Annotated in this window: 198 protein-coding genes, 1 pseudogene and 1 riboswitch (2 of these 200 running past the window's edge); of the genes and pseudogenes, 71 read left to right on the top strand and 128 right to left on the bottom strand. The window is 40.5% G+C overall.

What is annotated here, in order from left to right; all coding sequences use genetic code 11:
- Positions 1-452, bottom strand: partial view of a hypothetical protein gene (locus tag RCP16_RS20825; RefSeq protein ID WP_308641234.1) — the 5' portion only. Its footprint begins 205 nt before the window's first position; only the first 452 of its 657 coding nucleotides appear in the window; its start codon is at positions 450-452; its stop codon lies beyond the left edge, outside the window.
- Between the two features lie 178 nt (positions 453-630).
- Between RCP16_RS20825 and RCP16_RS20820 the strand changes: the two genes are divergently transcribed.
- Positions 631-2199: an FAD-dependent oxidoreductase gene (locus tag RCP16_RS20820; protein ID WP_137223100.1), complete on the top strand. Its 1569-nt coding sequence runs from the start codon at positions 631-633 to the stop codon at positions 2197-2199.
- A gap of 172 nt (positions 2200-2371) precedes the next feature.
- Here the strand turns inward: RCP16_RS20820 and RCP16_RS20815 are convergent, their stop codons facing one another.
- On the bottom strand, positions 2372-2719 hold the full coding sequence (locus RCP16_RS20815) for a YrhK family protein (protein WP_069327693.1): 348 nt from the start codon (positions 2717-2719) through the stop codon (positions 2372-2374).
- 267 nt (positions 2720-2986) lie between these two features.
- Between RCP16_RS20815 and RCP16_RS20810 the strand changes: the two genes are divergently transcribed.
- Entirely contained in the window at positions 2987-4279 is a 1293-nt protein-coding gene (locus tag RCP16_RS20810) for a homocysteine synthase (RefSeq protein ID WP_308641233.1), read from the top strand.
- Here RCP16_RS20810 and RCP16_RS20805 read toward each other — a convergent pair.
- Positions 4236-4808, bottom strand: a complete 573-nt coding sequence (locus tag RCP16_RS20805; RefSeq protein WP_308641232.1) for a dihydrofolate reductase family protein — start codon at positions 4806-4808, stop codon at positions 4236-4238. The genes RCP16_RS20810 and RCP16_RS20805 overlap by 44 nt on opposite strands.
- Before the next feature lie 115 nt (positions 4809-4923).
- The gene (locus RCP16_RS20800; protein WP_069327690.1) at positions 4924-5388 is read right to left on the bottom strand and encodes a hypothetical protein; all 465 of its coding nucleotides are present in this window, start codon (positions 5386-5388) and stop codon (positions 4924-4926) included.
- A gap of 183 nt (positions 5389-5571) precedes the next feature.
- Between RCP16_RS20800 and RCP16_RS20795 the strand changes: the two genes are divergently transcribed.
- Positions 5572-6291 carry a 3-ketoacyl-ACP reductase gene (locus RCP16_RS20795; protein WP_308641231.1) on the top strand — a complete coding sequence of 240 codons (720 nt, stop codon included), beginning with the start codon at positions 5572-5574 and terminating at the stop codon, positions 6289-6291.
- Positions 6292-6432: 141 nt separating this feature from the next.
- Positions 6433-7017 (top strand): LOG family protein, encoded by a 585-nt coding sequence (locus RCP16_RS20790; protein ID WP_069327688.1) that lies wholly within the window; start codon positions 6433-6435, stop codon positions 7015-7017.
- 112 nt (positions 7018-7129) lie between these two features.
- Here RCP16_RS20790 and RCP16_RS20785 read toward each other — a convergent pair whose 3' ends face one another.
- The 6 genes from RCP16_RS20785 to RCP16_RS20760 all read right to left on the bottom strand — a co-directional run bounded on the left by RCP16_RS20785 (position 7130) and on the right by RCP16_RS20760 (position 15034).
- On the bottom strand, positions 7130-8836 hold the full coding sequence (locus tag RCP16_RS20785; RefSeq protein ID WP_069327687.1) for a methyl-accepting chemotaxis protein: 1707 nt from the start codon (positions 8834-8836) through the stop codon (positions 7130-7132).
- Positions 8837-9060: 224 nt separating this feature from the next.
- A complete protein-coding gene (locus RCP16_RS20780; protein WP_308641230.1) occupies positions 9061-10599 on the bottom strand; it encodes a PucR family transcriptional regulator in 1539 nt (512 codons plus the stop codon).
- A 136-nt stretch (positions 10600-10735) separates the two neighbouring features.
- A complete protein-coding gene (locus RCP16_RS20775; protein WP_308641229.1) occupies positions 10736-11608 on the bottom strand; it encodes a carbohydrate ABC transporter permease in 873 nt (290 codons plus the stop codon).
- Positions 11608-12540, bottom strand: a complete 933-nt coding sequence (locus RCP16_RS20770) for a carbohydrate ABC transporter permease (protein ID WP_069327684.1) — start codon at positions 12538-12540, stop codon at positions 11608-11610. Before RCP16_RS20770 ends, RCP16_RS20775 begins: the two co-directional genes overlap by 1 nt.
- Before the next feature lie 96 nt (positions 12541-12636).
- Positions 12637-13941, bottom strand: coding sequence for an ABC transporter substrate-binding protein (locus tag RCP16_RS20765; RefSeq protein WP_308641228.1), 1305 nt, complete (start codon positions 13939-13941; stop codon positions 12637-12639).
- A gap of 145 nt (positions 13942-14086) precedes the next feature.
- Positions 14087-15034 (bottom strand): aminopeptidase, encoded by a 948-nt coding sequence (locus RCP16_RS20760; RefSeq protein WP_069327682.1) that lies wholly within the window; start codon positions 15032-15034, stop codon positions 14087-14089.
- Positions 15035-15202: 168 nt separating this feature from the next.
- Between RCP16_RS20760 and RCP16_RS20755 the strand changes: the two genes are divergently transcribed.
- The 3 genes from RCP16_RS20755 (at position 15203) to RCP16_RS20745 (ending at position 17522) form a co-directional block, all read left to right on the top strand.
- Entirely contained in the window at positions 15203-15739 is a 537-nt protein-coding gene (locus tag RCP16_RS20755; RefSeq protein ID WP_308641227.1) for a cysteine hydrolase family protein, read from the top strand.
- A gap of 195 nt (positions 15740-15934) precedes the next feature.
- Positions 15935-16792 carry a basic amino acid ABC transporter substrate-binding protein gene (locus RCP16_RS20750; protein ID WP_308641226.1) on the top strand — a complete coding sequence of 286 codons (858 nt, stop codon included), beginning with the start codon at positions 15935-15937 and terminating at the stop codon, positions 16790-16792.
- A gap of 76 nt (positions 16793-16868) precedes the next feature.
- The gene (locus tag RCP16_RS20745) at positions 16869-17522 is read left to right on the top strand and encodes an amino acid ABC transporter permease (protein ID WP_308641225.1); all 654 of its coding nucleotides are present in this window, start codon (positions 16869-16871) and stop codon (positions 17520-17522) included.
- A gap of 16 nt (positions 17523-17538) precedes the next feature.
- Here RCP16_RS20745 and RCP16_RS20740 read toward each other — a convergent pair whose 3' ends face one another.
- The 3 genes from RCP16_RS20740 to RCP16_RS20730 form a co-directional block, all read right to left on the bottom strand.
- Complete coding sequence (locus RCP16_RS20740) at positions 17539-18879, bottom strand: TrkH family potassium uptake protein (protein ID WP_308642520.1); 1341 nt, start codon at positions 18877-18879, stop codon at positions 17539-17541.
- Between the two features lie 27 nt (positions 18880-18906).
- A complete protein-coding gene (locus RCP16_RS20735) occupies positions 18907-20037 on the bottom strand; it encodes a nitric oxide synthase oxygenase (protein ID WP_308641224.1) in 1131 nt (376 codons plus the stop codon).
- Between the two features lie 440 nt (positions 20038-20477).
- Positions 20478-20960: a Dps family protein gene (locus RCP16_RS20730; RefSeq protein WP_069327677.1), complete on the bottom strand. Its 483-nt coding sequence runs from the start codon at positions 20958-20960 to the stop codon at positions 20478-20480.
- 356 nt (positions 20961-21316) lie between these two features.
- Here RCP16_RS20730 and bacA point away from each other — a divergent pair, with 356 nt between their 5' ends.
- From bacA to RCP16_RS20715, 3 genes are all read left to right on the top strand, one after another.
- On the top strand, positions 21317-22153 hold the full coding sequence (bacA, locus tag RCP16_RS20725) for an undecaprenyl-diphosphate phosphatase (protein WP_273592622.1): 837 nt from the start codon (positions 21317-21319) through the stop codon (positions 22151-22153).
- 136 nt (positions 22154-22289) lie between these two features.
- Positions 22290-22664, top strand: a complete 375-nt coding sequence (locus RCP16_RS20720; protein WP_137223124.1) for a hypothetical protein — start codon at positions 22290-22292, stop codon at positions 22662-22664.
- A 102-nt stretch (positions 22665-22766) separates the two neighbouring features.
- Positions 22767-24101, top strand: a complete 1335-nt coding sequence (locus RCP16_RS20715; RefSeq protein ID WP_308641223.1) for a hemolysin family protein — start codon at positions 22767-22769, stop codon at positions 24099-24101.
- A 91-nt stretch (positions 24102-24192) separates the two neighbouring features.
- Here the strand turns inward: RCP16_RS20715 and RCP16_RS20710 are convergent, their stop codons facing one another.
- Together RCP16_RS20710 and RCP16_RS20705 are read right to left on the bottom strand one after the other, a co-directional pair.
- Positions 24193-25251 carry an anthranilate phosphoribosyltransferase gene (locus RCP16_RS20710; protein ID WP_137223128.1) on the bottom strand — a complete coding sequence of 353 codons (1059 nt, stop codon included), beginning with the start codon at positions 25249-25251 and terminating at the stop codon, positions 24193-24195.
- A gap of 21 nt (positions 25252-25272) precedes the next feature.
- Positions 25273-25866, bottom strand: a complete 594-nt coding sequence (locus tag RCP16_RS20705) for an ANTAR domain-containing response regulator (protein ID WP_273592626.1) — start codon at positions 25864-25866, stop codon at positions 25273-25275.
- 449 nt (positions 25867-26315) lie between these two features.
- Between RCP16_RS20705 and nirB the strand changes: the two genes are divergently transcribed.
- Genes nirB through cobA form a run of 3 tightly spaced genes read left to right on the top strand, consistent with a single transcriptional unit; the run spans position 26316 to position 29938 of the window.
- Positions 26316-28766 carry a nitrite reductase large subunit NirB gene (gene nirB, locus RCP16_RS20700; RefSeq protein WP_308641222.1) on the top strand — a complete coding sequence of 817 codons (2451 nt, stop codon included), beginning with the start codon at positions 26316-26318 and terminating at the stop codon, positions 28764-28766.
- An 18-nt stretch (positions 28767-28784) separates the two neighbouring features.
- Positions 28785-29096, top strand: coding sequence for a nitrite reductase small subunit NirD (gene nirD, locus RCP16_RS20695; protein WP_069327780.1), 312 nt, complete (start codon positions 28785-28787; stop codon positions 29094-29096).
- Between the two features lie 17 nt (positions 29097-29113).
- Positions 29114-29938 carry a uroporphyrinogen-III C-methyltransferase gene (gene cobA, locus RCP16_RS20690; protein WP_308641221.1) on the top strand — a complete coding sequence of 275 codons (825 nt, stop codon included), beginning with the start codon at positions 29114-29116 and terminating at the stop codon, positions 29936-29938.
- Between the two features lie 11 nt (positions 29939-29949).
- Here cobA and RCP16_RS20685 read toward each other — a convergent pair whose 3' ends face one another.
- The 10 genes from RCP16_RS20685 to RCP16_RS20640 form a co-directional block, all read right to left on the bottom strand.
- Positions 29950-30387: an Imm63 family immunity protein gene (locus RCP16_RS20685; protein ID WP_308641220.1), complete on the bottom strand. Its 438-nt coding sequence runs from the start codon at positions 30385-30387 to the stop codon at positions 29950-29952.
- Between the two features lie 212 nt (positions 30388-30599).
- Positions 30600-32372: an adenine deaminase gene (locus RCP16_RS20680; RefSeq protein WP_371748133.1), complete on the bottom strand. Its 1773-nt coding sequence runs from the start codon at positions 32370-32372 to the stop codon at positions 30600-30602.
- Complete coding sequence (locus RCP16_RS20675) at positions 32369-33445, bottom strand: ABC transporter ATP-binding protein (protein WP_137223138.1); 1077 nt, start codon at positions 33443-33445, stop codon at positions 32369-32371. The genes RCP16_RS20680 and RCP16_RS20675 overlap by 4 nt, the downstream gene beginning before the upstream one ends.
- A 16-nt stretch (positions 33446-33461) precedes the next feature.
- Positions 33462-34253: an ABC transporter permease gene (locus RCP16_RS20670; RefSeq protein WP_069327667.1), complete on the bottom strand. Its 792-nt coding sequence runs from the start codon at positions 34251-34253 to the stop codon at positions 33462-33464.
- 7 nt (positions 34254-34260) lie between these two features.
- Positions 34261-35082: an ABC transporter permease gene (locus tag RCP16_RS20665; protein ID WP_069327666.1), complete on the bottom strand. Its 822-nt coding sequence runs from the start codon at positions 35080-35082 to the stop codon at positions 34261-34263.
- Between the two features lie 180 nt (positions 35083-35262).
- Entirely contained in the window at positions 35263-36255 is a 993-nt protein-coding gene (locus RCP16_RS20660; RefSeq protein WP_308642517.1) for a nucleoside hydrolase, read from the bottom strand.
- Positions 36256-36339: 84 nt separating this feature from the next.
- Positions 36340-37416: an ABC transporter substrate-binding protein gene (locus RCP16_RS20655; RefSeq protein WP_308641219.1), complete on the bottom strand. Its 1077-nt coding sequence runs from the start codon at positions 37414-37416 to the stop codon at positions 36340-36342.
- A 229-nt stretch (positions 37417-37645) separates the two neighbouring features.
- Positions 37646-37993, bottom strand: coding sequence for a DUF2294 domain-containing protein (locus RCP16_RS20650; protein WP_137223262.1), 348 nt, complete (start codon positions 37991-37993; stop codon positions 37646-37648).
- Positions 37994-38320: 327 nt separating this feature from the next.
- A complete protein-coding gene (locus tag RCP16_RS20645) occupies positions 38321-39274 on the bottom strand; it encodes a nucleoside hydrolase (RefSeq protein ID WP_308641218.1) in 954 nt (317 codons plus the stop codon).
- Between the two features lie 164 nt (positions 39275-39438).
- A complete protein-coding gene (locus RCP16_RS20640; RefSeq protein WP_069327661.1) occupies positions 39439-40341 on the bottom strand; it encodes a diacylglycerol/lipid kinase family protein in 903 nt (300 codons plus the stop codon).
- A gap of 359 nt (positions 40342-40700) precedes the next feature.
- On the opposite strand from RCP16_RS20640, the gene RCP16_RS20635 reads away from it, so the two are divergent.
- On the top strand, positions 40701-41567 hold the full coding sequence (locus RCP16_RS20635) for a YitT family protein (RefSeq protein WP_069327660.1): 867 nt from the start codon (positions 40701-40703) through the stop codon (positions 41565-41567).
- Positions 41568-41886: 319 nt separating this feature from the next.
- Here the strand turns inward: RCP16_RS20635 and RCP16_RS20630 are convergent, their stop codons facing one another.
- The 4 genes from RCP16_RS20630 to RCP16_RS20615 all read right to left on the bottom strand — a co-directional run bounded on the left by RCP16_RS20630 (position 41887) and on the right by RCP16_RS20615 (position 46689).
- Positions 41887-43743, bottom strand: coding sequence for an ABC transporter ATP-binding protein (locus RCP16_RS20630; protein ID WP_069327659.1), 1857 nt, complete (start codon positions 43741-43743; stop codon positions 41887-41889).
- On the bottom strand, positions 43740-45473 hold the full coding sequence (locus tag RCP16_RS20625; RefSeq protein WP_137223146.1) for an ABC transporter ATP-binding protein: 1734 nt from the start codon (positions 45471-45473) through the stop codon (positions 43740-43742). The genes RCP16_RS20630 and RCP16_RS20625 overlap by 4 nt, the downstream gene beginning before the upstream one ends.
- Positions 45473-45961 (bottom strand): MarR family winged helix-turn-helix transcriptional regulator, encoded by a 489-nt coding sequence (locus RCP16_RS20620; RefSeq protein ID WP_308641217.1) that lies wholly within the window; start codon positions 45959-45961, stop codon positions 45473-45475. Before RCP16_RS20620 ends, RCP16_RS20625 begins: the two co-directional genes overlap by 1 nt.
- A 209-nt stretch (positions 45962-46170) precedes the next feature.
- Positions 46171-46689: a MarR family winged helix-turn-helix transcriptional regulator gene (locus RCP16_RS20615; protein ID WP_069327657.1), complete on the bottom strand. Its 519-nt coding sequence runs from the start codon at positions 46687-46689 to the stop codon at positions 46171-46173.
- Between the two features lie 140 nt (positions 46690-46829).
- On the opposite strand from RCP16_RS20615, the gene RCP16_RS20610 reads away from it, so the two are divergent.
- Positions 46830-49328: an S-layer homology domain-containing protein gene (locus tag RCP16_RS20610; protein WP_308641216.1), complete on the top strand. Its 2499-nt coding sequence runs from the start codon at positions 46830-46832 to the stop codon at positions 49326-49328.
- 118 nt (positions 49329-49446) lie between these two features.
- Here the strand turns inward: RCP16_RS20610 and RCP16_RS20605 are convergent, their stop codons facing one another.
- The 4 genes from RCP16_RS20605 to cidR all read right to left on the bottom strand — a co-directional run bounded on the left by RCP16_RS20605 (position 49447) and on the right by cidR (position 54172).
- The gene (locus RCP16_RS20605; RefSeq protein ID WP_308641215.1) at positions 49447-51741 is read right to left on the bottom strand and encodes an ATP-dependent DNA helicase; all 2295 of its coding nucleotides are present in this window, start codon (positions 51739-51741) and stop codon (positions 49447-49449) included.
- Positions 51742-52048: 307 nt separating this feature from the next.
- Positions 52049-52396, bottom strand: a complete 348-nt coding sequence (locus tag RCP16_RS20600) for a PIM8 family immunity protein (RefSeq protein ID WP_308641214.1) — start codon at positions 52394-52396, stop codon at positions 52049-52051.
- A 264-nt stretch (positions 52397-52660) separates the two neighbouring features.
- Positions 52661-53047: a hypothetical protein gene (locus RCP16_RS20595; RefSeq protein ID WP_308641213.1), complete on the bottom strand. Its 387-nt coding sequence runs from the start codon at positions 53045-53047 to the stop codon at positions 52661-52663.
- A 240-nt stretch (positions 53048-53287) separates the two neighbouring features.
- Positions 53288-54172, bottom strand: a complete 885-nt coding sequence (gene cidR / locus RCP16_RS20590; protein WP_069328064.1) for a cidABC operon transcriptional activator CidR — start codon at positions 54170-54172, stop codon at positions 53288-53290.
- A gap of 130 nt (positions 54173-54302) precedes the next feature.
- Between cidR and RCP16_RS20585 the strand changes: the two genes are divergently transcribed.
- The 3 genes from RCP16_RS20585 (at position 54303) to RCP16_RS20575 (ending at position 56331) form a co-directional block, all read left to right on the top strand.
- Complete coding sequence (locus RCP16_RS20585; RefSeq protein ID WP_137223156.1) at positions 54303-54674, top strand: CidA/LrgA family protein; 372 nt, start codon at positions 54303-54305, stop codon at positions 54672-54674.
- Entirely contained in the window at positions 54671-55351 is a 681-nt protein-coding gene (locus RCP16_RS20580) for a CidB/LrgB family autolysis modulator (RefSeq protein WP_069328062.1), read from the top strand. The genes RCP16_RS20585 and RCP16_RS20580 overlap by 4 nt, the downstream gene beginning before the upstream one ends.
- A gap of 515 nt (positions 55352-55866) precedes the next feature.
- Positions 55867-56331 carry an AbrB/MazE/SpoVT family DNA-binding domain-containing protein gene (locus RCP16_RS20575; RefSeq protein WP_069328061.1) on the top strand — a complete coding sequence of 155 codons (465 nt, stop codon included), beginning with the start codon at positions 55867-55869 and terminating at the stop codon, positions 56329-56331.
- A gap of 126 nt (positions 56332-56457) precedes the next feature.
- Here the strand turns inward: RCP16_RS20575 and RCP16_RS20570 are convergent, their stop codons facing one another.
- From RCP16_RS20570 to RCP16_RS20560, 3 genes are all read right to left on the bottom strand, one after another.
- Entirely contained in the window at positions 56458-57237 is a 780-nt protein-coding gene (locus RCP16_RS20570) for a DUF2087 domain-containing protein (protein WP_308641212.1), read from the bottom strand.
- Positions 57238-57497: 260 nt separating this feature from the next.
- Positions 57498-58103, bottom strand: coding sequence for a DUF1349 domain-containing protein (locus RCP16_RS20565; protein ID WP_308641211.1), 606 nt, complete (start codon positions 58101-58103; stop codon positions 57498-57500).
- 200 nt (positions 58104-58303) lie between these two features.
- On the bottom strand, positions 58304-59482 hold the full coding sequence (locus RCP16_RS20560) for an MFS transporter (protein WP_069328058.1): 1179 nt from the start codon (positions 59480-59482) through the stop codon (positions 58304-58306).
- Between the two features lie 117 nt (positions 59483-59599).
- Positions 59600-59699, bottom strand: a riboswitch (purine riboswitch).
- Positions 59700-60117: 418 nt separating this feature from the next.
- On the opposite strand from RCP16_RS20560, the gene RCP16_RS20555 reads away from it, so the two are divergent.
- The 4 genes from RCP16_RS20555 to RCP16_RS20540 all read left to right on the top strand — a co-directional run bounded on the left by RCP16_RS20555 (position 60118) and on the right by RCP16_RS20540 (position 64295).
- A complete protein-coding gene (locus tag RCP16_RS20555; RefSeq protein ID WP_069328057.1) occupies positions 60118-60978 on the top strand; it encodes a PRD domain-containing protein in 861 nt (286 codons plus the stop codon).
- A 124-nt stretch (positions 60979-61102) separates the two neighbouring features.
- Positions 61103-62605, top strand: coding sequence for an N-acetylglucosamine-specific PTS transporter subunit IIBC (gene nagE / locus RCP16_RS20550; protein ID WP_308641210.1), 1503 nt, complete (start codon positions 61103-61105; stop codon positions 62603-62605).
- 141 nt (positions 62606-62746) lie between these two features.
- The gene (locus RCP16_RS20545; protein ID WP_308641209.1) at positions 62747-63199 is read left to right on the top strand and encodes a DUF4385 domain-containing protein; all 453 of its coding nucleotides are present in this window, start codon (positions 62747-62749) and stop codon (positions 63197-63199) included.
- Between the two features lie 61 nt (positions 63200-63260).
- On the top strand, positions 63261-64295 hold the full coding sequence (locus RCP16_RS20540; protein WP_069328053.1) for a methyltransferase domain-containing protein: 1035 nt from the start codon (positions 63261-63263) through the stop codon (positions 64293-64295).
- On the opposite strand, the gene hcp is transcribed toward RCP16_RS20540, so the two are convergent.
- The 8 genes from hcp to RCP16_RS20500 form a co-directional block, all read right to left on the bottom strand.
- Positions 64292-65578 carry a hydroxylamine reductase gene (hcp, locus tag RCP16_RS20535; protein ID WP_308641208.1) on the bottom strand — a complete coding sequence of 429 codons (1287 nt, stop codon included), beginning with the start codon at positions 65576-65578 and terminating at the stop codon, positions 64292-64294. The genes RCP16_RS20540 and hcp overlap by 4 nt on opposite strands.
- Before the next feature lie 192 nt (positions 65579-65770).
- Positions 65771-67186: an MATE family efflux transporter gene (locus tag RCP16_RS20530; protein ID WP_069328051.1), complete on the bottom strand. Its 1416-nt coding sequence runs from the start codon at positions 67184-67186 to the stop codon at positions 65771-65773.
- A gap of 348 nt (positions 67187-67534) precedes the next feature.
- Complete coding sequence (locus tag RCP16_RS20525) at positions 67535-68389, bottom strand: stalk domain-containing protein (protein WP_273592649.1); 855 nt, start codon at positions 68387-68389, stop codon at positions 67535-67537.
- Positions 68390-68497: 108 nt separating this feature from the next.
- Positions 68498-71059: a glycoside hydrolase family 32 protein gene (locus RCP16_RS20520; RefSeq protein WP_308641207.1), complete on the bottom strand. Its 2562-nt coding sequence runs from the start codon at positions 71057-71059 to the stop codon at positions 68498-68500.
- A gap of 46 nt (positions 71060-71105) precedes the next feature.
- Entirely contained in the window at positions 71106-72575 is a 1470-nt protein-coding gene (locus RCP16_RS20515; RefSeq protein ID WP_308641206.1) for a glycoside hydrolase family 32 protein, read from the bottom strand.
- Between the two features lie 45 nt (positions 72576-72620).
- Positions 72621-74198: an ABC transporter substrate-binding protein gene (locus tag RCP16_RS20510; RefSeq protein WP_137223176.1), complete on the bottom strand. Its 1578-nt coding sequence runs from the start codon at positions 74196-74198 to the stop codon at positions 72621-72623.
- A 36-nt stretch (positions 74199-74234) separates the two neighbouring features.
- Positions 74235-75116, bottom strand: a complete 882-nt coding sequence (locus tag RCP16_RS20505) for a carbohydrate ABC transporter permease (protein ID WP_069328046.1) — start codon at positions 75114-75116, stop codon at positions 74235-74237.
- A 14-nt stretch (positions 75117-75130) separates the two neighbouring features.
- The gene (locus RCP16_RS20500; protein ID WP_285097523.1) at positions 75131-76063 is read right to left on the bottom strand and encodes an ABC transporter permease; all 933 of its coding nucleotides are present in this window, start codon (positions 76061-76063) and stop codon (positions 75131-75133) included.
- 359 nt (positions 76064-76422) lie between these two features.
- Here RCP16_RS20500 and RCP16_RS20495 point away from each other — a divergent pair, with 359 nt between their 5' ends.
- Positions 76423-77487 carry a LacI family DNA-binding transcriptional regulator gene (locus RCP16_RS20495; RefSeq protein WP_308641205.1) on the top strand — a complete coding sequence of 355 codons (1065 nt, stop codon included), beginning with the start codon at positions 76423-76425 and terminating at the stop codon, positions 77485-77487.
- A gap of 65 nt (positions 77488-77552) precedes the next feature.
- Here the strand turns inward: RCP16_RS20495 and RCP16_RS20490 are convergent, their stop codons facing one another.
- Both RCP16_RS20490 and RCP16_RS20485 read right to left on the bottom strand, forming a co-directional pair.
- Positions 77553-78203, bottom strand: coding sequence for a stalk domain-containing protein (locus tag RCP16_RS20490; protein ID WP_308641204.1), 651 nt, complete (start codon positions 78201-78203; stop codon positions 77553-77555).
- Between the two features lie 115 nt (positions 78204-78318).
- The gene (locus RCP16_RS20485; RefSeq protein WP_137223184.1) at positions 78319-78561 is read right to left on the bottom strand and encodes a NarK/NasA family nitrate transporter; all 243 of its coding nucleotides are present in this window, start codon (positions 78559-78561) and stop codon (positions 78319-78321) included.
- Positions 78562-78839: 278 nt separating this feature from the next.
- Between RCP16_RS20485 and kimA the strand changes: the two genes are divergently transcribed.
- Positions 78840-80657, top strand: a complete 1818-nt coding sequence (gene kimA, locus RCP16_RS20480) for a potassium transporter KimA (protein WP_137223186.1) — start codon at positions 78840-78842, stop codon at positions 80655-80657.
- A gap of 134 nt (positions 80658-80791) precedes the next feature.
- Here kimA and RCP16_RS20475 read toward each other — a convergent pair whose 3' ends face one another.
- Entirely contained in the window at positions 80792-81121 is a 330-nt protein-coding gene (locus tag RCP16_RS20475; protein WP_308641203.1) for a hypothetical protein, read from the bottom strand.
- Between the two features lie 180 nt (positions 81122-81301).
- Between RCP16_RS20475 and RCP16_RS20470 the strand changes: the two genes are divergently transcribed.
- Positions 81302-81817 carry a hypothetical protein gene (locus RCP16_RS20470; RefSeq protein ID WP_308641202.1) on the top strand — a complete coding sequence of 172 codons (516 nt, stop codon included), beginning with the start codon at positions 81302-81304 and terminating at the stop codon, positions 81815-81817.
- 198 nt (positions 81818-82015) lie between these two features.
- On the top strand, positions 82016-82540 hold the full coding sequence (locus tag RCP16_RS20465; protein ID WP_137223192.1) for a hypothetical protein: 525 nt from the start codon (positions 82016-82018) through the stop codon (positions 82538-82540).
- Between the two features lie 81 nt (positions 82541-82621).
- Here RCP16_RS20465 and RCP16_RS20460 read toward each other — a convergent pair whose 3' ends face one another.
- Positions 82622-83578 (bottom strand): DMT family transporter, encoded by a 957-nt coding sequence (locus RCP16_RS20460; RefSeq protein ID WP_308641201.1) that lies wholly within the window; start codon positions 83576-83578, stop codon positions 82622-82624.
- A 182-nt stretch (positions 83579-83760) separates the two neighbouring features.
- On the opposite strand from RCP16_RS20460, the gene RCP16_RS20455 reads away from it, so the two are divergent.
- Positions 83761-85236, top strand: a complete 1476-nt coding sequence (locus RCP16_RS20455; RefSeq protein WP_308641200.1) for an aminotransferase-like domain-containing protein — start codon at positions 83761-83763, stop codon at positions 85234-85236.
- Here the strand turns inward: RCP16_RS20455 and RCP16_RS20450 are convergent.
- Positions 85220-86038 carry a hypothetical protein gene (locus RCP16_RS20450; protein ID WP_308641199.1) on the bottom strand — a complete coding sequence of 273 codons (819 nt, stop codon included), beginning with the start codon at positions 86036-86038 and terminating at the stop codon, positions 85220-85222. The genes RCP16_RS20455 and RCP16_RS20450 overlap by 17 nt on opposite strands.
- A 411-nt stretch (positions 86039-86449) precedes the next feature.
- Between RCP16_RS20450 and RCP16_RS20445 the strand changes: the two genes are divergently transcribed.
- Positions 86450-87412, top strand: a complete 963-nt coding sequence (locus RCP16_RS20445; RefSeq protein WP_241669352.1) for a TRM11 family SAM-dependent methyltransferase — start codon at positions 86450-86452, stop codon at positions 87410-87412.
- A 72-nt stretch (positions 87413-87484) separates the two neighbouring features.
- On the opposite strand, the gene RCP16_RS20440 is transcribed toward RCP16_RS20445, so the two are convergent.
- Both RCP16_RS20440 and gpmA read right to left on the bottom strand, forming a co-directional pair.
- Positions 87485-88042 carry a hypothetical protein gene (locus RCP16_RS20440; RefSeq protein ID WP_273592658.1) on the bottom strand — a complete coding sequence of 186 codons (558 nt, stop codon included), beginning with the start codon at positions 88040-88042 and terminating at the stop codon, positions 87485-87487.
- A 12-nt stretch (positions 88043-88054) separates the two neighbouring features.
- Positions 88055-88804: a 2,3-diphosphoglycerate-dependent phosphoglycerate mutase gene (gene gpmA / locus RCP16_RS20435; protein WP_308641198.1), complete on the bottom strand. Its 750-nt coding sequence runs from the start codon at positions 88802-88804 to the stop codon at positions 88055-88057.
- A gap of 188 nt (positions 88805-88992) precedes the next feature.
- Between gpmA and RCP16_RS20430 the strand changes: the two genes are divergently transcribed.
- Positions 88993-90330 carry a DUF2252 domain-containing protein gene (locus RCP16_RS20430; protein ID WP_308641197.1) on the top strand — a complete coding sequence of 446 codons (1338 nt, stop codon included), beginning with the start codon at positions 88993-88995 and terminating at the stop codon, positions 90328-90330.
- Positions 90331-90428: 98 nt separating this feature from the next.
- Here the strand turns inward: RCP16_RS20430 and RCP16_RS20425 are convergent, their stop codons facing one another.
- The 4 genes from RCP16_RS20425 to RCP16_RS20410 form a co-directional block, all read right to left on the bottom strand.
- Positions 90429-91814, bottom strand: coding sequence for an amidohydrolase family protein (locus RCP16_RS20425; RefSeq protein ID WP_273592659.1), 1386 nt, complete (start codon positions 91812-91814; stop codon positions 90429-90431).
- Between the two features lie 204 nt (positions 91815-92018).
- Entirely contained in the window at positions 92019-92843 is an 825-nt protein-coding gene (locus RCP16_RS20420; RefSeq protein WP_308641196.1) for a carbohydrate ABC transporter permease, read from the bottom strand.
- A complete protein-coding gene (locus tag RCP16_RS20415; RefSeq protein ID WP_069328032.1) occupies positions 92843-93712 on the bottom strand; it encodes a carbohydrate ABC transporter permease in 870 nt (289 codons plus the stop codon). The genes RCP16_RS20420 and RCP16_RS20415 overlap by 1 nt, the downstream gene beginning before the upstream one ends.
- Before the next feature lie 24 nt (positions 93713-93736).
- Entirely contained in the window at positions 93737-94975 is a 1239-nt protein-coding gene (locus RCP16_RS20410; protein WP_069328031.1) for an ABC transporter substrate-binding protein, read from the bottom strand.
- 370 nt (positions 94976-95345) lie between these two features.
- On the opposite strand from RCP16_RS20410, the gene RCP16_RS20405 reads away from it, so the two are divergent.
- Both RCP16_RS20405 and RCP16_RS20400 read left to right on the top strand, forming a co-directional pair.
- Positions 95346-95882: a sigma-70 family RNA polymerase sigma factor gene (locus RCP16_RS20405; RefSeq protein WP_308641195.1), complete on the top strand. Its 537-nt coding sequence runs from the start codon at positions 95346-95348 to the stop codon at positions 95880-95882.
- A 40-nt stretch (positions 95883-95922) separates the two neighbouring features.
- Complete coding sequence (locus tag RCP16_RS20400) at positions 95923-96180, top strand: helix-turn-helix domain-containing protein (RefSeq protein WP_069328029.1); 258 nt, start codon at positions 95923-95925, stop codon at positions 96178-96180.
- Between the two features lie 67 nt (positions 96181-96247).
- Here RCP16_RS20400 and RCP16_RS20395 read toward each other — a convergent pair whose 3' ends face one another.
- From RCP16_RS20395 to RCP16_RS20385, 3 genes are all read right to left on the bottom strand, one after another.
- Positions 96248-97903, bottom strand: coding sequence for a diguanylate cyclase domain-containing protein (locus tag RCP16_RS20395; protein WP_308641194.1), 1656 nt, complete (start codon positions 97901-97903; stop codon positions 96248-96250).
- Positions 97904-98088: 185 nt separating this feature from the next.
- Positions 98089-99057, bottom strand: coding sequence for a nucleoside hydrolase (locus RCP16_RS20390; protein WP_308641193.1), 969 nt, complete (start codon positions 99055-99057; stop codon positions 98089-98091).
- A gap of 47 nt (positions 99058-99104) precedes the next feature.
- The gene (locus RCP16_RS20385) at positions 99105-100103 is read right to left on the bottom strand and encodes a glycosyltransferase (RefSeq protein WP_069328024.1); all 999 of its coding nucleotides are present in this window, start codon (positions 100101-100103) and stop codon (positions 99105-99107) included.
- A 159-nt stretch (positions 100104-100262) separates the two neighbouring features.
- On the opposite strand from RCP16_RS20385, the gene RCP16_RS20380 reads away from it, so the two are divergent.
- The gene (locus tag RCP16_RS20380) at positions 100263-100472 is read left to right on the top strand and encodes a TM2 domain-containing protein (RefSeq protein ID WP_137223213.1); all 210 of its coding nucleotides are present in this window, start codon (positions 100263-100265) and stop codon (positions 100470-100472) included.
- 67 nt (positions 100473-100539) lie between these two features.
- Here RCP16_RS20380 and RCP16_RS20375 read toward each other — a convergent pair whose 3' ends face one another.
- The 4 genes from RCP16_RS20375 to RCP16_RS20360 form a co-directional block, all read right to left on the bottom strand.
- On the bottom strand, positions 100540-101493 hold the full coding sequence (locus RCP16_RS20375) for a glycoside hydrolase family 113 (protein WP_308641192.1): 954 nt from the start codon (positions 101491-101493) through the stop codon (positions 100540-100542).
- 46 nt (positions 101494-101539) lie between these two features.
- Entirely contained in the window at positions 101540-102373 is an 834-nt protein-coding gene (locus tag RCP16_RS20370; RefSeq protein ID WP_137223217.1) for a carbohydrate ABC transporter permease, read from the bottom strand.
- A complete protein-coding gene (locus tag RCP16_RS20365; RefSeq protein ID WP_308641191.1) occupies positions 102373-103257 on the bottom strand; it encodes a carbohydrate ABC transporter permease in 885 nt (294 codons plus the stop codon). Before RCP16_RS20365 ends, RCP16_RS20370 begins: the two co-directional genes overlap by 1 nt.
- A 171-nt stretch (positions 103258-103428) precedes the next feature.
- Complete coding sequence (locus tag RCP16_RS20360; RefSeq protein ID WP_137223221.1) at positions 103429-104733, bottom strand: ABC transporter substrate-binding protein; 1305 nt, start codon at positions 104731-104733, stop codon at positions 103429-103431.
- A 359-nt stretch (positions 104734-105092) separates the two neighbouring features.
- On the opposite strand from RCP16_RS20360, the gene RCP16_RS20355 reads away from it, so the two are divergent.
- On the top strand, positions 105093-106121 hold the full coding sequence (locus tag RCP16_RS20355) for a substrate-binding domain-containing protein (protein ID WP_273592665.1): 1029 nt from the start codon (positions 105093-105095) through the stop codon (positions 106119-106121).
- A gap of 93 nt (positions 106122-106214) precedes the next feature.
- Here RCP16_RS20355 and padC read toward each other — a convergent pair whose 3' ends face one another.
- The gene (gene padC / locus RCP16_RS20350) at positions 106215-106703 is read right to left on the bottom strand and encodes a phenolic acid decarboxylase (protein ID WP_069328020.1); all 489 of its coding nucleotides are present in this window, start codon (positions 106701-106703) and stop codon (positions 106215-106217) included.
- Positions 106704-106860: 157 nt separating this feature from the next.
- Between padC and RCP16_RS20345 the strand changes: the two genes are divergently transcribed.
- The gene (locus tag RCP16_RS20345; RefSeq protein WP_308641190.1) at positions 106861-107421 is read left to right on the top strand and encodes a PadR family transcriptional regulator; all 561 of its coding nucleotides are present in this window, start codon (positions 106861-106863) and stop codon (positions 107419-107421) included.
- A 120-nt stretch (positions 107422-107541) separates the two neighbouring features.
- Here the strand turns inward: RCP16_RS20345 and RCP16_RS20340 are convergent, their stop codons facing one another.
- Together RCP16_RS20340 and RCP16_RS20335 are read right to left on the bottom strand one after the other, a co-directional pair.
- Positions 107542-108390, bottom strand: coding sequence for an aldo/keto reductase (locus tag RCP16_RS20340; RefSeq protein ID WP_069328018.1), 849 nt, complete (start codon positions 108388-108390; stop codon positions 107542-107544).
- A 134-nt stretch (positions 108391-108524) separates the two neighbouring features.
- The gene (locus tag RCP16_RS20335) at positions 108525-109040 is read right to left on the bottom strand and encodes a DUF2179 domain-containing protein (protein ID WP_069328071.1); all 516 of its coding nucleotides are present in this window, start codon (positions 109038-109040) and stop codon (positions 108525-108527) included.
- 275 nt (positions 109041-109315) lie between these two features.
- Here RCP16_RS20335 and RCP16_RS20330 point away from each other — a divergent pair, with 275 nt between their 5' ends.
- Both RCP16_RS20330 and RCP16_RS20325 read left to right on the top strand, forming a co-directional pair.
- The gene (locus tag RCP16_RS20330; RefSeq protein ID WP_308641189.1) at positions 109316-109669 is read left to right on the top strand and encodes a sigma-70 RNA polymerase sigma factor region 4 domain-containing protein; all 354 of its coding nucleotides are present in this window, start codon (positions 109316-109318) and stop codon (positions 109667-109669) included.
- An 11-nt stretch (positions 109670-109680) separates the two neighbouring features.
- Positions 109681-109845, top strand: coding sequence for a hypothetical protein (locus RCP16_RS20325; RefSeq protein ID WP_308641188.1), 165 nt, complete (start codon positions 109681-109683; stop codon positions 109843-109845).
- Between the two features lie 140 nt (positions 109846-109985).
- Here the strand turns inward: RCP16_RS20325 and RCP16_RS20320 are convergent, their stop codons facing one another.
- The 5 genes from RCP16_RS20320 to RCP16_RS20300 form a co-directional block, all read right to left on the bottom strand.
- Positions 109986-111602, bottom strand: a complete 1617-nt coding sequence (locus RCP16_RS20320) for an FAD-dependent oxidoreductase (protein ID WP_308641187.1) — start codon at positions 111600-111602, stop codon at positions 109986-109988.
- Positions 111599-113146, bottom strand: a complete 1548-nt coding sequence (locus tag RCP16_RS20315; RefSeq protein WP_308641186.1) for a DUF4127 family protein — start codon at positions 113144-113146, stop codon at positions 111599-111601. Before RCP16_RS20315 ends, RCP16_RS20320 begins: the two co-directional genes overlap by 4 nt.
- Positions 113147-113303: 157 nt before the next feature.
- Entirely contained in the window at positions 113304-114185 is an 882-nt protein-coding gene (locus RCP16_RS20310) for a carbohydrate ABC transporter permease (RefSeq protein WP_137223233.1), read from the bottom strand.
- Positions 114185-115072: a carbohydrate ABC transporter permease gene (locus RCP16_RS20305; RefSeq protein WP_308641185.1), complete on the bottom strand. Its 888-nt coding sequence runs from the start codon at positions 115070-115072 to the stop codon at positions 114185-114187. Before RCP16_RS20305 ends, RCP16_RS20310 begins: the two co-directional genes overlap by 1 nt.
- 62 nt (positions 115073-115134) lie before the next feature.
- Complete coding sequence (locus RCP16_RS20300; protein ID WP_241669355.1) at positions 115135-116418, bottom strand: ABC transporter substrate-binding protein; 1284 nt, start codon at positions 116416-116418, stop codon at positions 115135-115137.
- A gap of 212 nt (positions 116419-116630) precedes the next feature.
- On the opposite strand from RCP16_RS20300, the gene RCP16_RS20295 reads away from it, so the two are divergent.
- Both RCP16_RS20295 and RCP16_RS20290 read left to right on the top strand, forming a co-directional pair.
- Positions 116631-117122: a hypothetical protein gene (locus RCP16_RS20295; RefSeq protein WP_308641184.1), complete on the top strand. Its 492-nt coding sequence runs from the start codon at positions 116631-116633 to the stop codon at positions 117120-117122.
- Positions 117123-117261: 139 nt separating this feature from the next.
- On the top strand, positions 117262-117486 hold the full coding sequence (locus RCP16_RS20290; protein WP_069328011.1) for a hypothetical protein: 225 nt from the start codon (positions 117262-117264) through the stop codon (positions 117484-117486).
- Positions 117487-117594: 108 nt separating this feature from the next.
- Here the strand turns inward: RCP16_RS20290 and RCP16_RS20285 are convergent, their stop codons facing one another.
- Both RCP16_RS20285 and RCP16_RS20280 read right to left on the bottom strand, forming a co-directional pair.
- Positions 117595-118164: an acyl-CoA thioesterase gene (locus RCP16_RS20285; RefSeq protein WP_069328010.1), complete on the bottom strand. Its 570-nt coding sequence runs from the start codon at positions 118162-118164 to the stop codon at positions 117595-117597.
- A 123-nt stretch (positions 118165-118287) separates the two neighbouring features.
- A complete protein-coding gene (locus tag RCP16_RS20280; RefSeq protein WP_308641183.1) occupies positions 118288-120684 on the bottom strand; it encodes a TPM domain-containing protein in 2397 nt (798 codons plus the stop codon).
- Positions 120685-120831: 147 nt separating this feature from the next.
- Between RCP16_RS20280 and RCP16_RS20275 the strand changes: the two genes are divergently transcribed.
- Complete coding sequence (locus tag RCP16_RS20275; RefSeq protein ID WP_371748132.1) at positions 120832-121494, top strand: MOSC domain-containing protein; 663 nt, start codon at positions 120832-120834, stop codon at positions 121492-121494.
- Positions 121495-121571: 77 nt separating this feature from the next.
- On the opposite strand, the gene lacZ is transcribed toward RCP16_RS20275, so the two are convergent.
- The 14 genes from lacZ to RCP16_RS20205 all read right to left on the bottom strand — a co-directional run bounded on the left by lacZ (position 121572) and on the right by RCP16_RS20205 (position 142440).
- The gene (lacZ, locus tag RCP16_RS20270; protein WP_308641182.1) at positions 121572-124895 is read right to left on the bottom strand and encodes a beta-galactosidase, LacZ type; all 3324 of its coding nucleotides are present in this window, start codon (positions 124893-124895) and stop codon (positions 121572-121574) included.
- Positions 124896-124919: 24 nt separating this feature from the next.
- Positions 124920-126683 (bottom strand): prenyltransferase/squalene oxidase repeat-containing protein, encoded by a 1764-nt coding sequence (locus RCP16_RS20265; protein WP_069328007.1) that lies wholly within the window; start codon positions 126681-126683, stop codon positions 124920-124922.
- Positions 126684-126759: 76 nt separating this feature from the next.
- The gene (locus RCP16_RS20260; protein ID WP_308641181.1) at positions 126760-127713 is read right to left on the bottom strand and encodes a sugar phosphate isomerase/epimerase family protein; all 954 of its coding nucleotides are present in this window, start codon (positions 127711-127713) and stop codon (positions 126760-126762) included.
- A 39-nt stretch (positions 127714-127752) separates the two neighbouring features.
- The gene (locus RCP16_RS20255) at positions 127753-128673 is read right to left on the bottom strand and encodes a carbohydrate ABC transporter permease (protein WP_137223856.1); all 921 of its coding nucleotides are present in this window, start codon (positions 128671-128673) and stop codon (positions 127753-127755) included.
- Complete coding sequence (locus RCP16_RS20250; protein ID WP_371748239.1) at positions 128673-129569, bottom strand: ABC transporter permease; 897 nt, start codon at positions 129567-129569, stop codon at positions 128673-128675. Before RCP16_RS20250 ends, RCP16_RS20255 begins: the two co-directional genes overlap by 1 nt.
- A 315-nt stretch (positions 129570-129884) precedes the next feature.
- Positions 129885-131498 (bottom strand): extracellular solute-binding protein, encoded by a 1614-nt coding sequence (locus tag RCP16_RS20245; RefSeq protein ID WP_308641180.1) that lies wholly within the window; start codon positions 131496-131498, stop codon positions 129885-129887.
- A 379-nt stretch (positions 131499-131877) separates the two neighbouring features.
- Positions 131878-132957, bottom strand: coding sequence for a Gfo/Idh/MocA family protein (locus RCP16_RS20240; protein WP_308641179.1), 1080 nt, complete (start codon positions 132955-132957; stop codon positions 131878-131880).
- Between the two features lie 37 nt (positions 132958-132994).
- On the bottom strand, positions 132995-133990 hold the full coding sequence (locus RCP16_RS20235) for an AraC family transcriptional regulator (protein WP_069328002.1): 996 nt from the start codon (positions 133988-133990) through the stop codon (positions 132995-132997).
- A 52-nt stretch (positions 133991-134042) separates the two neighbouring features.
- Entirely contained in the window at positions 134043-135014 is a 972-nt protein-coding gene (locus RCP16_RS20230; protein WP_069328001.1) for a Gfo/Idh/MocA family protein, read from the bottom strand.
- A gap of 219 nt (positions 135015-135233) precedes the next feature.
- Entirely contained in the window at positions 135234-136316 is a 1083-nt protein-coding gene (locus RCP16_RS20225) for a Gfo/Idh/MocA family protein (RefSeq protein WP_069328000.1), read from the bottom strand.
- A gap of 169 nt (positions 136317-136485) precedes the next feature.
- Positions 136486-138756, bottom strand: a complete 2271-nt coding sequence (locus tag RCP16_RS20220) for a helix-turn-helix domain-containing protein (protein ID WP_308641178.1) — start codon at positions 138754-138756, stop codon at positions 136486-136488.
- Positions 138757-138944: 188 nt separating this feature from the next.
- Positions 138945-140195 carry an MFS transporter gene (locus RCP16_RS20215; RefSeq protein WP_137223866.1) on the bottom strand — a complete coding sequence of 417 codons (1251 nt, stop codon included), beginning with the start codon at positions 140193-140195 and terminating at the stop codon, positions 138945-138947.
- Between the two features lie 20 nt (positions 140196-140215).
- Positions 140216-141211 carry an ROK family protein gene (locus RCP16_RS20210; protein WP_308641177.1) on the bottom strand — a complete coding sequence of 332 codons (996 nt, stop codon included), beginning with the start codon at positions 141209-141211 and terminating at the stop codon, positions 140216-140218.
- Complete coding sequence (locus RCP16_RS20205) at positions 141208-142440, bottom strand: ROK family transcriptional regulator (RefSeq protein WP_308641176.1); 1233 nt, start codon at positions 142438-142440, stop codon at positions 141208-141210. The genes RCP16_RS20210 and RCP16_RS20205 overlap by 4 nt, the downstream gene beginning before the upstream one ends.
- A gap of 434 nt (positions 142441-142874) precedes the next feature.
- On the opposite strand from RCP16_RS20205, the gene RCP16_RS20200 reads away from it, so the two are divergent.
- Complete coding sequence (locus RCP16_RS20200) at positions 142875-143384, top strand: Crp/Fnr family transcriptional regulator (RefSeq protein WP_273592686.1); 510 nt, start codon at positions 142875-142877, stop codon at positions 143382-143384.
- Positions 143385-143452: 68 nt separating this feature from the next.
- On the opposite strand, the gene RCP16_RS20195 is transcribed toward RCP16_RS20200, so the two are convergent.
- A complete protein-coding gene (locus RCP16_RS20195; RefSeq protein ID WP_069327994.1) occupies positions 143453-144469 on the bottom strand; it encodes a PTS sugar transporter subunit IIC in 1017 nt (338 codons plus the stop codon).
- Positions 144470-144683: 214 nt separating this feature from the next.
- Entirely contained in the window at positions 144684-145094 is a 411-nt protein-coding gene (locus RCP16_RS20190) for a FlxA-like family protein (protein ID WP_137223876.1), read from the bottom strand.
- Between the two features lie 134 nt (positions 145095-145228).
- Between RCP16_RS20190 and RCP16_RS20185 the strand changes: the two genes are divergently transcribed.
- Complete coding sequence (locus RCP16_RS20185; RefSeq protein ID WP_308641175.1) at positions 145229-145741, top strand: cupin domain-containing protein; 513 nt, start codon at positions 145229-145231, stop codon at positions 145739-145741.
- On the opposite strand, the gene RCP16_RS20180 is transcribed toward RCP16_RS20185, so the two are convergent.
- The gene (locus RCP16_RS20180; RefSeq protein ID WP_308641174.1) at positions 145742-147793 is read right to left on the bottom strand and encodes a methyl-accepting chemotaxis protein; all 2052 of its coding nucleotides are present in this window, start codon (positions 147791-147793) and stop codon (positions 145742-145744) included. It abuts the gene before it with no gap.
- Between the two features lie 549 nt (positions 147794-148342).
- Between RCP16_RS20180 and RCP16_RS20175 the strand changes: the two genes are divergently transcribed.
- A complete protein-coding gene (locus RCP16_RS20175) occupies positions 148343-148507 on the top strand; it encodes a hypothetical protein (protein WP_161594272.1) in 165 nt (54 codons plus the stop codon).
- 104 nt (positions 148508-148611) lie between these two features.
- Here the strand turns inward: RCP16_RS20175 and RCP16_RS20170 are convergent, their stop codons facing one another.
- The 3 genes and pseudogenes from RCP16_RS20170 to RCP16_RS20160 all read right to left on the bottom strand — a co-directional run bounded on the left by RCP16_RS20170 (position 148612) and on the right by RCP16_RS20160 (position 151630).
- Positions 148612-149487, bottom strand: coding sequence for a serine/threonine protein kinase (locus RCP16_RS20170; protein WP_308641173.1), 876 nt, complete (start codon positions 149485-149487; stop codon positions 148612-148614).
- Between the two features lie 29 nt (positions 149488-149516).
- Positions 149517-150567, bottom strand: a pseudogene (locus tag RCP16_RS20165) (GTPase).
- 31 nt (positions 150568-150598) lie between these two features.
- On the bottom strand, positions 150599-151630 hold the full coding sequence (locus RCP16_RS20160) for a zinc-binding alcohol dehydrogenase family protein (RefSeq protein WP_308641172.1): 1032 nt from the start codon (positions 151628-151630) through the stop codon (positions 150599-150601).
- 195 nt (positions 151631-151825) lie between these two features.
- Between RCP16_RS20160 and RCP16_RS20155 the strand changes: the two genes are divergently transcribed.
- From RCP16_RS20155 to RCP16_RS20140, 4 genes are all read left to right on the top strand, one after another.
- Positions 151826-152680, top strand: a complete 855-nt coding sequence (locus RCP16_RS20155) for a sugar phosphate isomerase/epimerase family protein (protein ID WP_308641171.1) — start codon at positions 151826-151828, stop codon at positions 152678-152680.
- Positions 152680-153864, top strand: coding sequence for a Gfo/Idh/MocA family protein (locus RCP16_RS20150; RefSeq protein WP_308641170.1), 1185 nt, complete (start codon positions 152680-152682; stop codon positions 153862-153864). The genes RCP16_RS20155 and RCP16_RS20150 overlap by 1 nt, the downstream gene beginning before the upstream one ends.
- Before the next feature lie 34 nt (positions 153865-153898).
- Complete coding sequence (locus tag RCP16_RS20145) at positions 153899-155032, top strand: Gfo/Idh/MocA family protein (protein WP_308641169.1); 1134 nt, start codon at positions 153899-153901, stop codon at positions 155030-155032.
- A 64-nt stretch (positions 155033-155096) separates the two neighbouring features.
- Positions 155097-155960 (top strand): AraC family transcriptional regulator, encoded by an 864-nt coding sequence (locus tag RCP16_RS20140; protein ID WP_308641168.1) that lies wholly within the window; start codon positions 155097-155099, stop codon positions 155958-155960.
- Between the two features lie 79 nt (positions 155961-156039).
- Here the strand turns inward: RCP16_RS20140 and RCP16_RS20135 are convergent, their stop codons facing one another.
- Genes RCP16_RS20135 through RCP16_RS20125 form a run of 3 tightly spaced genes read right to left on the bottom strand, consistent with a single transcriptional unit; the run spans position 156040 to position 162118 of the window.
- Positions 156040-157815 carry an S-layer homology domain-containing protein gene (locus RCP16_RS20135; RefSeq protein ID WP_308641167.1) on the bottom strand — a complete coding sequence of 592 codons (1776 nt, stop codon included), beginning with the start codon at positions 157813-157815 and terminating at the stop codon, positions 156040-156042.
- A gap of 47 nt (positions 157816-157862) precedes the next feature.
- Entirely contained in the window at positions 157863-158987 is a 1125-nt protein-coding gene (locus RCP16_RS20130) for a response regulator (protein ID WP_137223894.1), read from the bottom strand.
- Positions 158984-162118: a hybrid sensor histidine kinase/response regulator gene (locus tag RCP16_RS20125; RefSeq protein WP_308641166.1), complete on the bottom strand. Its 3135-nt coding sequence runs from the start codon at positions 162116-162118 to the stop codon at positions 158984-158986. The genes RCP16_RS20130 and RCP16_RS20125 overlap by 4 nt, the downstream gene beginning before the upstream one ends.
- A 213-nt stretch (positions 162119-162331) precedes the next feature.
- Between RCP16_RS20125 and RCP16_RS20120 the strand changes: the two genes are divergently transcribed.
- A complete protein-coding gene (locus tag RCP16_RS20120) occupies positions 162332-163270 on the top strand; it encodes an NADP-dependent oxidoreductase (protein ID WP_308641165.1) in 939 nt (312 codons plus the stop codon).
- A gap of 20 nt (positions 163271-163290) precedes the next feature.
- Positions 163291-163623, top strand: a complete 333-nt coding sequence (locus tag RCP16_RS20115) for a hypothetical protein (RefSeq protein ID WP_308641164.1) — start codon at positions 163291-163293, stop codon at positions 163621-163623.
- Between the two features lie 93 nt (positions 163624-163716).
- On the opposite strand, the gene RCP16_RS20110 is transcribed toward RCP16_RS20115, so the two are convergent.
- Positions 163717-164355: a pyroglutamyl-peptidase I gene (locus RCP16_RS20110; RefSeq protein ID WP_308641163.1), complete on the bottom strand. Its 639-nt coding sequence runs from the start codon at positions 164353-164355 to the stop codon at positions 163717-163719.
- Between the two features lie 197 nt (positions 164356-164552).
- Between RCP16_RS20110 and RCP16_RS20105 the strand changes: the two genes are divergently transcribed.
- From RCP16_RS20105 to RCP16_RS20095, 3 genes are all read left to right on the top strand, one after another.
- On the top strand, positions 164553-165047 hold the full coding sequence (locus RCP16_RS20105) for a glutathione peroxidase (protein ID WP_069325736.1): 495 nt from the start codon (positions 164553-164555) through the stop codon (positions 165045-165047).
- Positions 165048-165132: 85 nt separating this feature from the next.
- Positions 165133-165528, top strand: coding sequence for a rhodanese-like domain-containing protein (locus tag RCP16_RS20100; protein ID WP_069325737.1), 396 nt, complete (start codon positions 165133-165135; stop codon positions 165526-165528).
- A 457-nt stretch (positions 165529-165985) separates the two neighbouring features.
- Positions 165986-167575: an alpha-amylase gene (locus RCP16_RS20095; protein WP_137223906.1), complete on the top strand. Its 1590-nt coding sequence runs from the start codon at positions 165986-165988 to the stop codon at positions 167573-167575.
- Between the two features lie 111 nt (positions 167576-167686).
- Here RCP16_RS20095 and RCP16_RS20090 read toward each other — a convergent pair whose 3' ends face one another.
- Complete coding sequence (locus tag RCP16_RS20090) at positions 167687-168319, bottom strand: nitroreductase family protein (protein WP_308641162.1); 633 nt, start codon at positions 168317-168319, stop codon at positions 167687-167689.
- A gap of 102 nt (positions 168320-168421) precedes the next feature.
- Between RCP16_RS20090 and RCP16_RS20085 the strand changes: the two genes are divergently transcribed.
- A complete protein-coding gene (locus RCP16_RS20085; protein WP_308641161.1) occupies positions 168422-169501 on the top strand; it encodes a DNA alkylation repair protein in 1080 nt (359 codons plus the stop codon).
- Positions 169502-169659: 158 nt separating this feature from the next.
- Here the strand turns inward: RCP16_RS20085 and RCP16_RS20080 are convergent, their stop codons facing one another.
- Together RCP16_RS20080 and RCP16_RS20075 are read right to left on the bottom strand one after the other, a co-directional pair.
- Positions 169660-170262, bottom strand: coding sequence for a nitroreductase family protein (locus RCP16_RS20080; RefSeq protein ID WP_069325739.1), 603 nt, complete (start codon positions 170260-170262; stop codon positions 169660-169662).
- A 142-nt stretch (positions 170263-170404) separates the two neighbouring features.
- The gene (locus RCP16_RS20075; RefSeq protein ID WP_308641160.1) at positions 170405-174049 is read right to left on the bottom strand and encodes an InlB B-repeat-containing protein; all 3645 of its coding nucleotides are present in this window, start codon (positions 174047-174049) and stop codon (positions 170405-170407) included.
- Positions 174050-174362: 313 nt separating this feature from the next.
- On the opposite strand from RCP16_RS20075, the gene RCP16_RS20070 reads away from it, so the two are divergent.
- Positions 174363-175214 (top strand): DUF72 domain-containing protein, encoded by an 852-nt coding sequence (locus tag RCP16_RS20070; protein WP_137223914.1) that lies wholly within the window; start codon positions 174363-174365, stop codon positions 175212-175214.
- Between the two features lie 234 nt (positions 175215-175448).
- Here the strand turns inward: RCP16_RS20070 and RCP16_RS20065 are convergent, their stop codons facing one another.
- From RCP16_RS20065 to RCP16_RS20050, 4 genes are all read right to left on the bottom strand, one after another.
- Entirely contained in the window at positions 175449-175562 is a 114-nt protein-coding gene (locus RCP16_RS20065; RefSeq protein ID WP_241669384.1) for a putative holin-like toxin, read from the bottom strand.
- 171 nt (positions 175563-175733) lie between these two features.
- Positions 175734-177386: an alkaline phosphatase gene (locus RCP16_RS20060; protein WP_308641159.1), complete on the bottom strand. Its 1653-nt coding sequence runs from the start codon at positions 177384-177386 to the stop codon at positions 175734-175736.
- Positions 177387-177575: 189 nt separating this feature from the next.
- Positions 177576-178904, bottom strand: coding sequence for a cryptochrome/photolyase family protein (locus tag RCP16_RS20055; RefSeq protein WP_308641158.1), 1329 nt, complete (start codon positions 178902-178904; stop codon positions 177576-177578).
- A gap of 45 nt (positions 178905-178949) precedes the next feature.
- On the bottom strand, positions 178950-179618 hold the full coding sequence (locus RCP16_RS20050; protein WP_308641157.1) for an HAD family hydrolase: 669 nt from the start codon (positions 179616-179618) through the stop codon (positions 178950-178952).
- Between the two features lie 282 nt (positions 179619-179900).
- Here RCP16_RS20050 and RCP16_RS20045 point away from each other — a divergent pair, with 282 nt between their 5' ends.
- Positions 179901-180089, top strand: a complete 189-nt coding sequence (locus RCP16_RS20045; protein ID WP_069325743.1) for a CsbD family protein — start codon at positions 179901-179903, stop codon at positions 180087-180089.
- A gap of 147 nt (positions 180090-180236) precedes the next feature.
- Positions 180237-181091 (top strand): site-2 protease family protein, encoded by an 855-nt coding sequence (locus tag RCP16_RS20040; protein WP_308641156.1) that lies wholly within the window; start codon positions 180237-180239, stop codon positions 181089-181091.
- A 59-nt stretch (positions 181092-181150) separates the two neighbouring features.
- Here RCP16_RS20040 and RCP16_RS20035 read toward each other — a convergent pair whose 3' ends face one another.
- Complete coding sequence (locus RCP16_RS20035; protein ID WP_069325746.1) at positions 181151-181822, bottom strand: NAD(P)H-dependent oxidoreductase; 672 nt, start codon at positions 181820-181822, stop codon at positions 181151-181153.
- A gap of 202 nt (positions 181823-182024) precedes the next feature.
- Between RCP16_RS20035 and RCP16_RS20030 the strand changes: the two genes are divergently transcribed.
- Positions 182025-182432 (top strand): DoxX family protein, encoded by a 408-nt coding sequence (locus tag RCP16_RS20030; RefSeq protein ID WP_069325747.1) that lies wholly within the window; start codon positions 182025-182027, stop codon positions 182430-182432.
- Positions 182433-182542: 110 nt separating this feature from the next.
- Here the strand turns inward: RCP16_RS20030 and RCP16_RS20025 are convergent, their stop codons facing one another.
- Both RCP16_RS20025 and RCP16_RS20020 read right to left on the bottom strand, forming a co-directional pair.
- The gene (locus RCP16_RS20025) at positions 182543-183361 is read right to left on the bottom strand and encodes an AAA family ATPase (protein ID WP_069325748.1); all 819 of its coding nucleotides are present in this window, start codon (positions 183359-183361) and stop codon (positions 182543-182545) included.
- Between the two features lie 97 nt (positions 183362-183458).
- Complete coding sequence (locus RCP16_RS20020; RefSeq protein ID WP_308641155.1) at positions 183459-184418, bottom strand: hypothetical protein; 960 nt, start codon at positions 184416-184418, stop codon at positions 183459-183461.
- Positions 184419-184684: 266 nt separating this feature from the next.
- On the opposite strand from RCP16_RS20020, the gene RCP16_RS20015 reads away from it, so the two are divergent.
- The 3 genes from RCP16_RS20015 (at position 184685) to RCP16_RS20005 (ending at position 191165) form a co-directional block, all read left to right on the top strand.
- Complete coding sequence (locus RCP16_RS20015) at positions 184685-185488, top strand: VLRF1 family aeRF1-type release factor (protein WP_069325750.1); 804 nt, start codon at positions 184685-184687, stop codon at positions 185486-185488.
- 256 nt (positions 185489-185744) lie between these two features.
- Positions 185745-186164: a hypothetical protein gene (locus tag RCP16_RS20010; protein WP_308641154.1), complete on the top strand. Its 420-nt coding sequence runs from the start codon at positions 185745-185747 to the stop codon at positions 186162-186164.
- Between the two features lie 18 nt (positions 186165-186182).
- Positions 186183-191165 (top strand): DUF4132 domain-containing protein, encoded by a 4983-nt coding sequence (locus RCP16_RS20005; RefSeq protein ID WP_308641153.1) that lies wholly within the window; start codon positions 186183-186185, stop codon positions 191163-191165.
- Between the two features lie 76 nt (positions 191166-191241).
- Here the strand turns inward: RCP16_RS20005 and RCP16_RS20000 are convergent, their stop codons facing one another.
- Together RCP16_RS20000 and RCP16_RS19995 are read right to left on the bottom strand one after the other, a co-directional pair.
- Complete coding sequence (locus RCP16_RS20000) at positions 191242-192441, bottom strand: ROK family protein (RefSeq protein WP_069325753.1); 1200 nt, start codon at positions 192439-192441, stop codon at positions 191242-191244.
- A gap of 218 nt (positions 192442-192659) precedes the next feature.
- On the bottom strand, positions 192660-193301 hold the full coding sequence (locus RCP16_RS19995; protein ID WP_308641152.1) for an NAD(P)-dependent oxidoreductase: 642 nt from the start codon (positions 193299-193301) through the stop codon (positions 192660-192662).
- A gap of 279 nt (positions 193302-193580) precedes the next feature.
- Between RCP16_RS19995 and RCP16_RS19990 the strand changes: the two genes are divergently transcribed.
- Together RCP16_RS19990 and RCP16_RS19985 are read left to right on the top strand one after the other, a co-directional pair.
- Positions 193581-194462 carry an NAD(P)-dependent oxidoreductase gene (locus RCP16_RS19990; protein ID WP_308641151.1) on the top strand — a complete coding sequence of 294 codons (882 nt, stop codon included), beginning with the start codon at positions 193581-193583 and terminating at the stop codon, positions 194460-194462.
- A 686-nt stretch (positions 194463-195148) separates the two neighbouring features.
- Positions 195149-195967, top strand: a complete 819-nt coding sequence (locus tag RCP16_RS19985; RefSeq protein WP_137223936.1) for a manganese catalase — start codon at positions 195149-195151, stop codon at positions 195965-195967.
- A 68-nt stretch (positions 195968-196035) separates the two neighbouring features.
- On the opposite strand, the gene RCP16_RS19980 is transcribed toward RCP16_RS19985, so the two are convergent.
- Entirely contained in the window at positions 196036-196593 is a 558-nt protein-coding gene (locus RCP16_RS19980; RefSeq protein WP_308641150.1) for a guanylate kinase, read from the bottom strand.
- A gap of 143 nt (positions 196594-196736) precedes the next feature.
- Between RCP16_RS19980 and RCP16_RS19975 the strand changes: the two genes are divergently transcribed.
- Positions 196737-197483: an ABC transporter ATP-binding protein gene (locus RCP16_RS19975; protein ID WP_308641149.1), complete on the top strand. Its 747-nt coding sequence runs from the start codon at positions 196737-196739 to the stop codon at positions 197481-197483.
- Complete coding sequence (locus RCP16_RS19970) at positions 197480-198247, top strand: ABC transporter permease (protein WP_069325759.1); 768 nt, start codon at positions 197480-197482, stop codon at positions 198245-198247. Before RCP16_RS19975 ends, RCP16_RS19970 begins: the two co-directional genes overlap by 4 nt.
- Positions 198248-198329: 82 nt before the next feature.
- On the opposite strand, the gene RCP16_RS19965 is transcribed toward RCP16_RS19970, so the two are convergent.
- The gene (locus RCP16_RS19965) at positions 198330-199256 is read right to left on the bottom strand and encodes a DMT family transporter (RefSeq protein WP_308642515.1); all 927 of its coding nucleotides are present in this window, start codon (positions 199254-199256) and stop codon (positions 198330-198332) included.
- 272 nt (positions 199257-199528) lie between these two features.
- Here RCP16_RS19965 and RCP16_RS19960 point away from each other — a divergent pair, with 272 nt between their 5' ends.
- Positions 199529-199825 (top strand): DUF6509 family protein, encoded by a 297-nt coding sequence (locus RCP16_RS19960; protein WP_069325761.1) that lies wholly within the window; start codon positions 199529-199531, stop codon positions 199823-199825.
- Complete coding sequence (locus RCP16_RS19955) at positions 199825-200526, top strand: NAD(P)-dependent oxidoreductase (protein ID WP_308641148.1); 702 nt, start codon at positions 199825-199827, stop codon at positions 200524-200526. The genes RCP16_RS19960 and RCP16_RS19955 overlap by 1 nt, the downstream gene beginning before the upstream one ends.
- A gap of 123 nt (positions 200527-200649) precedes the next feature.
- Here RCP16_RS19955 and RCP16_RS19950 read toward each other — a convergent pair whose 3' ends face one another.
- The 9 genes from RCP16_RS19950 to RCP16_RS19910 form a co-directional block, all read right to left on the bottom strand.
- On the bottom strand, positions 200650-201831 hold the full coding sequence (locus RCP16_RS19950; protein ID WP_308641147.1) for a response regulator: 1182 nt from the start codon (positions 201829-201831) through the stop codon (positions 200650-200652).
- Complete coding sequence (locus tag RCP16_RS19945) at positions 201806-203683, bottom strand: cache domain-containing sensor histidine kinase (RefSeq protein ID WP_371748130.1); 1878 nt, start codon at positions 203681-203683, stop codon at positions 201806-201808. The genes RCP16_RS19950 and RCP16_RS19945 overlap by 26 nt, the downstream gene beginning before the upstream one ends.
- A gap of 157 nt (positions 203684-203840) precedes the next feature.
- Complete coding sequence (locus RCP16_RS19940; RefSeq protein ID WP_069325766.1) at positions 203841-204665, bottom strand: carbohydrate ABC transporter permease; 825 nt, start codon at positions 204663-204665, stop codon at positions 203841-203843.
- A gap of 16 nt (positions 204666-204681) precedes the next feature.
- Positions 204682-205572, bottom strand: a complete 891-nt coding sequence (locus RCP16_RS19935; protein ID WP_069325767.1) for a carbohydrate ABC transporter permease — start codon at positions 205570-205572, stop codon at positions 204682-204684.
- 123 nt (positions 205573-205695) lie between these two features.
- The gene (locus RCP16_RS19930; RefSeq protein ID WP_137223965.1) at positions 205696-207015 is read right to left on the bottom strand and encodes a sugar ABC transporter substrate-binding protein; all 1320 of its coding nucleotides are present in this window, start codon (positions 207013-207015) and stop codon (positions 205696-205698) included.
- 201 nt (positions 207016-207216) lie between these two features.
- Positions 207217-208287, bottom strand: coding sequence for an ABC transporter substrate-binding protein (locus tag RCP16_RS19925; RefSeq protein ID WP_069325769.1), 1071 nt, complete (start codon positions 208285-208287; stop codon positions 207217-207219).
- Positions 208284-209105, bottom strand: coding sequence for an ABC transporter permease (locus tag RCP16_RS19920; RefSeq protein ID WP_308641146.1), 822 nt, complete (start codon positions 209103-209105; stop codon positions 208284-208286). The genes RCP16_RS19925 and RCP16_RS19920 overlap by 4 nt, the downstream gene beginning before the upstream one ends.
- A complete protein-coding gene (locus RCP16_RS19915) occupies positions 209098-209907 on the bottom strand; it encodes an ABC transporter permease (RefSeq protein WP_069325771.1) in 810 nt (269 codons plus the stop codon). Before RCP16_RS19915 ends, RCP16_RS19920 begins: the two co-directional genes overlap by 8 nt.
- Entirely contained in the window at positions 209897-211006 is a 1110-nt protein-coding gene (locus RCP16_RS19910; RefSeq protein WP_069325772.1) for an ABC transporter ATP-binding protein, read from the bottom strand. The genes RCP16_RS19915 and RCP16_RS19910 overlap by 11 nt, the downstream gene beginning before the upstream one ends.
- 385 nt (positions 211007-211391) lie before the next feature.
- Here RCP16_RS19910 and RCP16_RS19905 point away from each other — a divergent pair, with 385 nt between their 5' ends.
- The 4 genes from RCP16_RS19905 to RCP16_RS19890 all read left to right on the top strand — a co-directional run bounded on the left by RCP16_RS19905 (position 211392) and on the right by RCP16_RS19890 (position 218195).
- Positions 211392-212693, top strand: a complete 1302-nt coding sequence (locus RCP16_RS19905; RefSeq protein WP_308641145.1) for a right-handed parallel beta-helix repeat-containing protein — start codon at positions 211392-211394, stop codon at positions 212691-212693.
- Positions 212694-213001: 308 nt separating this feature from the next.
- A complete protein-coding gene (locus RCP16_RS19900) occupies positions 213002-214612 on the top strand; it encodes a prenyltransferase/squalene oxidase repeat-containing protein (protein ID WP_308641144.1) in 1611 nt (536 codons plus the stop codon).
- A gap of 126 nt (positions 214613-214738) precedes the next feature.
- Complete coding sequence (locus RCP16_RS19895) at positions 214739-215893, top strand: aminotransferase A (RefSeq protein WP_308641143.1); 1155 nt, start codon at positions 214739-214741, stop codon at positions 215891-215893.
- 262 nt (positions 215894-216155) lie between these two features.
- Complete coding sequence (locus tag RCP16_RS19890; RefSeq protein WP_308641142.1) at positions 216156-218195, top strand: methyl-accepting chemotaxis protein; 2040 nt, start codon at positions 216156-216158, stop codon at positions 218193-218195.
- A gap of 129 nt (positions 218196-218324) precedes the next feature.
- Here the strand turns inward: RCP16_RS19890 and RCP16_RS19885 are convergent, their stop codons facing one another.
- Positions 218325-219161 carry a YitT family protein gene (locus RCP16_RS19885; protein ID WP_137223975.1) on the bottom strand — a complete coding sequence of 279 codons (837 nt, stop codon included), beginning with the start codon at positions 219159-219161 and terminating at the stop codon, positions 218325-218327.
- A gap of 397 nt (positions 219162-219558) precedes the next feature.
- On the opposite strand from RCP16_RS19885, the gene RCP16_RS19880 reads away from it, so the two are divergent.
- Both RCP16_RS19880 and RCP16_RS19875 read left to right on the top strand, forming a co-directional pair.
- Complete coding sequence (locus tag RCP16_RS19880; RefSeq protein ID WP_308641141.1) at positions 219559-219993, top strand: nuclear transport factor 2 family protein; 435 nt, start codon at positions 219559-219561, stop codon at positions 219991-219993.
- 50 nt (positions 219994-220043) lie between these two features.
- Entirely contained in the window at positions 220044-220919 is an 876-nt protein-coding gene (locus RCP16_RS19875) for an NmrA family NAD(P)-binding protein (RefSeq protein ID WP_308641140.1), read from the top strand.
- Here RCP16_RS19875 and RCP16_RS19870 read toward each other — a convergent pair.
- The 8 genes from RCP16_RS19870 to RCP16_RS19835 form a co-directional block, all read right to left on the bottom strand.
- Complete coding sequence (locus tag RCP16_RS19870; protein WP_308641139.1) at positions 220916-221512, bottom strand: TetR/AcrR family transcriptional regulator; 597 nt, start codon at positions 221510-221512, stop codon at positions 220916-220918. The two genes, RCP16_RS19875 and RCP16_RS19870, sit on opposite strands and share 4 nt — an antisense overlap.
- 39 nt (positions 221513-221551) lie before the next feature.
- A complete protein-coding gene (locus RCP16_RS19865; protein WP_308641138.1) occupies positions 221552-222688 on the bottom strand; it encodes an N-acetyldiaminopimelate deacetylase in 1137 nt (378 codons plus the stop codon).
- A gap of 104 nt (positions 222689-222792) precedes the next feature.
- A complete protein-coding gene (gene dapD / locus RCP16_RS19860; RefSeq protein WP_069326589.1) occupies positions 222793-223506 on the bottom strand; it encodes a 2,3,4,5-tetrahydropyridine-2,6-dicarboxylate N-acetyltransferase in 714 nt (237 codons plus the stop codon).
- Positions 223507-223740: 234 nt separating this feature from the next.
- Positions 223741-224430: an ECF transporter S component gene (locus tag RCP16_RS19855; protein ID WP_308641137.1), complete on the bottom strand. Its 690-nt coding sequence runs from the start codon at positions 224428-224430 to the stop codon at positions 223741-223743.
- Complete coding sequence (locus tag RCP16_RS19850; protein WP_308641136.1) at positions 224406-226124, bottom strand: ABC transporter ATP-binding protein; 1719 nt, start codon at positions 226122-226124, stop codon at positions 224406-224408. Before RCP16_RS19850 ends, RCP16_RS19855 begins: the two co-directional genes overlap by 25 nt.
- Positions 226097-226975 carry an energy-coupling factor transporter transmembrane component T gene (locus tag RCP16_RS19845; protein ID WP_308641135.1) on the bottom strand — a complete coding sequence of 293 codons (879 nt, stop codon included), beginning with the start codon at positions 226973-226975 and terminating at the stop codon, positions 226097-226099. The genes RCP16_RS19850 and RCP16_RS19845 overlap by 28 nt, the downstream gene beginning before the upstream one ends.
- On the bottom strand, positions 226972-228006 hold the full coding sequence (locus tag RCP16_RS19840) for a DUF4430 domain-containing protein (protein WP_308641134.1): 1035 nt from the start codon (positions 228004-228006) through the stop codon (positions 226972-226974). The genes RCP16_RS19845 and RCP16_RS19840 overlap by 4 nt, the downstream gene beginning before the upstream one ends.
- 100 nt (positions 228007-228106) lie before the next feature.
- Positions 228107-230686 carry the 3' portion of an S-layer homology domain-containing protein gene (locus tag RCP16_RS19835; RefSeq protein WP_308641133.1) on the bottom strand. It continues 1500 nt past the right edge of the window, so only the last 2580 of its 4080 coding nucleotides appear in the window; its start codon lies off the right edge, out of view; it ends in the stop codon at positions 228107-228109.

Here is a 230686-nt window from a genome sequence, read left to right as displayed (position 1 = left end):
TCTTCAGGGCTTAAGGTACTTTGCTTTTTAACAGCTAACTGCATAGGTAAAGTGAGCAGTCTGGATACAGTCTGATATTGTAATTGTTTTTCTGTAAGATAGGATTCATTTTTCGTCATTTCTTGTTCGATCATTTCTTCTAGTGAAGTTTTTTTCTTGTATTCCTCGCCTACTGTATATTGATCTTTTTTGTAATTAGCAGCGAATTGGATAGCTTGCTCTACTTGCTCTTCTGTGAATGTAGTTGAATCTGCTTTGGAACTTGTTGATATGCTATTTGCTTGATTACTTGCTGCATTTTCAGTAGTCTGGGTTGGCGTTGTAGTCGGTTGTTCCGTAGTCGCTGGCGTCGCTGATTGACTTTGTTGGCATCCTGTCATTACAGCCAAAAGTAAAACGACACTTCCCATGATAAACAGACGTGATTTGCGTTTTTTCGTTGCTTGGGTCATATGTATCTCTCCTTTGTGGTTGGTGAAGTGTTCTATTTTACCATGAAATTCCTGCATATACATCTTTTCACGTATAGCCAAGCGCTTAGTCTTATCCATACGGTGGTAATAATAAAAATGAAAACCTATGAATTTCAAATTATAGCGTTCTTATTACAGAACCGGACGGAGGACAACGATGCAAGAACCATCTCATGAAGAAACGTCTGAAAATACATCGCCTCAAAATTTACCTGAATATCCATCTTCGCTGTGGAGAGCTACGGTCGATCTGCCTACTTTTCCTAGTGTGCAAGGAGAATTGGATACAGAGATTGTTGTTGTAGGAGCAGGGATCACAGGCATTACAGCGGCTTATCTACTGGCTCAAGAAGGTAAAAAAGTAGTCTTAGTAGAAAGTGGCAAAGTATTAGATGGAACGACAGGATATACAACTGCCAAAGTCAGCTCGCAACATGGCATGATCTATAATGAGTTGATCAGCAATTTTAGTGAAGAAGAAGCTATTCTTTATTATGAAGGTGCCCAAGAAGCACTCCATTATATGCGCCGTCTGGTTGAAGAACATCAGATTGATTGTGATTGGCAACAAGAGACATCTTACATCTATGTAGAGTCCGACGATGCTACACTCAAAAAGTTGGAAAAAGAAATGGATGCTTACCGTAAGCTGGGTATTCCTGGCGAATGGGTTGATTCGTTGCCTATTCCGTTAAGTGTCAAAGGAGCTATCGCTTTACCGGATCAAGCACGATTCCATCCGTTACAATACCTTGTGTTCTTGTTGCAACAATTCCTTTTACTCGGTGGAACAGTCTATGAAGATACGATGATTGAAGAAGTGGAATCAGGAGATCGTCCACGTCTGTTGATACAAGATCAGGAATTTGGTATCACTTGCGACAAAGTAGTATCCGCATCGCATTATCCAGTCACTGACCAGAATGGGTTTTACTTTGCTCGTCTACGTGCTCAACGTTCTTATACATTAGCGGTTCGTGCAGAGACGACTTTTGCCGGTGGGATGTATCTGAGTGTAGATGAACCAAAACACTCTCTTCGTTCGGCTACGATTGATGGACAAGAAATGTTGATCGTTGGCGGTAATGGACACAAAACAGGTCAAGAAGATGAGACGATTACGCATTATGAAGGTTTGGAACACTTTGTAGGCATGTTACTGGGGATCAAAGAAATTCCCTACCGCTGGTCAGCTCAAGATTTATTTTCGCTTGATGATATCCCATGTATTGGTTATATCACAGAAGATGAACCGAATATTCTAGTCGGTACCGCTTTTGCCAAATGGGGGATGACTTCAGGTACACTTGCAGCTCATATGATGACAGATATGATTATGGGTCGGGATAATCGGTATGCTGAACTGTTTAACCCTTCTCGCAAGCAACCGTTATTGACTAAGATCAAAACAGCTGTTGTCCAAAATGCGAACGTGGCTAAAGAAATGATTACAGGTAAATTAGACTTTAACCGCCGTAAAGCCGATGATCTAGACAATGATGAAGGCGGAGTCATCTGGCATCATGGGAAACGCACCGGTGCTTATCGTGATCCAGAGGGTGCTCTACATATGGTGGATACGACATGTACCCATATGGGTTGTGAAGTCGGTTGGAATGAAGCTGAACGCTCGTGGGATTGTCCTTGTCACGGAGCACGATTCGCCTATAATGGTGAGGTGATTGAAGGCCCAGCGACTCAAGCGTTGAAAAAAGTAAATCGGTAATCAGCATTTCTATAGAGCCTATCTTAGAATTAAATAGAGTGCATGTTAGAGTTAAATATAAAAAAACCTCAACTCTTATCGTTGAGGTTTTTTGTTGCCGTTTTTTGTTTTCATAATCATCTATAATCTGAATGCAAATGGTGTGCTTTATATTATCTTTATATCCTGCTGTTTATTTAGAAGGATAAAAAGTCTCTTTTCCTTTTTCATCGTCAATCCATTCCATATGAACACGCTGAATAATAGAAATAATCGCTCGTAGCAATGTATTCGCATTACCGATAATAAACATAATCGTACCTGTTTTCGTTTCACTGGTAAAAAAGAAATAACTACCTGTCAAAAAACAAAGTGTTGTAAAAATATCATTCAAGAGCCGGAATAGTTCATACCGATTGTTGGTAAAGATACGCCGATGTGTTAGATCAACAACAAGACTGGTTTCATCTGGTTTACGTATACGCATCCGACGTGATTTTCGTGGTAGATTCTTTCTTCTCGTTGCATCACGTTTTCGCATAAGATCACCCTCCTCGTCTGATATTACCCTTATTTTCAAAGAGTGAAAGTCATTCAAGAGAAGCTTTTATGTGTTAAATATCAACACTTTATTCACAAAACTATATGTACTCCAGCTATAAAGCATACTATTTTTATAGGAATTATAAAATTAAGATTGAATATTACATCAGATCATGCGAAAATAGGTAAAATTGAGAATGAACAACACCTCTGATTCGACAGCCTCTATTCACCTATTCTATTTGGTTAAAGGAGATTTGAGCTTATGTCTGAACATCAACCTTTTTCATTCGAAACGTTAGCTATTCATGCAGGACAAGAAATCGATCCGACTACTTTTTCAAGAGCTGTACCGTTATATCAGACTTCTTCATATGGATTCCGTGATAGTGAACATGCGGCTAATTTATTTGCACTCAACGAATTTGGTAATATCTATACCCGTCTGATGAACCCGACAACGGATGTATTTGAACAACGGATTGCTGCTTTGGAAGGTGGCGCAGGTGCACTGGCTACCGCATCAGGGCAAGCCGCGATCACATTTTCGATTCTCAATATTGCCAGTAGCGGTGATCATATTGTATCCGCGGCGAGTATATATGGAGGTACATACAACTTATTTGCTAATACATTGCCTAAGCTTGGTATAGAAGTTACATTTGTTAATTCAGACGATCCGGAGACGTTCCGAGCAGCGATTACAGATCAGACGAAAGCGCTTTATGCAGAAACGGTAGGTAATCCGCTAGGAAATGTGCTGGATATCGAAGCTGTTGCTGCGATTGCCCATGAGCATGGGATTCCGCTAATTGTCGATAATACTTTTCCAAGTCCTTACTTGCTTCGTCCGATCGAACATGGAGCGGATATTGTAGTGCATTCGGCGACCAAGTTTATCGGAGGTCATGGTACATCTATTGGTGGTGTGATTGTAGACAGTGGGAAGTTCGATTGGACAGCCCGTGGTAAATTTCCAGGCTTAACTGAGCCTGATCCGAGTTATCACGGCTTGGTGTATACCCAAGCGGTAGGTGCTATTGCTTATATTATCAAAGCCCGTGTACAACTGATGCGTGATCTAGGCGCTCCGATTGCTCCATTTAACTCGTGGTTATTGTTACAAGGATTAGAGACGCTCCATCTGAGAATGGAACGTCATAGTGAAAATGCTAGTCAAGTGGCTGTTTTTCTAGAGCAACATCCGCAAGTCGAATGGGTAAGCTATCCCGGTCTAGCCAGTCACCCTTCTTACGATTTGGCACAGAAATATTTACCTAAAGGTCAAGGAGCGATTCTGACATTTGGGATTCGTGGTGGCGCTGATGCCGGGAAGAAATTGATTGAGCAAGTTCAATTATTTTCACATCTTGCTAATGTAGGTGATTCCAAGTCGCTTATTATTCATCCTGCCAGTACAACCCATCAGCAGTTAACGGAAGAACAACAACTGGCTGCGGGCGTACGTCCAGAATTGATTCGTTTATCGGTAGGCACAGAACATATTTCGGATATTATTGCTGATCTGGAGCAGGCGATTGCAGCAAGTCAGGCTTAACATAATGTAGTGTGACTAATTGTCCATACGAACGAGTCTCTTGAGCAATCCATGATGAGGTCGGGAATCCTTCTCGGAAAAGGGGGATTCCTGAACCTAACATCACAGGTGCTATCGTAATGATCATTTCATCGATCCAATGATGTTGTAAAAATTCATGAACAAGCTGACCGCCGCCCATTAACCAGATATGCTTACCTGATTGTTCTAATTGCTGTGGTACCCACGATGTTAATTCTTCTTGAATAGGAGTAACATGTTCGTCTGCCTGCTGAGATGAACGAGAAAATACATAACACTGCTTATCCTGATATGGAAAAGGCATATCAAACCCCTGAATAACTTCATATGTATGTCTACCCATAAAAATCGTATCAACCTGCTCTATAAAATCGTTATACCCGTTATCACCTTCCCCTTCAACCTGTTCTAACCACTCTACACTTCCTTGTTCATCCGCTATATACCCGTCTAAAGACATAGCTATAAACAAAATAACACGACGCTTGGATGGATCTTTGAATTTCATAAATACACCTCCTAGTTTGTATTTATTGTAACAAAAAAAGATAAATCAGTACACATGTTCGTGTGACTAATCTATCTTTTTATCATTGTATATTGGTAGTTCGTTAGATGTAAGATCATGCAATATTCCCTGTCTGATGGGCATTTAACGCATCATAATACGCTTCTAAAGAACGATCCAGAATCGTTTCAAAAATAAAAAGTTCTACGTCAGGCAATAAATCGCGTGCATATTCCCACGCATTTTCTTCAATTCGCAAAGCAATCCGTGCACATTGCAAAGAATCCGAACACTGCTCTAATTCATCAGCTAACATTTCTAACATCGGATCATGAGCATGACCTAATTCATGAGCAAAAATGATCTGAATATAAGATTCGATAGGTTGTAACGATCCAAATAGCTCGATACATTGTTCTTCAATTTCTTGAATATATAAAGTAATCGTACGGCTGTTCATACCGAACTTGCCACCTATCGAACGATCACCTGGAAAATATGGTTTGGTTAACACATGCACATGACTATTGGCGCGGTGCAATAATTTTTCAATAATAGGTTGAACATAATCTTGATCCAAAAGGCATCCCTTCACTTTCTAGGAATTAAATTCCACAATATATCAGTATATAGGAATTGTCGGAATTTGTAACTGATTTTATTACATTTTCTCAAAAGTAATTGCTTTAATTTTGCCCCGATGAGTTCGGAAGAGTATAATAGGTACGCAATCTATCACACGATTACTAGGAGGATTTCATCTATGGATATTCATCATAAAACAGCTATTATCACAGGAGCAGGTAAAGGAATCGGTAAAGCGATTGCCGAAGCTCTTGCGAAAGAAGGCGTGCAATTAGGATTACTAGCACGTACTGCTTCAGATCTAGAACAGTTGAAGGCTGAATTGACTTCTACTTATGATATTCAAGTATTTACAGCAACAGCAGATATCGGGAACTCGGAAGAAGCACGTCAGGCAGTTGCTTCACTTGCGGCTTCTTTGGGACGTATAAATATTCTGATCAATAATGCAGGAATCGGTAGCTTCGGTAAAATGGTTGATATGGACCCAGCAGAATGGGAACAGATTCTACGTGTTAACCTGATGGGTACATACTATGTGACTCATGAATTGTTACCAGGTATGATCGCACAAGAAAGCGGAGATATTATCAATATCGCTTCTACTGCGGGTGAACGTGGATTCGCTACAGGATCAGCTTATTGCGCTTCCAAATTTGCTGTGATGGGTATGACTGAATCATTAATGCAAGAAGTACGCAAATTCAATATCCGTGTAACTGCGCTAACACCAAGTACAGTGAATACGCCACTTGCAGTCAATGCAGGGCTACCGATTGGTGAAGAAGATCGTATGATGCAACCGGAAGATTTGGCTGAATTGGTTGTAGCTGCACTTAAATTACCTTCTCGTGTGTTGCTGAAAAGCGCAGGTCTATGGACAAATAATCCGCAATAATTCAATTTTGCTTATCTATTTCTTTATTAAAGTTCTATTAGGGGATCAAGCCTTGAATATATTCAAGGCTTTTTCTTATAGTGCGCTGATAAAGGGTATATATACTATACAGATATATACCTTGCATAAGGAGTGAATAGTATGAGATCAATATGTGTATTTGCAGGCTCGGGTACAGGATATAATAGTGATTATTTGCAATACGCATCATTGTTAGGTCAACGTATTGCTGAACATGAGATTCATTTGATTTATGGAGGTTCACGACTGGGATTGATGGGTGCTATCGCAGATGCCGCTTTACAAGCAGGAGGTACAGTCACAGGAATTATGCCTGCTGGATTGCTACATAGCGAACGAGGCCATCAAGGATTAAGTGAATTGATTCGAGTCGACAGTATGCATGAACGTAAAGCAATGATGCAAGAAATGGCAGATGCTTTTATCGCTTTACCCGGTGGATTAGGTACACTGGAAGAATTATTTGAGGTATTATGCTGGTCACAGATTGGAATTCATCATAAGCCGTTAGGATTATATAATGTGAATCAGTATTATGAACCTCTATTACAGTTGATTCAACATACTGTCCGTGAAGGATTTTCAGGTTCGTCTTCGTTAAGCCGATTGGTCTATTCTGATGATGCAGATACATTGTTAGAACAAGTGAGTCATGATATGCCGATCACTTCTGATCTGCGTTGGGACCCTTCTGCTTGGACTTGAACAGATTGGCTATGTGTAAATGTGTACAACAAATACCCGCTGAATCGATCATCTATGGTCGGTTCAGCGGGTATTTGGTTTGTGATATTTTCTAAGACATTATCCGATTAGATTACGAAAGAACTTTAGATACTGCTGCTTGCAATTGAGATGACATCGCATCTAACTGCTGTGAGCTTGCCGCCAGTTGTTCAATCTCAGTTCCTACGGTTTCTGATACAACCAATACTTTATTAGAAGATTGAAGGGCGTGTTCAATCGTTTCTTCTAACTGAATTAATTTTGCTTTTACCTTTTGAGAACACTCGATTTTTTCTTGAGCAATCACAGATACTTCACCAATACTGATCGCTGTTGTTCCTACCGCTTGCCAGATCGCTTCCAAAGCTTCTTCAGATGATTGCGCCGCAGCACGACCGGATGCGAGATGGAGACTACCTTGGTTCAACGTCTCTACAGCACGAGTAATCGATACACTCATTTTGGAAGTGAATTGTTCTACTGATTGTGCTCCTTCACTTGCTTGTTCAGCCAGTCGTCTGACTTCTGAAGCGACTACTGCGAATCCTCGCCCTGCTTCTCCTGCACGTGCAGCTTCTATCGAAGCATTGAGAGCTAGCAGATTTGTCGATCCTGCAATCTCTGAGATCGTATGCGCAATCAATTGAATTTCTTTGGAATAGCTATCTAACTCCTGTACGATTTTCCCATTTTCAACAGCGGCTTGGGCAAATGCTTCTAACGATTGAATCGTTTGTGTCATCGTTTCTTTGCCTCGTTGCGCTGTTTCTTGTGTATATTCTGAATCCTGCACAGCTCCGTTGATACGAATCGCAGCACGAGTAATAAGATGTGAGAGTGTCTGCATAATATCGTTGGATTCGTGAATCACTTGGTTGCCTGAAGACGCATTGCTATTCATTTCTTTATTACTAAGTACAACCTCACTATACGAATGACTCATTTGTTCGAGTGATCTGGAAAAGTGCTCTGACGAATCACTGATCTGACTTGCCGAAGAATACATATTCTGGCGAATGTCTGCCATTAGATGCGATAAATTATCCATCATGGCACGAATCGACAGACTTAAACGTCCAATCTCATCTTGACTACGTACTACAGGAAGCTCTACTTGTAGACTGCCCCCTGCGACTTGCTCAGCAGCCCGAGTGATCATAATTAAAGGACGTAACAGACGCTTCGTTACTAACCACACTACAATCATTGCAGCAACAATTTCTAATACAACGAATAAAATAATCCCTTTTTCAAAACTAGCATTGGCTTCTTCATAAGGAGCATTAGGCACACCCACATACCAGATACCAATCACTTCACCCGAAGCATTTTGAAGAGGCATATATGCGGCTTGATTGACTTGCCCGACCACATTCGCTTCGCCTGTATAGGATTGACCTTGTTTTAATACGATATTACCGACTGTATCTGAGATTTGGGTACCTGTTGCACGTTGCCCATCTTCTTTGATCACATTTGTAGCAATTCGAGTATCATTTAAAAATAAAGTAGCGGTATCCCCTGTTTTTTGACCAAATTGATCTATCCATGCAAATTGATCATTCATGACCTGCGAGCCTTTATACAATTTCCCATCACGTGCTTCCCATTCCCCGGGATACATCGCATCCATTAACAAATAACCACTTTCCAGATCGCCAAGTAGTTTTTGGTGAGAAGCTTGAATCATTTGGCTACTGGCACGTTGAACTGCATAATAACCCAATAATCCACTTCCAATAATAATAACGATACTAATATAAATAACCATCTTTTCTCGAAATCCTAATCTTGCCATACCTTTTCGTACTCCCCCTAATTATGCTGTTTACCTGTAAAAATGTAACTCTGTTCGTACTTATTCATGTGCAATCTCTGTTGTTATCCCCAGTACAACATCATTTGCTAACTATCTTGCTTATTATTTATCGGTCAAAATCATTAATTGATTAAGCTTCTGTGTAACTAAAATTTAAAATAAAAAGCCGTTCTCTCTGATGAGAAAACGACTTGGATCCTTCATTATTCGGGATGTTCTAACAGGTAATAGTAGATCAAGCACATCTGGTACACAAATTGCTCATGGGGATCGTTAAGATCAAATCCTGTAATATCGCGAATACGTTCTAACCGATACTTTACTGAATTGCGGTGGATCGATAGCAAATGAGCAGTGTCAATCAAGCTACTTCGACTTTCCAGATAGAAGAAAAGTGTCCGTAATAAATCGGTCGTATGTTCTTCGTCATATTGCTTGAGCTTACCGAGCTTACGGTCAAATAGTATACCGAACCCTTTCTCATCCATCGTGCCACGTAGTAAATGATAGACTTCGATATCTTTGTAAGCGGTCAAAGAAGTTTCCCCGCTCAATCGGCGAGAAATCGTTAGTGCATTACGGGCTTCGCTAAATCCTTCATGGATATCCCACAACGCTTTGGGGCGACCAATACCCGAGCGATAGCCTGCTAATTTGCCTTCTTTATCATTTAACCATGACAACACAATATCTGCCCATGGAATAGTCTGTTGGCGCTGATCTCCCGCATGATCTGCATTCACTTGAGGCGTAGGTAGAAATAGAATCGCACGATTACTACGAAACTCGATATGTGGACGAATATTATACTTGGCGGCTTCTTGGTACAATAAGCGTGTCAGCCATTCTTCATCCGGTGCTACACGTCCTTCAATCACAGCCACTTCCCACAAATGAGAAGGATTCATTCCTAATTGTTGACCACGCTCTTCGACTTCATGACGAGGAGGAGCCGGTGGTGTCATCAATTCATCTATAAAATTACCTCGTAAACGGTTTTCAGTGTCTTCGATAATTTTGTTACGCATCAGTTCTAGCGCCAGTACTAATCGTGCTTGTTCAATCCCCACTTCTTCCATTGCATCTAAATTCTCTTTATCGACTAACAGATAAGCGACACTACGCTGATCGACATTAATATTTCGCCGGACAGGATACTGAGCATGATGGAAATCCCAACCGATGGGTGAGGAGACGATCAATTCTTCACTATGGTTGATCACAGCGACAGGTGCTTTGAGTAGTCCTGCCACATGGTCGCTTACCGCTTGGATACCTATATTTTCAAGAACCATTGTGGTTAATGTACGATACGCTTCATCTGATCGTTGCAGTAACACTTCTTGTCGATGGAGTGCTTGTTCGATAACAGCATGAGTGATATCACTATATGAAATGTCTTCTGGTAATTCGATCAAGGGAAGTCCATACTGATCACTTAGCGCTTTCGCTTCTGCTGAAATATGATCAAGCACCTGTACCGATTTGATCACCAGACCTGCTGCTCCACTTTGATGTAACTGTTGAATCATTGTTAGTAATAACGCTGGACGATCTCGAAGCGCATATGCGGTCACCAGAATAAGTACTCCTTGCTTATCTCCTGCAATCTCATAAGGTTCTTCAATAATATCAATCGTTTTGACTACACGATCCAGCCCTTGTGCACCGCTTATCACCTTCGTTTGATGTAACAAAGGAATCTTTAATAACTCTTGTATCGTCAATTCTAGCACTCTCATTTTGTTCACCACCATATTCACATTGTTGCTAGATCTATCTTCTGCTCTATCATACTATCCTAACACACCAAAAAAGCGTATCCCTTTCTTCGGTAGAATAGGATAACGCTTAATGGAGTTGCAATACTATAGTGACTTATCCTTTGGTACCTGCGGTCAAATTCATTCCTTCGATAAAATAACGTTGAAAAATAAAGAACAACACAATCACAGGCAATAATACCAGTACAGAACCTGCCATCAGATAATTCCATTGTGTCTGTACACTTCCTCGAAAAGATTGCAGACCGATTTGTAAGGTATACAGCGACTCATCATTTACATACAACAGTGGACCCAAAAAGTCATTCCATGCGCCGTTAAATGAAAGAATCGCAATCGTTGCTAGTGCAGGCTTGGATAGTGGAATAATCACTCTTAACCATGTATAAAAGTGACTGGCTCCATCAATCTTCGCGGCTTCGCTCAGTTCACGAGGAATACTTAAATAAAACTGTCGCAACATAAAAATATAAAAAGCACTTCCCAAAAACTGCGGAATAATTAACGGATAATAAGTGCCTACTAAATGTAATTTGGAAAACATCACATATTGCGGAATAAGGGTAACAAATCCCGGAATCATCATAGTCGCTAGCAAAATCGAAAACCATATTTTTTTACCACGAAATCGAATACGTGCAAATCCATACGCAACAAATGCATTCACAATCACATTACCAGTGACTGCAAAAAAGGAAAGCAATAAGGTATTCAACGTATATTGAGTAAATGGCGCAGCTGCCCATGTACGAATATAATTATCCAGATGAAATTCTTGCGGGATAAACGTAGGCGGATATTGAGCAATTTCTTGCATCGACTTTAACGATGTTGCGATCATCCACCAGAGTGGCAATAAGAATAAGATACTTCCTAATGCCAGAATGATAAAAATAATGATTTGACGTGGAGATAGACGCTTTTTGTGATGTATCTGCGGTGAGATATATGGCTGTACACGTCCCATTATTGATCATCTCCTTCATAATACACCCAGCGTCTGGATAATTTCATATTGATTAAAGTGAGTACAAGCACGATCACAAATAGCACCCATGCCATACCCATGGCATAGCCCATATCAAACACAGTAAACGCTTTGTGCCACATATGCAGATTATAAAAAAGCAGTGAATTCATAGGTCCACCGTTACCACTTTCAGTCATAACGTACCCTTCTTGAAACACTTGAAATCCACCGATAAAACTGGTTACAACATCAAAGAAAATGACAGGCGAAATCATCGGCAACGTGATATGCCAGAATCGACGAAACACAGAAGCTCCATCTAATTTAGCCGCTTCATAGAGTTGTGAAGGTACACCTTGTAAGCTCGCTAGATATAATAACATCCCTCCGCCTACTGCCCACATTTTCATCAAAATAATCGCCGGCTTAGTCCATACTGGATCACTTAACCAAGCAGGGCCTGATATACCTACCCAAGATAATAAGGTATTGATTAACCCACTGGTTGGACTTAATAATTGCATCCATAGAAAATAGACACCGACTCCAGATAGTACAGCAGGCAAATAATAGATCGTGCGGAAAAAACGCATCCCTAAGATCTTCTCATTTAATAACAAAGCCAGTAGCACAGAACCGATCGTCGTTAGAGGAACCATCCATACAACATAATATAATGTGTTTCCTAAAGACGTCCAGAACAAAGGATCATCGGAAAACATCCGTCTATAATTGTCTATCCCGATAAAGTCCATTCGTGAGGTCACATCATAATTGGTAAAACTGGCATACAGCGAAAATAACATAGGAAACAATGTAATCCCAAATAATCCAATCAACCACGGCAGTATAAACATATACCCTTGTCTTTCTTCCTGACGGGCTAATTTAGACAGTTTCGGACGTTTGTGCCCGATCGTTGCTTTCATGATTGACCCCCTTTATGAACGTAGGAAGCGAGAGTTTAACAAGGATTAGCTCCGAGTCCACTCTCGCCTCTACACTTGAATTACATAATGATTGATTTATTTTGTATTTTGCGCCATCAAGTTCTGTATATCTTGTTGCGCCGCTGCTAAAGCTTGCTCGGGCGTTTCTTTTCCCAGCAATACAGCATCCATATGTGGATTAATTAGATTTTTATAATCAGGAGCACTTAATGGAATAGGGAATAATTTGGTACTTTCTAGATTTTCCACTGAAGCTTTGTAGACTGGATTCTGATTCGCTTCTGGATCTTGTGCGGCTTCCATATTAGCGACATTATCAAAATTCTTGATGGCCCAATATTTCTGAGCTTCTACACCTGTTAGGTACTTCATAAATTCCCATGCTTCTGCCGGATGCTTAGCTCCGCGAGGAATTTCTACAACGAATCCACCACCACTACTCCAATGACCGGAACCACTTTCACGTTCTGGAATCGGGGCTACACCAAAATCGAGGTCTTTGCCAAACTCTTCAAGTTGAGTGTTATACGTTCCTGTCTGAATATACATAGCGACTTTACCTGAAATAAAAGCATCGCTTTGTCCATTACCGAATTCGGCTTTCATCGCATCTACCGTCTGACGACCTAAACGATCTTGCCAGGACAGCAACCATTTCAGCGTGTCGACTTTGCCCGGAGTATTGATCGTGGTCTGATTATTATCATCAAAGTACCCTTGACCATTGTCTCCGTTGATCAACCAACTATCTATCCCAAAATCACCCCAAAGTGGATAGAACCCAACTTGTTGATAGGTATCGCCACTTTTTTCATCTAATTTTTGAGCATACTCTTCCAATTCTGCCCATGTTTGTGGAGGATGATTGGGATCAAGCCCTGCTTCTTTAAAAGCGGTTTTGTTGTAATACAGCATTCGTGTATCGGTATTGAACGGTAACGCATATGCTTCATTGTTATAAAGTACATTTTTCCATAATTCTGAATAGAAATTGGCTTCAATATTATCTTTTTGCAAATAAGGGGTTAGATTGGTATTTTGATTTTTGCTCGCCCGGAGGTTTACGTTGGCGTAATCATTAATAATGACATCCGCCGGATTACCAGCCGCCACTGCCGCAAGATTCTTTGTCCAAATATCGCCAAAAGGGAGGTATGTATGCTTAACAATAATGCGATCCTGCGAAGCATTGAAGTCACTGATAATCTTTTCAATAATCGGACGACGAGTCTCCGAACCCCAAAATGTCCAAAAATCGATTTCTACCTTGCCATCTGCTCGTTGCTCCGATGAATCAGATCTTGGCGTACAGGCAGTCATCAACAATAAAAGAACCATTGGGACAATCCATAATATATTTCGTGTATACTTACGATGCATGAACAAATTCCTCCCTGTGTAATTAACAATAGAATAAAAAAGCTCTATATTTACAATAAACGACAAAGTATTACTTTGAATCCACTTATTACAATAAAAAAAGAGCAACTTCTTGTAATAGCAAGAAGTCGCTCTTTTTACTTTTTTATGCTAACAATTCGCCTGCACGCATAATCAGAACATCATCCAGATACACGTCTGGCTTCTGGACAACAGCGTCAATATGTACACCTGCTGCAACTGTTCCACCAAATGTATTATTACTGCCAAAAGCAACATGGATCGTGCCGTAGACTTTCTCATCTTCCAACACAATTCCTGTAATACGTGCTTTATCATTTGTTCCAATTCCAAATTCACCTAACATCCGTCCATCTCCGTCACCTAACATCAGCAATAATTCGGCTCCTGTATCCCCTTCGGCAGCGACCAGACGACCTTCACTAATATTCAGTAATAATGGAGAATCCAGTGCTCCGATCCCTGCAATAGAACCATCAATCACGATCTGGCCTTGAGCGGTTCCTTCCATCGGAGCAATATAAGCTTCACCTGAAGGTAAATTACCGGATTCTCCGGGGTTCAAATACAATCCTGTACTCGGAACACCTTCACGTTCTTCTATTGAAAAGGATAAGCTATATCCTTCTTTTTCAATACGGACTGTCGATGCTTTGGTCAGTAAAGAAGTTACATGTTCTGTTAATTCTTTCACTTTGGCATATTCAGCAGTGATCGCACCATGGGTGAACATATCTTCTGTGATCCCTGGCATCGTCGCTACTCGTGTACCTGCGGCTGCGGCTTGTTTACGTGCAGCGGTATGAGTTAACGAATAACGTGTTACACAGATTGCTACCGAAGCGTTCATCATCGCTGTAGCAATCGAAGCAGGTGGTTCTTCTCCTGATTTGCTACGCTCTTGCATGACCATCAACATCGATTCTGCTCCTAATCGCTTTCCCGCTTCATACAGAGATTCAGCTAGATGTTGGCGGCTATCATCAGCCACTACAACCAAAGACTCTCCTGCTTGGAGTCCAAGACAATCAATCAATACATTTTTACTAATTTCGATACGTTCTTCGCTCATGGCATATCCATCCTTTGATTCTAGAGTATAAGTAAGATTGATCACGTACTTTATGTCTTATATTGTTCCATAACTCTGTATAAAACACCAATCGCATTTATATAATCCAGATGCTTTTTAAGATATAATATGTTTTTACATCATACATAGGTGATTGGAGGAATAAAGATGAAGCAGGCATTACTTGTTATTGATATGCAAGAAATCTTTTTTGATTTGCCTGAAAATGCGTTGTATCAACGCGATCGACTCACTACAAAAGTCAATCAACTGATTGCCCAAGCTCGTACTGTAGATTGTCCGGTGATCTTTATTCAACACACCAGTTATACCGCAGGCGAAGATCTATATGTCGATACGCCTGAATGGGAAATCTATCATAAGCTAGATCGTCAGGATAAAGATCCTGTGTTCCGCAAAACCAAATGGGATGCTTTTTACCAGACGGAACTACTACCATGGCTTCAGAAAAATCAGATTCAGCAACTCATTTTTGCAGGTGCACAGACTGAATTCTGTATCGATACTTCTATACGAGCTGCCTATAGTCTAGGTTATCAGCAAAATATTGTGATTAAAGATGGCACCAGCACACTAGACAGCTCTGTATTGCGTGCCGATCAGATTATTGCTCATCATGAAAATGTATGGAATGGCCGTTTCGCTCAAGTCCTAGCGGTTGAGGATGTACAGTTTCAATCTTAACTGCATATATAGTCTTATCGCGACGTTACCTATTCTCTCTTTTGTAAAGTAGTTCTCTACCTACTTTACAAAAGAAAGAGTAGGTTTTTTGTATTTGTGTTATTTTATCTAACAAATAAATAATATTTATTGAGCTTTTAGAACTTAATTGGTAATATACATATCATATAAAGTAAATTAATAGGGGGTTATGATTTGAAAAAGACTTATTTGTTAACTTTTATGACATTAATTATGATAATTGTACTTTCTGCATGTGGTACACCACCTGCCAAAGACCCTGCTCCTGCTGCTTCTACCGATTCAAGTACCACAAATACCAGTGATGAGACAATCAAAGTTGCTACAGATGCTTCATACGCTCCTATGGAATTTATGGATTTGGATAAAGTCTCAGGGTTTGATATTGATTTTCTAGCGGCTGTTATGGAAGAAGCGGGTTTGAAATACGAGGTTACTAATATTGGATGGGACACTCTACTGGAAAGTGTAAAACAAGGTACCGAATACAAAGCAGGTATCTCTGCTGTCTCGATCACCGATGAGCGTAAAGAAACGTATGCGTTCTCAATCCCTTATTTCGAATCAACCAATATGATTATGGTCAAAGAAGGAAGTAACATCAAAAGCGCAACCGATCTCAAAGACAAAACCGTCGCTGTCCAAAACGGAACGACTGCGGATATCTTGATGTCCAAAATTATGGGTCAAAATAGTACCAATCTTAAAAAGTTCGATAGCAATACGTTAGCACTGCTGGAACTGGATAATGGCGGTGCAGATGCTGTTGTCGCAGATATTGCTGTGGTGCGCGAATATATCAAAAACAATCCTAACAACAAATTAGTCGGTATCACCGATAATACTCATTTTAATTCAGAATATTATGGACTGATCTATCCTAAAGATAGCGATCTCAAAGCTAAAATCGATCCTGCCATTCAAACGGTGATCGACAATGGAAAATATGCTGAAATCTATCAAAAATGGTTCGGCACAGCGCCTGATCTGACGAATTTAAAAGCTGAAATCACCAAAGCAGGGACTTCATAAGCGTAATGCGTCTATCGTTATTCTGTTCATCATCTATGTCACTACAAAAACCTTTTAACATAGAAAGGGACTCTGCATGACAGACTTCAGATTCGATATTATCGCTTATTACCTCCCGATCTTATTAAAAGGGACTTTGTTAACGATTGGTATTTCATTTGCAGGTATTATTTTCGGATCGATCCTTGGATTGATTATGGGATTTGGACGGATGTCTTCCAAATGGTATTTCAACTTACCGACAGCTTGTTATATTAACTTTTTTCGTGGAACTCCATTGCTTGTGCAAGTGCTTATAGTCCACTTTGGTCTGATTCCACTATTGCTTGATCGAAGTGATCCCATTCTAGCTGCAATCGTCGCTTTAACACTCAATTCAGCCGCCTATACTGCTGAAATTTTCCGTGCTGGTATTCAATCGGTTGAAAAAGGGCAAACAGAAGCGGCGCTATCCCTCGGGATGACACGCCGCCAGACAATGCGATATATTATTTTGCCACAAGCGATCAAGCGAATGATCCCTGCTTTTGGTAATGAATTTATTGTACTGATCAAAGACTCTTCCCTGGTTGCAATTATCGCCGCTCCGGAACTAATGTATTATGCTAACAGTATGCGTGGACAATATATGCGTGTCTGGGAACCTTATATCACAGCTTCGATTATTTACTTTATCCTGACCTATTCGCTAAGTAAATTATTGAACTGGTGGGAAAAGAAAATCAATTAATAAGCAACAGAGAACATCAGCCAATCAGTACCTTTTCTTCCGGGTAACTGAACTTGGCTTCTTTGTTTTTCTGTGCTAGTGCATACGCTAGAGCAAGTGGACCAAGACGACCGATAAACATGGTAATAATAATGATCACTTTTCCTGCGGGTGTTAAATGAGGCGTTAAGCCCATAGATGAACCGACTGTACCGAAAGCTGATACCGTTTCATAGAAAATACTTAAAAATTGCGCATCTGTTCCACTTTCCGTGATGGTCAGTAAGATCGTCATTGTAAACACAATACCCAGCGAGATCATAATAACCGCTAATGCACGAAATGCTGTATCAAAGCTAATTCTGCGGTGGAACGCACGAATCTCACTACGACCCCGGACAACACTGTAGAGCGCCAGCATTAGAATCGCAAACGTATTGGTTTTGATCCCCCCACCGGTGGAACCACTGGCAGCTCCGATAAACATTAGAATAATAAAGACAAATTGCGTTGCCGCCATCAGACCACCGATATTGACGGTATTATAACCGGATGAACGTGGCATAACGCCCTGGAATAACGATGCCCAGATTTTCTCGGTGATACTCAAATGCCCGAGTGTTGCTGGATTGCCCCATTCTACTATCAGTACAAACAATACGCCAAATATGGTCGCAATCGCTGAAGTCATCAGTACCAACTTGGTATTTAAAGAAAATCGACGCCATCTGCGCTTTTGCAATATATCGGTTACGACAATGAATCCAAGTCCACCGATCACAAATAGTGAAATAACGACCGTATTGACGACCGGATCGCCCACATGACTGGACAAGCTATCTGGAGACAAGGAGAAGCCTGCATTATTAAAAGAAGAGATCGCGTAAAAAGCGCCCTGATATAGCGCAGGTACCCATCCCATTGTCGGTCCCCAATGTAGTGTCAAAGTGATCATCGCTACAAATTCAAGTACAAAAGCGATCAGGAAAATGTTAAGCGATAATTTCACTAATCCCTGCGTTGAAAAAGCATTGGTCGCTTGCTGAATCATTAAACGATGCTTGAGTCCAATCTGCTTTCCTAATAACACAGCAAACAGCACCCCGAACGTCATAAATCCGAGTCCACCGATCTGAATCAATACCATGATGACCAGTTCCCCAAATAATGAAAAGCTGGCTCCCGTATCAATCACAGCAAGCCCTGTCACACAAACAGCAGAAGTGGCGGTGAAAAATGCGTTCAATAACCCTACACTATGACCATTAGTACCCGCTAGCGGAAGACTCAGAAGTATCGTTCCAATAAAAATCATCCCTGCAAACCCCAGTGGGATCAAGCGTGCCGGATGAACAAATCCTTTCATATGCCTTGCCATTTTATTCAAAATAATATTCCTCTCATGTTAATGAAACGGACAGCCTCCTTGCGAAGCAGAAGCTTTCTGTTCATATGGTTTATCCTGATAAAAGAAATTGGGAGTGACTACCCGATTATCATACGATTGGTGGAAAATATGTGTAGTCGCAGGTGACATTGGCGGAATAAGCCATGTCCAGTTACCGGTTACAGCACGTCCTGCTTCAGCTTCTCGTTCTTCAAATCGCTGAAATTGTGAAGCCGCTGTGTGATGATCGACAATACTCACACCTGCTTCTTTAAACGAATATAACACAGCCAAATTCAATTCAACTAATGCACGATCTTTCCATAGTGTTGCTTTACTGCTGGTATCCAATCCCATAATCTTCGCCATCTGCGGTAACAAATTATACCGATGTTCATCTGCAAAGTTACGTGCACCAATCTCTGTACCCATATACCAACCGTTAAAAGGAGCCGCTGTATAATGAATACCGCCAATATTTAGACGCATTTCAGAAACGATGGGAACAGCGTACCACTTTAATTCCAATTCTGTAAATCCCGGAAAATCAGGATGGATCATCGGCACTTCCATTACATCTGCTTGAGGAATCTCAAACCAGCGTGGTGAACCATTATGTTCACTAATGACTAATGGGAGCACATCAAACGAAGTTCCTGCCCCTGTCCAACCCAAACGTTCACAAAATTGCGTAAACTCAAGTGAAGCAGGATCACCGATTATGCCTTCTTTCGTCTGATAACCTGCATACCGAATCAATTGATGGTTCCAAATTCGCATTTCTGAGCCATCTATAGCACGAGGCCTGAAAATAGTGATCGTTGGACGCACTTTCCCTCCATTTGTAGCATACCGGATATGCTCAAGTAAAGAGTCAGCAATCTGCTCCGTTCCCTGAATATGACGTTGATCCCGTACTTTGAGATTATCCCAAAATAAACGTCCAATACAGCGATTGCTGTTACGCCATGCCATCTTAGCCCCATGCTCTAATTCTTCAAATGTATGTTCATAACTTCCATTGTTTTGAATATCATGTTCAACTTGTTGCAGACGTGCCTCTAGTTCAGCATCACTTTTGCCAAGTTCTTGATAACATTGATGCAAAAACAATGTAGCTTCTTGCATCAACGGATGTGTAACGGCCATCTATTCCACCTCATTTTATCTTATAAATTAGAATCGCTTCTACAACATATAAAAACAGGCGACGCTCTGGTGGGAGGCCGCCTGATTGGTCTGTGTATCATTATTCGGATTGTCCATATTATACGTTACAAAACAAAGCTTCGGCAGTGTTATGACACAATTGTCACAGAACGTGCACATCCTTGCTGTATAAGGGCTGAGAGACTTTCCATATCGTTCCATAAATAGCACACTCACTCTAAAATACGCATCTATACTGCATTTGGATGACTAGAATATATAGCTCATTTTATCGTTTCAAAGGAACAGTATGAGCGGCTTTAAGCCATGCGATCGCTTTCTATCTTATCGACAACAAAAGCCCTCCAGATCATACTCTGAAGGGCTTCTATATAAAGGCTATACTATACATTCATTATTGTGATCGATAACAGATGATCTTAACGACCAAGATAAGCGTTCAACATCCATGCTGCTTTTTCAATCTCGCCACGAATACCGATCAATAGATCAGCAGTCGGTTGGTCACTGACTTGCTCTGCAAGAACGATTGTTTCTGTTAATTCTGTCGATACAGTTGCGATATCTTCGACAAGTGAACTGACCATTTGGTTCGCTTGCTCTGTACCTGTTGCTTCAAGCAATGTAGACAATTCCAACTGCTCACGAAGTGTAGCTACAGGTTGACCACCGATGGCTAACAAACGCTCAGCAATATCGTCCATGTATACCGTTGCTTGATCGTACAATTCTTCGAATTTAGCATGTAGTGTAAAGAAGTTTTCACCTTTGACGTACCAGTGGAAATTGTGAAGTTTAGTATAAAGCAAAGACCAGTTTGCAATTTGTACATTCAAAGCGTTATATAATGCAGTTGTTTGTGTAGTCTCAGTTGTAGTAGAAGTGTTTTGTAGAGATGTCATAGATAATTCCTCTTTTCGTTTTATATTTTTAAATTTAGACTTATTCTAATTCCTGAATCAATCATAACAGATACTATAGAATTTGGCTAGTGTTATCTGTAAAAATTATTTTTTATGATCGACAAATTACGAGTTTATATGTTGCTAATCGTAACTATTTCTAAATAAGCAAACGCTTACTTTATCAATAACCTTTACATATCTAGTTCTTTTCGTTCAGTTTTCTGAAGATAGCACGAATGTACCTTTATAACATAGGCTATCTAGCAAATTGACGGAGTGCAGTCTTATCTCATACTATGGAGTAAGCGTAAATTACATTTATACCTATGCTCACATTAAAAGGAGGTCCGTTCGTGGATATTATTTCAGCAATTATTATGGGTATTATTGAAGGCTTGACAGAGTTCTTGCCAGTATCCAGTACCGGGCATATGATTTTGACAAGTTATTTACTTGGTCTAGATCAGAATGCAGAACAGGTCAAAACATTTGAGATTGTAGTACAACTCGGAGCCGTACTTGCGGTTGTCGTACTGTACTGGCGTAAGTTTATTGATATTTTGATGACGATTCCTGATCTATTTAATGGTCGTCTCAAAAGTAAAAATGGTATTGCTCCTCAGCGCCGTCTAAACATTTTGCATATTATTTTGGCGATGTTGCCAGCTGTGGTGGTTGGATTGATTTTGCATGACTTCATTAAAGAACACCTTTTCGGACCTATGACTGTCGTCTACAGCCTTGTTGTCGGTGGTTTGCTAATGATATATGCCGAATGGCGTAAAGGCCGCTCAGCGGGTAATATGACGGTTGATGATATTACATACAAGCAGGCTTTTGGTGTAGGCTTATTCCAGTGTCTTGCTCTATGGCCAGGATTCTCTCGTTCCGGTTCTACCATCTCAGGTGGACTATTGCTCGGGATATCTCACACTGCTGCTGCTGAATTTACATTTCTAGTGTCTGTACCGGTAATGTTCGGAGCAACAGGACTTGATCTTGTCAAAAGTGCACAGTATTTAAGTATGGATGACTTCGGATTTTTTGCAGCCGGATTTATTGCGGCTTTCCTTGTCGCTCTAGTCGCAATCAAAACATTCTTGAATCTGCTTAAACGTCTTCCATTGTATGTATTTGCTTACTATCGCTTTGCATTAGCTATTATTTTCTTTATCTTACTTACTCGTTAAGCAAAAGTTAGTATAGAGCTAATCCGTAATCTGATTCAATATTCGATATTCAGAGTTAATATATTTGTAATAATATGAATATATATAACTATACATGAGGACGACTTTACCGTCCTATTCAAATGGGAGATGCTACTTGGATACTTTACCCGCACGAAGGCGAATGATGAGTGCTGTACTGATGAGTCTAATCATGCTGTTGTTCTGTATGCCATTTCAATCAACAGATGAAGAAGACTATGACTTTGCTGTCACAACTGGAATTTATCCAGGCAAAATGACATACGGATCAGCACGGTATGCAGGTAATGTAGATGGCGGATCAAATGTGCCTACTTTACCACCAGTGATGACACTGGCTGCTTACTTTGCGATTCTGGTTCGGTATGTGCGTATATCGATCAGTCCCACTCATCTTCTTTCTTTCATCCCTCTCTTGCTCAAGCGCTTATTACTTGCAGAGCTTAAGTACCGGTCCAATTATATGGATACAGTTTCCGTACGACCTTAATCATGTCTAACACATTTGCTGATAGTAAGTGTGACTCATTCACATTAATGGATCGCGGATGCTGACCCGATAGGATCGGCACGCACGAAGGGAGAGAGTTTGTTGTCTGACAGTATTAATATAGGACTTAATTTAACGTTATTTGTAATTTTAATTATCTTTACTGCGTTTTTCGTCGTTGTGGAATTTGCGATTGTAAAAGTAAGAGGTAGTCGTATCGATCAATTGATCACCGAGGGAAACAAAAATGCTCGTTATGCGAAAGAAGTCATCTCGAATCTGGATGGTTACCTGTCTACCTGTCAATTAGGCATAACCATTACAGCGTTAGGGTTGGGTATGTTAGGAGAACCGACTGTAGAGTATATGTTATCTCCTATCTTTGCTAATTTGGGTGTTACTGAATCACTCAGTCATATTTTATCGTATGCGATTGCTTTATTATTAGTAACTTATTTCCACGTAGTTGTTGGTGAATTAACGCCGAAGACAGTGGCTTTACGCAAAGCAGAACAAGTGACGTTGTATACCGCTCGTCCGATTATCTGGTTTAACCGTTTGATGTATCCTTTTATTTTTATTTTAAATGGATCGGCTATCTTCTTAACACGATTGATTGGTCTACAACCTGCAAGCGAACATGAAGAAGCTCACTCGGAAGAAGAATTGCATATTATTTTGAATGAAAGCTATGAAAGTGGCAAAATCAATCAAAGTGAATATGGTTATGTGAGTCGTATTTTTGCTTTTGATGAAATGCTAGCCAAAGAATTAATGGTTCCTCGTACAGACATGGTGTGTTTATTTACCGAGAAATCACCGGAAGAAAATCGGATGATTATTCGTAAAGAACAATACACTCGTTTCCCTGTAGCGGAAGGAAGTAAAGATAATATTATCGGTATGATCAATACCAAGCAGTTCTTTTTAGCAGCGGAAGAAACGCCGAATCTGAATGTCGCTCCATTGATTCATCCGGTGATGTCTTTATCGGAGACCACACCTGTAAAGCATTTGCTCAAACGAATGCAACGTGAAGGAACACATATTGCGATATTAGTCGATGAATATGGCGGGACTTCAGGGATGATTACGATTGAAGATATTTTGGAAGAAATCGTGGGCGAGATTCGCGATGAATTCGATGCCGATGAAGAAGATGAAATTCAACAAATTGCTCCACATCATCTGATTGTCGATGGTAAAGTATTTATCAACCGTGTCAACGATCTGTTAGGTACGGATCTGGATGATGAGGAATTGGATACGATCAGTGGTTGGTTATACGGTCAACGTCCTGATCTTGCCATTGGAGCAATCTATGAATTTGAAGATCTGACGTTCAAAGTATTGCGTCGTAGCGCACGTCGTTATCGCAAGCTAGAAATTGTCAAAAAAGTAGTCGAAACCGATGAAAATGAAGATACCGAATCATAATGGTATCTGATCTGGATGATCCTCATTCAATCATTGGCTAAAAACATTAAAACCGCTTTTTCCTCAACAGGAGAAGCGGTTTTTTGTATGTTTATATCTTCCCAAGCGATAACATATTAGGCTGTTCGCCACGCATCAACTGACCCCAGTGACAGTAGACTTGATAAGCTTTGCCACTTTCCAATATAGACTTAGCGGTATATACGCCTTCTTCAATCGAGCCTGTCTGGCCTGTTAATGCTAAGCGGTAAGCACTATTGAGTAGTACTTGATTAGTAAATGCAAGATCAGCTTGTCCGCGTAACACCTGTTCGGTCACTTCGATCTGTGTAGCGGCTGTCCAGCTTATTTCAGGCAACGAAATATCAAGTCCATACACTTCAGGATCTATAATCTCCATACGAGCTTCACCATGTTCTACTACATACGTACGTGTAGGACGATCAATAAATAAATCTTCCGACCCCTCTGCTCCCTGAATAATAGCTGCACGCTGATAATCCAGCCGTTGCAATACTTTAGCAATTCGTTCAAAAAACGTATTATGGAACACGCCATATACTAGATAAGGAGAATGACTATAATTCATTAATTTCTCAGCGCTATTCAGGATCGTACGTACGCCTATTTCTTCACGTAATGTACGCAAAGCACCAAGAGGAGGACACCACTGCTCTGCTGATACAAATAATAACCCTGTTTCTTGGGCGGCATATAGAGATTGATCTCGTGTTAGGTGATCGGTATTGACTCCCATTTCACGCAACAACAAAGGCAATGTGACTCCCCATTTAGGAGGTAGTGGCTCACTACCATGTAACGTCACTTTTTGACCTGTGGATGCTAGCACAAATGAAGTCGCAAAGCTGGCGATAAACGAAGCCGTACGTCCATCATAAGGCGCTGCACAATCTAGACTATTGATCGAAGAAGTACGTAGTGCATATTTACGACAGATATCTACGAACGCATGCATTTCTTCTATATTTTCCATCTTCATCCGTTCTGCCATCAAAAAAGCACCGATCTGTACATCAGACGCTTCTCGATTCAAAATCATTTCGCCTACCGCTATCGCTTCATCATAAGTAAGATCTCTGGAACCTCTTTTGCCTCGACCTACTTCTTTCAGTATGTCCGTCATGTTCACGTCAGGTTCCTCCTTTGACTATTAAGATTGTAACAATTGATGGGCTTTAACGATCGCTGTGGCAACATCTACAAGGCGTTTACGATCGTTCATCGCTTTTTTACGTAAAATGTCATAGGCTTCTGCTTCAGAGATCTTTTTCATATCTGCTAAAATGCCTTTTGCCATATCGATCCACTTTCGATCTTCTAAGCGGGAGACCAATTGCTGACGTTCGCTATGCCATTGTTGCCTTTCGACGCAGATCTTAGCTGCAAAATGAAGTGCCCAGTGAAGGTCTTGTTCTTTCATGGTAGGTGTAAGAATCCCATCAATAGCACTTTCCATTTCACAGGCTTGGACAGAAGAAGAGGTGGTATATGGACTGCACCACCATAACATCGGGATATTGCGTGAATGCGTCAGAATATGTTCGAGGATAGCAATCTCTTCAATAGGTAGATCAAGCACTACAGCATCGGCTTTGGTTAACAAAGATTTGACATCATCAGCCCCAACTGAAATCGACGCCTGATACCCGTTATCTTCCAGCAAAGTCTCAGGTAATACCACAGACTCTAGCTGATCCGGACCACAGATCATATTATTCATACGGATAATCAGTAAAGAACGCATTGAGAGGTACTCCCTCCTCATATCACTTAATACTTTATATGAAATATATAATAGAAAATATCACATGAAAAGCTAAATTTTAAAGTAAATATATATATTTCAGCTCTTTTTTGAGAAAAAGAAAGTAAATGAGGCTATTTCGATATTTATCATGTAAACATAATTAACTTCTAATTTCAAATAAAATTTTTATGTTATTTATATTGACATGTAATTATACATCTTTTATAGTTGGTTTATCGAAAAACAACATGTTTAGCTTGTTGCATCATTATGTTGAACTACATTTCTTTTGAATATCATAGATACAATGGAGTATCTAAATCATAGACGGCAATGAAGCCTGTCTCTACCCTATATCAGAGTACCAAGCGTTTCGCACGCTTATCTCTGGTTGGAATGAGACAGGCTTTTTATATTTTACAGAGATTATAGGAGGAGAGATCATCATGACAACACCCAAAAAATTAGTACTGATCGGAAACGGAATGGCAGGCGTATGGACGATAGAGCATTTACTGAAGCTAGCACCACATGCATATGAGATCACTATTTTTGGAGCAGAACCTCATCCGAACTATAATCGTATCTTATTATCTACCGTGCTTGCAGGTGGCGCTTCGATCAACGATATCATTATCAATGACCATGATTGGTACAGTGACAATCAGATCACTCTACATACAGGTGATCCAGTCGTGCGTATAGATGCGCAGAACCGTCAGGTCATTGCTGCTTCTGGCTTGCATGTTGACTATGATGAAGTGATTATTGCAACAGGTTCAAGAGCCTTTATCCCACCTATTCCGGGTTCAGACAAAGACGGAGTGATTGGTTTTCGAGATATCAAAGATTGCGAGACCATGATCTCAACCGCTCAGACTCATCGTAAAGCAGCTGTTGTCGGGGGCGGACTGCTTGGACTTGAAGCGGCACGCGGATTACTGAATCTGGGTATGGATGTCACCGTTATTCATATTAATGAACATTTGATGGATCGCCAGCTTGATCTTCCCGCAGGATTGATGCTTCAAGAGCAGTTAGAAGCTCAGGGCATGAAGTTCTTACTAGGTAAGCGTACCGTTGAATTAACCGGTAAGCGCAGAGTCACAGGGCTTCGATTCACAGATGGTGAATCATTGGACGCTGATCTTGTGGTGATGGCAGTAGGGATTCGTCCTAATATTGATGTAGCTTTATCTTCAGCACTTCAAATAAATCGCGGAATTGTAGTCGATGATCATCTGCATACGAATATTCCTCATATTTCAGCCGTCGGTGAGTGTGCAGAACATCGAGGCATTGGATACGGGTTAGTTGCTCCCTTATATGAACAAGGTGCTGTACTTGCTAAACGTCTCGCAGGACTAGACACTGTCGGGTACGAGGGCTCGGTTACTTCGACCAAACTCAAAGTTGCCGGTGTAGATGTATTTTCAGCAGGACAATTTGCAGATACAAAACAGACCAAGTCGCTACGTATGCAAGATGATATCGATCATATTTACAAAAAATTAGTTATTCAAGATGGTAAATTAATCGGAGCTGTATTGTTCGGAGATACGTCTGAAGGCAGTTCATTGTTCTCTTTGATCAAAAGTGGTGAGTCGATTGTCGGACGTGAAAAAGAATTGCTCACTGGTTATGTAGCTGGTGCGGCGGCAGTATCTCCTTTGCAACGATTAGAAAGTATGGCTGATGACGAAATCGTATGTGGTTGTAACGGTGTTAGCAAAGCAGCGATCGGTGATGCAGTACTGAATCAAGGTTGTCATACGATGGGATCACTCAAAGCTTGTACCAAAGCTTCTGCTTCTTGCGGAGGTTGTGCTCCACTTGTAGAAGGATTGCTTCAATATTATGCGGGAGATTCGGCTCAAGTAGCGGTCAAAGAAGGCATGTGCGGCTGTACTTCACTACAACGTGACGAGATTGTAGAGCAGATCAAAACGATGGGTCTCAAAACAGTCAAAGAAGTGATGAATGTACTGGAATGGCGTGAACCTGAAGGCTGTTCCAAATGCCGTCCAGCACTCAACTATTATCTAGGCATGTTATTTCCAGCAGAATATGAAGATGAAAAAGAATCTCGCTTCACCAATGAACGGTATCATGCCAATATTCAAAAAGACGGTACGTATTCAGTGGTTCCTCGTATCTATGGCGGAGTCACCTCACCTGCTGATCTCAAAAAGATAGCTAATGTAGCTGAAAAATATAATGTACCACTCGTTAAATTTACAGGTGGTCAACGATTAGATTTACTCGGTATCCAAAAAGAAGACCTGCCTAAAATCTGGGAAGAATTAGATATGCCTTCCGGTCATGCTTATGGCAAAACATTACGTACAGTCAAAACATGTGTGGGTAATACGTTCTGCCGCTTTGGGACACAAGATGCGATGGCAATGGGAATCAAAATGGAAAAAGCATATGAACGCTTAACTGGCCCTGCCAAAATAAAATTAGCAGTCTCTGGATGTCCACGTAACTGTGCAGAAGCGACAATCAAAGATTTGGGCTTAGTGGCTATCGATGGCGGTTGGGAACTGCATGTGGGAGGCAATGGTGGTGTTAAAGTACGGGCTGCCGAACTGCTATGCACAGTCAAAACAGAAGAAGAAGTGATGGAATGGTCCAGCGCGTATTTACAATATTATCGTGAACATGCTCGCTTTAATGAACGCACCGCCGCATGGATTGAACGTGTAGGTCTAGATCATGTCAAAGAAGCACTTGCCGATCAACAGACTCGCTTGGAGCTAGTCAGTCGTATAGAAGAAACGCTGAGTTATACTTCTGATCCGTGGAAAGAAATTATTGCCAAAGACGAATTACGCAAAAACTTTGAACCTTTGAACCAAGCACCATTAACCGGATCGACCACATCTATCCATTAAGGGGGAACTGCGATGACGATGACCAAATTACATGTAGGGCATATTCAAGACATCGATAAAAAAGGATCACGTACTTTCCAACTAGGTGAGACCGAGATTGCTTTGTTTCACCTTAGTGATGGTAGTATTCATGCCGTTGAAAATAGCTGCCCTCACAAAAAAGGACGATTATCTGAAGGGATGGTCTGCGGGACAGCGATTCATTGTCCTTTACATGATTGGAAAATCGATCTACGAAGTGGCAAAGTACAAGAACCTGATGAAGGTTGTGTGCACACGTACAATACAGAAGTCGATCCTGATAGTGGAGCGATCTATATCACATTTTGAGCAAAGGAGTGGTGAAGATGAATAGAGCATATGGCCCAGTAAGCATTATCGGGGCAGGTCCAGGTGATCCTGAATTGATTACAGTTAAAGCATTACGGCGGATTCAGCAAGCCGATGTGATTATGTATGATCGTCTGGTGAATGACGAGTTGTTAACCTATGCCCGTCCAGATGCACAGAGGCTATTTTGTGGTAAAGCGCCTGGATTGCATCATATGAATCAAGCCACTATTCATCGTACACTACTCTCTTATGCATCAGCAGGTCATGCTGTGGTTCGACTCAAAGGAGGCGACCCCTTTGTTTTTGGACGGGGTGCAGAAGAAGCTTTATTTCTAGCTGAACATCATATTCCTTATGAGATTGTACCGGGTATCACATCAGCGATTGGAACAGCCGCCAGTGCTTCGATTCCGCTTACTCATCGTGGTGTAGCCACATCATTTGCTTGTATTACGGTCTGCCGGGCGAATCCAGCGATTGAGCCAACCACGACAGAATCGATATTCTCTTCCGCTCCACTGGTATCTCCGTCCCCTGTGCGGTGGGATCTACTCGCTCACAGCGTGGATACACTGGCAATCTATATGGGTGTCAGTCAATTGGAAGAAATCTGTAGCGAACTGATCTTTTGCGGTAAACCTTCTACAACCCCTGTCGCTATTATCGAAAATGGAACAACCGAAGCCGAGCGCATATTTACAGGTACACTGGCGGATATCACTCAAATAGCCACTGTCGCTCATGTGAGTAATCCAGCGATGATTATTATCGGCGCAGTGGTCAACATCCGGGAACAATTAATACAGATGAAGCATCAAGCCCATCAAATGATCGGGTAACCTTTATGATGCTAGATTGATTCTATATCTGCTCGTTTACCTTTCTCATGCCACCATTGTGCATATATGCCGCCAATCGCATCAAATATTTGCGTCTGATCATGTTGCCATTCTGCTACTAGCTGTTCATCATATGTAAGAAAAGAGGTTTTGTTATCGACTTTGTATTTGCGTAATAAGCGAATATGAGTCACCAGTTCAATCGTATACGCTAATATCCAGTACAACATCGCATCCTCATCGTATATCATTTTGGTAAACACATTTTGTCCACGTTCATACATCTGTAGTCGGTATCCTGTAGCAGTCAGTTCGACAAAAGGAGCAAAGTCTTCTCGAAAAGATGACATAAACGGATTCGTAATATAATTGATATACTCTTCTTTCAGTAAAGAAGTACGTTGCAACAACGAATGTAATTGTTCTATATACTGTGCTTGTGTTTTCATACAGATACCTCCTGAATAGTTATCATCGTATGCTCTATTTTCGCTATATGTAATCTATCCTACACGTTTTTGGGATATCGTCAAAAAAGTAGCGAATCTAAAAAAGCCGTTTTCCTTTATGTAGAGGAGCAACGGCTTTTTTAGTATGACTATTTTGAATAATTATGCTTTTCATCATTTCAGGTAGAGATAGCATAAAAGATGATGCAGTCTTAATAGGAAGAATTCATACTATTTCGAGTAGCTCCTGTTAATAAAGGAACCACTTTCCCATGATTAACATCAATAAGACCGTAATCAGTAATTTTGAGTGCAGGGCTAACGGGCAACGAATGCGTACTAATCGACATGATCGGATTATAATGCTTATACCCTAATTCACGCATAGCCGTAACCAGTTGATCCACAGCAACAGCTGTTTCTTCCAGTGGGGCTTCTGTTAAAATACCACCTACAGGTAAATGTAGGGAAGCGATGATTTCTCCATCTAATACGACACAGAATCCACCCTGCTTACTAATCACTTCATTGGCTGCTATTGCCATATCTTGTGGATTACGACCGACGACAAGCAGATTATGATTGTCATGTGAATAGGTGGTTGCTATCGCCCCACGTGTAATCGTATCTCCACCGATCAGACCATACGCATGATTTCCATTTTTTCCATACCGCTCAAATGTAGCGATCAATCCATACCCGCTCTGTTCCCACATCAACTGCTGATTACGCACACTTACATCAGTTAGACGTTCTTCGGTAAAGGTTGATCCGTCTTTGACCATCATTACCCGACATTCATACAGACCGTCATCGTTATGAACTGGAACTTGAAAATGTTGCTCGTTCAGTAGCTCTAACTTCACACTCTGATAAAAGTGAGCTGGGAATTGTGGTTGGGAAGAAGGCTGTATATACGGCTGATCCTGCTGATACACACACAATCCTTTTTTGTAAACTTCATCAATCTGGAACTGCTCGATATCGGATAGTAAAATAAAATCGGCTAATTTACCGGGTGCTATGGCTCCACGATCACTCATATTCATTCTTCTTGCAGGTGTAAAGGTAGCTGCATAGACTGCTGCTTCAGGTGCCATTCCCATCTGAATCGCTTTACGGACGATATAATCGAGATGTCCACGCCACGCTAGACTATCGGTCATCACATCATCTGTCACAAAGCAGAAATGTTCTGCAACATCATGATGAATCATATAATCCATAATTTCCGGTGTCATTGATTTCTCTTGCAGTTCAATAAACATCCCTGCTGCTATACGCTCTGTCATTCCTTCAATACTCTGATGGGTATGATCAGAATCGATTCCTGCTGTGATCAATTGATGGAGATCTAGATCAAGTAACTTGGGCGTATGCCCTTCGATAACAAGATGTGGATAATTCGTCTTCATATGACGTAAAATTTGATTCGTTTTACATTCTGGATCACGTATCACATCGACATAGTTCATAATTTCGCCCAGACAGATAATCGACTCCGTGCGCATCAACTCGTCGATATCCGCAATTTCGATAGAACCGCCTGTTGTTTCCAGCGGTGTGGCGGGTACAGAGCTAGGAATACTATACATCATATCGCACGTCACATCTTGACTGGCGGCAATCATTTCTTTGACCCCTTCAAGCCCGAATACATTAGCCATCTCATGCGGTTCAGGTACGATCGTTGTGACTCCGCGGCGTAAAATGCCGTGAGAAAAGGTCGCTGGCGTGACCATCGAGCTTTCAATATGCAAATGAATATCGATTAGACCGGGGATCATATACCGTCTATGACCTTCGATGATCTGCTCGGCGGCAAAACGATCACTGCTTTGTTGACCAATATATAGAAATTTGTCTCCCTTAACGGCTACATCGCCTGTACGAAATTCTTTATAGTAACTATTGTAAACCTGAACATTGGTGATAAGCAGATCTACAGCGATTGGAGAGGATGCAGATGTATTTACACTACTCATTGTCCCACCATCACAATCTTATCCGCTGGAAAAGTAATCATCACCTGTTGACCCGGTGCAATCGGGATATCCATTTCTTGATTAACTGTAAATGCGCCTAACGCCGTCTGTACTTCAAATTGATAACTTCGTCCTAGATACGTGCTGACTTTGACTGTTCCTGGTACTTGATTGGACAGAGACTTTTGCAGATCCGTCAGTTGACCTAAAGGTATAATACGTAAATCTTCCGGACGGATCGCGCCTTTGTACGTGTTCGCTGTCGATTGACCGGCTTGTAATTGCACATCAAATCCGTAATCTCCAATCGTCCACTCTAGCCCTGTATTTCCTTGACGAGTCCCATCAAACACCAAAAAGTTATTAAACCCGATAAAACGAGCGACATATTCGGTTTTGGGATACTGGTAGATATCGGTAGGAGCACCTAATTGCTCGATTTTGCCAGCGTTCATAATTGCTACTTGGTCGGAGATCGAAAAACATTCTTCCTGATCATGAGATACGTAGACCGCAGTCATTCCTAATTCTTGCTGTAAACGACGAATCTCAACACGCATCGTCACTCGGAGATTAGCATCCAGATTACTTAACGGTTCATCAAATAGTAGCAGATCCGGTTCAATCACCAGTGCGCGGGCAATAGCTACACGTTGCCGTTGTCCACCAGACAATTCTTGCGGGAACCGCTTTTCAAAGCCATTCAGACTAACGATATCAAGCATACGTAATACTTTTTCTTTCACTTGCGCTTCTTTCATTTTGCGCAGACGTAAGCCGAACGCTACATTATCATAGACCGACAAATGTGGAAATAACGCATAACTTTGAAAAACAAATCCAAAATTGCGTTTGTTCACAGGTAGGTGGGTATAATCACGCCCGTCGAACATAAATTTGCCACCTTTTGCCTCCAAAAAGCCTGCAATCAGACGCAATGTGGTTGTTTTGCCACAGCCGCTTGGTCCGAGTAATGAAAGTAATTTACCTTCTTCTAATTTGAGATCGAAATTCTCCAAAATCAGGTGGTTATCATACGCCACCGATACCTGTTCTAAGCTGAGTAATGTCATCGTCGTATGCCTCCCCTTATCGTTTGGTAAAGTAAGCCAGTCCACCCATCAGGCGCTCAATCACGAACATCAATAGACCGGTCAATATCATCAATACGACCGAAATCGCAGCTATTGTTGGATCAAAATAATTCTGTACATACGTCAACATTTGGATCGGCAATGTACTAATTCCCGGTCCTGTCATAAATACAGAGATATCGACATTATTGAATGACTCCAGAAAAGCGATCAATACCGCCGCCATAATGCCTGAGCGAATATTCGGTAATACCACTCTGAAAAAAGCTTGTAAACGCCCTGCACCAAGACTGACTGCCGCTTCTTCGATTGAAAAATCAAAGTTCGATAGACTGGAACCAATCACTCGAATAATAAACGGCAACATAATGACTGTATGCCCGACTAAGAGACCTGCATAAATTGGCAATTGGTACATGACCAGTACATATTTGAGCATCGTAAAACCAAGTACAATACCGGGAATCAACACCGGTGATAAAAAGATCGCATTGAGCAAATCACGTCCGCGAAAGTGATATCGACTTAGCGCGTATGCCGCAGGTACACCCAGAATCAGAGCAAGTAAATTCCCCAATAACGAAATAATAATAGAGGTGACAAACGTCTTCGGAAACATATCGACTGCCCATATATTTTGATACCATTTGAGTGAAAATCCATCCGGTGGAAATTTCAATACTGTGCCCGGTCCGAATGAGGTGACCGAGATGATCACCAGTGGTCCTAGCAGAAAAATAAAAACTAACGTGCTAAATATCGCCAGTCCGTAATGTTTTTCTTTCATCTTCGTCTCACCCCTTCGGATTCAATTTCGTAGCTACTTTGTTCATCAATCCTACAACAACCAGTGTAATCACAATCATAATCGTAGCGATCACTGAAGCTAGATACCAATCATTTAATGTCATTGCATTCTGATATAGGAATGTAGAGATTACCCGTTCTTTGCCTCCAAGCAAGGCTGGAGTGGTATACGCGGTTAGACTACCGACAAATACAAGTACACTTCCGATGATCAGACCCGGAATCGTGAGCGGAAATAATACTTTACGCAATGCTGTAAACCGAGAAGCGCCCAGACTTTCTGCGGCACGAATCAGTTCACTATCTACATTTTCCATCACACCTACAAGTGTAATAATGATCAATGGTAAAAATAGATGCACCAGTCCGATAATCATCGCTGTTGGTGTATACAAAATTTCGATCGGTTTATCGACAATCCCAGTAGCAACCAGAGCATTATTCACCAGACCTTTACGTCCTAGAATAATCATCCAGCTAAACGAGCGCACAACAGGGCTGGTCAACAATGGAAAAATAGATAAAGCTAGTAAAATCCCTTTTTTTCGTGTACCCAAGCGAGAAATATAGTAAGCCACCGGATAACCAAGAGCGATACAGATCACAGTTGTAAATACACTCACTCGTAGAGTTGTCAGTAGAATCCGGTTGAAATACGCATCTTTGAAAAAGTACAGATACCCTTCCAAGGTAGGCTTGCCTTCTTGCACAAACGTTGAGCCAATCGTCAATATAATCGGGATCAGCATAAATACGGTAAGGAACAGCAGCCCGGGTAGGAGCAGCCAGTACATCTTATTGATTTTCATAGGTGGATACGCTCCTATCTGAGCAGAATTAAGGTGGTTCTTAGGGATAGAGCAATTGGTTTTACTTTTAGAAAATCCACCCTATCTTCAATGGTACCGAGTATAAGAACAAAGTCTTTCCTGAAGCGGATACCCTAACCACATCAAAAGTTAAATGATTAGTCCACTCTAAGCACACTGCTATTTTAAAGAAATCTGCTCTGCATTTTCGATCAGTTCTAGTTCTACACTTGCTATAGGCTCGGTTGCTTTGAGATTACTAAGGGATTCCAAAAAGATTTTGAAAAAGGCGATATGGTTGACCGTTAGAGCGACTTGGACGTTGGGTTGTTTGCCTAGACGATTTTGAAAATCGCATACCGTTTGTCCATCGCATAAATCGCTGTTGGTTTCGATATCGACGTGATATAACGTGGTGCTAATCACATCGGGATACAGAGCGGCGGCTACAGCAAGCGGGTCATGCATAGCGCATGCTTTGACTCCATTGCGTTGTTCGTAGCGCTCCATATAAGCGGATGTGCTCTGACCTACATACACTGCGATTTCAGGTTGAGCGGTACGATTGAGCGCACCAAGATGGTTATTGTTTAGCAATACTTTGCGTGTCACATCTAACGGTACAAGGACTAGATTAGCAAAGCCTGCGTTTAGGACTTGCTTGGCGGCTTCAGGATCGACGTACATATTGTATTCGGCTGTTGGTGTGATATTACCGTATTCATTAACGGCTCCACCCATGATGACGATTTCTTTGACGTTAGCGACAATCTCCGGCTGTTGTTGAATCGCTAATGCTACATTGGTCAGTGGTGCCGTGAGAATCAACGTGATCTCGCCGGGATGGCTCATAATTTGCTCAATCATAAATTCATGAGCGGCTTGAGGTTGAACCTGCTGCTCCACTTGCATCTCCGTTAAGGCGCCACCGATCCCATCATTACCATGAACCGAATGTTCGAATCGAGGCGCTCGAACTAAAGGAGCATCTGCTCCTGCAAAAACAGGAATATCGGTACGATCGATCAACTGTAGAATTTTGAATGTATTCGTCGTCGCTTGCTGCATGGATACATTCCCATTAACCGTTGTAATCCCTAAAATGTCACAACTTCCACTACCAACAGCTAGCATGATTCCAAGCGCATCATCGATTCCTGTGTCGACATCCATAATGACTTTCCGTTGCCCTGCACTCAAAATACATCCTCCTTTGATCTTTAAGATATGGTTGTAAAGATCGTACTTTATTGGAGCTTAACCTCCAATTTCGCGGTTCCAACGATCTGTCCATACCGGCATACTTTTATTTACAAATTCCATATCTAACTTACGTAGATTCTCTATAATATCTGCACCATACGTAATTCCTTGTGCTTCTTCATCTGTCAGTACCACATCTTTATTAACAGGAGAATCAACTTTGGCTTTGGCAGATTTCTCTTGTACGTCTTTGCTCAACTGCCAGTCGATAAATTCTTCAGCCAGTTCTTTGTTATCGCTACCTTTGACGATGTTCACTGTATTAATAACGGCATAAGCTCCTTCGGATGGAGTGACGAACTTCGCACCCGGTACAGCGGCTTGAATATCTTTGAAATACATTTCCATAATCGGGCCACCGGCAATCTCTTCTTGTCCGATCATATTGACGTATTCCGAGGTTTGGCTATAGTATTTGACCACACTCGGGTCTAATTGTTTTAATTGAGTAAATGCTGCATCTTCGTTAAATTCTTTATTGCCTGCTACACGTGAAGCGGCATCGATCATCATCGGGCCTGCGGTTGCTGTAATCGCTGGCATCGTTAAGTTATTAGCAAATTCAGGCTTCCATAGATCGCTCCAAGAAGTTACCTCACCACTCACTAATGCTGGATTGTAGGCGATACCGAGCTGAGCTACCGTATAAGCAGGGCCATATTTTTCGCCATTGGGTGCTTTGGCAATATCATAAATCTGATCTAAATTCGTCAATTGGGTACGATCAATCGGTTCTAGTAAATTATCGTCAATCGCTTGTTGGGCATAATAATCAGAGAGGTAGATGAGATCCACATTCGTACTGCCCTGACGAATTTTGTTTAATCGTTCTGCATTGTTACCTGTTTCGAGTACGATTTTGACATTGTGTTCTTTTTCAAATGGTTGGAATACCGATTCTTGTAGAAAATCTTCGGAAAAGCCCCATGTCGAGATAACCAGTTCCTTTTGTCCGTCTGCATTGCCACCTGTGCTTGCATTACCGTTCTGATCAATCGTTGTTCCACAACCTGCAAGCCCTACACCTGCTAATGTTAATGCCAGCAATCCACTCATCCACTTTTTACTCATTGTTTGGTTTCCCCTCTCAAATGGTTGATTCTGAATAACAATGTTGCAACAATTACCTATAAACAAACAAAAAAGAAAAGTATCCTTGTAAGAACAAGAACACTTTTCTTCGATAAACAAAGCAAAGCGGTACCCGTTACAAACTGATCTGCATCCGGTCACCTTTTAAGATAGATCAAAAAAGGAAATCCGCCAGTCAGGTTGGCGTGTCAGTTGAAACCAGCTTGCGTTATTGATTCTCTGCCAGTACCACATTGGTAAAAGCCCATTGGGTAGACGCATCATAATCGCGCAATATAGCTTCAATATTCAATTGTAATTCTTGTTCTAACTTCTCACGAAATTTGCGCTTATAGACAGTCGATAAACGAAAATCGACTTCCTGCTTGAGTGCAGGATCTTCGCCTTCAAGAGCAGCCGACCGCGGAGAACGTCGGTGTCTGGCTTGAAAAGTAATAATATGATCTTCAACCGTAACTCGTAACAACGTAGTTCCGTAACCAAATAGTTCTTTGGATACTTCGTTATACAACTGTGCCATTTTCTTTTTGGACTCATTATGATCCAGAAGATTCATCTTATCACCTTCACTGGTAAATGTCGTACGTTTGGTTCGTCCGACCTCGTTATTATACATAAATTAATAGCGTGGAGCAACATAATTAGGCTATTTAAAATAAATTTTGTTCTATAAGCGAACATTACGTGTAAGCATATTCCAATTCATCCGTTTTATTGAGCTTCAATTTCTACTATTTTGTCTAGAAAATGAATGTAATTATTCTATATCTTATCTATCCTACACCTTTTTGGGATATCGTCAAAAATCCGCCTGTAGTTGACCTAGTATATAGGTTTGGACAGACGGATCATATACAGCTTGGAATGTATGCTATCTGATGTATTAATAACGAGCAGGTGCTGATTTCTTCGCAAGTTCTATCATATAATCAAAAAACGCAGTCGGATTCGTATCATAGACAAAATTCACTGGACGACCATCTGCTTGTTCTACAGTTCTACCTTGTGATGGACCATCTGGAATCACTACGCAATGAACGACTTTTTTCTGTACAATATCTGGACGACCAATGGATAACGTAGTCAGTACATCCCAGAAGTAGTAGGTTGAATTGTTCTCCATATGTACAAGTGGTGGACAACAAGCATAGCAGTTACCTAAGAAATCAACACCTTCATAACGACGATCGGTTGACCAGCGTTTACGGATGTTAAGGTCTAAAGGCACTTTGATCGTGCTTTCCAAAGCAACAAGATCAATCACAATATTACTTTGCCATACACGGTGTGCCGCTTCCGGGTCCCAGAACACATTCCATTCTGCACTTCCATCATGTTCAGGTTCATCGACATTGCCATGTGCGAATCCGCCACCCATCCAGACTAATTTTTCAATTTTGTCTTCGATCTCTGGTGCTTCATCTAGAGCACGCGCTAGATCGGTAAGAGGGCCGGTAAATAGTAATGTTGTTTTACCTTCCGTCTGTAGCAATTGTTGAATCATATGACGGTGAGCCGGCAATTCAGCCAGTGGTGCTTCCATCGTACCCGATTCATTTAAGATCGGTAATGCATCTACATAAAAGGTATGCATCCGCCAAGCCGCAGGAAATGGATTTTTACCCCGTGAATTAGAACGAGCCACTTCAGGTACATATTTGCCAAAACGGTCGATAATTTTACGACTCGCTGCTGCTCCTGGCTCCAAATAGCCATCGGCTGGAATAACGGATACACCTGTTAATTTTACATTGTCCATCTGCAATAACATAAATAGAGATACTAGATCATCGACTCCAGCATCATGGTTAAAATAAACCGATTGAACTTGTGACATGATTACTTGTTCCCCCTGTAGTGCATCTTTTACTGACGATGCTTGAATTTCACGTTCTCTCTATTCATATCATAATGCCCCCCAGAATACCAGCCAGTGCTAATCCCGCCTATCGTCAATATTTCATAGGATATTATAGGCTTTGGAGGCTATCGTATAACAATTTATTCTATATTGGATACAGGTTCTCCGATCAGAAATGTTAATTTACCGGATAATACGCCTAGCTCTGCGGGTGTCTCCAGATAGATTTCACCATCCATATCGGCAGGCATCGGTTGAGCAGTAGTTAATGTCGCTCGTGTGGTTCGAATATAATCTATATTGCTATATTGCGGATTCCATATTTCTTCTGTTTTGCGACTGACAATTTCACGAAGTAATGGCAATCCCGCCTCACGGATAATCAGCACATCTAATAGACCATCTTCTAATGAACTTGCTGGAAAAGGTAATGGATTGGTTCCCAAAAAGCGCCCATTTGCCACATAGATCATAATCGCTTCCCCATCGATCTCTCCTTCATCATGAGTCAAATGAAAAGTAAACGGTTCGGCTGTTCGTACCGTCTGTAATGTACTGAGAAAGTAACTAATTTTGCCCAAAGCACCTTTTAGATCAGGATTAATATTTTGCGAAGTCTCTGCAATTAATCCAATCCCGTAAAAGTTAGTAAAATATTGCCCGTTCACCGTTCCGATATCTAACGTACGGGTATGACGTTCATTGAGTACTTGTGCGGCTCTTTCCATCTGCTGAGGCATTAACAATGCTCGTGAAAAATCATTGCAAGTTCCGCCTGGCAATACCCCAATCACTGGAGGATGCTCTAATAGTGCTAATCCATTAATACATTCATGGACTGTTCCATCTCCACCTAAAATATAGACAACATCGTATTGTTCACCCAGTTCATGACATAACTGCTTCGCTTCACCGGGTCGATCTGTACGCCGTACATTTAATTCAGGTAATTGTGATGACAAAATGCCCAAAGCTGTTCCTAGTAATTCGGTCGTCAATGAACCTGCATTTCCATTGTAAATAAGTAGCCCTTTATTATACATAAAAGTACCCCCATGATTGGAGCATAAGATACTTATTCATACCCTTCTTTGCCCTATTTTTAAACGATTAGTAGACAAATACGTACATTTCTCTTGCTTGGCTACGATAACATGCGAAAAGCTTAATAATTCTGCCTTTTTTGAGGTTTATTGATTAAATTTTACGTTTTATTAGGATTGATAAGAAATTTATGATATTATTTATATAGGTAGCTTATCTTTTTTAGTACGATTGTGCTCTTTAGATATTGTTGAATAGTTCGATAGGTTCGCTTGTTTATGCAAGAATATCCATAACGTGTAGCGCTTATGGAATTAATCAATAATCCTACCTAATAATTTGAGAAAGAGGATTGTGTATGCCGAGAAAACACCGCAAATTAACTCCCGTCCAATTGCTCGCCAAATTCATTTTCATTACAACTGGTGCTGTAATGATGGCAGTAGCCCTCGAAATTTTCCTTATTCCTAACAGCGTAATCGATGGAGGAATTACAGGTATTTCAATCATTTTATCGGAAGTGACTCCGATTCCGCTAGGTCTCTTTATCTTTATTATCAATGTTCCCTTTCTGATTATCGGTTATAAACAGATCGGTAAAACGTTTGCTTTTTCTACATTATACGGGATTACAGTCATGTCTTTGATGACAGCTTACTTGCATCATGTACCTGCACTAACAGATGATAAGATCCTAGCCAGTATGTTTGGTGGTGTGATTCTTGGATTCGGGATTGGTCTGGTTATTCGCTTCGGTGGATCACTGGATGGTACAGAGATTGTAGCGATTTTACTTTCCAAACGATTCCATATGCCTGTAGGACAAATCGTTATGATTATCAACGTATTTATCTTTGCTGTTGCCGGGTTTGTATTTGGTTGGGATTCAGCGATGTTCTCGATCTTTACGTATTATATAGCAGCCAAAGTAATGGATATTGTTGTAGAAGGTCTAGAAGAATCCAAATCGGTTACGATCATTTCTTCCGAATATGAAGAAATCTCGCAAGCGATTGTGGATCGCCTTGGACGTAGTACAACCTTTATGTATGCTAAAGGTGGTTATTCCAAAGAAGACACACAAATGATCTATTGTGTCGTGACTCGTCTGGAACTTGCGAAGCTACGGACGATTGTACAAGATATTGACCCTTCTGCTTTCCTTGCGATTGAGCATGTGTCTGAAGTCATCGGTGGTAACTTTGAGAAGAAAAATATCCATTAATATTTCTAGTGAATTATGCTAGAGTAGTATTAAAAAAATGACCATAGCTATTTATTCAGCTAGCAAAGCCTCTTCGCTGTATGGCGAAGAGGCTTTTTATGTTTACAGATAAAACTGAGATGATAACCTATCATTTCTTTGTTAAAATCCGAATAAGACTGGTGTTGTAGTTCTGTCTAGAAGCTGCCTCGTGTTGGTCTTATTTATTTTCAAAAATTCTTATACTATATAGAATACTTTCAATAAAAAAAGCACGATCTTTTTCCTCTTTTAAGGATAAAGATCGTGCTTTTTATTATATTTTCTTTTTGATATGACGTTAATTTGCTATCTTCACCTGTCCAGTAAACTGACTATTGTACAGATCCGCATAAAATCCTTCTTGCTCTAACAATTCCAAATGCGTACCTGTCTCAATCACTTTACCGTGATTCATCACTAGAATCAGATCGGCTTCACGAATCGTCGATAAACGGTGAGCAATCACAAAGTTAGTGCGCCCTTCCATCAACGTATTCATCGCTTGTTGGATCAATACTTCGGTACGGGTATCGACACTACTGGTCGCTTCATCCAGAATCAGAATCGCAGGATCCGCTAAGATCGCACGCGCAATCGTTAATAACTGCTTTTGACCTTGTGAAATATTAGAAGCTTCTTCATTCAGAACAGTATCATAGCCATCTGGTAATGTACGAATAAAGTGATCCGCACGCGCCGCTTCAGAAGCTCGTATAATTTCTTCTTCTGTCGCATCTTCACGTCCGTACGCAATATTATCGCGAATACTTCCACCGAACAACCAGGTGTCTTGCAATACCATTCCGAATAAGCTGTGTAGTTCAGCACGTGACAATTCACGGATATTTTGACCGTCTATCGTAATCTGTCCGTTATTCAGTTCATAGAAACGCATTAACAGATTGATCAATGTCGTTTTCCCTGCCCCAGTCGGACCTACAATCGCAACTGTCTGTCCGGCACGCACCTCAATATTCATATCTTCAATTAATAATTCATCTTTTTTATAGCCAAAAGCTACATGTTCAAACGTGACATGACCACGTACAGGACGAGCAATCGTAGCTGTCGCTTGATCTTCTTCTTCCTGCTCATCCATAATTTCAAAAACACGTTCTGCTGAAGCAATCGTGGATTGAATAATATTAGAGATATTGGCAAGCTGTGTGATCGGTTGAGAGAATTGACGAGCATACTGGATAAAGGCTTGTACGCCACCAATCCCTACTGTTCCACGAGTGACCATAATACCGCCAATTACACAGATTAACACATAACCAATATTACTGATAAATGACATCAATGGCATGATCGTACCGGAAATGTACTGCGCTTTCCAACCCGACTCATACAGCTTTTCATTTAACTCATCAAATTGGGCTAAAGACTGCTTTTCCCGTCCAAATGCTTTGACAACACGGTGTCCGGTATACATTTCTTCCACATGTCCATTCAGATCACCCAGTGATGCTTGTTGTCCGGCAAAATGCTTTTGTGAACGCTTAGCAACCACAATCGTGACCAGCAGACTCAGTGGAATCGTTAAGATCGTAATTAGTGTCAACAGTGGGCTGATCGTCAACATCATAATGATTACACCCACCAGTGTCACGATCGATGTAATCAACTGGGTCAGACTTTGCTGTAATGTATTGCTAATATTGTCCACATCATTGGTTACCCGACTCAGCACTTCACCATGAGACTGCCTGTCATAGTAACGTAACGGTAGACGGGACAATTTGCTTTTCACATCTTTCCGCATTTCATAAACGGTATTCTGAGCCACACCAGACATAAAGTATTGCTGAAAATAAGCAAACAACGAACTAAATAGATACAATCCTGCCAGAATCATTAGCAGATCAATAATATATCTAAAGTTAATAGCAGTTCCTCCGGTGACACTATTAAACAATTCATCTGTCGCCATTCCCATAATACGGGGAGCCACAATACTGAATAATGTACTGAGCACCGCAGCAATTAGCACAACAAGTAATTGCATACGATAAGGCTTCAAGTAAGCTAGCAATCTTCGTAATGTGCCTTTAAAATCTTTAGGCTTTTCGCCCGGTAAAGACATCCGTGGTGGTCCGCCCATTTGTCCCGCTTGAGGTCGTTGTGGAGGTTTCGGTTTTTCTTCTTCACTCATGCGATTTCCTCCTCCGACAGTTGCGAAGATACAATCTCACGATAGACTTCGCTACTTTCTAGCAATTCACGATGGGTGCCTCGACCCACAATTTTGCCATCTTCTAACACAATAATCTGATCAGCATCCATGACTGTACTGACACGCTGAGCAATCATCAAAACAGCAGCGTCTGTTGTTTCTTCTTTGAGTGCTGCACGCAATCTAGAATCAGTTTTGAAATCAAGTGCTGAGAAGCTATCATCAAAAATATACAATTCTGGCTTACGTACCAATGCACGAGCTATCGACAACCGCTGCTTTTGTCCACCCGATACATTCGAACCGCCTTGAGCAATCACTGAATTGTATCCTTCTTTCATTTCACTAATAAATTCAGAGGCTTGCGCAATCGTAGCCGCATGCTTCATTTCTTCATCGGTAGCTTGTTCATATCCATACCGAATATTTTCTGCTATTGTGCCTGTAAACAATAATGCTTTTTGCGGTACATAGCCGATTTTCGCACGCAGTGACGCTTGATCACGTTCACGAATATCAATACCATCGACCAGAATTTGCCCACTTTCCACATCGTAAAAACGTGGAATTAGATTCACCAGTGTCGATTTTCCTGATCCTGTTCCACCGATAATGGCAGTCACTTCACCACTTTTGGCTTGAAACGAAATCTGTTCCAAAGCAGGTTGCTCTGCTCCTGGATAACGGAAGGTTACATTATCAAAAATCACACTGCCACGACGCTCTTGAAGTGTTGTAGTCACAGGTTGTTCAGGATCTTCAATCTCTGGTTTCATTTGCAAGACTTCATTAATGCGGGTTGCAGAAGCCGAAGCTCTTGGCACCATCACGAAGATTACAGATAACATTAAGAAGGAGAATAGAATCTGAGTCGCATACTGAATAAATGCCATCAGATCACCAACTTGCATATCACCATAACTAATCCGTACACTACCGAATCCAATAATCGCAATAATCGAGAAGTTCAAGACCAGCATCATAACAGGCATCATCAATGCCATCAATTTATTAACCGAAATTGCTGTATCCGCTAGATCACGACTGGCTCCATCAAATCGTTTACTTTCATACGTATCCCGATTAAATGCACGAATTACCCGAAGCCCAGTCAGATTCTCACGCATGACCATATTCAAGCGATCCAATTTGCTCTGCAATGCTTTGAATAGTGGCATTCCTTTACGAGCAATACTAAAAATCGCAAATCCTAACAATGGAATAACAACAACGAAAATAAGTGATAACTCTGCATCTTTGGAGATCGCCATAATAAGACCGCCAAGCATCATAAGCGGAGCCATTACCATCATCCGTAACATCATCGTTAGCACTTGTTGAAGTTGTGTAATATCATTAGTCGTACGCGTAATTAAAGAAGCTGTTCCGATACGATCAAATTCTTGCAACGAAAAATTTTCGACATGTGAAAATACACGACTGCGTAGATCACGACCAAAACCGATCGCAATCTTGGCTGAAAAATAACTAGCCGCGATGGAACATAACATTCCACCTGCGGCAAAGAGTAACATATATAAGCCAATACGCACAATATAAGCTGTATTCCCTGCCGCTATACCTGTATCTACAATATCAGCCATTAATGTAGGCAGGAACAATTCTGACATCGTTTGCAAAAATACCAACAGCAGAACCAGACCGATTCCACCGTAATACGGTCGAAGCTGTCCTAGCAGTTTGGTCATTACTCTGCATCCCCTTTATGTTCTGGCTCCGCAGGTTCAAACACTCGTTCTTGAAAATATGAAAAAACGCGACCCAATAATTCGGTTAATTTGCGACTATCTTCTTCTCCTAGATAATCAACCAAACCTTCAAATGACGTTTTGAATACAGCTAATGACTGTTCCATAATCGCTGCACCTTTATCAGTCAATGTGACACGAACAGCACGACGATCGCTTTGATCCATATTGCGCTCAACCAATCCATCGTTTTCCATCCCTTTGATCAATTGTGTAACGGTTGGAGACGTAACCCGAAGCAGACGACTAAGTTCAGAGACTTGCATCCCGCAACTGACCGAATCTGCTTTGTTACCGATACAGATCAAAGCCATAATTTCACTTGGTTTATATCCCGCTACTGGCTTTTGACGCCAATCTGCTTTACGAAAAAGACGAAACGCACGTAATAACTCTTCACCCATCGGTGATATTCCCTCAAACTTCAAATCTTCTTCCACCATTTATTCACCTCAACGTAAAATCCTATTATTTAGCCATACTAATTATTAGGTTAACTAATTTTAAATCTGTATGCAAACCTTGTCAATGTTTATAACCATATACTTTTAATTATATACACTTTTCGTAATAATCCTACATTTAATTCTTTATTTTAAGAGAATCCGTTTTATTTATATTTATATGGTAAATAATGTTATATTTCAAGCTGACTGCTTACTTCAAAACCTTCTCGAAGTTTGGATATCAGTTCCTGCATTTTCACAAAATCATCCTCATCGAACTTGGACGTAAGAGCAATCATTAAGCCAACATAGCCTTCTACATTTTGCTCTACAAATCGCATTCCTTTGTCGGTTAATTGCACCGATGTACGGCGACGGTCTTTGGCATCATGAATTCGTTTGACCCAACCTTCAGCTTCTAATCCATCCACCAGACCGGTAATCGTTCCTCTCGTCACCTGTGCTCGATCTGCCAATTCAGAAGGTAACAGACTACGATTCGTATCGGCATACAAAATGCACAACATCATAATTTTGCCCCGGGATAATCCCATCCCTGCAAAACGGGCATCCATACTTTTAAAAATCTCTTCAGCTGTACGGATAAATTGAATCGTTGTTTTCACCGATTGTGCAGCTGGTGTATGTTCAGGTATCCCTGTTAATTTCATAAAAGTCTGACTTAATACCTCCGAAATCTCCAACTTCACACCGATCACTCCTGATTCTTAACAAATTTTTAATCTTTTTTGCATAAAAATGTAAAGTTAAATCATTTGATTACGATAAACAGTTATATAGGTTTGCAAATTCTTGCGAACTATTCATATATAAAGGAGGACTATAACTGATGAGCAGTAATCCGTTTTACCCACGCCGTCTGCTACAAACAGGTATCTGTAGTGTGATGGCTGTCTTGTTACTACTACCACCGATTCCAACACACGCATCAGAATTAGCAAGACATGTGCAGAACGGTCAGGATACATTCCTGGGTGGAACCTATATTGAACTCGGGATTTCCAGCAGTGGAACACTCGGTACAGACAGTGACAGCCCATCCGGTTTTCATCCCGGAGATTTGAGACGCAATATTGGTATGAATGTGGACAAAGACGGTTATGATTTTGGTAAGGACATGACCAGTGGTGATTATGTATTGCCGGGAAGCCCTTCAGAAGGTTTTGTGGTCGGTTACAAACCGTCTGTATCTTCTAAGTCTCCACTCACATTTGTGAACGAAGAACAAAGTGGAAGTATTGATATTCCAAGCACCACTCAGGATTTATCCACGGATGAGCAATTAATCGCTCAAACATCTGGCAACACATCTGATCAAGCACTCGCTGTCCAACAGAACATTTCCTTCAAGCCGGGAGATGCTTTTTTCAAAACAACTATCACACTCAAAAATAACAGCGTTACAGATTCCGTGTACGATGTTCATTATATGCGCTTCCTTGATCCTGATATTGATGCTGATTTCCATGAAGATAACAGTACGATCAACTGGGTTCCTTCCAATCCACCTCAAGATGCCGAAGCGATTGCAGCGGCGATTGGGAATACCAGTGATAATATTTTCATGTATGTGGCACAAGATCCACGTGCTCAAGCATCTGTAGGATTCAGTCGTAACCCTTATATCGAACCTGCTTTTAAAAAAGATGGCGGTCAGCATATTCCAGCTGATCTTACCGATGATTGGTTAACACTGACATTTAATGCTGGCGATCTAGAACCCGGTGGCACAACCGAATTGGTATTCTATAGTAGTCTAGATTCCAATATGAATGGTGCGCTATCTAAAATTAGAGAAGATTATGCGGCGAGCACACTAGCTGTCCCTTCCGAGATCACGTTAACCGGCGATACGATTGCATGGAGCGTAGATGCTGGCACAACAGCAGGCTTACTGAACACCTCTACTCAAAATCCAAAAGTACAAGATTCCTTTACCTACACATTGATTGGTGGCGAGGGAAGTAGTGCTAACGATTATTTCACTATTCAAGATAATCAGGTGAAGACCACCAAAGCACTGACACGAGGCGTTACCAGCTATCCAATTCGTGTATTAGCAACAGGTAGTAATGGCAGTAATTTGGAACAAAGCTTTGTGATTCATGCCACTGCACCTGATTTGGGAACAGATCTTGCTTCTTTATCTATTGAAAATGGAGCTTTAACTCCTTCATTCTCACCTGAAAATACAACCTATGCGGTAACATTACCTGATGGAACCACACAGACAACAGTAAAAGCGAGTGTCTATAATCCAGACGCATCACTTCTTATTAATAATGTGACGGTAGCAGATAGTGTATATGCGGAAGAACCGATAACACTTCAATCTGGATTAACAACGATTACGCTCGAAGTGCGTGGTACTAATGGAATTTCCAAATTTTATAAGGTTCAGGTATCTTCTAATTCGACACTTCCACCTGTAGTACCTGTTGAGACTACAGAACCTGTTCCAAATGATTCCGTACCAGCAATGCCAACACAAACGACTCCAACAACAGACACGTATACAGGCTTGCCAGTCTCTCCACCACTGGTCATAACAGCACCATTTGTACCTGTTGTACCGACTGAACCATTACCATCAACTGAAGTGGTCACTGGCGGTGGAGGCGGAAGCGCTATTGGAGCATCTGCGCTGGATGATAATCCAACGTATAATGAATTAGCGAACGGCACTACCACTACACCAGCTAAAAATACCGATGCAACGACCAAAGCACCTCCGAAGTCGACAACCAATGTAAAAGCAAGCAGTTATATTCAAGGTTATCCAGATGGCACATTCCGTCCTGATCAGAAAGTTACCCGTGCGGAATTATCGGTTATGTTAGAGCGTGCTCTGACATTACAACAAGCAGGAACAACAGCCACTGCCACAAGCAGTACCGATTTTAAAGATGTACCGACTTCTTACTGGGCAGCTTCCAGTATTCAAAGTATCGAAGGAAGCGGTTGGTTACAAGGGTATCCGGGCGGCAACTTCAAGCCTGCTCAACCGATGACTCGCGCTGAACTCGCTACATTGATTACTCGCTGGCAAGGACTGAACAGCACATCTACAGCTTTGTTGCCAGCAGATGTTCAAGGGCACTGGGCAGCTGATACGATCAGTGAAGTCATTCAATCCGGATGGATGAAAGGATATCCAGACGGTCAATTTTATCCGAATCAAGCAGTCAGTCGGGCTGAGATTGTTACTGTATTGAATCGTGTACTGGGTGAGGACACATCTTCTACGTCTACTACAGCAAGTAGCTGGAAAGATGTAACTCCTGGACACTGGGCATATAGCGAAATTACCAAAGCTTCACAGAAATAAGTATTTAAGGGTTACACTATAGAATTGTACGCGAATACCCCTGCACAGTTGCGATATGAACTGTACAGGGGTATTTTTTGAATCTGTGATCTATATCTATAAATCACTTTATAAAATCTTATGGCTGAGAATCACTACGCCACTCTGTTGGTAACAACTGATAATAAGGACGTTGCAAAAAGCGATCATCCACCAGCATCAATAGTCCCCGATCTTCTTCGGTACGAATCAGGCGACCTCCCGCTTGAAGGACTTTGTTCATTCCGGGATAGACATACGCATAATCGAATCCATTGAATCCAGCCTGACTGAAATGCTCACGAATCAATTCTCGCTCAGGTCCAATCTGTGGTAGCCCTACACCGACAATAATGACACCTGTTAGGCGATCACCCGCTAGATCAATCCCTTCACTGAATATTCCACCCATCACCGCAAACCCTGTTAAGGTACGCGGATTATCACTTTGAAAAGCATTCAGAAAACGGTCTCGTTCTTCTTCTGCCATTCCAGACTGCTGAATCAATACATCTGTTTCTACATCTAATGTCTCAAAAATATCAATCACATCTTGCATATATTGATAAGAAGGGAAAAAAGCTAAATAATTGCCTGGTCGCTTATTGATCAGTTGAGCCAGTACATTTGCAAGTTCTGTTCGTGTACGCTCCCGATCCCGATAACGTGTAGACAACGGTACAATCTGTACCTCCAATTGTTCTCGTGAAAAAGGAGATGGAATCGAAATATTATAATCGTCTTCCTCTGCCCCTAACATATCGCGGTAATACCGAATTGGAGATAATGTCGCTGAGAAGTGAATCACTGAGCGATATCCTTTAGCCGTCTGTCGAAGTTGTAGCGAAGGATCAATACAGAACATCCGTAAATGCACATCACTACCCTGCACTTCCGCATACGTCATATGACTCTCCATATCATACAATCGCCCAATTCGTAGAAAAGCCTGCACCGCAAAATACGTTTCCAGCAACAACTGGATATCCCCCTGATCTCCTTGCTCTAGCAAGGTAACTTCAGCTCGAATCACAAACTCTTCTAACAGTGGGAAAATTTCTTCTGGGGCTTGTTGTCGCTGGATCAACTTGCCATCTTCGCCTTGCTTCCGTAACCGAATAAAGTACGCATTGATCGCACTAGAGATTTTGGCTAACGATTCCGCCGAGTCTTTATAATCTCTTTTCAAATCCAGAAAAGCAGACTTGTTCAATGCTGCCGAAAACATATTGCGTCCACGATCGACCAGATTATGGGCTTCATCGACTAACAAAATCGTTTTTTTACGCATATCATCGGATAAACGTTTGAATGAAACTTTCGGATCAAACACATAGTTATAATCGCAAATGACAGCGTCTGACGCATACGAAGAATCAATCGATAATTCAAATGGACATAGATGATGTTTTTGCGCATATTGTTCGATCACTGCACGGGTCATCAGTGTTTCATTACTCATCATATCAAGAATAGCGCCATTAATACGGTCATAGTAACCTTCTGTATATTCGCAATTATCGCGTCCGCCTGTACTATTTGCCAAACAGAAGCAGACTTTGTCTTTGGCAGTAATCGTCACTCCATGTAGATTCAAGCCACTGCTTTCCATCCGTTGTAGTGCTTCTTCGGCATTGGCTCTGGTGACCGTTTTGGCAGTCACATACATCAATCGTTCTGCTTGCTCGCTTCCGATCGATTTGATCGCTGGAAATAACGTCGAAATCGTTTTACCTGTTCCTGTCGGTGCTTCGGCAAATAAATTCAGTTTCTCACCGATTGTTTTGTAGACTGCTCCTGCAAATTTACGTTGACCGGATCGGTAACCGGCAAAAGGAAACGCTAACTGCTCAATACTATCGTTACGCTTCTGACGGTGCTTGGCGATCATTTCCGCATAAGGTGCATATTCAGCTACCGTATCGTTAGCAAACTGTTGTAGTTGTGCACGGGTCTGTATACGTTCAAGCTTGGTCTCTTTGCCACTGCTTTTGTGTACATAAGTTAATTGGATTCTCACCTGTTCCAGATGACGATCTTGTGCGAGGATATAACCGTACATCTGTGCTTGCGCCCAGTGCACCTCTCGCCCGTCTCCAATATCCTCTGCTGAAATCGAAGTGGACTTGATCTCATCGACAGTGAGTAGCCCTTGTTCATCCACCCATAATCCATCGCAGCGCCCTTCGATCCGAAAGAGCAGATCATGATAAGCGATTTCGGTTTTGAGATGGACTTCTTTTTCCCCGTGTTCGCCGTATCCTTCTTGAATCTGTTTGTGAATACGTGTTCCTTCTTGCATCGACTGAGCGACACGGAAGCCTGATTCGATACTACCTGTCCGATACACATATTCCACTAAAGTCCGTACTGAAATATCGATAACGGTCGTCACCTTCCGCACCTTCTCTCTATTGGTTGTTTCTTTGGTTTGTTAAGATTGTTGAGGTTGTTGAGTAAGCATCATTTCTATTGTACTGTAATCTCTTTATTTTACCAAAAGCATTCATATCTACAAAAACCGGAGGATGGATTATTTAAGTGAGTACGTTATATATAATAAATTTTGATTAATAAGTTTAACTCCAATTAAATGACAAAGAAAGCTATCTATTATTCTATAAAATAATAGATAGCTACTGATATAATAATATGTTCCCTCAATTTTTTTGATATGTAACAAAATTAGTGTTGATTTAAAACTATATCATTTCGAAATCAAAATCTTTGCAATAAAATGAGAAGGTAAGATTTTCTTCTTCAACAATTCTGTAATTGATATCTTCCATTTGGTCTTTGGATACGTCGTTTATTTTAATCATTAATGTTAGTATTCCTTCCAAGCTACCTATGTTAATATCTCTTGCATGTAGAAAGGTGATTCGCATTTTACTATTTCCTTCAACAAAAGTATTACATAAAATAACCTCTATATTGTATTCTGAACGATTGCTTTTGCTCAGATCACGATAAGCATGTAGAGATTCTAGATTAGGAAATGCTCTATGTTGTTGACCAAATTCAGCTATACGTTCTTTTGATGTTCTCATACTCTATACTCTCCTATGTTATACAAGATCATAATATCGTCTCTTTTCTTGATATAAATCTATAGCGACTGCTAAATCTAAGATGATATAGTCATTTACAAGTACTTTGTAGAAATCTTCTGCTTGATCAGGTATCCAATATAAAATATATGCGATGATCATGTCAGGACATGGATTTGTAATATGATCACCAACTTTATGAGGTTCTGTGAACCCTTCTAACGTACCTATCCCATCAATAGTCAGTTCGCTTATGTTAGTACATCATATATTCTCCTTAGCTGTTAACAAACGATATGAAATCTGTTGTGCTACAATCAAAAATTCGACCTCTTCAGAATATTCTTCAGCTAAAAATTTAAAAATGTAATGTGAATGTTCTACTTTTAATTTCAAATTCATTTGTCTTTCTTCTTCTGCATTTAGTAGAAATAGAGACATGTGACTTGTATTTGTATACCAGTCCATTAATAAAGAAGTAAAGAAAATCCCTTTGAATTTGATCTCGATGTCTGGATAACTAAGACTAAGCCCACCATGGATAATCATTTCATCTTGAAGCAAACTTATAACTGTAAAATCAAACCATAGCTCTTTTTCAATATATTTATTTAGCTCTTTGACTACTTGTTCTACTTCATATCTTTCCACACCTAAAGCTCCTCTAATATTATTTTACTACTACCTTTAAGCAATTTTAAATATATACATTTATATATTAATTCTCTTTATCTTAGATGCTGATGCTTTAATTTCATACTATATAATTTAAAAATTACTAACTATAAGTTTTATTAGATTACATATCTACTCAGACTACTAAAAAAAGGATACACCCTCAAATAGGCATACCCTTATTCACCAATCTCTAATGACTTCCACAGCCACCCTTTATTTCCCCAAAAACTCTCTTGTAAATCGAAGCCATTCGCGAGCGGCGAAAGATAAATAGCGGTCTTGATGCCAGATCATGCCCAGTTGCCAAGGAATAGACGGGTTCACCAATGGCAGGATATGCACATGATCCCGGCTAATCTGCTGACAGATGGTCTCAGGTAAAAGAGCTACTCCCAAGCCTGCTCCAACCATTTCACTAATTAAGTCCCACTGCGAACTTTCATAGATCACTTTCGGTTGAAATCCTGCTCGGATACACGCATCGATAATACGACCATGCAAGGTAAAGTCTTCACTAAAAATAATAAATGAATCTTCTGCGAGTGTACTTAACTCAGCACAATCTTGGTGCGCGAATCGGTGATGGTTCGGTACGAGTAGATTCAATTTTTCCTCGGTAAAGGAGAAATGGTTTAATACATTCTCGGTCACAGGTAATACAGTGACTCCAATATCTAGCGCACCGTTTGCAACATCTTGCTCTACCTTTTTTCCACCATTTTCAAAAAGCTGAATCGTTACATCTGGATACAACTGATGGAACTTTCCAATAATCTGTGGGAAAAATCGTGAACCGATCATTGGTGGTAATCCGATACGTAAATGCCCTGTTTTGAGGTTTCGTAGATCGTCTAACTCGGAGGATAAATTTTGAAAAGACTTTACAATAATGCGAGCTTGATGCTGGATCACTTTGCCTGCATCGGTTAATTCGACGGTACGCCCGATTCGATTAAACAGCTTGGCACCTAATTCATCTTCTAATGAACGGATTGTTTTGCTGATCGTAGGTTGTGTAATAAACAGCGCTTCTGCCGCTTTGGTAAAGCTTCCCAACCTCGCAACTTCCATAAAATACTGCAAATGCCGAATATCCATGTCGCTTTCCTCCTATAGACAGATGGAATACATTTCATGCCATATATGAATTTTACCTATGAAAGAAACAGATGTAAAATTTTCATATAGACAATCATTCGGAGTCAATAAGAGAGAAGGTTTAACATAGATGAGAAATATCATGAAAGGAATACTTCAGGTTGCTGTACTGATGGGCTTTTCTGAACTGTTAAATGTATTGGTGCGCTGGTTACACCTACCTGTACCGGGTAGTATTATCGGCATTGCTCTTGTATTTATATTGTTACAGACCAAAGTGATCAAGCTTGAATGGGTAGAGCTTGGAGCGAACTGGTTACTGGCTGAACTGTTATTGTTCTTTATTCCTTCAGCGGTCGGTATTATGAATTATATCCCGATGTTAGAACATGATGGGGTACGAATTGTCGTTATTGTTATACTCAGCACGATATTAGTGATGGTCAGTTCAGGATTACTTGCTGGAACGATGGCCAAGCGGAAGGAGCGTCACGCAGGATGAATACTTTATTATTCTTACTACTAACATTGTTAATCTATATGGTCACCAAAAGAATATATCGCCGCTTTCCGCGTGTCTATCTATCTCCACTGCTGATTACGCCACTGATTCTAGTGATTCTTTTGCTGACTATTCATGTGCCTTATACCGCTTATAATCAAGGTGGACAATGGTTATCTCGATTACTACAGCCGGCGACGATTGCTTTTGCTATTCCATTGTACAAAAATATCCAAACCCTCAAAAAGCATGCAGTTGAGATTGTATCCAGTGTTCTATTCGGTTCGATTGTAGCGGTAACTTCGTCTGCATTATTAGCGAAGCTTTTACATTTGGATAGTGGTCTGATGAGCAGTATTATTCCGCGCTCGATTACTACACCGATCGCTATGAACGTTTCTCAAGCGATTGGCGGTGTGCCTACAGTAACAGCGGTATTTGTGATTATGACCGGATTGATCGGTACGATTGTAGGTCCTTTTATTGTGAAATGGTTACGGATCGACGGCGAGATTGCACGAGGCATTTTATTTGGTACAGCGGCACACGGAACAGGTACATCCAAAGCATTTGAGCTTAGTTCTTTAACCGGTACGATTTCCAGTATTTCGATGATTTTGGCGGCGTTATTCACACTCGCTGCTACTCCTGTATTGATGATGGTTATGCTACCTTAACAGGTAGCTTTTTTTATTTCAGATATGTTTATAGTATCGTATGTATATCTGAAATTTGAATCTATTCGCAGATGGGTGTATGATAACAAAGTAGATGTTACATATTGCTTTAAAACGCTTAATGTCAATCGATAAGCAGGTGATTTTACGGCTAAATGATTCCTAATATTGAAATAAACAATTATATATTTAAATGAATTTTTATACAAATTATTCAAATTTGATATTTTTTGTTTTTATCCGTTTTCATGCTTAAATCATACTAATTAGATCTAAATCATAATGAAAATTTATATTTTCACGATAGAAAATAAGCATCTTCAATTGATTTAATGCATAATTATGTAGTTAACTAAATATAGAAGTTATATTTTTTGCATTAATTTTGTTCCTTATCTGTATATTCGATGTTACTATGAATTTATACAAATAAGGGATTAGAAAGTAAATAACCTTACTTTTCTAGTTACTTTTATTTTTCTCTTTTATAAATTTGACCAAGCGGAGGAACTCTTATGAAAAAAACCGGTATGGTCCGTCAATTGGACAGTCTAGGACGCATCGTTATTCCGAAAGAAATACGCGATACGATGGAAATTGGTGTCAGCGATCCTATGGAATTCTTTATCACAGAAAAAGAAATTATTTTTCGGAAACATAAAGGAATTCAATGTATCTTTTGCGGAACATTTGACAATCTAATCTATTATAAAGATCAATTTATTTGTGGAGATTGTACCGAACAGATGGGCGATGAGACTCAACATATCGCTTTAGAAGATATGCCTAGTGCACCCGCACCTAATCGCAATCTACAATCATCTTTACGTAAATCACGGAGTAAACGGGGGGAAATGCTGACGAAAGTAGAAGATACGATGAAAGCTAATCCAGAAGCAACGCAAAATGAATTGGCTCGTATTCTAGGTATTTCTCAAAGTCGTATCTGTCAGATTCAAAAAGAACTGCGTGCTAAATAAATAGATCAAAAACCTCTCTGTGCTTTGAGTGTCAGAGAGGTTTTTTTAATCTATTCTATACATGATAACTAACTTACATATCACACTTTTTAATATTAAATTCTGTGTACTTATGCTTGCTAGCACTTATTGTTTTACCCAGTACTGACTTCCATCATCTAATCGGTCCATAAATCCATACTCGATCATATAGCGGCGTAGGGTAACATAGTCTGCAAAAGAACGCTTCAGAACCTCATTAACTTCTTTTTCTGTATACTTTTTACCAAGTTCGAAGCCATTCATCAGATGGCGTAAAATAACAATTTTGCGCTTTTCTTTACGCGGAAAATTGGTTAGTGAACCTTCTAATCCATCCGGGAAATATTGATTTAAAATATCTTTACTTTCTTTCTCAGTCACAGCATAACGCTCATCCACCATCGTTGCTGTACGATGCACAGACACTAATGGAGCTGGATCATTTTGCTGTTCTTCTAATAATTCCATAATCGCTAGAAATACTTTGGCTTGCTTGGTCTTCTCTCGTAACGCAAAGCGGTGATTACGAATTGTTGATTTGCTACCGCCCACTTCAGCCACAATCTCCGTATCTGAACGCCCTTGATAAAAAGATTGCACCATTCCACTTTGGATATCCGTGAGCCCTGTCCACTTTTTATCTAGCTCCAACAAATAAGAAAACATAGATGTGTGCTGTTGCTGAATATAATGTGGCATATAACGTTCTGCTTCGTAAAAGACCCCTTCTTCTTGATAAATTACTCCCTTTTCACACGTCTTCCCATCAATCAAGCATATAAAACGACCTAATGAATGAGTATCTTCTTCGAATACATAACCACGCTTCAGATCGGATAACGCTGCTTTCCAGAATCGATCTGATATTTCTTGATTTTTTTCCATATCTTTATCTCCTTCTAGACAAATTTGATTTTATCTATTCATTTCATAGATATTATATATTTATGTTTATTTAAAAGCAAACGTTTTTTGATTTCGTCTATAATTTTATAGTTGAATATACAAAACGATCTAGACATAAATAATGATTCACTCCAATTAAAACAACAAAAAAAGCTACCTCATAACAATCAGGTAGCTGTACAATCAACCAAAAAACTCATCCAAAAACATACACACTTCAATAGAACGGAATCGACTGCTTATTTGCCCACTCTAATATTTTTGACTGTTCTTTGTTCTAACGAAAAATGCGAGTATGTTCGTTCTCCACCTTGACCTGTAGGGGCTTGGGGTAGTAATCCTACTTTCACTTGTTGATCGACAGGTAAATAAAAGAATCGAACCATATCAAAGCGAACACCATCTAACGAATAATGAAAAGCAAATGACTGCCCAACACGTGCCACTTGAAGCCATGCCGTATTGCCTTCTACATTGTTGCCATTAGCATCATCTGAGAATGTATTGGTGATCACGCTTACAATCGAATGTGTATAAAAATCAGTATATTCAAAACATAATTTCGCCCATAGCTTTTCATCTTGCATCACCATAATCGAAGCAGAATCATAGACATCTTTGAAATCATGCTTCACTTGTACACGCATCACAAAGTCACCAGATACCTCTGTAAAAAAGAAAGGAGCATTGGTCAACGATTCAGGTGTGATTCCTTCTTCTGATACGCCCCCATGATTGCAAAAGAAATCACTTTGAGCAGGTGCATGTAAAATAACGTTGTCCTCTTCAAAACGTATAGCATTTTCATTAAGCCAATTAAAGTTTGCGAAATCTGTTTTTGGCATTATTATCTCCTCTGATATGTATTGGTTTTTCATTGCTAAGATAGCATGATCTATAGTCCATGTCACTGTATTTTTGCATCAAGATAGCAGTTGTTTATTATCTGTACTAATCAAAAAAACACGGATAAGATCTTAGACGCAGATCATATCCGTGTTTTTTAATTCACCCTATATTAAAACCATACATAATGATATTTATTTTAGCGAGTAATCGTATTCGCTACATTACGAGATCTTACAGGCTTGGACAATAAGTAGAACAAGGCGATTCCAAAAGCAACCACGATAATTCCGCCACCTACCCAAGCATTAATAGCGATATTGCCTGTATTTTTGATCAATACACCGCCCATAGCAGAACCTACAGCAATACCAATTTGCAATGCTGAGAAGTTAAAGCTTTGTTGGATATCCGAAGATTCCGGTGCATATTGGATCAAATAACTTTGTTGAGCCGGAGCAAGAGCCCAGCTTAGTGCACCCCAGATAAATAGTGCAATTGGGAATATATAAACGTACTGACTAGCCATCGGCAAAGTGAACATAATAACAGCGAACACACTTACCACTAGCAAAATACTCTTTTTACTACCTAGACGATCTGATAATGCTCCACCGATCATCCCGCCACTTACTGCTGCAAGACCGAATACGAAGTATACGATACTGATCCAGTTGGAATTTAGACCCATCATGGTTTCAAGGAAAGGCGTAAGGTACGCATATAATGTATAATGCCCTGCTAAAGTAAGCATCGTTACTAGATGAGCACTAATAATTTTGATATCTTTAAGTGAAGCCAGTTGTTGCTTCAATGTCTGCATCTTTTCTAAAGGAACATGATCCATAAATAGATGTACAACCACCATAGCAACCAGTGTCAATACAGCAATCGCAAGGAACAATACACGCCAGCCGAATGCTTCTTCCGCTAATACGCCGAAAGGCAATCCAAGTACGATGGAAGAACTGATACCCATCGAAATAATACCGATTACGCGTGCCCGATATTCTGGAGCCACGATTTTGACAGCAATCGTTAATGATAACGTTACAATCAGCGAACCACTTGCCGCTGTGATAATACGAGATAAGAATAAGATACCATACGTTGGGCTCCAGAACGCAACCAGACTACCCAGTGTAAAGATAAGCATCGACCATAGGTATAACTTTTTCCGCTCCACCTTAGCCGTTACTGCAAGTAGTGTTGGGCCAGAGATGGCGTAGACCAAGGCATAGATCATAATCAATTGCCCTGCTGTACTTACAGATACATTCAAGTCGGATGCGATCTGTGGCAATACACCACCGATAATCAATTCAATCAGACCGACTGTAAATGTAGCAATCGTCAATATTAATACTTTGAAATTCATATCTATCTTCTCCTTTGTTCTTGATGTCAGCAAGTGACTTGCGTCTATTCCATCATAGTCCGTAGAAGTTTATGCTCGTAAAGACGCAAAAAAATCCTGACTACAAAAGATGGGTGCGACGAGCACACTTAATTTTGTAATCAGGATTGTTCGGTTCCTGGTAGAGACCCTCAAACCATATTATTGAGGTTATACATTATACATCAATGAATTTTATTTAGTTAGGATAAAGCTAACGAACATATAACAACGTCTACTACTGTAATTGATTATAGAAGAAATTTCAACCCCTATTCTTCAAAATTTGGGCATTTTTCAAGGTTTTTATGCAAAATATGATGAATAAACTTTATTTTATTGAATAATCCTGTACTTTTGGAAAATATTCGAGATTTTCCGTAAAATATAACCTTGACGATCATTTGCGATCGTTATATGCTACATGATGAAATCGCATTCAAAACTTTAAAATCTATCGGCGTGTTACCATATTATGGGCATGAGCCAAGCAACGAATATCAGATGCTGTAGACCATTCTACACGTTTATTATTCGTGACTTGGCTCTTTTTTGCGTATTCATTATTTGCCGGATTGAATCTATAAGCTTAGCGGGATTTAAAGGGGGCTTCATCTATGAGTAAAGAGAGTATATGGCTATCTGTGCAGAGGGTAGTTGGCAATAACATCGTGATGGCTTTTGATGAAACAACAGATATAGAATATGTTTTGCTCGGTAAAGGACTGGGCTTTGCTGCTAAAAATCTAACGACCCTTTCCACTGACGATGATCGCATCGAAAAGCGATTTCGGTTGGAAGATCGTGAACAACTGATGAATCATCCTAGCTTTTTTGAAGATATTGATCATAAAGCAATGGAAGTCTCGGATCAGATTATTCAAATGATCGAAAAGCGGTTCAACAAAACGCTTCATAACAAAATCTATTTGGCATTACCGAGCCATATTCAGTTCACTGTCTATCGGATACGCCACCATATGGAGATTACGAATCCTTTTCTGTATGAGACTCAAGTCTGTTTTCCGCAAGAATATGAAGTTGCTCTACAAGCGTTGCAGATGATCTGTAGTGCTTTTGATATTACGATTCCTGAAGATGAAGCAGGGTTTCTAACGTATCATATTCATTCAGCTGTCAGTCATGTGCCTGTTGGACAATTGGTGAAAATGTCTACATTACTCGGCAAATTGCAAAAGATGATCGAGCAAGAGAAACAGATTACCTTTCAGCAAGGCAGTATGAATCAAGTACGCTTAATGATTCACTTACGCTTTTCTTTAGAACGTATCGTCCAAGGATCACTGGTTGAAAATCTGTTGATTCAGCCGATACGAGAACAGTATGCCGAAGAATATATACTAGCCAATCAAATGAAAGTTGTGATGGAGAAAGAGCTTAACGTCTCAATACCTGAAGATGAGGTTTGCTTTTTGACTATGCATTTATACCGATTATTTCGAACGTATCAACCCTAATCCGTATCTGCAAGACCGTATAATCAGCTATCTTGCACAGCCAAGATATAGAATTTCTTTCTATTTTGGTTGTGCATGATGTATACAAAGTACACTCATTACATCTATTTAAGGGGGATTACCTATGTTAGGATTTTTGCAGAAGATTGGACGTTCTTTAATGCTTCCAGTCGCTACACTTCCTGCCGCAGCTATTTTACAAGGGTTGGGATTGTTAAATTATGAGACTGATATTCCGTTAGGATCAACAGTCGGTGGATTTATTAATCATTATATTACTCCATTCTTGACAGCAGGCGCAGGTGCGATCTTTGGTAATCTGGCTTTGATCTTTGCGATTGGGGTAGCGATCGGTATTGCTCGTGATGCAGTAGCAGCGCTATCCGCAGTCATTTCATATCTAATCTTAGTCAAAATATTAAGTATTGTGCCTACGATATTCGGTTATATTGCTGATGATGTAAAATTAGATATGGGCGTGCTCGGCGGGATACTGGTCGGACTGTGGTCAGCATATCTATACCAACGCTTTTACAATATTAAATTACCAGACTGGTTAGGTTTCTTTGCAGGTAAGCGCTTTGTACCGATGATTACTGCATTTACTACAATCATTCTTGCTACATTGTTCGGTATGATCTGGAGTCCTATTCAAGATGGGATTGCGATTTTTGGTACATGGGTTGTAGGGCTTGGCGGGCTTGGTGCTTTTATATTCGGGATGGCGAACCGCTTACTCGTTCCGATCGGACTGCATCATGTATTGAATTCGATTGCTTGGTTCCAAATTGGTGATTACACCAATGCTGCTGGTGAAGTAGTACATGGCGATTTAACACGCTTTTTCGCAGGCGATCCATCAGCAGGAATGTTTATGTCTGGCTTCTTCCCGATTATGATGTTTGCTTTACCAGCGGCGGCATTTGCGATTATTCATACCGCTCGTCCTGAAAAACGTAAAGCCGTAGCTTCAATCTTTATCGGTTCTGCGATAGCGTCCTTTTTAACAGGGATTACAGAACCTTTAGAATTTGCATTTATGTTCGTAGCACCAGGGTTGTATCTGGTACATGCTATTTTGACAGGCTTATCCGGTCTGGTAATGTATCTACTGAATGTCAAATTAGGATTCGGTTTCTCAGCAGGTCTAATCGATTACCTTGTGAATATGAAATTAGCTACGCATCCACTGATTATGATCCCAGTGGGACTTGCTTTTGCAGTCGTTTACTATACCCTATTCCGATTCTTGATCGTGAAATTCAATCTCAAAACGCCGGGTCGTGAAGATGACGAAGCTGTAGTAGATCTCCAAAAAACATCTTCTGATCCGTTAACACCATCTGCGGCAATCAGTGCACAGCCAACGATTAGCGCTAATGATAGTCAAGCGGCTCAAGTGTTGCATCAACTAGGAGGTTCTCCAAATATCGAGAGTATTGATGCTTGTATTACTCGTCTACGTCTGGTCGTCAAAGACGATCGTCAAGTCAACGATAGTGAACTCCGTAAGCTTGGAGCAGCAGGTGTGATGCGACTAGGACAAGGCGCTGTACAGGTGATTTTCGGAACCAAATCAGATGCACTCAAAGATGAAATTAAAGATATTATGGGTGATCATTCGTAATATTGCCATCCTAATTCAGTACAACAAAAAGCAGATATTCTCTTTTGATAGAGTATCTGCTTTTTGTTATTTGCAAACTGACATAAAAAACGACAAATCGGGTAATAGAGAGTTACCTATCTATACAAAGGAGTTCTTAGTATGCCTGAAAAATTTGATTATACCTTAGACTATACGAAGCTAGATCTACGCCAACAACCCGAATTATATCGAGTCGGTAAAGGAGAGCAAGGTGTATTGATGGTGGAACCTTATAAAGGTGAAATCTTACCTCACTGGCGCTTCAAAACACCGGAGATTGCTACCGAATCTTCTGAGAAAATCTATGCGATGTTTCTAGACTATAAGGAAAAACAAGATTTTATCGGGATGGATATGGCTCGCAAATTTCTACAAATGGGTTATACGCGTGCACGCCGTTATACCAATCACAAAGGCGGTCGTAAATATGATGAAAATGGCGAAGTTCTTCCTTATACCGACGATCCTATCAAAGCGGAAGCCGCTCGTATTTTCAAAGTAAAATGGGAGGAAGCCAAAGTCGACCCTGATTATATTCGCATGAAAAAAGAACATCAGCAAAAATACGGTTGATGTTCTTCTGATCGTTCATGATATGATTGAGTATAATTTCACACAAAAGGACGATGATTTTTTGAAAATCAATGAACTTTCCAAACGTCTGGGTATCTCGACACGTACAATCCGCTTTTACGAACAAAACGGTCTGTTGCCTTCTGTACAGCGTGAACACAATCAGTATCGTATCTTTGTCGAAGAAGATATCTGGCGCTTGCAGACGATTATAGCGCTTCGTGAAGCAGGTATGGCGATCAAAGAGATTAAGCAAGCGTTAGAACCACAAGGATTACCGGATAGTCAGCGATTACGTTATTATCTGGAACTACAACGTTCTCTGCTGACAACACAGTGGTTAGAAATGAAACGTATGGCTGAAACGACCGAGCAGATGATTGATTTATTACAGACTCAGCAGACTTTGCCGATTCAAGAGATTTATCATCTGGCGGATCAAGCCAAACATTTGCGTGAATTGCGTCAGAACTGGCAAGACCAATGGAACTTTGATCAGCGTGCTCAGACGCATGATGAAGACGTACAGACCCGGAGCGAAGATTATCCGCATTATGAGCAAGCACTAACGTATACAGCAGAATTGATTCATGCGACTTCAGGTGAACATGGACTGGATCTAGGGATCGGTACAGGCAATCTTGCCGGTCGATTATTAACCTCAGGCGCTCATCTATCGGGTGTCGATCAATCGCAGGAAATGTTGAAGCAGTGCCAGAACAAGTTCCCTATGATCGAGACACGAATAGGTAATGTGCTTGCCATCCCTTATCCAGATAACCATTTCCATTTTGTCGTATCTAGTTTTACCTTTAACCATTTGAATCCACAACAGCAATTGCTTGCATTGACTGAGATTCATCGGGTACTCAAGCCACATGGACGGCTTTGTCTGACAGACCGTATTGTTGTGCATTCCGCGATTACCGATGATTCATTAAGTACATCGTCTGCAAGCGATCTTGGACTGCAATCTACATATCATGAATTACAACATCCTGCTGTACTGGAGTGGTTTGAAGAACACTTTTATATGACCAACTATTATACGATAGAACAAGAAGTAGGTTGTCTGCTTGCGGTTTCTTTACATTAAGAAAGTATATCTGCCATATCGGTGGCCGCATCACCAATTAATTTCAATCCAAATGTCGATTGTAAAACGTCCATTACACCGTCTGAAATAAACTCGGGTGGCTTCGGCCCGATTCGAATATCTTGAATCCCTAGACTGAATAATCCTAGCAAAATAGCGACTGCTTTCTGCTCAAACCACGACAACACAATACTGACAGGCAATTCCGCCATCGTACAACCGAACGCTTCGGCTAGTGCCATAGCTATTTTAACAGTAGAGCCCGAGTTGTTACATTGTCCCAAGTCCATATAGCGCGGAATATCTGTACCCGGCACAGTGCCATAATCGACATCATTAAAGCGGAATTTACCACAAGAAGTAGTTAAGATAACGGTGTCTTGTGGAAGAGAAGTCGCAAGCTCCCGATAATAATCGCCACCTTTACCCGCCGCATCACAGCCTGCGATCACGAAGAAATGACGGATCTTTTTACTTTGAACGGCTTCGATAATCTCAGGGGCTAATCCAAGTACATTCGCATGATGATAACCTGTCGTCATAACAGCATCAGACTGCATATGTGCTTCAGGCAAAGAAAGCGCTTTGGCGATTACTTCACTAAAGTCTTCGGTCTCTATCTTGGTCACCCCTTCTAAGCCTGTTACCCCATAAGTGAAAAAGCGGTGCGCATAACTGCCTTTGATCGGCATCACACAGTTGGTTGTGGCTAAGATCGCTCCGGGAAAATTCTCAAATAAACGGCGCTGATCATACCATGCTTTGCCGATATTGCCTTTAAGATGGGTGTACTTTTTGAGATGAGGATAACCGTGAGCAGGCAACATTTCAGAGTGAGTGTAGATATTGATGCCCAATCCTTCAGTCTGTTGTAATAGAGCTTCTAAAGCAAATAAATTATGACCGGTAACCACGATACATTTCCCTTCCACTTGATTCGAGCTTACTGTCACTGGCTGGGGAATCCCAAAGCGGTCGGTATGGGCTTGATCGAGTGTATCCATAATATGAAGAGTGGCTTGTCCTACTTGTAAAGCCATATCGATATGTTCTTGTACATTAAAGTTCGAATTGGTTAACGTCAAATAGAGTGCTTCATGCGTAATACGATCGACTTCTGGATGGGTATATCCCAATTGACGAGCATGAGTCGCATAAGCGGCAACCCCTTTGAGCCCGAAAATGATCGTATCTTGTAGACTGGCGACTGTCTCATTTTTCCCGCATACCCCGATCACTTTGCATCCACCTGATGGTGTCTGTTCACATTGATAACAAAACATGATGTATATCCCCCTTAGTTGTATTGTTCACTTGGCTCAAGCATAGCTCGCTACCACAAACCGCAGGGTGATTGTAATCACTATTTGCAAAATAGAATAAAAAAACCGCTTGAATCCCCCTCTACGATTGTAGAAAAAGACTCAAACGGTTGGTAAATTGCATTTATTTTTTATCCATAAAATTAGATTCTGTTATACAGGTGCTACAGCTGGGACATTTTCTCTGGATTCCGGTTCATCATGCTGGATAAGAGAATGTTTTTCCCATGCTCTGCTCTTCCAGCGGAAGTACATAATAACAGCACGTACCCATTCATCTGCCGCAATCGCTAACCAGATTCCTGCAAGTCCCAAGTTCATTTTGAAAACAAATAAATAGCCGAGCGGTAAACTCATACATACCATCGAGATCAGTCCCATATAGACAGGGAACTTGGCATCTCCTGAAGCACGTAACGAGTTAATAATCACAATATTACAGGTTCGTCCGGTCTCCAGTAAGAAACTGAGCAGTATGACCTGTGAAGCCATTCGAATAATTTCAGGGTTGTCGGTGAACATGCCGATCAGTGGCACACGGAAAATGATAATCAAAATATCCATCACCAGTGTAGCCGCCATCGCCCATTTCACACTCGACCATACCCGTTTGTACGCTTGATCTTTCAGATTTGCTCCGACTAAGCGACCAACAATAATCGCTGTACCCATACCAATCGCAATACTGAACAGATAGATAAAGGTTGAAATATTATTAGCATATTGACGCGAAGCCATTGCTTCACTACCTAGATACGTTACATAGAATACGAAGACAAGCTGGCATAATTGATAAGTGACTTGTTCAACCGCAGAAGGCACGCCAATTTTCAAAATTTGCATAATATATTTCTTGGTCATACGGAAGTAATCTTTAATCTGAATACGTACTTCCATCACACGATACAATAACCAGAAGAAGATCACGGCACAGATCAGACGACTGACAATCGTCGAGATTGCTGCACCTTGTACACCCATTTGTGGCAGACCCCAGTGACCGAAGATCAACAAGTAGTTACCCACAACGTGAATCACGTTCATAAATACCGATACAAACATTGTTTCTTTGGTAAATCCATACGTACGAATGACAGCTGCTAATGTGTTGATGAGTGCTTGTAAGAAAATCGCTCCACCGACAATAGCAATATAACTTTTAGCAAGAGCAAGAATTTCACCTTGCAAGTGCATTTTCTCCATTAAATATCCGCCAAGTAATAGGAAGGTACCACTGAGCAACAATCCTACTGCCAAATTAAGCGTAATCGCTACAGCGGTGATACGACTTGCTTCTAATACTTTACGAGAACCTATATACTGTGCGACAACGATTGCTGCTCCGTTACCGATCACTTCTAATACTAATATAGCGATAGAAATAACCTGATTGGATGTGCCGACAGCTGCGACTGCATTATCCGATACATCACTTAACATTAAAGTATCAACAATCCCCATTAACATGAACAGAAATACTTCTAAAAAGATTGGCCATGTTAACCGGAAAAGGTTAAATTGTTTGTTAATCACTGCATTGCTTTCATTGGTGGATGTCATAGCGCTCATGAGATCACCTTCCTTTTGTTCGTATTCGGGTGTTACTTATACAGGCAATCCAGCCTGCTTCACTTCACGCTTTTGCATGAATGTTTCAAAACAATTCCGACGGTTTCCTCTCAAACTCTTGGTATCTTAGCACACTATTTTTGCGATTGCACTACCTATTTTGAAATTTTCTGAAAATTTTACATGTTTTTTGATTCTAAACCTCAAAAATGGGTATTGTGAAGCTTTTCTCATGAAAAGAGCTCATTTTCAATCATTTTACAGTATCGTTTCCACGCTATGATCAACAAAAAAGCATACGATCCTTGAATACTCATAGGATCGTATGCTTTCATAATCAAATGATAATTATTGTTGTACTAAAGTGACTCGAATCTGGTTGTATCCCGGAGCGATCGAACGTGGATTTCCTTGAATAGAAAATCCAAATGCATTATTTTTGGTGCCTACAAGACTCAGTGTATCCGGCTGAATACGAGTATTCGATTCTACTACACCTTGAGCTCCATAATAAGCTTGATACGCATTACCGAGCGTAACTAGATCCATCTGTGTTGCATAGATCATTAACAATTGCTTTTTATCGCCTGCTACCGATTCTCTTAGACTGATTGATGTCGTATCCGATGGAAACGGGAAATCAAGCGGTAAGTACTTGGTTGTAATCAATGGTGTATTTACCACACTAAGCGCTGGATTAACAGGGACAACACTGGTCACTACTTCGGGTGCTGTTCCTGCTACATCGATTCTGCCGCTATCATTAGGATTTAATGTCTCTATAACTGGTGGCGGTGTGGTTGCAGAAGGTGTAGATGTATTGATGCTATTTTTTTCATTTACAGTTGGAGTTGTAGGGGCAACATTAGGAGTGGTCGAAGTACTAGCTGGTTTGCTGGTAGCACTGGACGACTTAGGCATGATTGAAATTTTATTATTACTTGAATCATAATTAACATCTGTATTTAAAGCTTCACTGATCGAACGCACTGGTAAATAAGTCGTTCCTTGATACACAATAGGAGATAATGATTCTCCATTGGGTCCGGTCGGCTTGTAGGCTTTACCACTGACTTCAATATTAAGATTGTGATTGAGCGACGCTGTGATACTTTCTAATGTAGAACTTGCATAGACTCCGGCTGATCCAGTTAACGCCATAGCCGCTATATAAATAGGAATAATCCACTTCTTTTTAGACATATTTGTTCCCCTCCTGCTGATTACTAATGAAGTTAGTATTAGTAATATCGGTCAGCAGAAGTGAAACAATTATATGTTAGAACTGGATTAAAATAGTTTTTATTAATATTAGGGTTTCCAGATACTTTGTAGACGATATACATTTAAGTTGATAATTTTAATTTCTCCATTTTTGCTATACAAACGCATCCCTGTATCTTGTGGATCTGGCAAAATCAAATCAGAAAAAACGACTTGCCCCTGATTAGCAAACACCTCAACTGAAGAAGCATCTACAAAGATACGTAAGTGAATTCGATTGTTGATCGGTTGCACTGTCGCGGCATGCCTTTTCGAAAATAACTCGGCAAAGCTTGTGTTGCCTGACAATGATCGATCAATAAATAAAGACTGATCTGCATGGATATAACCGATGTCTGTTTGATGCTGGTTGCCTGTACGAACTTCAAATCCCCATGCTTGTGCTGGCTGACTCACCGGCAATTCAATCTCAGCTTCAATCTCATAACTACCTTCTTGAAGACCGGCTAACGGATTAGCAGATTGTTCTGAGATAACCTGATTAGAAATAGTACGTATTGGCGTTCGCAAAGAAGACAATTCGGTCAGCGGTTTTTGAAATAATCGCAATCCTTCGCTCGTCTGCTGAAGTGATAATTCTCGTGGAATGGTCATTTCACCTTTCCAAGCTGTGGTAGGAAAAGCAAACGGGTAATCCCAGTTCGTCATCCATGCCAGTGTAATTCGTCGTCCATCGGGAACATTCGCAAATGAAGTAGCGGCATAGAACTCTTTGCCCCAGTCTATTTTCAAAACGTTGCCGACCGGATTATTATTGGTAAATGTACCTTCAGCCGTTAGATCACCTATAAAGTATTCTGCATCAGAGCCTGCTGTTTTGGGATTCGCTCCTGTACTGATCATCAATACCCATTTGATATTTCCTTGATGATCCCGCAGAGGAAATAAGTCAGGGCATTCCCATACTCCGCCATGAATATAATCTCCATAACCGAAATTATCAGTCCATGTCCAATCGATTAGGTTCTTCGATGTAAAGAAACGAATATGATCTCCACCGGAGACTACCATCACCCAACGTTGATTGACTTCATCCCGAACCACTTTAGGATCACGGAAATCCCATCCACCTGCTTCAGTAGACGTATAGCCTGGATTTTGGATCACAATAGGATGTTCTTTGGAATATTGCCATGTTCGTCCTCGATCAGTACTGTAGGCTAATCCTATTTTCTGATTACCGTTAGGCGCATCAGGATCGTAAGAAGTATAGTAAGCAACCAATCCTTTACCTCCGGAAGAGCCGAATAGACCGGAAGCATTGGTAGTATCGGCTATCGCTGCTCCTGACCAGATATGCCCTAGATCGTTCCATTTCAGAGCAAACGGTAGCCTTTTCCAGTGGACAAGATCAGTACTGACCGAATGTCCCCATTGTCCTCCATCTTGATAAAATAAATGATATTCCCCTTCAAAATAGACCAATCCATTCGGATCACTGATCCAATTTCGTGAAGCAGAATAATGATATTGCGGACGGTACTTTTCTGTATACTCATCTGCCGGTGACGTCACAAATAAGTCTTGAAAAATAACCTGACCTCCTTGGGCAAGCATACCTGTATAACCTTTGGTGTAACTACTATCTGTAGCTTGAATAGCAGCCGGTGTATATCCATCGACAAAGACTTGGATACGATTTTGGATCATCCGAATCTCTAGATGATGGTTACTATTAGGTTGATGAATATACTGCTGAGTTGATTTGGCAATCAGAGTGCCATTTCTTTTTTTCAATTCCACCCCAATCGTATTGCCTTGATGACGTAGCTGGACTACATAACCATTGGTTCCTTTATCATTGGCGTGAAAGATTAGACCTGCGGTTGTTCCCTGTATATTATTAGCAAAAGAAATATCTGCTTCGGCTATCAAATCGGTTGAACGCAGATTGTACAGTTGCAATGCTTCTTGCGTTGCAGTCACTATTTTGCCTTTGATATGAGGCATCCATACTCCTGTTGTTAGTAGGGACGTAGTCAGATTGGTATTGAGATCACTTATAATAACATTTTGAAACGTAGCGCTCCCATCCCATACATGCAAGCCCAGATGACCTGAACGATAAGCAGTATCAGTCACTTGCATCACAGGTCGATATTGTTTGTCCCAATAGACACTAAGCTGATCGCCTTCTGCTTTGACTTTCACATGATAAGTCTGCCCTGCTTGCAGGTCTACAGGATACGATTGCTGTAATGTACCACTTGTCCCTGAAGAATTAAGCAACTGAATCTGACCGGATGTCGGCATGACCTTCAACCAGTAGCCAGCTGACCCTTCAGCATTCGAGCGGAAAATAAGTGAAGCATCGGTCTGTGGATTTTGAATCGTCACATCTGCTTCGTACACAAAGTCAGTTGATACTGTCGCTGAAAGGGCTTTCACATTTTCTTTGGGATCGGAAGTAAGCACGATCCCCGCTGTTGTATCTTTCATTGTTCCTTTGTCCTTTATCGTCCATGAATGTAGATTAGTCTTCGCTTGTGCTGGTATAGCCCAGACAACGCTTAGACCACATAACAACATCAACATGGTAATCATTTTCCATCTATACTTGTTCAGAGATAAGATACCCATAGGTTTCATTATTTTATTCCTCTCTGTTAACGTATCATAAGACTCATCCTATTGATTAAGAGGACATGAACTGATAGATATGAAATGAAGATAATGGTAAATGCTGATCTCGTGATTGGATGCCAAGCCCTTGAGCATCATGATCTGGAAAAATAAGATCTGTCATCGCTACTTGCCCATCATTAGCAAAGACTTCGATTGAAGAACGATCCACATAGATCTGAAGCTCAATCGTCGATAGATTATGATCAACTTTGGCGGTATGTCTACCTGCAAAATCTTGATGGAAAGTATGATCTCCTGAATGACTACGATCAATATAGACTTCGCTTGCATCTCCTTCATAACCTACAACGGTCACTTGATCCTGTGATGATGATGCACGTAATTGTAGAGCAAAAGTAGATGTTATATCTGCTGTAATTTGGATTTCGTAACTATCCATTTGCAGTGATGCTAGCTTGGCTTGAACTTCGGCTAGCGTTGTATTTTCCAGTGTGACGATAGGGCTACGCATCGTATTGATTTCTTGTACAGGTCGCTGAATCAGTGTTATCCCTTGGGCACGTTGTTCTAATGTGATTTCCCGTGGAATAGACATCGCTCCACGCCATTGTTCGGTTGGTGTAAGATTGGCATATTTCCAATTGCTCATCCAGCCGATACAGATTCGTCGTCCATCTTCTACTGGAATATCCGACCAACATACACCTGCATAATGATCTCGTCCGTAATCTAGCCAGCGAATCTCTTGCGAAGAATCATCCGGTGTAAATGTAACCCCATCAAACTCTCCCATAAAATATTGCGTGCGTGATCCTTCGATAAAGTCATCACTACTTCCAATACTCACTAGCATCACCCATTTGGTTGTTGCCGCATCACCATCTACCATTAATGGGAACAAGTCAGGGCACTCCCAGACTCCTGCATGTGATCCAATACCGTCTCCAAATTCACTCAGAAATGTCCATTCTTTCAAATTCGGTGAACCGTACAAATGCACCGTCTGTCCACAAGCCAAAATCATAATCCAGCGTGCAGTCTCTTGATGCCAGAATACTTTAGGATCACGAAAATCAATCAATTCATCGTGTTCCAATACAGGGTTACCTTCATACTTGATCCATGTTCGTCCTGCATCATGACTGTAAGCTAGACTTTGTCGTTGCTGAATATGATCCAGCTCGTAATTATGATCATGATGAGTAAATATAGCGACTAATCCAGATTGACCGTTAAAAAAGCCTGTTGTATCATGCCAATCCACAACTGCACTTCCTGAAAAAATAGTTCCATGCTCATCAGGTGCAAGCGCAATCGGCTGTTCTTGCCAGTTCACTAAGTCTGAACTGATCGCGTGTCCCCAATGCATAGGTCCCCATACCGTTCCATCAGGATGATATTGAAAAAACAGATGATATTCATCATTAAAGTATACTAATCCATTAGGATCATTGATCCATCCTTGTTGCGGAGTAAAGTGATACAGTGGACGATATTTTTCTTGAGATTGAGTGATCATAGTATAAGCTCCTTTTTTGACCTTATTGGTAGTATTTATTGTTGATTATTGTTGGTTACGATCATATCCAGATTGTTTAATTTGGAGCCATTCTTGTAGCCCTAGACGATCCAATTCTTGTAGGTAAGTAGGCCACTCTTCATTCACTTTGCCATTTTGGTACCACTCTGTACGTTTGCGTTGTACATAAGCGAACAGATCTGTTTCTATAGTTGATAAACGATCCAACTCTTCGATTGAGAAGAATACTTTAGGATAAATATGATCGGCTTGCATATGAGGCACCATGACTTTTTTCATTAATTTCAAGCGACTTGCGGCATCGTCTGGCTTAGTCGTATATTTACCATAATATTCATCCAGAATCGCTAGAGGGCCAGCAATATTTGTTTTTTGACGTACTTCAACAGGTGCTGATCCTTCTAATGAAAGATGTTTTAACATGCCTTTCTTTTCATCGAATTTGAAAATGTTTTGCTCTTTGGTATCTCCGTACGTTCCCCAGTTATCTTGGATCGATTGTAATGGCTCATATAACTGGTCTATCCATTTGGCAGTTGCTTCTACTTGTTGATTGGTGCTAGTAATGACCATTTTGCCACGATCAAATCCAAGTCCATTGGTACGTGTAACATTGGTTTTCCCACTAGGGCCAGCTAAAGGATTCATCAGTTGGTAGTCATCATTGGGGCCTGTAATATTGGCTTTGTCCCATGTGAAATACAATCCGTAACGTTTGTCTTTTCCTTTAGCTAGATACGTATTCCAATCTTGCTGTGAAGATTCTACATCGATTAACCCTTCCTGATATAAGCTATGAATATAGTTAATCGCATCTTTGTATCCATTATCAGAAGCTGTAAAGACTACTTTGCCATCGTTGGTAACGACCGTATGATCCCAGTTATCGCCAAGTCCGAAAGAGCCATATAAGAAGGTCAAATCTTCGCCACCCGGTTTATCAATAAAGGAAAGTGGAATTTCATCGGCTTCTCCATTACCGTTAGGATCTTGCGTTTTGAAAGCAATCAACACTTGTTTTAACTCTTCGGTTGTTGTTGGCATTTTCAAACCTAACTTTTTGAGCCATGCTTGATTGATCCATGGAAAATCATCGACTGATTGAATCGCTTCTTTCCCTGTACCTAGTTCTTCTATCCATGGGAAGGAATACATATGTCCATCTGGTGCTGTAAGCATTTTTTTGTATTCAGGTGCTGCTTTTAACACTTTTTGAAAATTAGGCATGTAATTGTTGATCAGATCATCTACAGGAATAATCACACCATCTTTAGCTAATTTGAGCAGATCGTAATCGGTATACCCTGCATCAAAGATACCGTCTGGAAGATCACCACTAGCTACGGCTAAATTACGCTTTTCGATAAATTGATCGGTCGTATAGTTTTTCCAATTGATATGGATTCCTGTTTTTTCTTCCAGACGCTTATTAATCAATTTATCGTTAGGATCAGCAGGTGCTAGCGCTGAACTTTGCGTCAAAAAATTCAATGTCACTTTACCATTAGCATCGGTAGTTGGATTAGATGAACCTGAATTACAACCTGTTAATAGTAGCGCTATCGTTAACCCGGAGATCGTTACTTTTTGCATAACTTTCATTATATTTGCCCCCATACTTGTATTTAGATGCTGTGCTTATTTCAGTGAACCGACCAGAACACCTTTTTCAAAGTACTTCTGGAAAAATGGATACATGATCAACAACGGTAGACTTGAGATCACAATCGAAGAATATTTAATCATCTCGGACAAACGTTTCAGCTCTGCCATCGCCAATTGATCCCCGATCATTCCTGGCATCGTCTGGTTCTGAATTAGAATCGAACGCAGTACCAATTGCAGTGGATACAACTTGGCATTATCCAGATAGATCATCGCATCAAAGTAAGAATTCCATTGCCCTACAAAAGCATAGAGCGCAATAACGAAAATAATCGGCTTCGATAACGGCAATACAATTCGGAAAAAGATTGTCGCATCGCTCGCTCCATCTACATTGGCTGCTTCTTTCAATTCATTAGGAATGCCTTTGAAAAAAGTACGTGCCAGAATAATATCCCAAACATTCACAATCCCCGGTAACAGGATCGCCCAGACCGTATCTAACATGCCTAGATTTTTCACTAATAAATAAGTAGGAATCAATCCGCCGCCAAAAAACATCGTTACAATAAACATCGTCATAAAAAGATTACGACCTTTTAATTCATTGACAGACAACGCATAGCCAGCAAATACCGACACGATAATCGTCAAAATTGAAAAGCTAACCGAGTAAAACACAGAATTGATAAATCCTCGGGTCATGGCTTCATTGCCTAAAATCTTGCGATACCCTTCCAGACTCCAACTGGATACATTAAACGAAATCCCTTTGTTCAATAGAGCGATCGGGTCCATAAAGGAAGCGATTACAATATAGATAAGCGGTACAATGATAATCAGTACACAGAACGTTAGCAAAATATAATTGATTCCAATAATAAATCGATCCATACGTGAAGACGCTAGATTCATCGCTTACACCTTCCTTAATAGAGCCCTTCGCCCTCATTGAGTTTTTTGACTACAAAGTTCACTGCTACTAATAAAAAGACGTTAATAACGGAGTTAAACAATCCAACAGCCGCAGAATAAGAATAATCGCCTGCTTGTAGCCCTACTTTGTAAACATAGGTTGAAATGATTTCTGAAGAAGGTAAATTCATCGAGGTCTGCATAAGATATGCTTTCTCGAAACCAATCGACATAATACCACCTGCTGCTAGAATAAATACAATCGCCATAATAGGTCTGATTGTAGGAAGATCAATATGAAGAATACGTTGGAAAATATTCGCCCCATCCAGACTAGCGGCATTATGTAGCTCAGGATCAACGCCTGCCAGAGCAGCTACGTAAATAATCGAAGACCATCCTGCGCCTTGCCAGATACCGGATAAAATATAAATCGATCTAAAATAACCAGGTTCCGACATAAACATTAACGGTTGACCAAATATGGCACTAACCAGTTGATTGATCGGACCAACAGGAGATAAGAAAATAAACAACATCCCTACAATAACAACAACTGATATAAAGTTAGGTGCGTACAAGATTAACTGTACATTTTTCTTTATTTTGGCTTGCCTTACTTGGTTTAACATCAGCGCTAATACAATAGGAATAGGAAAGCTACAAATAAGACCGAATAGACTCAACGAGATCGTGTTGGTAAAAATATCTGTAAAGTTCGGAGAGTTCAAAAATTTCTCGAAATATTTAAATCCGACCCAATCACTTCGCATAATGCCTTTGAGTGGACTGAAATCTTTAAATGCGATAACGGCTCCGTACATGGGTACATATTTGAATATAATAGTCAGGATCAGTGCCGGGGCTAACAAAGCATACAGAAAATAATGATTGTGCCTTTTCTTTAATGTTTTCCTGTGTGCGGTTTCACCTTTTCTTGCTTTTATTTTCTGTCCTACTCCATCCACATGCGTTCACTCCTTCAAGTCCTGTCCTGTATTTAGAAAGGGCTTACATTTTATTTTGCTTGACTCTGATTTACAATTTAACAAACAATTTGTTCATTCGTCAATACATTTTGTAAAAATAATATTTTACATTTGCATTTATTTAATTTACATTATGGATATAAATGAAGATATCACATGCGTAAAATGCACAAATTAAAGTTTACATTTGTAAACAAAAGTTGCTATTCAATACGAATTATTATACATTTAATACAAATAACGAATAAAAGAGATTATCCTAAATCTGTAATGATTTCTTTTGCAAATATAGGATGGTTAAAGGTGGACAAACGATCATGAAGAAAGAAAAAGTGACTATTCAGGATATTGCAGACGCTTTAAATATATCCCGTAATACCGCTTCCAAAGCTATTAATGGTAACGAGAACATTCCGATCGAAACACGAAATAAAGTCATTCAAAAAGCAGCTGAATTAAAATATAAACAATTTGCTTATGTAGAATCTGACTATTTAATGCCTAAGTCTACCGGTAACGTAGCTTTGTTAACGTCTAGCCTACCGAATAATTCACATTTTGGTACTTTGCTTATTAGTGGACTTGAAAAAAGAATCAGTATGGAAGGATATACGATTTCGATTCATATTGTGCGTGAAGCCGATATGCAGTCGCTAACTTTGCCGAATAACTTTGAAGCGTCCAAAGTGGATGGAATTATTTGCATCGAATTATTTGATAAAGAATACAGCCAAAAAATCACCAGTCTAGGTTTACCGACTATTTTTATAGACTGTGCAGTCGATTTAGCGTCTCCTTCATTACAAGCCGATCTTTTACTGATGGAAAATGAATACAGCGTCTATGAAATGACCAAACATTTAATTCAACAAGGGCATCAGCAGATTGGTTTTGTAGGCGATTACAATCACTGTAAAAGCTTCAATGAACGTTGGATCGGGTTTAACCGTGCTCTGTTAGAAGCAGGTGTCACTTTAGATCGTTCTTTTTGCATTTTAGGCAAAGACGAAGAAATTTTTAAAGCAAAAGACTGGATTGATCGTCAATTCAAAGCGATGACTCACAAACCTTCTGCTTTTATATGTACGAATGATTTTAGCGCTGTTCATCTTATGCAAGTGCTCAAAGCGAATCAAATTAAAATCCCTGAAGATATTGCAGTCTGTGGATTTGATGATGCTTCGGAATCTCGTATTGTAGAGCCCCCTTTAACGACAGTGCATATTTTCAGTAACGATATGGGAATACAAGCCGCAGAAACCTTATTAGCACGAATCAAAAATCCTACTCGTCCTTATCAGATCGCTCATATCCAGACTCATCCTATTTTTCGCGAATCTTCAGCCGTGGTACCGAAGTCTTCTCTTTCTTCCCGAGCATAACAAAAAGCTTGCAATCCTCCTGAGAACAAGGAGAACTGCAAGCTTTTTTGGTCATTCAGCTACTATTATTGCTCTTTCCAGACTACACTAATTTCGTAAGCACCTGTCTGATTAGTGATCGGTGAACTGTTAATCGATACCACAAAATCATTATCTTTAGAGCTTACAATGCTCAAGTTATCCGCTTCAATGATCTCACTCTTTTTGGTTACATCTTTGCTCAAATAATAGTCTTTATATGTATTGCCCAGTTCAAGTAGATTGGATTTGGTAGAGTACAACAGGGAAACCTGTTTTTTGTTATCTGCTACATTTTCAACTAGACTGACTTGCTTCGCATCTTTAGGAAAAGGAAAATCGGTTGGTAAATATTTCGTTTTGATTACAGCTGTGGAGACTGCTGGTGTAGCTGGTGTTCCTGTAGAAGAACCACTACCGATAATAACTTTGTTGCTTGCGGCATCAAAGCTAACTGGTATATTTAGCGCTTCACCAATAGAGCGTACAGGAAGATAAGTTGTTCCTTGATAAGAGATCGGAGCTAGTTTTTTGCCATTAGCTGTAGGCGTATATACTGAACCATTTACCTGAATCCCCAGACCATGATTAAGCGATGCTTTAATACTTTCCAAGTTCGTACCTGCATAGACTCCTGCTGATCCTGTTAAAGCCATACCTACAACTGCTGCTGTCACTAACCAATGCTTCTTCTTCATATAACAACCTCCTGAATATAGTAGTAACTCTATGTTATCAGGTCATGTTAGATTTGGAACCTTCTATAGCCCTATAAATGAATGCAATTTGAACTAAATTAACGATTTTTACAGTTTATTCTTCACGATTCCGTTGCTCTCGCTCAATCCGTTCTCTCATATGACGATCATATCCATTTTGGTGTAACCACACACTATTATTGACCTGTGCAATCTGCCCGATACCGAATAAAATACTGATCACAAGAAAGATAAGACCGTAAGCATACATAAAATATCCTAGATAAAAACACGTAATAATTCCGATAAAAACAACGATCGATAATCCCCAAAGGATACGGCGCATGACTTTTCTCATATGGTTCTCCCTGCTATTTTTGTATGATCTCTTAATGTCTTATATACGAAGATAATGGTATAAGCGATTCAAAATAATACACTGTCTATTTTTACTTATACATTTTGTTTGAAATAGGGGATGACTTTTTACAAAGCTAGAGTATAATGATATACGCTTGCCTTAAAAGCTAGCTTAAACAAGCATTGTTTTTCATGCTTGGCTTGTACGAAATGAGTATCTATAACATGTAAACTAATTAGTCTTTCCAAATTTCAAGAAATGAAGGTGTGCACAAGATGTTGGGTAAGTTCAAGCGTATATTAATCGGAAGGCCGATGAAGTCAGCAGAACTCGAAGCTGAAAAATTAGGTCGGCTCAAAGCATTAGCGATTCTTTCTTCCGATGCGCTATCCTCGGTGGCATACGGAACAGAGCAAATTTTGCTTGTCCTCATGGTTGCTGGATTTGCGGCTTTATGGTATTCGGTTCCAATCTCTATCGCCGTACTCGGTTTGTTGGTTATTCTGATTATTTCGTATCGTCAGACGATTTTTGCGTATCCGACAGGTGGTGGCGCTTATATTGTCGCCAAGGATAATATCGGTAAAGCACCTAGCTTAATAGCAGGGGGATCTTTACTTGTTGATTATATCCTAACCGTAGCCGTAAGTTCATCTGCTGGAACAGATGCAATCACTTCGGCTTTTCCAGTATTACATGATCACCGGGTTCTGATCGCGCTTGTCATGATTGTCTTTTTAACGATTATGAATCTGCGCGGTGTGACCGAATCTGCATCTGTACTCGCTGTTCCTATTTATTTGTTTGTTATCGCTATTTTTGTATTGATTATCACAGGTGTCATTCGTTATTTGACAGGCGGGATCGAAGCCGCAGCTCCGCAATTTGATAGCACCGTTTCGAATGTCAGTCTGTTCTTACTACTCAAAGCCTTTAGCTCAGGTTGTTCGGCATTAACCGGGGTAGAAGCCGTCTCCAATGCTATTCCTAACTTCCGTAAGCCTGCTGAAAAAAATGCGGCGGCTACACTATTGATGATGGGTATTATTTTGGGCGCAATGTTTATCGGTATTACATTACTAGCTTACTGGTACGGTATTCATCCAAGTGCAACCGAAACGGTTATTTCACAAATCGCACGAATGACGTTTGGCCATGGTACACTTTATTACATTATACAGGGTGTTACCGCATTGATTCTGTTTCTAGCAGCCAATACAGCGTACTCTGCGTTCCCGCTACTTGCTTTTATGTTAGCAAAAGATAAATACATGCCTCATATGTTTATGGTGCGTGGTGACCGTCTAGGTTTCTCTAACGGTATTATTATTTTGAGCGTATTGTCTGCATTGTTAGTGATTGTGTTTAAAGGCGATACTGAAAATCTGATTCCTTTGTATGCGGTTGGTGTATTTATTCCATTTACCTTATCGCAATTAGGTATGATGATTCGCTGGATTCGTCTGAAACCATCCAATTGGGGGTTAAAGTTAACGATTAATACAGTCGGTATGTTAACGACATTATCGATTACGTTAATCTTTATTTTCACCAAATTCTCGCAAGTCTGGGTTATCTTTATCTTCTTACCGTTGGTCGTGTATATTTTCTACAAAATCTATACGCATTATGAAAATACAGCAGAACAGTTACGAATCGATATCAAAGTTGATAAGCCAGAAGTGAAAGGCAATACGATTATTATTCCAGTGGCAGGGATTACACGCGTAGTAATGAATACAATCAGTTACGCCAAAACATTGTCTCCTAATGTACTTGCTGTCTATGTTGGTTTCGATGATGAAGCGATTCATAAGATGGAACAGAAATGGGAAGAATGGAATCCCGGTGTTCGTCTGATTGTACTGAAATCACGGTATCGCAGTATTCTAGGTCCTTTGCGCCGCTTTATAGATACGGTGGAATGGAAAACATCAGCAACCGATCATATTACCGTATTGATTCCGCAATTCGTCACTCATCACTGGTGGGAAACGATTCTGCATAATCAGACCAGTCTATTGATGCGTGCTTATCTGATCAACTACAAAGATGTCGTTGTTGCTACAGTTCCTTATCATTTGAATAAATAGATCATGGCATAGTTAAGAGCATATCTGTATGTAAAATATAAAAAAAGAGGTAGACCTTATACGAGGTCTACCTTTTTTTGTGGGCAAATTTACAGTTGAAGGATGAGCGTATACCTATATACGTCGCTATTCTGTTACTTTATTTTCATTTTTTCTACATTGTCTATCTTTTCATCCCAGACCATATACCAATTGGGCTTTGCTTCGTGGTCAACATCGGTATATATGCGGTACGTTGGTGCTTGGAACGTTTGTCGTTGAAGTAATTGAAAGGCTAGTGTTTCTGCCATTTTAGGATCATGACTACGGTACCCATCATATAACTTGCCGATCTCATTGTAGGCTCCACTGCTGATCCATTCATAGGCTTCTCGCTGAGTCTGAACTTCCATCGTCTCATCTGCCCAGCGTATCCAATCAGCCTTGTATTTAGGGGGCTGAAAGAAAGGTAACTCTTGATTCATAGCTAGCTCCTTTCTATCATACATGTCATTTTATTGGCACATAATAGCAATTGGCGATAACTATTCTGTTACTTTACATGACTATATTGTTGTTTTACAAGTGCCTGTCATGTATTGAATAATAACTCTAGATGATACATAGTCGTCTATTCAATATATGAATCTTTGGAGGCATTTAATATGAACAATACAAAAGCACTAAAAATCATGGTCACTTCTGTTCTCGCTTTATCGATTTCGATTCCTGCCTTATCTGTGTCTGCACAAGCAACTACTGTGAAAGCCACTACTACCCAAACAGCAACTCCAGCTAAAGTTGATCATTTAACTGCTGAACAAGAAAAAAGTCTTATACATGTCGCTGGCTTTGATAATGTAAAACAATTTACCGGATTCTATGCTAACTTGCGTCGTGCAGTAGCGCAAAATAATAAAGAAGCCGTAGCACAACGAATCTCTTATCCTTTATCAATCTATAGCAATAGCAAAAAAAGAAGTATTTTGAATAAAAAACAGTTTATTGCGGAGTACGATAAAATCATGACGACTGAAGTTAAAAAAGCACTGGCTAATCAACGCTTAGACGAATTATTTATACGTGATCAAGGGGTTATGGTTGGTAATGGTGAAATATGGATGGCTATTCTAGATAACAAACTAGGTGTCTATACGATTAATCAGCAAATACATCAGTAATTACATCACAGCAATGACTTGAATATAAAAAGCTGTGTATATACTTAATCTAGCTTGTATAGCATGATGCCCATTCTTTTAATTTGCTATTATTTTACGATATTGTTATTTTATAAGAGATCGCATGATATTGAATAACAGCTTTAGACACATGTTTATTGTTTATTAAATATAATGACTCTCAAGGAGGTAATCATAATGAATCGTAAAAAAGGAATCACGATAGTCATGACTTCAATGTTGGCGGTAACCCTCTCTATGCCTGCATTCTCAGCATCTGCACAAACGAATACCACTACGACTGAACCTACGGTCTCTACAGTAGCTTCTAAAGAAACGACCACTCCTATCAAAGCGGATCAATTAACCGCTGAACAACAAAAAAGACTGGTCAGTGTCGCTGGATTCGATAATGTAAAACAGTTTACAGGATTCTATGCGAATCTACGTCGTGCAGTAGCTAAAGGGAATAAAGAAGCCGTTGCTAAACGGATTTCTTATCCTTTAGTGATTAACAGTAGTAACAAAAAAAGAAGTATTCTAAACCAGTCGCAATTTATCACCGAATACAATACCATTATGACGGCTAAAGTTAAAAAAGCATTAGCTAATCAACGATTAGATGAATTATTTATACGTGATATGGGTGTCATGATTGGTGATGGCGAATTATGGATCGCTCCTGTGAACAACAAGCCCGGTATTTATGCGATTAATCAATAATGTTAATGTTATACGCTGATCATTAGACAAAAAGATCTCCTAACCGATAGGAGGTCTTTTTTTGATTTAGTCTATTTTGATTTAGTTTTTGTACACTTTCACAATAGGCACCTTTTTATCTCGTGAGGCTTTATCCCATTGGCTGGCAAATAAAGAACGTAATGTCTCAATATTGGTCAAGATCACCCCGATCAGAATAATCAAGGCTCCTACCCCCATCACCCAATTGAGTGGTTCTTTATAGATCAACCATCCCAGTACCAGTGCAATAATCGGTGAAATGTATAACCATGTGGATGGAAATACCGGATTCGTTCGTGAAATTAACCAGTAAAATAGCGTGTGTCCACCCATAGATCCCAGTACAATTAAATACAGCAACGAACCGATTGCTGCGGAATTGAACATCGTTTCCATATGTATTTGACCCCGTTCGGTAATCAAAGACAGTACCAATAACATCCATCCTCCGTGCATCATCTGAGCGGCATTTTGTGCAATCGGTGAACTTCCCTGTAATTTAGAAACCACTTGTTTGGAATAAACAGCTCCTGCTGCGTAGCCGAACTCCCCCAATACGACAACCAGACAAGCAATTACCCATAGGGCATGATACTGACCGGATAACCCCGGTAACATCAGTAGAGCAACTCCAACTAACCCGATCATCGCTCCGATAAATGAAATACTCGGTACTTTATCTTTCAATACCACTGATCTTATCAATAAAATAATAGCGGGACCGGTTGCAGACAGAACAGCACCTACACCAGACGTAATATATTGTTCAGCCCAATATAAAGCTGCAAATGTAAAAAAGGTTAATCCTGCGCCAATAAACAGTGTTTCTTTGCGTAGTAATAAAGAGAAACTGATCTTTTTACGTGCATACATCCAGATCATTAAGATCAATCCTGCTGCTAAAAAACGAACTCCTGCGGAAAAGAAAGGCGGTAATCCTGCATCGACCCCGATCTTAATCGCTAGAAATGTGGTTCCAAAAATTAAGCACATTATTGCATACCCCAGTAATACCATCTTCCATTCCTCCTCTGTGTTCTGTTATTGTAAAGGAAGATCAACAGAACAGATGCCATACCATAGAACAGATGGGGATATCTTGGTCTGGATGCAGGTTACACTACATGTACTTTTAGTTTGATTTTGCTTATTCGGGATATCTGTTTGTACCCTGTTATCAATTAGGAAGGAATGTTTATATGACAAATAAACCACTCACTGAACCGCAAAAAAAACAATCCGATTCCATCGTGGATACTGTATTATCTGGACAACATGGGAAACATTCTTTTCAAACGGTCTATACGTATATCCATACACGTATTCAGCGTGGAGACTGGCAAGCACACGCTAAGTTGCCTTCTGTTCGTCAACTAGCAGAAGATACAGGGATGCACCGCTTAACGATTTTCAAAGCGTATCAGCATCTTAAAGATGATGGTCATGTCTATGCCCGTGACAAATCCGGTTATTATGTGCAACCACCTACGTTACAAGTGTTAACCAATGAAGCTGAATTAGGTCTGCCTTTATTTCAAGGAAATCTAGGCGATCTGCATCGGATTCAAGTCAAATATCAATTTTCTCAAGCTCTGATTACACCGAATTTACTACCAAATCACTATTTTGCTGAATATGTGAAACAGGTATTCGATCTGTATCCCAAGTTGCTCGGTACGTATGCACCTGCACAGGGTGATCTAGAGCTCAGAGAAATGCTTCAACACTATTTTACAGATACTTCTCAATTTCATGTTCATGCCGATGAAATTCTTATTACAACAGGTGCTCAACAAGCGATCTCACTCATTGCTGAAGTATGGATACGCCCGGGTGATCATGTGCTGATCGAATCGCCTGCGTATGCCAGTGCTTTAGATGTTTTTCAGCAAAAAGGAGCTCGATTGGTTCCAATGACAATCGATGCTAACGGTTATGATCTAGCTCAGATCGAACAAGCGATGAAGCAATATAAACCGCGCTTCTTTTACCTTAATCCTACATTTCACAATCCTACAGGCATCTGTATCTCGGCAGAACAACGTAAACAACTGGTCGATCTAGCCGCTCAGTATCAGTGTCTATTGATCGAAGATGATACCTGTCAGGATATTTATTTTGGGCAAAAGCCACCGTTACCTTTATTTGCTTATGATACAGAAGGATATACGATCTATATTCGTAGCTTTAGCAAATACGTTTCTCCGGGACTGCGAATCGCTTGTATTGTCGCTAGACCGGAATGGTTTACTTCTCTACTGGCTGCCAAGTCACTCGCCGACGGAGGTACCCCTTTGCTCAACCAGAAAGTATTTTTGCATTATTTTACTTCAACACGGTTACAACAACATATCGAGAAATTACGGATCGCATTGCGAATTCGCTTCGAAATGATGGACGAAGAGCTCTCCTCAACCGGTTGGTATTATGAACCACCTCAAGGTGGATTTAATCTGTGGGTTCGATTACCCGATCATTTATCGGTTCCTGAACTACTCGCTCGTTGTCTCAAGCAATCGATCTCTTTTGTTCCCGGATCATTATTCGATCATCACGAATCATCCAAGCAATATATTCGCCTTTGCTTTTCTTTTGCCAGTGAACAAGAAATTCGTACTGGTATTCAGCAGTTAGTCGCCATTGCGAAAGATATGGAATCTAATTCTTCTGAATAGCTGAGCGATACGGTTCATCCCATACTATATTGGAAGACTTGGCTTGTAATATGCCTTGTTGGTACTCATAAGTTGTCGTCAGCTCACCCAAAACGTTCATCATACCCACTTGAACAGACGCAGCTACAACGAGGTGACCGTTTTCGATCTTGTATTGGCGTACAGCGCCTACTTCTACTCCGCTCTCTACAGAGGCGACAGGGTCTTGCAGTATCGAAGTCGGTAAAGTCATTTGGTTCTGATTCCATTGAAGTTCGATCTGTCCTGCATTGATCTCAGCTTGAAAATACTTATTCCAGGCATGTTGTCCATCTTCTACAGCAATCGATGTACCGTCTTGTCGATAGACTTTAACTTCTGTTTTGTAAATGCCTGTACCATAACCGTTCGTTAAGATCACTACCACTTCTGGCTGACCATCTCCATCAAGATCGGTTGAATAGACCTGTGGCGGATATTCTGGATTAACCACCTGAACGCCGTCTAACATGCAGTTGAATGTAGGTGTATGGATAGACATATTTTCATACGTACCATCTGATTTTTCTTTGCCACGGATCGTAATATGGAGAGCAGGCTCACTTGCGATTACTTTGGCATCTTCCATAATGTTAAATAAGTTGGATTGAGCTATTGGAAAATCTAATTGTTCTATATTAACAGTGTTCACCATCAAAGGTTCACCATTTTCAGTCACTTGTTGATTAGAATGGAACTTGGCTGCAGATACTGTTTCTAACGAAAGAGCACATAAAATAATCGTGATCATCAACCATTTTGTAGCGTTTTTCTTTATATTCAAAAGGAGTGCCTCCTTGATCGTTCGATATTCATATTTAATTTGAAGGTGAAAAGAATTCCAACGTGTGTCATGCTAGCTTCTATTACATGCTAAGCCTTAATCGATGTAATTACCAGAAAAAATTGCTGTTCACAGCAAGTTCCTTACAAATAAGTCGTAAATCATCACTTTTACTTTAGATTACCTACTATAACGGTTGAATAAACACGATTATTCTTAAAGAAATAAAAGTTGAAGAGTATAATGAAATTATTGTATTTTGAGAGCATACTGAAGATATGTAGTTAAAGGAAGTTCAGGTGTTCCACAATAGTGAATTGTTCCACATGAAACATTTTGCAAAACAGCGCTATTTTTGACTGATTTGCAGGAAATATAATTAGCCGATTGGGCTTAAAGGATGGACGACGATTGGATCAACAACATGCAAGTCCGCAATATATTTACACGTATTCTCATCGTCAAGATGAACATTCTCTTTGTTATTTGGAAATGAGATCTTTTTTCGGCAAAGAAACCGATCAATTTATTCTTAAAAGTGATGTAGCAGTCATGCCTAGTCGTAGCCCGTTTATCAAAGAACGGATTGAGATCCTATACGAAGGCGATACATTAGAAGAGATATATGCTCAAGCAGAACAGATCGATATGTTAGAAGAGACGTTCAAAGTCATTTTTGTCAAAATTAACGATCTGGATTCAGATCACAAAATCGAATATCAAGAACGGCTGGGGATTGAACGTGAAATTGGCATGCGGATTCATGGCGAAGCCGATGTGAAAAATCCTCAACATACGTTTGGTATAGTGCCTTTTGGTGGACGCTGGTATTTAGGTCATTATTTCAAAAATGAAGCTGTCTGGTTCCACAATATGCGCAAACCACAAAATTATTCGATTGCTCTGAATACCCGGCTAGCTAGAGCGGCTGCAAATATTCTAGTTCCTAATCCAGTCGGTATTCAAGCGATTGATCCTTGCTGCGGCATCGGTACTGTACTTGTTGAAGCCTTGTCGATGGATATCAACATTGTCGGGCGTGATATTAACCCGCATATTGCTCAAGGTGCACGAGCAAATATCAAGCATTTCGGCTTAAAAGGAGAAGTGACTTTAGGCGATATTGCTGATATTAACGAGCATTATGATGCGGCTATCGTGGATATGCCCTATAACTTATTTTCGACGACGACACCGGAAGAACAATTAAGTATTCTCAAACATGCACGCCGAATCGCAGATAAAGTAGTTGTGATTACGATTGAAAATATAGATGAGATGATAGCAGAGGCTGGATTCTCGATTACAGATCGCGGTGAAGCCAAAAAAGGAGCCAAAGGCGTCTTTTCCCGTCAGGTTCTCGTCTGCCATTAATTCAATCCAAATAACAACATGTCAAAAGCATCTATAGCGTAAATCCCTATAGATGCTTTTTGTTTATTCATTTTATGAGCGGGCTTGTAATGCATATTTGCGGAATATCCAGCTTAATATTACTTCTAATACCGTGTATATCAATAATCCTATAATCACAGAATATACATTAGCCCATTCTAAATGATATTTTATAGCAATAAAGATATATATTACTGCTATCACAATCCATAATATATTCATTATTCTTTGCCATATTTTTGTAAACAATTGCTTCCTAGCAGGTTCGATGACAAGAGGACCTGATAATAGCAAAGCAAATGTTAATGGAATCGTCTCTCCTAAAGATGCTGTATCTATCCACATCACTACTAAAAAAGTAATTAAATAGAGACTATAATAACGCATACATCTGCTAACATTAAATAATATACTTTCTGTATCTTGATTATAATGTCTCGTCACAATACAACGCATAACAAGTGTACTCAACACAACGCATATACATACGCCAGAAAAAACACTAGCTCTATATCCACTTTCTGAATAAATACGTGTGTATCCTAACGCCATAACTAAACCTACAATGATTAAAATTAAACTTGTTTTCAAATAAGGTTTGATACGCATTGTTCCGCCTTTCTATTCATTCACATTATGTGGATTAGCGACTTCATTGGTTTTGCGTTCAATATGTTCGTCTTCGCCTAGATAAAAACGGCGAATCGGATTGATATCATCATCTAACTCATATACTAATGGAATACCTGTTGGGATATTGAGATCGGTTAACGTCTTCTCATCAATATCTTCCAAATATTTAATTAAAGCACGCAGAGTGTTGCCATGAGCGGCTATTAAAATATGTTCTTTTTTCTGGATCAAAGGAACAATACAATCATGCCAGAACTCGCCCACTCGATCTACCGTGTCTTTGAGACTTTCACCATAAGGAATCTGATCGTCTGGAATCTGGTTATATCGCATCTCAAGACGAGGACTGCGTGAATCATCTTTTTTTAACAATGGAGGACGTACGGTTAGACTGCGTCGCCAAAGATGAAGTTGTTCTTCTCCATATTTCTCAGCAGTATCTATTTTGCTTAATCCTTGCAAAGCTCCATAATGACGTTCATTTAATTTCCAAGACTTCTGTTCAGGAATCCAAAGCAAATCCAATTCGTCCAATATGTAATGCATCGTCTGAATAGAACGTTTGAGTACAGAAGCAAAAGCGATATCAAATGTATACCCTGCTTCTTTAATTAATCGACCGGCTATTCTAGCTTCTTCTATACCATGGTCACTAAGCGCAACATCGGTCCAGCCTGTAAATAAATTCTGCTGATTATATACACTTTCTCCATGACGAACGAGAATGATTTTGTACATGAGTCGTTGCTCCTTTTCTTCTACTGCTTCTAATGGAGAAGTATCTATACTTCTTTAACCCACATTATGCTTTTAAAGAACCATTTGCAACAAACGCGCTTTACGACCATTTTAATGTACGCAATAAGGGTGAGAAAGTGATAGAATAAAACATATTTATACGGTTACATGATTAGGGGGAAATGAAGATGATACCAACCAATATGACAGAACAAGTTATACATACGCGTACTAAATTACGCAAAGAAACGCTTATTTCAGTATTAGATGAATTTGATAGCAAGATTATGATATTAAGCCCAACCAAAAGAGCTGAGAAATATCGCAAAATGAGTGCTACTGCTTTTTCCTTTTTTCGTGGAAGCTCGTATCTGTTTTACTTTGATGCGACAAGGCATTATTTCCCTTACCACACGTCAACCGAACGTCCTACATGGATTCAAGGTGATTTACATTTTGAGAACTTTGGAGCGTTTCGCAATGAATCGAAGCAGATTGTCTATGATGTAAATGATTTTGATGAAGGATATATCGGGTCCTATCTGTATGACGTGCTACGGATGTCGGTTAGTATAGCGTTGGTAGGCAGACAGCTACAATACACCGATGACCAACAATTGCATCTTTTAGAGCATTATATCAAAGGCTACCATAAGCAAATCACCTGTTTTGTTGAAGACAAAGATGATCCCGCTAAATTTGTGATGGACGAAAATAAAGCTAAAGGCCCTGTACGTAAGTTATTACGCAAGTTAGAAAAGCGCCGTAACGGTCATTTTCTTGAAAAAGTAACAGCGGTTATGCAAAGCGATCGAGTATTTCAAGAAACAGCTGAACTGGTTGTGCCTTCAGAGCAAGAACAATCTTTACTTGAGCAAGCATGGGCATTTTATCAACAGACATTGGTCTGTCATCAAGGTGAAGCCGATCATTATCGAATCAAAGATATTGCGATTAAGCATGGTTCAGGTACAGCTTCGATTGGACTTGATCGGTATTATGTATTGATCGAAGGTGGACTGAGCATAGAAGGCGAAGACGATGCTGTTTTGGAAGTCAAAGAAGTTCGCACACCGGTTCCTGCTTATTTCTTACCCTATGCTGAATCGTTCTGGCAGACATTCAGTCATCAAGGCAAACGGGTAACGACGACTCAACAAGCGATGCATCACAAGGCTGATCCTTATCTTGGATTTCTGACATTAGATGGACGAGACTTCTATGTACGGGAACGTTCTCCTTACAAAAAGCGTCTCAAATTAGAGGATATCGAAACGATGGAAGATATGGAAAGTGTACTGAGTACGATGGCTAAATTAACTGCCAAAATGCACGCCCGCGCAGATGCCGATGTAAACAAAGGCATCTTACCCTATCATAGTGAAAAAGAAATTCTAAAAGCGATGGGACGCAAACCGGACGCCTTTGTACAACATATTTCGCGTTGGGCTTTTGCTTATGCCGATCAGGTAGAGAAAGATTATGCTATTTTCTGCGAATGGGCTCAGACATTTCAACCGGAATAAATGATAACATCATCTATAACAGGGACAGTTCATCCTCAAGAGGAGTCTGTCCCTTTTTGGGTTGGTTCATATGACTTCCATTTAAATAATCCGATTGATTATGAATAGATCACTCGATCGGCATCACTTAGTACATGTTGTGTCTCCAGATACTCTCTACTTTCCAATACAAGACGGCGAATCCGTTCTAGATCCACACCTACCAATTGACCATGTTGCTTCATCAGTCGTCCACCAACAAATACAGTATCGACATTCGATGGATTGGTACATTGAACGACTGCACCTATGGGATCAATCACTGGAAATAGATTGAGATCGGTATTTAGATTCGAAGTACTAATCATAATGATATCCGCTTGTTTTCCCGGTGTTAGTTGACCAATCCGATCTTCTAACTTCAATGCTCTGGCTCCGCCTAAGGTAGCAAATTGAAGCACTTGAGCAGATAACAGATTTAACTCACCTGGCATATTGCCGCTATTCAGAATCTCTTCATTTACACGCGCACGTTCAGCCTGTAACATAAATTTCATTTGCGCAAATAAATCGCCACCTGTTGAAGTGACCACATCTACTCCTAATGATGGCATCCCGCCTTGTTCTAAGAAAAATCCGGTCGCTGGATATCCATGTCCCATCATCATCTCTACTTCTGGAGTGACCGACAACGATGCTCCTGCATCAGCAAGCATTTTGTATTCTTCGGTCTGCATTTTGTTACCATGTACCATATTCAAATCTGATCCAAGTAAGCCTGCTTCATACAGCTTGGTGACGGAACGATCGGCAGCTCCCCAGTTGCCAAATCCGATATGCATCGAACAGATGGCATCTAATTGACGAGCAATCCCAATCTCTGCAACTGTAGTCTCCCAGTGGCTAAATTCAGGACCACGAATTGCAAGCCCCATCGTCAGTAATTGATCACGTGAAGAGAAATATTGCTTTTTCACTCGCTCAGCATCCTCGATCATTAAGCGACTTTCACGATTCCAGTACGCTGTCTCTCCAGATACACCCAGTGCAAATACAGATCGAATCCCTGACTCTTGCAACCCACGTATCAATTCATCGGTGTGCTCTGGAGAATAAGGCATACTCCAATCCAGTACAGTCGTCACACCCGAATAGAGCGCTTCCAATGAACCTAGTAAGTTCGCAATATAACTATCTTGTGGACGCAATCGACTTCCGAGTCCACCATAGTATAGATTTTGCAAATAAACAGGTAGTGACCAATTCGTTCCGGCTGTACGCACAAGCGATTCCCACATATGACGATGCGTATCGACTAAGCCAGGCATGATAATTTGACCTGTAGCATCAATAACATGATAAGCGGATTCATCCACTTGTAGATTAGTTCCTATCGCTTCAATCGTTGAACCAGTAATCACTACATCTGCTTGTTTTAAGTTACCGATCTGATCATCCAGCGACAACACCGTACCCTTTTTTAAAATGTACCCTTTCTTCTCCATCTTTAATTCCTCCTTTTACCTTTTTTAAGAATAAATAGATGTTCTTTCTTTATCATACCTCTTTCTTGCATTCAACTCAATAAAAGGAAGTTACTTAACTTTATAAAGTATTATTGATGATGTGAATAAAGGTGAGTAATACAACAAAAAAGCCTTCACCGTTTATAGGCGAAGACTTTTGAAGTTGGCTAGTCAACAGTCATTTTATTTCACAGAACCGCGGGTAACTCCACTGATAATCCATTTTTGAGCAAATAGATAAATAATAATCATCGGCAACATCGCTAACAGATACGATGCAAAAGCTAGATTATAATCGGTATTGAATTGCCCTTGGAAAATATACTGTACCAGCGGTAGTGTATACATATTCTGATCACTAACAATAATCAATGGCAATAGGAAATCATTATACGTCGACAAACAGACGAGAATCCCTACAGTTGCATTAATCGGTGCCATCAATGGGAAAATAATGCGCCAGAATGTGCCCCAAGTGGTCGCTCCATCGACCGTTGCTGCTTCTTCAAGTACAGCCGGTATCGAACGAATATACCCTACATATACAAATACGTTAAATGCCAGCGCGTATACCGTATGCAAGATCGTCAGTCCCACCAGATTGGTCATATGTAGCGAAGATGTTAATTTAACAATCGGCAACATAATAATCGGAAATGGAATAAACATCGCACTCACAAAGTAGAAATATAACCCTTTAAAAAACTTGCGATCCATATTACGCCCGATCGCATAAGCCACCATCGAGTTGGTTAATAGGGTCAAAATAACAGTCGCTGTCGTGACTAATGCACTGTTACGAAATGCTTGGAAAAAGTTCGTCAATTCTATCGCACTTGCAAAATTATCAAATCGCCATGTGGTGGGTAATCCGAATAACGATTGAGACATTTGCTGTGGATCTTTGAGCGCAATCGTGATCGCCATATATAAGGGGAAAAGAACCACGATCGTGCCGAGAGCGATAAGAATATTAACGGTCCAGTTGGTACGTTTATATGTTTCCATTACATATCCATCTCCCTTCTTTGCAGGAATCGGATCTGAAGAATAGAGATGACTGCGATAACGATAAAGTAAATGACCGAGTTCGCTGATTGATACGCAAATTCGCCGCCTTCAAACCCACCGGTATAGATTAAGAAGGAAATCGATTGTGTCGCACGACCCGGTCCACCATTGGTCAAAGCTACGATCTGATCAAACACCATCAATGCATTCTTCATCGCTAATACCATATTGATCGTAAAAAATGGAGCGATTAGTGGAAACGTGATACTCCAGAATTCACGCCATTTGCCTGCGCCATCCAGACTGGAAGCCTCATACAGATCACCAGGAATCGTCTGTAATCCTGCTAGATAAAGAATCGTATTCAGAGCAATCCCTTGCCATACTGCAACAATAACGATCCCGATCCAAGCCAGACTTTCGTTACCAAGTATATTTGTCGATAATGCATTGATTCCGAGTGATTGTCCCCATACTGTAAATACATTAGAGAACAGGTAATTAAATATGTAACCCACGATCAATACACTCAAAATATTAGGTAAAAAATATACCCCTCTAAAAAAATTACGGAATTTGATACGTGAGTTTAATCCAACAGCGATCAATAAGCTGAAGATGTTAATAAAAATCGTTACAACTACCGCATATTTAATCGTAAACCAGTAAGCTTCACCCACAACATTATCTGTAAATAAACTGACGTAATTGCGAAAACCTACAAAATCATATTCTTTACCAAAACCGTTCCAGTTGGTAAACGAATAAAAGATCCCTTGAATCGCAGGTAAAGTTAGAAATAAGAAAAACAACAATACCGCAGGAATCGTCATCCAATAATAAGTCGCCATGCGTTTGGTAGACATCAGATCACTCCTTCCATTTCTCGATTAGCTTGCTCTTCGTGCCGCTACTTTATCCCACTCTTTATCCAGTGTGCCGAGGAAGCCATTAATATCTTTATTTTGCAAAAAGGCTTGTACAGTTGGATTCAATTGAACAGCGCTTGGAATATAGTGATCGACAAAATCGACAATCTTACCCTGTTCAAAATAAGGCAGTAATTCCGCGACACTCTCATCTTTTTGCTGTACACCGTTCACAGCCGAGAACAAGTTTTGCTGGTCAATATATTGTTGGCTATTTTCTTTTTGCAATAAGAACGAAATAAATTCTTTGGCTTGTTCAGGATGTTCGGTCTGATTTGAAATCGCCAGTAATGTATCAATCCCTGCGGTCAATTTATTTTTGGATTCATCGTTACTACCGGGTAGTGGGAAAAATCCTAATTTAATATCTGGATTGACTTTGCGAATCTCAGAGATCGCCCAGCTTCCTTGAATATACATCGCCGCTTCGCCATTACCAAAAGCACGATTACCATCCGAATATGCTTTACCAAAATTATCATTATGACCGTAATTAAGTAATTCCAACTGCTTTTTAGCGACTTCTTGATACGCTTGGACAAATGTCGTTTTGTTTTCACGACGCTCTTTGTAGAAGTCTGTACCGACTAATGTACCGCCCATCGCATTGAAAGGTAGATTGGTCTGCCAATCGTCTTTGTAAGTGAAATAGAAAGGAATGGTTCCTCCTGCTTTCGCTTTTTTAGCTGTAGCAATCAGTTGATCCCATGTTTTGGGTACAGATAACCCTAGCTTTTTGAAAATATCTTTATTGTAGATGATACCGTTTGCATTTAACGCAAAAGGAACCCCTGTCACTTGATCCATACCTGTAACGTCTTTGAGCATTTGTGCATATTTCGGATCAATATTTTGCAATAACGAATCGCCCGTTAAATCCATAAAAATATCACTTTTAGCGAGTAACGAATATGTATCAGTAGCACCCAAACCGACAATATCAGGAATATCATTTTTGACGACTCGTGTTTTGAGTACCGTCTCTGCATCAGGTGGATTCACTTGAGATACATGAATATCCGGATGTTCTTGATTGAACTTGGTAATCAGTTCATCGAAGCTAGCTTTAGCCTCCGGCTTATTTTGGAAAAATTCGAGTTGTACAACTCCATCCTTGGTTCCACTGTTATTCAGACCACAAGCGGATAATATACCACTTAGCAATAGCCCGATCAGCAACATACTCCCCCATCTTTTCATTTACTCATTCCCTCCTCAAACTCTTTTACTTGCATAAACAATATAAACAAAAAATACCCTATTCCGACAAAAAGGAAACGATTTCAACAAATTTATACCCTATTTTAATCCTTTTAAAAGCCTAAAAAGCATAGTCTCAAAAAAATATTTCCCATTTTTGACACCTTTTCTTATCAAATACAGTATGTAGATATATAAAAATAGTTATAAAGGTGGAGAGTATATAAAAAATAATTACGCCTAAAGTTGTATTTACCTCCATTCTTTCAACTTTATAGATAAAAGATAGAGACTACACCGTTTATGTAGTATTTATCTTTTGATCCCAATTCATATGCACTTAGGATATAAAGTGCTGGAGGTAATACGTATGAACCTAACAACAATAGATCAAAATCCGATCATTCATTCTTTTTTGAGTATTCCAAGTCATAAGCAGCTGTTGGAACAAGCCATATACTATCCAACTGAACCTAATAAACAAAAGCTTAATCAAGCATTTCAACTATTCTTTTTAGAAGCTCGCTTTACTTCTTATATCGCTTCTCTGATTCATTTCAGTGCGATCAATTATGATAAAAAAAATCGCCTGTATAAAGATCGACATCAACTGATTATTGACCACAGTGAAAATAAAGATCATACCTATACTTCACGAATACCTGCTGATACAGATACATATCATTTTGCAGAACGTAATTTACAACAAGTGATTACCGAAAAAAAGATGTATGAAGCGATTCAGCAACTCACAGATCGAGAGCAACGTATTCTTTGTTATCTTTATATTTATGAAATGACCGAGAAAGAAATATCATCTCAACTTCAGGTGACTCAACAAGCAATTTCCAAAACCAAACGATTAGCCATCAAAAAATTACAAACGTATCTTCATTGTCCAAGTTAGAAAAAGTTATAAAGAAGGTAGGTTAGAAGGAGGAACAACTATGGCACATGCTCTACTATCATTAATTCAAAAAGCTAAAAACGAAGATGAAGAAGCAATTCTATTTCTGATCCAAAAATTTTCGCCTAAGATTATGCGCTCATTACAGCAAACCACATATCAAGAACAAGAAGATCTACAACAAGAAATCCATCTCAAAATTATCGAAGCTGTTCGCAAATACGATCTTGAACATATCCCGGATATTTGGAATTTTATTAATCCTGACGATTTCTCAGCACGTCCAATGTCTTCTTAATATGTGAATACACCAAAAAGCCAGAGTCGTATACGCTCTAGCTTTCTGTGTATGCTTATAGAACCTTTTATCCGATCGATTGCGGAGCAAGTGGTTCTTTGTAAAAGGTAAGTCGGTTTTTACCGGAACGTTTGGATTGATATAAGGCTTGATCTGCCATACGAATAATCTCGATTGGATTATCGCTGTCATGCGGATAGACGGCTCCACCGATACTACATCCGATATTCACCTTTTCATATTCCACGATAAATGGTTTGTTCAGGCTACGAATAATCTCATTTGCATAGATTTCAGCTTCTTTTTCGATATTTAATCCAGAAGGATCGGTATGCAGCACCACTAGAAATTCATCGCCACCCAGACGAACAGTAATATCATGTTCACGTGTTAAATGACTGAGACGTTGAGCTACTTTTTGCAGTAAAATATCGCCACTCTGGTGCCCTAACGTATCGTTTACTTTTTTGAATCCATCTAAATCAATATAAAGAAAAGACAGACACGGTTGTTGCTCAGGATCTTCAAACGCATCTTCTAAATACGTTTCTAATGCATTCCGATTCGGTAGCCCAGTTAGATGATCATAATGAGCTAGACTTTGCATATTGCCAAGCTCGACTTCTTTTTGACTTAACGAAGTGACCATCGTCTGCAAAGAAGAAGATAACATTTCAATATCGCTAAAACTTTTACGAGAAGGTATATCGACTTCTTCTCCACATGCTAGTCGATCCGCAGTATGTGTTAATTCACGAATAGGTAGCGAAATACGCTGTGCTAACCACCAACCGATTAATGCAAATACTACGGCGGCAATGACTGTAATCCAGATATTAAAATGCATTAATTCAGATACAGACGCCAAAGCTGTAGATTCAGGCTGTCTCACAATAACGGTCCAACCCAATCCAGGATAGTCTAAATATCCATCTCCATAGGCATATCCTGTTAAATAGGTGTTACCATCAGGCCACTTTTCCAACTCCCAACCATCTTTTTGTAATTGGGCTTTAGCTATACTTTTTAACGGTAGTGGCTTACCTACCATCTCACGTGGACCAAGTAGAACGGTCTGATCTTGTTTACTTACAATCAGCATATCTACATTCTGGCCTGCCCATTTACTCGGTAATAATACACTTTGTTGTACTTCTTTGGCCCATGCCCAGCTCATATGTGCAGCTAGTACACCAATGGTCTGTTGTTGGCTATTTTTGATCGGTAAGCTTACATCGACAAATTGTAGCGGTTCTCCACTTGGATTAGGCAGTAATTTGGCAAGTAATACAGCATCATGCACATCACCGATAAATTTACCTTGAATACCTTCTTTAAATACAGGACGCTCTGACAGATCTTTGCCTAACAAAATCCCATCGGTCGCTGCTAATACTTTTCCTTTAGTATCGGTATATCCAATCCATGAGAATGATGGAAAGTGTGATTTCAATTGATCTAACATTTGTTGAATATTTTCGACATTTTGATTATTTTCAAAAACAGGCAAGCTCCCCAATAATTCCACTTCACCTGATCTAGACCACATAAAGTTATCTAACTTATCTGCTGTCTGATACGCTGTTCCTGCTAGAGATTCCCCAATCTCATTTTTAATACTTTGTGAAGAATAATAATTAATTGTCGTGCTAAGTGTAAAAGATAACAATAAAGACAGTGCAATAAATGTAACAATAAGCGCAGTTCTTAATTTGACAGACACCGACATTTCCCCCGAAAATTCGACTTTACTATTACTATCGGTTTCTGTTAACAGAGAGTTTAATTATTTTTATTTGTAAATAAATGTCGAATTAGTTATATATTTAAATATACATATAGCAAAAAGACTAACCTTTTGAGTTAGCCTTTTCCTTCTACCACCAATTTATATGCTCGTGCATTTTTTTACTTAATCGCACTTAATACATCAAGCAACATCTGCTTAAACAACGGACGATCAATCTTTTCACAGACGCGTACATTTGGTGTCTGTCCTAGTCGTCCATTGATATCCACTACGCTGTATCCGCGTGTCCATTCGCCTTTGGTTTCTACATCAACAAAATACGTATGGCTTTCTGTCATGACTGCTTCATTAGCGGCTACAGCCATCAGTAATGTATCAGGATGAGTTGTACCATTTAGACGATGTACTTCTTTATTAAATGTCATCACGACTTGATTGACTGCTTTGAAAAAGTCTGCTCCGGCAGTACCCAAAGCAGCAATCTCTGCATGATCGTCATCATCCATCAGAGAATAACCGGTACACATTTCCCAACCAACCATGGTTGTTGGAATCCCTGAACGTAGAACAATATGAGCTGCTTCGGGATCGACATAGAAGTTATATTCAGCCGCCGGTGTAATATTGCCGAGTGCATTATTCGTTCCACCCATTACATATAAATGAGGGATTTTCGGAACAATTGTTGGATCTTTCTGAATCGCCATCGCAATATTGGTTAGTGGCGCAATCGCTAGTAAATGGATTTCACCAGGGTACTTATGTACACTTTCGATAAGAAAATCAACTGCATGTCCATCCGCTGGACGTTGGATTGCTGGAGGGAAGTTCGATCCTCCCATGCCATCGCTACCATGCACATCTTCTACAGTCCGATGCTGTTCTTGATTCCATGTCGTCATCAGTGGACGCTCGCAACCTTTGTAGACAGGAATCTGCCCGTCTACTCCACCTTTACCTGCGACTTGAATCGTATAGAGTGCATTTTCCACTTCCTGATCAAATTGTACATTCCCACCTGTCATCATAATGCCTTGTACATCAAAATGATGAAGTGCTGTCAAAATAGCGATCGTGTCATCACCAGCAGTATCGGTATCTATAATCGCTTTGCGTAATGTTGTCATAACGGTTCCACGTCCTTATGTTTTCTTTAGATTCTAAGCTACTATTATTATTTCAACCATTCCGAGAAAAATTGACGATACCCTTCTTTCATAATCGAACTGGAAAACGTATCAAACGCATAATCCCGATTATCTTGTGAAAATTGGCGTGGAGAAGCTGCTGCCATATTCACCAGTTCAAACCAATTGCGCTCATTCCCTGCAAAAGCATGGGTCGAACTAATATGGTCATAACAAGGATGTTCTGGTTTGACTACAATTTTGCCCATCGCTAATGCTTCAGTAAGTGGCATCGCAAATGTATCAAATTTAGAACAGCTCCAATACACTTTACTCGAATTCATCAATTGGAAAATCTCATCTTGCGATAAAGCAAACCGTAAGTGAATATTGGATGGAATATCATATTTCTGCATACTTTCACGATAACGTTCGCCACCAAATACCATAAATACTTCTTTGTCTGGATTCTGGCGAGCATACTTGAGTACCAGATCAGGACGGCGATTTTCTTCATCTCGTCCAATCCACAAGATTCGATTTTCTACCACTTGTGAAGGATCGAAATGTTTGTTTGCCAGCGTTTCGCTAAATCCTATTGGAATCACATCGACATCATGAATATTGAATTGTGAAGCTAACTGTCGTTTGAGAAAAGGAGTCTGCACCACAGCTTTATCGACCATATTATAAAAAGGTTTCATCATCTCATAACCTGTTAACGCAGGATCAGGGAAACTATGTGGAAACAGTACACTTTTCGGCAAAAACATTTTTAAATACGTAAAGCCAGACACCGTATAAATAACATGCTCAATCTGTTCTTTATGGATCTGATCTAATACAATATCGTAGTTCACCAGATCACTCTTCTCGTGTTCATACCCGGGAAGCCAATCATATCCGCTCACATGACGCTCTGGTGAAATAAAGACGATCTCTACGCCCAATTCTCGTCCTAATGCTTGTAATCGTTCTGCAAACACACGTGGCCCTTGATTCTCACTAAATTGAATTTTGCGCATAAGCAGTCCAACTTTTTGCATACTATTCCTCCAAAGAAATCTCTATTATTTTTCGTTATTTGCGTCTATTGTGTTGTAGTGTGTATATTCTAAATATACCTTTAAATGATGAAAAGAGGAACCTTGACCGCTTTGAATACGTATGTAATCTCATAAGCAACACACTTTGGAGGGAACGCTATGTATAGTCGTAAAAGCAATCTAGTCAGTTTATTGTTATGTATTTTCTTCGGATATTTAGGGATACATCGTTTTTATGTAGGTAAAGTCGGAACAGGGCTTTTGATGTTATTTACAGCGGGTCTTGGCGGAGTCTGGGTCATTATTGATATCATTATTATTATCTTAGGCAAATTCCGTGATAAAGAAGGATACCGATTAAAATTCTAAATGTAACAACCAAAACTCGACAGTCTTTAGAGCTGTCGAGTTTTTATGTGTCTTTTTATTCTAGGATTCAGGAAGAAGTGAATACCTGATGATGAGTATAAAAATCTAAAATCGTTTGCTGTGCAGGTTTACCATATACACCGTACCCATTGTCAGTCAGAGCTTCTGCTTCTGGATATAGTTCTGCGCTCCAATCCCACAACCCGAATCCACGCACCCAATCCCGTTGTTGTACATGAGAGAACATTTCTTTGTAAAAGTTCTGCTGTTCTTCTACATTCACTTCGCCATCCCATGACCAATCATTTGGAATATGCGCTGAACCGGTACGACTTGGACAACCTGCTTCGACAAAGAAAAAAGGTTTGTTGTAACGGGTAACCACCGCTTCAATCCGATCTAATTGTTGCTCCCAGTGCCCTAAAGGATAGTAACCACTGGATGATATCACATCGACTGCATCCCACCAAGTGATTCGATCTTCTTGATATTTATCTGCATTGTACGAGATCTTTCCGGTATAAACTGTTCGTACCTCTGCAATCAATTGCCGCCATTCCTCTGCACGACGATCAGACTGCACCATTTCACAACCGACAACCAACATTTCACAATTCGTCTGCTGTGCAATACGAGCATAATGTAATTGATACTCGGTATAACTGGCAAACCATTCATGCCATTTCGGTTCACAAGGCACATCATGATCAAAAAAGTTAATATGAGCACGCCATGTTCCATCTGCACAATTCACAGTTGGTTTGAGAATTACTTTTAATCCTAGTGAATACGCATATTCAATCATATCGATCAGTTCATCATCATCGACCATATGTCGACCTTGATAATCAATTGTTGTCGCTTGCGGATGATCTTGTAGCGCAGCCAGTGCAATAATTACATATTCACTCCCTGTATGCTGTTGCATCAATTGAAGAGATTGCTTGGCTTCAGGGGTACGGAAGACTCCTTTGCCGCTCATCCAGCCGAAAGTAAATCCTTTGATGTAAGGAAGTTGCATACGTATATCGCATCCTTTTTAGCAGAGTATAGTTATCTATAAATAGTTATTTAACAGAACCTTGAGCGAATCCATTATAAATGTATTTTTGCAGAGCGATAAAAACGATCACTGTCGGGATAATCGCAATCATAATCCCTGCGCTAATGACTTCCCATTGTGATCCATACGGGCCTTTAAATTTAAATAAAGCTGTTGATATCACTTGCAGACTCGTTTTGGGCATATACAGAAATGGAGTATAAAAGTCATTGTAGATATTTACGCCTTTGACAATAATCACAGTAACGATAGCAGGCTTAAGCAGGGGTAGAACGATTTTCCAATAAATTGTGAAGTATGAAGCTCCATCTAACATCGCTGATTCATCCAACGCTTGTGGAATCGAATCGAGAAATTGTAGAAAAATATAAACCGCTATAATATCAGTTCCTAAATACAACACGATCGGTGCCAGACGGGTATTGAATAACTCTAACGAGTTGATAATCTGAAAAGTAGCTACCTGTGTAGTCACACTTGGGATCAGAGTCGCTAACAGAAACGCTCCGACCAGTAATTTACTACCACGGAACTTAAAGCGATTAAGTACATAAGCCACCATCGAACCAGTCAACGTAGCTCCAACAATAGAAATCACGAGAATAATCGTTGTATTCAAAAAACCAACTAACATATTGCCATCTACAAACGCTTTAATATAATTAGCAAAGTTAAACCAGTTGGTGGGCGGTGCGAGTGGACTGGTCTGAGTATATTCTGTACCTACTTTAAAAGAAGCAAAAAAGATAACTACAATCGGTAATAGAGCTGCAATCGTTCCTAGAATCAGACTGATATATTTGATCGAAGATAAAAAAGTTCGCTTGAATACATACATTAGGCTTTCTCCTCCTTAATCAACAGACGCTGAATCAGTGTGACAATCACGACGATCAACAACAATACAACAGCCATCGCTGAAGCCAAACCGACTTTGCTGTATTTGAACGCCAAGTCCACCGTCTGAATAACAAAGGTTTCACTACCATTCGAACCGCCGGTCATAATGTATGGAATATCAAAAGCACTGATTGCTCCACTGACCGCTAGAATTAAGTTCAATTGCAGAATTTTTTTGATACTCGGTAAAATGATATGCATAAATTGATGCCAGCGATTGGCTCCATCAATATCGGAAGCTTCATAGATATCTTTGGAGATCGAGGAGATGGCACCGAGAAAAATAATAAAGTTAAATCCCATATACCGCCAGATCGAAGCACCTGCAAGCGAAATATTGATAATGCCTGGATTACCAAGCCACAACTGAATATAACTACCAAGACCTAACGCATGTAGCACAGTATCGAATGTGCCATCTGGCTTGAAAAAGAATAAAAATACAAAACCTATTGCGACCCCATTCAGTAATGAGGGCAAAAACAATACACCTTTAAAAAAGTTTTTGAATCGTACATTAAAGCTAAGTATAGTTGCAAAATAAAGAGCTAATGCCATCTGTACAAAGGTAGCAAAAAAGTAGTATAAACTCACTTTGAAGACAGCGAAGTATTCGGGATCGGTAAAGATCGTTTTATAATTTTTGAGACCTACATAATCTAAATGCTTGCTAAAACCGTTCCAATCGGTAAAGCTATACTTCACCATATTCACCACAGGTAAATAGGCAAAAGTAACCAGCAAAATAATAGGAACAATCGAAAATGCGAATATAATAAGCTTTCTTTGATTGCTATAACTCCAGTTCGATAACTTCCACATCCTATATCCTCCTGTTCCTATAAGCCATGTGACTATATCCGAGTATTGTATGCGTACATGGATCATCCTCGAATATAGCAACATGCTTTATTGATATCACCACAGCGAACAGACTTTTTTCTATATGCTGTCGATACGCTGTATATTCTCACAAAGAAAATGTACTTATGATTACTTGGCTACTTCTGCACGAGCTGCAACCCACTTATCATTTAAATCTTTCATAATGTCATCAAATGTTTCTTTTTTATACAGTGCTGCTTCAATAATTCGTTTTTTGAAATCAGGTTGCCATAGACCAATTTCGCCTTCTTTGTCGATCTTATCCACCAGACCTTCTTCACCCGCTTTGGCAGGAGTCTGAGCTTCAAAAGTAATATCTGTTCCTTCATACTCTTTCAATGTAGGTGGCAATTCTGCACCAATCACTGGACTTACGCCCCCCACTTGTTCTGTTGCATAATTCGATTCATTGGTGAACCAATCCACCCATGCTTTAGCAGCAGGTTTATTCTCACTATTTACATTAATACCGATCGTATAATCGTCTGCTAATGGCACGATCACTTTATCTGCATTAGTAGGGAATGGCATAAATCCAATATCGTCTTTGTTCTCTGCTACTGATTTGATCTGATCGATTGCCCATGAACCGAGCACCATCGTAGCGATCTTGCCATTCGCCAGGTCTACTTTGGATGTTTCCCAATCGGTTGTTGTCGGGTCTTTCTCGATCAATCCTTGACTGGTGGCATCATACATCAATTTGTACAATTCATAATGAGGTTGTCCAGCCACAAAGTTATTATCTATTGTAGGTTGTGTGATGTTTACATAATCTGTTGTACCCGCCACAGTTGTTAAGTCTGATTCCCACTGGGTTAGCGCCCATCCAGAAGCATAATTGGTATACAACGGTACAGCGCTTGTTTTGGATTTGATCGTTGCTAGTGCTTTTAAGTATTGTTCCGGTGTACGTGGTGTTTCTGTAATCCCTGCTTCTTTGAACACTTTTTTATTGTAAATAATGCCTGAGAAATTGATGGCTACAGGAATACCATAGGCTTGACCATCTACAGCACGCTCTTCAAGCCCTTTATACTTTTTGCTTAATTCATCCATAGAACCCAAAGGCTCGAAAAAGTCTGGCAAATCAGAAATAGGAATACTGGTCGGAAGTAATAAAACGTCGCCATAATCTTTGGTATTGAGACGGATACTGATCTGACTCTCATAATCTGCTAATGCTTCAAAGTTTACATTCACGTTCGGGTATTTTTCTTTGAATTTAGCGGCATAATCTTTGAATACTGTATCCACAATATCTGTACGCTGTGTAATGACTGTAATATCCCCCGAAATATCTTCTGGATTCGTACTTGCTGTGCTTGATTCGCTTTTGGAGCCACATCCACTGACAAGAGCTACGGTTAACAAAGAAGCGACTGTGAGTTGGAACCATTTTTTAATTGCCATTACTTTTAATCCCCTTTACTTATTTTTTGTATTAAATAAAGTTATCGGTTAGGTTACAAAGTACATATTATTATGGTAACGCTTTCTTGTCAATTACTTTATTTTGCCCTATTTTAATAGGATGTAAGGTTAATAACAGGTTTATTATGTATCACAGGATAGAATATATAAGCTTAAAATAGGAGCTATACCTATATAAAACATGCAAAGTTAGCATGTTTATTGACAGTCTTCTTGAAAAAAACTAGTATTAATTGTTGAATGTTTTGTTATCTTCTTTCTAAATATAAATAATAGATACTTTTATAAAGTTACCGATAAATTAGATATATTGATATTTTCTAAAAAGGGGCGTACCTATGAATCATAAAGTAACGATGAGGGATATCGCAGATCGCTTGAATATCAGTAGTGTGACCGTATCCAAAGCGCTTGGAGATAAAGACGGAGTCAGTGATAGTCTCAAAGAAAAGATTAAACAAGTAGCTGAAGAAATGGGCTACCGCTATAATACAGCTGCCAAATCAATGAAGGATGGATTATCTTACAATATCGGGGTCATGATTCCTGAGCGATTTACAGGTACCAATCATTCCTTTTATTTTCGTATCTACAAATACATTGCAAAGATCCTTGAACAAGGTGGCTATTACGGCATTATGACCACTTTAGGCGAACATGAAGAATCGATGCTTACATTGCCAAGATTGTATTATGAACAAAAGATAGATGGTCTGATTATTTTGGGGCAGATTGGCAAGCCCTATATTGAAGCTATGCAAGAAATGCAATTACCCAAAATCTTTCTCGACTTCTATGATGAGCATGTAGAAATGGATGCTGTGGTTACCGATAACTTTTACGGTGCATATGAGTTAACGAACTTGTTGATTCGAGGGGGTCATCGGGATATTGCGTATGTCGGTACTTTACACTCGACCAGTAGTATTCAAGACCGTTTTCTAGGATATTACAAATCGTTGTTGGAACATCGAATCCCTTTGCAACAACAATGGATATTGGATGACCGTGATGAAGATGGCGTTTATATTGATATTCAGTTACCTGATCCTATGCCAAGTGCGTTTGTCTGTAACTGCGATCAGGTCGCTCATAATCTAATTAACAAATTGCAGGACTTGGGTTACCATGTGCCTCAAGATTATTCTGTGACCGGCTTTGATAATGATATCTATGCCACATTAACCCGGCCGCCACTCACGACTGTTGAAGTCGATATCGAACGCATGGCAAAGTTAGCCGTACAGTCCATTTTGAAAAAAGTAAGTAATCCGTATTACACTTTCGGACGTGCACTTGTACCTGGTCGTGTAATTGAACGAGAATCAGCTATCGCTTTAACTAATGATGCAGACCACCAAGCCTAATAGAATAGTAGACAAATAAAAAAAGGAGCGTCTCAAAGACGTTCCTTTTTGGTCATTCAGATGAATGCTATATGATGTATATGAAATCATTATTTATTTTATTTTACCTGCACGAATATCATCGGTCATACCTGGATAAGGTGCTTGTGCAACTACGTTTTGATTGTCTACGCCTGCATTTTCGATAAATGTAATATCGGCAAATTCAGGGACAACATATTTAGGATATGTTTCGTATTTTTCACGAGATTCTTCCATCAAAGCGATATGATCATTCTGGTAACATACTGTGATTTCTGGATGTTCGTGTACCCATTTCGGGAAGAAAATAATACCATGCATTCGTTTTTCAAGAGGCATAAAGTTCAGCGCTACGTCTGTACCTGTTGGTTCTGTCCAAGCTACTTTGTATACACCTTCTGTTAATTTCACCAAATCGACTTCTTGATCGCGAACCCAACGTCCAGCCACCATACCACTATGAATACGATAATCGATAGTATGATCATTTTTGATATAAATCTCATACTCCCAGCCGTTCTCATACGTATAAATCATATGACTTCCTACAAAGTTTTCCATTATACAGCACCTGCTTTCTAGAATTTGAATTCAAATATCATTCACTCTGTCTTGCAAACTGTTTTATAAAACATGTAAATATCAACATGTTTATTTTAACATCTTGATATGCTATGGTCAAATATACACAAATCTATATTTAAAGGGGATTATGATCGTGCGAGTATTGAAATATGCGATTCTAGGTTTATTGTATCGTCAAGAATACAGTGGCTATGATATCACCAGTCAATTTAAAAAAGAAATCGGTCAATTCTGGAGTGCCAAACATAGTCAGATTTATCCAGAGCTTCGCAAGTTGGTGGACGAAGGTTTGCTTCATTTTCGTACTCAGATTCAAGGGGAAAAGTTAGAAAAAAAAATGTATACGATCACTGAAGCTGGACGAAAAGAACTGCTAGAATGGGCGTTATCGCCAGAACCGTTGCCTGAAACAGAGAAAGATGCGTTTATGTTGAAAATGTATTTTATCCATACATTATCACAAGAAGAAGCACGCATATTATTTGAAAATCAGCTACAACAGCGCCAAGAGAAGCTGGTTCATTTGAAACAGGAATATGAGCAACTCATTCCTTTATTCAGCGAGGAAAACACATCTGGTGCTATGCATTTCGATCATCCTCATCTCGGGCATTATCTTGTACTGACCAAAGCGATAGCACGTGAGCAAAGCTATGTAGAGTGGTTGAAACGCCATGTTCACTTGTTCTTATAAGCGATACTTTGAATACTTATAGACATCTTAACCCAAAAAAAGACATCCATTAAGGATGCCTTTTTTGTATCTTTTACGTTGGTTGTATAGTAGTGAACTGTACTTCAAGATGTGCTTTGTTTAAAATTCTTCGTACTCTGCTGGATCTTGATCCCACAGACGTTTGTTGTCTTTACTGAATGCTGAAATGGTACGCATTTGCTCTTCATTTAACTCAAAATCAAAAATGTTCAAGTTTTCCTGCTGATGCTCTAGTGAGCCAGCTTTCGGAATAGGTACAGCACCTAGCTGGGTATGCCAGCGTAGAATCACTTGAGTCGGTGTTTTACCATAAGCGGTTGCGATTTCTTTGATACCTGCATCTTCAAGCACACTTTCTCCGCGCCCACGACCAAGCGGACTCCATGATTCAGTGATGATTTGATGTTTATCATTTGCGGCACGCTGTTCTGTCTGTTCGAAATACGGATGCAATTCTACTTGATTCAGCACGGGTGCTACGCCGGTTTCAGCGATAATCCGTTCCAGATGTTCTGGCAAGAAATTACTAACGCCGATCGAACGGACATAACCGCGTTTTTGTGCTTCAATCATCGCTTGCCATGCTTCTACATATTTATCTACTTTCGGATTCGGCCAGTGAATAATATAAAGATCAAAATAATCCAGTCCGGTACGAAGTAGTGATTCTTCAATGGTGACTAATGCTTCGTCATACGCATGATGCCGTCCTGGTAATTTCGAGCAGACACGTAACTGATCACGAGGGACTGAGCTTTCACGTACCGCTTTACCCACAGCACCTTCATTTTCATAATTAAAAGCAGAATCAATCAGCCGATAACCCACTTCAATCCCCTGCTTGATCGATTCCACACCTTTGTGACCATTAAGCGAGTAAGTACCCAGCCCGATCGCTGGAATATCCAGTCCATCATTTAACTTTTTTGTTGGAATATTCGTTTGCATATCAAAAGCCCTCCTCTTATTTGCTTCAATCATTATTTAAACCACTGAATAGGTTATAAACAATTCATCATTGAAGGGCATAGATAAAGGGCATCTGATTGCGAACGATTTTCTACACGATCGACAGGTTTCAATTAGCGTTTAATTGCCTTCGTCCAGAAGCCACCATGGAATTCGCGCGGCTCCACCATAATCACAAAAGCTTTGGGATCGACAGACAGGATGGTCTTATACAGACTGTCCTGATTTTTGCGTTTGGCTAGAATCTCCATCACGATTCGGTCACCATCTCGTCCTTGTCCAAGCCATGAAGTGACACCATATCCTTTGTCTCGCAACACTTCGGCTAGACGTTGATTCGGTACATCGCTGATTACTTTGACGGTGATATAACCAAGAGCAATCTTTTCCTCAATCCAAGAACCGAGCAGGATACCGAGTCCATATCCAATCGCATATACCGTTAGACTTAGCGGTTGATCGAGATATTTGAGAACCAGATTAAGCCCCATAACATAGATAACGACTTCAACAATACTGATCGCCGATGCTATATATTTTTGTCCTTTAAGTGTAAGGATCGTTCTTAACGTATATGCCGTTACATATACAATCTGAATCAGAAAAATAAACATTAGAATTTTAAGCATAACATGCAAAAACACCTTTCTTCTCCAAAATAATCGTGTATGTCACTAACGATCTATAGATATTCAACCTCTACACTATCTCTTTCTATACATGGGATCAAGTGTCAATTAAAGGTCTTCCAAAAAGTCCATCTTTTTCCTCGCTATAAATCAGCTGATAAATCGCTATAAATTAACCGTATCTCCAACCTCATCATTTCTTTTTTATTATAAAATAAGAACATAAGTTCCCTTAAGTAACAAAATAAGGAAAACGTTATAAAGGAGAAATCATGATGCCACAGACTCTTTCATTATCCGAGCATTATCGTAAACAGCTCAAACAGATCGCCTGGCGTATCCAGTATCGGAATAAAGTACGTGCTCGTTCGGAGCAGCTGTCGATCCATACATGGTTAGAAACCAATGAGTATCACTCTTTTCCAGCAGAAGAATTTGATAGTCTGATAGCGGTTCAAGAACTGATTGATTCGTTACCTTTTGCTCAGGGAAAACAAATTATTCGAGGATTATACCTAGATCAGCAGACCGAAGCGCAATTAGCAGAACAACTACAAATCAGTCAACAGGCGGTGAACCGATGGAAGCGCAAAAGCTTGCAGTATCTCTCTCAGAAGATCAGTTCATAAATCTATTACACATGGTTCAACAACATGGTGATCAAGCGGCTATGTTGGAGCTACTTCATTATTACGAAGAAGACATGAAGCATCTGAGTAAATATCTACGCATGCCTTATGAAGATGCTATGCAGACATTACGAACTGAATTGTTAGCACTGGTGACAACAGGATTAGTAGAATGATCTTCAGATTCAATCATGATCATGGTGATGATCTTTCACGCTATCGTATTATATTCAGTATTCAAAAATAGCCTTCTGTCCAATGATATGGACAAAAGGCTATTTGATCTATTCATCATTTACAAAGACATAACGACTTTTCACTGGGGGTTCAATACTTCTTGTTCTACATCCTCAGGCCAGTGCAGAACCACACCTGCGTCTACCAACATCTCTTGATAACGACTGACATGTTCTGTTGATTCGTAGACTTCACGTGGTGTAATGCCCTGTTGGATCGCGTATGCAGCTAGATAACCTGCGGATTCTCCAATATTCCATTCGACAGGATGCAGACGATAGCAACCGCCAGCAATCTGAGTCATGCCAATATTTTTGCAAGCAGGTAAAAGATTAGTCATACGCACAGGAATTAATGATCCCAACGGAATCTCAAAAGGATAATTAGGAATATAGAATGTACGATGTGTTTTGACCGTTGGATGTAGATCAAGTGAATAACTTCCTACACCCACACTATCTTCATATCGCTTGATTCCTTCAGCCCCGCGTAACTCTTTACTCACATCATGTTCGGTAATCGTGTATAGTGCTTTGATACGGCGAGACTCGCGAATGTATGGCGCTTTGGCAAGCCCATCTGCTGTCCCTAGAATATCTCCACGCAAACGAATACCCGGGAAGCCTTTACCACCATCCAGACGTGGCGCTTCTGTCTGCAACCAGTATACTAATGAAAAAGTAAGCTGGCGGGCACTTTCTAGATTTTGCGTACGTTCATAGATCGGTACACCTGTCACTGCTCCTGCATAATAATCATTTTGCGCCCAATTGAGTAGACTGACTTCTTGAATCTGTGAACGAAGGGGTTCTTCCCAAATAGCCGGATCGATAATACGGCGATAATCCCATAATGAAGTCACACCTTCATCGTTAGGGAACAACGTGAACTCTTTTAACTTGGTTGTATCGTTTGCATCAGAAGCATACCAGCTTAAGATAGGGAAACGGGAAAAAGAAGGCATATATTCACGCCAGTACTCATATTCTGCTGGCTTCTCAATCGTGAAATCTGCTCCTTCCACATAATCCACAGCGGCTACATGAGTGATCGACTGCATATCTAGCGGATCAGCATGTTCTAGCGCGTGCGGTTCATCGGTATCTGACTTCGCTTCTGCTCCGCTGACATACTCTGTTCCAGACTGTTCTAGAAGGTCTCCTTCTTCTGTAGCATCCAGATAATATTGACCGATTAACTGTGTATATTGACCGACTGATCCGGTTACTTGGGTATGGCTAACCGTGATCGATACAATACAATCATACTCTGTTGCTACTTCGACAGGCACCGTATGATATAGCACTTGGATACGCTGAGTATGGATATAAGGCGACATCATTTCTTGTAATACATCTAGTGCAATCTTAGGCTCATGCGCTAATCGACTCACCCATCCATTGCCCGGATTCAAAATTAGGTTATTACGTGCTTCCTCTGTTAACGGATAATTCCGACGATAATAGTCGCGTACCCGTTCACGAAATTCACGAAATGTAGCGGTTGCTCCTGTACGTTCTATCCAGCGATGTTCATCGGGCGGAACAGCTTGTGATGTAAGCTGTCCACCTAACCAGTCTGTCGGTTCTGTTAAGGTTACAGTCAATCCTTGCTTCGCAGCGGCAAGAGCTGCCATACAGCCTCCTAGACCGCCACCGATTACTACCACATCTGTTTGTTTTATTTGTTCTGTCATTGTTGTTCTCCTTTGCGATCTTTTAACGATACATGGGCTCGAATAGATAACCCCACTTCAAACATCCGATTCCACGGCATATAGCAATCTTGAATATCGATCTGCACACCATTTTCTTGTAAATGTTGCTCTATAAATTGCTCCAAATGACTACGTACCATCTCAGCCACATATCCACGTTCTCCATCTAACTGAAATTTATCCAGACCCAATTCTTGAATGGGTCCATTGCTTAAATATTTACGTACAACAGAATCATAGCCTAGGTCTTCTACATAACGTAGCGCTAGAAAATTCATATGCTCTGGAGTGGCTCCATATTGTTGATAGATCATCGATTGTGCAATAACCGTTCCTAATGTATTCGAACTGGTATTCCAGCCTGCATAACCTGCCAGTTGATACAAAATGCCTCGCTGACGAAGTAAATCCAGCAATTCAAGATCACCACCGTTAGCATAGGCAATATCTCCAATAGCCACTACCGCATCCGGCTGACGATCCAATATGTAGCCTGCATACTCTACTAACTCTACGGTTGTCCGTTCGGTATCATAATTAGCAGACGGTGATCCTTGATAGACGGCTTCACCCATTTTTTCACCTGCGGTATTGAGCAGTAATAAGATATCCGCACTTTGTTCATCAGAAGCAACCATACCGCCTGCCGCAATAATCTGATATTTTAGCGTTTCATACAGTCGCCGATCTTCATACGCAGGAATAATCAAAGCTCCATTTACCGAGCTAAAACGCACATAGACCCGAGGAATAGTATGATTCAACTGATTGATCATGCGAGCGACCAATGTACAACCAACTTCATCTGCACCCGGATACATATAGACACGCAAGCCTAGACGCAATGCTCGAATACGTGCCCTTACTTCCTGCTGATCTCTAGCGGTATATCCATAAGGAGCCGAATCATCTTGCGGGAAAATCAGAAAGTCGATCACACCTTGTTCTACATAATCCAGTGCTAATTGATTGATCTCCCGATTTACCGCACGACGACCTAGATAATCATCCAGCACTTCTTGAGGTAAGCGACTGTTGATATCGTCCAGTTCTTGTTGTTCTTCGGTCGTTAATGAATGTTCTTCTGCATAATGTTCTAGATACCCTTTGCGAAAAATCTCTCGTCCCCAATCAGCATAATAATCCGGTTCTTCGTCTGAGGAAGAGTACTGTGGGCAACGCATAATCAGTTGAAAAGCGAACAATTTAAGTGCAGGATTCTGCTCTTTGAGTATTCGTAATCGATCCAAACGACGAGTCAGTTCGGTCACATCCAGTTCATGTAGACGGGAAGGCACAATCCCGCCGTACAATAGTGTATCTAGGGATATCACTGCTCCGTCAGCCGATTGACATTCCAATTGTGTCCATGTCCATAGCCGTTCGGTATCTGCGGCTATTTTCTTGCGTCCCATCCATTCTTGTGGAGGACGCACAGCTTGATATGATGTTCCTCGTGTCAGTTCATAGGGAAAATTATAATTACAAGGTCTTTCGTCTAAAGGTACAATCACCAATGTCATTTGGAATAGACTCCTTTGAAGTTACACCGCTTTGGGAAGGATATCTTGCTTGTCGTCGCTGGTAAAGATATCGTTCCCTTCGCTCAGAGTAAACTCGCATTTTTCTATTTGGCGGAGCAGTAAAATATAAAACGATTTATAATGCGTATTACTTTTGTTATCCTTTGACGGCTCCTGCCAAGCCTTCCATGTAGTAGCGTTGGGTGAACAGGAAGACGACGATGATAGGGATTACGGAAATGATGGTTCCGGCGGCGATCCAGCCGAAGTTGTAGGAAAATTGTCCGTTGAGATATGTTAGTGCTGATGCTAATGGATATTTTTCGGGATCATCTAGCACAACGATTGGCCACAGGAAATTGTTCCAGAATGCCATTACTTCAAGTAGCATAATGACTGCAATCCCCGGCTTTACGAGTGGGAGTACTAATTGCCACCAGATGCGTAATTCGGATGCGCCGTCCATTTTACCGGAATCTCGAATTTCAGTAGGAATCGTCAAGAAGGTCTGACGCATCAGGAAGATATTAAATACCGATACAGCAGCAGGTAGCACCACACCCAGATACGTATTGCCTAAATTTAGCCATTGAATCGTTAAATAATGCACGATCATCGCTGTTGATGAAGGGATAATCATCGTTGCGATCAGCAAGGTAAAGACCATATCTCTACCTTTAAACCGGAATACAGCTAACGGATAAGCCGTCATACAGGACAAAATAATATTAAATACAACACCCATCACTGTAATGATGACCGTATTCATAATGTATTTGGGAAAGTTCATAAAGTTCCACACTTGCGCATAGTTGCCGAAATTAATAAATGTCGGAAAAACGGCAGGTGGATTAGAAAACACATTGCGTCCGGGCATAAGCGATACACTGAGTAACCAGAGAAAAGGCCCTGTCATAAATAAAGCTAAGGCAATCAACAACACGTAAGTAATCGTATACCGAATCCCTTTTTTCCATTTACGTGCTTGCGGACTGGGTGTTTTGTAATCGGTTTTGGTTGGTATCGTTGGATTATTCATCAGTACGTTTGCACATCGCCTTTCTTGTTCAGACGGAACACCAGTATACTCAAAATGCCTACAATCACACTAACGATTAGACCTAGTGCTGACGCATAACCAAAGTTAAATTGCACCAACCCTTTTTGATAAATATACAGACTGGATGTAAGTGTCGCCGTACCCGGTCCACCTTTACCATTGGTTAGAACAAACACTTCATCAAACACACGAATCGCGCCCATTAATGAGATCAACGTACAGAATAAGATATGAGGGCGCAGTAAAGGAATCGTGATCCGGTAAATGGTCTGCCAGCGACTTGCTCCATCAATCATGGATGCTTCGTAGAGATCAGTTGGAATCGATTGAAGCCCGGCTAGATACAACATCATATAATAGCCCAGCCCTTTCCACATCGTAATAAACATAATCACATACAATGCGGTGCTACTGCTGGACAACCAGCCGACTTGTTCTTGAATAACACCTAGCTGGATTAACGCATAATTGATCACACCGTTACTACTGAACAACCAGCTCCACATCAACGCTACCGCCACCATAGAGGTGACGACAGGGATGTAATAAGCGGCGCGAAATGCTTTGATTAATGGAATACGGCTATTGACCAGAATCGCCATTAAGATCGAAATAATCTGAATAATCGGTACAATCAACACATAGACCATCGAGTTCCATAGGGAAGCCAAGAAACTTTTATCTTGAAAAGCTGTTACATAATTGTCTACACCTACATAGTGCGTTTCTCCAATGACCGAATAATCGGTCAAGGACAACGGAAGTCCGTACACAATTGGCCATAACACGAATACAGCCACAATCAGCAGTCCGGGCGCCATAAATGCCCATGCAGCAAATGTTTCTGTTCTCATCCATTTCTTCATGTTCGTCCACCGCCTTCAAAGGGTCGTCTTGGGTTCGATTGTTGATCTGCTTGGAGTGCCCCTTAGTTTTGCGACAGAATTTGGTTCACTTCTTGTTCGGCTTCTGTCAATCCTTGTTGAGGGTCTTTGCCATTCATAAAGATTTCTTGCAATTGACGTGCAATCGCCGAGTTCACATCACCTGCATTTGGTACACCTACCATATAATCTACTGCTTTATCTAAGCTTTCTGCGGATACTACTTTGGCTTCGGATTCCAATGTGCCATCATTTTCAGTGAAAAAGGAATCTTTGATCGATTCTTTAGTACTTGGCAATGTATTAGCTGCTTTGGCAAATGCTGTCTGGTTCGTCGCATTGGTCAAAAATTTCGCAAATTCAGCCGCTTGTTCAGCATTAGCCGATTTGAGTGGTACCACGACATTCATCGTGTTCGACAAACGCACATCGGCTTTACCTGTAGGCAGTGGAACCGCAATTGTATTTTTATATACATCTGGTGCAGATGTTTTGATAAAATTAATAAAAGTAGGTCCTGCAATTTCAAAAGCAGTCTGTTCGCTAGAATAATATTGAATCTGTTTATCAAAGTTAGCGTCTTCTTTCACCAGTACGCCTTCTTGAATCAATCCCTGCATTTTCTGGATTAATGCAATCGTAGCTGGTGTATTAAAAGCTGCTGCTGTCTTGTCGTCATTCAAAATAGAGATTCCTTCAACCGGGAACATTCTAGCTGCAAATGTAGTTGCATACCCTGTTGCTCCTGTTTTGGCTTTGATCTCACGAGACCATTCATTCAGCTCATCACGCGTTTTCGGTGGATTGGTAGGATCAAGCCCTGCTTGCTTCACCAGACGAGTGTTCATAAATAACACTTCTGTTCCTGTATACCATGGCAAAGCATATGCTTTGTTATCAAATACAGTGGAATTGAAAATGCCATCAAAATAAGATTTTTTCTCATCATCGCTCATCCATTGACCCAGATCAGCAAGTGCACCTTTAGAAGCCATTTGATTCGCAAATTCAGTATTCAAATTGACCACATCCGGTACGTTACCACTCGCAATTCCGGTTAATAACTTATTAGAGATAGCATCATATGGATAATCGCTCCATTCTACAGTTACGCCAGGATGACTTTTTTGGTATTCTGATATTAGTCCATTAAAATAATCATTGAACGTGGGTTGAAGAGCAATCGTCCAGAATTTCAAAGTGACTTTCCCATCTTTCGCCTCATTATCTTTGGCATCTGAACCACATGCACTCAGTAGCGATACACATAATGTAGCTAGTAGACATAATGACATCCAACTTCTAAATTTCTTTTTCACAATCTTCATCCCTCTCGTGTGGCAGTTATACTTTCTACGACCATCATGTAATATGTAAGATATCACGGTGGAGATGCCAGAATCTGGAACCGTTCTACCTATGAGACGAATTATAGCAAAACTAAATGTAACAAAAAAGGGATAGACAGGAATTAAAAGGTAATCCTTGTGCAAATTGTTGTTTTTTATTACCAAATATGTGTAAAAGAAGGTGAATTCCTATGCAACCAGAATGGATGATATTAGCCGGCATTATTGTTGTTGCCGTGGTTGCTATTGCTGTTGTGCTCTGGATTGTTTTTCCTTTAAAAAAGGTCACTATACATCAGGCAGATCCTATACTACCGCCCGAGCCAACAACACAGCCTGAACCCACTGAACAAGATCCATCGCATCCTAATATTGTAGATTTATCTGCTTTTCGTGAACGCAAGCATTTGAGCCAGGAAGAGCAACGTACCTCTGCTTCTGCTGATATCCAAGCTAAAGATACATCTTCATCTGTATCTACTCCTCCCAAATTAGCAACTGTACGAAACTTACATCAACCCAAACAAGTACAATCCTTTTCCAACACTCGACTTCAGAAATGCTCTTATTGCAAAAAAGATGTCAAACATCTGACTTTTTATGCGAATGATAACGGAGGTCTTGTAGGTGTATGCAAAGATTGTGAACATATCGCCAAAAGACAAGACTTGTTACCTTTGTAAAACTAAAATGAAATTCGCAAGAAATAGTCTTGCGACTCTTTTATGAATACGCTATTATTTAGAAATAGTTGTCATGTTCGGATAGATATGGGTATGATCATACGTTGATTCTAATACCGTTACTAATGTGGAGGTCATGATGAGCAAGTATCAATTTATATGGAGCGAAGGTGTATTAGGCTACGGTGGGACAACATCTCTCGGCATGATCGCCATGCATTATATAGATCATCGTTTTGTACTGACTTTTCACAGTATTCTTGAAGAAATTACGGATACGGTTCCTTTATTTCTGCTATGTGGATATGTATTTGGAGAAATGATGTGGCGTTGGAAAGCTCGTAAAACGGAGCAAAAAGAGTAGTATTCTAGCAAGCCTTAAGCAGAATTTAGAAGTATTATTATTGTTATCAATAATCATAAAGAAAAAAGCGAGCATCCTCTATTTGATCTAGAGTGTACTCGCTTTTTGTTATTCCCACGGATATTCAGTGGTGAGGTAATCAGCAAATTCTTTACTTTCTTCTCTCCGTTGACGGCGCATGGCTGCTCGTGAAGGAGCGGTTTCGTGCAATTTCTTCTCTTCTTCCGTTTCAGGAATGACTGTCGGCACTTGCACTTTATGATTATCTTCACCGATCGCTACAAAGGTAAGAAAGGCAGTCGCTGCAATTCGTTTCTCACCTGTTTTGAGGTCTTCGCGTATCACTTTCACAAAAATCTCCATCGAACTACGTCCTGTCCATGTCACAAACGATTCTAATGTCACTGAATCGGTTGGGTTGATCGGATACAGAAAATCGACTGAATCGGTAGAAGCGGTAACGGTATCGACACGACATAATTTGGAAGCGGTAATTGAAGCAATATCATCTATATACGACATCAATTTTCCACCGAATAATGTATTGTGATTGTTGACATCAGTTGGAAATACACGGGATGTTTTGAAGCAACGTGTTTCTCTAACATATTTACTTTCGACTTGTAGCGGTTTGGATGATGCTGATTGTCCCGCTTGATCTGAAGACTGCTGATCCATTGTTCTACCTCCTTATATTTATACGTTTGCCTACATGTTCAATATCTACATGTATCATAGTCTTCCTTATGACATGTTTGCAAATATAGCTTTCAGAAAATATACAATGAATCAATAGAATTTTCACCATTTGGAAGAACCCGATGAACGGCTACTCCCTCCACTCCAACTGGAACTACTCGAAGAGCGACTGCCTCCACCTGATGATGAACCTCCTGAACCGCCACCCGATGAACGCTGACGACGCTTGCGTTCTTGTTCCTGATCATAGAGCGCTTTATATTCCAGTGCTATAAATTGCAGTATTCCTGCACCTTCTTGCGCTTTTTGCTGTGCTTGTACAAAGTATCCCTGATTCACCAATTGTTGCAATTCTTCGACCAGTCGATGCAAAACAGGCACATGAGTCGTGATCGCTGTCGTAAAGTAACGAGCAGACAAATTGCGATGTTCTTGCAATAATCCTTCGATCGCTTCGATCGCTTCCTGACGTTGTTGGGTCAACTCTTCTACACGCTGAACAAAAGCAACTGTCTCTCTTTCCGCTGTATCCATAACTTCTTTGACGTTAACCATATTGAGTAGTGTACCGCTTAGAATCTGCTCTGCTTGTTCAAGTGCTTGATAGCTATGTGCTTGCACTTGCTGTGTATCGTCAGGATTAACGCTAATCGCTGCCTGCTGTTCATTGGCACGGCGATAATCTTCGCGTAGCTTGTCTAAGCGCTGCTTCTCGCTCTGCTTCTGGTTATCTAATTGGTCTTTGTAACTCATGATCTCTGTTCGCAATTGTTGCATACGAGACAACGCATTTCTGACTTGCTCACTCCATGTATATGCTTGACGATACTGTTGTACTTCATCATGCAGAGCATCTACGATTTGCGGAGTAAATAGATTAACCTCACCTTGCATCTTCTGAATTTCCTGATAACGTGCGCCTTGTTCTCTGAGATGTACTCCTGCATATTCTGCTTGTAGACGGCTCACTTCTTGATTATACATTTCAGGCATATTTCGGAAATCAGCCATTTGTTGTTGCGCCATCGTTAATGTTTTCTTCGATTCATCCCGGAAGTTAATGAGATCACTGACAACCTGACGAGCCGCCGCAATATCTTGTTCGATCATTTCCATACTTTGACGAATCAAGTCTACATTCCCACCTGCCAACAATTGAACTAATCGAATCTCTTCTGTGCGTGCATGTTCTAATATACGGAAAGGATCGTCTATTGTTAACTTGAGATGTTCTCGCTCAACGACTGGACGCAACTCCTGTTCTGTATTATTGATCTCTGCTGTATACCGTTGACTGCGTTGTACCCATTCCCCATACAGACGGATATCTTCTACAAGCACATCAAGCAATTGATTGGCACGTTCGGCTGGTTCTTTGGCTTTCATAAAATCAAATTCATCCAATTGATCGGCTTCTTGCAAAATATGCTCAATCGTAGTGATTCGATCTTTCATCGCTGTCAGTGGATAGTTGTATTGCTTTTCAAGTGTAGCCACTGTATTTTTCACTTGCTCCAGATTAGCTTTGGACGCTTCTACCATTCCACGTACCGTGCGTGATAACTCATCCATTTCTTGATGATGTTTTTGCACATTTGCCATATCGGTTGCCCACTGCGTCTGTTCTTGTTCAATGATGGTCAGATCGCTAGCAGATTTTTTGACAGCACCGATCGACAGGCGAATAGCATCTATTTTCTGCTGAGAATCGGCAATACGAGCATGTTCTTTCATTAATTGAGACTGTAACTGTTCAATCATTTCTTTGGTCTGTCCAGTCACAAAGCCCATTTCTAATTCTTTAAACAAATCAGACACAATCAAGCTGTTAAGTGATGTAGCGATCTGATCGTGATGTAGCTGCACTTGTTGACGGCGAACTTTGAGCTTGCTGACTTTGTTCAATCGAATCATCAACCAGATCACAAACCAGATGAGCGCAATCCCACCGATCAATAAGGCAATCGCTGAACCCCAGTTCAGACCGACCTGCGCTAACTTTTGCGAAATGACGGTCGTTAGTGGAACATGATTGATATATCGATTAACAGCTAGTACACCGCCTACAATATCGCCATCTTGTGCAGATGGAACAAATTTGTTATCGGTTACTCCTTGTACCGTGCGCTCGTTGCTATTGGCGATTTTGTTAGCGAGTACTGCATTTTGAAAGACCAGATGGACATAATTCGGATTGGTTGTAATCACAAGCACAATATCATTTTTGCCCAAATTCGATCCATCATAAATCTGGTTCGCATACGCGAGTCCCTGCGCTTCATCCATCCCTGTTGCTGTATTCACATACATCTGGTATTCCTGTCCGCTCAGTTCAGTGTTGAGCTTGTCGATCTCACTACTGCTGAACAGACCTGCATCATCCAGCACAAATCCTTTTTGCTGTGCACCATAAGCAATACCTGTCATACTCTGAGTGATCAGCCAGCAGATGAGCAACAGAGGGAGCCATTTTTGAAATGTTTTTAGATTGATTTTCATCTGCGATTTCCTTTCTTCCCTATACGGAGGGATACCTTAACGAAAAGGATGTTTTGTTGAAAGAGATGTTTTAATTGATTCGCTTATATTATGATAGAACCCATAACACGATCTGTAATCAAACCCATATCTGGAGGAACTCATCTTATGGTAAATTCTACTACGTCTATGTTACCAAAATTATGTTCGTTAAACACAGCATTACCTGTAAATGTGGAATGGAATAACAAATCGGTCTATACCGGATTTATCAAACGCCCTTCTACCGAATCATTACCCATTAGTTCACAAGGCATCGAGGGAGATGGTCAAGGCGATCTCAAAAATCATGGTGGACCAGACAAAGCCGCTTGTGTCTACTCACAAGATCATTATAATTGGTGGACAGACGAAATGAAGCGCCCTTTCGAAGCAGGTGCTTTTGGCGAAAACTTTACCGTCACTGGATTGACTGAAGATATCGTATGTATCGGAGATGTGTACCGGATCGGAACTGCTATCGTACAGGTTAGTCAGCCCCGTCAGCCTTGCTTCAAATTAGCGGCTCATCTGGAACGTAAAGAAATGGTTATGCGTGTGCGTGAGACTGGATATTCTGGATTTTATTTTCGCGTATTGGAAAATGGAGTCGTTCAAGCAGGCGATACATTTGAAATGCTTCGCCGTGAAGGAAGTGGAAGTACGATCGCGGAATGTAATCGGATTCTGTATGATGAACGTGGTGATACCCCGGCTCTGCGCCAATTATTAGCAGAACCGGCTCTGGCAGAATCACTTCGCAAGCATTTGAGCAAGCGGTTAGTGGACTAACTCCCTTTTCACTTGATGATCCAAAAGATAAAGAACCGCAAACGAGTCATCACTCGCTTACGGTTCTTCGCTTTGTTTTATTTCACAATTCCTTGCATTACATAACTATACGTATACGAACGATTTGCATAGAGACGATATTGTGGATGTGGTTCAGAACCCCAGCTATCATCACCGCCAACACCTGTTTGCTTATCATTGATACGCACAACCGTATGTCCGCTAACAGGTAACTGGTAATGATGTGGTGCAGCTTCCATTTCTGCCGGTGTGTATGGAAGAACATTCAATTCGATCAAAGGTAGACCTGTAATCTGTAAGCCCACTCCATCGCTATTGGTAATCGTAGCAGAGCGTACATCTACTTTATTTCCACATTCCTGTGGTTTGAGGTACGGAGCCATTTGCTCGGCTACTGTTCCTGTATAGATACCGACTTTACCACTAGACTTTCGATCCCAATACGTCTCATGCGGACCTAATCCGTACCAAGACAATTGGTCAAAGGAAGCATCCATCATCAATAGCATACCGATCTCTGGAATCTCAGGTAAGTCTTTGCCCGGATTCAATCGTTGTGTCACTTCGACCCGTCCATCTGCAAAAATATGATACTCTACAAAACATTGCGAATATCCTGCTGTCGGCAGTAGATACTCCACTTTGATAATAATGATATCTTGTGCTCGTGCAAGATCAACTTCAAAATGAACCAATTCTCGCTCATCTGAAGCACTACGCCATACTTCACTACGCTGATCCAAATGATTCCCGCGATCATTATCTGTTACAGCACGCCAGAAATGAGGAGCAGGTGCTTGAGCTAACAATTGTACTTTATTGATCTGATAAGACAACATTTCGCCATTGGTCGAATCAAAAATAATCGAGAACCCTTCACCATTGATCATAATCATGCCTGCATGTTGTACAGCGACAAGGCTCGATTCGCTAATCGGCTCAGGTTCATGCAATTCGGCATCATGATGAGAACCAAACGACAATACGACAGGCAATGTAAATTGAGAAAAGGCAACTTCATGACCGGCTTGCGCCCACAATTGATCTGTGCGAAGCACGATAGAAAGTGTCAAAATATACTCGACTCCAGGTGCACGTGGAATCTGCTTCAACTCTGGTAATGTGACTGTAACGGTCTGCCCGGGTGCACAGATCACATTGCTCAGTACACCATGATCAGCAGGTTGACCATTTGCTGTTAATACCCATTTAAAATCAAATTCTTCTAACGAAGTAAACAAATACTGATTCGTTAGCTCGACTTCAATCACCGATTCACCCGCAGATAAATGCTTGGTCGTAATCACTGCATTCGATTCAAGCCCTTCATCGACAGGGTGATCACTACCTAATCGCCAGTTGAATTTCACCTGTTCATAACATTTTTTCACTTCATCCAGCTTCGCAGATACGGTACGATCGGCAAAGATCAGACCATCGCCACAGAAATTGCCATCATGCGGACTTTCACCAAAGTCACCACCGTACGCTAAATACGTGGTTCCATCTTCGGTCTGTGTCTGAATCGCTTGATCAATCCAATCCCAGATAAATCCACCTTGCAACACTTCATAGCGGTCGAACAATTGCCAGTATTCGGCTAAACCACCACAAGAGTTCCCCATCGCATGACTGTATTCACACAGAATAAAGGGCTTCGTTGGATGATTTTGAGCATATTTCTCGATCTCGCGAATATGGGTATACATCTGACTTTCGATATCAGATGCCGCTTCAGACGGACGATAATGGAATACGCCTTCATAATGTACGACCCGTGATGGATCCGCTTTACGGAGAAAATCCGCCATATGCAAGAAATTATCGCCACCGAACGATTCATTACCCAGCGACCAGATCACAATCGAAGGATGGTTTTTGTCCCGTTGGAACATCGAATTGGTACGGTCTAGCACATTATATGTCCAATCTGGATTGCTGCCCGGAACGGTATTAAGCAATTCTTTTTGACCATAAGTCCATGCACCATGACTTTCCAGATTCACTTCATCAATCACATACAATCCATACTGATTACATAGTTCGTACCAGAGTGGATGATTAGGATAATGAGACGTTCGTACTGCATTGATATTGTAAGATTTCATCAGTTGAATATCTGCGATCATATCTTCGCGTGTAATTGCGCGTCCAGTCACTGCATTGAATTCATGACGATTGACCCCTTTGAATACCACTGTTTTCCCATTGATCTTCATCAGATTGCCTTCAATCGCAAAGGTACGGAAGCCCACCTGACAGCCGGTATGCTGAATAATATGACCTTGTGCATCTTTCAGCGTAAGTACCAGATGATACAGATGAGGTGCTTCTGCACTCCATTTCAAAGGATTGATCACCTCGGTAGACAACTGAATCTGTGTCCGATGAATATCCCCACCTTCTAATCCTTCAGTTGCATTAAAAGGAAATGAAACCGGGCTACTTAAAGGAAGATCCCAAAGAGGATTGCGGTCTGCATCGTATAATTGGGCATGTACGCTATACGATTCTTTGGCTACATCGGTAAATCGTAGACTATCTGTCGGATCAGGACGAGCCAGTGCTGAACCGGAATGATGTAATGTAAGATCGACCGTTAATTGTGCGTCCTGAATCTGTGCATCCAGATCAGTATGTACAAAAAAGTCTTGAATATGGGTATCCGGTAATGCGTACAGATAGACATCTCTAAAAATACCGCTCAAGCGCCAGAAATCTTGATCTTCTAACCAGCTCGCATCACTCCAGCGATAGACTTCGACAGCTAATTTATTTTCGCCGGCTTGCAAATAAGGAGTCAGATCGAATTCTGCGGGTGTAAACGAATCTTCGCTATAACCAACTAAATCGCCATTCACCCAGATATAAAAAGCAGATTCTACACCTGCAAAATGAATATAGACTGAACCTTTATCCTGCCACTCTTGAGGCACAGAAAACGTGCGTACATATGAGCCTACAGGGTTGAATTTGGTTGGCGCTTCCGGTGGTTGAATATCTTCATGTCCATCCCATGGATAGCGCACATTGGTATAGTGAGGAGCATCATAACCATGCATTTGCCAGTGCGCAGGTACAGGGATCGTTTTCCATGTACTGGTGTCATACTCTTTTGTATAAAAATCAACAATACGCTGATCTGGATTTTCAGCCCATGCGAATTGCCATGTTCCATTTAAGGATTGGTAATATGGTGAATCTGCGATCTCTCCATTTAATGTCTGCTCTACCGAATCATACGGAATCACAGAAGCATGAGCATCTAGACGGTTCAGACGGAAAATGCCAGGATTGCGGTTCCATTCAGGAAACCCATTCGGTGGAGCGGTATACGTATACTTTTGATTACGCAAATCAATCACCTCTTTATTCGACATAGTTGTAGATGCAGATCGCTAAAATCATACATCCGTACCGGATAAGAGACGAATCCCTATTCTGTGTTCAAAAGGAGTCATTACATTCACAAGTAGTGTCTGACAATCTTGCGGATAATGCGCTTCTCGCACACTTAGAGCCGTATGTTCCAGACAACCACCTGTTAATTCTATTCGGTCATTTCCTTGCTGTACAACGACTGTTCCTGCTGACCATAATTGGGAAAAAGGGTGTATCTGCTCTAAGTGTCCATCGACTGCTGTAATGATCGCTTGCTGGTCAAAAACAAATGATAGTTGTGTCATTACATCGGCAGGCTCATTAGAGATGATATGTAGATCATATCCATTTTCCAATTCGGTCATACGCACTTCCAGTTGATAAGTCTGCGTATGGGTAGCAATACGGTGTTGATGAGGAAGCAAATACCATGGACTCACTGTTGCTTGTGCAGAAGCAGGTAATTCATGCTCGGGTACACAACTATTGTAACCCTTTTCATACGTCGCTGTCATGGTGAACCCCTCAGTCGTTTCGGTTAACGTCTGCATCGGTACAAAGCCCGGCCCAAAATAAGAAGCAATCTGTACACCTAATAGTCGTACATGTCCATGTCTAATCGCTAGGAATGAAGACGTTTCTGCCATCATCGTTACGCTTGTCTTTTCTTCACGAATACGCATGACAGGCGCGCCAAAATCCAAATGAGGTCGACTGTATTGAATCTGCGAATAGCCTACTTCTGCAATCTGCTGGATATACGAGTCACGATCAAATGAACCATTAATCATTTGGCGATAATGGGTGGGCAAAGCAGTAGCGATGACTGTCTCCCCTTCATGTGGATACAACAACATGCCGACTAGCGGATTGTTAGCACTACTCGGTGGACGCACAGTGGTCGTACATAATGCTTGTTCAGCTAATTCCGTCATCGTTGCAAATTGAGCATTATGGTCGATGGGAGTCATCAGATAATAAGCAAGCAGATAATTGTCTAGTGTAAAGGTCTGCCCGAAATCTTGCCGACCTGAATAATCGGTGACAATCTCGCCAGAAGGATGAATCAAATAGATCATCATATTCAGATTAGCACGCACAGGTTGTAGGTATTCAGGCTTGGATAATATACGTGCGGTATGGATTAACATCACATCACTAACTGCATTGTAAATACCGTTACTACGCTCAGTCCATTCTCCATCTGGAGTCGCATCGATTCCTTCTGCCAACCATTGTTCTGCCCGTGTGAGTAATCGAGAATCACCGAATAATTGATACAGATAACTAAGTGCCGCCGACAAGACCCAGCGATGATTAGGTGTATGGCAACCTCCTGTTAACATCACCGGAATCGTTTGCTTGAGAAATAACAATATCCGACTAGCGACAGGAGCATTTTTACTCCAATCATCTTGTTCTAATAGTAGATACAACTGCGAATAACCGACCACGACAAACGCTGTATCTGGAGGCGAATGAAAATTAGTCCACCCCGGAGAGATGGACCCATCTTCATGTTGAAAAGAAAGCATATACTGGGCTGCATATTCTAGCCGTTCCAGCACCTCTTCATGATGATAATAAGCCGAATCAGGATTCACTAATGCGGCTCCCCATACCGACATCCAGACAGGTGTTCCTGCATGATGGTTAGGCCAAGCGATCCCATTTTCACGATCAACCACGCCTCCAAAAGATCGATGATTCCGATCGAGAATCTGTCCTGCTAGACCTTCTTCTACCCATTGATCATTGATGCTTACCAGTTGCCTGCTGACAGCCATAGCAATGTCCTCCTTGCTTTTCTACTTGATATCGATTTGTCTGTGTATGATCTATTTCGTATTGCGGTATCCTGTTTTATTTACGATGACGCTCTTGAATTTTGGAGATTAAAAGCTGATGACTGGCTTCAATCTCTTCAGGCTGACAAGCGGCTTTCAGTTCATATACTTTGACAGGCGCTGCATCGATAATATCGAGAAAGCGATCGAAAAAAGTCATGTCTTTACTATGGATATAAGGGCACCAATGATCGGATAAGCCTAACGTTTCATGAATATGCACACCGATAATATCGTCTTTCATAGCGTTGGCTTCTTCGGCATTCTGATACAAGCCCATGCGATCCATCATCATTCCGTGACCGATATCGTACCAGAGATAGACAGGCGCACCTTTCATCCGTTCACGTACTTTTTTCGCTTCAGCTAAGGTAGGCATCTGGTAACAACGTGAACGTGTTTCAATACCAAAAGCCACATTGTATCCTTTGGATAATACACGGTCACATACCTCTTCCAGACTGTGCTGAATACGCTCTAAATAATGCTCGGATAGACTTTCCCGACGCTCGATCATTTCAGACCATAGCTGTTGATAAGCAGGTGAGTCTTTGCCTTGTTCGTGATAAATGCCTTTTAACGTCTCATCTATATTGTTTGCAAAAGGAATCTCTCCGGGATGAACGACCACAGCTTTGGCTCCATAACGATGAGCATACTCAGCTGAACCCACCAGTAGATCTATCGCCTTTTGCCGTTTTACTTCATCATCAAAGCCTAGCAATACCGAATCAGTGCCATAATCAGGATCAGGTGTATGAGGAAATGTATTATGCACACTGGATATACCGATCATGCCACGTTCAATCATCGGTTCAATCGTTTTTAGCATCTCAGTAGTCACATTATAGTTGAGTTCCACTTGCTGAAATCCAAGCTCTTGAATCTCTGCGATCATCTCTGCTCCGCTAGAATGACGCTTAATATTCCAGCATGTTGAAAATGAATATTCTCCTTTGGATGTAAGCATATAGACTCCTTTCATGATCCTTCTAGATGTGCAATAGCTTTAACCTTTGACTGCCCCTAACATCACTCCACTGACAAAGTAACGTTGCAACCACGGATACACGATCAGAATCGGAAGTGTAGCAAAAATAACACTGGCGGCTTTGAGACTTTCAGGCATCATTTGTGCTGAACCAACCACTTCATTACGCATCAATTCGCTTGCCATATTATTTTGGATCAATTGATATAATTTGAGCTGTAATGGATATAATTCCGGGCTGTTAATATACATGAGCGTATCCATAAATCCATTCCAGCGTCCGACTGCATAGAAAAGGCTTAATGTTGCGATCACTGGCAAAGACAACGGTAAAATGATCCGCCATAATGTATAAAAGTGACTGCTTCCGTCTATTTCAGCCGCTTCTTCTAGACTCTCGGGAATATTGCGGAAAAAGGAAATCATAATAATTAGATAAAAGGGGCTAATCAATCCGGGTAAAATCAATGCCCACATCGTATCCAGTAAATGTAGATTACGTACCAGAATATACTCTGGAATAATACCACCACTGAAAAACATCGTAATAATAATCAATACCATAAAGAATCCGCGTCCTTTAAGATTAGACTTGGATAATGGATACCCTGCTGCAATCGTCATTGCCATACATAAAATAGTAAAAATGACTGTCAGCATAACGGTGAATCCAAGCGACCGAATCATCGACATATCGCTAAATACTTTGACGTAGGCTTCTACCGTCCATTCGACTGGAAAAAGAGAAACTTCACCCGACATGATCGGACGTGCTGAACTCAGTGAGATCGCCAGGATATGAATAAAAGGAATCAGACAGACGAGTACAACGATACTCAGTAACGTAATATTGACGATATCAAAAATCCGATCGCCTTTACTGCTAGCTGGCTTGGCTTTGACGGCTGTTGTTTTGCTAATATCCGCTAATTTATCCATTAAAGTATCCCCTCTCCTGTCGATTTCTTAGACGCATAGTTCGCACCAAGTACAAATATCAAGCCCACGACTGCCTGAAAAAGACCAACGACTGTTGCTAATGTGTATTGCCCTGATTCTAGACCGATCCGATATACAAAGGTACTCAGTACATCCGAGTAATCTTGTACCGCTACATTACCAATCACAAATGGACGTTCAAATCCGATCGTGACCATATTACCGAGATTGATGATCAACAACGTAATAATCGTTGTTTTCAGACCGGGCAATGTAATATGCCAGATACGCTTCAGTCGTCCTGCTCCATCCATATCTGCGGCTTCATATAGTTCTTTGTTGATACCTGTTAATGCAGCTAGATAGAGAATCGTTCCCCAACCTGCACTTTGCCATACACCGGTTAGCAGATATGTCACCAACCAATAATTTGGATCAGTTAGAAAAGGGATCGGCTGAAATCCAAGAGCCATCCACATATTATTAACGAATCCTGATTGCGTACCGAATACTTGATACACAATGCCTCCAATAATGACCCATGAGATAAAATGCGGAATATACAGAATAGTCTGTGATAACTTTTTGAACCAGACGGCTTTGACTTCATATAGCATGATCGCTAGTAGTAAAGGCGCTGGAAAAGAAACCAACAGATCTAGAAAATTCAGCATTAATGTGTTGCGTAATGTTTTGTAGAAATCCTGATTTTGAAAAACTTCACGAAATGCATCCCAACCGATCCATTCACTATCATTGATCCCTTGAAAAAAGTTAAAGTCTTTAAAAGCAATCTGAATACCGTACATCGGCCCGTATTTGAAAGTCAGAAAGTAAGCAATCGGTAAAATGAGCAGGAAATACAACTGCCAGTATCTGCGAAGATAAGTAGACATTCTCACGTTGGTACTCCCCTTTCATTAAAATGGTGTGGAAAAAACCTCACTCTGGTTTGAGTGGTGATGTGCTCTTGGTGGGAAAGCGCTTCGTGAACGGATTCTTTCTTGGCGTCGCTGGTAAGATCGGATATCTTGATTTGACCGCTGGGCGGTCGATATCCGAGTCTTAAAGGCGACTTTCAGAAAGAATCTGTTCACTACGCTTAGTGGTAGGAGCACATTTTTCTTTAAAGATGGCGTTGCGGTTTTGCACAGTAGGCGGGTGGGGCAAGTTTTGGCTTTTGATTAGGGAGTTGCTTGAAATCAAACTTTTTACTTCGCGCCTTGTTCTTGGAATACTTTGGTGCGTTCGTCTAGGATGGCTTGGCCGCCGCTACTCATATAGTCTTTGAGTAGTGAATCGTAGACGGTATCGAATTGAGCGGTTGGAGCCATTGTTGCTTTAACGATCAGTTGATTGTATTTGTCTTGTAGTCCGCTACCATATTTAGCTTCGGCTTTGATAGGAACGCTGAAGTTAACGGGTGGGATGGTATCTGTATTGGAAATTTCCACAGATTTACGCATCGCGGCTTGATATTCTTCCGGTGTCTGCATGATATAAGCGTCGTTGTTTTGCTCTTCTGTGCCTACGATTTTACCGTTAGCGATAATCGCCATATCTCCGTAATTGTACAAGCGATTGGTTGCTTCTTCGGTCGCATCTTCTTTGGCAACAGGCACGCCGTCTTTCAGTGTATAATTCTCGCCTTCTACACCATTTTGCATATCAAATAAATTTTTGTCTGAAGCCATCCAGTCTAGATATTTGATCGCTTCCACCGCTCTAGGGCTAGATTTGGGAATCATAATATACAGACCGTTCGAAGCATATTCAGGTTTGGCATGTTTGCCTTCATTATTAGTAAAGACATCGGTAGGTGTTAATTCTGCACCTTTTACATTGGTTTTTAGATTTTTGTAAGTTCCGTTATAGGTGAAATACAATTCACCAGCATCTTCGGTATAAAAGCCGACTTTACCGTTTTGGACATCTTGCCATAATTGTTTTTTGTCTTCATCTAAGCCAAAGTCTGTACTGATTAGCTTTTCGTTATATAGTTTGTTCATAAATTGCAGACCTTCTTTGAAGCCCGGCAATAATGTAGGATAATCACTGGAACCTAGCTTTTGCGTTAATGTATATTTTTGTTCATCTGTTAATGGTTGTTGGACAAAAGACCATAACAATGGATCATATTGAGCAGGTGCAATCGTCATACCGAATGGAATTAGACCGCTACCGACTTTGCCCGGATCTTTTTCTTTAAAAGCTTTGAGTGTCGTATACAGCTCATCGGTTGTTTGTGGCATCGGTAATTTCAGTTCATCTAACCAATCTTGACGGATATAAGAAGCATATTTCCCAAGAACAGACCGCTTGCCTGGAATCGCAAATTGTTTACCTTCTATTTGCCCGTAAGCCAGTGTGTCATCACCTAAGAATTTTTTGAGATTAGGGCCGTATTGATTGAGCAAATCTGTTAAATCCGTCAATCCACCTTGTTCTGCATAACGATTGAATGTTCCTTGATCATAAGTAAATACGATATCAGGTACATCGCCTCCACTTGCCATCAAGACGTTCAACTTCTGCAATTCATCGGAACGAGGAACCGGTACATACTGCACATCAATTTTATTCGGTTTGCCAAAACGTTCATCAACTAACTTGGTCATATAGTTATCACTAATGGTATAACCAGATGGAGAATTACCACGATCGAAGACTTCTACTTTTAAAATAGAACTTCCATCTGCACTTGTGGCACCGCTGCTACTTTCATTGGAAGAACATCCCGCAAAAATGGTAATGCCTGCTAATACAATTGCCAACATTGAGCTTGTGACACCTTTAACCATTTTTTGATTTGGACCTTTTTTCATCTTCTCAACCCCTTTGTCAGCTTATCTCCCTTAGAACGTTTATCTTTGTACGAAAAAGTTAGCATAATTGTCATATGCTCCTTTTGGGATGTTCTCAGTATGGCATTTACAGCGATATTCAGACAATCAACTATTTTCCGAGCATAAACTTTACCAATGAAAACGGTATCATTTTAATAATCAACTATATTCCGATGATGAACTATTTTCCGTATTGAGGTTTGTGTGAGTTAACGTAACGTTATTCTTCCTATCTAATTTAGAAAAAGGCATAAAAAAGAACCTTTCGCACTCGATTTTGATCGAATAATCGAAAGATTCTTTCTTGAATGATTAGCTTATATTATTGAACTTAAGTCGTGCTTATAACATCAAACGCTTAAGGTAATACAATATCAACTTCTTTGCCCAGTTCTGAAGAACGGAAAATCCCATCAATAATCGCTTGATTCAAAATAATCTGTTCTCCCGAAATAGGAGCAGGTAATCCATTCGCTACAGCATGGACGAAATCTTTTACTTTTTCATCAAATAAATTAAGTTCAGAGCGTACACATGGAATTGGAGTATGGGTTAAGCGACCACCGATATCATGATACTTGGTAATCGTACCTACACCACCATCCCATACGCCTGACCATGGGCCTTCGCCATAAGGAGTGATTTTCATACCGGCATCTGTTCCGAGGAAACGAGTCGCTCCCAGCGTATCCATATGCATCGCCCAAGCTGTTTTGAATTGAAGAGTAATACCGCCTTCTAAACGGATCAATGCAGCGCCAAAATCTTCTACATTAAAGTTGTCTGCTTCAGGATGGTACTTGGGATTGGTTCCGAAGTGGTTCGATACTGTGGCAGATACCGTTAACGGCTTCGGATGACCCAGTGTATGAAGAGCTAGATCCAGTGAATAACAACCGATATCAGCGAGTGCACCTGCACCTGCTAATTCTTTGCGGATAAATGTACCCTGCGGCATCCCCCTACGACGACCACCACCGACTTCAACATAATATATTTTGCCTAGATTGCCATCTTGAATATAATTGCGAATAAATTGCATATTCGGATCATAACGTGGTTGGAAGCCGATCGATAACATTTTTCCAGATTTTTTGGACATCTCTACCATTTCAACAGATTCTTGCAACGTCACAGACATCGGCTTTTCCAGCAATACATTTTTACCTGCGGCAAGAGCATCCATTGTTGTCTGATAATGCGATACATTAGGCGTACAAATACTGACTCCATCTAATTCTTGCTCTAGCAATACCAGATGATCCTCGTAAGCGTGTGCTTGGTTCAAATGATGAGTCGCTATAAATTGACTGGCTCGATCAGGCACAATATCTGCCACACCTACAATCTCTACATTTTCCATCTGACGATACGCATTGACATGCATACGTGCAATACCGCCACTGCCGATAATACCTATACGAATTTTAGAGGTCATTTGCTATTCAGCTCCTGATCAAGTATTTATCACGCCATTATTCGTTGATGATCTGTTGAGATTGTTCTTTGAAAGAACGAGGAGTCATACCATACCTTTTTTTGAAGACCAGATATAGATAATTTACATTTTCAAAACCATTATCTAAAGCGATATGCTCTACAGTTTTGTTCCCTATACGAAGTTCTGTACAAATATGCGTCAAACGAACTTCTTCCAGATAAGCAGTAAATGTAGCCGATGTATATTTTTGAAAAACACGCTGTAATTGACGTTTGCTAATGCCTACTGTAGTCGCCACTTCTTCTAGCGCAATCGGAAACATATAGTTATCCCGTATAAACTGACATGCCATTTGAAAATGCACTTCAGACGCTTCCCGATGCGGTAACGTTAACCATGGCTGCTTTTCCTGATTAGAGGCATGAGTCGTCAATAACATAATCTGAATAATACACTGCCGAATTGTCTCATACACTCCAGATTCATGATTCACAATCGCATCATAAGCACGATAAAAATAGGACATCGTCTGTCTGCGATCCATCATCGGACGTGCAGGCAAATCATACAATTGACGTACACATTGTTCTGCTTCAGAGACTTCTTGTTCTTTGCCCCAATCCGCAGGTTCTACAGAAGCTATACTCTTATCATTGTCCATCCGCTCTATGAACGAATCAGTTGTTAACGGAACGATCTCTAGATGTAGACATAATTCTTCCAAAGGGTCATATTGATCCATTTCCTGCGCATGTAACACATCAGGTCCTGTCAGATAAAACATTCCTTCTTGTAAAAAATAAGTCTGATCGTCCAATACCACACTGCCTTTACCAGAAGCGACAAAATGAAATTCAAATTCCGAATGCTTATGAAATCCTATTTTAGCTCCAGGTGCAAACGAATTTAGATGAAAACGTAATACCCGAAAACCATAATTGCCCCAGCGGAACTTCAAATCTAGCTTTTCTAGCAAAAATGGCTTTTCACGCATCGGTTGTAACGGGACGAATCGTTCATTTTTGATCATGATCTTCGTCCTTTCTTCTATGAGAGATAAGAGATTGATCTATATCTTACAATTATAATCGAACCGGACGATCTTCTGCCGCAGATTGGTTAGAAGCTTGTACCAGACGAGTTAAGTCTACTGCGAGTCCGATATTTTCTGTGGCTTCCGTATCCTGCTGAATATGAGCAACCCATTGCTGGTACGCAGTCTCACGATCTGCGGGTATAGTCACTTCTTGCCACGCCTTATCGTCCCCTGCACGTAACCACAATTTCTCATCATGAGTACTGTACAATACACTGCCAAGTGTACCGTGAACTTCAATAACAAATGGAGAAAAGCGATTAACAAATCCCGCTTCTACAATCCCTACACCGCCATGGCTATAACGGAATGTGGTGACTGCATTATCTTCAACTTCTTTCCCTGTCACATAACCATAATTAGCAGACACACTTTCAGGCATTCCCATAAATAAGCGAGCAAGATAAACGGGATGACAACCTAGATCTATCAATGCTCCACCACCACATTCTTGTTTGCCAAAAAAGTGATCCGGTAACCAGCCTTGTGTCGCTCCATCATGAGAAAGACGGGTACGTACCAGTGTTAAGTCGCCCAGTACGTTATCTGCTAGTAATTGCTGAATCGCTAGCGTATAACCTGCATTCAAGCGTGGTAAAGATACTGTTAATTTCACATTATTTTTTTTGACTGCTTCTACAATTTGATCTACTTCATCATTGGTGGAAGCGATTACTTTTTCGGTAAAAATATGTTTGCCCGCTTCTGCTGCATGGATCATCACATCACGATGCATAACAGTAGGAGTGGTGATCACGACACCATCAATATCAGGATTCGCAAATAGTTCATGCAGATCTTCGTAGAAAGAAACACCGAGTTCGGCGGCTTTTTTCTGACCTCGCTCTGGAATCTCATCCCATACCGCTACTACTTCTGTATCTGGATGATTTAACGTATCGTTAGTGTAGTCCTGTGCGTGTACATGCCAATAACTTAATATTGCTACTTTGATCATGATCTTCACTCCCACTGTATAATGATTGTACTTTAAAATAGTGACACTCTACCGACAAAATATCATATTTTAGATAACATTTGAAATGAATTAAGATGACAACCATACTATAAAAAAGCGACATGTAGAGAATACTCTAAAAAAAAGGCAAAATAAAAAGTGATTCTTAGAATTGAATCACTTTTTGTTCATATAGACTCATCACCAGATGATATCCAATTAGAAATAAACCGTTTGCCCTGTCTCAGCAGACGTATAAATCGCTTCTAGAATCTCGGATACGACTAACGCTTGCTCTGGTGTGACTACAGGTTCCGTATCATTGATAATGGCTTCCATCCAGAGACGCATCTCCATAAATTCAGGCTTCTCATCATGATCTGAACTGTAAAAAGCAACGCCACTGCCACCCAATTGAACTTCTTTCACATACAAATTGCCCAAATCTTCACCATTGATATGCAGTCCATCGTTCATGTCTGCACCTGCTTTGGTTCCACAAAGTGTACATTTCGCTTCATCAGGTTGACGCACATTCAGCGCCCAACTCGCATCGATCGAGATGGTAGCACCATTTTTCATCGTAATAAATCCAAATGCGGAATCTTCCACTTTGAATTTCTCAGGGTCCCACGGTCCCCATGCATTCGCAGCGTTCGGGGTCTGAGATAACTTATGATAGACCGATCCAGTAACCGAATGGACTTCATAGTTGTTCAGCATCCAGAGGGTTAGATCAAGTGCATGAGTTCCAATATCAATCAATGGGCCCCCGCCTTGCTTATCTCCATCTAAGAACACACCCCATGTCGGTACAGCACGGCGACGCACAGCATGTGCTTTGGCATGATAGACTTCACCTAGATCACCACGCTCGCATAATTGCTTGAGCATTAAGCTATCCGGACGGTAACGGTTATTGTAACCTACTGTTAATTTTTTGCCTGTAGCTTTAGCTGTTTCTAACATTTTGCGTGCATCTGCTGCTTTTTTCGCCATCGGCTTTTCACTCATGACATGCTTGCCTGCTTCCATCGCAGCGATCGCAATTTCAGCATGAGCATCATTCGGTGTACAGACATGAATGACTTGAATATCTTCACGTTTCAACACTTCATGATAATCTTCATAGACTTGTGCATTAGCTGTACCGTATTGCTCAGCAAGTGCTTGTGCTTTTTCAGGAATAATATCGCAAAATGCAACCACATTGACGTAATCTAGATTCGCTAGTGATGGCAAGTGCTTCCCTTGTGCGATTCCACCACATCCGATAATACCTACATTAATGATCTGCTCCATGTGCTTAGCCCTCCGTATACGCTAGTCGTTTAGTATAACTTGAAGTCATTTTAACATGTCAGTATTCAAAGCATACAACAAGATTGCGACAGGCTACCTTCAAAAAAGCGACATCTTTTATCGTATTATTCAATAACACTTGAGCATACACTTCTAGCTAAAAGCGACATCATTTCGATTCATATGAAGCAGGCTTCATTTTGAGCTTACGGTAGTCACCAGGGGTCACGCCGATAATTCGCTTGAATACCCGTCCAAATGTAATTGAATTCGCATAGCCTACTTGAATTGCGATATTCTGAATCGTATCTTCGGTTGAAGACAGTAATTCTTCTGCCCGTTGAAGTCGAAGCTGTACTAGAAAATCAATAAATTTAATATCGAGTTCTGCTTTGAACAAATGACTGACATGCTTGGGGGTTACATTAAAGCGTTCACTCAGATGATTCAACGATAAGTCTGGATTGGCAAAATGATCTTCGATATACAATTTCATCTCACCGATGAGCGCATGATAATTGGTCGATTCACCTGCTTCAACATAATGAGTATAGACCTGATCCAGATAGGGGAGTAAAGCTTGATACACATCTTCCACCGTTTCTGCTTCTGCTATAGCTTCCATCGCTCTATTCGCCGCATCTCCGGTTAACAACGTATCCAGTGGTTCAGACATCCCTTCCAGTTCACGACTTAACATTTGTAAAAGCGATAATACCAGTGAGCGAATACTTTCATCACGCAAAGGTTCATTTTCAGCACGATCTAACATCTGCTTCAAATGATCCCGCCATACTTCTTGAGTCAGACGAAATTCTTTGACCAGATCAGCGATATTCTGCAAGTAGCGATAACTTTCCTGTTCACGACCTTGAGGAAGATCACTATACATCACAATCCCATCGCGACCCAGCGTCATACTGTATCCTAACGACTGTAGCGCAGATTCATACGATTGTTGTACTTGAGGTAGATCATGAACCGTGATTCCTGTCCCCATCGTAATCGTCAGATGCAGATTATGTTCTACCCACTCCCGGCTGTTCGCAGCTAAGTCAAACAAGCGACGATTCCATTGCCGTTCTTCTTGCTGTATCCCGTAAATAATAATCCCGGCACGACGTACACTGATCCATTCTGACCAGCCTTGCAATCCTTCTTGCTGTACCAGTTCTTGAAAAACATTCGTTAACGCCAATTTGAGCGTATTATGTTCTTGCACATTTCCTTTTTCCCGAAAAGCATCATAGTCTTTGATCTCGACAACGATCACAGCATAATACGGCAATTCCGTAGAAACTTCAGTAGGAGAAGAACGAACATAATCGTTGAAAATATGTACATTTTGCAGTTCTTGGTGCATATTTTCAGGATGTTCCCCTTCGATCCAATTCATAAATAAACGACGACGACGAATCAGTAGATTCTCATGATATTGTTGTTCATAATCGATCGTCTGCTCAATCAGGCTTTCGAGGGCATGATCAATTAACGATAATTCATCTTTACGTGCCGATTCGCCACCTAATTGCAGGGACTCAATACGTTCCATCATGACCTGAATTGGTTTATAATTTTTGCGTGTAATATAGATAATATAGACAATCGACACCCCAACTACAAATATACCGATCAATATCCAGATATAGGAGATAACCGATACCCATGCAAAAAGTTGCCCTGCACGAATCCCACTTTCAAATGTCCATCCCAGTCGATCGGAATGAAGCGTAGTTAGCGTTTTGCCATGTTCTGCATCGTCTGTAGTGGTAGCAGGATAGATCGGTAATCCTGAAGCATCTTGAACTTCCAGAAAAGATACCTGCGGATTGAACATAGAAGCGATCATTTGCTTCATCGCATAGACACTAATATTAATAACAACCAATCCCTGATCTCCGAAAGGTAATGGCAAGCGTTTGTACATCGTAATCACTTCACGCTTGGGGTCATTACTCATTTCAGCAAATGAGCGTACACTCGACCAACCCCGTTGTTCTGGCGCTTGCAAAGCCGCTTGAACAAAATCACGATCGGCAAAAGCGTTCAAATCTTTTATCCCATGTAGCGTCAATACTTGCTGATCGGTATCCCGATACATATAGATCGAAGCAATCAGTTCATTATTATTTTCTAACAGCCGTAGCCGATCAATCGTCTGATAAGTTACCGCTGTATTGTCAACGTTATTCCCATTTAGAAATAAAGGATAGACACTTGCAGTCTCCAGATCGCTTAATATATCCAGCTCTACTTCACTCACCGATCGCTCTAACGTATCCATCATATATCCTGTAGAAATACGATCGGCTTTGGCGGTTTCTTGACGTGAAATCTCATTAATCACTAGAAAAGATAAAAAGATCAATATCGATACAGTTAATAAAAAAATAGGAAAATACGATAGCAACAGACGGCGATACCAGTTTTGAGATAGCAAATGGTCCTCCCCCTTGAATGCTCCCGACACAGACTATCTTGTTTTACGTATAGATCTACACATAAGAATAGATGTTAGCCAAATGTCCGATACATTAACTTCATTATAGAAAGTATATTTACTATTAGTTTACGCTTTTCGCTGTTATTTGTTGAGGATTATTTTAAAAATAAAATAATTGTCGAATATTATTGAGGAACAGCCGAAGAAGAATGACGACTCTGAAGCGCCACATATAATAATAAAAGAGAACCTAGCATCGCACTGATCACACAGGAAAGATTCATCGCTTGCGAACCACCCAGTTCTAGTAAATAGCCATTCAGTAGATTACCAATAATACCTGCAATACCGACAAACACCATATTAAAAATACTCTGTCCGGTCGCTTGCATATGTTTGGATGTGATACGTGATACATATTCTACCGCCGCAATATAGAAGAACCCGAAGGATAAACCATGTAACAATTGTACCGCTAACATGACAGAAGGCACCGGAAATAACCACTGAATGCCCCAGCGCAAAATATAAGCAAACGCCGCTAACAGCAACATTTTCTCATGCCCGATACGGCGAATCACTTTGGCAGCGATTAACATCGAAGGAATATTAGCGGCTGAAGCAATCAACAGACCGACTCCTGCCAGTTGTAATGTACCGCCTGCATCTTGAAAAGACAGCACAAAGTACGAGTTGAACGCAGTGAGTGTCTGATTAACTAGTAAGCTTCCCCCGAGGAAAAATAAAAATAAGCGATTGGTTAATAACGTCTTAATACCTGCACTAAGCGATTGATTCAGAATCCGACTTTCATCAGAACGGCGAGGTAACGTAAACGCCAATATAGCGGCTAATACATTGAATAACATAAAAGGAATCCAAATTAGAGATACATCGTATCGACTAACATACAATCCACCGAGATAACCTCCAATTGCTGTACCTATACTACCCAGAAATCGGATGGCTCCGTATGTAGTATTCGCTTTTTGCGCCGCCACCAGTGCATATGAATCCGCCATTGGTGCTTGAGTCGCTGTAAAGACGGTAGAGATCGTATACACCATAATCAGAATCAAGAAGTACGGGCTTTGATAAAGAATCGATAACAATCCTGGAATCGCTACACTCAATAACAGCACCAATCTCATTTGCTGAAAACGGTCCACAACGAATCCCCAGACAGGTTGTACCAGAATCGAAATAAACGTACCGATGGATAACAACAAACCTACTTGTCCACTACCAAGCCCTCCACCTACAAGCATCGAAGATAGATAGGGATTAAAGATTCCACCTGCTAATCCGGCGAGCAAATAAAAGCTACGAATACGTAGCAACACGTCTTTGGGTGACTGTTCCTCTGTCCATTGATCCGCTAGCCGCTTTGAGGAGTCCCGTATTCCTTTTAACTTAGCACTCCATATGGAGATCATGATCATCACTCCTTTTTGACCTAACGGCTATGTGGGTTCATCATTAATGGATCATTCAATACACCATAGACTGCTCCAAGCGCTCCAGCCACATTGCCTAATACCGCAGGAACGAGTTGTGCATGAATCGGAGTAAACTGCTGAATACGTTGGCTTAATTGTTCAATATAATAGCTAGAATCTGCTACACCGCCACCAATCACTACACATTCTGGATTGAGTAGCGAAATCATATTGGCAATACCTGCCGCCATATAATCGATCGGTACATTCATGATCTCTTTTGCATCACTATTTCCTGCTTGTGCTAGCATCAATACATCTACAGCCTGTACCTGCTGAATGTCTCCTCCTGCGTGCACAACAATCGGATGAGTAGCATCTGCTTGTTGACTGGTTAACCATTGTCTGGCGTATATGCCTATGCCTGTACCGGATGCATGGGATTCGAATCGTCCAAATTCATGACTGTTAACCACTTCAAGCGATCTCTGCTCTGGCTGATGATCGACAACAAAATAAGAGACTTCTCCTGCGGTATAGTCAGCACCACGGAACAAGGTATCATTTAAAATAACTGCGCCACCGACGCCTGTGCCTACAGTGAGCATAATCATATGCTTTTTCCCGATGCCTGCTCCTTGCCAGTGTTCTCCAAGGGCAGCTACATTCACATCATTATCCAAATACAAAGCTCCTTGATAAAAAGGCTCAATCTGCTTTATCAACGATACTCCGTCTAAAGGAAGCGCTGGGATATGGGTGATCACTCCGGTGGCGACATTAACCGCTCCAGGCAAGCCTATACCGATCCCTTCAATGTCTGCGATCGTGCGATCTATGGTAGATAGGAGATGATGTACTTGCTCAAATAAAGCCGCAAAAAAAGCAGAAGGTTGCCTTGCTTGAATCGTAGGTTGCTTGTGCTGCGCTAATATAGAACCTTCACGATTGGTAACGATCATTAACGTTTTGGTTCCTCCAATATCGATGCCGATCATCAAGCCTGTACTCATTCTTTGTCCTCCTGCTCTGCAAATAATATTTTACCGCCTACCACTAACATATCTTCTCTTATATATTGAAAAGCTCGGTGAATACCTGACCATGCCGCTCCTTGAATCACACCTTTGCCGGTTAGCATAGTTGTCGTTAATTGAGGGCACACTGGAGCATATTGTTCCATCTGCTGCTGAATAGTCGGAATAAATAAATCTGCATGCTCTCCTATGACTCCGCCAAAAACGATCATTTCCGGTGCTAACATGGATGCTAAATTAATTAGTGATAATGCAAGTTGTTGTCCGTATTGTTCCACGATAGCTTGTGCATCTGGATTGTACTGACGCGCTTGGTTCATTAAGGTTGGAATATCCCATTGACTGATCGAAGCAGAGACAGTCGCATCCGTATGAGAAGCACTATAGTGTTGAATAAGACGACGAAGCCCTGCTCCACCGATCTGCTCTTCTAAGCGCTCTCCATGAACAGAGCGAGAAAGACATTGACCCATTTCACCTGCGGACCCGGATAAGCCACGATACAATTTGCTATCAATCATAATACCTGCGCCTACTCCTTCACCCAGAGACACATAGACCATATGTTGCACCGATTGTGCAGCTCCATATTCTTTTTCAGCGATAGTTGCTAGATTAACATCATTGTCGAGAAGGATTTCACAAGGAAATAAAGAAGCTAATGAAGAAGAGGATAATGCAGAATAGTAAGGTTCAAATTGAGGAAGTAGCGTATGAATGGTTCCATTGTCAGGATGGACAACAGCTGGAATCCCTGCTGATAAAAAGCGTACTTGATTCCATGTAACATTTGCTTGTGCGATGAGCTGATCCATATGTGTTTTTAGCTGTGTTAACATGCTCTGCTCGGTATGTGAAGCTTCAAGAGCAAAATGCCCTGTCTCAATAATCTTGCCTGACAAATCTGTTAAAGCGGTACGAATATAATCTGCTCCGATATCCAGTGTTACAATATAGAAGACTGCTGGATTAAATGAAAGCAACTGCCCTTTGCGTCCCTGCTGATTGCTATCATCTTGTCCTATTTCCGCAATTAATTGATGTTGGATTAAATTCTGAACTGCTGAAGAAACGGTAGGTTTACTCAATCCAGTGCGCCGGCTAATCTCTGCTCGCGATAAGCTATCGTGTTGCACAATCACTTCCAAAATCAAATACTCATTCAGATTGCGGATCATTTGCGGATTGCCGATAGACATTAACATGACATGCTCCTTTGAACTTTTTTTATAATTAGTAAATGATCTTTACTAATTAGTTGAGAATAGTATACGTCGGCTTGCTGATACTGTCTAGTGTATAATGACCATTCAATAATATGAGGGAAGTGATGTAATGAAAGGTGATTTAAGAGTGTTAGCGGTAATTTGTATTATTGCACCGATCCTTTTCGTTTTATGGCTAAGTTTTAACAGTGAATTCTTAATTCCATCAGGGTACGACTTGGCGATAGACGGATACGTTATCTCTCGAACTCTTATGATTATTTTTTGTTTGTATTTATTGACGAAGTTAGGATACTTTATCTTAGAATCGAGAAAAAAGAATGAAGATTAAAATAAAATTTGGAAATAAAAAAGCTATCTCACTGCATACACAGTAAAATAGCTTGAGCAAATTAGCGAAAAGAGGTTAGATGATGATTTTACATAAAGGTGAATTTTTGTTTCGACAAGGAGAACATGGTGGGCTATACCATATCACCAGCGGTCTTTTTAAAATTGTACGTCTGCATGAAGATGGTAATCCTATTTTATTTAATATTATTGTGCCTGGAGAAACGATTCCGCATCATTCGCTCATCAGCCCGATGGCTTATCATGGAACAGCGATTGCTTTAATAACCAGTGAAGTTGAACCGATTTCTGCCACCGAATGGTATGCGCAATTGGAACGTGAACCGCTTCGCTACCGTGACATCGCTGTCCAATTACAAGATAAATTGCGGATGATGCAACAGCGGATCGATCAACTGACCCAAATTGCTCCTGCTGACAAATTAACTCATTTACAGAGTTGGTTCCAGAACTATCTCAGTGATATTCCGATTACTGATATTCTGACGCAAGATGAGATTGGACAATTAATCGGTGTACGACGGGAAACGGTCAACCGCTTGCTTCGAGCACAGATGAAGCATATAGAATAGATCTTATCAAAAAGCCTTCTACAATATAGTTTTTTTGATAACTTCAACTTCTAATTATCTGTTCACATCTATTGTACTTCCATATGCAGATCGCCTGTTTTCGCCCAGCCTATTTTTTTGAGTCCATAATAGAGAACCAATGTAATGATTGCAGGTAAAAGAACACCGATCATCAGATATACAATAAATGCACTTGCTCCTTGAGTCGCCAAAATATTCAACGGTGCAATCATCGAGTTCAATCCTAAACCTGCTAATTCATACGAAGCTTGGAAATGGAATACCAGAGTAGCAATCGGAGCACAAATAATCGCTGCGATAAACGTAGGTAAGACCAATCGTGGATTTTTGACCAAGTTGGGAAATTGTACTTTGGGAGTGACTAGAATCTGCGCTATAATTCCGCCTGCATCGTTCTGTCGAGCAGACATTAATGTAAATCCTACAAATTGAACGGTACATCCAATCAATGCGGCTGCACTAGATACCGGATCTAATTTGAGTGCAATCGCAATCGCCGCTGACGATGCTGGAGACATTAATAAGATACTCCATACTAATGAGATCGCCATCGAAGCTAAAATAGGAGAACCTTGTACTGATTCCGTAATGCCTGCGCTAATCGTAATCAATAACGGTGTCACAACAGCGGCAAGCCCTGCACCCACTAATCCGCCGACAAAAACAGCCCCTAACGGAATCGCCATCATATCAAGCTTGGTACGCCCTGTAATTCGTTTTCCTACATATGTGGCTACGATCGCTGCAAGCACAGCACTGATGGGCTGTCCGGGTACAAGCGTCATTCCGCCCTCTACATTGAGATGAAGAGCAGCTCCACCGATTGTACTTGCGATCATCGCACTAAAAAGAACAAGCGTATTGCCACCCAACTGAAAAGCAATCCCTGCTCCTAACGCAGGCGCAAGCAATATTTTGGCAACCGATCCGATAGCGATCAGTGTATCCCATCCAAGAAATTTACCAAATGTCTCGAAAAGCAATCCTATTCCCAGTGTGACCAGAACAGCATTTGCCATTCCTGCTGAAGCTTTGTACATCCGACTGACTACATATTCTTTCATTTCTGTATACTCCTTTGTGCTGTATGCGTATAATGATCCAAACGTTTATTAGTTATCCTAACACTATCATTTTGATACTGTAAATCATATATTTTCAGAAATACATATTATTCTTGAAAATCATCATCATTTTGCAATTCATTTCAATCGTATGTATAGCAAAAAAAGCCATCTCCAAGGAAAGATAGCTTTTCAATATTCCACGATATGTGTATTAAACAGTGATATCTAGTAATCCGCCTACACCCATATCGGCTGTACTGCGTTTGGCTTTTTCATCTTCCTGCGTTTGTCGAACAGCTTCTTGTACATCTTTAATCGATTGAATCGCTGCTTTGGCAGTAGAACCTGTACTGCTTGTCGAATCTGTCGATACTGTACTGGTATCTGAAGAATCACTATTACTGGATTTGGCACTAGCTTGAGCGATTTGACGCTGTACTTGTTGAATCTGTTGTTGTACTTGTTTGATCTGTTGTTCGCTATCTTTTTGGTCTGTGCTACTTTGTAATTTGGTTAATTGAGATTGTAACGCTGTTTTTTGTTTTTCCAATGCACTGGTGTCGGTTGTAGTTGCAGCAGAAGCTGCTTGGTATGCACTTGATGTAACGGAAGAAATATTCATAGGTATTGCCCCTTTGTCCGATAGATTACCCCTTTCTTGTTCATTATTCCCTGCCTGTATTATCGGTAGGTTATGTCATTTTGTGTATAGCAATATTGTATATTTATGCATTTCTTTAAGGAGGTTTTATTCATATGAGCACTCAGACTGTTCAAGCTTTTTACTTTAAATCTAATCAAGGAATTCCTAATAACCCTCATTTACCTGTATTGCTGTATCCGCAAGCATTTCACAACAATCCGTCACAGACTGAATCTATGTTCAATCAACACCAGTGGCTGAATAGTTGGACAAATGGTGTATTTGATTATCATCATTATCACAGTAATGCACATGAAGTCTTGGGCGTAATCAGTGGTCATGTGACAGTACAACTAGGCGGTGAAGAAGGAAAAGTATTCACTTTGCAGACAGGCGATGTAGTCGTTTTACCTGCCGGCACAGGGCATAAGCGGTTATCCGCCAGCCCTGATTTTCGAATTGTAGGCGCCTATCCTGATGGCATGTCTTACAATACACGCACTCCAGCAGACAAAGAAAAAGAACATGCGACAGCTTTGGCTGAAATCTCGCATGTTCCTCTTCCGAAAATGGACCCTATTTATGGACCTAATGGGCCCTTATTGCAACACTGGCATTCGGTTTAATTATACTTTGAAGCGTTGAATCATTTGGTTCAGACGATCTGCACTATCATTGGTTTTCTTCGCTTCTTCAGCAATTTCATTTGCTTTGTTTACAACAACCGTTGTTTTATCTGCAATCTCTTCTGTACCTTCAGCTGATTCATTGTTAGAAATCGAGATTTCATTGATCGCTTGAGCTAGATTCTGTACTGAAGCACTTAATTCTTCGCTGGTTGCGCTAAATTCAGAAACCATACGGTCAATATAAGTAGCATCATTCAAGTACGATTCGCTCGTTTTATTCATCATTGCATAATCTTTAGCAATATTACCTGTTAGTAGATCGATCAGACGTTGTGTAAAGTTCTGTAGATTCCCTACAGAATCTGTAACATTGCTGGTGATCACTTGAATCTGACCAACTGTGTCTTTGGAAGCATCTGCTAACTTGCGGATTTCTTCTGCGACAACTGCGAATCCTCGACCTGCTTCACCTGCTCTTGCCGCTTCAATAGAAGCATTTAGCGCAAGTAAATTGGTTTGTTTTGTAATTTGTAGAATAGATTCGCTTAACTCTTTGATCGTATCTACTGATTTGGATTGTTCAAGAGCTTCATCTAAGCCCACTTTTACTTCTTCATAGACTACAGTCGTTTCTGCAACTGATTTTTCTAGAGCTACTTTGAAATCAGTAGCGCGTTTACTAATGATATTCGCTTCTTCTGCACCTTCTTGAGCGCCTTTAGCGATAGATTCAATCGCTTTTTCAAATTCATCGGTAGAAGCATTGATTTGTTGTGCAGAAGCGGCTGTTTCTTCCATACCAGCAGACATATTTTGCGTAGTTGCCGATACATCTTGCAATTCTTTATCCATATCTATAAACATTGTGTGTGCTGTATTGCTAGCTTCTTTAAGATTTCTAGATTCTTCACTCACTGATTGAACGACTTGTCTTGTAAATTCATGCATCCGGTTCATCGAACGAATCAATACGCCCGTTTCACCCACACTATTTTCATATTGCGTAGGCAATAGTTTAGAGAAATCACCTTTGGACATAATTTCTAATTGCTCAGAAGCCAGACGGATTGGTTTGACAATACCACGTACGACTAGGAAAAGAATAATTAGAGCAATGATCAGAACGATAATCGTGATCACAACAATAGTTGTTAAAATACTATATAGATCGTTCATATAACTACTTACAGGAAGAAATGTAACTACGCTCATTTTCAAAGAATCATCTTTCACAAAAGAAGCAAGATAACGTTCGCCACCAATAGTTACATAACCTGTACCATTTTCAGCAGTACCTATCGTTTTAAGTCCATCTTCGTTATTCAATTGGGTAAAATCAGTTTTAAGCACTTGATTCGCATCTTGTGAAGCAATAACGATACCTTTTTCATTAGTCACAATGGTGTTAATCGTTTGCTCTTTTTCTTTTTGAGTGATGCCATCCAATAGAGTATTGATATTCATAGGAAGTGCAAATACATTTAATACTTTATTAGTCGTCGGGTTTTTGACAGGTTCAACGACTACAATAACAGGATTGCCGGTTACAGGTGAAATCTGCATTTCAGACACCATAGGATTACCACTATTCATTACTTGTTTGTACCAAGGAGATGTGGAGATTAAGTCTGTTCCTTGCGATTTTCCTGCAAGACCATCCAAAAATACTTTGTCTTGATAAGAGAAGAATATATTTTCATACAATCCATTCGAGTTTTGTAATTTATCATTAAAGTTGTTTTGAATACGATTGAAGCTAGCCGTATTGGTTACGCCTGTTGTGATAAGATTTTGAAAAAAGTCAACATTGTAGATTTCTTTAGAAATGGAACTAGCTAATGTTTGTTGAGCCGCAACTGCCATTTGAAGTTCTGTGACTTTCTCATTCGCTACACGAGTTAGTGAGTTCGTATTCATAGACTCATACGAACGAGTCGTCATTACGCCAACAGCTGTAATAGAAACAGCCATAGCCAAAACAATACACAAAGCAGCAATAGATAATATCCGCGAAAACAAGCTCCCGGTCATATTTCGAAATAATTTCATAGTAGTAATTAACTCCTCTTATTTAAAATCTAAGTGATGGACATGCTATGACTAACGACGGGTTCTTAAATCATCAAATAATATACTAATTTATACTTTTTTAGAATAATCGACTTATAATATTACTTTTTTCGACAATTAGTAATCTATTTGAATCAGTTCTTTTTGCCTATATTTTAATATATACTTTTATTCGACATTTGAATCACCATTCTTTATATTTTTACAAAAATTTAATTTATAAAATTTAATTTTACGCAATTCATTATAGTTATTATCGGTATGAACACTGCAATTTAAAAGCTATTTTATAAAAAAAGGTTATATATCTCTATTTTGACCTGAATCCATATGGATATAGATAAGATTCAAAATGATCCTTTATTTAGAAACCTTATCCCCTTCTTCCCGTAGAAAGGAATAGGAAATGTACTTAGTAAATGCAAACACATGTCAACCGTTTCCTATGTATTAAGACCTATTCTGCTTGATTATTTCAAATGAAAGCACAAATGTACTTCAAAATGAACGAAAAAGGAGCTATTTATTATGGGTATGATTAAAAGTCTGATCAAACATCTGATCTCTTCGAAGAAAAAGCGTAGGCGTTCGTATAGTAGCAGTGATCGTTATCGTCGTGGAGGTTTTCATAATCAACATGGGCGTGGACATTATCGAGGAAAGCGTTCATCCAGCTCGTATAGCAGTAGCTAATCCGAGGATGATGTATTTCTATCAAGACAAAAACAAATATCCCGTGCAGAATATCGTTAAGAGATACGATGTTATTCTGTCGGAATATTTTTATGATCATTCTTCTAATTTGAAATCATTTCAATCTCAGCAATAATCTGATCGATTTCTTGAGCAATCTCATCGATCTGATCGTAAGGCTGTGTTAGCTCCACGAGGAGCATACGACGAATCATCTGATGTGTACGTGGATGAAGAGATAATTCGTCTTCCCAGCTACCCTGTGATTGTTCTGTAGCGATAGAAGCTTCTTCGCTCTGCTCTTCATGACTATAGAGAAGGAATAACAACAAATGCCCCAACCCGTAAAAGTCGCTCGTTACATGCAAAGCTCGTCTAATCCGTTTCTCTTCCTGATCACCACTAACCAGTTCATCAAGTAGCGCTACACTTCTTGTTCCTTCCCCTTGTTGCCACATCAGCCCTAGATCGATCAAATAGACACGATCTTGATCATAGATTACATTTGAAAGGCTAATATCTCGGTGTACCCATCCTTGATGATGAATAGCAGTCACAATCTCTACTAATGGCTTCATCCATTGCAGAGCTTCACGTTCATTCAAGCGTATCCCTTGTTCGAAAATAAGCTCTCCTACATTATGCCCTTCCATATATGTCATCACCAGACAATGATAATGATGATATAGAAACGTATCGATCAATGCAGGAATGCGCGGATGATCTATTGCCGCCATCGCTTTACATTCACGTTCATAGATCAATTGTGCACGTCTATGACCACCACGCAAAGGGTAGACTCTTTTCAATACACAGGTCTGTAAGGTCTGGATATCTTCGCATAGATAAGTGACACCATAACTTCCTGTACCTAAGCGTCTACTAATCCGATAACGCTCATGAATAAGCTGTCCTTCTGCAAAGTGTCGCTCTTGAGCCCAGCGCATCAGATGACCTTGTAGCCGTTGTAATGCCTTCAATCATTTATCCAGCCTTTCTGTTCACATGCTTATTTAGGATCGTCTACTGATGTGATCTGAGATACATCTTGTTTTTTGGTACGTTCACGGAACTTTTTGTATAATTTGCCGACGGTTTCAGGAGTAACTTCGATATTACGTTCATATGCATATTTCACAGAATAACCTAGTGCTAATGTAATCGCTCCCGCCACCCCTGCTCCAGCTACAGAACCTGCTCCGGGGAAGATTTTGAGCACTTGAGCAAATAGACTTTTGCCTAGATTACCAATAATAGCTGTAATCACTATTTCTTTCGCGGTTTCACGACTGATCGGCTTGTTATACAGCGCAGCTAAGCGTGTCAGTAATCCGATCTGAATCGCGGTGATCGGAATAATATCAGCTCCCGGAATAGGCGCTGCTCCTATCGCCCCCGCCGAAGTAGCCGCGCCCACAATCCATTTGTTGGCGGTTGACGACTTTTCTTTGATCGTACGGGCGAATAGAATGTCCTTACTTTTTTTTCAGTAGATCCAAAATGCTATCACGTAATGTATCAATATTTTGTCCGGTGCGTGAAGATACGGGAATGACTTGATATTTATGCCCTGTTTCTTGTTGAATACGACGAACCAGACGATCAATCTCATCTGCTGCATCAATTTTGTTTAATACAATAATAATATTGTTATTGATTTTCTCTAGCGCTTGTAATGAATTTTTTTCAGCTTCTGAATATACGGTTCCTGCGGCATTTAGGAAAAAAAGAACCACATCCGTTTTGCGATAATATTCGCGTGTCACAGCTGAGTTGCTAAGATTCACATCATTTAAGCCCGGTGTATCGATAAAAATAATCTTTTCCCGATAAGCATAAGGCTTAATCTCGGTCGTCTCTCCCGGCTCTGCACCGACCCCGGCTACCTCTTCGCCTACAATACGATTAATTGTCGATGACTTCCCTGCATTAACATCACCGATTAAAGCGATCAATACTTCATCTTTCATCTGGCGATTAATCTCATCCATTTCTTTATCAAAAGCTTCATCTGCTGTTTTGCGAATCGTCGCTTTGAGCTGGTCATTATTCGTACTCATCGTGTGCCCCCTATATAGATCAAAATATCGTTTACGATTCAAAATCTTCTAAGACTAATTTGCCAATCATATCGCCTGCTTCTAACAATCGATGGGCTTCTCGTAATTGAGTTGCATTAATCGGACGTAGACGCTTGGTTTCTGTTGTGCGAAGCTTGCCTTCGTCAATCTGACTAGCAATCCGATTCAAAATTACACCCTGCTCGCTCATATCGTCTGTTTCATACATTGAACGCGTGAACATAAATTCCCAGACAAACGTAGCACTTTTGTTTTTGAGCGCTTCCAGATCGATCGGTTGCTCGGTTTCTACAATCGAACATATTTTACCTTGTGGTGCTATCGCATCCGCCATATGTTGCCAGTGTTGGTCGGTATGATTTAAGCATAAAATATAATCTACATCAGAGAAACCTATCTTTTTCAACTGAGGCACAAATGCGTCATGATGATTAATCACATGATCGGCTCCGTGCGCTTTCGCCCAATCTGACGTTTCTGGACGTGAAGCTGTACCAATAACCGTCAATCCTGCTAGATGCGCAAGCTGTGTAGCGATAGAACCGACTCCACCTGCGGCATTAATAATCAGTATCGTGTGCCCAGCATTGGATACTGCATCTTCCGAAATGCCCAGACGCTCATGAATCGCTTCCCATGCTGTAATTGCAGTCAAAGGCAGAGCAGTCGCAGCGGCAAAATCAAGTGACTTGGGCTTATGCCCTACAATCCGTTCATCGACAAGATGATATTCACTGTTACCCCCTGCTCGTGTAACACTCCCTGCATAGAAGACTTCATCTCCTACCTGAAAATGAGTGACTTGATTTCCTACTTCAACCACAATACCCGCTACATCCCAGCCTAGAATACGTGGATTCTCTTCCACTTGATCTTTGGGTGCTCTAATCTTGGTATCTACAGGATTCACAGAAATCGCTTGGACTTGAACCAATAGATCATGTCCACTAGCCGTTGGTTTCGGTATTTCTACATCTAATAGACTGTCTGCTTGATCGATAGGTAAGTAATGGGTCACCCCTACAGCTTTCATCGTATTCATTATTTCATCCCTCCGGTATCTATGTACTTCTTTGGTATATATTTACCCGTTATTCATTTATCTCACACTAACCGCTTCGCTCTTTTATTTATCCCTTATTCTACTTCTACGTTCAGATCACCTTATTGGATACAAATACATGGTACATTGGGCAAATCAATGGATGTATGTGACGAAGGAGCTGACGATCTACGTATGAAACTTTCTGTGTTTACCGTATGTACGCCTGATCTAACACCTGAACAATTGATTACAGCAGCAACTCAAGCAGGGATAGACGGAATTGAGTGGCGGTTTGCGTCTATTCCTAAAGAAGCTTTAGCAGAAGAACCTTCGTTCTGGCGACATAATCGTTGTTCGATTGATCCAGAACATACCGAACCGAGCGTCTCGATCATTAAGCAATCTGTACAGCAACATCAATTGGAATCGATTGCTCTTGTACCTTATCTAAAATGTGGTGATCTAGACAGCACCCATCATGCTTTTGCCACTGCTCAGCAACTGGGAGCTTCGATGATGCGTGTTGGTGTGCCAATGTATGATCGCACCCGTCATTATCGTGATCTGGATGCAGAAGCGACCCGGTACCTTTCCAGTGTGCAAGAACTCGCTCAACAATACGGGGTTCAAGCATTGATCGAAACGCATCATCAGACGATAGCTGCCAGTGCTTCTGCCGCTTTACGTCTGGTTGAACATCTTGATCCAGAACATGTAGGCGTTCTCTATGATCCGGGCAATATGGTGCATGAAGGATATGAGAATTATCGGATGGGACTTCAATTACTCGGGCCTTATCTGGCTCATGTTCATGTTAAAAATGCAGCATGGATACAACAAGATCAGCAGTGGCATTGTCAGTGGGCTCCGATGCTTGAAGGTATCGTTCCGTGGCAACAGATTATTAGTGATCTGCAAAGTGTAGGATACGACGGTTATCTAGGTGTCGAAGACTTTAGCGGACAACTGGATTCCTTCGAGATGTTGCAGTATTTTGCCGGATCATTCCGTGAACTTGCCGGACAGTATATCAAGGAGGGACAGTAATGACACAGTCAGATTCTAGCGTACGTGTAGGTATTATTGGAGTCGGCAATATGGGTAGTGCTCATGCCCGCACTTTATTATCAGGGACGATCAAGGGTGCTGAACTTGTCGCTGTCTGCGATATTCGAGAAATGATGCGTGATTGGGTGAGTGAACAGTTATCACCGACACTGGATTTTTGGACAAATGCAGAAGAGATGTTGTCTTCAGGTACGGTGGATGCTGTCATTCTAGCGACTCCTCATTATGATCATGCAAGACAAGCGGCACTCGCTTTTGGCGCAGGTATTCATGTCTTAGTCGAAAAGCCTGCTGGCGTATACACAAGACAAGTACGAGAAATGAATGAAGCCGCTGCTCAAAGTGGTAGTGTCTTTTCGATCATGTACAATCAACGTACCAATCCCCTTTATATCAAATTAAAAGACTTGATCTCTTCCGGTGAACTGGGCGAGATTAGACGGCTGAATTGGATTATTACTAACTGGTATCGGTCACAAAGTTATTACGATTCTGGCGGTTGGCGTGCGACATGGAGTGGTGAAGGCGGTGGGGTGTTGATCAATCAATGTCCACATCAACTGGATCTATTGCAATGGACAACAGGGATGATGCCTACACGTATTCGAGCATTTTGCCAGTTTGGTAAGTATCGCAATATTGAAGTGGAAGATGATGTGACTGCTTATGCCGAATATGAGAATGGCACAACCGCTGTATTTATTACTACCACAGGTGAATATCCGGGTAGCAATCGATTTGAAATTACAGGCGATCAAGGCAAAATCGTAATCGAAAACGACACACTGACATTTTGGCGCTTACGTGAATCAGAGACTCAATTTAATAAGCATTATGAAGGCAAGTTCGGGCATCCTGAATGTTGGAAATGTGAGATCCCGATCGAAGGAATGGAGACCGGTCATCCAGGCATTATACAAAATTGGATCGATAGTATTCAGCATGGTACAGCTCTGATTGCTCCCGGGGAAGAAGGGATTCGTGGATTGAGCTTATCGAATGCGATGTATTTATCTACATGGATCGATGATTGGGTAGAACTGCCTGTCAGTGAAGAACAATTTGAACATGAATTAGAACAACGTAAACAACATTCCTCGATCTCCAAAAGTAATGCGGTAACCGACCAACTGCCTACAGATCTAAGTGCTACGTATAAATAATTTTGTATAAGCTATGTATTTAGGAGGTTTAGAGATGAGTCAGAACCACAAAGACGGCATGTTCTATGCACCAACAAGTGAATATCAATCTCAAATCGTCTGTGCTCCCGGTCAATTTCAGATCGCTGTTGCTGCACTGGATCACGGGCATATCTATGGAATGTGTGAAGGACTGGTACAAGCGGGAGCTTCGGTCAAATGGGTGTATGATCCTGATCCACTCAAAGTCGAACAATTTCGCAAGCAATTCCCTGAAGTGGCTATCGCTCCGACATTAGAGCATATTTTACAAGATGACGATATTGTGTTGGTGGCTGCTGCGGCTATTCCAGCAGATCGAGGGCCTTTGGGGATACAGATTATGCAAGCAGGCAAAGATTATTTTACAGATAAAGCGCCATTTACTACACTGGATCAACTGACCCAAGCTAGGCTAGAAGCAGAACGTAGCGGACGTAAATATATGGTCTATTATAGTGAACGTCTGCATGTAGAAAGTGCTGTCTATGCAGAACAATTGATTGGGCAAGGTGCAATCGGACGTGTCATACAGGTGATCGGCACAGGGCCTCATCGCTTACAAGCTTCCAAGCGACCGGACTGGTTTTTTCAGCGTGAACGGTATGGCGGTATTTTGTGCGATATTGGAAGTCATCAGATTGAACAATTTTTAACCTTTACAGGTTCTACAGATGCATCGATTCAGCATAGTCGTGTTGCAAACTTTCATCATCCTCAATATCCAGAATTAGAAGACTTCGGAGAAATTTCATTGCTAGGAGATAGCGGAGCTTCAGGGTATATGCGTGTAGATTGGTTTACACCGGAAGGGCTTAGTACATGGGGAGATGGACGAACGACTATTCTAGGCACAGACGGTTATATCGAACTGCGTAAATATGTAGATATCGCTCGGGATTCTACAGGAGATCATGTGTATCTGGTCAATCACGAAGGCGAATATCATTTTGACGTGAAAGGTAAAGTGGGTTATCCCTTTTTCGGTCAACTGATATTGGATGTATTGGAACGAACAGAGCGTGCGATGACACAAGAGCATGCATTCAAAGCCGCTGAATTATGTCTACTTTCACAACAACAAGCGTGGAACCAAAAAGAGCCTTTGCAAGGATTTACTTCTTCGCCTGTAGTGAATCGACTGTCCTAGCATTCTCTGTCAGTGTTACAATGGAGTCGAGATTATAGACCCATTGCAGGAGGTACACTGGCAGATGCCAAATACATTGCGTTTAGACCAGTCTGTCACTTATGGATATCGCTCGGAAATGCCTTTTCAACCACCGACCGTCGATGGATTTCATTCTCATCTGCATTATGAAATTTATTATTTTCATGCAGGTGTATGTACGTATATTATTGGAGATCGCAGTTATGATCTACGTCCAGGCGATGTGTTATTGATGCATGGTATGACATTACACCGTCCTCATCCTGCTCCAGATCAGCCTTATATTCGTACAATTTTGCATTTTGATCCGTCGGTGTTACACAATTATATTCAAGCAGAACATATCACGGAATTACTATATCCTTTTGAACAGATCGGTAATTGTCGTCTTTCTCTGAATCCAGAGCAACAAGCGGAATGGGAGCAATCTTTGGCTTCTCTTCAACAGATCGCTCCTCAGGCAAATGAAAAAGTATCGCTGCGATTTATGATGCGTATGTGTGATCTACTGTCTTTACTTGCCGAACGATGCAAGCAAGAACATATTACCTATGAGCGTATCGGTAAATCAGGATATGCACAGGCGATCCTTGATTATATCGAAGCTCATTATATGCACGATATCACACTGGATCATATTGCTGATCATCTGCATCTCTCTAAGCCTTATATTGCAAGCGTATTCAAGCAATCGACAGGGACAACCGTGTTCAAATATCTATATAATCGGCGGATTACACAGGCTACATTGTTATTTCAATATCAAGCCGATCTATCGATTACAGAAGCAAGTCGATTGGTTGGATTCAAGCAATTAACTCATTTTAGCCGACTATTCAAGCAAATGGTCGGTTGCTCACCTGAAGTGTACCGAGCCAAGTGGGTCAATACTATAGTCGATTCGTAATAAGTAGCAAAGCCTGATCGCTGTAAGTTATATCTACAGTAATCAGGCTTTTTGTATGTTTACTATTACATGTGTGACTTTAAGATTGTATCCAACCAGATTGCTGTAACAACCGACGAATCATCACTGTCGCTTGTGCGCGGGATACATCGCTTTGAGGTTGAATCGCTCCTTGAATATCTTCAAGAATATGATATTTCACCGATAGCGCCAATGCAGGCACTGCCCAGTTGGATACTTGCTTCCGATCGGCAAATGGGTTTAGCTGTGCATTCGCTTCACGGGTCGTGATCGCTGTGCTCAATCCTGTTAATTTCATCGCATGACTTAAGATCTCGCTGGCTTCTTCACGGGTAATCTGCTGATTCGGGCGGAAAGTCGTATCATTGTATCCTTCAATCAGTCCATGATTACTTGCACTACCAATCACACCTGCATACCAATCGGAATCATGTACATCCGAGAAAGTGGTCTTACTTGGCTCCGCAGATAATCCTAGTGCTCTTACGATCATCGCCGCAAATTCTGCTCGTGTCACCAGTCGATCAGGCGCAAATACTCCCCCTTTTTCACCTGTGACTATCAGTCGAGAAGCCATATCGTTCACATCTGCCGAACTCCAATGAGAACGGGTATCTGTAAAAGATGGATGATGAGATACCAGTGCATAGATGCCATTAGTCCATCCATGAATATGTGCTGTAGCACTACTATCATTCGGTGATGAGATCAATGTAGGTACAGGATGCATGGAATGATCGGCTTGATATACTATCGCGGTAGTAGGTTTGGACGATATTGAATCTGTCGATGTTGTTATCGGTACTGGCATCGTAAGTTCTAGACTTTGATCGGTGACTTGCGGAGAAATAGGTACGGTCTGTCCATCATATGAAGCTTGTAATTGTACACTTACAGGCGAGCCGACGATATTGATTTGTTGTAGATTCAATAGTGATTGCAGAGATGCTATATCATTATTGGATGGTGTCTTTATCTGAATCGTCAACGTGATTGAGGTCATCGATACAGGTGGCTTTGCAAAAGACTGTATTACCTTTTGCGGTTCTAACATAGCGATTGGTAATGTATAGGTGACTTGCGGACAGACAATCATGATCGTTGCTTTTTGATCGTATAATGCTTGTAGTAACGAACCTTCGATCGGTATCTGTATCGATGAATGATTACTTGTCACTGGAATCGTCAATGTATGCTCGCTATTAGCGGTAAGTTGCTCAATCGCTACATCGTTATTGATTTGGATAGAAGTGGTACCTGATAGGTCTGATTGGATCGTTGTCAGCGGATGAATAGCTGTTGGGTCAGTATCGGAATCATCAAGCGGAGTGGTCTTAGAATTTATTATAGGATCAGCTGACCCGACTACACTATCTGAGATGGATGGATGAGTCGGAGGGATCATCAAGCTTGCTGTGGGATCAGCAAATAGATACGTACCCTCTCTACCTAACTGAATCACAGCCAATAAGCGGTTATTTGTCGGGTCGGCTTGCTCTCGAATATAGAGGTAGCCCGGTTGCCACCGTATAGGCGTCACTGTATCATCAGCTTGAATCCAGTGACCATTGATTCCATCTGTAGAATCTAGACTGTATTCGATCAAAGGAGTCGTTCCTGTTAACCAACCTGCAAGCACATTAACATCAACACTCTGTAGATCCACAGATGATCCTGCAAGTACAACAGGTGATAACAAGCTATCCCATCCTAAGGTATCTTCTGCTTTAGCCGATTTCACTCCGCCCCATCCCCATGCCATGATCATCAACAGACTGACACAACAGGCGTACACCGAATAGCGAACTGCATAACGTCCTTTATACCGATCCATCGCTAACCCCCTACTCTTTTCTGTACATCCGTATTTCTTGAATCATTCTATTGATGAAGTCGTTGGTATAACTGGACAGTTTCTTTTTCAGGTTCAATACCCAAGTCTTCTCGAAGCAAATTCACAAACCCTCGATAACAACTCGCTAATAATGCGTGATGACCAATACTTGCATAAGCTGTCATCAATAAGCGGCAGATTTCTTCAGAATATGGATCTTTCTGCCATGCTCCTAATAAACGCTGAATCGCTTGCTGTTCCCGGTGATGAGTAATCTCATATTGAGCGGTAGTAAACAGCAAATTCATATACGCATGCAGTAGATTTTGACGGCGAATACTTGCCCATGGATAATCATGTTCTTCTAAATAATCCCCTCGATATAACGATAATAAGTGATCATTTTGATGATAACAATCTTCTGCATAATCTTTGTCTGCTTGAATACCTGCTTCAAAGCGATCTACATCATTCATAATGCCTTCTTGATTCAAACGGTACCCTTCTTGCGCATATTCTAACTTGGTCGTAATGCCCCATTCTTTGAGCAACTTGCGAATCTGATAGACCGATGTATGCAAATGAGTGGTCGCTTTTTCCTCTGTATATTCCGGCCATAACGCATCGATGATTTTTTCTTTGGAGACCCATTCGCCTTTATGATGTAGCAAAAATGCAAACAGTTCTTGTGCTTTCATCGTGCGCCATTTCAGCTTTTTGCCATCATGTTGTCCATCTTGTAAAGTAAGTCGCTTAAAGCATAATACTTTGACAACATCTTCAACTTGCTGAGGTTCCTGCGCTTGGGGTACAGGAATAGAATGACGAATACGTTCTAGTGTTTTCTGGAAACGAACCGGTACAATCGGCTTCAAAATATAATCCAGTGCATTCAATTCAAAAGCTTCTAAAGCATATTCCGAATAAGCTGTAATATAAATAATTTTGATCTCCTGATCGATCTGTTGAATATATTCAGCCGCTTCTAGACCGTTAATCTCAGGCATACCGATATCAAGAAAAACAATATCTGTTTTATCTTTCTTCAGGTGATCAATACCAGCTTGAGCAAATGTGTATTTGCCGACCACTTCAATATTTCCATCTTTGTTTAATAGTTTTTCCAAATGTAACAATGCCGGCTTCTCATCATCAATCAAAATGGCTCTCATGCGCTTACTTCACCTCCCGGAATCGTAAAGCTTATCGTTGTTCCTTTGCCGACTGTGCTTTCAATATGAAGCCCTTGACCATACATCGCTAGTAGTCGTTTGTGAATATTGATCACCCCGACACCGCTATTGGCTGATGTAGATTCTCCTGCTAATAAAGCAGGAATCTTCTCAGGTGCCATCCCTATACCGTCATCTTGAATGCGGACAAGTAGATTATTCTGTTGTTCTTGAATAGAGATAGTTAATATTCCTCCTACTGCTTTGTTCATCAGTCCATGACGTACTGCATTTTCAACAAGGGGTTGGATACTGAGCGGTGGAATCATCTGCCCTAGTTCACGATCCACATCCCATACAATCTGCAAACGTTCATCAAACCGTGCTTTTTCAAGCGATAGATAAGACTGAATCAATTCAATTTCTTTATTTAAAGTCGTTAACTGATCTCGATTCTGAAAATCAAAACTTCGCCGTAAATATTGACTAAGCTCAATTAACAACTCTGAGGCTTGATCCGGATCGATCGAACACATCGCAATAATCGTATTCAGCGCATTATATAAGAAATGCGGCTTGATCTGTGCTTGCAAAAATGCCATTTCGGTACGCAATACGGTCTGCACTGAAGACTTCAGTTCTAATAAAGTATTCACACGTGCTCTTAGTTCAATCGCATGAACAGGCTTACCTAGAAAATCATTGACCCCTGCGGCAAATCCATTCTGAATATCTTCAGGACGACTGCGTGCGGTTAACATCAATATCGGTAGTTCGGATAAGGAGTATCGTTGACGAACTTGACGACACAGTTCCAATCCAGACATCCCGGGCATCATCCAATCGGTAATCATCAGATCAATCTTCGGATGATATCGTAATTTATCCAGTGCGGCTTTCCCACTTTGCGCTTCGATCACTACATATTGTTGTAACGATAAAATGTTATTCAACACCCGTAAGTTCACCGGATCATCATCTACGATCAAGATCACTTGAGTGTGATGTGAATGAGATAGCTCATCCTCTTTATTGATCAATGGCTCTTTCTCACGTTGGAGTACGGGTTTGCTTTTCGAAATAGACTGTTTCACTTCAGGTGGAGCGGTCATCGGTTGAACAGTAGTTATCATTTCTTTGGTTATCGGTACATCGGCAGTAGGCAATGTAACTGTAAATGTAGATCCTTGACCAAGAACCGATCCTACCGTGATCTGCCCATCATTTAATTCCACTAACTTTTTGGTAATACTAAGTCCAAGCCCTGTGCCGGCGTAACTTTGCTCGGATAGCCCTAAGCCTTGTTCGAACGATTTGAAAATATCTTCATACCGATCTGCTTCGATTCCGATCCCTGTATCGACTACAGCAAACGTAACATGCCCTGCACCGACTTCAACAATAAAACGAATCTCGCCTTGCTCTGTAAATTTCACAGCATTGCCGAGCAAATTATAAAGAATCTGACTTAACCGATCTTCATCGGTATATAAAGGAGGCACATATTCAGGCCATTCTTGGATAAATACAATCTGCCGTCCTGCGGCCGTATAACTAACAATCTCTAGCACCGATTCAGCAACAGTTCGTAGATTAACCGCTTTGCGATCCAGTAAAAGATCACCATTTTTCAACTTGGAATAATCCAAAATATCATTGATCAATGCGGCAAGCTTATGCCCTGTCGACGATACCACTATCAATTGCTCGACTTGCTTATCTTCCAGAGGCCCTGCGGCTCCTTCGATCAGTGATTCGGTCATATTAATCATGCCATGCAGCGGTGTACGAAGCGCATGCGAAGTATTTGCAATAAATTCATTTTTCAATTCATCTAATGTTAGTAATTGCTGAGATAGATTTTCAATTTGCTGAAAAGAAAGGGCAAATTGTCGACCGATCATCAGACACTGTGTAATCACAAAAAATAGTACTTCGATAGGAATAATAGCTGTATTATCTATAATTCCGCGCAAGCTAATGATACTGATAATAGCGACAACCGCCAGACTATGCACACTTAGAAGCATCGACTGACTATGCGGTTGCTTCCTGATCACTGCTCTGACTACGATATAGATTACATACGCAATCGTTAGTAGATTACAGAGGAACCAGATTTGATCTATTTGCGTGAAAAAGGAAGTCGGTGTAAACACACTCATCGCTAGTAAAACAATGCTCATGATCCGATAACTACGCAACACAAGCACATGCGCTACATTAGGCAAAGATTTACTCACATAAAACAGCAAACAATAATAGAAAATCACCGAACAACCCAGTTGAACACGTAACACCAGTTCATACGACAGTTCTGGCGATATCATACTGAACAACTTTTCTCCGTGAGTTAATACATGTAGAAAAGCAGCAATACAGAAAAATCCAAGATAAAGTAAGGTCTGATCCTTGCGTCGCATCTGATACAGAATTAATACATATAGACCCGGAAGTAAAAAGCCCCCCATGACAGCGATATCGCTAATAATAGAAATTTCACGTTCTTTCGTAATAGCAGTCATATCGCCAAAGTTAATCGGATAAGCGATACCACCAGAGGAATAACTATAATTCGATACTTGTACAACCAGATCAACAGTATTGCCATCGATAGGAACCCAAGTGTTATAAGGCACATTGTTAGGGACTGTTGTTGCCGCTGTTGTACCAGGTGTTCCACTGGAACCTACCCGTTGTCCATTAATAAAAATGCGATGAGCAGTACGAATATTTTTGACATGAATCCCGTATAAACGTTCTGCTTGTTGCTGATCTCCTACCAGAATACGCAAATGGTAAGTAGCATATCCAAAAGCAGAGCTACCGTTTTGTTGCATGACTTTATTCCACGATTGAGGGACTTGAATCGGTTGCGCGGGAATATTTATTTTCGCTGATGCTCCATTTTGAAAATCTTGAGGGTTCAGAAATACAGAGGGATAGATATCCCATTCGCCATTTAGCGACACAGTACCGTTGGTACTATAATCCCATTGGCGTAAATCTATAACTCCATGTTGTGCGACAGGATGATCTATTTTATCGACAAGATATTGCCGGATAAATCCGTATACAGGCGCAGCGATTAGCAATAGTACGATTAAGGGCACTAGCCATTGTTTTTTCATAACGGCTCCTTCGTCTTCTAATATCTTGTGTCTATGTAAAGCGGATATTGCATCTTTGTGCAAATTTTATGCATGTCCTACTCTATATAACGGTTGAAAGGATCCAGAAATGTTGGTTTTGAAACAAAAAAATCAGTATTTTTGCTAATTATTCAATATGTTTGATTTGGTGTATGTTAACTATAGAGACATAGCCTACAAGGAGGAATACTTATGAAAGCAGTTGTTATCGAACAATACGGTGAAAAAGAAGAACTGAAAGAAATGAATGTTCCTGATCCTGTACCCGGAGAACATCAAGTCGTCGTCAAATTAAAAGCAACTTCGATCAACCCGATCGATTGGAAATTACGTGCAGGTTATTTAAAACAGATGATGGATTGGGAGTTCCCGATTATTTTGGGATGGGATGCTGCTGGTGTAATTACAGAAGTCGGTTCTGCGGTAACGGAGTGGAAAATAGGAGACGAAGTATTTGCTCGTCCGGAAACAACACGTTTTGGAACCTATGCAGAATATACGCTTGTGGATGATCATTTATTAGCAGCGTTGCCTGTGAGTGTGACTTTCCAAGAAGCCGCTTCTATTCCACTCGCTGGACTTACTGCATGGCAAGCACTGTTCGATCATGGACAATTGCAAGCTGGTGAAAAAGTATTGATTCATGCAGGTGCAGGTGGCGTAGGAAGTCTAGCTATTCAACTTGCCAAAAATGCAGGTGCACATGTTATCACTACAGCTAGTGAGAAAAACAAAGAGTTCGCCACATCTCTAGGTGCAGATGAAGTGATCGATTACAAATCGACAGACTTTTCCGAAGTCTTGTCCGATATTGATTTGGTATTTGATACCATGGGCGATAAGATTCAAACAGATAGCTTCAAAGTACTCAAACCGGGCACTGGACGCTTAATTTCTATCGTAGGTGAACCGGATGAGAAGTTAAAAGCACAATACGATGTGACTGCTAAGTCGATCTGGTTAGAACCTAATGGCGAGCAATTGCAAAAGCTAGGTTTATTGATGGCTGAAGGCAAGCTTAAAGCAATCGTAGGCACTGAAATTCCTTTCTCTGAAAAAGGACTACAAGAAGCTCATGAATTAAGTGCAACTCATCATGCTAAAGGCAAAATTGTAATCACGTTCGAATAGAAACGGTGGTGCAATAATCTATGGGATGGTTAAATCCAGCAACCGTATTTTCTGACCCTTTATTTCGCTTGGTCTGGTTGATTGAATTACTGATATTGTTATTTGTGATTTTGACAGGTTCACGCTTTTCTCGTAAAAGCTGGATCGGCACAACGATTCTGTTGGTCTTAGGGTTAAGCGCACTTCTCCCCGGTTACATTTATCAATTAACACATCCTGATCGTGTCGGTGCATTGATCGATATTCCATTGTTACTGATGTTTCCTATTATGCTGGTCAGTGTTTTATGGGCGATCATCATTTGGATCTATCGCTGGCGTATCCGTCAACGTTCACGTGTTACACAGACCTAATCTACACCAAAAACCTCTTATATCGGCAACTCGCCAAAGTAAGAGGTTTTTGGTGTATTCTATTTTCAAAGTCATGACCAAAAGCACCAGACTTTAGTTGTCTTTTTGCAATTGCTCTACAGTGGTACGTATAATTAACTGAAGAGCACGTGACATAAGATTCATAGGTAGTGTTGGTAAGCTTGGCTTGTGAAGTGCCATTTCGGTAGACGCTGGAAAATGCACAAATCCTGCGAGTACACCCGGACTGGATTGCTTCACATAATCGAGAACACCATACATCACGTTGTTGCAGATAAACGTCCCTGCGGTATTGGAGATCACGGCTGGGATACCATTTTCAATCAATCGATCTGTTATTTGACGAATCGGTAACGTTGAAAATAATCCGTCCGGTCCATTGGCTCGAATCGGTACATCTTGCGGACGTTCATTGCGATTATCTCCATAGCTCGAAGCTTCAATATCTTTGATATTAACAGCAATACGCTCCAGATTGACTGCGGTACGTCCGGCTGCAAGTCCGCAAGCGATAATAATATCCGGCTGAAAACGTTCCACTTCAGCAAGCAGTAACTCTACACACTCATCATAATGTACAGGTAACAATATCGTATGCAGTTCTAACGAAATATCGGTAAACGAATGATCTTCCATCGCTTGTACTAAAGATTGCGTAGGATTAATCGTATGACCGCCAAACGGCTCAAATCCAGACAATAATAGTTTCATTATTTACAGCCCCTTTTCGCTTATGGTATGTGTAGAAAACATGGTTATTAGGAAGATATCAGACCTTTTGTTTCTCTACAGTTTACATGAAGATGATCAAGTTGGACATTGACATTTAAAATGAATCCGTTACAATTAAAGTATACATTTTTAAAAATTAAATTTTGCAAAATCATTTTTAAAGGAGATGGAATAGAATGTCAGTATACGATTATTCAGCAACAACGATTGATAAAGAAGAAAAGTCTCTTGCCGATTATAATGGGGATGTACTCCTTATCGTAAACACAGCAAGTGGTTGCGGTCTAACTCCTCAATATGAAGGTCTGCAAAAATTATACGATACTTATAATGAACAAGGATTCAAAGTGCTTGGTTTCCCTTGTAACCAATTCAAAGGACAAGAGCCAGGAACAGAAGAAGATATCAAATCATTTTGTCAGGTCAACTACAATGTTAGCTTCCCATTGTTCTCCAAAGTAGATGTGATCGGTGAGACAGCTCATCCATTGTTCCAATATCTAGTGAATGAAGCTCCTGCACCTTCTCGTACTGGGGAGATCGAATGGAATTTTGCTAAGTTTTTGGTTGATCAAAAGGGAAATGTGGTTAAACAATATCCATCACGTCTTGATCCAGCAGAAGTTGAAAGTGATATCCAAAAAGTACTTGCTGGTGAGAAATTGAACTAATCATAGATGAATATGATTGTTACATTGTGGTAAACTACACATGCAATAATGGCTCTTATACTATCTAACTGGAGGTCGATGAACCATGGCATTAACATTTACAGATTTGGTAACCAAAGCACGTAACAGTGTACCTGGTGTAACTTCTGAAGAAGCACGCAAAAAAATCAATGAGAACCCTGAAACATTCGTTATTGATGTACAGGATGCTAAAGACGTAGGTGCTTGTGGATTAATTCCAAGTAGCGCTAATATCTCTTTGGGCATGTTGCCAATCCGTGCTGATCTACAATTACCAGAAGAATTGCGTGATGGTCGTTTGTCTGATCGTTCACGTCCTGTTTTGGTTACTTGTGGTGCAGGTGGACAAGCTGCTCTTGGTGCCTACCTTTTGAAAGAAATGGGCTTTACAGATGTCGCTTATATCGACGGCGGAACAGCAGCATGGAAACAAGCGGGCTTTGAAGTCGAAGAAGTATAATTAAATTCAATCACGAATAGTTTTCGTGAATATCATCATACACAAAAAGCCTTGAAGATTGATTTCAAGGCTTTTTGTATATTCAATCGGTGGTAAACATGTCTTATCCTCTATTAACGATAAGGGTAAATAATACGCATATCATATTGTAATCGTTATCATTTTTGAATTTGGATAAAACATATATTGATGTCTATAAAAGATTATGTTTATAAAAAAAGCTAAATACAGCCATATTTCTTCATATACAGCCTTCACAGTCTGTTATAACAGCGAAGTCTTCTACATTATAGTCATAGCCTATACTTTACTACGTTTAACATCTGTAACTAAATGGGTAATGTTTTTCACAGCCGTACGCAGTCTACGCCGAGATTGGTACCTTTGAGAGTTATGGTCTCTCTTCTTCCTCCGGTGGCAGGTCGTTCGCTTGAAAAGATCAAGGGGGTAATAATAGATGAGTCGCAATGTAACAATGATGCAATTTTTTGAATGGCATGTCGAGGCTGATGGTTCACACTGGAAAAGATTGCAGGAGACAGCAAAAGACCTTAAAAAAGCAGGAATCGGTACGGTATGGATTCCACCGGTAACTAAAGGGCATACACCGCAAGATACAGGATACGGTGTATATGATCTATATGATTTAGGGGAATTTGATCAAAAAGAATCGGTACGCACCAAATACGGTACCAAAAAGGAATTGCTAGATGCAATTGCAACCTGTCACCGTCTTGGAATTAATGTATATACTGACCTTGTTATGAATCACAAAGCAGGCGCAGATGAAACAGAAGCATTCCACGTGATTGAAGTTGATCCCAATAACCGTACAGAAGAAATTTCGGAGCCTTTTGAAATTGAAGGTTGGACGAAATTTACCTTCCCTGGTCGTGGCGAAGAATACTCTGCTTTCAAATGGAACTACCATCATTTCAACGGTACCGATTACGATGCTCGCGAAGAACGTACCGGTATTTTCCGTATTGCCAATGAAGGCAAGCAATGGAATGAAAATGTAGATAATGAGTTTGGTAACTATGATTATTTGATGTTTGCCAATATAGATTATAATGTTCCAGAAGTACGTGAAGAAATGATCAATTGGGGTAAATGGATGATCGACACCACCCGTTGTGATGGCTTCCGTCTGGATGCAATTAAACACATTAACTATGAATTTTTACGTGAATTTGTAGGTGAAATGATCAACAAACGTGGACAAGATTTCTATATTGTAGGCGAGTTCTGGAATCCTGAATTAGCCGCTTGTCAGGAGTTCTTGGATACAGTCGATTATCAGATTGATCTATTTGATGTATCGCTACATTACAAATTACATGAAGCTTCTCAATCTGGAGCGGCTTTTGATCTTTCAACGATTTTCAACGATACATTAGTACAGACTCACCCTACCCATGCTGTAACTTTTGTCGATAATCATGATTCTCAGCCGAATGAAGCGTTGGAATCTTGGATTGAAGATTGGTTCAAGCCATTAGCGTATTCATTAATCTTGTTACGTAAAGATGGATATCCTTGTGTATTCTATGGTGATTATTTCGGAATCGGTGGCGAACACCCAGTAGAAGGTAAAAAAGATATGCTGGATTGCTTGTTATACTCTCGTTATAACAAAGCTTATGGTGAACAAGATGATTATTTCGATGATGCTAATATTATCGGTTGGGTACGTAAAGGTATCGAAGAAATCGAACGTTCCGGTTGTGCGGTCGTGATGTCTAATAGCGATGGTGGCGAAAAACGGATGTTTATCGGTGAAGAACATGCTGGTGAGATCTGGGTAGACATGACCAATGCTCGTGAAGACCATATTACGATTGAAGAAGATGGTTGGGCAACTTTCTTTGTAAATGGTGGTAGTGTATCGGTATGGGCATTGCCTGAACTGGATATCGATCATGAAAACGATGCTGAAGAAGAACATTGTGTCGCTGTACCGGAAGGCGAAGAACTAGAAGGAACTGTAGTGGTAGATCGTGGTTCTGAAGATTCCAATGATAACGAACCTACACCGACTCACTAATTTTTAAGACAATATGATGTATCACCTAAAAGCGGAATATACTCTTCTTATTCAGAAGAAAGTATATTCCGCTTTTTTTATATATTTATATATTATGCATACGTTATATGATTAAGATTGAAAAGAATGATAACTTACAAATTCAGCTACAGGCTTGCGGTAACCTCGTGGGCGTTGACTAGCGGTGTCTTCTTTGCCGATTGTCATCATCATAACCGGTACATACGTATCAGGCACATGAAGTTCAGTCGCTACTTGTACAGGATCGAAGCCGATCATCGGACAGGTATCCCAGCCTTTTTCTTTGGCGATCAACATCAATGCCATTGCTGATAGGCTTGCATTGCGAATCGCTTCTTCTTTTTGAAAAACATCGCCTCGATCATTATAAAATTGAATCGTGGATGCTACAGTCTGATCATATTCTTGTTTGCTAAGTATTCCGAGATTGAACATACCTTCGTAGATTTCAGCGGTATGCTCATGGGCCTTAGTATCTCCTAAGACTACAATCACAGCCGATGACGTAAGTACTTTATATTGTTTACCTGAAGCTTCGTACATTTTATGTTTACCTTCAGTATCATTGATCACCACATAATGAACATGTTGCAAATTAAAAGCAGAAGGTGCAAGCTTAACAAGGTTGAAGATTTCGTCTAATTCTTTTTCGGTTATTTGAACATCTGGCAAAAACTTAGAAGCGGATCTTCTTTCTTTGTATACATCCAAAAATTCTCCCAATGGTTTCTCCTTCTTTCTTATAACTAAATTATAGTATATATTATTTTATCGGTTAGTTACCTTAAATGTGTATAGCTAAATAAAAAATAATGGAGTGAGACCATGGAAAACTTTAAAGATCGCTTTAGTGAATCTTTTTTACAACATTTTGTCGAGAGTATGCAGAGCCATTCTGCTGCCTTTGATGCCGATGTATTTTTCAAGCAGATTTATGATGATCAGTGGCAAGAACTGGCTTTTAAGCAGCGGATACGCCATATTGCTCAAGCCATCACTGTAGCGCTCCCTCTTCCTTATGAGCAAGCGATAGATATCTTGATCCAAGTCGCTCCCAGTTGCCGTGGAGTAGAGTATTTATTTTTCCCTGATTATGTAGAGTTGAATGGGTTAGAGTATCTGGATATCTCTATACGTGCGCTAGAAATATTTACAGTATACTCTAGTGCTGAATTTGCAGTTCGTCCATTTATTATAAGGTATCCTGAGCAAATGTTAGCCCAGATGGATCGTTGGATCATAAGCGATAATGAACATCTACGCCGACTAGCTAGTGAAGGATTCCGTCCACGCTTGCCATGGGCGACTCAGTTACCTTTATTTATTCAAGACCCATCTCCAACACTTGAACGCTTAACACAGCTCAAAACCGATTCTTCGCTCTATGTACGTAAAAGTGTAGCGAATCATCTCAACGATATGGCTAAAGATCATCCTGAACGAATCGCTAATCTAGCCAAAGAATGGTACGGTCACGATACACATACCGATTGGATTGTACGTCATGGTTGCCGGACACTGCTCAAGCGAGATCATCCTGCTATTTTGGAGTTATTCGGTTATGTAGCCAGTGAAGACGTACATATTGCCAATTTTCATATTCAACCTACAGCAGTTATGATGGGCGACTATGTAGAGTTTTCTTTTTTATTGATGAATGAATCTTCTACCGATCAATCGCTACGCATCGATTACGAAATTCATCATATGAAAGCCAATGGTAAAAATGTACCCAAACGATTCAAATGGACAGCCAAATCTTTTACACCGGGTAGTCATTTTCTAACTAAAAAACATCTCTTCAAAGAAATTACAACACGTAAGTATTATGCAGGTATTCATTATGTATCGATCTATATCAACGGTGTAGAGCAAGATAAAGCTTCATTTCAACTACAACTTTAACTGCAAAAAGTTGGCTTAGTAGGCTGTCTATTCTCTCTGTCCCCTACTTTCTTTCTTATTATAAAAGTAGATCGTAAACATAAAAAGCAGGCAACCCGTGGAGCTGATCCATCGGTTGCCTGCTTTTTATATTATGCTGTTAGCTGATGATCAGCTAATTATTTTAAAACGCGAATGCGTTCTTCAAGCGGTTTGAACTCTTTGTCACCTGCTGGTGCTGTTGGCTTACCGAATGGCATTTGCGCAACTAATTTCCATGATTCTGGAATATCCCATTCTGCTTTGATCTTCTCATCAATCAATGGATTATAATGCTGTAGTGAAGCGCCATAACCTTCAGCTTCAAGCAATGTCCAGATCAGGTATTGATGCATACCGGAAGATTGTTGCGACCATACCGGAAAGTTATCTTGATACGCTTGGAACTGCTCTTGCATACCACGAATAACAGACTCATCTTCGAAAAATAGAATCGTACCATATCCTGCTTGGAAACTATCCATTTTTTCTTGTGTAGGTGCAAATTTATCAGCAGGTACGATTTCTTTTAGAATGTCTGTTGTAAACTGCCATAATTGATCATGCTTTTCACCAAGTAAAACGATCACGCGAGCACTTTGAGAGTTAAACGCGGATGGTGTATGTAATACCACCTCTTCTACAATCTCTTGAATACGTTCGTCTGAAGTCACCGCTTCTTTGCTGATACCGTAAATACTTCTTCTGTTCTTCATTGCACTAAGTATATCTGGATTCGTCATTACAATCATCCTCCTTCAATCAAATTGAGTACGGAATGTGAATTGTGGTGCTCCTATGTTATTTACCCATTGTGATGAAAAACTATCAGTAACCTACAAAAATAAAGAAACAGCGAGAGAACTCACTGTTTCTGATCTGTGCTTATTTTTGATATTGACGCATACTTAGCAATACTTTAACAGCTTCTGCTCTTGTGGTTGCATCTGTTGCTGCAAATGTATTATTGCCTTTACCGGATAACAATTGAGATTGTTGCATAGCTACAACAGCAGCTTGAGCCCACTTCGGAATCTTCGCTCCATCAGCAAAAGAAGGTGTAGCCTGACTATTGATATTCAACTGCAATACTTTTGATACGATCACAGCCATTTCTGCACGTGTTACCGGAGCATTCGGACGGAATGTGCCTTTAGCATCCCCTTGAATAAATCCAGCTTGTACCGCACGCGCAATCGCTGATTTTGCCCACGAACCTATAGAGTTCTGATCGCTAAATGATAATACTGCCTCATCTTGACTAGTAGACAATCCATTCATGATCATCACCATAAATTCAGCACGCGTAACCGGTGCACCTGGCTTAAATGTACCATCAGTATAGCCTTTCACAAGCCCTTCACTGACTGCTTGTTGAATCATCATTTCTGCCCAATGACCTTGGATATCTGTTAATGCAGTCGCTGTAGGTACTGCCACAGGCTCAGTCACCGGGGGTACAACAGGCGTTACAGATTCGGATACGTTAGAAACAAATACTGCATATTTCGTAAAATGATCCACCTGTGTACTGATTTGATTACCATTTACTTGAGAGTTGCCTGTCGATATCCAGATTTTCTGATTTTCATCAAAATAGAATACTCCGACTTGCTGATTAGGCTGTACTATCGCTGAATTAAAGGCGAATGTTAATGTAATCGGTATGCTGAAATTTTGAGTGAAATTTTTATTAAGTTCATAGACACGACTGACTAATGTATTCAGATTGGTCATTAAATTAGCAGGCTCTGCAATCGGAACAATCGAAAGATTCAATGGTTGATTAATCGAACCTACTGGAATACGAATAGAAATATCGTTATCTAAGCTTACTTCACCTGCTTGATCTTTAGTTAAGAGTAATAGCCCATTGGTAGACACTTCTTTGTCCGGTACTGAAGTTCCACCTGAACCTGTACTATTAGAAGTCGAATCTTCTTTCTTTTTCCATTTCGCTTGTAACATGATATTGGAATTGATCGCTGTTGTATCAAAATCGAACGGGATCGTCAAAGCATTATCCAGATACCAATTCACAAAGGTGTATCCTGAACGAGTCGGCGATGTAGGAGCTGTGATTTTACCTCCGTGATTGACAAAAATATCATCGATCGTAGATCCACCATAGGTATTGAAACTAACTGTATAGACTTGATCTGACCAGTCTGCATACAATGTCGTATTCGACGTAATTGGTGTCTGACCGAAATCGAATAATGTTGTTAATGTAGCGTCGGTATACCAGCCAACAAAAGCATATCCAAATTTGGTTGGAGAAGCAGGAGCGATGATCTTGTCTCCATAATCCACATTGATATTCGCTACAGTACTGCCTCCATACGTATCAAAGCTTACAGTATACGCATTTTTGCTCCATTTCCCGTACAAAGTGATATTGTCGGTTATCGCTGTATTCCAATCGTACAATGTTGTTCGAGCTGCATCACTATACCAACCTGCAAAGGTATATCCTGACTTGATTGGATCGGTAGGCGATTTCACTAATGATTGATAATTCACCAGTTGATCGCTAATCAGTGATCCACCATCGGTATCAAATGTAGCTGTATACGGCTTAATAAGCCATTTTGCATACAAGATCATATCCGTCGTGATCGGCATACTTGTAAAATCAAATACCGATTGAAGTTGATTATCTGTATACCAGCCTGCAAAAGTATATCCTGTACGTTCAGGTGCTACAGGTGGTATCGCTAATTCTTTATAATTGATCATTTGATCGGTTACGACTGTTCCACCGTTAGTCTCAAAAGAGAGCTTATACGCATTGACTGACCATTTAGCATATAAAGTGATATCTGTATTGATTGGTGTAGTAGTAAAAGAAAAAGGCTTTGTTTTGGCTTCATCCGTATACCATCCAATAAATGTGTATCCTGATTTGGTCGGATCAGAAGGCGCAGAAGCTAGACTTTGATAATCAACTGCCATATTAGCAATCGCTGAGCCGCCGTCACTATTAAAGGTCAATGTACGCTTAAAATAGACTTTAAAGGTGATCGTGGTTTGGTTACCTGCAAGATCAGTTACGACTAATGTATGATCTCCTTCGGTACTTACTGTATCTCCATTATTAAAAGCGATGTTGTCTAATGTGGCTGTTCCTTCATTGAATTGAATCTGAGGAGCCGTAGAATAGGACATATTAGAAACTACACCGGTAATAACAGGCTTGGTCTGATCTATTGTGAATTTCACGGTAGTACTACCTATTTCATTCGTAACAATAAGAGTATATATACCGTCTGTAGTTATAGACGTACCTTTGCCAAAGTTAACCCCATTTAATGTGGCTGTCCCTTCATTAAAAGTTGGTGTAACCGTATTTGCGTATACACTATTGTTCGTGACTCCATCAATAACTGGAGTATATCCTTGTAACACTGTAATATCTACTCGTGCTTGTCTACCACTACTTGCATTCGCACCTGTATAAAGAAAGGAATCATTTCCTACATAACCAATAGTGGGTGTATATACAAAAGATCCATTTGGAGACATTGTCACTTGTCCATGTGCAGGTGGTTGCTGAAGACCTACACTGATAACATTTTGATCATTTGTTAATACATTACCAGTCTGACTCTTATTTTGTGACACAGAGTAAGAGTCATTATTAACGACCGGCTGAGGCTGGTCTGTTGTCAGTGAAGGATACAGGCCTTCTGGAACTATATAATAATTTAATTGTGCTTGATAACCTCTTAAATCAGGCACGGCAAATACAGTCTGATTATTACCACCAAATCGGTACTCTAAAAGAGAATATAATACATTATTCTGATTCATAGATAAAAGATTGCCTGTTGCAGATAATAAATTATTACCAACTACAGGTACGAGGTAGGGAATAACTTCTCCTACGTATTCATCACCTGTACCATTTTCGGCTTGAAATGAAGGATCTGTAGATATAGCATACTTTACATTGGGTATTAGATCCGTAAGCACCGGCAATTGGAAAGTATTCGTTGCATCTCCACCAAATTTTGTACCGATCATATTATACAAATCAGTATAGGATTGAATAGAGAGCGTTTGCCCTTGTAGAGCTTTCCAACCTGTTGGAACAAAATAATAAGGGAAAAGTCTCACTTCACCTAATGTGGAATTAGATGATCCACTTAGACCTTCATCACGACTTGGAAAAAGACCATTTAGTGCGATATAATAGCCCATTCCTACGGGTGCTTTGCCTGTTAAGTTGGGTACTTGGAAGGTCGTCCGCCCATCTCCACCAAATGTTGTACCGATCAAAGCGTATAAAGGTGTATTTGAATTAATTGATAATGATTGTCCCGCTGCATACACCCAACCTTTTGGAGCCCGGTCATAAGGGAATAATTGAATTTCTCCTACATAAGGGATTGTTGCAGCTGCATGTGCACTTTGATTGATTCCAAGCTGGGCTGGAACACTACTGATGACTAAAACGATAATCATCCACACCATAATTACTTTTTTACTTAACGTTATCCCCACTAATTCATCCCCTACGTTTCTCATATTTGAAAGTGTGTTTACTGCCTGTTACTTGCCTTATGATGTATACATTTCGTAACCTTTCACTTTATCTCAGTGTAAACGATATCGACTAGAAAAAGTATCAAATTTTATCCTAAATCTAAAATAAATTGTATAATTATAGGTTTTCATTTATAACATTCACTTTATTAATTAAATAATAAAAAAATATAACTTATTATATATTTTTTAACTATTTATAGATAGCATTAGAGTCTCTATTTGTTTAACAACGACTTTGATTCGTTTATATACATAGAACAACATCAAGCGTACAGACAGGAGGATGACGATTGTGATTGAAATCGGACTTACAGGATTTGGAGATCATCCTGAACTCTATGGTAAAATCAAAGCCCCTGAACGATTACCTACGTATAGTGAACATTTTCCTATCGTTGAAATAGACAGTTCATTTTATGCAGTTCAACCTGTCAAAAATGTAACCAAATGGGTCGAGCAGACGCCGGATCATTTTGGGTTTGTATTTAAAGCGTATCAAGGCATGACCGGACATTTACGAGGGAAAAAGAATTATTTCGATACGAAAGAAGAAATGTTCCAAGCATTCCATGTGTCTTTGCAACCTGCGATTGATGCAGGGAAGTTAAGGATGGCGTTATTTCAATATCCACCGTGGTTTGAATGTAATCGGGAAAATGTAGATACGCTACGCGAAACGCGTGAATTAATGGGTGATATTCCTTGTGCTTTAGAATTCCGTAATCAGACTTGGTATATGCCCGAATTCCGAGAAAAGACACTGGACTTTATGCGTAAAGAAGATTGGATTCATACGATTGTCGATGAACCGCAAGCTGGCATGGGCTCGATTCCGATCATTACAGCAGCCACCTCGAAGCAAGCGACCTATGTACGTATGCATGGACGCAATGTAGATGGTTGGCATAAGAGCAGTGATCCTAACTGGCGCAAGCTCAGATATCTGTATAAGTACAGCACAGAAGAATTAATCGAATGGCGGGATCGACTGCTAGAGATTCAAAATCAGTCAGAACATGTCTATGTCGTGTTCAATAACAATTCCGCTGGCGATGCGACTCCGAACGCCAAAGAGTTAATTGAACTATTAGCTGATCACAACGTGTTGTCTGAAAAGCATGATATTGGAAGTTCTTCATCATAATATATTTTAATGTAGTTTGTATCCCTATTCTGCATACGTAAAAAAGTATTATTTTCAATAAATGGCTTGAACCCCTAACAAACAAAGCGTATAATCAAAGTATAAAAAAAGATTGTACAGATGTTGGTAGCACCTGCACAATCTGGCAACAGACCCGCATTGAAGAGCGGTCAGCAACTCCAACATAGTGATCTACTTACAAAAGAAATAGACCCATACCTTGGGGAAGGCGGTCTATTTCTTTTTGTTTTGGTTAATTGCCATAGCTATACTAACAACTAAGCCCAGTAATGTAACAATAAATATACCGAACTGAATCATTAATGTGAGTGTATCTTTAACCTCCACAAGCATCACCTCCTTTCAAACTTGCAACATCATTAGTTACAAAAGTCTGATTACAAAGGAGATTAGCCGACCGCCTATCTCTGCTATTCTGTTGTTATTTGGAGCATATCATAATTAACGTAAAAAAGTCATATCTCTTCATAAGAGATATGACTTTTTGTTGGGTATCATTTATAAAAATAAATCAACAGCATCTTGCGGTACATACGTCTGTACACCATTATGAATTACATTTCCTTTGAGCTTCACCGTTTTGCCGTTCCAGTCTGCTGTATTTTTAAATACAGGCAAGCGTAAGGTATCATTTCCTTTGGTTACTACGACAACTGGGTTACGTGCATCCGTAGCATCCCATTTGACGGTAGCGCCTTTAGCAGCAAATGCCGTTTTGGCAGGAACAAATAATTGTTTCGATATGTTAGCCAGATCCACTTGCAATGCAGAAGCCATATAACCTGCGATGTCGCTATTTTCAACAACACCTGTTAATTGTACTCCGCCCGGTGCATACGAATACAGAGCCACTTCGCCACCTGTATGACCGCCTGTTGTCCAGCCGATATGAGCACGTTTGCTAATCATTGGACCTACAGCATAATTCATTTTACCTTTTTCTGCTGCTTTGATCATAGCGATTTCTTCTGCTGTGAGATCAGTAATCCCGTAGTATTGTTTCATGACTGCTTTGATATTGGTACGTTTACTATTGAACTTCGATTCCAAGCCTTCTCCTGTCGCTTTTGCTTTTTTTAAAGGAGCGATAAAAGTAGACAAAGGTTCTTCATCATACGTTCCTGTTGTGCCTGCATCACCAATTGTAATTCCGCCGTTACCATGATCGGTCGCTGCAATCACGAGTGTATTCTGATCGGCTTTGGCAAATGCAAGTGCTTTGGCAACCGCATCATCAAACGCATTGACTTCACTAATAATCCCGATCGGATCATTCGCATGAGCGGCCCAATCGACTTTACTACCTTCTACCATCAAGAAGAATCCTTCTTCATTTTGGGAAAGTACTTGAATCGCTTTGTCTGTCATTTCAGCAATACTCGGTTGCTTCACAGGATCACGATCCATATCGTTCGCCATCGCTTTGTCTGCGAACATGCCCCATAATTTGCCTGACGTGGAAGCTTTCAATTCTGCTGTATTTTTAACAATGTTGTAGCCAGAATTCGCAATCACTTTAGTCAAATCCTCACCATCTTCACGACCTGCTGGTGTAAAGTACGTCGCTCCACCACCAAGCACCACATCCATGCCTGCATACACTTGCTGTTCGCTCAGTGCATCATAATTGCTACGATCTGGATAGTGAGCACTGAAGTCTGCTGGAGTCGCATGCATAATCTCAGAAGTAGCGATAATACCTGTGGATTTCCCTGCCAATCGTGCGGCTTCTACAATATTAGCGACAGGCTTTTTAGCATCGCCAGGTGCTAATTTGGGAAGCCCTGGCATTGTATTTTGATCAGGCAATACGCCTACATAACCGGTATGTGATTTGAATCCTGTTGCAAAAGCAGTTCCTGCTGGAGCTGAATCGGCAATCGCCGCATCCGCAGAATATGTACGCACAAGTCCACTTGCCATTTCATCCAGTGCAAGAGCTTTGCCTCCGTTGTACCAGCGAGTTAACGTAGTACCATCCATACTCATACCATCTGGAATCAGCATGATTACATTTTTGGCACGAATCTCTGGCTGTTCTTTGGTTGCTGCACTGACAGTTCCTCCCGAAAGACCTAGCAATAATGAAACCGCCAGTGTACCTGCTGTAATTGTAACTTGAAGGTGGTTCCATTGATGTTTTTTGATCATCTTAAAAATAACAATCATCCCCTTTTTCTTGGTCAATAGGATGATTGTAGCAATCGATTATCAATAGAAAAGCTTTATTACGTGCGATTTGTGTTAAAATCAGACTCAATCATTCGCTCTATATTAAATCTTTTAAATCATATGTCATTATTCAAATATACCTTATAAAACCTTTTATACAGACACTATTTACACATTATTCACGATTTTTTTGTAGGTTTCGATAGCACTCGCACGAGATATTTTAAGATCTACAATCGCATTTTTTTGAGGTTGATGAATTTCTTTCGCAGATAAGTCATTTAACTCTGGCATCCACTCTCGAATATAATCGCCTTCTGGATCATATTTGGTCGACTGAGTCACTGGATTCACGACACGGAAATAAGGAGCCGAATTAATTCCTAATGAAGCACACCACATCCAGTTCCCTCGATTAATCACATTATCATAATCCAATAATTTACGACGGAAATATTGCTCTCCCAGTGTAAACGGACATTGTAGATTTTTGGTCAAGAACATACCTGATAAAATTCGCAAACGGTTGTGTATCCGCCCTGTTTCATTTAACTGTCTCATCGAAGCATCAATAACTGGAATACCTGTCTCCCCTTTGTACCATGCTTCAAAGTGCTGATCCGTTAATTCAGATAGATCATACTTGTGTTCATATTTGAAATAATGCTCATCATAGATTGCCTGATACAAATAGAAATCACGGAACGAAATCTGACGTACCCATTCTTCATGCCCTTGTGCTCGTAGCGCATCATCCAACATCTGCCGAATCGATATTGCCCCGATGGTCACATGCGGATTCAGGTCACTGGACGGATCAATACTATAATAATCTCGTTCTTCACCATAATTCACCATTTTGCTTTTGATAAACGTCTGCAAGATCGGTTCAGGATCTTCGGCTGGCTCATACTCTTCCAATGCAAAAGGCAACTCAAATTCTGCCGGTAATGTGAGTTCAGCACGAGAGACATTTAAGTCTTTGAGACTGATACTCGACGCATGATTCGGATGCTGATCGAGAAAGTCTAACCATTTGCGGTGAAAAGGAGCAAATACTTTATAAAAGCCATCTTTGCCTGTAAAATCAGTAAACTGCTCGACATCGATTAACATATGATCCACCAATAAAGTAAACGCAACATTGGCTTGATCTGCGACGGCTTTTAATTTGCGATCACGGTCTTTAGCATACGGAGTAAAATCGCGGTGGGTCACCACTTCGTCAATATCGAACTTATTCAACACATGCTCCAATACCACTTCAGGCTGTCCATAAACGATATGTAGTGTTTTATGCTGACTTTGATACAACTTCTGCAAACGATGGACATGACGAAGAAAATTAACCCCACTATGCTCTTTTTCTCTACCTTTTCGCAATAAAAAAGGATCGATAATGAGTAGATGTACACTTTGTGCTTCAGATTCATGAATATAATTAAATCCGACCAAATCGTGTATACGCAGGTCTTTGCGATGAATAAATAATTTCAAAAGGAATTCCTCCTATAATGTACTTCTGCTACTCTTTATTAGGCATTACCCTTTTGGCGTACTTTCATTCATGCGATCAAGGATTTCAGACAACGTCATATCTGTCATCGATACCAATCGTAGATCATGATGTTCAAAGGGTAAAAATGAAGTCACTGGATTGGGCACAATCGTACAACGTAATCCAGCTGCTTTGGCTGCGGTTAATCCATTTAACGAATCTTCAAAAGCCAGTGCTTCAGCTGGTTCAACACCCATAGCTGTTACCACTTGTGTATACAATTCAGGATCAGGCTTCACCCGGGTCACATCATCACTGGTGCGAATCACTTGAAAATAATCGACCAATCCCAATCTTGTCAAAAAGCGTTCGATCCATGCTCGATTGGAACTGGTAGCAAGCCCTATGTTCAATCCCAATTGCTGTGCTTCTTCTAAATATTCTTTTACCCCTGCACGAGCTTCCAAATGCTCCATCTTCTGTTGATGCAAAAGACCGACTGCTTTGTCGATTTCTACTGAAATGCCCGGTTGCTTCAACGTTAGATCGATATAATCAAGAAACTCTGTGCCATGCGTGCCGATACTTGGAGCGAATTGTTCTAACGCAAGCTCCATCTTATAGCCGCGAAGCACCTCCTGATAACATTCAAACCATACACTTTCCGTATCCAAAATCAATCCATCAAAATCAAACACTACGGCTTTAATCATCTGTTCTTCCTCCTTGAGTATACGTGTCTATTTTATCTATAAAAACAACTTTTCTGTTGGTCAATTGTGCTATAAGGGCATTCTCTTTTGTTCTTAAACATTTTGTCTGTTGGTGTAATCTTTTGTCAAACGATTTGTAGCGATTGTTTAAATGGTAATGCTGTCGGGTAATGTTAACTATCAGCGAGTTCGAGCTAAAGCATAGACGACTTGTTGATCATTTAAAAATGATTCCTTTATATTAAATACAAATTCATTCTATTTGAACAGGAGATGTTAATGATGAGTAACGATAACGGTTTGGGCGATAAAGTAAAAGGTGCAGTATCTAAAGCTAAAGGCGAAGTGAAAGATCAAGTAGGTAATGCTACAAATAACTCTTCTCTACAAGCTGAAGGTAAAGTAGATAAAGCTAAAGGCGCAGTACAACAAAAAGTCGGCGAAGCTAAAGACGATCATAACCGCCACTAAGATTATTTTTTAGAACAATCCCCTATAGCATATACATGAATAAATATATTTTTATATAAAAACTCACCCCATTTCATATGAGGTGAGTTTTTTTGTTATACTTTCATTGATATTATTACATACTTCTTTAGAGATAAGGAGCAAACGATGAATAGAACAAAAACTATGTATATCTGGGGATTGATCATTCTGTGTTTAGCTACTTTCCTTTATCTCAAAATCTCTATTCTGAACGTGATCTCTATTCTGCTTATTGTTGGAGGTACATTTTATTCTGCACTACTTATACATGAATTAGGACATTTAATTGTAGGGCTTTGTTTGGGATATCGTTTGAAAAGGCTAGTTGTTGCACCATTGATCTTAGAATTCAATCCCAGCGTGAAAATTAGATTTCAATATTCTGCTACCGAGTGGGCATTATGTGTCATGCAAGTGCTTCTACCTGATTATAAAAAAGGAAGAGTACAATATATTCTTTACCTTGCAGGCGGTAGTATCGCTAATTTTGTAGTAGTTGCTATCAGTTTGTATGTTTATATAACCTCTAATCTATTCCTTGGTATAGGTATCGCTTTTTGCCATTTTGTATTAGGGATTTTGGCTATATTGCCTATTCGTGGACAACATTCTTCGTTTTCAGATGGGTATGGAATACAGATACTTTCTAAAAATAATTCTTTGAGTCGATTTTATTATGATTTACTTCTGGTTACCTATGCACGTATGGATGAATCTAATAAGATACCAATTACAGACACATGTATTGATACATTGTATGAACAATTATTAGTATTTATCTCGGGTCAATCGCAAGAGCCATCTGCTAATCATCCACTATTTCCACATGCTGTATTTACACTGACGACAGAGCTTATAGCGCAACAAAAATATGAGCAATGTATACACTTAATTGAGCGTGCTCAAGCGAATCAAATTCAATGCGACCCTTGGCAAGAAGAAATGAAGAGCCTATACTCGCTTTCCAAAGCTTCACTTTAATAAACAAAAAAAGACCCGGGAATCCGAGTCTTTTTTTGTTTCTATCTATATTGAAGTTCTTATTTAACCCATTGTACGATTTCGTCTAAGCCTCTTCTTGCTTTAGGACGCAATTCTTTTTCGGTACGGTAACCGAAAGCAGCCATTACACTGACGCCGTATTCGCCGTTACCCATTAGACCTGCATTGCTCAAAATTTGTTCTACCGCTTCTTTTTGGAAGCCTTCGATCGGGCAAGAATCGATACCGATCTCTGCCGCAGCTGTCATCATATTGCCTAGTGCAATATAGGTTTGTTTGGAAGCCCAGTCAAATAGAGCACGTTCGCTTTCAAGCAAGTTTAAGTCTCTTTCTTGGAACTCTTTATAACGAGGAAGAATCGTTTCGAACATTTCTGCTGGCATTTGCTTCACTTCGATCATTTGATCACGCAAATAAGCCGAATCATAACGAACATCGTTACGTGCCAAAATGACAACAAAGTGACTTGCTGTTGGTAATTGACCTTGTGCACCCCAAGTAAATTCACGCAATTGCTCACGTAATTCTTGGTTTTGGATCACAAGGAATTTCCACGGTTCTGAACCGACAGAACTTGGTGATAGGCGACCTGTTTCCAAAATAAACTCAAAATCATCTTCTGAAATTTTTTGTTCAGGATCAAATGCTTTTGTCGCATGTCTTGCTTCATATGCTTGTAGAATCTCTTGTTTGCGTTGTTCTTTATTCATGGATATCTCTCCCCTATGGATGTTATTGATTATCTATAATAATATGCACGTTATATAACATACTTACTTTTAAATACCAAAGATAGTATACCGTTTATATGCGTTGTAGTCAATTGGATCACATTCAATTTGTAACGATTGGTTTAATATATACATAAGCTTGTTATTCTACAAGTCAGATGATACTTCAAGGAGATGACTTATGAATACATATCCAACAACCGTCCCTCGTACGATTGCACGCTATATCTTTGCACTCTTTTTTATCGGAGCTTGTGTGGCTCACTTTATAGAAGTGGATGGATTTGCTAAGCTATTACCTGAATTTGTACCTTTCAAAAATGCACTGATCATTCTGACAGGAGTGATCGAATTAGCGTTAGCGATTATGATTCTTATTCCAGCTTGGCGCAGACGTGCAGGAATATGGACAGCTTGGTATCTAGTGCTTATTTTTCCTGCGAATATTTATGCTGCTTTTTACCAGATTCCAGCACCAGGACAAGCGTATACCGATCCAGCCGCTTTATGGATTCGACTGATTTTTCAACCGTTGATGATCTGGTGGATTCTATGGTGTACCCGCCCACCTAAACCGCGTACAGATTGAGAAATAGCTGCCCAGAAATGTATGATTAGAATTCATTATCACTTGTATACTCTCTATAAATACCATAAGAAAAAGCACAGGTCGCTTGATGATCCCTGTGCTTTTTTTATTTATACATACGCATGAACTTTAGGATTATATTCTTCATAGGCAGTCTGTAATTGATGTAATGTTAGAGCACTGTCCTCGATAATCGCTTTACGCTTTGCTTTGAGTACAATCTGTTCAATATCTGCAAAGCTACAACCACTGAGTATCGTAGAGGCTGTATGTTCTAACGTACCGATTGTGGCAAACGAACCGATTAGCAGTTGAATATAATGCTGGCGATCTTGATCGGAAGGCATAGCATAATCCATCTTCGTATCAAAACGACGCCATACCGCATGATCCAATTCATCGGCTAGATTGGTAGCCGCTACTAAAATACTTTCACCTTCAAACTCATCCATACATTGCAATAATGTATTCACAACCCGTGACATCTCTTTCACTTCATCATTATTATCGCGTGTACGAGCAATCGCATCGAATTCATCTAAAAAAAGCACGCATGGAGAAAGACGTGCAAAATCAAATATTTTGCGAATATTAGAAGCAGTTTCTCCTAGATGACTATGAATAATGGTATCCAGACGAACCAGTACCAGTGGCAATTGCAGACGTTCTGCGATGTAAAAAGCAGTCAGCGTTTTGCCTGTTCCGGGTGGGCCAGACATCACTAATTTGTTAGGCATAGGTACATCTTGTTCGATAAATTTTTCTTTCATATCCAAAATCATCATAAACTCATCTATAATACGCTGATTGCATTCATTCAGAACGATATGTCTTACTTTACGAGCACATTCTTTAGGCATATATACGGTAGCCATATCTGTTCCTTTTGCTTTGGGCAGACGGCTGTTATTTTTGTTTGTTTTATTCATACATTCAACAACTCCTTGCTCCACTTTATTAATAGTAATGATTACTATTAAATAGTTTAACAAGTTTTTGTGCGAAGAACCAGTCTTTTCTTTATTTTCACAAAATCTCTTTGGTTTTTACAATCGTATATTTGCCTGATTGGTTGGTAGCGAACTGTATTCCTTTAGATGTGGCTGTATAGTCCGTTATTTTACCTTTTAGATACTTGTGGGTTCCATCTGGATATTCTGCATAGATTGCTAGATGACTAAGCTCTGATTTGGAAAGTTTCTCTTTCGGCAATGGAAGAACAATCCACACATCTTGCGATTGATCCCATTCGGAGACAACAAATTCCAAAGACTTACTAAGCGCACCTTGAGGCGCTGCTGTCTTCTCGTCGGTACCCAAACTGATCGTGACATCTTCTTTGTCCGATTGTAAAGATGTACTAGGCATCATCATTCTACCGTGCCAGGCTTGAATACTAATACCCAGTTGTGAATTAGCAAACAATTGTTGTGCACGAGCTGTAAATGTTAATTCAAGCTGTGCAGCAGGTGGCATTTCAGGAGGAGCTGGCATACTCAAGTACGCCATATTTCCTGTATCTCGGCGCAACATATCCACCGTTAGAGCGGCTTCTTTGACATCGATTTTGGCTGTATCTTGCATAGAGGTATTTCCATTGATTTGGCGTTTGACTTGCATGCTAACGGGATGACCTTTTTGATCGGTATGCATCAATGTTTCTGATACAATTGTTGCGACAATCGATTCATAGGGAGAAGTTTCTACCGCCTTATCTTCAGGCATAATATCGGTTGCGCTAGGAGATTCTGTAGGAATCGTAACAACAGGTTCTGATTTATATTCATCTTGAACTTCTGTAAGATTGCCAGATTCATCGGTATTAAGCATCGCATATGCTATATTATCCTGTTGTGGGTCTGTAGAATGTGAGTGTACAGGAAGAAAAGAAGTCGTTGTAATGGCTACAATTGATATGGAAGCCACGATAGCTGTAGGCGTAGAAATCGTTCTTTTGAGTTTTTGGAAAAGTAATTGCACCTTCATACCGTTGACCTCCTTGAGAGATGATACTTTATACTACGTACAAATGTTTAATATTGATTACATTATAATCTATTTTTCCAAATATATCCTTATGATTTCTACTTTTAGTAAATACTTCCTATTCCTAATCTTGCATATTATACTTCCTATTTGCTTGATATGACTCTATTTTGAAGGCGAAATTTGACTCATAATTCCCATTTAGTGTTTAATTTAACTGGGAACGGGTAAATACAAAGGAACTCTCTTTGAGGAGGTACAAACTAATGGGATTTATGGAAAATTGGAAAGCACTTCAGAAGTACTCTGCTCATGCAGCAGAACGGTTTTTGACCATCTATCTGAACACCGAACCAACTGCCAACACCCAGCCGGAATGGAAGCTACACCTCAAGAACGGTTTTAAAAAGCTTGCTGAATACACTGAAGCCGGTGACGAACGTAGACATTTAGACAGCTTACTTGCTCTACAGTCCAAAGTCGAAGAACGCGTAGAAAACAGTCGGAACGATATGAAAAAAGGTCTGATTATCGTAGCGGATTCATCAGGTGGATTATTCTTTTGTGAAAAAGTACAGGTTGGATTATCCAATGCGTTCTATTACGAAGCTGAACCACGATTGGAAGAATTGCATGCGATCACTTCCAAATGCCCTGCTGCTGGAATCGTGCAATTAAGCAGTGATTCAGTGACTATTATTGACAGCTTACTTTGTGAGATTAACAATGAGTATTACTTTGAATGGGATATTGTTAATGATGAGTGGCGTGAACGTCCAAGTCAGAGCACAAGTGATCTGAAGTCAACGGTGAACAAACAGCGGGAAGATTACAAAGAACGTTGGGAAGTCGATCAAGCTCGTTGGGTCAAACGTTTAACTCCTATTATCGAACGTATGGCACAGGAAAAACAGTGGCAAGAAATTATTCTAAGTGGTGAAAAAGCTGCTGCTTCTCATGTCAAAGAAGCTCTTCATACTACAACGTCTATTCATATTGTTCCCAAAAACTTAAATAATATGAAGTCGCGTGAAGTGTTACAAGAAGCTTATGCTGTGCTTCAATCCTAATATAACAATCTGTTAATAAGATATGTGATAGTGAAAATAACAGCCCTCTATTTGGTGGTTTGTAAGCCGTCGATAGAGGGCTTTTTTAGTAAATAAAAATAGGAACATTTGTTCTAATTTAAATTTTGTGGTATGGTGGATTTAACAGTTGGATTTCGTATACACTTAAAAGATACTTCATCGTTTAACAACGTAGATATAACGTTTATCTATTGTGTATATATATGACGATCCAGAGCAAGGAGGAAATACACTTATGCGTATCTATGTTACTGTCAAAAGTCTTGGTAAACGCAAAAATGCGCTGACACGCGAACCTTTGGATATCCCTGTTGCTCCGGCTACCTTACGTGATTTTCTAACTGAAGTGGTCAAAGAAAATGTACATGCATTTACCGAGCGCCAACAGCATTCTTCACTACTCTCCTACTTAACACCTGATCAAGTTAATGAACAAGGAGAAGCCGGCAAAGTAGGCTTTGGAGTTATCCATGATGATCGTACACCCGATGAATCTGCGGCGATTGAAGCGGCTTTATTGGCTTTTGAAGATGGATTGTACAAAGTATTTATTCGGGAACAGGAAATCGATCATCTGGATGATGCAGTTCATTTGACTGATGGAGATGATGTGGCTTTTATCCGTTTTACAATGCTTGCAGGAAGCCAATGGTAAGAAAGGGGATTACAAATCATGAGTGAACGCAATTATTATGATGAATATCTTGAACATTTGAAGAAGAGGACTGCTGAACTGACAGGACAACAGCAGCAGATCGCTCAGTATTGTGTACACCTCTATGAGCATACTTATATCACGAACAGTGACGATGAAGTGGATCAACTGAAGCAGATATTAGGGGTAAAAACCGATACCAAGTCGGTATCTTTTGAACCTTTGATTGAAGTTGTGGAACGTTTATCCGATAAAGCTACTGCTGATCTTTTCCGCTATGTGACAGAACATGCAACCGAGTACCCGTATAGTGTTGGTTATACTCGCCGTCCTTACCGTACATCCGATATCTCTTTACATATAGCACCAATCTTATCTCAATTAATCTCTCTCTTTTTCCTAAATGCGTATGAATTTGATCTGCATACGTATTTGACTGAACGTGATTATCCGCTCAGCAAAGATTACCGGGTACAAAAAGAAGCGATTGCTATTCATATCGCTTACGCATGGGATCATGATCAACCTGAAGTGAAAAAAGCTTTGCATGAGATCATTTATGGAGACAATCAGACGGCTCTATTCGATCGCTCAATGATTGAAGGGATGCTGATGAGTCATCAACCGGAAGCATACAATATGATCAGCGAATTACTGATAGCCGCTCGTCTGCAAGAAGGTCTACGTCAAAGTATTGTCGAGCAACTGGACGAAGGTACTTTGGAAGCCACAATGACTTTACTGCGTACTATTATTGAAAATGATCTCATTCGTTATAGTTCTATCGTGCGTGCATTAGGAACATGGACAGGCATCAATCTAGAAGCAACGAATACACGAGTATCCAAGCAATTGATTACACAAGCCTATGAAGCATTGTCAGACCAATCTGTTCGAGAAGAATGGTTAAGCAGTGAGAATGCTAATCATATCTATATGAGCCTGTGGGCAACTGCTGTGCATGAAGAGCAAGATGTGTATGAACGGATTCAACATCTAATGGATACAGGAGCACGTTATCAGAAGATTGTAGCGCTTTATGTCCTTCGTAATAGTCAGAATAAAGATTTGCGCTTACGTATTGCACAACCTCATCTGGCAGAAGAGGATGATGAAATCCGCTATTGGGTACTTGTGAACTACGATTATGAATGCTACTACTCATGGGAAACGATACGCGATATGGCAGCACTTCAACTGGTAGTTCCTCGCACTCCTTTGTTAGAAGATAAACAGGTACGTAGACAGGACTTTGAACATTTCCGCAATCTATTTTCAAGTCTGAATGGACGTGAGATTTCGTTCCAGTCGAGCGTGCTGGATTTTGTACAGGTGAGCTATTCTGCTGATCTGCCTATCAAAAAAATGCTGTATCTAGCTGCATATGATATGGATGAACAATGGATCAGTGAAATTTTACAGTTAAAAGATAAATTAAGCCCTGATCTACGTGGAACCATACTACAACATTATCTTTCAAATACAGATATGCCGGAACAACGACAGTTTGTATTTGCTTCACTGTCAGATAAAAGTATGTCTAATCGTGAGTTAGCTCTGAAACAAGCTAATAAGCTTATATTGAACGATACGGAACTACAAGATATCGAAAATCTACTCAAACTCAAAACAGGTTCATTGCGTCAAGGTGCGATTCAATTGCTTCTTAATCAACCTGCAGACTCACTAGACACTACAGTTCAGCGTTTAATACAAAGTAAAAGCGAATTGCAACGTTTGGCTGGCTTAGAAACGATCAGTGAATTACAAAGCAAACCTGAACGGTCTGAACAGTATGAACGTTTATTACTGTTGCTAGATACCATAGCCAAGCCAACTGCCAAAGAACAAGTCTTGATTGATAAATTAGGATCAACTGATAAATACAATGAAAACAATGGATTTGGATTATTTGATCCGCAAATGATGGATACATGGTTAAAAGAAAAACCAGAACAGCCCAATTTCCAACTGGATCGCGATGTCTTTACCATAGAGCCAAAACGTATCACCGATTTTTTACAAAGCTTGAACGATCTGATACATGAACACCGAGATCATGAATATACAGTCGAATACTATAGCGGTTATAAAGAAACGATGTTAATTGGTAATCGACTCAATGGGGGTTGGTACAATCAGACGGAGGATAACAAAACTCCTCAGATCGAACGCTATCCTTTACCTGATGTATGGCAACAGTATCTACAACAAAGTGATCTTTCTGTAGAAGGAATCGTACAATTGTATTTGTATACGCAATCCGAAATGTATAATCAGACTTTACGTGATCTATACAGCTATTTCTCTGATCAAATGGATTATATGGAGCTAGGGAAATATCGATTATTGGAAGGCTGGCGACAAACGTTTATCGAGTCTATTTATCCGTTAGAACAAATCTTAACGATCCAAACGTTCTACAAAAATCTTCCGTATCGTCAACAATTGGATGAGTTGATTCGAGCATATTTGGAAGATAGCGATAAACAAGCGACATTTGCGATGGTACGAGATGCACTGATTACGATGATGTATACGTTCCCTGAAGATCAACTCAAAGAGGAACAAGGGTTGTTCCAATTCTTGACTTCACCGTGGCGCTCGTTAGTACGCAGTCGTCTCTACGATCAAGAATCGTCCATGCAAATGTTCCATCTCTTTTATACATTGGAATTTTATTATGGTCAGGATGGTCTACTGGGCACAACGGATTATGCACGTGCTTATGAGTGGGGCAAAATCAGCGATAATGAAATCTATTCCAAAATTATGAGCAGTGATCTCAGTCGCCAGTTTATTCGGGAATTAACATCTCAGAATATTCGATATGCTACTCATATTAATGTAAAAGAATATCCTAAAATGATTCCGATTCGTGATACTGTGCTTGCTCGCATTTTGGAAATTGAACTTAGTCGTGGAGAACTGGTTACTGAAGTGACTTCACTGGCGATGAATATTGAACGTGTAGAAGGCACTGATGTATTTGTACGTATTCTCTCGAATCTGCAAAAAGAAACGTTTGTACGCGGGTATATTTACGGATATGGCAATAGTATTACGAAGAAAGAAACATTTAGTTATTTGCTCAAAAACACGTATCCTTTAGAAGGCGAAGATGAGCACAAATTAGAATCGTTACTTCAGCAATATCCGATAGATGACAAGAAATTATTAGAAGCAGCGATGTATGCTCCGCAATGGATTGAAATCATCGCCAAACATCTAGGTTGGAAAGGTCTACGTAGTGCAGCATGGTATTTCCATGCCCATATTAATGAGACTTTCTCAGCGGAAAAAGAAACGATTGTAGCGCATTATTCACCCATCTCTCCACAAGAGTTCAATGATGGTGCGTTCGATATCGTCTGGTTCCGTCAAGCCTATGATGAATTAGGTACAGAACGATTTGATATCTTATATGAGTGTGCTAAATATATCTCGGCAGGCTCGAATCATCGTCGCAGTCAACTGTTTGCCGATGCGGTACTTGGTAAGCTTGATCTAGCATCGATTCAACAATCTGTAGCGGATAAGCGTAACAAAGATCAGTTGCTTGCTTATAGCTTAATTCCACTGGCTTCAGGTACCAAGCGTGATGCTGATATTCGTCAGCGGTATGAATTTATTCAATTGTTCCTCAAGCAAAGTAAAACGTTCGGCGCACAGCGTCGTGCTAGTGAAGGAGCAGTCTCTGCGATCGCGCTAGATAATTTGGCTCGTAATGCTGGTTATACCGATGTCACTCGTCTTCAATGGGATATGGAATCACGCAAGTTGGATGATTTGCTGGCTTATTTTGAACCACACGCGATTGAAGAAGGTCTGAACGTCTCGCTAGTGATTGATCATGAAGGGCAGACTAGCTTAACAGCGATCAAGCAAGCGAAACCACTCAAATCGGTTCCAGCACGTCTGAATAAAAATGAATATATTATTCGTCTGAAAGAAGTAAAATCCGAACTAACCGATCAATATCGTCGTGCCCGTCAGGAATTGGAACGTTCGATGACCAACAGCACTACTTTTACAGCAGATGAATTGATCAAATTATCGTATAATCCTGTTCTTGCTCCACTGGTCAATACATTGGTGTTACAGGCAAATCAAGCACTCGGTTATCTTGATGGGGAAGCTAGTCTGTTGCGCAGTCCAGACGGTACCGCGCATCCTTTGCAATTAGAAGATCAAGTGATTATTGCTCACCCTGTCCATCTGTATGAAAGTGGTCAATGGAGTCTGTATCAACGGGATCTATTTGAGCGTCAGCAACGTCAACCGTTCAAGCAAGTATTCCGTGAATTGTATCTCCCTAACGAAGATGAGCGTGCTAGTGGTAATCTCTCTCGTCGTTATGCTGGATACCAGATTCAACCGAACAAAGCGGTCGCTTTACTACGTGGAAGAGGTTGGACTGTCAGTTACGAAGAAGGCTTGCAGAAAGTCTATTACAAAGAAAATATTATTGCCAATCTCTATGCGCTAGCAGATTGGTTCTCCCCTGCCGATACAGAAGCACCTACACTGGAAACGGTACAATTTTATAATCGTTCTAACTATGAACGGTTGCCTTTTGATCAAGTATCGCCACTGATTTTCTCTGAAATCATGCGTGATGTGGATCTGGTGGTCAGTGTAGCTCATGTAGGTGGTGTTGATCCTGAAAGTAGCTTAACCACGATCGAAATGCGTCGTGTGATTGTGGAAGAATCGTTACGTCTACTTCATATCGACAATGTAAAAGTAGAAGGCAACCATGCTCGTATTGAGGGAAGTTTAGGGAATTACAGTGTGCATCTAGGTAGTGCGATCGTGTATCAACAAGCCGCTAGTGCTCTGCATATTATCCCTGTCCATTCTCAGCATCGTGGACGATTATTTTTACCATTTATGGATGAAGATCCGAGAACAGCAGAGATTTTGTCTAAAATCGTTATGCTTGCTCAAGATCACAAGATCAAAGATCCACAGATTCTAGCACAACTTAAACCGCAATAAATATCAAAAATAACCCCTATTTTCTTGAGATATTTCCAAGAAAGCTAGGGGTTATTTTTGTATGTTCTTGTGTTTGTTACAGATCCATCTCGTGCCAGACCATAACAGCGGCTCCAGTAGCTACTGCATTTTCTTCTAACAATCCTTTTGAAAATACAGGTCGATAGCTATTGGAGTAATAGATATTCTGCTCAGCGACCGCAATCGCTGTATTGTAGAACAAATCATGTGAATTGATGAGCACACCACCCAGAATAATCTTTTCCGGATGCAAAATATTGATCAGATTCGCTAACCCAATCCCCATATACGCCGCCGATTGAGCAAAGATTTCTTTGATATGATCATTGCCTGTTTCTAACGACTGCACTAATGTTGTGAAATTAATTGCTTCTGGCTTCACGGCGACCTGACTGTCCCACACAGAACGCCCCATTTTGCTACGAGCACGGACTTGTTGCTCTAACGCTTGTACGGATGCAAAAGCTTCTAAAGCTCCATAATTACCTGCTCCATGAAGCCGTGGTCCATCCGTCTGGATAATCATTTGTCCGATCGAACCTTCCATATCGACTGCTCCATGCACCACGTGTCCATTAGACATCATCGCAGACCGTAGACCTGTACCAACATGCACATACAACATATGTTGGATATGTTCATCACGCACCATCCAGTGCTCGCCTGTAAGTGCAGTATTCGCTCCATTTTCAAGCGTAACTGATAAGCCTGTCGCTTCTTCTAACCAGCGTCGTAGTGGAATGTCTTTCCAACCCGGTGCTGCAAAGTAAAGCGGATTAAGTATTTTGCCTTGCTCACGGCTAAGAGGTCCTACTGCACCTACACCCATTCCGATCACCAAGTTATGGGCTATGCCTTGCTCAGATAACATCTGTTCTACTTGTTGCTGTACATGCTGGACTAATCGCTCAGGTGTCATGCTCTCATCCATAGACCAGCGCACCATCGCTAACGGTTGCATCCGCATATCATAAAGCCCCAATACGGAATAAATACGTGAAATATCTAAGCCAAAAATATAGCGAAAATTCGCATTGATCCGATACAAAATCGGTCGTCTTCCACCTGTCGATTGACCGAATCCAGACTCCATAATCCAGCCTTCATTTGTCATTTCTTCAAGCAGACGAGTAAGGCTACTGCTAGTCATCTGAAATTCATTCATAATTTCTGCTTTGGATATATCGTCCTGCATCGCAATTCGGTCATAGACTGCTTTTTTGATGGAGGTTACGCCTTTGATATGCTTACCCATAATATCCCACCGTTTTCCCTACAATTCTGATCGGAATTGTTTTTCCACTTATTATATATGGTTTTTACAGGGAATGCTATGTATTTGTTGCATCAATATAGAGAAATACGATTGCAAAAAACCTCTTCCCTATGATAAGGAAAAAGGTTTTTTGTGATTGTACAGATGATTGAATCTATCTATAGATTTTCATACATCTATTTTATTTGAAAAGAATATTACTTCGCTTCGCCTACTACACTAAAGCGTTGGTTCACATGTGCAGCTTGCTCTGCTTCGTCTACGATCGCAATCGCATAATCAGCATAGCTAATGTAGCTGTTGCCTTCATTATTAACGATCATTTTTTCTTGACCGGCTGTGTATGAACCTGTACGTGGACCTGATGCATCAAAAAAGGCAGCAGGACTTAAAAATGTCCATTGAATACCGCTAGATGATTTCAAATCATCCAAGTTTTTGCCCTGGCTAGATGCGGTTGCTTTGTAAGCTTCCGGGAAGTCTGGTGTATCGATTAAGCGTACGGTTTGAGCATCATCTACATACAAGCTACCTGCACCACCAACTACGATTAAACGAGTATCAGGAGCACCTTTCAAAATCTCAATCAACGATTGACCTACAGTCACATGAGATTCTTCTTGTCCTTGCAGAGCACCATATGCATTCACTACAACATCATAGCCTTTAATATCTTCTGTTGTTAGATCCAATACTTCTTTTTCAACTACATTCACTTTATCTTGTTGTACTTTAGAAGCGTTACGGACGATTGCTGTTACTTCGTGTCCTCTGCTCAAAGCCTCTTCAACGATCAATGATCCTGCTTTACCTGTTGCACCAATAACTGCGATTTTCATATCTAAAACCTCCATTTAATGTGTATGATTCGACGAAATACGTACTTGCTATATGTGTAGCTATCAAGCTGTAATATGCATTAACCCTTACATGTAACAATTATAGTTACAGGTTGCGATAATGTCAACTGTTATGGTCGGATAAAGAAGACCCATTTATAATAAAGCATAAGTTGAACATCATTTGGGTATTCATACATGAGTACCATCAAAAGAATAGCTTTAAACAAATCAGCATCACGATTAGATCATTTTATACTCATCAAAGGAGTGGCAATAATGAAGAATATAGCGTGGATCGGCACAGGTCATATGGGCTTGCCTATGGCTCACAATTTGCTCAAAGAAGGATATAACGTACAGGTATACAATCGTACAATAGAGCGTGCTCAACCTTTAGCCGAAGCAGGAGCAACACTATACGCTTCCCCTGTAGAAGCCATCGCTCAAGCAGAAGTCATCTTTATCATGCTGACCAAAAAAGAAGCGATAGACGATGTGCTGAGCGGAGAACAAGGTATTCTGAGTCAGCTTCGCGCAGGTACGTATGTGATCAATATGAGCACGATCAGCCCAGAAGAAGCAAAAGAATTTGCCGAGCAGATATCAGCCAAAGGAGCAATCTATGTCGATGCTCCGGTATCTGGTTCTGTTGCGCCAGCAGAGCAAGGCACTCTCGTTATTCTCGCAGGCGGTCAGACGGCAGAGATCGAAGCTTGCCAACCGTTTTTTGATATTTTAGGGAAGAAAACGATCCATTTCGGTGAAGTGGGTAACGGTAGTGCTGCCAAATTATCGATCAATTTATTGCTAGGTATCTCTACACAAGCGATTGCAGAATCGTTATTAATCGCTGAACGTTCTGGATTACAACGCGAACAAGTATTAGAAATGTTCGGTGAATCTGCTGTAGCAACTCCGCTATTAGCGGGTAAAAAAGAGATGTTTATCCATAACGAATTCCCTGCGGCATTTATGTTAAGTCTAATTTCCAAAGACTTGGGCTTACTCACTACTGAAGCGAAGCGGTTAAACCTACAATTGCCACTTGCAGAAGCCGCAGATCGCACGTATCGTGAAGCGAATAATAATGGTAAAGGTGAACTCGATCTAGCTGCTATCTGGCTTGAATTGCAAGAACGCCATCCGAAATCGGAATAAATTTGCGTTATACATGATATATGTAAAAACACCTTTCGTTGAAAAACGGGTATGAAAATACCAGTAAATCAATGCTGAGGTGTTTTTTTCTATGGCTACAATATTCGGTTATAAACGAGTAGCTGAAACAAAGGACATCTTGCTGGATTGTAATTTTGAGAGCGATGTAAGCTACATCATCTTATTGTTGGAGCCAAAAGAGTAATAAGTAAAAGAGCTCTTATTTTCGTTTATATATGTGTTATTACCAGAAGTAATAGCTGTGTTAATAGCAAAATATTAAAAGGTGAAGCCGTGTTACTCACGACGAATTTCTCTTTTTATCTGTGAACGCTCTATTTGAATTATTAAATATGAGTAGAATCTATGGAGCATACCTAACGATAAAAAAGAATGCTGAGATGAGCTAAAAAATACAGAATATGGGTTTTAAAAAGAATGATTTGGGTAAAAATAAATTGCAGAGTTATCAATGATTGAGGCGAATGGGTAACCATCTAAACCAGTAACAGAATGTTGTAGAAAATGAATCTGTTCCTGCACATTTGAATACTAAAAATCGATAACTCCATGCAAGTAGAAGTGACTCTAATGATGATGGTAGGCATCCAAAAAATGCCATTCCAAAGAACAAAGGCAAGTGAGCTCTAAGGATAAAAACTAAAATCAAATTGGAGGTTTTATTTATGTTTTTTCGCACAGGAGAACTGCAATATCACGCAAAACCGGATGCTCCAGATCCAGTCTTTGCTAAAAAAGTGCAGGAACTGATCGGCGGTCAATACGGCGAAATGTCAGTTGCCATGCAATATTTATTCCAAGGGTGGAGTACAAGAGGAAACGAAAAATATAAAGATCTGCTGATGGATACAGGAACAGAGGAGTTGGGGCATATTGAAATGCTCGCAACGATGGTGGCAAGACTCCTTGAAGGGGCACCTGTTCATGAACAGGAAAAAGCTGCAAGTGATCCAATAGTTGGAGCCATCATGGGCGGCATGAATCCTCAGCACGCCATTGTTCACGGTCTAGGCGCTTCTCCAAAAGATAGCAATGGTGTTCCTTGGAACGCAGGATATATCGTAGCAAGCGGCAACTTGCTGGCTGATTTTCGTGCCAACGTTAATGCAGAATCACAAGGGCGTTTGCAGGTAGCCCGTCTCTATAGCATGACAGATGATAAAGGCGTAAAAGACTTGTTTTCATTCTTATTAGCCCGCGACACCATGCACCAAAACCAGTGGCTTGCGGCTATTAAAGAATTAGAAGCAAAAGAAGGTCCAATTGTACCTGGAACGCTTCCACCAGAATGGGAAGCAACCGAATTTTCTCATACTCTTTACACGAATTCTGAAAGTAGCAAAGAACTGAAATGGATAAACGGGCCAGCACCGGATGGTCATGAATTTAAAATCAGCAAGCCAGAACCGTTTAGCGTGAAGCCAGAACTAAAACCGGCACCGCCACAATCTCACAATTCATTGCCTGAAGACAACCTTAAATAATTTTTTTGAGAGAAAGCCCCAAAATCATGAGTAATGGTTTTGGGGCTTTCTGTTTATCTGTTATCTACTTATTGACGTGTAGCATGAGTGATGCCTTCACGAATAAAGTCAATCACCTTTTCAGCTGTACGTAATTGTCCTTCCGAGTTATGAATAATCAGATCACATGCAGATAATGCTGATTTTTCTTGATCATAACTAAGTAGCCGTTGTTCCTGTTCAGCAATACTAACTTTACGATCAAACAATCGCTTTGCCAGTTGCTCCCGATCGGCCAGTACACCAATTAACAATACACGGTCGCCCCATTTGTTTTTGACTAGCTTGGCTCCGGGTGCATCCATTACAGTTGAACGTACCTGTCCATCTTTGCCTGCATCTTCAATCGAGCTAATTGATGTTCCATATAGGTTATTGCGATATTCACTCATTTCTAACATCAATCCTTGACGAAACATGAGTTCAATCTGCTCTCTAGTCGCAAAATGGTAATCAACACCATCTTGTTCGCCCGCTCTAGGTTGGCGGGATGTCCATGTTACAATTTTGGGTACACCCAGTCTTGCTTGTAATGTGCTTTTACCTGATGCACTAGGTCCCTGAAAAACAACGATTGAAAATGACATTTCAATCCTCCTTCAACACTTACTCTTATTTTCTGTAAAATCAGTATACCAAAAGATACACCTGAGGATGTTTCTATTGTTGCAGAACTATTTATAATAAAAGAGTACGTTAGAAAGATTACGAAAGGATGTTGGAGCGACGAATGACATTATCACATCCATCTGCTTGTGCGGTTCAATTTCAACATATCACCAAATCGTTTGCACATGCTAATCATACGGTGACTGTATTAGATCGTATTGATGGGGATATCAAGCAAGGCTCAATTACTACACTGGTAGGGCCTTCTGGTTCTGGCAAAAGCACATTGCTATCGCTTTGCAATCTACTGATCACTCCAGACACCGGACAATTATATATTCAAGGCAAAGATATACATAGCTGGCCTATTACTGAACTACGTCGCAATGTAGGCATTGTGTTCCAAGATGCTCCAATGGTACAAGGAACTGCTCTTTATAATTTGCAGACCGCTCAGCGCTTACACGGGATCGATATCGGCAATCCTGAGACTCTTATGGAACAAGTCGGATTATCTTCAAGTCTACTCACACAACATGTACAAGACCTGTCTGGCGGGCAAAAACAGCGCTTAGCACTCGCACGTACACTTGCTAATCAACCACAAATTTTATTGCTTGATGAGATCACTTCTGCACTTGATCCTTCTTCTGTCCGAGAAGTGGAACAACTGTTATTAGAGATCAATCGAGAATCAGGGATCACTTTGATCTGGGTGACTCACCAGATGGAACAAGCACAACGTGTTGGACAAGAAACATGGTTTTTGATGAACGGGCAATTGTTAGAACAGCGATCAACCGCTGACTTTTTTGCACATCCACAGACAGAAGAAGCCCGGCAATTTATCAAAGGTGAACTCCAATGACAATTATCGCTTTGACGCTATCTTTGTGTTTTGTACTTTTTGCTGTTGTGTTATCTCGCTCTTTCAAATTAGGGCTAGAAAAAGATGTACTGATCGCTACATTACGAGCTACTATCCAACTGTTAATTATCGGCTATGTGTTAAATTTTATTTTCGGCTTAGAGCAATTATGGGTCGTCGGTCTATTCTTATTGTTGATGATTACAGTTGCTTCACTGAATGTTTCCAAAAAAGGAAAATCGGTTCCGTATATGACGATCAAAGTATTTATTACATTAGTGATTGTCGAGATTGTCACACAAGCATTATTGTTAGGCTTCAACATTATTCCAGCAACTGCCCGTTATATTATACCGATCAGCGGTATGATTATCGGAAATTCGATGATACTGGGAAGTTTATTAGTCACTCGACTTCGTTCTGAAGTGACACTACGACAACGGGAAATCATTCTCCTTCTATCACTTGGAGGAACGCCAAGACAAGCGATAATGCCTGTACTCAAAAGCGCGGTCCGTTCCAGTATGATCCCTACTATTGATGGTCAGAAAACACTGGGATTAGTCCAATTACCGGGTATGATGACCGGACAGATTATCGCAGGTGCAGATCCGATTACAGCAGTGCGTTTTCAATTATTAATTGTTTTTACAACGATGACTTCAGCGATTATTACAAGTATTTTGCTTAGTCTATTTATCGCTCCTAGTCTGTTTAACAAACAACAACAGTTGCAGACCGAACCTTTAGAATCCTCTAGCTAAATACAGAAGACCATACAAAAAAGACTCCTTGATCGAATGAGCTTCAATCAAAGAGTCTTTTTATTTTTATATTTCTATTGGATTAAGAATGTACTTCTTTGGTATCGATATTCATAACAGGTGTATGACCTGATTTTTCTTTCGGTGTACGATTGACCAGTAAAATACTAATGACGATCAATACCAGTCCAATAATCAGGTTAACCGTTACCGATTCGCCCATAAAGAGCACACTAAGAATAATAGATACTAACGGAATCAAGAACGTGTATGAACCCACTGTACTTGCTTCACCTGAACCAACAAGACGGAAGAAACATAACCAGCTTAATGCGATTGCGAAAATACAGATAAACAGCAATACACCAATAAACGTAGCGTTCCACGTAATGTCTCCCCAGCTTTCCGTTCCTGTGCCGACAGCAGTCATCACGACTCCACCCATAATCAACTGAATAGTCACCAACCAGATTGGATCAACACGGTCGCCTACTTTTTTCACATACACAGTTCCGACACCCCAGCTCACTGCCGATGCCAAAGCCAATACGATACCGATCACTGAAATAGAACCTGAGAAGCCCCCTGCACTAATCGTAGCTACACCTGCACAACCTAAGATTAGTCCGACAGCTTTGAGCGGATTCATCGATTCGCCCACCCATAACCAGGATAGGAAGCCTACCAATACCGGTTGTAAAAAGACAATCGCTGAAAACAATCCAGCTGGCATATAAGCGATCCCAATAGTCTGACAGCCATAAAACAAAATAATATTTAGAATTGCAGATATCGCATAGATTTTCCAAGTCTGCTTCCAACGTAAATCACGCAAACGTGGTAAAGCGACAACCAATAGCAATAACCCTGCAATCAATGTCCGAATACCGGAAAATAAAATAGGAGGTGCATAATTTAATGCGAACTTGGATAAGGGCCAGTTCACACCCCACATTAAGATCAAAAATGCTAAAAACAGAGCAGTCTGCCCTTTGGATAAAGCCTTCATTCCATTTCTCTCCTCTAAGCCAATCTGGATGACGATCACTTGCGAAAAAGCTGACATGTCATGTATCTTTTGAGTATACAATGCTTTTTACAATTGTTCAATAGACATTAAACATTTGTTCAATCTAAAAGAAGCACACTTTCCCTATCCTCTACTTTCCGGCAATCGTGCTATAATAAGACGGCACTGAGCAATGACAGTGCACTTTATATGTATACCACATCACTAGAATAATATAATCGCATCGCTAAGGATGCAGGAGGAATAGAATTATGGATATTACCAGTTATCAAGTAGAAATGATTAAAGACCCTTTTGAGATTTTGGTAGGCAAACGCTATGAATTTTTTATCGATTTTGAAGTGGATGAAGAAGATGATATTTACTCCGTAAATGGTCTATATATTCGTGCAATCTATAAAGTCCAAGAAACAGGCAATGGTATTGTGAGCTACGATATTATGGAAAAAGGCACAGAACGTGTGCTTGATTTCGACCTAGAAGAAGAGGAAGAACAAGAATTAGCAGCATTTTGTGAGCAAAACTGGAAAAACGCTGAGAGTAACTAATGCGTATATTACTGCTTGGTGCTACCGGACGTGTCGGACGATTCGCTTTGCAATATGCACTTCAAGATGGACACGAAGTTGCCGTATTGGTGCGTTCTCTGGATAAGTTAAATGTGCAATTGGCAGAATATGCAGAGGATTTGGTAGACTCTTCTAAAAATATGTCAGCGATCAATCACTCTTTACCTATCCACGAACAGATTCCAAGTCTGCGTGTTATCATGGGTGATGTATTGAACAGTAGTGACCTTTATACGGCGTTAGACGGGGTACAAGCTGTGATCAGTACACTGAATACCGATAAAACGAATACGTTATCTGTCAGCACGCCGATGATTGCTGAGCTGATGCAGAAGCAGTCGATTGCGCGCATTATTACAGTCGGGACAGCAGGTATTTTACAAAGCCGTATTGAAGCCGATAAGTACCGCTATGAATCTTCTGAATCCAAGCGGAAAAGCACCCGTGCTGCGGAAGAACACCGGATGATGTATGAGACTTTGCGAGATTCCGAGCTAGACTGGACAGTGGTCTGTCCGACGTACTTGCCCGATGGAGATTACACCGGTGTCTATCGTGATGAGCAAGATGTTTTGCCTGAAGGTGGAGCATCTATTTCGACAGGAGATACAGCCTATTTCACTTATCAGCAATTAAGCGATCCTCGTTACATTGGATATCGGGTAGGATTGGCTTATTAGACTTGGTATTTTTCATTTTTTATCAAATAAGAACATTACACATAAAAAACCTGACTTCTAAATGAAGTTAGGTTTTTGTCTATTCTATATTGAGTTGATTAACTTTTAGTGATCCAATCACACTCACGTATTCAAGATTTTTTCCTGCATCCGATACTCTGTCGGAGTCACCATGAATTTTTTGCGGAACACTTGTGTAAAATGACCGACATTGGTGTAGCCGATCTGTTCTGCAATATCAGCCAGCTTGAGCTTGGGATTGTGCAATAGCACTTTGGCTTGTTCCATCCGCAGACAGATGACATAATCTTTGTACCCTTGCCCTGTTTTCTGCTTGAACAACTGGCTGAAATAGATCGGATTCAGAAATACAACAGCCGCTACCTTTTCTAAAGATAATTCTTCGTTAAAATGAGCGCGAATATACTGTAGCGCCACTTGAATCGCCTGATCGCTACTGCTTCCTTCTTCTGGCGCATCGATTTGTTGAATTTTCTCTTCACGTAGTCGATTGACTTCAACAGCCACATGTTCAATCTCATGGTGAGGACCCGAGTGTCTGGTGGAAAAAGGAACTTTCAAATACTTATGCAAATGCCCTTGCAATGGCTCTAACAAATGCTCGATCTGTACATGAGCATGCAAGGTGACTAAGCCCAGCAGACTATTGCGATCAAAGCTCACGACGAACCCCTGACCTGACTGATCGATCAATTCATTTAATACATTTTCCACGATAAAATGTTCCAGATGGGTACTGTGCTCATCTTGTTCCATTTTAACCAGAAGCAGATGAAATTCGGGATAATCAGCGATAAAGGTATCCAGACTGATTTTGCCCATACTGAGTCCTGCCGCTAACCGTTGAAACACTGCTTCACGCAAGTAATTCAATCCATCTTTGAGCGCTGCTTCTCCTTTGGAGACGACTCTTTCCTGACGGATCTCAATCGTAAGCGATTCCATAAGTTCGATCAGTTTCTTTTTGCCGATCGGTTTCAGTAGATAATCTCTTGCTCCTAGATGCAATGCTTGTTGCGCATAAGAGAACTCGGAATGCGCCGAGATGACAATCCATTTCGCTTGAGGCTGACTGTGACGGGAGATACGCATCAATTCGAGACCGTTAATACCGGGCATCAGAATATCGGTCAGAATAATATCGATCCGATGCTGGCTCATCATCAATACCGCTTCTTCCGCAGAAGATGCTAGATGAACATGATAATTAGGAAAAACACTTTCGATGGTACGCTTGATCCCTTCACGGATATAACTTTCATCGTCTGTAATCAGAATGTGCACGAACAATACCTCCTTTATGGATCGAAATAGGTTGATCTGAATATTCAGAATCTATCGTCTGCGCAGACAAGGATAGAGGAGAAGATTGATCAGATAACGGTAGCACTAATTTGACCGCTGTCCCTGTTCCAAGAGAACTCTCGATCTGTATACCATGAGTAATCCCGAACATATGAGACAACCGCTGATGTAGATTTTGCAAGCCAATACTTTTCCGTTCACGATGTACAGGATCGGTTGGACGAAGTAATGAATCTCGCAGTCGCTCCAAGGTAGACTCATTCATGCCTTTACCATTATCTGAAATAATAATATTGAGGTATTTGCGATCCGGTATCGCTCTCACTCGCAAAATGCCCGGTCGATCTAATGCTTCTAAGCCATGTTTGACCGCATTTTCGATAATCGGTTGTAGCAACATCTTCGGCACATGAAGATCCATCCACTGCTCTTCGACATCAATCTCTACACTTAACCGACCATCCAGTCGGATCAGAATAATCGTCAGATAATGATTGATCTGTTCGATCTCTTCTCGTAACGTAACCAGTGCATGGTCTTCCCAATGACTGCTATAACGGAACATATGCGATAACGATAGCACCACATCGCCCAGCTCATCATTTCCTTTTTCATCGAGCATCCAGTAGATCATATCCAGTGTGTTATAGAGAAAGTGAGGATTAACCTGTGATTGAAGCGCATGAAGCTCGGCATTCTTTTCACTGACCGAAGAGACTTTGACCCGTTCGATCAGTTCTTCGATACGCGCGACCATATGATTGAAAGATAATACAAGTGAATTGATTTCTTCGTAAGAGGTGACAGTCACCATGCCACGAAAATTCCCATTTTCCACTTGCTTCATTTCTCGAATCAATCGCTTGAGTGGCGAAGAGATCGTACGGGAAACGATAAAAGCGATCAGCGCAGAGACCACAATCAGCACCGTGACCACAATAAATAGATAACGCTTGGTCTGAGTCAGTTCGACATTGAGATCACGATCTGGTGTGGAGCTGACGATTGTCCAATTGGTGGTCCCCAGCTTGGAAGCGGCAATCAGACGGCTATTATTCTGCTGTACATTGACCTGACCGGGAATCTGAGGAAGTGAAATATGAGGTGGTATCGTTCCAGGCTTACTGTTCGGTTCTATCGAAGTTGGGATATGTTTGCCATCGCCTGTTACAATATTCACTTCACTATGAGGCCCTAATTTCAGATTATTCATTGCTGTTAAAAACGTATCTGCTCGTGCTTCGATCAATACGATTCCTATCTGATGTTGCTCGTTGAGATTGAAAATAGGGCGACCGAAAGCAAACACAGGCTGATCTTCCACCTGATCGATAATCGAATGAGGAAACACGCCTAGCCATACCATCTGACCGGACGACCCACTAATCTGCTGGTACCATGACGATTTTGTATATTCAGGATCGATCACATTCATCGAATTGCTATAATCGTAGATTTTGCCATTTTCACCGATCACATGAATTCCTACTAGATCATCCCGTGAAAAGTAAATCGCACCCATAATCGTTGTAATGTAATTCTGATTAATGTACTCCACTTGCGGCGAACTTGCTGACTTCTGACCGAGCAGACGCACAATATCTACATTGGCACTAATTGATTTGGAAAGGCTATCATAACTACCCAGCAGAAGATCAAGCAATCCCACCGTTTGTGATACATTTTTCTGTGCAATCTCGCCTAGCTTTTCATGAAATTGAGTCGTTGTACGGTTATAAAAAAGGATGCTTACTAACAACACAATCCCAGCCATACAGAACAAAAACAAAATAAATAACCGATTATGAATCGAATGTAAGCTTCGTGACACGGTGGAATGCTCCTTTCTACAAGGTTCGCTAAAAAGCCAAAGGGCGGTAACCATAAAAAGGATTGGTTCCTCTTCATGATTACCGCCAAGTCCCTATACAGAGATAGTACCAATAAAGGTAGCTTCTGGCAAAATAGTTTTGTGTAGCTTTTGGTAATTATCCTTTTACTGCTCCTGCAACCATTCCTTTTGTGATACGTTCAGACAGAATAAAGTAGAAAATAATAACCGGTAACGCACCCATGACAAGAAATGCTCCGATATTTCCGTAATTGACTGAATACTGACTGACAAAGGTATACACCCCGAACGGCAACGTTTTGAGTTCTTCGGATGAAATAAAAGTCGCCGCTACAATATACTCATTCCAGATATTGATAAAGGTTAGAATACATACCGTCATCACAGGTGGCACAGAGATCGGCAAAATAATACTACGGAAAATCCGGTACACACTTGCTCCATCCATAAAAGCAGATTCTTCGATATCCGTCGGAATAGATCGCATAAATCCACTTAAAATAAATACCGCAATCGGTAAAGCAAATGCTGTGTATGGAATAATAATCGACCAGCGTGTATTAAGCAGGTCTAAGTTTTTGAAAATAATCATTAGTGGTAATAATGTCGCTTGTAGTGGAATCATCATGCCTAGCAAAAACAGCAACATTACATATTGACCATATTTCCATTTAAAGCGAGTAATCGCATATGCAGTCATTGAGCTGAAAATAATAACAGCAAACAAACTAATCGCTGTAACGATGACACTGTTGCCTAAATACTTGAGATAGCTACCTGAAGTATAAGCATCTGCATAGTTATGCCACTGCGGAATATTCGGAAGAGCGAAAAAGCTACCTCCTAGAATTTCTTCGTTGGTTTTGAGTGAATACATCACTAGCCATAATAGTGGATACAATTGCGTAACGATCAGGATCGCGAAGAGTAGATACACGAACCATTTTTTCACATTATTCATATCGTGCTCTCCTCCTCTACGTCACTTTACGTTCGATTTTGTTAAATACACCATTGATCACTACGGTGATGACTAGACAGAAAATAACAAGGAATGTCGCTACAGCACTACCATACCCGTACTTCTGAGATAAGAACGACATATTATACATATGTGTCGCTATCGTATCGGTCGCATGTGCAGGGCCACCGCCGGTCATAACCATGACTAGCTCGAAGGCTTGCAGTGAACCAATAAAGGCAAGCACCACCGAGATTTTGAAAATAGGCACTACCATCGGGAATGTAATATAACGGTCTGCTTTGAATCCATCGGCTCCATCAATTTTGGCAGCTTCATAGATTTCGTCTGGAATATTCTGTACCCCTGTAAATTGGATCAACAGATGGTAACCAAAGTACTGCCACAACGATACAAAGTAGATTGCATACATCGCAATCGCAGGCTCCGTCAACCAGCTATGTGTCCAGCTATCCAGACCTAGCTTGATCAATACTCCATTTAACATCCCGCCCATCGAAGCCGGATTGTAGATCGTTTTCCACAATTGTCCCAAAATAACGTTAGACAAAATAACAGGAACAAAATAGATCGTCACCAAACGATTTCCTTTGCGAATATAACGATTCAACAAGATAGCGAACAACAAACAAATTGGGATCTCAATAATGGAAAAGACAGCATACATAATCGTACGCTTCACAGACATCCAGAAGTTAGGATCATCAAACAGTAATGTTTTGAAATTCGCCAGACCGACAAACTTGGCATCTGAAATACCATTCCAGTCCAACATCGCTGTGTAAAAAGAAACCAGAATAGGAATAAACACTGTTCCTATGTAAAGGATCAGACAAGGAAGTACAAAAATAGCAATTGTGCGAGCAGGTACTTTTAGTACATTCATGGCTTCTCCCTCCTTCCAACTCTAAAGTTTATTTTCTCTCTTTGGCCTATTCTACTCATAGCGAAGGGGACGCTGTTGACGCCCCCTCGCTGCTACATATCACATATCTATCTCTAGGTTAGTTTAAGGATTCGCTTCAAATGCAGCTTGATGCTCTTGGGCAATTTGTTTTGGATCCACTTGTTGTACAAATAAACTTTGAATACTGCTTAAATGGACTTGAGATACGGCTGGGTTCATCGTGTTATCGAATGACAAGTCGCCACCTTTTACATTTTTGAACAGATCCAGTACATCAATTGCAAGTGGAGAATATCCAGCGGCTTTGAAGTCACCGTCTACTTTTTGACCTAGACCGACCGCATTTTTCAATTCGAACGATACTTTAGGTAAATTCAGTGCAAAGTAGTTTAAGAAATCTTTGGTTTCTTTTAAATGTTCACTGTTCGCAGATACGGCAAATGCACTACCTGGAGCTAACATGAACTCATCTGGATTTCCTTTACCATTAACCGTAGGGAATTTGAATACGCTCACGTCTTTACCGATCGTTGAACCGTCGTTAGCGCCTGTTTCCCATGTTCCGATAAAGAACATAGCCGCTTGACCTGTACGGAACATGTTACCGCCTGCTGTAGCATCAATCGATGTTGCACCTTCAGGGAAAGCGCCTGCTTGAACTAATTTTTGGAAAGCATCGACAGCTTCGACGAAGGCAGGATCGTTAAATGTTTTTTTGCCATCTGCTACATCTTGCAAGAATCCAGGTCCACCGTTAGTACGAAGCAAGATGTTCATAAATAGGAATGACCCTGTCCATGAATCTTTCTCACCGATTGCGATAGGCGTGATACCTGCATCTTTAAGCTTTTTCACATCTGCAAGTAGCTCATCGAATGTCGTTGGCGGAGCAGCGATGCCTGCTTTGGCGAATAAAGCTTTGTTATAAAAACCAACTTCAATATTATTACCATCTGGAAGTGCATACACATTTCCATCTTTGCTGTAATAATCAAGCAGTCCTTCTTGATATGTATCTTTTAGACCGCCTTTGTCAACGACATCATTCAATGGAGCAAGCAAGCCTGCATCGATATACGGTTTCATCTGAGCCGCTGGATTCACAATCGTGATATCAGGGATTTCTTTAGAAGCCGCTTGCGTTTTAAGTTTTAATTTTTGTTGATCTGTATTTAGCGTATCCAGTTCGATATCAATATTTGGATGTTCTTTCTCATATTGATCGACGATCTGGTGAATCATTTTGTAGGTTGGTGTGGTTGGATCAGGATAAATATTTTGGAACGTGATCTTTGTTTTGTCCCCACTGTCTCCACTTGCTCCTGAACCGCTTGAACTTGAATCGCTGTTACCACAACCTGCAAGTCCGAACGCCAGTGCACCTGCTAATAACAGAGCAACTGTTTTGCTTGGCATTTTCATATCTTTTAATATCCCCCTTATTGGATAATTTGTACAAAACGTACGGTTTATGACTTTATTATGATGTTAGCGCTTACTTTTAACAATGTGTGAAATTAAGATTTATAGTTTGTATTTTCAAGGTATTCACTTTTCTTATGTATTTCTTTATTTTGCCAACATCAAAAAAAGCTGCCCTTTAAAGGACAGCTCAGGATATCACTACTTATTCATTTTAAACTGCAAAAACAACTCATTATAATGTACCAGCATTTTTTTGCCCAGATTATCATACACTTCAAGCTTATCTGTTAGTTCTTGTGGCGGGTAAAAGCGTTCGTCACTCGAAATGTCTTCCGGCAATAACTTGAGTGCTTTGGCATTCGGTGTAGAATAGCCTACATACTCTGTATTTTGCTCGGCGATTTTGGGATCTAGCATAAAGTTGATAAATTTGTGTGCAGCATCGACATTGGCGGCTGTTTTGGGAATAACCATATTATCGAACCATAAGTTTGTACCTTCTTTGGGAACGACAAAATCCAAATCAGCATTCTGATCCATAATCTCAGACGCATCTCCCGAAAAGACTAGACCTGCCGCGGCTTCGTTGTTTGCCAGCAACATTTTGATCTCATCGCCTACAATCGCTTTGACGTTAGGGGTCAACTTTTTGAGCTTGGTTAATGCTTGTTGTAAATGTTGCTCATTCGTATCATTAAGCGAATACCCCAGACTGTTAAGCGACATCCCGATCACTTCACGAGCACCATCTGTTAGCAATACATTATTACGTAGCTTAGTATCCCAGAGATCGTCCCAGCTATCGAACTTGATCCCTTGGGCTAACTTGGGATTGTAGACAATTCCAACGGTTCCCCAGAAGTAAGGTGCAGAATACTTGTTATTAGGATCGAACGATTGATTCATAAATTTAGGATCAATATTTTTCAAATTCGGCAATTTGCTATGATCAAGCGGAATTAATAGATTTTCTTCACGCATTTTGGAAATCGCATAATCTGACGGAATCGCTACATCGAATGTCGTTCCGCCTTGCTCAATCTTTGTCAACATCGCTTCATTAGAATCAAACGTCTGATAGATTACGGTAATGCCTGTTTCTTTTTGAAATTGATCTAGAATATCTGGATCAATATAGTCACCCCAGTTGTAGATCGTGAGCGTATTTCCACTGGAGTAGCCTTCGCTCACATTCAAGCGTGATGCGGTATACATCAAGATCAGAGCGACCACGATAATACTGAGAAACATCCGTGTAAGAGTCTTCATCTTGGACCTCCTACTGCGATCGGTTCTTCGCGGCGTGGCTTATTGGTAGCCCGGCGATTGATCATATAATAACCAACTACCAACATCACCGTAAATAAGAAGATCAGCGTAGATAACGCATTGATTGATAACGCAACCCCTTGTCTAGCACGAGAATAAATTTCAACCGATAGTGTCGAATATCCATTCCCTGTTACAAAAAAGGTCACAGCAAAATCATCTAACGAATACGTAAATGCCATAAAAAATCCTGCAAAAATGCCCGGCTTAATAAATGGCAAAATAACTTTGCTTAACACATCACGACGACTTGCTCCTAGATCACGAGCCGCATCAATCAAAGAAGGGCTCATTTCTTGCAATCTTGGCAGAATCATCAGTACGGTAATCGGAATACTGAATGCGATATGCGAGATCAATACTGAAGCAAATCCTAATTTGATCCCAATCATCGTAAATAAGATTAGAAAAGACGCACCAATAATCACATCAGGACTCACAATGAGTACATTATTCAGCGACAACAGCGTATCTTTGAGACGGCGACGACGAATCCGATCGATAGCTAGCGCTCCGATAATCCCGATCATCGTGGCAATTGTTGAAGATAACAACGCAATCACTAGCGTATTAATGACAATAATAATCAATCGTGTATCTTGAAATACTTCGGCATACCATTCCCATGTAAATCCTTCAAATTCATGCATATTACCTGCACTGTTGAATGAGTAATACATTAGATATAGAATCGGTGCATATAATAGAGCAAATACAAAAACAAGATACAGATTACCCCAACCATTTTTATTAGTCATGACGTACCTCCTTGCCGAAGCCGCCACTTAGAATCATAATCACAGCCATCGCAATAATTAAGACTACTGCTACAGTAGAACCCATGCCCCAGTCTTGTGTGACAAGGAAATGCTGTTCAATCGCTGTACCCAGTGTAATCACTTTATTCCCTGCAATCAGACGTGTAATCATAAATAGGGATAGTGATGGAATAAAGACCGCCATACAGCCTGATTTCACACCAGCCATCGTTAACGGCAAAATCACCCGTCTAAAGGTCATCCAACCCGATGCACCCAGATCACGTGCCGCAGATACCAGTGTAGGATTCATTTCTTCCAGTGCATTGTAGATCGGCAAAATCATAAATGGAATAAAAATATATACGGATACAAAAACAAAACTAGACGCATTAAACAATAATTGCTGTTCTCCAAATCCAAGTGTACCTAGTAATGCATTGATCGGACCATACGTTCCAAAAATCCCGATAAACGCATACGTTTTGAGCAATAGATTAATCCATGTTGGCAAAATAATCAGCAAAATCCATAATTGCCGATGCTTGGTGCGAGTTAACAGATACGCCGCAGGATACGCGACTAATAGTGAAAACAACGTCACTAAAAACGCATACCAGAACGAGCTAATTGTCATTTGCAAATACGTTGGTGTAAAAAAGGTCCGATAATTCTGAAGTGTCAGATTACCATCGACATCAAAAAAAGAATAATACCCTACAAGCACCACCGGTGCGATAACAAATAACACGATCCAGATATAATAAGGCAGCATATAGATGCTGCGTGTATTAGCCTGCATAGACCCCACCTTCTTCATAACCTTCAAGGCGACGATCAAAGTCTTCTTCACTTTCTCCAAAACGCATAACATGAATCGCTTCCGGCTCAAAATCCAGCCCAATTTCACTGCCCGGATCGGCTTTACGAGTTGAATGTACTAACCATTCATGACCGGAATCATCATAACAACTAATCTCATAGTGAACACCACGGAATAATTGGGTATCGACACGCACTTTAAGCTTGCCTTTTTCCACAGTTGTGAGTTCCAAATCTTCAGGGCGAATCACGACTTCAATACTTTCATTATCACGTAGCCCCTGATCGACACAATGGAATCTTTTGCCGTTAAATTCCACTAAGAAATCTTCGATCATACGTCCTGGAACAATATTCGATTCTCCGATAAAGTCAGCGACAAAGCGGTTAATCGGCTCATCGTAGATATCATTTGGCGTTCCACTTTGTTCGATTTTCCCTTTGTTCATAACAAAAATCTCATCAGACATCGCCAGCGCTTCTTCTTGATCATGGGTAACAAAGATAAACGTAATCCCCAAACGTTGCTGAATTTCACGCAGTTCATACTGCATTTCAGTACGCAATTTGAGATCCAATGCAGACAATGGCTCATCCAGTAGTAAGACTTCCGGTTCATTCACCAGTGCACGCGCAATCGCTACCCGTTGCTTTTGTCCACCTGACATTTCGCTAATCGAACGTTGCTCATATCCTTCTAGATTGACGAACTGAAGAGCTTCTTTCACTTTGGCGGTTACTGCATCTTTTTTCATTTTTTTGATCCGCAATCCAAAAGCCACATTCTCAAATACATTCAAATGGGGGAAGAGTGCATAATCTTGAAATACCGTATTCACTTGACGTTTATTGGCAGGCACTTTATTGATGACCTGTCCGTTAAAATAAATCGAACCTCCTGTCGGTTCAGTAAAGCCAGCGATCATACGCAAAATCGTGGTTTTCCCGCAACCGGAAGGACCGAGTAAGGTATAAAATTTACCTCGTTCTACCTCAAATTCTATATTTTCGAGCACTACTGTTCCATCTTCATAGCGCTTCGATACTCCATCAAAACGAATAATTGTATTGTCCCCCATAACAGCCTCCTTTAATAACCTCTATTCTTTATTATAACCAATAGATGTTGTAACGATTAAAGTATTGTATACGCAATGTTAAATAGATATCTGCTGAACATAAATAAAATCCAATCCGCAATTCTTAAGATTGGATTACGATATACTTCATAATTTACGTTTTCTACCTAACCAGCTATCCAATAGACCAAATACCATCGTATAGATCGGTACTATTTGCCATTCCGAATACTCTATCCATATACCTATAAAATAAAGGTTCAATGCAATTATAAAGAAAACCACCAGAATTGCAATTACATTATCAGTCAAAAGCCTTACAATAAAAGAAATAATAGCTCCTAAGTCATACTAATTCTATCCTTACACTTTATTTGATCCATCTATGTATTACAGCGACTATACAATATCACAAGGAGGAATTCATCTGCATACAACTTTTATACATCAACGGATTAAGGTATTCATCCTTTGTCTGCTTACATTATTTCTACTATCTATAGCTGCTCCACACTCCTATGCGGATTCTTCTATTCCTTTTGCCAATGAAAGTTATGAAAGTATTGTAGATGCTTCAGGAGAAGGGGATTATGTATCTCTACAACAAGCGATTGATGCGCAAGCCCTTCATATTTTTGTACGTAACGGAATCTATAATGTAAATACGACTCTTCAAATTGAACTGGACGGAACGACCATACGTGGACAATCACGAGATGGTGTGATTATTCGCCAGAATCAAGCCCCACGTGATCTACTGGTGATTCGTGCAGATCATGTTCATATTTCCAACCTTACCCTTGATACATATACGAACAATGCAGGAGCCGCACTGGTGGTTGCCGATGCCAATGAAGTGATGATTCAAGATTCCCTTTTTCAAGGTTCCAAGACGATTTTTGCTGTGTATTTTGCAGGTCCTTCGGTGAAAGCAGGTGAAGATACACTTGCCGCTGTCGAATCAGGTACACTCGATCAAGGCAATCAATTTTTGCGCAATGAAGTCTATTCTCATTATGCAGGTGACGGATTATCCTTTTCATTACAAAAAAATGGATTAGTACAAGACAATATTCTTCATCATGCTGTGTTGGCTTTTTATATGTGCAGAAATAGTGAAGTGTCTACCAATATCATCAACGATTCGCCCGGTGTAGGGATTCATTATTCCATGCCTGCGTATGACAATATCATTCGAGATAACCAGATCTATCGTTCATTGGGATCAGGCATAAGAGCGTCTGCTAATCTAGAACATCCTGTGCCTACAACTGCTCTGTACACAGGATTATTGATCGATCATAACTTCATTAAAGATACACGTTCTTTTGGGATTGAACTCGATCAAGTGGGGAGTCGTACACAGATTCAGCGTAATAATATTAGTCAGACCGACTTTTCCGGTATGATTGTGCTTCGTTCTTCGGATCTACGAATCCACAATAACCAGCTGTCTCACAACGCCTATTATCGTATTCGTGGTCGTCTTCATCATTGGACAGGTAACAGTGGCGGAATCGATCTCGAAAATACAGTAACAGCAACTAAGATGACCTATAACACGATCACATCCAATGGAAAAAGTGACTTTGGTATTCGCTTCTCCCCCACTCAAGGAAAAAATACGATGTATAAAAATAAATTGGTTGGCACTACGTTGATCACTGATATCATACGTTTGCCTTAAAAAAGGTATCTATTTGCTACTCTATCTATCCTAGCCCTCTTGTATAACCCTTATCCTTTTCAAGCTACTCCTACGCCAATGTTATTTGAGTAGGAGTTTTGCTTTTTCAAGAATCTCTTTCTTAAGTCCTTGATTATCCATATTGACGTAAGCGCTTCCATAAGTAAAAATGAGTGAGATAAATGTTACATACTGGAAAATAGTGATGGTTTTGGAACTTTACTTTATTGAAATTTAAATAGCCTATTCAAACCTTCCTTTTCCCATTTTATGATTCATTTATCTACTATCCTTGAGGAGGAATATTGATGAAAAAGAAATTCACTCACTTGTTGCTCACAGCAGTACTGGTTGTAGGGGCGACTTTACCATCAGCAGGCATTGTGAGAGCAGATGCGGCAAGTGATGCTTCTAACCGGGCATTAACATGGTTAGAAACGCAACAAGATGCTACAGCAGGACTGGCTTTTGACGGATTAGTAGATAGTTTTGAAGATTTCTGGGGACCTAACAATCCGAAACAGATCGTATACACATATGATCAGGCGGTAGCCGCAATAGCTTTTATCGTCAAAGGGGAACGGGTTCGTGCTGAGAAAGTACTCAACAAAATGCGAGATATTCAAGATCCTACAGGCTACTGGCTGAATTCATATTGGTATAATAACGGTGCAGGCGAAGAAATTCGCGAACATGTAGGACCTGTTGTATGGATGGCAATGGCGGCAATGGCGTATGAAAAACAATACAATGATACTCGCTATCGCCCTATGGCAATCAAAGCGCTAGATTGGTCTCTACAGTATCAACAAGCCAATGGCGGTGTAGCAGGCGGTTGGAGTGCATGGAGCAATTCCAATGAACCGTGGAGCTCTACCGAGCACAATATTGATATCTATCGTGTGTTGCAATATTATGCGTCTGTCGATTCGACCAAAGCAGCCAAATATAATGCAGCTGCGACTAAAGTCAAAAACTTCCTTGATAATAAAGTATGGGACGATGCCAACAAACGCTTTACCGGTGGTTGGAAAAATGACACCAATTTGATCGATCCTAAGCTTCCGCTAGATGTGAATCCGTGGGCTGTATTAGCACTTGGAACCACAGGGACTCACAATTATGGAGCAAGTCTAGATTATGTTGAAAATGCAAATGGTGTTCCCGGTACACTGGCGAATCCACGTTACAAACAGACATTGACGTATAATGACGCTGGCAATACATTAACCGGTTATGATTTCGATTGGACCGATGAAGTGAAGCCTGCTTATGACGATAATGGTAATCAGATTGGTAATACAGGAGCAGACGTGTGGTTTGAAGGATCAGCCTTTATGTCGCTGGCTTATTATATGAAAGGCGATGTCTCCAAAGCGAACGCTATCAACACTGAAATTATCAAAAAACAAGGAACAAGTGGAGCTTCACTTGGCGGTATTCCGTATTCTCTTAAAGGCACAAGCAATAGCTACTGGGTGATGGCGCAGCAAAACTGTGTATCCAGTACAGGATGGTTAATCTTATCCCTTGCCCATTTCAATCCATTTACAGGGCAATATCTAACAGGCGGCAATCCAACCAATCCACCAACACCTACAGACCCAACTACACCGACTCCTGATCCAGGAACAGGGACTGGTGATCACACGACCGCAGACTACACAGCAGGTGTGACGAAAGTGTCTGCTACAGCAATCAGTATTAATATCAAGCCTGTAACGGATGCCAAGTATGTCGATATCCACTACAAAATCAATGGTGGATCACAGCAAAATTACCGTATGACCAACAGTTCAGGCACATGGAAACAGAGTGTCACTGGACTTAGCACAGGCACAAAAGTGGAGTACTGGTTCACTTATGAGAAATCAGGCCCTCAATATGATTCGACTCACTACACGTATACTTTAAATTAACTCATCCCAGCCAAGCACCTAATAGAACATTCTATTAGGTGTTTTTGCTGTTCGCTGATCCTCTTTTCGTCTATGATTTAGATAGAGTATGATATACATATTATGGTTGATGAAAGGAATCTTATTATGGAACATTTATTGAATGCATCGGTCAAAGATATTCAAATCAGTGGTATTCGTAAAATTGCTAATGCCGCTGCGCAATACCCCAATGCGATCTCACTGACTATCGGTCAACCTGACTTTCCAACCCCTCAACATATTATTGATGCCGCTGGCGTGGCTATGAACGATGGCAAAACAGTCTATACACCTAATGCCGGTCTACCTGCGTTACGACAAGCAGCAGCTGATTTTGTCAGACAGAAATACGGACAAAATTATAATCCTAATGATGAAGTGATTGTTACCAATGGAGCTAGTGAAGCATTGGATATTACGTTACGAACGCTAATTACACCGGGCGATGAAGTGATTTTACCGGGGCCCATCTATCCAGGCTATGAACCGCTTATTCGCTTATCCGGCGGTGTTCCTATCTATGTAGACACCCGTTCAACCGATTTCAAATTAACAGCCGATTTGATCGAAAAACATCTATCTACACGGACGAAAGCGATTATTTTAGGTTATCCTTCTAACCCTACCGGACGGGTAATGAGTGCTACCGAATTACAGGAGATCGCTACTTTATTGCAAGCACGTGAAGTATTTGTCATTTCCGATGAAATCTACAGTGAATTGATCTATGATACCCCTCATCAATCGATTTCTTTATGTGACGGTATGCGTGACAAAACGATTGTGATTAACGGCTTATCCAAATCTCATTCGATGACTGGTTGGAGGATTGGCTTTACTTTTGCACCTGCTACACTCACCCAGCACATGATTAAAGTACATCAATACAATGTCACTTGTGCAAGTTCAGTCAGTCAATATGCTGCTCTAGAAGCTCTTACTCAAGGTATAGATGATGCCATTCCGATGAAAAAGGAATATCAACAACGACGTGATTATGTATATGATCGCTTGATCGCTATGGGGCTGACATTAACTAAGCCAGAAGGTGCTTTTTACCTATTCCCTTCGATCGCTCATTTGAATATAGGTTCGATGGAATTTGCTTTGCGTTTACTGGATGAAGCAGGTGTTGCTGTAGTTCCGGGGGATGCTTTTTCCGAGTATGGAGAAGGGTATATTCGAATCTCTTATGCTTATTCACAAGAGGTATTAACGCAAGGATTGGATCGTTTAGAGCAATTTATCAACACATTATAATATACAGTAAAAAGTATAAACGGCAGAAAGTATCTCTATTGATCATTTAATAGAGATGCTTTTTTGTGTTTGTATTTACAAATCAAATGGCTTCAAATTCATTCTTCAATAGGCTGATACCCGAAATAACATGTGAAAAATGATACACTCAATTTTGTTTCATGAAACATTTTGAATATTTTCATAATCTACTCTATTTCTTTTCTGTTCTTTTGCCGATGTTAATAGGAGAATAAATATGCAGATATATAGGAGTGGAGTTATGAAAAATATTATACGTTTTCTCAGCTGTCAAACGATAGGCAGCAAATTAATTATTTCTTTCTTTATCGTTATGATTGTTGCTTTGGGTACTTCTAGCTTCACATCATACTGGTTAGCCCAAAAAACATTAAGTAATGAAATGATCAATAGCGCTTCATCTAGTGTAGAAACGCTAAATTCTACAGTTAATACGGAAATGCAACAAAATATAGATATTGTTGATTATTTCGCAGGTCAGGTATCTCAAGTCAATTATGCAAATGGAGATAATTTAGTTACTGAATTTAAAAGCTATTCTACCTCTCTTAAAAAAGTAGAGTCGCTTTATGTAGGAAGTACGACAGGTCAGTTTTTCACTTCTTCTGATAAACCTAGCCCTGCCGGATATGATCCTCGTGAACGTGATTGGTACAAGCAAGCTGTTGCTTCATCAGGAAAAGCAATTATAACGAATCCTTATATTTCGGCTTCTACTCAGAAATTAACGGTGACGATTGCCAAGCAAACAGCCGATCAAAGTGGAGTTATCGGATTAGATATTAATTTAGAAGCACTACAAGCAACAACAGCGACGGTTAAAATTGGTAAAGAAGGCTATGCTTTTATTGTAGGTAAAGACAGCAATTTTATTTCTCATCCTACAGCTATTGGTGAAAAAAATTCGTCTTCTGAAGAACTCATGGCTCGAGCAGATTCCAAAGGGAGCTACACCTACCTTTACGAAAATAAACAAAAACAATTAGTTTATACAACAAGTGATCTGACTGGATGGCGTATTGCAGGAAGCTTTTATCAAGATGAGATCAATGAAGCGACTCAGCCGATTTTATATAGAATGATCATTGTTTTGCTATTATCTTTAATTATAGGTGGTATTGTTGTTGCACTGGTGACTCGTTCGATCACCAAGCGTCTGAGCAAAATTGTTGTTGTTGCAGAAGCGATTAGCGATGGCGATCTTACCCATCATCTTGTAGACCCTAGCAAAGACGAGATCGGCAGATTATCACATGCCTTTAATAATATGAACGCCTCTTTAAGCTCATTGATTGGCTCTATTAACGATTCTGTTAGTGATGTGGTCTCTTCTTCAGAGCAATTGAATGCAAGTTCTGAACAGACCAGTCATGCTACTGAACAGATCACAACAGCGATCGAACAATTCTCTGTCGGAAATGAACGTCAAAATAAAAATGTAAGCCAAAGTGCAGATCAATTAACTCAAGTTGCCGATTGGTTACAAACGGTACAGACCAATTCGAACTCATTGCTTTCTTTATCCGAATCGTCTAATTATCTAGCAGATAGCGGAGATCGCTTAATGCAACAAACCGTCGGTCAGATTCAGCAGATTGATCAATCGGTTCATCAAGCCAATGAAGTGGTAACGAACTTATCTCGCAAATCCGAAGAAATTTCAGTCATTTTACAAACGATCAATGATATCGCGAAGCAGACCAATCTATTGTCTCTGAATGCGGCTATCGAAGCAGCACGTGCTGGCGAACATGGTAAAGGGTTTAATGTGGTTGCAGGTGAAGTGCAGAAGTTAGCCGATCAATCGCGCGCTTCGTCCCAACATATTGAGAACTTGTTGAAAGAGATTACCGATGAGATTGGACGTTCATTGTCTACCTTTACCGATATTCATGGTTCTGTGGCAGAAGGGATGATGACTGTGCAACAAGCGGCAGATCAATTCCAACAGCTAAGAACATCTTCACATCAGATTTCATCAAGTCTGACCGAAATGAATTCATTGGTACAAGAAGTGAATGGTAATGCCGTAGAAGTGGCTCAATCGGTTCATGAAATTAGTGAAATTTCGAATGTAAATACGGCTTCTACCCATGAGATTGCGGCTTCCGCAGAAGAACAATTAGCAGCGATGGAAGAGATCACTTCTTCCGCTCATGCTCTGGCTTCTCTTGCAGAAAATCTACAACAAGAAATTCAACGCTTCAAAACGAATGATTCTGTAAACCATTCACCATCTACTCATGTTACAACGAACCCTGAGAATGATAGTGTAAAGTAATCGTGATTACGATCTGATTTGAATAAAATAAGTACAAAAAAAGCCTTACCGCTTCTATGATTGCATAGACGGTAAGGCTTTTTTTATGGGATATCTACTGCTTTTGATAGCTGTACAGTATCCATGTAGTTATTTAGACAATTCAAGGAACCCTTCGCCAAATACATCACGTACATCATGAATCGTAATAAATGCATTCGGGTCAGCGGCTTTGACGATCTTTTTCAGTACAGAGACTTCTTGCTTGCTAATCACGATATACAATACTTCTTTCGGTGTCTTTGTATAGTATCCATGACCGGATAATACGGTGACTCCGCGATCCATCACCGTAATGACTTTTTCGGCAATCTTATCTTGCTGTGCAGATATAATCATAACGGCTTTTTTCGGATTCAGTCCTTCGATAATAAAGTCCATCGTTTTGGTTCCAATATACAACATGACAATCGTTAACATCAGACTTTGTGCACCAATAATAAAGTAAGACGAGAATGCTACAATCAGATCGAAAAAGAGTAAACCATAACTAATATTCCAGTCCAGATACTTGTTGGCGATCCGCGCTAAAATTACAGTCCCTGCTGTTGTTCCACCTGCACGAATAATCAGCCCAATCCCTACTCCGGTAAACAATCCACCAAATATCGTATTAATCATAATTTCACTGGAATCAATTCGCCAGTCTGCGGTCAAATGCAAGAAAAAAGAGTTGAACGCTACTGCCAGAATCGTATAAATCGTCGTTGTTTTATCTAGAAATTTGTACCCGACAATCAATAAAAATGCATTGATCACCAAGTTCATTAGTCCAGGAGACAATTGCCATACATAAAATAAGATAATCGTAACCCCGGTTACGCCACCTTCACCCAGTTCATTCGGGATGACAAATAAGTTAATCGCTAACGCAAAAATAAACGCACCAAGTGCTATAAAAGCAATATCAATAATCCTTTTTTTCATCTGTTTATACTCCCCTTTTATCCAACCCTAACAAATGAGTATTGTAAGCGATAAAACCTTGACAAGTCAAAGCTTTTTTAAGTTACTGTCCTCTGCTATTTCGGTAGTTCAGTACCGTCAAAAAGCACGTTGTTAGGAGAAAAATTTCGCCTTCTGGATAGAGGGTGTATATTTATGCTGGAAAGGAGAATATTATGTTTATTTTTAACAAAATCTTGTATATCTGTTGTATATCGCTCTAGGTGAAATACAGTACATATGTTTATTCTAAAATTATAGACCGATTAGTCTAAATATAATTGACTATTTAGTCTGGAATAGTTATAGTGAAGACAGCACTTATTTTTTATTCAATAAATCAACTTCAAATTTCTTATTCGAAAGGCAGGTTTTTCGTATGCAAAATCATGTTCCTACTGGTTTATCTCCTATCGATATTCAGACTCATGATGCTCAAGCTACACAGATGATGAACACATTTAGCAAAGCGATGTTGGTTGAAGATATAGAACTGTTTCTCAGCCTTTTTGCAGAACAAGTGATTTTTGAATTTCCTTATGCCCCTGAAGGATACGCCAAACAGCTAGAGGGTATCCATGCTCTACGACAGCATTTGGAATCGCTGCAAGGAATTATTGCGTTCACTCATTTCAGCACGCCTATGATCCATCTCGCTACTGACTCCCATACATTTATTGCTCAATTTCAAGGAGTAGGTACTTTGGTTGCTACAGGACTTCCTTATGAGCAAGATTATATTTCTGTAGTCACCACCTGTGATGGCAAAATCACTCGTTATCAAGATTATTGGAATCCATTGGTGTTAGGTTAATCATCTTAGATTAGATACGACTATTCGATCTATCGATAAAGGAGCTATTTATGAAAACTATTCAACATATTTTACTCACCGGCGGACAAGGCAAAACCTCATCTCGAATAGCTAAAATTCTGCTGACAGAAGGTTATCACGTTCGAAGAGCAGGAAGAAGTGCTCATTCTCTACAACATCCTCAAGCTCAATCTGTCTTTTTTGATTGGAATAATACGTCGACGTACGCTCAAGCTTTGCAGAATATAGATGCGGTCTATATCGTTGTGCCTGTGATGATGAATCCTGAAATTCTGGTTATTCCTTTTATCGAGCAAGCGTTGACACAAGGCATACAACGTATCGTGTTACTATCCAGTGCTTCGATCTCGATCGACCAACCTGTTTTTGGATATCTACACCGCTGGATCAGTGAACATGTACCGCAGTGGGCTGTATTACGCCCTTCTTATTTTATGCAAAATTTTACCGAAGCACAGCAAGCCCAATTTATTTTGGAGCAAGGTATTGTAAGTAGTGCTACAGGTGACGGTAAGATTGGGTTCGTAGATGCTGATGATATCGCTTCAGTAGCAGTACATGCACTAACTGACGTAGTACCTCATAATACCGAACATATCCTGACCGGTCCTCAATCGCTGACCTATCAAGAAGTCGCTACTCTGATTACAGAAGTAACTGGATTGCCTGTGACGTATCACCCGATCAGTGAATCTCAGTTAGAACAACATTTGCTTAACGCAGGTCTAGATTCAGAATATGCTAGCTTTTTAGCACATTTGGATACCCAAATCGCTGTAGAAGGTATAGAAGATAGAGTCAGCGACTGTATAGAAAAAGTCACAGGGAAACCGCCCAAATCACTCAGACAGCATATCCAGAATCACCGACATCTATTTGTAAATACAGCAAAAGGCAGCGTTTAACGCTGCCTTTTTGTTTTCAACACCGATAACGAAATCTCGATAATCGCTTGTAACTTTGCCCGATCAGCACCCAGTTTGGTTGTAAAAATCAATCCTATTCGTTCATGCACTAGATACTGCGACATGGCAGTTAGATTCAGATCACTTTGGATCTCCTCTTGCTCCACTGCACGCTTTAACAAACGGTAAAAGCCCGCTTCAATCTGTGCATTATTATCCTGTAAATACACATTCAATTCATGATCATGTGGAGCATATTCAAGCGCACTAGCAATAATAAAACACTCTTGCGCCAATTCGGGATCGACAAGCACATCAATCATCTTTTGAAAAAGCTGTTCGATCAACGGAATCGTTGCGCCGGGTTGCTCCAGTACAGCCAGTAAGTCTTCTTTTTTGTGATCCATATAATGCTTTACCGCTAGAATAAATAGATCTCGCTTGGTTCCATACGTATCATACAGACTTTGACGGGCAATCCCCAATTCTTGCAATAGATCAGGTAAAGTGGTGCCTTCATATCCTCGACTACCAAATGTTTTCATTGCACGGTGCAACACCACAGTCGTATCAAAAGCTTTGGTACGTGCCACTATATTTCACATCCTCTATCGTTCACTCTACACCATAAGCTAACTTTGCACTGCTCTCTGCTCTGATTTCCAGCTTAAATAATCGGTAATTGTGGTGATCGCTACCTCAATCGCATCTTCACTAGGCTCTAGCTTCGCATGATGCAATCCGTAAGGCGTATCGACACCCAACCAGAACATAAATCCCGGAATTGCCTCCAGAAAATATCCAAAATCTTCGCCAGTCATCGCTTCCGTACACTCCACTAGATTCACATCTGAACGTTGCTCTACCCAACCCATAAATTCATGCGTTAAAGTCGCTTCGTTAAATACTTGCAAATAATTTGATCCCCAATCGATCTCTGCCTGACATTCAAATCCTGCTTCGATTCCTTTAACCAGTGCTTCGATTCGGGATTTGACAGCGATCATCGTGTCTGCTGACAATGTACGAATCGTTCCTTCCAGACGTGCACGCTCTGCGATAATATTTTGCTTCGTACCGCCTTCAACTTTACCGATGGTCACTACAGCCGAATCCAGTGGATTGATATTACGAGCAATAATCGTCTGCAACTGTCCCACCAACTGACAGCCTGCAACCACCATATCATTTGCTTTGTGCGGATAAGCAGCATGTCCACCAGTACCGATTAGATCAATAAATAATTCAGACGTATTAGCAAATAAAATTCCTGCACGGGTCGCAATCGTACCGACAGGATATTCAGGAGCCACATGGAGTCCGATCATCTGATCCGGCATCCAATCGGCTAATTCTGCACTTGCCAACATCGGCTTCGCTCCACCAGGTCCTTCTTCTGCGGGTTGGAAAATAACCACAAGATCATCGGTCATCTGTGTTGTCGCAAAATGAGTCACCACTCCAAGTCCGATCGTCATATGTAGATCGTGTCCGCACGCATGCATGTATCCTTCATGTTCACTTTGAAAATCATAAGACGTCTGCTCGACAATCGGCAATCCATCCATATCGGCACGATAACCAAAACGGCGCTTCGGTGCGCTTCCATGGATATAGACCAGAATACCCGTACGCCATGTACGAATCTCCAAATGTTGTTGCGGAAGAGTAGCGATATAATCGAGCAAATACTGCTGTGTTTTGAATTCTTGAAATCCCGGTTCAGGAATACGATGTAGATCACGACGAATCTGAGTAAAAGTAGTCATCTGAATCTCCTTTTTATTTCTCATTCTAAGCTTGAAGGATGAAAGAAAGACCCAGCATGTGCGGGGTCTCCAGATCAATATATATAGTGATACCTAAGTCTAAATTATAGTGTACGTAGGTCTTGCAAAATTTCTGTTTTAGACTTTGTTTTGTCGTCTACTTGCTTGATAACACGTGCAGGAGTACCTGCTACAACAGAGAATGGAGGAACGTCTTGCGTCACAACAGCACCAGCCGCTACAACAGCACCTTCACCGATACGTACGCCTTCAAGTACCACAACGTTAGCACCGATCAATACATCATCTTCAACCGTTACAGGTTGTGCAGAAGGTGGTTCAATAACGCCTGCAAGTACAGAACCTGCTCCGATATGACACATTTTACCGACTTGTACACGTCCACCTAGAACAGCGCCCATATCGATCATTGTACCTGCTCCAATAACGACACCGATATTGATTACAGCACCCATCATAATGACAGCATTGTCGCCGATGGATACCATTTCACGAATAAATGCGCCCGGCTCGATACGTGCATTGATATTTTTCATATCTAACAAAGGAATCGCAGAGTTACGACGGTCGCTTTCGATCACTTGGTCTGCAATTTTGCTTGCATTTTCAGTCAAAACGCCTTGAATATCTGCCCAGTCGCCGAAAATAACACCTGTATTACCTGTGATAAATGTTTGCACATCTTCAGGGAATGTAATACTGTCCAATTCACCTTTAAGGTATACTTTTACCGGTGTTTTCTTTTTGCTTGTTTTGATCAAGTTAATAATTTCGTGTGTATTCATTTCCGTGGACATATATAGAGGCTCCTTTTATATAACTACATGTATTTTTAAATTATTTATCAGACCCAAAGGTTTGAACTACATCCTTTATAGCATAATCAAAGGTGCAGTCGCAATGGACACCATCTGGTTAAATGTTCACTACGTATGGAATTAACTATACCATATGCACTCTATAAGTTCCCCTTAATCCGCAAAAGATACAAAAAAATAGAGAAGAAGTACAAACGCACTTCTCCCCCGGATCTAACCACTATCAAGTAATCCATATTTTTTACGAAAACGTTCCAAGACTTTGATCCATCCACCTGCTAGAATCGCTAAGAAAAAGACATTCGACAATGCATGTGCCAGATCAAAATAAAAGCTTTGTGCGTATACTGCCAGTACTGCTTTCCATTCCAACGCCACCGCAAGATCAATCACAACCCAGAGGTTCATAATCCACCCGAATAGGAATCCCCAGATTAGCCCGAACGTCAGCAAGCCCAGTCTTTTACGCATCCACCAGGTATTGCGAAGTAACCCTGCGCTTACACCCATCATTCCCCATGCAAACATTTGCCATGGTGTCCACGGGCCTTGTCCAAAATAAATATTAGAAACAAGCGCAGCCATCGCCCCTACAATAAACCCTGCTTCAGAGCCGAACACAAGCGCAGATAAAATCACAATCGCCGAGACAGGCTTTACACTCGGCAAAGCGGCAAAAGGAATCCGGCTAACCGCCGCAATCGCCGCCAGCATCGCAAGTAAGACCAGTTCACGCGCTTCTAACTTCCGACGTTCAAAGCGAAAAAATAACGGCAACATCACCGCCATTAACAATACAAAGCTTAATAACATATAATGATCACTCAGCACCGCATTAGACAATGCTAATACTAAAATACTCAGCCCTACAGCGATCATCAGCCAGAGGCGGGAACGTGCCATAACTTCAGTACCTCCTCTGCGGTTAAGATACCGGTTAACCAATCCCGTACCACTCGATTGACTGCTGTCGTATAAAATACATTTTCGCTAAAAAAGGTAGAAGGAACATCTGTGGCTGTAATCATACCATCGAACAACATGGCGCATCGACTACTATAACTCGCTGCAAATTCTACATCATGAGTTACGATTACAATCGTATGTCCAGCCTGACGAAGCTCCAGTAACTGCCGGGCTAAAGCGATTTTGGCAAGCGGATCAAGCCCTTTGGTCGGTTCATCCAATAGTAAAATATCTGGATTAAGCAACAACACAATCGCTAAAGCCGTTTTCTGCTGTTGTCCACCGCTAATATCATGCGGATGCTTCTGTTCCAATCCTTCTAATTGCAGTTGCTTGATCAGCTTGGCAATCACCACTTCTGGTTCAGCGACCCCTGCATAATGAGCCGCTGTAGACAATTCTTCTGCAACCGTATCATGGCTGAAATAGAGTAATGGATTTTGTGCCAGATAGCCGATTTTCACATGATCAGCTTGTTTGACTGTTCCTCGCCTTGGTTTCAGTAGCCCTGCCAGCAGTTGAAGCAGTGTCGATTTCCCTGCTCCATTGCCTCCAAGAATCGCTAACATTTCCCCCTTATAGATCTGCAAATCTAACTTTTTCAATACTTCAGCGCTTTTCTTTTCATATTGGAAAGTGACTTCACGACATTCTAATAATATCGATTCTTTGGATCGTTCAGGTGATTGCACCTTTTGCATAGATAAAGGATTAGACTGATTGGCTATAGCATGTACTGCCCCATCGTTCCAATCTAATGTCTGTAGCCACTGCTTGCCTTCTCGTACGGTTAACGGAATATGTAGATCTGAATAAGCTTCTTCTGTCTGCATCGTCCAGAATAACTGTGTCACTGAAGGCAAATATTTGAAATCATCGGATAGATCATCATGTGACTTTAGATCATGTATACGATGTGTCTGTATCTGCTGACTGACTTCACGCGGAGAACCGCTATATTTCAATTTCCCTTTTTCCAACATAATCATCTGATCGGCTAGCGGAATTACTTCTTCTAAGCGATGTTCACTAATAATCACAGTCGTTGAAAATTCTCGATTTAACCGATAGACCATCGAAATAAATTCACGCGCAGCGACTGGATCTAATTGAGATGTTGGTTCATCAAGTAGAAGCAACTTCGGCTGTAATAGCAACACCGAAGCAAGATTAAGCAATTGCTTTTGCCCGCCGGATAATTCATGGATCGGCTTGTATAATAAAGGTTCTAATCCAAAAAATTGCGCAATCTCTGCTAATCGACTACGCATCACAGGAAGCGAATACCCCAGATTTTCCATACCAAAAGATAATTCATGCCAGACCACATCCATCACAATACTGTTATCTGGATTTTGGAACACCATGCCTATCTCTTGCGCAGACTGCTGGGCTGGTAATTCGTTCAATAGATTACCGTTATAATAAATGGTTCCATGGTTCTGCCCGACAGGTGTTAATTCAGGTTTGAGTTGTCGGAGTAATGTCGTTTTGCCACAACCTGAAGCTCCGCACAATACGACAAAGTCGCCTTCATTCACTGTAAACGTGATATCCCTTAATACCTGATGCTGTTCTTCAGGATAGGCAAATGAAAGTTGTTTTACTTGGAGTATTTCCATGATAGCCATTCCTTTCCTTCTACAATCACAGGAATCAGCACATAAATGCCAAAACATATATACAGTATCCAATCCTGCATACTGAATACCATCGATTGCATTCGTGGATAGATCACTGCTCGTCCCCAACCGAGCGCATTGCCGATCATGATAACAATGATCAATATAGATAGACATCCAGTAAGCCAGCGATCTCTACGATCCATCCGATGCACGACATAAGCGGTACGCTTGGTTGTACCGTATCCGCGTGCTTTCATCGAATCTGCGCTTTGTAGAGCTTCTTCTAGCGACCAGACCAGCAGTACTTTGACAAGTGTCATCCCATCCCTCATTCGCTTGGTGAGTGAACCTTCGTGGACACTGATCCCTCGTGTACCTTGCACTAACGTAATCTGGCTTAATCGTCTGCGTAATAAAGGGACAAATCGTAATGCCATCATCACCACTAATGCACTTTGAGGAACAAGTCTTGCAAACAAATACATAAATTTATCGGTCGTCACATTGTAGTTATACGATAAGCTGGTCAACAAAATCAGTGTCAGCGATAACAACATGGTCACTCCGTACAATACCGATTCTAACGTGATCGGCTGATCCATAAAGTAAAATAAAATATGACGACCTCGATGAGAAATCAACGGATTAATAACAACGATCGCTATACCGATCAACAGATACAACGGAAGCATTTTGACTATTGTACCTCCATGCTTTTGCATCACAATCAAACTCACCAGCAATACAATCCCTGTCAGCAAAAATACAGGATGAAACAAAAGCATCCCGCACAATAACAGTCCTCCGTAAAATAAAAACAAAGTCACTGGATGAAGAGCACGGAATCCGCTAGTCAATTTTTGGCTCCTACATCTTTACCAAGATCTGTGGTGTATAACCAGTCGATTCGATCACCGACTTGAACTTTATACGCGCCTGCACTCATATTAGGGAAATTGCCATTCACTTTGAACATCCATCCACTTGTAGGTCCTTCGTCAAATTCATACAGATTGTCGATCCCTTCTACATAAGCGAACCCACTAGATCCTTGATACTCCATCGGAATGCCTTTGCTACGAGTCACTCGCTTGAGTAAATCAAGAGCACTCTCACCTGCTTCTACAGGCACTGCTGTAGCGCCTAGAATATTGCTGTCTCCAGTGATCGTTAATGTTGCTGTCGATGCTTGAGGCTGTGGTGTAGAGACCGGTGGTGTCTTAGCTGGTGCAGATGAACCTGACTCTTTCGGTGTTGTTGTAGAAGGCTTGGTTGTACTGGTACTTGGCTTGCTTGATGGTTTATCTGTAGCAGTACTTTTATCTTTGGTGGTATCTGTCGTGTTTTTGGTTGTACTTTCTTTGTTGGTCTTCGGAGTCTGTTTTTTAGCATTTTCGGTTGACTCTTTTGTTGATGCTGAACTTGAAGTACTGGACTTATGACTTGATGGTTCTGTCGATGCACTGGATGAAGAATCATCGGTATTCTCTTTTTTATCGTTAGCTGCATGGGTCGTGTCTGCTTCAGTCGGAACTTGAGTACCTGTAGCATCTTTAGCCGAGGCATTGTCTTTAGGCGTTGATTCTGTAGAAGAATCTTGGGAGTCTGTACCTTTGTCTATCGTAGCCTCTTGAGATGATGCTGAATCCGAAGTGGCTGGAGAGTCTGTCGTTGCGGTTGCCTGAGAATCGGTCGCAGATGAAGAATTCGTCGGTGCTGTAGAAGAACAACCGCTGACTAATAACAACGTCAACAGCATAGCTGTAATCGTTAGCGATAAGCTATATCTTTTGCCTGATCGGTTGAAAAGGGCTTGGGATCGTGAATTTTTATCATTCAGTTGTTTGCGCTCTGTACAGGTATCTTTCTCTGTATCTGTCTGGTTCATCTTGCATTAAGCCTCCTTAAATACACAAAACGGAACGCTGGACACTATGATCCCCGTTCCGCTATGTGTAATGAGTGATATCTTTTATTTTACCGTAAAATTAGTTCGCTTGTGCCATCTTTTGTACATTGATCGCTACAACTGCTGCCATTTCACGTGTTACTTTAGCTTGTGGATCAAATGTATTGTTTGCACCCACCATAATTCCATTGCTCACAACAGCACTAACAGCAGGACGTGCATAGTTGCCGATTTTCGCTTGATCAGCAAAAGAAGTATTGGATGTCCCTTTGAGTGCAAATGCACGAGTCAACATGACTGCCATATCCTGACGGGATACCGGTTGATTCGGTTGGAAAGATGTAGCGTTGATACCTGTAATGATTCCTTTACTCTTCGCTGTCATAATCGCATTGTAATACCACTGGTTCGATGATACATCTTTGAACGCTGTACCATTTGAAGGCGTATTACTAGACTCTGTTGCTCCCGTCAAACGCACCACCAAGGCTGCAAATTGAGCGCGTGTTAATTGTTGTTTCGGCGCGAAACGAAGTTCCTGATCACTTACCCCTAGCATTAGCCCTGCATCATAAGCACGATGTACCGAATCAGAAGCCCATGCTGAAATCGTATTTTCATCTGTAAATGTCACCGCTGTTGTTGTGCCTGTATCTACAGGTGAAGCCGATGAATTTGCTAGATTATAGATCGTATTCCCACTACTCAAATACTGTTGATACGCCACCAAAGCAAGCAATGCTTGTTCTGTTGCAATATTGTCGCCTGCACCGCCTACTGTATGACTGTATGCACCATTACTTTGACGGAATTGGCTAAGACGTGTCATCAGATCACCGTTTGATTTGGTAAAGCGTGCATCTTTAGGATTAATGCCTGCTGAAGCCAGTGCAACAATCACTTGAGATACACTTTCACTACTATCATCGTTATAAGCAGAATATCCACCATTCGTTTGTTGTTGCGTAGACAGATACTGGACTGCTTTGTCGATCGCTGTCTGTACTTGAGTCTGTGTGCGTTCAGGTGCAAGCGCCGCAACTGCCATAGCGGTCATATCGACACTGCTAGCTTCACCTGTTGCGAGTGGGAATCCACCATCACTATTTTGCGCGCTTAACAACCATGTCACTAACTTGTCTTTGTTCCATGTTGCTGTAGAAGCTACGTTATAGTTGTCGCTGTTGAGTGCAATTAGAGCAAAGATCGGCCCATTGGTTCCTTGAGCTGTCATTTTCTCATGGTTGACCATTTTGTCGATTAAGTTCACACCACTTACAGCTGTAGGATTGCCACCTGCTGCTTTGATCCCTAGAATCAATCGTTCCAGATCGGTCACTTTACGGAACGAACCTGCGGATTCTTTCACCTGAGCAGTCGCCCCAGTTAAATAGCTTGCAGGTAATGTTCCTCCTGCGCGTGCAATACCGACAGCTTCCCATTCAGTTAACGAGTCATGTGTTAATACATTTTTGACGGTTGTATTAATATCTGTTGTTAATTGTTGAAGATCAGCAGAACTGGCTAATACATCACTATTAATGACGGCATATTTGGTAAAATGAGAAACGGTTCCTGTAATAATACCTGTTTTGGCATCCAATGCAGTTGGAACAGGAATCCATTGATTGGTAGCTTCATTGAGCCATGCAATCGTTAGCTTGGACATTGTATTATTATAGACAGGAATTTTGAATGAAAGATAGACCGGTTTCTCAAACTGCTGTCCATTTGGTGTAAATTCGTACAGACTGGATACTAGCTCTGGACGACTACCCATTTCTTCTTCTATTCCAATCGTAGTGTTACTCTTAACACTATTTGCTGGCACGATAAATTGTACTTTACCTGCTGGATCAGCAAGTGTTGCTTTCTGATCTGCTTTTACTTCTGTGCTCACACTGACTTTGGGCGCTGATTCTAATGCTTTAGCAATCGAAGTGGCTGTGCTTGCTGTCATCGGTGAACCTGAATTAAGCACTGTCGTCGTCTGCTCTGCTTCTTGGACAGGCAATTGGTTAGTCGATTTCACTTTCAATTGAGACAATTCACTTTCGACTTGAGAAGGAATCGTTGCCGGGAAAGCAATACCTAGACTGTTAGTAGCACTTCCACCACCACCGCCAGAAACAGTAGCTGTACCATCGCTATAACGCCATGCTAGATTGTCTCCTGCTTTTAACGTATACGCTCCTGCTCCTGTATTCGGTTGTTGTCCATTGACCGTATATACCCAACCACTTAAAGGTCCTTTATCAAATTCACTGAGTCCATCAATAGCTGTAACGTAAGCTGTACCTCCGCTACCTCTATAACTCACACGACTTGAACCTAACTGACGTAGTAATACGCTAAAAGCGGTATCTCTATTTTGCAATGTAATCGAAGTCGTAGGCAAGATAGTACTGTCACCTGTAACAGACATCGTTATTGTATTGGCAGTCGGTGTCGTTGTGCTTCCACCTGTACTGTTATCGTTAGCCACAATTAATGTAGACGTATTGCGAACAATCGAAGGTACATTGTTATTCTGGTATCCTGTGACAGCTACCGTATATGATCCTGCGCTCATTTTGTTAAATGAAGCCACACCTTGTGCATTGGTCGTTACCGTTTGGTTGCCGACTTGTACTTGTACATTTGCCGCAGGGCTTACTAC

Source organism: Paenibacillus nuruki (assembly GCF_963311185.1).
In the GTDB taxonomy this organism is placed as follows: Bacteria; Bacillota; Bacilli; order Paenibacillales; family Paenibacillaceae; genus Saccharibacillus; species Saccharibacillus nuruki.
The sequence above is the reverse complement of the archived record's forward strand: the minus strand, read 5'-3'. Positions and strand labels throughout refer to the sequence as shown.

Coding starts and splice junctions, on each gene's coding strand:
- RCP16_RS20330 (WP_308641189.1), top strand. CDS start 109,316: ATGCCACAGACTCTTTCATTATCCGAGCATTATCGTAAACAGCTCAAA.
- RCP16_RS20415 (WP_069328032.1), bottom strand. CDS start 93,712: ATGTCTACCAAACGCATGGCGACTTATTATTGGATGACGATTCCTGCG.
- RCP16_RS20625 (WP_137223146.1), bottom strand. CDS start 45,473: ATGACCAAACTGCTAGGACAGCTTCGACCGTATTACGGTGGAATCGGT.
- RCP16_RS20305 (WP_308641185.1), bottom strand. CDS start 115,072: ATGAAGAAATGGATGAGAACAGAAACATTTGCTGCATGGGCATTTATG.
- RCP16_RS20285 (WP_069328010.1), bottom strand. CDS start 118,164: ATGGATCAGCAGTCTTCAGATCAAGCGGGACAATCAGCATCATCCAAA.
- RCP16_RS20565 (WP_308641211.1), bottom strand. CDS start 58,103: ATGCCAAAAACAGATTTCGCAAACTTTAATTGGCTTAATGAAAATGCT.
- RCP16_RS20405 (WP_308641195.1), top strand. CDS start 95,346: ATGAACCTAACAACAATAGATCAAAATCCGATCATTCATTCTTTTTTG.
- RCP16_RS20735 (WP_308641224.1), bottom strand. CDS start 20,037: ATGGCCGTTACACATCCGTTGATGCAAGAAGCTACATTGTTTTTGCAT.
- RCP16_RS19925 (WP_069325769.1), bottom strand. CDS start 208,287: ATGAAGACTCTTACACGGATGTTTCTCAGTATTATCGTGGTCGCTCTG.
- RCP16_RS20665 (WP_069327666.1), bottom strand. CDS start 35,082: ATGAAAATCAATAAGATGTACTGGCTGCTCCTACCCGGGCTGCTGTTC.
- RCP16_RS20765 (WP_308641228.1), bottom strand. CDS start 13,941: ATGCATCGTAAGTATACACGAAATATATTATGGATTGTCCCAATGGTT.
- RCP16_RS20795 (WP_308641231.1), top strand. CDS start 5,572: ATGGATATTCATCATAAAACAGCTATTATCACAGGAGCAGGTAAAGGA.
- RCP16_RS20215 (WP_137223866.1), bottom strand. CDS start 140,195: ATGATCTCCATATGGAGTGCTAAGTTAAAAGGAATACGGGACTCCTCA.
- RCP16_RS20005 (WP_308641153.1), top strand. CDS start 186,183: ATGAGTGAACGCAATTATTATGATGAATATCTTGAACATTTGAAGAAG.
- RCP16_RS20120 (WP_308641165.1), top strand. CDS start 162,332: ATGAAAGCAGTTGTTATCGAACAATACGGTGAAAAAGAAGAACTGAAA.
- RCP16_RS19855 (WP_308641137.1), bottom strand. CDS start 224,430: ATGGCACGTTCCCGCCTCTGGCTGATGATCGCTGTAGGGCTGAGTATT.
- kimA (WP_137223186.1), top strand. CDS start 78,840: ATGTTGGGTAAGTTCAAGCGTATATTAATCGGAAGGCCGATGAAGTCA.
- RCP16_RS20370 (WP_137223217.1), bottom strand. CDS start 102,373: ATGTATGTATTCAAGCGAACTTTTTTATCTTCGATCAAATATATCAGT.
- RCP16_RS20655 (WP_308641219.1), bottom strand. CDS start 37,416: ATGAGTAAAAAGTGGATGAGTGGATTGCTGGCATTAACATTAGCAGGT.
- RCP16_RS20385 (WP_069328024.1), bottom strand. CDS start 100,103: ATGCAAAAAGTTGGACTGCTTATGCGCAAAATTCAATTTAGTGAGAAT.
- RCP16_RS20600 (WP_308641214.1), bottom strand. CDS start 52,396: ATGAGAACATCAAAAGAACGTATAGCTGAATTTGGTCAACAACATAGA.
- RCP16_RS20075 (WP_308641160.1), bottom strand. CDS start 174,049: ATGAGAAACGTAGGGGATGAATTAGTGGGGATAACGTTAAGTAAAAAA.
- RCP16_RS20020 (WP_308641155.1), bottom strand. CDS start 184,418: ATGAAGGTGCAATTACTTTTCCAAAAACTCAAAAGAACGATTTCTACG.
- RCP16_RS20815 (WP_069327693.1), bottom strand. CDS start 2,719: ATGCGAAAACGTGATGCAACGAGAAGAAAGAATCTACCACGAAAATCA.
- RCP16_RS20575 (WP_069328061.1), top strand. CDS start 55,867: ATGAAAAAAACCGGTATGGTCCGTCAATTGGACAGTCTAGGACGCATC.
- RCP16_RS20030 (WP_069325747.1), top strand. CDS start 182,025: ATGAATACATATCCAACAACCGTCCCTCGTACGATTGCACGCTATATC.
- RCP16_RS20275 (WP_371748132.1), top strand. CDS start 120,832: ATGGTAAATTCTACTACGTCTATGTTACCAAAATTATGTTCGTTAAAC.
- RCP16_RS20155 (WP_308641171.1), top strand. CDS start 151,826: ATGAAACTTTCTGTGTTTACCGTATGTACGCCTGATCTAACACCTGAA.
- RCP16_RS19985 (WP_137223936.1), top strand. CDS start 195,149: ATGTTTTTTCGCACAGGAGAACTGCAATATCACGCAAAACCGGATGCT.
- RCP16_RS20460 (WP_308641201.1), bottom strand. CDS start 83,578: ATGGTATTACTGGGGTATGCAATAATGTGCTTAATTTTTGGAACCACA.
- RCP16_RS20145 (WP_308641169.1), top strand. CDS start 153,899: ATGAGTCAGAACCACAAAGACGGCATGTTCTATGCACCAACAAGTGAA.
- RCP16_RS20255 (WP_137223856.1), bottom strand. CDS start 128,673: ATGGATAAATTAGCGGATATTAGCAAAACAACAGCCGTCAAAGCCAAG.
- RCP16_RS20635 (WP_069327660.1), top strand. CDS start 40,701: ATGCCGAGAAAACACCGCAAATTAACTCCCGTCCAATTGCTCGCCAAA.
- gpmA (WP_308641198.1), bottom strand. CDS start 88,804: ATGTACAAAATCATTCTCGTTCGTCATGGAGAAAGTGTATATAATCAG.
- RCP16_RS19990 (WP_308641151.1), top strand. CDS start 193,581: ATGAAGAATATAGCGTGGATCGGCACAGGTCATATGGGCTTGCCTATG.
- RCP16_RS19875 (WP_308641140.1), top strand. CDS start 220,044: ATGAAAACTATTCAACATATTTTACTCACCGGCGGACAAGGCAAAACC.
- RCP16_RS20010 (WP_308641154.1), top strand. CDS start 185,745: ATGCGTATCTATGTTACTGTCAAAAGTCTTGGTAAACGCAAAAATGCG.
- RCP16_RS20555 (WP_069328057.1), top strand. CDS start 60,118: ATGAGTAAAGAGAGTATATGGCTATCTGTGCAGAGGGTAGTTGGCAAT.
- RCP16_RS19890 (WP_308641142.1), top strand. CDS start 216,156: ATGAAAAATATTATACGTTTTCTCAGCTGTCAAACGATAGGCAGCAAA.
- RCP16_RS20440 (WP_273592658.1), bottom strand. CDS start 88,042: ATGCGTATCAAACCTTATTTGAAAACAAGTTTAATTTTAATCATTGTA.
- RCP16_RS20035 (WP_069325746.1), bottom strand. CDS start 181,822: ATGAATAAAGAACAACGCAAACAAGAGATTCTACAAGCATATGAAGCA.
- dapD (WP_069326589.1), bottom strand. CDS start 223,506: ATGTCCACGGAAATGAATACACACGAAATTATTAACTTGATCAAAACA.
- RCP16_RS20790 (WP_069327688.1), top strand. CDS start 6,433: ATGAGATCAATATGTGTATTTGCAGGCTCGGGTACAGGATATAATAGT.
- RCP16_RS19865 (WP_308641138.1), bottom strand. CDS start 222,688: ATGACTACTTTTACTCAGATTCGTCGTGATCTACATCGTATTCCTGAA.
- RCP16_RS20455 (WP_308641200.1), top strand. CDS start 83,761: ATGACAAATAAACCACTCACTGAACCGCAAAAAAAACAATCCGATTCC.
- RCP16_RS20520 (WP_308641207.1), bottom strand. CDS start 71,059: ATGAAACCTATGGGTATCTTATCTCTGAACAAGTATAGATGGAAAATG.
- RCP16_RS20205 (WP_308641176.1), bottom strand. CDS start 142,440: ATGTTAATGTCTATCGGCAATCCGCAAATGATCCGCAATCTGAATGAG.
- hcp (WP_308641208.1), bottom strand. CDS start 65,578: ATGTTTTGTTATCAATGTGAACAGACACCATCAGGTGGATGCAAAGTG.
- RCP16_RS19955 (WP_308641148.1), top strand. CDS start 199,825: ATGCGTATATTACTGCTTGGTGCTACCGGACGTGTCGGACGATTCGCT.
- RCP16_RS20470 (WP_308641202.1), top strand. CDS start 81,302: ATGAACAATACAAAAGCACTAAAAATCATGGTCACTTCTGTTCTCGCT.
- RCP16_RS20820 (WP_137223100.1), top strand. CDS start 631: ATGCAAGAACCATCTCATGAAGAAACGTCTGAAAATACATCGCCTCAA.
- RCP16_RS20380 (WP_137223213.1), top strand. CDS start 100,263: ATGTATAGTCGTAAAAGCAATCTAGTCAGTTTATTGTTATGTATTTTC.
- nirD (WP_069327780.1), top strand. CDS start 28,785: ATGACCAAATTACATGTAGGGCATATTCAAGACATCGATAAAAAAGGA.
- RCP16_RS20660 (WP_308642517.1), bottom strand. CDS start 36,255: ATGGATGTCGACACAGGAATCGATGATGCGCTTGGAATCATGCTAGCT.
- RCP16_RS20200 (WP_273592686.1), top strand. CDS start 142,875: ATGATTTTACATAAAGGTGAATTTTTGTTTCGACAAGGAGAACATGGT.
- RCP16_RS19900 (WP_308641144.1), top strand. CDS start 213,002: ATGAAAAAGAAATTCACTCACTTGTTGCTCACAGCAGTACTGGTTGTA.
- RCP16_RS20485 (WP_137223184.1), bottom strand. CDS start 78,561: ATGAGAAAAGTCATGCGCCGTATCCTTTGGGGATTATCGATCGTTGTT.
- RCP16_RS20245 (WP_308641180.1), bottom strand. CDS start 131,498: ATGAAAAAAGGTCCAAATCAAAAAATGGTTAAAGGTGTCACAAGCTCA.
- RCP16_RS20050 (WP_308641157.1), bottom strand. CDS start 179,618: ATGATTAAAGCCGTAGTGTTTGATTTTGATGGATTGATTTTGGATACG.
- RCP16_RS20670 (WP_069327667.1), bottom strand. CDS start 34,253: ATGAAAGAAAAACATTACGGACTGGCGATATTTAGCACGTTAGTTTTT.
- RCP16_RS20580 (WP_069328062.1), top strand. CDS start 54,671: ATGAATACTTTATTATTCTTACTACTAACATTGTTAATCTATATGGTC.
- RCP16_RS20755 (WP_308641227.1), top strand. CDS start 15,203: ATGAAGCAGGCATTACTTGTTATTGATATGCAAGAAATCTTTTTTGAT.
- RCP16_RS20805 (WP_308641232.1), bottom strand. CDS start 4,808: ATGAAATTCAAAGATCCATCCAAGCGTCGTGTTATTTTGTTTATAGCT.
- RCP16_RS19905 (WP_308641145.1), top strand. CDS start 211,392: ATGTATTACAGCGACTATACAATATCACAAGGAGGAATTCATCTGCAT.
- RCP16_RS20025 (WP_069325748.1), bottom strand. CDS start 183,361: ATGAATAAAACAAACAAAAATAACAGCCGTCTGCCCAAAGCAAAAGGA.
- RCP16_RS20410 (WP_069328031.1), bottom strand. CDS start 94,975: ATGAAAAGATGGGGGAGTATGTTGCTGATCGGGCTATTGCTAAGTGGT.
- RCP16_RS19965 (WP_308642515.1), bottom strand. CDS start 199,256: ATGAAGGCTTTATCCAAAGGGCAGACTGCTCTGTTTTTAGCATTTTTG.
- RCP16_RS20360 (WP_137223221.1), bottom strand. CDS start 104,733: ATGGCAATTAAAAAATGGTTCCAACTCACAGTCGCTTCTTTGTTAACC.
- RCP16_RS20355 (WP_273592665.1), top strand. CDS start 105,093: ATGAATCATAAAGTAACGATGAGGGATATCGCAGATCGCTTGAATATC.
- RCP16_RS20195 (WP_069327994.1), bottom strand. CDS start 144,469: ATGAAAGAATATGTAGTCAGTCGGATGTACAAAGCTTCAGCAGGAATG.
- RCP16_RS20390 (WP_308641193.1), bottom strand. CDS start 99,057: ATGACAACATTACGCAAAGCGATTATAGATACCGATACTGCTGGTGAT.
- RCP16_RS20295 (WP_308641184.1), top strand. CDS start 116,631: ATGCAACCAGAATGGATGATATTAGCCGGCATTATTGTTGTTGCCGTG.
- RCP16_RS19910 (WP_069325772.1), bottom strand. CDS start 211,006: ATGGGGGACAATACAATTATTCGTTTTGATGGAGTATCGAAGCGCTAT.
- RCP16_RS20430 (WP_308641197.1), top strand. CDS start 88,993: ATGATACCAACCAATATGACAGAACAAGTTATACATACGCGTACTAAA.
- RCP16_RS19895 (WP_308641143.1), top strand. CDS start 214,739: ATGGAACATTTATTGAATGCATCGGTCAAAGATATTCAAATCAGTGGT.
- RCP16_RS20375 (WP_308641192.1), bottom strand. CDS start 101,493: ATGCAACTTCCTTACATCAAAGGATTTACTTTCGGCTGGATGAGCGGC.
- RCP16_RS20770 (WP_069327684.1), bottom strand. CDS start 12,540: ATGAAAGCAACGATCGGGCACAAACGTCCGAAACTGTCTAAATTAGCC.
- RCP16_RS20095 (WP_137223906.1), top strand. CDS start 165,986: ATGAGTCGCAATGTAACAATGATGCAATTTTTTGAATGGCATGTCGAG.
- RCP16_RS20290 (WP_069328011.1), top strand. CDS start 117,262: ATGAGCAAGTATCAATTTATATGGAGCGAAGGTGTATTAGGCTACGGT.
- RCP16_RS19935 (WP_069325767.1), bottom strand. CDS start 205,572: ATGAATGTACTAAAAGTACCTGCTCGCACAATTGCTATTTTTGTACTT.
- RCP16_RS19840 (WP_308641134.1), bottom strand. CDS start 228,006: ATGAACCAGACAGATACAGAGAAAGATACCTGTACAGAGCGCAAACAA.
- RCP16_RS20085 (WP_308641161.1), top strand. CDS start 168,422: ATGGAAAACTTTAAAGATCGCTTTAGTGAATCTTTTTTACAACATTTT.
- RCP16_RS20490 (WP_308641204.1), bottom strand. CDS start 78,203: ATGAAGAAGAAGCATTGGTTAGTGACAGCAGCAGTTGTAGGTATGGCT.
- RCP16_RS20675 (WP_137223138.1), bottom strand. CDS start 33,445: ATGACATTACTCAGCTTAGAACAGGTATCGGTGGCGTATGATAACCAC.
- RCP16_RS20685 (WP_308641220.1), bottom strand. CDS start 30,387: ATGAAAACACAAGCACAGTATATAGAACAATTACATTCGTTGTTGCAA.
- RCP16_RS20310 (WP_137223233.1), bottom strand. CDS start 114,185: ATGAATAATCCAACGATACCAACCAAAACCGATTACAAAACACCCAGT.
- RCP16_RS20505 (WP_069328046.1), bottom strand. CDS start 75,116: ATGAATCTAGCGTCTTCACGTATGGATCGATTTATTATTGGAATCAAT.
- RCP16_RS20610 (WP_308641216.1), top strand. CDS start 46,830: ATGAGCAGTAATCCGTTTTACCCACGCCGTCTGCTACAAACAGGTATC.
- RCP16_RS20250 (WP_371748239.1), bottom strand. CDS start 129,569: ATGTCTACTTATCTTCGCAGATACTGGCAGTTGTATTTCCTGCTCATT.
- RCP16_RS20425 (WP_273592659.1), bottom strand. CDS start 91,814: ATGGAGAAGAAAGGGTACATTTTAAAAAAGGGTACGGTGTTGTCGCTG.
- RCP16_RS20225 (WP_069328000.1), bottom strand. CDS start 136,316: ATGGAGCAGATCATTAATGTAGGTATTATCGGATGTGGTGGAATCGCA.
- RCP16_RS20515 (WP_308641206.1), bottom strand. CDS start 72,575: ATGATCACTCAATCTCAAGAAAAATATCGTCCACTGTATCACTTTACT.
- RCP16_RS20325 (WP_308641188.1), top strand. CDS start 109,681: ATGGTTCAACAACATGGTGATCAAGCGGCTATGTTGGAGCTACTTCAT.
- RCP16_RS20210 (WP_308641177.1), bottom strand. CDS start 141,211: ATGAGTACAGGCTTGATGATCGGCATCGATATTGGAGGAACCAAAACG.
- RCP16_RS20630 (WP_069327659.1), bottom strand. CDS start 43,743: ATGAGTGAAGAAGAAAAACCGAAACCTCCACAACGACCTCAAGCGGGA.
- RCP16_RS20180 (WP_308641174.1), bottom strand. CDS start 147,793: ATGAAATTATTTCGAAATATGACCGGGAGCTTGTTTTCGCGGATATTA.
- RCP16_RS20585 (WP_137223156.1), top strand. CDS start 54,303: ATGAGAAATATCATGAAAGGAATACTTCAGGTTGCTGTACTGATGGGC.
- RCP16_RS20125 (WP_308641166.1), bottom strand. CDS start 162,118: ATGAAAAAACAATGGCTAGTGCCCTTAATCGTACTATTGCTAATCGCT.
- RCP16_RS20780 (WP_308641230.1), bottom strand. CDS start 10,599: ATGAGAGTGCTAGAATTGACGATACAAGAGTTATTAAAGATTCCTTTG.
- RCP16_RS20530 (WP_069328051.1), bottom strand. CDS start 67,186: ATGAGCGCTATGACATCCACCAATGAAAGCAATGCAGTGATTAACAAA.
- RCP16_RS20510 (WP_137223176.1), bottom strand. CDS start 74,198: ATGAAAGTTATGCAAAAAGTAACGATCTCCGGGTTAACGATAGCGCTA.
- RCP16_RS20110 (WP_308641163.1), bottom strand. CDS start 164,355: ATGAAACTATTATTGTCTGGATTTGAGCCGTTTGGCGGTCATACGATT.
- RCP16_RS20740 (WP_308642520.1), bottom strand. CDS start 18,879: ATGGCAAGGCATATGAAAGGATTTGTTCATCCGGCACGCTTGATCCCA.
- RCP16_RS20745 (WP_308641225.1), top strand. CDS start 16,869: ATGACAGACTTCAGATTCGATATTATCGCTTATTACCTCCCGATCTTA.
- RCP16_RS19880 (WP_308641141.1), top strand. CDS start 219,559: ATGCAAAATCATGTTCCTACTGGTTTATCTCCTATCGATATTCAGACT.
- RCP16_RS20280 (WP_308641183.1), bottom strand. CDS start 120,684: ATGAAAATCAATCTAAAAACATTTCAAAAATGGCTCCCTCTGTTGCTC.
- RCP16_RS20545 (WP_308641209.1), top strand. CDS start 62,747: ATGCCTGAAAAATTTGATTATACCTTAGACTATACGAAGCTAGATCTA.
- RCP16_RS20785 (WP_069327687.1), bottom strand. CDS start 8,836: ATGGCAAGATTAGGATTTCGAGAAAAGATGGTTATTTATATTAGTATC.
- RCP16_RS19995 (WP_308641152.1), bottom strand. CDS start 193,301: ATGAAAATCGCAGTTATTGGTGCAACAGGTAAAGCAGGATCATTGATC.
- RCP16_RS20340 (WP_069328018.1), bottom strand. CDS start 108,390: ATGCAAACGAATATTCCAACAAAAAAGTTAAATGATGGACTGGATATT.
- cidR (WP_069328064.1), bottom strand. CDS start 54,172: ATGGATATTCGGCATTTGCAGTATTTTATGGAAGTTGCGAGGTTGGGA.
- RCP16_RS20080 (WP_069325739.1), bottom strand. CDS start 170,262: ATGACGAATCCAGATATACTTAGTGCAATGAAGAACAGAAGAAGTATT.
- RCP16_RS20495 (WP_308641205.1), top strand. CDS start 76,423: ATGAAGAAAGAAAAAGTGACTATTCAGGATATTGCAGACGCTTTAAAT.
- RCP16_RS19930 (WP_137223965.1), bottom strand. CDS start 207,015: ATGAAAATGCCAAGCAAAACAGTTGCTCTGTTATTAGCAGGTGCACTG.
- RCP16_RS20235 (WP_069328002.1), bottom strand. CDS start 133,990: ATGATCAAAAATGAACGATTCGTCCCGTTACAACCGATGCGTGAAAAG.
- RCP16_RS20160 (WP_308641172.1), bottom strand. CDS start 151,630: ATGAATACGATGAAAGCTGTAGGGGTGACCCATTACTTACCTATCGAT.
- RCP16_RS20040 (WP_308641156.1), top strand. CDS start 180,237: ATGAATAGAACAAAAACTATGTATATCTGGGGATTGATCATTCTGTGT.
- RCP16_RS20300 (WP_241669355.1), bottom strand. CDS start 116,418: ATGAAGATTGTGAAAAAGAAATTTAGAAGTTGGATGTCATTATGTCTA.
- RCP16_RS20130 (WP_137223894.1), bottom strand. CDS start 158,987: ATGAGAGCCATTTTGATTGATGATGAGAAGCCGGCATTGTTACATTTG.
- cobA (WP_308641221.1), top strand. CDS start 29,114: ATGAATAGAGCATATGGCCCAGTAAGCATTATCGGGGCAGGTCCAGGT.
- RCP16_RS20000 (WP_069325753.1), bottom strand. CDS start 192,441: ATGGGTAAGCATATCAAAGGCGTAACCTCCATCAAAAAAGCAGTCTAT.
- RCP16_RS20190 (WP_137223876.1), bottom strand. CDS start 145,094: ATGAATATTTCTTCCGTTACATCAAGTGCATACCAAGCAGCTTCTGCT.
- RCP16_RS20420 (WP_308641196.1), bottom strand. CDS start 92,843: ATGGAAACATATAAACGTACCAACTGGACCGTTAATATTCTTATCGCT.
- RCP16_RS20175 (WP_161594272.1), top strand. CDS start 148,343: ATGGGTATGATTAAAAGTCTGATCAAACATCTGATCTCTTCGAAGAAA.
- RCP16_RS20230 (WP_069328001.1), bottom strand. CDS start 135,014: ATGATCAAAGTAGCAATATTAAGTTATTGGCATGTACACGCACAGGAC.
- RCP16_RS19915 (WP_069325771.1), bottom strand. CDS start 209,907: ATGCAGGCTAATACACGCAGCATCTATATGCTGCCTTATTATATCTGG.
- RCP16_RS20140 (WP_308641168.1), top strand. CDS start 155,097: ATGCCAAATACATTGCGTTTAGACCAGTCTGTCACTTATGGATATCGC.
- RCP16_RS19970 (WP_069325759.1), top strand. CDS start 197,480: ATGACAATTATCGCTTTGACGCTATCTTTGTGTTTTGTACTTTTTGCT.
- RCP16_RS20570 (WP_308641212.1), bottom strand. CDS start 57,237: ATGGAAAAAAATCAAGAAATATCAGATCGATTCTGGAAAGCAGCGTTA.
- RCP16_RS20705 (WP_273592626.1), bottom strand. CDS start 25,866: ATGCGTTCTTTACTGATTATCCGTATGAATAATATGATCTGTGGTCCG.
- RCP16_RS20315 (WP_308641186.1), bottom strand. CDS start 113,146: ATGACATTGGTGATTGTACCTTTAGACGAAAGACCTTGTAATTATAAT.
- RCP16_RS20475 (WP_308641203.1), bottom strand. CDS start 81,121: ATGAATCAAGAGTTACCTTTCTTTCAGCCCCCTAAATACAAGGCTGAT.
- RCP16_RS20640 (WP_069327661.1), bottom strand. CDS start 40,341: ATGTATAATAAAGGGCTACTTATTTACAATGGAAATGCAGGTTCATTG.
- RCP16_RS19980 (WP_308641150.1), bottom strand. CDS start 196,593: ATGTCATTTTCAATCGTTGTTTTTCAGGGACCTAGTGCATCAGGTAAA.
- RCP16_RS20650 (WP_137223262.1), bottom strand. CDS start 37,993: ATGAATCTTCTGGATCATAATGAGTCCAAAAAGAAAATGGCACAGTTG.
- RCP16_RS20265 (WP_069328007.1), bottom strand. CDS start 126,683: ATGGCTGTCAGCAGGCAACTGGTAAGCATCAATGATCAATGGGTAGAA.
- RCP16_RS20185 (WP_308641175.1), top strand. CDS start 145,229: ATGAGCACTCAGACTGTTCAAGCTTTTTACTTTAAATCTAATCAAGGA.
- RCP16_RS19885 (WP_137223975.1), bottom strand. CDS start 219,161: ATGAAAAAAAGGATTATTGATATTGCTTTTATAGCACTTGGTGCGTTT.
- RCP16_RS20465 (WP_137223192.1), top strand. CDS start 82,016: ATGAATCGTAAAAAAGGAATCACGATAGTCATGACTTCAATGTTGGCG.
- RCP16_RS20760 (WP_069327682.1), bottom strand. CDS start 15,034: ATGAGCGAAGAACGTATCGAAATTAGTAAAAATGTATTGATTGATTGT.
- RCP16_RS20645 (WP_308641218.1), bottom strand. CDS start 39,274: ATGTCACAAGTTCAATCGGTTTATTTTAACCATGATGCTGGAGTCGAT.
- padC (WP_069328020.1), bottom strand. CDS start 106,703: ATGGAAAACTTTGTAGGAAGTCATATGATTTATACGTATGAGAACGGC.
- RCP16_RS20240 (WP_308641179.1), bottom strand. CDS start 132,957: ATGACCTCTAAAATTCGTATAGGTATTATCGGCAGTGGCGGTATTGCA.
- RCP16_RS20260 (WP_308641181.1), bottom strand. CDS start 127,713: ATGCTTACATCCAAAGGAGAATATTCATTTTCAACATGCTGGAATATT.
- RCP16_RS20400 (WP_069328029.1), top strand. CDS start 95,923: ATGGCACATGCTCTACTATCATTAATTCAAAAAGCTAAAAACGAAGAT.
- RCP16_RS20135 (WP_308641167.1), bottom strand. CDS start 157,815: ATGGATCGGTATAAAGGACGTTATGCAGTTCGCTATTCGGTGTACGCC.
- RCP16_RS19960 (WP_069325761.1), top strand. CDS start 199,529: ATGGATATTACCAGTTATCAAGTAGAAATGATTAAAGACCCTTTTGAG.
- RCP16_RS19850 (WP_308641136.1), bottom strand. CDS start 226,124: ATGGCTATCATGGAAATACTCCAAGTAAAACAACTTTCATTTGCCTAT.
- RCP16_RS20680 (WP_371748133.1), bottom strand. CDS start 32,372: ATGAGTAGTGTAAATACATCTGCATCCTCTCCAATCGCTGTAGATCTG.
- RCP16_RS20015 (WP_069325750.1), top strand. CDS start 184,685: ATGGGATTTATGGAAAATTGGAAAGCACTTCAGAAGTACTCTGCTCAT.
- RCP16_RS19975 (WP_308641149.1), top strand. CDS start 196,737: ATGACATTATCACATCCATCTGCTTGTGCGGTTCAATTTCAACATATC.
- RCP16_RS20560 (WP_069328058.1), bottom strand. CDS start 59,482: ATGAATTTCAAAGTATTAATATTGACGATTGCTACATTTACAGTCGGT.
- nirB (WP_308641222.1), top strand. CDS start 26,316: ATGACAACACCCAAAAAATTAGTACTGATCGGAAACGGAATGGCAGGC.
- RCP16_RS20810 (WP_308641233.1), top strand. CDS start 2,987: ATGTCTGAACATCAACCTTTTTCATTCGAAACGTTAGCTATTCATGCA.
- lacZ (WP_308641182.1), bottom strand. CDS start 124,895: ATGTCGAATAAAGAGGTGATTGATTTGCGTAATCAAAAGTATACGTAT.
- RCP16_RS20730 (WP_069327677.1), bottom strand. CDS start 20,960: ATGACATCTCTACAAAACACTTCTACTACAACTGAGACTACACAAACA.
- nagE (WP_308641210.1), top strand. CDS start 61,103: ATGTTAGGATTTTTGCAGAAGATTGGACGTTCTTTAATGCTTCCAGTC.
- RCP16_RS20045 (WP_069325743.1), top strand. CDS start 179,901: ATGAGTAACGATAACGGTTTGGGCGATAAAGTAAAAGGTGCAGTATCT.
- RCP16_RS20060 (WP_308641159.1), bottom strand. CDS start 177,386: ATGATCAAAAAACATCAATGGAACCACCTTCAAGTTACAATTACAGCA.
- RCP16_RS19920 (WP_308641146.1), bottom strand. CDS start 209,105: ATGACTAATAAAAATGGTTGGGGTAATCTGTATCTTGTTTTTGTATTT.
- RCP16_RS20150 (WP_308641170.1), top strand. CDS start 152,680: ATGACACAGTCAGATTCTAGCGTACGTGTAGGTATTATTGGAGTCGGC.
- RCP16_RS20115 (WP_308641164.1), top strand. CDS start 163,291: ATGGGATGGTTAAATCCAGCAACCGTATTTTCTGACCCTTTATTTCGC.
- RCP16_RS20335 (WP_069328071.1), bottom strand. CDS start 109,040: ATGCTTAAAATTCTAATGTTTATTTTTCTGATTCAGATTGTATATGTA.
- RCP16_RS20100 (WP_069325737.1), top strand. CDS start 165,133: ATGGCATTAACATTTACAGATTTGGTAACCAAAGCACGTAACAGTGTA.
- RCP16_RS20775 (WP_308641229.1), bottom strand. CDS start 11,608: ATGGGACGTGTACAGCCATATATCTCACCGCAGATACATCACAAAAAG.
- RCP16_RS20320 (WP_308641187.1), bottom strand. CDS start 111,602: ATGACAGAACAAATAAAACAAACAGATGTGGTAGTAATCGGTGGCGGT.
- RCP16_RS19940 (WP_069325766.1), bottom strand. CDS start 204,665: ATGAATAATGTGAAAAAATGGTTCGTGTATCTACTCTTCGCGATCCTG.
- RCP16_RS20105 (WP_069325736.1), top strand. CDS start 164,553: ATGTCAGTATACGATTATTCAGCAACAACGATTGATAAAGAAGAAAAG.
- RCP16_RS20365 (WP_308641191.1), bottom strand. CDS start 103,257: ATGTGGAAGTTATCGAACTGGAGTTATAGCAATCAAAGAAAGCTTATT.
- RCP16_RS20525 (WP_273592649.1), bottom strand. CDS start 68,389: ATGTCTAAAAAGAAGTGGATTATTCCTATTTATATAGCGGCTATGGCG.